The 230,686-nt window shown below is 68.3% G+C and carries 201 protein-coding genes and 3 tRNA genes (2 of these 204 running past the window's edge); 46 read left to right on the forward strand and 158 right to left on the reverse strand.

Annotation, left to right across the window (positions count from 1 at the left end):
* The 4 genes from CAM01S_RS07570 to CAM01S_RS07585 form a co-directional block, all read right to left on the reverse strand.
* Positions 1 to 129, reverse strand: partial view of a cation diffusion facilitator family transporter gene (locus CAM01S_RS07570; RefSeq protein WP_066518995.1) — the 5' end (the start) only. The gene continues 552 nt to the left of window position 1, outside the view; only the first 129 of its 681 coding nucleotides appear in the window; the start codon lies at positions 127 to 129; its stop codon lies off the left edge, out of view.
* 123 nt (positions 130 to 252) lie between these two features.
* Positions 253 to 1,269, reverse strand: a complete 1,017-nt coding sequence (locus CAM01S_RS07575; protein WP_169795851.1) for an MFS transporter — start codon at positions 1,267 to 1,269, stop codon at positions 253 to 255.
* 194 nt (positions 1,270 to 1,463) lie between these two features.
* The gene (locus CAM01S_RS07580) at positions 1,464 to 1,925 is read right to left on the reverse strand and encodes an NUDIX hydrolase (protein ID WP_066519000.1); all 462 of its coding nucleotides are present in this window, start codon (positions 1,923 to 1,925) and stop codon (positions 1,464 to 1,466) included.
* On the reverse strand, positions 1,922 to 2,698 hold the full coding sequence (locus CAM01S_RS07585; protein ID WP_066519002.1) for an SDR family oxidoreductase: 777 nt from the start codon (positions 2,696 to 2,698) through the stop codon (positions 1,922 to 1,924). Before CAM01S_RS07585 ends, CAM01S_RS07580 begins: the two co-directional genes overlap by 4 nt.
* A 168-nt stretch (positions 2,699 to 2,866) precedes the next feature.
* On the opposite strand from CAM01S_RS07585, the gene CAM01S_RS07590 reads away from it, so the two are divergent.
* The gene (locus CAM01S_RS07590) at positions 2,867 to 3,343 is read left to right on the forward strand and encodes an NfeD family protein (RefSeq protein WP_066519913.1); all 477 of its coding nucleotides are present in this window, start codon (positions 2,867 to 2,869) and stop codon (positions 3,341 to 3,343) included.
* Complete coding sequence (locus tag CAM01S_RS07595) at positions 3,340 to 4,572, forward strand: SPFH domain-containing protein (RefSeq protein WP_083527856.1); 1,233 nt, start codon at positions 3,340 to 3,342, stop codon at positions 4,570 to 4,572. Before CAM01S_RS07590 ends, CAM01S_RS07595 begins: the two co-directional genes overlap by 4 nt.
* Positions 4,573 to 4,664: 92 nt before the next feature.
* On the opposite strand, the gene CAM01S_RS07600 is transcribed toward CAM01S_RS07595, so the two are convergent.
* The 9 genes from CAM01S_RS07600 to CAM01S_RS07640 all read right to left on the reverse strand — a co-directional run bounded on the left by CAM01S_RS07600 (position 4,665) and on the right by CAM01S_RS07640 (position 14,984).
* Entirely contained in the window at positions 4,665 to 5,036 is a 372-nt protein-coding gene (locus tag CAM01S_RS07600) for an RNA polymerase-binding protein RbpA (RefSeq protein ID WP_066519915.1), read from the reverse strand.
* A gap of 114 nt (positions 5,037 to 5,150) precedes the next feature.
* Positions 5,151 to 6,788, reverse strand: a complete 1,638-nt coding sequence (gene lnt / locus CAM01S_RS07605) for an apolipoprotein N-acyltransferase (RefSeq protein ID WP_083527857.1) — start codon at positions 6,786 to 6,788, stop codon at positions 5,151 to 5,153.
* A gap of 11 nt (positions 6,789 to 6,799) precedes the next feature.
* Positions 6,800 to 9,250 carry a DEAD/DEAH box helicase gene (locus tag CAM01S_RS07610; RefSeq protein WP_066519013.1) on the reverse strand — a complete coding sequence of 817 codons (2,451 nt, stop codon included), beginning with the start codon at positions 9,248 to 9,250 and terminating at the stop codon, positions 6,800 to 6,802.
* On the reverse strand, positions 9,247 to 10,071 hold the full coding sequence (gene tatC, locus CAM01S_RS07615) for a twin-arginine translocase subunit TatC (protein ID WP_306306285.1): 825 nt from the start codon (positions 10,069 to 10,071) through the stop codon (positions 9,247 to 9,249). Before tatC ends, CAM01S_RS07610 begins: the two co-directional genes overlap by 4 nt.
* 15 nt (positions 10,072 to 10,086) lie before the next feature.
* Positions 10,087 to 11,082 (reverse strand): helix-turn-helix transcriptional regulator, encoded by a 996-nt coding sequence (locus CAM01S_RS07620; RefSeq protein WP_066519020.1) that lies wholly within the window; start codon positions 11,080 to 11,082, stop codon positions 10,087 to 10,089.
* Positions 11,079 to 12,098 (reverse strand): helix-turn-helix transcriptional regulator, encoded by a 1,020-nt coding sequence (locus CAM01S_RS07625; protein WP_066519023.1) that lies wholly within the window; start codon positions 12,096 to 12,098, stop codon positions 11,079 to 11,081. The genes CAM01S_RS07620 and CAM01S_RS07625 overlap by 4 nt, the downstream gene beginning before the upstream one ends.
* Positions 12,099 to 12,205: 107 nt before the next feature.
* Complete coding sequence (locus tag CAM01S_RS07630) at positions 12,206 to 13,213, reverse strand: FKBP-type peptidyl-prolyl cis-trans isomerase (protein WP_066519027.1); 1,008 nt, start codon at positions 13,211 to 13,213, stop codon at positions 12,206 to 12,208.
* An 11-nt stretch (positions 13,214 to 13,224) separates the two neighbouring features.
* On the reverse strand, positions 13,225 to 14,262 hold the full coding sequence (locus CAM01S_RS07635) for a tRNA (adenine-N1)-methyltransferase (RefSeq protein ID WP_066519030.1): 1,038 nt from the start codon (positions 14,260 to 14,262) through the stop codon (positions 13,225 to 13,227).
* The gene (locus CAM01S_RS07640; protein ID WP_245631577.1) at positions 14,259 to 14,984 is read right to left on the reverse strand and encodes an HAD family hydrolase; all 726 of its coding nucleotides are present in this window, start codon (positions 14,982 to 14,984) and stop codon (positions 14,259 to 14,261) included. The genes CAM01S_RS07635 and CAM01S_RS07640 overlap by 4 nt, the downstream gene beginning before the upstream one ends.
* A gap of 74 nt (positions 14,985 to 15,058) precedes the next feature.
* Here CAM01S_RS07640 and CAM01S_RS07645 point away from each other — a divergent pair, with 74 nt between their 5' ends.
* Complete coding sequence (locus CAM01S_RS07645; protein WP_066519034.1) at positions 15,059 to 15,970, forward strand: proteasome assembly chaperone family protein; 912 nt, start codon at positions 15,059 to 15,061, stop codon at positions 15,968 to 15,970.
* Positions 15,971 to 16,059: 89 nt separating this feature from the next.
* Here the strand turns inward: CAM01S_RS07645 and mshC are convergent, their stop codons facing one another.
* Both mshC and CAM01S_RS07660 read right to left on the reverse strand, forming a co-directional pair.
* Entirely contained in the window at positions 16,060 to 17,316 is a 1,257-nt protein-coding gene (gene mshC / locus CAM01S_RS07650; protein WP_066519040.1) for a cysteine--1-D-myo-inosityl 2-amino-2-deoxy-alpha-D-glucopyranoside ligase, read from the reverse strand.
* A 175-nt stretch (positions 17,317 to 17,491) separates the two neighbouring features.
* Positions 17,492 to 18,799, reverse strand: a complete 1,308-nt coding sequence (locus CAM01S_RS07660; protein WP_066519043.1) for a M20/M25/M40 family metallo-hydrolase — start codon at positions 18,797 to 18,799, stop codon at positions 17,492 to 17,494.
* Between the two features lie 179 nt (positions 18,800 to 18,978).
* Between CAM01S_RS07660 and CAM01S_RS07665 the strand changes: the two genes are divergently transcribed.
* Positions 18,979 to 19,064 (forward strand) — tRNA-Leu (locus CAM01S_RS07665).
* Between the two features lie 270 nt (positions 19,065 to 19,334).
* Here the strand turns inward: CAM01S_RS07665 and CAM01S_RS07670 are convergent.
* The 6 genes from CAM01S_RS07670 to CAM01S_RS07695 all read right to left on the reverse strand — a co-directional run bounded on the left by CAM01S_RS07670 (position 19,335) and on the right by CAM01S_RS07695 (position 27,808).
* Positions 19,335 to 20,663, reverse strand: coding sequence for an NAD(P)/FAD-dependent oxidoreductase (locus tag CAM01S_RS07670; RefSeq protein ID WP_066519045.1), 1,329 nt, complete (start codon positions 20,661 to 20,663; stop codon positions 19,335 to 19,337).
* Positions 20,664 to 20,695: 32 nt separating this feature from the next.
* Positions 20,696 to 20,944: a hypothetical protein gene (locus tag CAM01S_RS07675; protein WP_066519048.1), complete on the reverse strand. Its 249-nt coding sequence runs from the start codon at positions 20,942 to 20,944 to the stop codon at positions 20,696 to 20,698.
* Positions 20,941 to 22,767, reverse strand: coding sequence for a DEAD/DEAH box helicase (locus CAM01S_RS07680; protein WP_245631578.1), 1,827 nt, complete (start codon positions 22,765 to 22,767; stop codon positions 20,941 to 20,943). The genes CAM01S_RS07675 and CAM01S_RS07680 overlap by 4 nt, the downstream gene beginning before the upstream one ends.
* A gap of 62 nt (positions 22,768 to 22,829) precedes the next feature.
* A complete protein-coding gene (gene dinB, locus CAM01S_RS07685) occupies positions 22,830 to 24,083 on the reverse strand; it encodes a DNA polymerase IV (protein WP_066519051.1) in 1,254 nt (417 codons plus the stop codon).
* Between the two features lie 129 nt (positions 24,084 to 24,212).
* Positions 24,213 to 26,660, reverse strand: a complete 2,448-nt coding sequence (locus CAM01S_RS07690; RefSeq protein WP_066519053.1) for an FUSC family protein — start codon at positions 26,658 to 26,660, stop codon at positions 24,213 to 24,215.
* A complete protein-coding gene (locus CAM01S_RS07695; RefSeq protein ID WP_066519055.1) occupies positions 26,657 to 27,808 on the reverse strand; it encodes an acyl-CoA dehydrogenase family protein in 1,152 nt (383 codons plus the stop codon). The genes CAM01S_RS07690 and CAM01S_RS07695 overlap by 4 nt, the downstream gene beginning before the upstream one ends.
* Positions 27,809 to 27,832: 24 nt before the next feature.
* On the opposite strand from CAM01S_RS07695, the gene CAM01S_RS07700 reads away from it, so the two are divergent.
* The gene (locus CAM01S_RS07700) at positions 27,833 to 28,627 is read left to right on the forward strand and encodes an SGNH/GDSL hydrolase family protein (RefSeq protein ID WP_066519057.1); all 795 of its coding nucleotides are present in this window, start codon (positions 27,833 to 27,835) and stop codon (positions 28,625 to 28,627) included.
* 4 nt (positions 28,628 to 28,631) lie between these two features.
* Here CAM01S_RS07700 and CAM01S_RS07705 read toward each other — a convergent pair whose 3' ends face one another.
* The gene (locus CAM01S_RS07705; protein ID WP_157071476.1) at positions 28,632 to 29,885 is read right to left on the reverse strand and encodes a D-alanyl-D-alanine carboxypeptidase family protein; all 1,254 of its coding nucleotides are present in this window, start codon (positions 29,883 to 29,885) and stop codon (positions 28,632 to 28,634) included.
* Positions 29,882 to 30,721: a TrmH family RNA methyltransferase gene (locus tag CAM01S_RS07710; RefSeq protein WP_066519919.1), complete on the reverse strand. Its 840-nt coding sequence runs from the start codon at positions 30,719 to 30,721 to the stop codon at positions 29,882 to 29,884. Before CAM01S_RS07710 ends, CAM01S_RS07705 begins: the two co-directional genes overlap by 4 nt.
* A gap of 50 nt (positions 30,722 to 30,771) precedes the next feature.
* Between CAM01S_RS07710 and CAM01S_RS07715 the strand changes: the two genes are divergently transcribed.
* Positions 30,772 to 31,641, forward strand: coding sequence for a Sir2 family NAD-dependent protein deacetylase (locus tag CAM01S_RS07715; RefSeq protein ID WP_066519062.1), 870 nt, complete (start codon positions 30,772 to 30,774; stop codon positions 31,639 to 31,641).
* A gap of 83 nt (positions 31,642 to 31,724) precedes the next feature.
* Here CAM01S_RS07715 and CAM01S_RS07720 read toward each other — a convergent pair whose 3' ends face one another.
* From CAM01S_RS07720 to CAM01S_RS07730, 3 genes are read right to left on the reverse strand one after another with little or no spacing between them, the layout of a single operon-like run.
* Positions 31,725 to 32,369, reverse strand: a complete 645-nt coding sequence (locus CAM01S_RS07720; protein WP_066519067.1) for a histidine phosphatase family protein — start codon at positions 32,367 to 32,369, stop codon at positions 31,725 to 31,727.
* Between the two features lie 9 nt (positions 32,370 to 32,378).
* The gene (locus CAM01S_RS07725; RefSeq protein WP_066519072.1) at positions 32,379 to 33,458 is read right to left on the reverse strand and encodes a glycosyltransferase family 4 protein; all 1,080 of its coding nucleotides are present in this window, start codon (positions 33,456 to 33,458) and stop codon (positions 32,379 to 32,381) included.
* Positions 33,455 to 34,381, reverse strand: coding sequence for an alpha/beta fold hydrolase (locus CAM01S_RS07730; RefSeq protein WP_066519921.1), 927 nt, complete (start codon positions 34,379 to 34,381; stop codon positions 33,455 to 33,457). The genes CAM01S_RS07725 and CAM01S_RS07730 overlap by 4 nt, the downstream gene beginning before the upstream one ends.
* Positions 34,382 to 34,441: 60 nt before the next feature.
* Here CAM01S_RS07730 and treS point away from each other — a divergent pair, with 60 nt between their 5' ends.
* Together treS and CAM01S_RS07740 are read left to right on the forward strand one after the other, a co-directional pair.
* Positions 34,442 to 36,154, forward strand: a complete 1,713-nt coding sequence (gene treS, locus CAM01S_RS07735) for a maltose alpha-D-glucosyltransferase (protein ID WP_066519923.1) — start codon at positions 34,442 to 34,444, stop codon at positions 36,152 to 36,154.
* 116 nt (positions 36,155 to 36,270) lie between these two features.
* Positions 36,271 to 37,008 carry an exonuclease domain-containing protein gene (locus CAM01S_RS07740; RefSeq protein ID WP_083527860.1) on the forward strand — a complete coding sequence of 246 codons (738 nt, stop codon included), beginning with the start codon at positions 36,271 to 36,273 and terminating at the stop codon, positions 37,006 to 37,008.
* Between the two features lie 230 nt (positions 37,009 to 37,238).
* Here the strand turns inward: CAM01S_RS07740 and CAM01S_RS07745 are convergent, their stop codons facing one another.
* The 3 genes from CAM01S_RS07745 to glgA all read right to left on the reverse strand — a co-directional run bounded on the left by CAM01S_RS07745 (position 37,239) and on the right by glgA (position 39,760).
* The gene (locus CAM01S_RS07745) at positions 37,239 to 37,493 is read right to left on the reverse strand and encodes a type B 50S ribosomal protein L31 (RefSeq protein ID WP_066519077.1); all 255 of its coding nucleotides are present in this window, start codon (positions 37,491 to 37,493) and stop codon (positions 37,239 to 37,241) included.
* Between the two features lie 135 nt (positions 37,494 to 37,628).
* A complete protein-coding gene (locus tag CAM01S_RS07750; RefSeq protein WP_066519081.1) occupies positions 37,629 to 38,465 on the reverse strand; it encodes an ABC transporter ATP-binding protein in 837 nt (278 codons plus the stop codon).
* A gap of 98 nt (positions 38,466 to 38,563) precedes the next feature.
* Positions 38,564 to 39,760: a glycogen synthase gene (gene glgA, locus CAM01S_RS07755; RefSeq protein WP_066519086.1), complete on the reverse strand. Its 1,197-nt coding sequence runs from the start codon at positions 39,758 to 39,760 to the stop codon at positions 38,564 to 38,566.
* 47 nt (positions 39,761 to 39,807) lie between these two features.
* On the opposite strand from glgA, the gene CAM01S_RS07760 reads away from it, so the two are divergent.
* Together CAM01S_RS07760 and serB are read left to right on the forward strand one after the other, a co-directional pair.
* Positions 39,808 to 41,049, forward strand: coding sequence for a glucose-1-phosphate adenylyltransferase (locus tag CAM01S_RS07760; protein WP_066519088.1), 1,242 nt, complete (start codon positions 39,808 to 39,810; stop codon positions 41,047 to 41,049).
* A 42-nt stretch (positions 41,050 to 41,091) separates the two neighbouring features.
* The gene (gene serB, locus CAM01S_RS07765; protein WP_066519090.1) at positions 41,092 to 41,733 is read left to right on the forward strand and encodes a phosphoserine phosphatase SerB; all 642 of its coding nucleotides are present in this window, start codon (positions 41,092 to 41,094) and stop codon (positions 41,731 to 41,733) included.
* Positions 41,734 to 41,804: 71 nt separating this feature from the next.
* Here serB and fabG read toward each other — a convergent pair whose 3' ends face one another.
* Entirely contained in the window at positions 41,805 to 42,518 is a 714-nt protein-coding gene (fabG, locus tag CAM01S_RS07770; protein WP_066519095.1) for a 3-oxoacyl-ACP reductase FabG, read from the reverse strand.
* 143 nt (positions 42,519 to 42,661) lie between these two features.
* Between fabG and CAM01S_RS07775 the strand changes: the two genes are divergently transcribed.
* The 3 genes from CAM01S_RS07775 to CAM01S_RS07785 are packed head-to-tail and all read left to right on the forward strand — an operon-like array spanning position 42,662 to position 44,375.
* A complete protein-coding gene (locus tag CAM01S_RS07775; RefSeq protein WP_066519103.1) occupies positions 42,662 to 43,075 on the forward strand; it encodes a DUF3099 domain-containing protein in 414 nt (137 codons plus the stop codon).
* Positions 43,072 to 43,326, forward strand: a complete 255-nt coding sequence (locus CAM01S_RS07780; RefSeq protein WP_066519109.1) for a hypothetical protein — start codon at positions 43,072 to 43,074, stop codon at positions 43,324 to 43,326. The genes CAM01S_RS07775 and CAM01S_RS07780 overlap by 4 nt, the downstream gene beginning before the upstream one ends.
* On the forward strand, positions 43,326 to 44,375 hold the full coding sequence (locus tag CAM01S_RS07785; RefSeq protein ID WP_083527861.1) for an SURF1 family cytochrome oxidase biogenesis protein: 1,050 nt from the start codon (positions 43,326 to 43,328) through the stop codon (positions 44,373 to 44,375). The genes CAM01S_RS07780 and CAM01S_RS07785 overlap by 1 nt, the downstream gene beginning before the upstream one ends.
* A 57-nt stretch (positions 44,376 to 44,432) precedes the next feature.
* On the opposite strand, the gene CAM01S_RS07790 is transcribed toward CAM01S_RS07785, so the two are convergent.
* Positions 44,433 to 46,031 carry an ABC-F family ATP-binding cassette domain-containing protein gene (locus CAM01S_RS07790; RefSeq protein ID WP_066519112.1) on the reverse strand — a complete coding sequence of 533 codons (1,599 nt, stop codon included), beginning with the start codon at positions 46,029 to 46,031 and terminating at the stop codon, positions 44,433 to 44,435.
* A gap of 97 nt (positions 46,032 to 46,128) precedes the next feature.
* Between CAM01S_RS07790 and CAM01S_RS07795 the strand changes: the two genes are divergently transcribed.
* A complete protein-coding gene (locus CAM01S_RS07795) occupies positions 46,129 to 46,734 on the forward strand; it encodes a biotin transporter BioY (protein ID WP_066519122.1) in 606 nt (201 codons plus the stop codon).
* Positions 46,735 to 46,898: 164 nt separating this feature from the next.
* On the opposite strand, the gene CAM01S_RS07800 is transcribed toward CAM01S_RS07795, so the two are convergent.
* Genes CAM01S_RS07800 through sufB form a run of 5 tightly spaced genes read right to left on the reverse strand, consistent with a single transcriptional unit; the run spans position 46,899 to position 51,013 of the window.
* Positions 46,899 to 47,228 (reverse strand): metal-sulfur cluster assembly factor, encoded by a 330-nt coding sequence (locus tag CAM01S_RS07800; protein ID WP_066519124.1) that lies wholly within the window; start codon positions 47,226 to 47,228, stop codon positions 46,899 to 46,901.
* 5 nt (positions 47,229 to 47,233) lie between these two features.
* Positions 47,234 to 47,998: a Fe-S cluster assembly ATPase SufC gene (gene sufC, locus CAM01S_RS07805; protein WP_066519129.1), complete on the reverse strand. Its 765-nt coding sequence runs from the start codon at positions 47,996 to 47,998 to the stop codon at positions 47,234 to 47,236.
* Between the two features lie 38 nt (positions 47,999 to 48,036).
* Complete coding sequence (locus CAM01S_RS07810) at positions 48,037 to 48,363, reverse strand: non-heme iron oxygenase ferredoxin subunit (protein ID WP_066519132.1); 327 nt, start codon at positions 48,361 to 48,363, stop codon at positions 48,037 to 48,039.
* Positions 48,363 to 49,595: a Fe-S cluster assembly protein SufD gene (gene sufD, locus CAM01S_RS07815; protein WP_245631579.1), complete on the reverse strand. Its 1,233-nt coding sequence runs from the start codon at positions 49,593 to 49,595 to the stop codon at positions 48,363 to 48,365. Before sufD ends, CAM01S_RS07810 begins: the two co-directional genes overlap by 1 nt.
* Positions 49,595 to 51,013, reverse strand: a complete 1,419-nt coding sequence (gene sufB, locus CAM01S_RS07820) for a Fe-S cluster assembly protein SufB (protein ID WP_066519135.1) — start codon at positions 51,011 to 51,013, stop codon at positions 49,595 to 49,597. Before sufB ends, sufD begins: the two co-directional genes overlap by 1 nt.
* A gap of 329 nt (positions 51,014 to 51,342) precedes the next feature.
* Between sufB and CAM01S_RS07825 the strand changes: the two genes are divergently transcribed.
* Positions 51,343 to 52,326 carry a COX15/CtaA family protein gene (locus CAM01S_RS07825; RefSeq protein WP_083527862.1) on the forward strand — a complete coding sequence of 328 codons (984 nt, stop codon included), beginning with the start codon at positions 51,343 to 51,345 and terminating at the stop codon, positions 52,324 to 52,326.
* A 115-nt stretch (positions 52,327 to 52,441) separates the two neighbouring features.
* Here CAM01S_RS07825 and CAM01S_RS07830 read toward each other — a convergent pair whose 3' ends face one another.
* Positions 52,442 to 53,377 (reverse strand): heme o synthase, encoded by a 936-nt coding sequence (locus CAM01S_RS07830; protein WP_066519138.1) that lies wholly within the window; start codon positions 53,375 to 53,377, stop codon positions 52,442 to 52,444.
* 306 nt (positions 53,378 to 53,683) lie between these two features.
* On the opposite strand from CAM01S_RS07830, the gene tkt reads away from it, so the two are divergent.
* The 5 genes from tkt (at position 53,684) to pgl (ending at position 60,343) form a co-directional block, all read left to right on the forward strand.
* Positions 53,684 to 55,786, forward strand: a complete 2,103-nt coding sequence (gene tkt / locus CAM01S_RS07835) for a transketolase (RefSeq protein WP_066519140.1) — start codon at positions 53,684 to 53,686, stop codon at positions 55,784 to 55,786.
* A gap of 120 nt (positions 55,787 to 55,906) precedes the next feature.
* Positions 55,907 to 57,028, forward strand: a complete 1,122-nt coding sequence (gene tal / locus CAM01S_RS07840) for a transaldolase (RefSeq protein ID WP_066519946.1) — start codon at positions 55,907 to 55,909, stop codon at positions 57,026 to 57,028.
* Between the two features lie 26 nt (positions 57,029 to 57,054).
* Positions 57,055 to 58,593 (forward strand): glucose-6-phosphate dehydrogenase, encoded by a 1,539-nt coding sequence (zwf, locus tag CAM01S_RS07845; protein ID WP_066519142.1) that lies wholly within the window; start codon positions 57,055 to 57,057, stop codon positions 58,591 to 58,593.
* Positions 58,590 to 59,534 carry a glucose-6-phosphate dehydrogenase assembly protein OpcA gene (locus CAM01S_RS07850; RefSeq protein ID WP_066519144.1) on the forward strand — a complete coding sequence of 315 codons (945 nt, stop codon included), beginning with the start codon at positions 58,590 to 58,592 and terminating at the stop codon, positions 59,532 to 59,534. The genes zwf and CAM01S_RS07850 overlap by 4 nt, the downstream gene beginning before the upstream one ends.
* A 38-nt stretch (positions 59,535 to 59,572) precedes the next feature.
* Positions 59,573 to 60,343, forward strand: a complete 771-nt coding sequence (pgl, locus tag CAM01S_RS07855; RefSeq protein ID WP_066519158.1) for a 6-phosphogluconolactonase — start codon at positions 59,573 to 59,575, stop codon at positions 60,341 to 60,343.
* A gap of 152 nt (positions 60,344 to 60,495) precedes the next feature.
* Here pgl and CAM01S_RS07860 read toward each other — a convergent pair whose 3' ends face one another.
* The 10 genes from CAM01S_RS07860 to uvrB form a co-directional block, all read right to left on the reverse strand.
* Positions 60,496 to 60,861: an RNA polymerase-binding protein RbpA gene (locus tag CAM01S_RS07860; RefSeq protein WP_066519161.1), complete on the reverse strand. Its 366-nt coding sequence runs from the start codon at positions 60,859 to 60,861 to the stop codon at positions 60,496 to 60,498.
* A 5-nt stretch (positions 60,862 to 60,866) separates the two neighbouring features.
* Entirely contained in the window at positions 60,867 to 61,118 is a 252-nt protein-coding gene (secG, locus tag CAM01S_RS07865; protein WP_066519163.1) for a preprotein translocase subunit SecG, read from the reverse strand.
* Positions 61,119 to 61,202: 84 nt separating this feature from the next.
* Positions 61,203 to 61,982, reverse strand: coding sequence for a triose-phosphate isomerase (gene tpiA, locus CAM01S_RS07870; protein ID WP_066519165.1), 780 nt, complete (start codon positions 61,980 to 61,982; stop codon positions 61,203 to 61,205).
* Complete coding sequence (locus CAM01S_RS07875; protein WP_066519175.1) at positions 61,979 to 63,196, reverse strand: phosphoglycerate kinase; 1,218 nt, start codon at positions 63,194 to 63,196, stop codon at positions 61,979 to 61,981. The genes tpiA and CAM01S_RS07875 overlap by 4 nt, the downstream gene beginning before the upstream one ends.
* A gap of 2 nt (positions 63,197 to 63,198) precedes the next feature.
* A complete protein-coding gene (gene gap, locus CAM01S_RS07880; protein WP_066519178.1) occupies positions 63,199 to 64,203 on the reverse strand; it encodes a type I glyceraldehyde-3-phosphate dehydrogenase in 1,005 nt (334 codons plus the stop codon).
* Positions 64,204 to 64,350: 147 nt separating this feature from the next.
* Positions 64,351 to 65,331, reverse strand: coding sequence for a DNA-binding protein WhiA (whiA, locus tag CAM01S_RS07885; protein ID WP_066519181.1), 981 nt, complete (start codon positions 65,329 to 65,331; stop codon positions 64,351 to 64,353).
* A 44-nt stretch (positions 65,332 to 65,375) separates the two neighbouring features.
* Entirely contained in the window at positions 65,376 to 66,260 is an 885-nt protein-coding gene (rapZ, locus tag CAM01S_RS07890) for an RNase adapter RapZ (protein ID WP_066519184.1), read from the reverse strand.
* Positions 66,257 to 68,218 (reverse strand): excinuclease ABC subunit UvrC, encoded by a 1,962-nt coding sequence (gene uvrC / locus CAM01S_RS07895; RefSeq protein ID WP_083527863.1) that lies wholly within the window; start codon positions 68,216 to 68,218, stop codon positions 66,257 to 66,259. The genes rapZ and uvrC overlap by 4 nt, the downstream gene beginning before the upstream one ends.
* The gene (uvrA, locus tag CAM01S_RS07900; RefSeq protein ID WP_083527864.1) at positions 68,219 to 71,233 is read right to left on the reverse strand and encodes an excinuclease ABC subunit UvrA; all 3,015 of its coding nucleotides are present in this window, start codon (positions 71,231 to 71,233) and stop codon (positions 68,219 to 68,221) included.
* Positions 71,234 to 71,277: 44 nt separating this feature from the next.
* On the reverse strand, positions 71,278 to 73,362 hold the full coding sequence (uvrB, locus tag CAM01S_RS07905; protein ID WP_174520419.1) for an excinuclease ABC subunit UvrB: 2,085 nt from the start codon (positions 73,360 to 73,362) through the stop codon (positions 71,278 to 71,280).
* 125 nt (positions 73,363 to 73,487) lie between these two features.
* Here uvrB and CAM01S_RS07910 point away from each other — a divergent pair, with 125 nt between their 5' ends.
* On the forward strand, positions 73,488 to 74,810 hold the full coding sequence (locus CAM01S_RS07910) for an MFS transporter (protein WP_066519188.1): 1,323 nt from the start codon (positions 73,488 to 73,490) through the stop codon (positions 74,808 to 74,810).
* 6 nt (positions 74,811 to 74,816) lie between these two features.
* On the opposite strand, the gene CAM01S_RS07915 is transcribed toward CAM01S_RS07910, so the two are convergent.
* From CAM01S_RS07915 to polA, 6 genes are all read right to left on the reverse strand, one after another.
* On the reverse strand, positions 74,817 to 76,301 hold the full coding sequence (locus CAM01S_RS07915) for a class I adenylate-forming enzyme family protein (RefSeq protein WP_066519197.1): 1,485 nt from the start codon (positions 76,299 to 76,301) through the stop codon (positions 74,817 to 74,819).
* Between the two features lie 67 nt (positions 76,302 to 76,368).
* Positions 76,369 to 77,502, reverse strand: a complete 1,134-nt coding sequence (locus CAM01S_RS07920; RefSeq protein WP_066519200.1) for a BPSS1187 family protein — start codon at positions 77,500 to 77,502, stop codon at positions 76,369 to 76,371.
* Positions 77,503 to 77,565: 63 nt separating this feature from the next.
* Complete coding sequence (coaE, locus tag CAM01S_RS07925) at positions 77,566 to 78,210, reverse strand: dephospho-CoA kinase (protein ID WP_066519203.1); 645 nt, start codon at positions 78,208 to 78,210, stop codon at positions 77,566 to 77,568.
* 96 nt (positions 78,211 to 78,306) lie between these two features.
* Positions 78,307 to 79,764, reverse strand: coding sequence for a 30S ribosomal protein S1 (rpsA, locus tag CAM01S_RS07930; RefSeq protein WP_066519206.1), 1,458 nt, complete (start codon positions 79,762 to 79,764; stop codon positions 78,307 to 78,309).
* A gap of 216 nt (positions 79,765 to 79,980) precedes the next feature.
* Positions 79,981 to 81,660, reverse strand: a complete 1,680-nt coding sequence (locus tag CAM01S_RS07935; protein ID WP_066519209.1) for a DUF885 domain-containing protein — start codon at positions 81,658 to 81,660, stop codon at positions 79,981 to 79,983.
* Between the two features lie 66 nt (positions 81,661 to 81,726).
* Positions 81,727 to 84,381 carry a DNA polymerase I gene (polA, locus tag CAM01S_RS07940; protein ID WP_066519215.1) on the reverse strand — a complete coding sequence of 885 codons (2,655 nt, stop codon included), beginning with the start codon at positions 84,379 to 84,381 and terminating at the stop codon, positions 81,727 to 81,729.
* A gap of 88 nt (positions 84,382 to 84,469) precedes the next feature.
* Here polA and CAM01S_RS07945 point away from each other — a divergent pair, with 88 nt between their 5' ends.
* A complete protein-coding gene (locus CAM01S_RS07945) occupies positions 84,470 to 84,901 on the forward strand; it encodes a PaaI family thioesterase (protein WP_066519217.1) in 432 nt (143 codons plus the stop codon).
* A 23-nt stretch (positions 84,902 to 84,924) separates the two neighbouring features.
* Here the strand turns inward: CAM01S_RS07945 and CAM01S_RS07950 are convergent, their stop codons facing one another.
* The 43 genes from CAM01S_RS07950 to CAM01S_RS08160 all read right to left on the reverse strand — a co-directional run bounded on the left by CAM01S_RS07950 (position 84,925) and on the right by CAM01S_RS08160 (position 133,351).
* A complete protein-coding gene (locus CAM01S_RS07950; RefSeq protein ID WP_066519220.1) occupies positions 84,925 to 85,530 on the reverse strand; it encodes an ANTAR domain-containing response regulator in 606 nt (201 codons plus the stop codon).
* Positions 85,531 to 85,600: 70 nt separating this feature from the next.
* A tRNA-Leu gene (locus CAM01S_RS07955) sits at positions 85,601 to 85,685 on the reverse strand.
* A 25-nt stretch (positions 85,686 to 85,710) separates the two neighbouring features.
* Positions 85,711 to 86,805, reverse strand: a complete 1,095-nt coding sequence (locus CAM01S_RS07960) for a VIT1/CCC1 transporter family protein (RefSeq protein WP_066519223.1) — start codon at positions 86,803 to 86,805, stop codon at positions 85,711 to 85,713.
* A 37-nt stretch (positions 86,806 to 86,842) separates the two neighbouring features.
* Positions 86,843 to 88,288 carry a pyruvate kinase gene (pyk, locus tag CAM01S_RS07965; protein ID WP_066519227.1) on the reverse strand — a complete coding sequence of 482 codons (1,446 nt, stop codon included), beginning with the start codon at positions 88,286 to 88,288 and terminating at the stop codon, positions 86,843 to 86,845.
* A 91-nt stretch (positions 88,289 to 88,379) separates the two neighbouring features.
* The gene (locus tag CAM01S_RS07970; RefSeq protein WP_066519230.1) at positions 88,380 to 89,837 is read right to left on the reverse strand and encodes a glutamate synthase subunit beta; all 1,458 of its coding nucleotides are present in this window, start codon (positions 89,835 to 89,837) and stop codon (positions 88,380 to 88,382) included.
* Positions 89,830 to 94,407 (reverse strand): glutamate synthase large subunit, encoded by a 4,578-nt coding sequence (gene gltB, locus CAM01S_RS07975; RefSeq protein WP_066519232.1) that lies wholly within the window; start codon positions 94,405 to 94,407, stop codon positions 89,830 to 89,832. Before gltB ends, CAM01S_RS07970 begins: the two co-directional genes overlap by 8 nt.
* Positions 94,408 to 94,603: 196 nt before the next feature.
* The gene (locus CAM01S_RS07980; RefSeq protein WP_066519240.1) at positions 94,604 to 95,602 is read right to left on the reverse strand and encodes a prolipoprotein diacylglyceryl transferase; all 999 of its coding nucleotides are present in this window, start codon (positions 95,600 to 95,602) and stop codon (positions 94,604 to 94,606) included.
* A gap of 60 nt (positions 95,603 to 95,662) precedes the next feature.
* Positions 95,663 to 96,454: a tryptophan synthase subunit alpha gene (gene trpA / locus CAM01S_RS07985; protein WP_066519243.1), complete on the reverse strand. Its 792-nt coding sequence runs from the start codon at positions 96,452 to 96,454 to the stop codon at positions 95,663 to 95,665.
* On the reverse strand, positions 96,451 to 97,665 hold the full coding sequence (trpB, locus tag CAM01S_RS07990) for a tryptophan synthase subunit beta (protein ID WP_066519248.1): 1,215 nt from the start codon (positions 97,663 to 97,665) through the stop codon (positions 96,451 to 96,453). Before trpB ends, trpA begins: the two co-directional genes overlap by 4 nt.
* 61 nt (positions 97,666 to 97,726) lie before the next feature.
* Positions 97,727 to 98,548 (reverse strand): indole-3-glycerol phosphate synthase TrpC, encoded by an 822-nt coding sequence (gene trpC, locus CAM01S_RS07995; protein ID WP_066519250.1) that lies wholly within the window; start codon positions 98,546 to 98,548, stop codon positions 97,727 to 97,729.
* Positions 98,514 to 98,750: a DUF6704 family protein gene (locus CAM01S_RS08000; protein WP_066519252.1), complete on the reverse strand. Its 237-nt coding sequence runs from the start codon at positions 98,748 to 98,750 to the stop codon at positions 98,514 to 98,516. Before CAM01S_RS08000 ends, trpC begins: the two co-directional genes overlap by 35 nt.
* Positions 98,737 to 99,459, reverse strand: a complete 723-nt coding sequence (locus CAM01S_RS08005) for a Trp biosynthesis-associated membrane protein (RefSeq protein WP_083527865.1) — start codon at positions 99,457 to 99,459, stop codon at positions 98,737 to 98,739. Before CAM01S_RS08005 ends, CAM01S_RS08000 begins: the two co-directional genes overlap by 14 nt.
* Complete coding sequence (locus CAM01S_RS08010) at positions 99,456 to 101,030, reverse strand: anthranilate synthase component I (RefSeq protein ID WP_066519259.1); 1,575 nt, start codon at positions 101,028 to 101,030, stop codon at positions 99,456 to 99,458. Before CAM01S_RS08010 ends, CAM01S_RS08005 begins: the two co-directional genes overlap by 4 nt.
* Positions 101,027 to 101,404 carry a phosphoribosyl-AMP cyclohydrolase gene (hisI, locus tag CAM01S_RS08015; RefSeq protein ID WP_157071494.1) on the reverse strand — a complete coding sequence of 126 codons (378 nt, stop codon included), beginning with the start codon at positions 101,402 to 101,404 and terminating at the stop codon, positions 101,027 to 101,029. Before hisI ends, CAM01S_RS08010 begins: the two co-directional genes overlap by 4 nt.
* A 39-nt stretch (positions 101,405 to 101,443) precedes the next feature.
* Positions 101,444 to 102,205: an imidazole glycerol phosphate synthase subunit HisF gene (gene hisF / locus CAM01S_RS08020; RefSeq protein WP_066519262.1), complete on the reverse strand. Its 762-nt coding sequence runs from the start codon at positions 102,203 to 102,205 to the stop codon at positions 101,444 to 101,446.
* A gap of 9 nt (positions 102,206 to 102,214) precedes the next feature.
* Positions 102,215 to 103,054 (reverse strand): ATP phosphoribosyltransferase, encoded by an 840-nt coding sequence (hisG, locus tag CAM01S_RS08025; protein WP_066519265.1) that lies wholly within the window; start codon positions 103,052 to 103,054, stop codon positions 102,215 to 102,217.
* Positions 103,055 to 103,117: 63 nt separating this feature from the next.
* Positions 103,118 to 103,381: a phosphoribosyl-ATP diphosphatase gene (locus CAM01S_RS08030; protein WP_066519957.1), complete on the reverse strand. Its 264-nt coding sequence runs from the start codon at positions 103,379 to 103,381 to the stop codon at positions 103,118 to 103,120.
* Positions 103,382 to 103,391: 10 nt separating this feature from the next.
* Entirely contained in the window at positions 103,392 to 104,057 is a 666-nt protein-coding gene (gene rpe, locus CAM01S_RS08035; RefSeq protein WP_066519271.1) for a ribulose-phosphate 3-epimerase, read from the reverse strand.
* Entirely contained in the window at positions 104,054 to 105,490 is a 1,437-nt protein-coding gene (locus tag CAM01S_RS08040) for an RsmB/NOP family class I SAM-dependent RNA methyltransferase (protein ID WP_083527866.1), read from the reverse strand. Before CAM01S_RS08040 ends, rpe begins: the two co-directional genes overlap by 4 nt.
* Positions 105,487 to 106,455, reverse strand: coding sequence for a methionyl-tRNA formyltransferase (gene fmt / locus CAM01S_RS08045; protein ID WP_066519962.1), 969 nt, complete (start codon positions 106,453 to 106,455; stop codon positions 105,487 to 105,489). Before fmt ends, CAM01S_RS08040 begins: the two co-directional genes overlap by 4 nt.
* 79 nt (positions 106,456 to 106,534) lie before the next feature.
* Positions 106,535 to 108,499, reverse strand: a complete 1,965-nt coding sequence (locus tag CAM01S_RS08050) for a primosomal protein N' family DNA-binding protein (RefSeq protein WP_245631580.1) — start codon at positions 108,497 to 108,499, stop codon at positions 106,535 to 106,537.
* An 11-nt stretch (positions 108,500 to 108,510) separates the two neighbouring features.
* On the reverse strand, positions 108,511 to 109,725 hold the full coding sequence (gene metK / locus CAM01S_RS08055) for a methionine adenosyltransferase (protein WP_066519275.1): 1,215 nt from the start codon (positions 109,723 to 109,725) through the stop codon (positions 108,511 to 108,513).
* Positions 109,726 to 109,729: 4 nt separating this feature from the next.
* Entirely contained in the window at positions 109,730 to 109,993 is a 264-nt protein-coding gene (gene rpoZ / locus CAM01S_RS08060; RefSeq protein ID WP_066519284.1) for a DNA-directed RNA polymerase subunit omega, read from the reverse strand.
* A gap of 61 nt (positions 109,994 to 110,054) precedes the next feature.
* Positions 110,055 to 110,999 carry a guanylate kinase gene (gene gmk / locus CAM01S_RS08065; RefSeq protein WP_066519287.1) on the reverse strand — a complete coding sequence of 315 codons (945 nt, stop codon included), beginning with the start codon at positions 110,997 to 110,999 and terminating at the stop codon, positions 110,055 to 110,057.
* Positions 110,996 to 111,916: an orotidine-5'-phosphate decarboxylase gene (gene pyrF / locus CAM01S_RS08070; protein ID WP_306306286.1), complete on the reverse strand. Its 921-nt coding sequence runs from the start codon at positions 111,914 to 111,916 to the stop codon at positions 110,996 to 110,998. The genes gmk and pyrF overlap by 4 nt, the downstream gene beginning before the upstream one ends.
* Positions 111,913 to 115,215, reverse strand: a complete 3,303-nt coding sequence (carB, locus tag CAM01S_RS08075; protein WP_066519292.1) for a carbamoyl-phosphate synthase large subunit — start codon at positions 115,213 to 115,215, stop codon at positions 111,913 to 111,915. Before carB ends, pyrF begins: the two co-directional genes overlap by 4 nt.
* Positions 115,215 to 116,417 (reverse strand): glutamine-hydrolyzing carbamoyl-phosphate synthase small subunit, encoded by a 1,203-nt coding sequence (gene carA / locus CAM01S_RS08080; protein WP_066519298.1) that lies wholly within the window; start codon positions 116,415 to 116,417, stop codon positions 115,215 to 115,217. The genes carB and carA overlap by 1 nt, the downstream gene beginning before the upstream one ends.
* Positions 116,417 to 116,971, reverse strand: coding sequence for a PH-like domain-containing protein (locus CAM01S_RS08085; protein ID WP_066519300.1), 555 nt, complete (start codon positions 116,969 to 116,971; stop codon positions 116,417 to 116,419). Before CAM01S_RS08085 ends, carA begins: the two co-directional genes overlap by 1 nt.
* The gene (locus CAM01S_RS08090; protein WP_066519302.1) at positions 116,968 to 118,353 is read right to left on the reverse strand and encodes a dihydroorotase; all 1,386 of its coding nucleotides are present in this window, start codon (positions 118,351 to 118,353) and stop codon (positions 116,968 to 116,970) included. Before CAM01S_RS08090 ends, CAM01S_RS08085 begins: the two co-directional genes overlap by 4 nt.
* Positions 118,350 to 119,339 (reverse strand): aspartate carbamoyltransferase catalytic subunit, encoded by a 990-nt coding sequence (locus tag CAM01S_RS08095; protein WP_066519304.1) that lies wholly within the window; start codon positions 119,337 to 119,339, stop codon positions 118,350 to 118,352. The genes CAM01S_RS08090 and CAM01S_RS08095 overlap by 4 nt, the downstream gene beginning before the upstream one ends.
* A complete protein-coding gene (gene pyrR, locus CAM01S_RS08100) occupies positions 119,336 to 119,917 on the reverse strand; it encodes a bifunctional pyr operon transcriptional regulator/uracil phosphoribosyltransferase PyrR (RefSeq protein ID WP_066519973.1) in 582 nt (193 codons plus the stop codon). The genes CAM01S_RS08095 and pyrR overlap by 4 nt, the downstream gene beginning before the upstream one ends.
* Positions 119,918 to 119,968: 51 nt before the next feature.
* The gene (gene nusB / locus CAM01S_RS08105) at positions 119,969 to 120,421 is read right to left on the reverse strand and encodes a transcription antitermination factor NusB (RefSeq protein WP_066519312.1); all 453 of its coding nucleotides are present in this window, start codon (positions 120,419 to 120,421) and stop codon (positions 119,969 to 119,971) included.
* A gap of 9 nt (positions 120,422 to 120,430) precedes the next feature.
* On the reverse strand, positions 120,431 to 120,994 hold the full coding sequence (efp, locus tag CAM01S_RS08110) for an elongation factor P (RefSeq protein WP_066519320.1): 564 nt from the start codon (positions 120,992 to 120,994) through the stop codon (positions 120,431 to 120,433).
* Positions 120,995 to 121,146: 152 nt separating this feature from the next.
* Positions 121,147 to 122,841 carry an ABC1 kinase family protein gene (locus CAM01S_RS08115; protein ID WP_066519323.1) on the reverse strand — a complete coding sequence of 565 codons (1,695 nt, stop codon included), beginning with the start codon at positions 122,839 to 122,841 and terminating at the stop codon, positions 121,147 to 121,149.
* Positions 122,842 to 122,884: 43 nt separating this feature from the next.
* A complete protein-coding gene (gene aroB / locus CAM01S_RS08120; RefSeq protein ID WP_083527868.1) occupies positions 122,885 to 124,027 on the reverse strand; it encodes a 3-dehydroquinate synthase in 1,143 nt (380 codons plus the stop codon).
* Positions 124,024 to 124,533, reverse strand: coding sequence for a shikimate kinase (locus tag CAM01S_RS08125; RefSeq protein WP_157071477.1), 510 nt, complete (start codon positions 124,531 to 124,533; stop codon positions 124,024 to 124,026). Before CAM01S_RS08125 ends, aroB begins: the two co-directional genes overlap by 4 nt.
* On the reverse strand, positions 124,530 to 125,762 hold the full coding sequence (gene aroC / locus CAM01S_RS08130; protein ID WP_066519334.1) for a chorismate synthase: 1,233 nt from the start codon (positions 125,760 to 125,762) through the stop codon (positions 124,530 to 124,532). The genes CAM01S_RS08125 and aroC overlap by 4 nt, the downstream gene beginning before the upstream one ends.
* A 57-nt stretch (positions 125,763 to 125,819) precedes the next feature.
* Positions 125,820 to 127,442: an endolytic transglycosylase MltG gene (mltG, locus tag CAM01S_RS08135; protein WP_245631581.1), complete on the reverse strand. Its 1,623-nt coding sequence runs from the start codon at positions 127,440 to 127,442 to the stop codon at positions 125,820 to 125,822.
* 92 nt (positions 127,443 to 127,534) lie between these two features.
* On the reverse strand, positions 127,535 to 127,996 hold the full coding sequence (gene ruvX, locus CAM01S_RS08140; protein WP_066519339.1) for a Holliday junction resolvase RuvX: 462 nt from the start codon (positions 127,994 to 127,996) through the stop codon (positions 127,535 to 127,537).
* A 2-nt stretch (positions 127,997 to 127,998) separates the two neighbouring features.
* Positions 127,999 to 130,656 (reverse strand): alanine--tRNA ligase, encoded by a 2,658-nt coding sequence (alaS, locus tag CAM01S_RS08145; protein WP_066519341.1) that lies wholly within the window; start codon positions 130,654 to 130,656, stop codon positions 127,999 to 128,001.
* A gap of 111 nt (positions 130,657 to 130,767) precedes the next feature.
* Entirely contained in the window at positions 130,768 to 130,956 is a 189-nt protein-coding gene (locus CAM01S_RS08150) for a hypothetical protein (RefSeq protein WP_066519350.1), read from the reverse strand.
* 142 nt (positions 130,957 to 131,098) lie between these two features.
* Complete coding sequence (gene rpsD, locus CAM01S_RS08155) at positions 131,099 to 131,728, reverse strand: 30S ribosomal protein S4 (protein ID WP_066519358.1); 630 nt, start codon at positions 131,726 to 131,728, stop codon at positions 131,099 to 131,101.
* A gap of 234 nt (positions 131,729 to 131,962) precedes the next feature.
* Entirely contained in the window at positions 131,963 to 133,351 is a 1,389-nt protein-coding gene (locus CAM01S_RS08160) for a replication-associated recombination protein A (protein WP_083527900.1), read from the reverse strand.
* A gap of 94 nt (positions 133,352 to 133,445) precedes the next feature.
* Here CAM01S_RS08160 and CAM01S_RS08165 point away from each other — a divergent pair, with 94 nt between their 5' ends.
* Positions 133,446 to 134,279 (forward strand): peptidylprolyl isomerase, encoded by an 834-nt coding sequence (locus CAM01S_RS08165; RefSeq protein ID WP_066519361.1) that lies wholly within the window; start codon positions 133,446 to 133,448, stop codon positions 134,277 to 134,279.
* Positions 134,280 to 134,400: 121 nt separating this feature from the next.
* Positions 134,401 to 135,636, forward strand: coding sequence for a DUF349 domain-containing protein (locus CAM01S_RS08170; protein WP_066519364.1), 1,236 nt, complete (start codon positions 134,401 to 134,403; stop codon positions 135,634 to 135,636).
* Here CAM01S_RS08170 and CAM01S_RS08175 read toward each other — a convergent pair.
* From CAM01S_RS08175 to CAM01S_RS08195, 5 genes are read right to left on the reverse strand one after another with little or no spacing between them, the layout of a single operon-like run.
* Complete coding sequence (locus CAM01S_RS08175) at positions 135,633 to 136,637, reverse strand: bifunctional riboflavin kinase/FAD synthetase (protein WP_066519366.1); 1,005 nt, start codon at positions 136,635 to 136,637, stop codon at positions 135,633 to 135,635. The genes CAM01S_RS08170 and CAM01S_RS08175 overlap by 4 nt on opposite strands.
* A 2-nt stretch (positions 136,638 to 136,639) precedes the next feature.
* Complete coding sequence (locus CAM01S_RS08180; protein WP_066519373.1) at positions 136,640 to 137,134, reverse strand: hypothetical protein; 495 nt, start codon at positions 137,132 to 137,134, stop codon at positions 136,640 to 136,642.
* Between the two features lie 29 nt (positions 137,135 to 137,163).
* A complete protein-coding gene (locus CAM01S_RS08185) occupies positions 137,164 to 137,529 on the reverse strand; it encodes a hypothetical protein (protein ID WP_066519380.1) in 366 nt (121 codons plus the stop codon).
* Complete coding sequence (gene truB / locus CAM01S_RS08190) at positions 137,526 to 138,473, reverse strand: tRNA pseudouridine(55) synthase TruB (RefSeq protein WP_066519384.1); 948 nt, start codon at positions 138,471 to 138,473, stop codon at positions 137,526 to 137,528. The genes CAM01S_RS08185 and truB overlap by 4 nt, the downstream gene beginning before the upstream one ends.
* Before the next feature lie 21 nt (positions 138,474 to 138,494).
* A complete protein-coding gene (locus CAM01S_RS08195) occupies positions 138,495 to 138,941 on the reverse strand; it encodes a hypothetical protein (RefSeq protein WP_157071479.1) in 447 nt (148 codons plus the stop codon).
* A gap of 22 nt (positions 138,942 to 138,963) precedes the next feature.
* Between CAM01S_RS08195 and CAM01S_RS08200 the strand changes: the two genes are divergently transcribed.
* Entirely contained in the window at positions 138,964 to 139,917 is a 954-nt protein-coding gene (locus CAM01S_RS08200) for an iron-sulfur binding domain-containing protein (protein ID WP_066519391.1), read from the forward strand.
* On the opposite strand, the gene rbfA is transcribed toward CAM01S_RS08200, so the two are convergent.
* From rbfA to CAM01S_RS08250, 10 genes are all read right to left on the reverse strand, one after another.
* Entirely contained in the window at positions 139,851 to 140,324 is a 474-nt protein-coding gene (gene rbfA / locus CAM01S_RS08205; protein ID WP_066519393.1) for a 30S ribosome-binding factor RbfA, read from the reverse strand. The genes CAM01S_RS08200 and rbfA overlap by 67 nt on opposite strands.
* A 114-nt stretch (positions 140,325 to 140,438) precedes the next feature.
* Positions 140,439 to 143,216, reverse strand: a complete 2,778-nt coding sequence (infB, locus tag CAM01S_RS08210; RefSeq protein ID WP_066519395.1) for a translation initiation factor IF-2 — start codon at positions 143,214 to 143,216, stop codon at positions 140,439 to 140,441.
* Between the two features lie 74 nt (positions 143,217 to 143,290).
* Complete coding sequence (locus CAM01S_RS08215; RefSeq protein ID WP_306306287.1) at positions 143,291 to 143,665, reverse strand: YlxR family protein; 375 nt, start codon at positions 143,663 to 143,665, stop codon at positions 143,291 to 143,293.
* A 78-nt stretch (positions 143,666 to 143,743) separates the two neighbouring features.
* A complete protein-coding gene (gene nusA / locus CAM01S_RS08220; protein WP_066519397.1) occupies positions 143,744 to 144,733 on the reverse strand; it encodes a transcription termination factor NusA in 990 nt (329 codons plus the stop codon).
* 96 nt (positions 144,734 to 144,829) lie between these two features.
* The gene (locus tag CAM01S_RS08225) at positions 144,830 to 146,641 is read right to left on the reverse strand and encodes a proline--tRNA ligase (protein WP_066519991.1); all 1,812 of its coding nucleotides are present in this window, start codon (positions 146,639 to 146,641) and stop codon (positions 144,830 to 144,832) included.
* 26 nt (positions 146,642 to 146,667) lie between these two features.
* Positions 146,668 to 147,798 (reverse strand): flavodoxin-dependent (E)-4-hydroxy-3-methylbut-2-enyl-diphosphate synthase, encoded by a 1,131-nt coding sequence (ispG, locus tag CAM01S_RS08230; protein WP_066519400.1) that lies wholly within the window; start codon positions 147,796 to 147,798, stop codon positions 146,668 to 146,670.
* 74 nt (positions 147,799 to 147,872) lie between these two features.
* Entirely contained in the window at positions 147,873 to 149,204 is a 1,332-nt protein-coding gene (locus tag CAM01S_RS08235; RefSeq protein ID WP_245631582.1) for a M50 family metallopeptidase, read from the reverse strand.
* 55 nt (positions 149,205 to 149,259) lie between these two features.
* On the reverse strand, positions 149,260 to 150,342 hold the full coding sequence (dxr, locus tag CAM01S_RS08240; RefSeq protein WP_066519403.1) for a 1-deoxy-D-xylulose-5-phosphate reductoisomerase: 1,083 nt from the start codon (positions 150,340 to 150,342) through the stop codon (positions 149,260 to 149,262).
* Between the two features lies 1 nt (position 150,343).
* Positions 150,344 to 151,309, reverse strand: coding sequence for an FKBP-type peptidyl-prolyl cis-trans isomerase (locus CAM01S_RS08245; protein WP_066519406.1), 966 nt, complete (start codon positions 151,307 to 151,309; stop codon positions 150,344 to 150,346).
* A 65-nt stretch (positions 151,310 to 151,374) separates the two neighbouring features.
* Positions 151,375 to 151,860: an OsmC family protein gene (locus CAM01S_RS08250; RefSeq protein ID WP_083527901.1), complete on the reverse strand. Its 486-nt coding sequence runs from the start codon at positions 151,858 to 151,860 to the stop codon at positions 151,375 to 151,377.
* A 69-nt stretch (positions 151,861 to 151,929) separates the two neighbouring features.
* Here CAM01S_RS08250 and CAM01S_RS08255 point away from each other — a divergent pair, with 69 nt between their 5' ends.
* Positions 151,930 to 152,958, forward strand: coding sequence for an asparaginase (locus CAM01S_RS08255; protein WP_066519411.1), 1,029 nt, complete (start codon positions 151,930 to 151,932; stop codon positions 152,956 to 152,958).
* Here the strand turns inward: CAM01S_RS08255 and CAM01S_RS08260 are convergent.
* The 31 genes from CAM01S_RS08260 to argS form a co-directional block, all read right to left on the reverse strand.
* The gene (locus CAM01S_RS08260; RefSeq protein ID WP_157071481.1) at positions 152,943 to 153,836 is read right to left on the reverse strand and encodes a hypothetical protein; all 894 of its coding nucleotides are present in this window, start codon (positions 153,834 to 153,836) and stop codon (positions 152,943 to 152,945) included. The genes CAM01S_RS08255 and CAM01S_RS08260 overlap by 16 nt on opposite strands.
* A 104-nt stretch (positions 153,837 to 153,940) precedes the next feature.
* Positions 153,941 to 155,017 carry an FHA domain-containing protein gene (locus CAM01S_RS14910; RefSeq protein ID WP_245631583.1) on the reverse strand — a complete coding sequence of 359 codons (1,077 nt, stop codon included), beginning with the start codon at positions 155,015 to 155,017 and terminating at the stop codon, positions 153,941 to 153,943.
* A gap of 1,120 nt (positions 155,018 to 156,137) precedes the next feature.
* Positions 156,138 to 158,402 (reverse strand): transglutaminase TgpA family protein, encoded by a 2,265-nt coding sequence (locus tag CAM01S_RS08270; RefSeq protein WP_157071482.1) that lies wholly within the window; start codon positions 158,400 to 158,402, stop codon positions 156,138 to 156,140.
* 101 nt (positions 158,403 to 158,503) lie between these two features.
* The gene (locus tag CAM01S_RS08275; RefSeq protein ID WP_066519423.1) at positions 158,504 to 159,919 is read right to left on the reverse strand and encodes a DUF58 domain-containing protein; all 1,416 of its coding nucleotides are present in this window, start codon (positions 159,917 to 159,919) and stop codon (positions 158,504 to 158,506) included.
* A 2-nt stretch (positions 159,920 to 159,921) separates the two neighbouring features.
* Complete coding sequence (locus tag CAM01S_RS08280) at positions 159,922 to 160,896, reverse strand: AAA family ATPase (protein ID WP_066519426.1); 975 nt, start codon at positions 160,894 to 160,896, stop codon at positions 159,922 to 159,924.
* 91 nt (positions 160,897 to 160,987) lie between these two features.
* Positions 160,988 to 166,843, reverse strand: a complete 5,856-nt coding sequence (locus CAM01S_RS08285) for an Ig-like domain-containing protein (RefSeq protein ID WP_066519430.1) — start codon at positions 166,841 to 166,843, stop codon at positions 160,988 to 160,990.
* Positions 166,844 to 168,259 carry a serine/threonine-protein kinase gene (locus CAM01S_RS08290; protein WP_066519433.1) on the reverse strand — a complete coding sequence of 472 codons (1,416 nt, stop codon included), beginning with the start codon at positions 168,257 to 168,259 and terminating at the stop codon, positions 166,844 to 166,846. It lies immediately after the preceding gene.
* Between the two features lie 142 nt (positions 168,260 to 168,401).
* On the reverse strand, positions 168,402 to 169,250 hold the full coding sequence (locus CAM01S_RS08295; protein WP_066519439.1) for a PP2C family protein-serine/threonine phosphatase: 849 nt from the start codon (positions 169,248 to 169,250) through the stop codon (positions 168,402 to 168,404).
* Positions 169,251 to 169,303: 53 nt separating this feature from the next.
* Positions 169,304 to 169,906 carry an FHA domain-containing protein gene (locus CAM01S_RS08300; protein WP_157071483.1) on the reverse strand — a complete coding sequence of 201 codons (603 nt, stop codon included), beginning with the start codon at positions 169,904 to 169,906 and terminating at the stop codon, positions 169,304 to 169,306.
* Between the two features lie 63 nt (positions 169,907 to 169,969).
* Positions 169,970 to 170,593: a hypothetical protein gene (locus CAM01S_RS08305; RefSeq protein WP_066519443.1), complete on the reverse strand. Its 624-nt coding sequence runs from the start codon at positions 170,591 to 170,593 to the stop codon at positions 169,970 to 169,972.
* Positions 170,594 to 170,761: 168 nt separating this feature from the next.
* Positions 170,762 to 171,529 (reverse strand): YaaA family protein, encoded by a 768-nt coding sequence (locus CAM01S_RS08310; RefSeq protein ID WP_083527871.1) that lies wholly within the window; start codon positions 171,527 to 171,529, stop codon positions 170,762 to 170,764.
* Entirely contained in the window at positions 171,526 to 171,804 is a 279-nt protein-coding gene (locus CAM01S_RS08315; protein WP_066519450.1) for a F0F1 ATP synthase subunit epsilon, read from the reverse strand. Before CAM01S_RS08315 ends, CAM01S_RS08310 begins: the two co-directional genes overlap by 4 nt.
* 1 nt (position 171,805) lies before the next feature.
* Complete coding sequence (gene atpD / locus CAM01S_RS08320) at positions 171,806 to 173,275, reverse strand: F0F1 ATP synthase subunit beta (RefSeq protein WP_066519452.1); 1,470 nt, start codon at positions 173,273 to 173,275, stop codon at positions 171,806 to 171,808.
* 64 nt (positions 173,276 to 173,339) lie between these two features.
* Complete coding sequence (locus CAM01S_RS08325; protein WP_066519454.1) at positions 173,340 to 174,239, reverse strand: F0F1 ATP synthase subunit gamma; 900 nt, start codon at positions 174,237 to 174,239, stop codon at positions 173,340 to 173,342.
* Position 174,240: 1 nt separating this feature from the next.
* On the reverse strand, positions 174,241 to 175,872 hold the full coding sequence (gene atpA, locus CAM01S_RS08330) for a F0F1 ATP synthase subunit alpha (protein ID WP_066519456.1): 1,632 nt from the start codon (positions 175,870 to 175,872) through the stop codon (positions 174,241 to 174,243).
* Between the two features lie 145 nt (positions 175,873 to 176,017).
* Complete coding sequence (locus CAM01S_RS08335; protein ID WP_066519460.1) at positions 176,018 to 176,812, reverse strand: F0F1 ATP synthase subunit delta; 795 nt, start codon at positions 176,810 to 176,812, stop codon at positions 176,018 to 176,020.
* A complete protein-coding gene (locus CAM01S_RS08340) occupies positions 176,813 to 177,391 on the reverse strand; it encodes a F0F1 ATP synthase subunit B (protein WP_066519463.1) in 579 nt (192 codons plus the stop codon).
* 8 nt (positions 177,392 to 177,399) lie between these two features.
* On the reverse strand, positions 177,400 to 177,636 hold the full coding sequence (atpE, locus tag CAM01S_RS08345) for an ATP synthase F0 subunit C (RefSeq protein ID WP_066519466.1): 237 nt from the start codon (positions 177,634 to 177,636) through the stop codon (positions 177,400 to 177,402).
* A 51-nt stretch (positions 177,637 to 177,687) separates the two neighbouring features.
* Entirely contained in the window at positions 177,688 to 178,500 is an 813-nt protein-coding gene (gene atpB, locus CAM01S_RS08350) for a F0F1 ATP synthase subunit A (RefSeq protein WP_066520002.1), read from the reverse strand.
* A gap of 252 nt (positions 178,501 to 178,752) precedes the next feature.
* Positions 178,753 to 179,220, reverse strand: a complete 468-nt coding sequence (locus tag CAM01S_RS08355) for a Cg1360 family ATP-synthase-associated protein (RefSeq protein WP_245631585.1) — start codon at positions 179,218 to 179,220, stop codon at positions 178,753 to 178,755.
* Positions 179,217 to 180,440, reverse strand: coding sequence for an MraY family glycosyltransferase (locus tag CAM01S_RS08360; protein WP_066519473.1), 1,224 nt, complete (start codon positions 180,438 to 180,440; stop codon positions 179,217 to 179,219). Before CAM01S_RS08360 ends, CAM01S_RS08355 begins: the two co-directional genes overlap by 4 nt.
* Positions 180,437 to 181,111: an L-threonylcarbamoyladenylate synthase gene (locus CAM01S_RS08365; protein WP_066519475.1), complete on the reverse strand. Its 675-nt coding sequence runs from the start codon at positions 181,109 to 181,111 to the stop codon at positions 180,437 to 180,439. The genes CAM01S_RS08360 and CAM01S_RS08365 overlap by 4 nt, the downstream gene beginning before the upstream one ends.
* A gap of 55 nt (positions 181,112 to 181,166) precedes the next feature.
* Positions 181,167 to 182,081 (reverse strand): peptide chain release factor N(5)-glutamine methyltransferase, encoded by a 915-nt coding sequence (gene prmC / locus CAM01S_RS08370; protein ID WP_066519477.1) that lies wholly within the window; start codon positions 182,079 to 182,081, stop codon positions 181,167 to 181,169.
* Positions 182,082 to 182,085: 4 nt separating this feature from the next.
* Positions 182,086 to 183,168, reverse strand: coding sequence for a peptide chain release factor 1 (gene prfA, locus CAM01S_RS08375; RefSeq protein ID WP_066519479.1), 1,083 nt, complete (start codon positions 183,166 to 183,168; stop codon positions 182,086 to 182,088).
* 3 nt (positions 183,169 to 183,171) lie between these two features.
* Positions 183,172 to 185,415: a transcription termination factor Rho gene (rho, locus tag CAM01S_RS08380; protein WP_066519480.1), complete on the reverse strand. Its 2,244-nt coding sequence runs from the start codon at positions 185,413 to 185,415 to the stop codon at positions 183,172 to 183,174.
* A 161-nt stretch (positions 185,416 to 185,576) separates the two neighbouring features.
* Positions 185,577 to 186,569 carry a homoserine kinase gene (gene thrB / locus CAM01S_RS08385; RefSeq protein ID WP_066519483.1) on the reverse strand — a complete coding sequence of 331 codons (993 nt, stop codon included), beginning with the start codon at positions 186,567 to 186,569 and terminating at the stop codon, positions 185,577 to 185,579.
* Complete coding sequence (thrC, locus tag CAM01S_RS08390) at positions 186,566 to 187,648, reverse strand: threonine synthase (RefSeq protein ID WP_066519485.1); 1,083 nt, start codon at positions 187,646 to 187,648, stop codon at positions 186,566 to 186,568. The genes thrB and thrC overlap by 4 nt, the downstream gene beginning before the upstream one ends.
* The gene (locus tag CAM01S_RS08395; protein WP_066519491.1) at positions 187,648 to 188,964 is read right to left on the reverse strand and encodes a homoserine dehydrogenase; all 1,317 of its coding nucleotides are present in this window, start codon (positions 188,962 to 188,964) and stop codon (positions 187,648 to 187,650) included. The genes thrC and CAM01S_RS08395 overlap by 1 nt, the downstream gene beginning before the upstream one ends.
* Before the next feature lie 29 nt (positions 188,965 to 188,993).
* On the reverse strand, positions 188,994 to 190,391 hold the full coding sequence (lysA, locus tag CAM01S_RS08400) for a diaminopimelate decarboxylase (protein ID WP_066519492.1): 1,398 nt from the start codon (positions 190,389 to 190,391) through the stop codon (positions 188,994 to 188,996).
* A 79-nt stretch (positions 190,392 to 190,470) separates the two neighbouring features.
* A complete protein-coding gene (locus tag CAM01S_RS08405) occupies positions 190,471 to 191,241 on the reverse strand; it encodes an LmeA family phospholipid-binding protein (protein ID WP_066519493.1) in 771 nt (256 codons plus the stop codon).
* A 92-nt stretch (positions 191,242 to 191,333) separates the two neighbouring features.
* Positions 191,334 to 192,998 (reverse strand): arginine--tRNA ligase, encoded by a 1,665-nt coding sequence (gene argS / locus CAM01S_RS08410; RefSeq protein ID WP_066519494.1) that lies wholly within the window; start codon positions 192,996 to 192,998, stop codon positions 191,334 to 191,336.
* 72 nt (positions 192,999 to 193,070) lie between these two features.
* Between argS and CAM01S_RS08415 the strand changes: the two genes are divergently transcribed.
* The 3 genes from CAM01S_RS08415 (at position 193,071) to CAM01S_RS08425 (ending at position 194,903) form a co-directional block, all read left to right on the forward strand.
* On the forward strand, positions 193,071 to 193,712 hold the full coding sequence (locus CAM01S_RS08415; protein WP_066519500.1) for a hypothetical protein: 642 nt from the start codon (positions 193,071 to 193,073) through the stop codon (positions 193,710 to 193,712).
* A 46-nt stretch (positions 193,713 to 193,758) separates the two neighbouring features.
* Positions 193,759 to 193,830 (forward strand) — tRNA-Arg (locus CAM01S_RS08420).
* A 2-nt stretch (positions 193,831 to 193,832) separates the two neighbouring features.
* Complete coding sequence (locus CAM01S_RS08425) at positions 193,833 to 194,903, forward strand: Gfo/Idh/MocA family protein (RefSeq protein ID WP_083527872.1); 1,071 nt, start codon at positions 193,833 to 193,835, stop codon at positions 194,901 to 194,903.
* A gap of 127 nt (positions 194,904 to 195,030) precedes the next feature.
* Here CAM01S_RS08425 and CAM01S_RS08430 read toward each other — a convergent pair whose 3' ends face one another.
* On the reverse strand, positions 195,031 to 195,234 hold the full coding sequence (locus CAM01S_RS08430) for a hypothetical protein (RefSeq protein ID WP_066519514.1): 204 nt from the start codon (positions 195,232 to 195,234) through the stop codon (positions 195,031 to 195,033).
* A gap of 101 nt (positions 195,235 to 195,335) precedes the next feature.
* Between CAM01S_RS08430 and CAM01S_RS08435 the strand changes: the two genes are divergently transcribed.
* Both CAM01S_RS08435 and CAM01S_RS08440 read left to right on the forward strand, forming a co-directional pair.
* Complete coding sequence (locus tag CAM01S_RS08435; RefSeq protein WP_157071484.1) at positions 195,336 to 196,163, forward strand: arginase family protein; 828 nt, start codon at positions 195,336 to 195,338, stop codon at positions 196,161 to 196,163.
* A 72-nt stretch (positions 196,164 to 196,235) separates the two neighbouring features.
* Complete coding sequence (locus CAM01S_RS08440) at positions 196,236 to 197,639, forward strand: dihydrolipoyl dehydrogenase family protein (protein WP_066519517.1); 1,404 nt, start codon at positions 196,236 to 196,238, stop codon at positions 197,637 to 197,639.
* Here the strand turns inward: CAM01S_RS08440 and CAM01S_RS08445 are convergent.
* Both CAM01S_RS08445 and CAM01S_RS08450 read right to left on the reverse strand, forming a co-directional pair.
* Entirely contained in the window at positions 197,618 to 198,484 is an 867-nt protein-coding gene (locus tag CAM01S_RS08445) for an ABC transporter ATP-binding protein (RefSeq protein WP_083527873.1), read from the reverse strand. The genes CAM01S_RS08440 and CAM01S_RS08445 overlap by 22 nt on opposite strands.
* On the reverse strand, positions 198,481 to 199,437 hold the full coding sequence (locus CAM01S_RS08450) for a siderophore-interacting protein (RefSeq protein WP_066519519.1): 957 nt from the start codon (positions 199,435 to 199,437) through the stop codon (positions 198,481 to 198,483). The genes CAM01S_RS08445 and CAM01S_RS08450 overlap by 4 nt, the downstream gene beginning before the upstream one ends.
* Before the next feature lie 82 nt (positions 199,438 to 199,519).
* Between CAM01S_RS08450 and CAM01S_RS08455 the strand changes: the two genes are divergently transcribed.
* The 6 genes from CAM01S_RS08455 to CAM01S_RS08480 all read left to right on the forward strand — a co-directional run bounded on the left by CAM01S_RS08455 (position 199,520) and on the right by CAM01S_RS08480 (position 205,543).
* Positions 199,520 to 200,395 (forward strand): alpha/beta fold hydrolase, encoded by an 876-nt coding sequence (locus tag CAM01S_RS08455; RefSeq protein ID WP_066519521.1) that lies wholly within the window; start codon positions 199,520 to 199,522, stop codon positions 200,393 to 200,395.
* A 92-nt stretch (positions 200,396 to 200,487) separates the two neighbouring features.
* Positions 200,488 to 201,996 carry an ABC transporter substrate-binding protein gene (locus CAM01S_RS08460; RefSeq protein WP_066519526.1) on the forward strand — a complete coding sequence of 503 codons (1,509 nt, stop codon included), beginning with the start codon at positions 200,488 to 200,490 and terminating at the stop codon, positions 201,994 to 201,996.
* Between the two features lie 46 nt (positions 201,997 to 202,042).
* Positions 202,043 to 202,996 (forward strand): ABC transporter permease, encoded by a 954-nt coding sequence (locus tag CAM01S_RS08465; RefSeq protein WP_066519533.1) that lies wholly within the window; start codon positions 202,043 to 202,045, stop codon positions 202,994 to 202,996.
* Entirely contained in the window at positions 202,993 to 203,901 is a 909-nt protein-coding gene (locus CAM01S_RS08470) for an ABC transporter permease (protein ID WP_066519537.1), read from the forward strand. The genes CAM01S_RS08465 and CAM01S_RS08470 overlap by 4 nt, the downstream gene beginning before the upstream one ends.
* Positions 203,898 to 204,698: an ABC transporter ATP-binding protein gene (locus tag CAM01S_RS08475; protein ID WP_066519540.1), complete on the forward strand. Its 801-nt coding sequence runs from the start codon at positions 203,898 to 203,900 to the stop codon at positions 204,696 to 204,698. The genes CAM01S_RS08470 and CAM01S_RS08475 overlap by 4 nt, the downstream gene beginning before the upstream one ends.
* Positions 204,695 to 205,543, forward strand: a complete 849-nt coding sequence (locus CAM01S_RS08480) for an ABC transporter ATP-binding protein (RefSeq protein WP_083527875.1) — start codon at positions 204,695 to 204,697, stop codon at positions 205,541 to 205,543. Before CAM01S_RS08475 ends, CAM01S_RS08480 begins: the two co-directional genes overlap by 4 nt.
* Positions 205,544 to 205,567: 24 nt before the next feature.
* Here CAM01S_RS08480 and CAM01S_RS08485 read toward each other — a convergent pair whose 3' ends face one another.
* The 6 genes from CAM01S_RS08485 to CAM01S_RS08510 are packed head-to-tail and all read right to left on the reverse strand — an operon-like array spanning position 205,568 to position 210,476.
* Entirely contained in the window at positions 205,568 to 207,052 is a 1,485-nt protein-coding gene (locus CAM01S_RS08485; protein WP_066519543.1) for an amidase, read from the reverse strand.
* Position 207,053: 1 nt separating this feature from the next.
* A complete protein-coding gene (locus CAM01S_RS08490; protein WP_066519546.1) occupies positions 207,054 to 207,650 on the reverse strand; it encodes a GNAT family N-acetyltransferase in 597 nt (198 codons plus the stop codon).
* A 49-nt stretch (positions 207,651 to 207,699) separates the two neighbouring features.
* Positions 207,700 to 208,377 carry a uracil-DNA glycosylase gene (locus CAM01S_RS08495; RefSeq protein ID WP_066519548.1) on the reverse strand — a complete coding sequence of 226 codons (678 nt, stop codon included), beginning with the start codon at positions 208,375 to 208,377 and terminating at the stop codon, positions 207,700 to 207,702.
* 3 nt (positions 208,378 to 208,380) lie between these two features.
* Positions 208,381 to 209,103 (reverse strand): Type 1 glutamine amidotransferase-like domain-containing protein, encoded by a 723-nt coding sequence (locus tag CAM01S_RS08500; RefSeq protein ID WP_066519550.1) that lies wholly within the window; start codon positions 209,101 to 209,103, stop codon positions 208,381 to 208,383.
* Positions 209,100 to 209,651 carry a phosphoribosyltransferase gene (locus CAM01S_RS08505; RefSeq protein ID WP_083527903.1) on the reverse strand — a complete coding sequence of 184 codons (552 nt, stop codon included), beginning with the start codon at positions 209,649 to 209,651 and terminating at the stop codon, positions 209,100 to 209,102. Before CAM01S_RS08505 ends, CAM01S_RS08500 begins: the two co-directional genes overlap by 4 nt.
* Before the next feature lie 48 nt (positions 209,652 to 209,699).
* A complete protein-coding gene (locus CAM01S_RS08510; RefSeq protein ID WP_066519556.1) occupies positions 209,700 to 210,476 on the reverse strand; it encodes an SDR family oxidoreductase in 777 nt (258 codons plus the stop codon).
* A gap of 229 nt (positions 210,477 to 210,705) precedes the next feature.
* On the opposite strand from CAM01S_RS08510, the gene CAM01S_RS08515 reads away from it, so the two are divergent.
* From CAM01S_RS08515 to CAM01S_RS08535, 5 genes are all read left to right on the forward strand, one after another.
* Positions 210,706 to 212,034: a bifunctional o-acetylhomoserine/o-acetylserine sulfhydrylase gene (locus CAM01S_RS08515; protein ID WP_066519558.1), complete on the forward strand. Its 1,329-nt coding sequence runs from the start codon at positions 210,706 to 210,708 to the stop codon at positions 212,032 to 212,034.
* A 67-nt stretch (positions 212,035 to 212,101) separates the two neighbouring features.
* Positions 212,102 to 213,316 carry a homoserine O-acetyltransferase MetX gene (gene metX, locus CAM01S_RS08520; RefSeq protein WP_066519560.1) on the forward strand — a complete coding sequence of 405 codons (1,215 nt, stop codon included), beginning with the start codon at positions 212,102 to 212,104 and terminating at the stop codon, positions 213,314 to 213,316.
* Positions 213,317 to 213,445: 129 nt separating this feature from the next.
* On the forward strand, positions 213,446 to 214,606 hold the full coding sequence (locus tag CAM01S_RS08525) for a sensor histidine kinase (protein ID WP_066519563.1): 1,161 nt from the start codon (positions 213,446 to 213,448) through the stop codon (positions 214,604 to 214,606).
* Positions 214,603 to 215,919, forward strand: a complete 1,317-nt coding sequence (locus CAM01S_RS08530; protein ID WP_066519566.1) for a hypothetical protein — start codon at positions 214,603 to 214,605, stop codon at positions 215,917 to 215,919. Before CAM01S_RS08525 ends, CAM01S_RS08530 begins: the two co-directional genes overlap by 4 nt.
* A 151-nt stretch (positions 215,920 to 216,070) precedes the next feature.
* On the forward strand, positions 216,071 to 216,742 hold the full coding sequence (locus CAM01S_RS08535) for a response regulator transcription factor (protein WP_066519576.1): 672 nt from the start codon (positions 216,071 to 216,073) through the stop codon (positions 216,740 to 216,742).
* Positions 216,743 to 216,753: 11 nt separating this feature from the next.
* Here CAM01S_RS08535 and CAM01S_RS08540 read toward each other — a convergent pair whose 3' ends face one another.
* The 4 genes from CAM01S_RS08540 to CAM01S_RS08560 form a co-directional block, all read right to left on the reverse strand.
* Complete coding sequence (locus tag CAM01S_RS08540) at positions 216,754 to 218,010, reverse strand: MFS transporter (protein WP_066519580.1); 1,257 nt, start codon at positions 218,008 to 218,010, stop codon at positions 216,754 to 216,756.
* A 588-nt stretch (positions 218,011 to 218,598) separates the two neighbouring features.
* Entirely contained in the window at positions 218,599 to 218,922 is a 324-nt protein-coding gene (locus CAM01S_RS08550; protein WP_066519593.1) for a thiamine-binding protein, read from the reverse strand.
* Positions 218,919 to 220,232 (reverse strand): glycosyltransferase 87 family protein, encoded by a 1,314-nt coding sequence (locus CAM01S_RS08555; RefSeq protein WP_066519597.1) that lies wholly within the window; start codon positions 220,230 to 220,232, stop codon positions 218,919 to 218,921. The genes CAM01S_RS08550 and CAM01S_RS08555 overlap by 4 nt, the downstream gene beginning before the upstream one ends.
* Before the next feature lie 24 nt (positions 220,233 to 220,256).
* Positions 220,257 to 221,090 carry an ADP-dependent NAD(P)H-hydrate dehydratase gene (locus tag CAM01S_RS08560; protein ID WP_083527876.1) on the reverse strand — a complete coding sequence of 278 codons (834 nt, stop codon included), beginning with the start codon at positions 221,088 to 221,090 and terminating at the stop codon, positions 220,257 to 220,259.
* 41 nt (positions 221,091 to 221,131) lie between these two features.
* Here CAM01S_RS08560 and CAM01S_RS08565 point away from each other — a divergent pair, with 41 nt between their 5' ends.
* From CAM01S_RS08565 to CAM01S_RS08575, 3 genes are all read left to right on the forward strand, one after another.
* The gene (locus CAM01S_RS08565; RefSeq protein ID WP_157071485.1) at positions 221,132 to 222,217 is read left to right on the forward strand and encodes an NADH:flavin oxidoreductase/NADH oxidase; all 1,086 of its coding nucleotides are present in this window, start codon (positions 221,132 to 221,134) and stop codon (positions 222,215 to 222,217) included.
* Between the two features lie 70 nt (positions 222,218 to 222,287).
* Positions 222,288 to 223,643, forward strand: coding sequence for a hemolysin family protein (locus tag CAM01S_RS08570; protein ID WP_066519605.1), 1,356 nt, complete (start codon positions 222,288 to 222,290; stop codon positions 223,641 to 223,643).
* Positions 223,640 to 224,677: a hemolysin family protein gene (locus tag CAM01S_RS08575; RefSeq protein WP_066520013.1), complete on the forward strand. Its 1,038-nt coding sequence runs from the start codon at positions 223,640 to 223,642 to the stop codon at positions 224,675 to 224,677. The genes CAM01S_RS08570 and CAM01S_RS08575 overlap by 4 nt, the downstream gene beginning before the upstream one ends.
* A gap of 45 nt (positions 224,678 to 224,722) precedes the next feature.
* Here the strand turns inward: CAM01S_RS08575 and guaB1 are convergent, their stop codons facing one another.
* On the reverse strand, positions 224,723 to 226,162 hold the full coding sequence (gene guaB1, locus CAM01S_RS08580; protein ID WP_066519611.1) for a GMP reductase: 1,440 nt from the start codon (positions 226,160 to 226,162) through the stop codon (positions 224,723 to 224,725).
* Between the two features lie 139 nt (positions 226,163 to 226,301).
* On the opposite strand from guaB1, the gene CAM01S_RS08585 reads away from it, so the two are divergent.
* A complete protein-coding gene (locus tag CAM01S_RS08585) occupies positions 226,302 to 230,021 on the forward strand; it encodes a multifunctional oxoglutarate decarboxylase/oxoglutarate dehydrogenase thiamine pyrophosphate-binding subunit/dihydrolipoyllysine-residue succinyltransferase subunit (protein WP_066519614.1) in 3,720 nt (1,239 codons plus the stop codon).
* A 109-nt stretch (positions 230,022 to 230,130) separates the two neighbouring features.
* Here CAM01S_RS08585 and CAM01S_RS08590 read toward each other — a convergent pair whose 3' ends face one another.
* Positions 230,131 to 230,571 carry a GNAT family N-acetyltransferase gene (locus CAM01S_RS08590; protein ID WP_066519620.1) on the reverse strand — a complete coding sequence of 147 codons (441 nt, stop codon included), beginning with the start codon at positions 230,569 to 230,571 and terminating at the stop codon, positions 230,131 to 230,133.
* Between the two features lie 57 nt (positions 230,572 to 230,628).
* A protein-coding gene (locus CAM01S_RS08595; RefSeq protein ID WP_066519623.1) for a zf-HC2 domain-containing protein crosses the window boundary here: on the reverse strand, positions 230,629 to 230,686 show its 3' portion. Its footprint extends 185 nt past the window's final position; the window shows 58 of its 243 coding nt (coding positions 186-243); the start codon falls outside the window, past its right edge — the gene reads right to left on this strand; it ends in the stop codon at positions 230,629 to 230,631.

The raw sequence follows: 230,686 nt of genomic DNA on the forward strand, positions 1-230,686 counted from the left end.
GATCGTGAGTCCGACGATCAGACCGACATTCAGGAGGAGAACGGCGGTCAGGCGGCGGGCTTGCGTCGTCCGGAGGTGGGCAGCGGTCGGTGCATTGCTGTTGGACCGCGAGCTCGGGTGGTCTGCCACCAGAGTAGTCTACGAACCTGAGCTGACATAATATGCATTATCGGTCATGGCGAGGAGGGGCAGAACCGGCCCGAGCAGCGACCACGTGACTTGGAGCCAGTCTCGTTGCCTGGCGCGGTGGTCTTACCCGTGTGACGTCGGACGAAGCGAGCCAGCGGCTGCGAACGCGGCGACGAACAGGACGGCAACGAGCCAGAGAGCCGAGATCGGCCCGATGTGCTGCGCGAGCGTGCCGACAACCGGCGGTCCCGCGAAGTTCGCGAAGTAGCCGATTGACGCCACGACGCTCACACGCGCTGCAGGGTTGCTGCCGCTCTGCGCTGCAGCGGACATTCCGAGTGGGAACCCCATCGAGACGCCGACGGCCCACAGCACGATGCCGATGAGGATGAGCCACCACAACGGAGCGAGGATGAACAGCACCGTTCCGACGATTCCGAGGGCTGCAGTGACTCGAATGGTCGTGACGCGTCCGATCCGATCGACGACGGGGCCGGCGAATACGCGCGCCCCTGCCTCCGAGACGGCGAAGGCGGTGAACGCGAGCGCGCCCACGGTCGCGGTGCTGCCGTGGCCGTCGATCGTTGCGAGCGAGAGCCAGTTGTTGGCCGAGCCTTCGCCGAGTTCGACGCCGAGCATCACGACGCCGATGAGCAGGAGGCGCGCATCAGCCCAGCCCGACGCCCAGGCTCTGAGACGCTCTCTCACGGAGAGCGAAGCGTCGCGGTTCTCTGCGCGAGTGCCAGGCGGCACTGACCGCATCGCCCAGACGCCGACGATGAGCAGCAGCGCCGCCTCTCCGAACAGCTGCGTCGCAGGGGTGATCCTCACAGCCGCACATGCGGCCGCGAGTCCCGCGCCGAGTGCGGCCCCACCGGACCAGGCGGCGTGCATGAGCGGCAGCGTCGTTCGTCCGATGCGCACCTCGATCGCGGTGCCCTCGACGTTTGCCATGACGTCCAGCGAGCCAATTCCGAGCCCCGCCGCCACAAATCCGACGGTCGCGATCACTGGGGTGTGCATTACGGCAGCCACGCCAATGATTGCGATCGCCGCGGGAATCAGGACGACCGCGCCCGTGAGCGCCCTGCGGCTGCCGAATCGACGGAGCGCCGGCGCGGCGCCGAGGAGGCCGCCCACCGATCCGATTGTGACGCCGGCGAGCATGAGACCGATATCACCGAGACTGACCCCGAAGTCGGCCCGGAGCTCCGCGAGTCGGGGCCCCCAGGCGGCGAGGCTGACGCCGCCGAGAGCAAACGCGATGATGATCGCCGTCCGCCATCGGCGGAGTTCGGCGGACCCGATCGGTGTCGCCGGATCGATGCTGCTGTCTACGATGCGACGCCACCGAAGCGTCGGATGAGTTCGGGCAAGTCCGGGGGCTCGAACGACTCCCCTGACGCCTCGAGCTCTGCCGCGCTGAACCACCGCCAGCCGAGGATGTCCGTCTGCTCCTCGTCGGTCCACCCTGTTGCGGAGAGCTCGAACCCGTCGGTTCGAACGACGTAGAACTCGGAGTGCCCGGCGTCATGGTCGGCCTGGTCGAATTCGACGGCGAAGTCCCATGACCACACCGACGGGCCCGGATCGTCGATGACGATTCCTGTCTCTTCGCGGAGTTCGCGAATCGCTGCAGTCCGATGGTCCTCCCCCGGATCGACTCCGCCGCCCGGGGTGATCCAGCGATGGAAGCCGTCGCTCGACGGCGCCCGCGTGTCCATCAGGAACGCCCGGCCCGCTCGGTCGAAGAGCAGGATGCGGGAGGTGCGCCTCAGTCCGGCAGCGGCAGTCACGATTCGGAGGTGGTTCCGATGAACTCGGAGACATCCCCCACGAGCCGGGTGTGATCGACCGGGATCGGCTCGACCGCGGCCGCGGCGACTTCGGCGGCGAACTCGGAGACGTTGTAGAGCCTCCCGACAGATTCGCGACGGCCCGAGATCGCCCCCGGGTTGATCCGTTCGAGCAGCGTTGCGGTGATCGTTCCCTCGATCATGTCACCGGAGACCACCACGAACTCGACGCCCGCTGCGGTGAGCTGCGGGAGGAGCGCTCGAAGCGCGAGCTCGCCTGCGCGCTTGCTCTTCGCGACGGGCAGGTATTCGGGCAGCGTGTCCGCCGTCTCGACGAAGTGCGCCTGATGGCTCGTCACGAAGACGACGCGCGAGCCCGGAGCCATGAGCGGAAGTGCAGTGCGGAGCACGTCGACCTGCGCGTCACGGTTGAGCCGGAGCGCATAATCATCGCCCATGCCAGCCTCCATGCCGCCCGACGCATTCAAGACCAAGAGATCAAGGCCGCCCCACGTGTCGTTGATGGTCGTCACCATGGCGACGACCGAGTCGTGGTCAGTGAGATCGGCTCCCACGGCGATCGCTGCCCCGCCATTCTCGACGACCTTGGCGACAATCTGCTCGGCACGCCGCGCCTTGTTGCGATAGTTCACCGCGACCTTTGCGCCGGCTGCGGCGAGGTACGAGGCAGTGTCGGCACCGATCCCCCGGGACGATCCGGTCACGAGTGCTCGAACGCCGTCGAGTGTTCCAGGGGCGATGGGGTCTGCCACGGTGTCGGTCTCCTTCGGATCGTCGCGGCGACGAGCCTATCAATCGACGGTGGTCCGGCTGAGGCGCTGAATCCGCATCGAGGAGACTGAAAACCAACAGGTTGCGAGCTCTTGAGCGCATACTCAGGCTGCTAGCGTTGTCGCAATCGAGTGGGAGGCGCGGAATCGATGTCTGAGATCGCCCTCGTGTGGACCATCATCTGGATCGTCGTCGGCCTTGCGCTCGGCGTGATCGAGATCTTCGCGCTCGACTTCATCTTCCTCATGCTCGCGGTCGGCGCGGCCGGCGGGCTCGTGTCGATCCTGCTTGGCCTCCCCTGGTGGGCATCGGTGATCATTGCGGCTCTGGTCGCGCTCCTGCTGCTCGGCTTGGTCCGACCGCGCATGCTGCGCCTGCTCAGCCGCGGAGCGGACCCCCGGCCCACTAACGTCTCGGCGCTCATCGGTATGCCGGGCATCGTCGCCGTCGCCTTCACGCCCTACCAGCCGGGCCAAGTGCGGCTCGCCAATGGTGAAACGTGGAGCGCCCGGCTGACCGGCGAGCCGGACACAGAGGGCACTCCCCCGCTCGGCACACGTGTGACAGTGGTCGCAATCGAGGGCTCGACGGCCGTCGTCCGTCCCGCCGAAAGGAACGTCGCATGATTTCCGTCGGAACCATCGTGTTGATCGCACTGATCGTTGTGATCGTCATTTTCGTGATCGTGGTGCTCGCTCGCGCCATCCGGATCGTGCCGCAGGCCACTGCGGGCATCGTGGAGCGGCTCGGGCGCTATCACAAGACCCTCGCGCCGGGGTTGAACATCCTGGTGCCCTTCATCGACCGGCTCCGGCCACTGATCGATATGCGTGAGCAGGTCGTCTCGTTCCCGCCGCAGCCCGTCATCACCGAGGACAACCTCGTGGTGTCGATCGACACGGTCGTGTACTTCCAGGTCACCGACGCTCGCGCTGCGACCTATGAGATCGCGAACTATCTCGGCGCGGTCGAGCAGCTGACCACGACCACGCTCCGCAACGTCGTCGGCGGGTTGAATCTCGAAGAGGCGCTGACGAGCCGCGACAACATCAACGGGCAGCTCCGGATCGTGCTCGACGAGGCCACGGGTAAATGGGGAATCCGCGTCGGTCGTGTCGAACTCAAGGCGATCGAGCCACCGACGTCGATCCAAGACGCTATGGAGCAGCAACTCCGTGCGGAGCGTTCGCGGCGCGCGGCGATTCTGCAAGCCGAGGGAACAAAGCAGTCGCAGATCCTCGAGGCTGAAGGGCAGCGCCAGGCGGCAATTCTCCAAGCAGAAGGTGCAGCGAAAGCGCAGGTTCTGCGCGCGCAAGGTGAGGCGCAAGCGATTGCAACCGTGTTCGAAGCGATCCACACCGGGGACCCCGACGACAAGCTGCTGTCGTACCAGTACCTGCAAACACTGCCGAAACTCGCCGAAGGCAGCGCGAACAAGATTTGGATGATCCCGAGCGAGTTCACCGAGGCCCTCAGCGGGATCGCTCGCGGGTTCGTCGGCGGCGCCGGGCGCGTCTCCACACCGTCAATGCCGGACAGCGACAGCGGCGGGTCTGCCGAACACGCCTCTCGGCCCGTACGCCACTCGGCAGGCTCGTCGACGTCAGCGCCCGGGGATGACCCGTCCGGCAACCCGCTCGACCTGATCTCGCGCCTCGCAAGCGCGAGCCTCGCAACGGCGCCGAGCGGCGGCATCGACACCGATGTGCCGTCCGACGCCAGCCTCGACGAACGACTCGCGGCATCGGACCGGAGTGTCTCCGATCACATCGCTGCGGCGAACCTCGACACCGACGCGGGCCACGAAAGCACCGGCGATGCCGACGCGTCTGGCGCGCCAGCCACCGACCGCTAGCCGACGAGCGTCAGTCCGGTGACGAGCCGGCGGTCGCGAGAACGGAAAAGCGGGCGGGGCCTGAACGCCACCGCCCGCTCCGTCAGGGTCGTTTAGACGCCGATCTTCTCGTCCGACGTTCCACGCCGGGACCGAAGCACTGCCAGCCGCTCCTGCAGCAACTCCTCGAGTTCTTCGCGAGACCGCCGCTCGAGCAGCATGTCCCAGTGCGTGCGCGGCGCCTTCGCGTCGTCGTCGGCGATCGGAACCGGGGATCCGTCGTCGCCGATCAGCCGACCCTCCTGGCCAGAGCGCGGCGACTGCCAGGTCTGCGGGACGTCCGCATCCGCCGCGAAGATCACCTCAAACGTCGTTCCCTCGTCGGTCCGGTACACGGCACGCTGCCGTTCAGACAGCTCTACGCCGTCCTCGCTCTGGAGGCTCTGGCTCCCAAGCCGCATGCCACGAAGACTGCGATCCGCCATGTCCCACTCCTTCCGCTTGCTTGCCCGGTGAAACCACACGGTGCTCGGCTTCGTTCCCGATCGCACCATTTCACAGAGCACTCTCAGAGGATCAGGCGGGGAGTGTCCCGGCCATCATCGGACGTCGCGCCCTCGGTTCCTCCACCAGGCTCGTTGGCGACGATCGTCGCTCCCCCATGGGGCAACCGCGACCAGCGTCAGCACTCCCCCGAGCGCGAGCACGAGGGTCATCAGCGGAGCGAGAACGACATCCGGCGGCGTCGAGGTGCCGAGCGGGACGTCTGCGATCATCGACGTCGCGGTGTACGGGGGCACCGACGCAAGGGTGCGGCCATCCGGGCCAATGACTTGCGACGCGCCCACGGTCGAGATGTTGACGAGCGATCGCCCGAGCTCGACGGCGCGCATCCGTGCGATCTGGAGCTGCTGAAGATTCTCATCCGTGCCGTCGAAATCTGCATTATTCGTCTGCGCAAGGATGATCTGCGCGCCGCTGTGCGCCATGTCCTCGGTGAGCGCATCGTCGACGATGTCGAAGCAGATCGCCACGCCGACTCGGAGACCCCCCGCGTGCAGGACGTTCGGCTTGGTCCCCGGCAGATAGTCGCGCTGCAGCAGCCCGATCAACGACGGAGCGATCTTGGAATAGAACCACCGGTCCGGGACGTATTCGCCGAACGGGACCGGCCGCTTCTTGTCATAGGACCCCGCCCATCCGCTCTTCGTCCACACGAAGGACGTATTGTGCAGCGCGCCAGCCGGGGTCTCCGTGATCGCGCCGGCGACCAGCGGCGCATGTGTTCCCGCCACGACGGCGTTCAACTCGGCGGCAACCTGCGGGTACCGTCGTGGGTCGAACTCCGCGGACGCTTCCGGCCAGACCACGAGCCCGACGCCGGGTACGCCGGTGCGTGTCGCCTGCATCTGTGACTGCAGCACCTGACCCGGCTGGGCGTTGGAGAAATATCCTGCGGGCCCATCGCCCTGCACCGCCTCGACGCGCACCGTTCCCGACGTCGTGGCGTCCCACGCAGGAACCGCCAGCACAGCGGACACCAGCACTCCCGCAACGCCGACGCGAATCGTGCGCGCCCAGCCGTGCTCGAGCATCAGTGCGACGACGACAGCCACCAGGTACACGACGACGAACGAGAGCCCCAGCACGCCGACGTAGGCGACCAGGTGCAGAAACGGTCCGGTCGTCTGCGAGAGCCCCACGCGGCCCCACGCGAACCCGCCGTACGGCCAACTGCCGCTCCACCACTCCCGCCCGGTCCACAGCGCCGCAACGATCAACGGCGTGAACCAGACGCGACCCGCTCGGGTCGGGACCGCCCGCGGCACCCACCGATATGCGAGCGCGATCGCAACGAGCCCGACCGCGACGAACGCTGCTTCGACGAGCGCCAGCGCGAGCCACGGCACCGGTCCGAGGTATCTGCCGGCCCATGACACCGCCGGAATGAAAAACGCTGCTCCAGCGACATACCCGAGCCATGACGCTCGTCGCCACGGCTGCCCCATGACCGCGAGCAGCATGCACGCCACCGCGGGATAGACCGCCCACCACCACCCGGGCGACGGGAATGAGAGCGCGAAGAGCCCGCCACCGATCACGGCGAGCGGAACGGCGACGCCGACCCGGAATGGCGGTACGGCTCGCGCTTGGATGGTCGGCGTTCCCACGGCATCGGGCGACCAAGGGGCAAACGGGGTCGAGGCGTCCGGCACCGGTACGTCCAATGGCGTCATGGCCCGAGGCTTCATACCGTCGCGTATGCGACGATCCCCCGCCGCACCGCATCCACCGCACGCACCGCCGTCTGCGCGAGCGGACCGTCCGCAGCGTTCCGGATCTGGTCGAGCAGATCGATGACCTGCTTCGACCACCGAACGAAGTCCCCCGCAGCGAGGTCGAGCGTCCGCAGAACATCGTCGAGCGCGGAGCCGGACGCCCATCGGAACATGCCGAGCGCCATCGCCGGGGTGGGCGGCTGAGAACCGGCGAGTCGTGCCTCCCGTTCGACATCGTCGAGCCGAGCCCAGATCGTCAGCGTCGCATCGAGTGCGGGCCGAAAGGCTCCGCGCGGAACTGCGTGCTCCGTGCCCGGAGCGTCCTCCCTGCGCGGCTCGTAAACGATCGTCGCAGCCATTGCCGCGAGCTGTGCGGCCGTCAGGTCCTTCCAGACGCCCGACTCCAGGCACTCCGAGACAAGCAAATCCCGGTCGCCGTAAATGCGTTGGAGGCGCCTCCCGCCCTCCGCGACGAAGACCGCGCCGTCGGCCCCGTGTCGCAGGTACCCGAGCTGGAGCAACACCTCCGTGACCCGGTCGAAGGTGGTCGCGACCGCACCGGTTCGCGAGCGGATCTGCTGCACAAGCTTCTCGTTGGCCCGCTGCAGCTTGTACCAGCGCTCAGCCCAGCGGGCGTGCGCCTCACGGTCGGGGCAGGCATGGCACGGGTGGCGGTGCAGCTGGCGCCGCACCTCCGCGATCGCGGCCTGCCGCTCCTGCCGCGCCCCGTGTGACGCTTCCTTGCCGCCCGGGACACTTGACCGCTCGAGGTCGGACAGGCGTCGGCGGAGCGACGCGTACTCCTGGAAATCGCCGAGATGGCAGACCATTCCGCGCTGATACCCGTCGAGCGACTCCTGCTGCGATCGCACCTTGCGGGCCAGGTCGACCACCGACCGGTCCGCCTGGAACTGCGCGAACGACGTCTCCAAGATCTCGCGCGTGCGTTCCCGTCCGAACTGATCGATGAGGTTGACCGCCATGTTGTACGTCGGGCGGAACGCCGAGTTGAGCGGATACGTGCGGCGACTGGCGAGCGATGCGACCGCTTGCGGCTCGAGACCGTCCACCCACTGGATGACCGAGTGCCCCTCGACGTCGATGCCGCGTCGGCCGGCACGCCCGGTCAGCTGCGTGTATTCGCCCGGCGTGATCGGCACACGTGCTTCGCCGTTGAACTTCTCGAGCTTCTCCAGCACCACGGTCCGTGCGGGCATGTTCACGCCGAGTGCGAGTGTCTCGGTCGCGAACACCACCTTCAGGAGCTTGCGCTGGAAGAGGTCCTCCACGACCTCCTTGAACGCCGGCAGCATTCCCGCGTGGTGCGCGGCAACGCCGCGCTCGAGTCCTTCGAGCCACTCCCAGTAGCCGAGGACGGCGAGGTCCTCGTCGAGGAGCGTGCGGCAGTGGAACTCCGCGGTCTCGCGGATCTCGCGGCGCTCCTGCGCAGTGGTGAGCGAGACGCCCGACCGCAGAACGTGTCGGACGCCTTGATCGCAGCCGTTCCGACTGAACACGAAGAAGATCGCCGGGAGCAGCATCCGCTCGTCCAGCATGCGGACAATGCCTTCGCGGTGCATCCGTTCCTGGCGCGGACCGCGGTGATCCTGCGGAATGCCACGGCGCCCACCGCGACCTCGTGCTGCTCCCCGACCTCCGCCTCCCCCGCGGGACGCCGAGCCCACCAGGCGCATGAGTTCCGGATTCACGCGATTCGTCGCCGCTGCGCCGGACGAGTCGAACAGATCGACGAGCTTCGACCCGACCAGAACGTGCTGATCGAGTGGCACGGGGCGGTCCTCGGACACGATCACGTCGGTGTCGCCGCGCACAGCCTCGAGCCAGTCGCCGAACTCCTCGGCATTTGAAACAGTTGCGGAGAGCGAGACGAGCCGCACCTCGCTCGGCAGGTGCAGGATCACCTCTTCCCAGACCGGGCCGCGGAACCGGTCGGCGAGGTAGTGCACCTCGTCGAGCACGACGTACGCGAGATCCTCGAGGAGGTCGGAGTCGGCGTAGAGCATGTTGCGCAGCACCTCGGTGGTCATGACGACCACACGGGCGCGCGAGTTGAGGTTCGTGTCGCCCGTGAGCAGTCCGACCTCGGTCTCGCCGTACGCTTCGACGAGCTCGGCGTACTTCTGATTGCTCAGCGCCTTCATCGGCGTCGTGTAGAACACCTTCGCGGTGGGCTGGCGCATCGCCAGCCACACGGCGAACTCGGCAACGATCGTCTTGCCCGCGCCGGTCGGCGCAGCGACAAGCACGCTTCGCCCCGCGTCGATCGCCGCGCAGGCAGACTCTTGGAACGGATCGAGATCGAAGCGGAGGTCCGCGCTGAAGAGCTCGAGGTTGCGGGAGGCGCGTCGGCGTTTCGAAGCGGCGTAGCGCTCGGCCGGGCTCAGCTCGACTCCGGTCACAGACTGAGCTCGGCGTCGAGCGCATCCTGTCGGCGGGCGACCGCGCGGTCGTGGAACCACGACACCAGACATGCCGCGAGATAGAGCAGCATCAGCGGGACGGCGAGCAGGAACATCGAGATGATGTCCGCCGACGGGGTCACCAGAGCGGTGAAGACGAGGATTGCGAGAATCGCGATACGCCAGGACTTCAAGATCGCCCGCGCGGACACGACGCCGACGTAGTTGAGCAAGACGAGGAACACCGGCAGCACGAACGCGACACCGACAGCGATCACGAGCTTGATGACGAAGTTGTAGTACGACTTTGCATCGACGATCGAGACGTCTTGTTTCGAGACGAAGCTTCCGAGGATGCCGACGATGTGCGGCAGAACGTACCAGCCCGCGAAACAGCCGCCGAGGAACAGCGGGATCGCCGACCCGAGGAAACCGATGGCGTAATTGCGCTCCTTCCGCACGAGCGCAGGCACGACGAACGCCCAAATCTGATACAGCCAGACCGGACTGGCGATGATCACGCCGACGGTGACAGCGATCTCGAGCCGCAGGTCGAAGGCGCCCGTGATCACCGGGAAGTTCAGCTCGGCGGTGTGACCGCCCTCGGAATGCGCCAGGGCCGTGACCGGGGCTCGGAGTCGGTCGAGCACCCACGGTGTGACGAACCAGCCGGCCACCGCGCCGATCGCCACCGCGATGACGGCGCGGAACATGCGCTTGCGGAACTCGACCAGGTGCGCTCCGAGTGACATGCGTCCTTCGGGATCCTGGCGGGATCGTCCGGAGCGGCCCGGGCCCTTGCGCGGGGTCGTCGTGGCCATGTGCGGCAGTCTACGTCACGCGGTTCGTGAGGACGATGCCGTGTTCGCGGCGAGCGCGTTCTCCGCGAACACGCGCACAGCGGCCCGTGCTGCTGGCGGATCGAGCACGACCGCGCGCCCCGGCAGCCCTGCGACGAGGCGGGTGACACCGTCGAATCCTGCGGAGGCCGCAAGACGGATCCGGACGCGACCGGCGCCATCCGGCGCGTCCGCGGTGTCCGCGAGGTAGTCCGCGACCAGCGGAAGCGATGACGAATCCAGCTCGACGGTGACGATGATGTCGTCCGCCGAGCGCTGGAACAGCGTGTCCGGGATCGCGCGCGCCTCGGTGTGGGGCTCGGCCGGCCGGTCATCGACGGCGACCTCGGACATCCGGTCCAGGCGGAAGGTGCGGAGCGCTGCCCGGTCGAGATCCCAGGCGCGGAGGTACCAGTCTGCGTCGATGGACTCGACGCGGAGCGGGTCGACGGTCCGGACGCCACCCTGCGAGCGCGGTCCGGCGTATTCGAATCGCAGGCCGTGCCCCGTGCTCATCGCCCTCCGGATCACCGCCAGGGTGGCGTCGTGCTCATCCCGTCCGACCGCGACGTTCGCCGCGCGGCCTCCTGCCCCTCTGGTGAGCTTCGTCATCAGCGCTCGGATCGCCTCGCCATCGCCGGCCTCGGGGAGCGCCGAAAGGTACTGCAGGCCTGCGATCAGCGCCGACGCCTCTCGAGCAGAAAGCCGGGGCGCGTCGTCGATCGCAACGAGGTTCGTCAGGACGATCATGTCGTTCTGCTCGAAATCGTCCCACGCGATGTCGAACAGGTCGCCGTGCTGGTACTGGAGGGTCTCCCCCGGCACGCCGGAGACGGCGATCAACTCGACCGCGCGGCGAATGCGGGCGGCGGGAACGCCGAAATGGCGTGCCGCCTCAGCCACCGACACGCGCTCGTGGTCGATCAGATATGGGACGAGGGCGAGGAGGAAGGTCAGCTTGTCCTGAGCCTGCATCGGCTGACTATCGCTCATGCGGCATCATCTGTCTGGGCGTGATCGGCGGCGAGCCGGCGGAATCGGCTGACGAGCCGCTGACGGATCTCGGCGGGTTCGATGACGCGGAGTTCTGCGCCGAACGATGCGAGCTCTTCGACGAGGATCTGCGGGTCGACGTAATGCACGACCAGCGCGCCGTCCGAGCGCACGGCGGTCCCACGACGCCGGCCGAGTCGGCGTTCGGCGTCCGAGCCGGGCGTTGTCGCGACGGTGACGGTTCGCTCGCCCCACAGGCGGTCGAGTTCCGCCAGCGCTCGCTCAGCGGCCCCGGCAGGAGCGACGTGCTTGCCTGCCTCGACCATCCGAACCGGGCCGACGATCCGGGAGAGGAGATAGTTCTTCGTTTGCCCAGTCGAGAATTCGAGCGCGGAGAGCATCCAGCGCCCGGCGTGCTGAATCAGTGCCAACGGCGCCACGAAGCGGTCGCGCGGTTCGTCGTGACCCGGGGTGATGTACGCGAATCGGACGGCGCCGCTGCGATCGAGCGCATCGCGCAGCGGCTCGAACGCTGCGTCGCGCGCGCGGAGGCGGGGCGCGTAGGCGGCGATCGCGTCGTCGTCGGCGTCAGGGTCGGCGCCGATGGACCGCACCTTGAGGAGGGCGCGCCGTGACTCTGCAGAGAGCGAGCCTTCGCGCCACGCCATCGCTGCGAGCGAGAGGAGCGCCGAGTCGTCCGGGGTGAATCGGATGTCGTCGGGGAGGTTGTACTCACCTTTCGGGATCCGGTATCGGAGCGTCTGGTTGTTTCCGGAGGACCCTGGCGTCTCGATGGTCTCGAGTGGTATCCCGAGTTCCCGGATATCGTCCTTGTCGCGTTCGAACTGGCGCTCGAGTGAGGCGTTGTCGCCGCTGCGAGACCAGCGTTGGCGATAGCCCTGGACGTTCGCGAGGATGTCGGTCTTCGTCAGCCCTGATTCTGTCGAGAGCAGCGCGAGCACCAGGCTGAAGAGGCGCTCTTCAGCGGGAATTCGGGGGGCTCGGGCGGCGGGCACGTGCCGATCCTAACGGCCGACGGGCCGGGCATCCGTCGGTGTGCGCGGGCCGCGCACGAGTCGGCAGCCGCTGCAGGTGTGGAGGCGTGGCCCGGTGATGTGGGTACTCAGTGCGGCATCACGCCGAGGATGTCGAACACGTATGCGTAGGTCGTGCCTCCCGAAGGGATGATCGCGAGCACCTGGTCTCCGACCTGATGGCCGACGATCGCGGCACGGATCTGGGTGGGCACCTGTCCGCTGCCGTTCAGCGGAACGCTGAGCGCACCGGACCCGTCGGTCCAGGTGGAGCCGCTGACCGTGGAGTCGGCCTCCCAGGTCACGGCGGTGTACTTGATGACCGCGGTGTCCTTCGTGGTGATTGCCGGTCCGCGTCCCTTGCGCAGTAGGTGGTACGAGTTCGTGGTCGGTGCCGGCGATGAGGGAACCGAGATACCCGGGGCGCCGTCGGGTGCGAGCACGACAGTCGGCATGCCGTCATCGGCGACCTGTGGGGTGCCGGTCGCACGCGATGGGAAGCCGTCCGTGATGTCGGCGATGACGACGACGGCGCTCTGGTTGCCGGAGCCCGTCGCGCCGGTTCCGGACACCGCCGCCGCGGTGGTCACGATCGCGAGACGGTCACCGACACGGGAGCAGTTGAGTGCTCGGCCGATGGCGCCGGCATTTTTGGAGTCCACCGCGATGGGTGTCGTCTGGCCCTTGTAGCCGCTGGTTCCTTCCACCTTGCCCGTTGCGCCGCTCACGATCGTGTATTCGATGACGGCGGGCGATCCGTCGGTGAGGACACGGCCGGATCCGGCATGCAGCACGCTCACCTCGGTGTGGCTGGTGCGCAGCGGCGACGGCACGCTCACCGTGGGCTTCTTGCCGATCGGTCCGGAGGCGCTCACTGCGTCCGATGCCGACCCGGACGCGGGCGCGTGGCAGGAACTCGCAGACGGTCCGGCCTCGTTCGAGGAGCAGGCGGCGAGCGACGCGGCGACGGCGGCAGCGATCAGGAGCGCGGAAGCGATACGGCGCACGGGGCTCTCTTCGTCTCGGAGTGCGTACGGGGGCGGCCGCTGCGGGCGCGCCGCGGTCGGCAGGTGCTCGAACGCCTCGGGGCGCGGCACCGCGGGGTAGCTTATCGGTCTCCGTTCGGTGGCTCGTGCGGAGCCGCTTCGCTCGGAGCCGCGCCTGCCTGCAGCTTCGCCGCCTGCGCGGTCGCTTGCCGTGCCACTCGTCGGAGCTTCTTGTCCGTTGCCGACCGCTCGCCGAGCGCACCGGGCGTCCAGGCGTCCATGTCGGCATCGGAGAACTCGGCCTTGTTCCGCCGGCGCTTCAGGTCGGGAAGCACGGCGCCATCCGCGAGTCGCCGTGCGGTGGCGAGGAAGCCCGTGTGCCCGACCATCCGGTGGTCGGGACGGACGGCGAGTCCCTCGACGTGCCAAGTGCGGACGAGGGTCTCGCTTGCAGCGGGATCGGTGAAGCGGCCAGTGGCACGAAGCGCCTCGACGGTACGGGACAGCTGCGTGACTGTCGCCACGTAGCAGACGATCATTCCGCCGGGCTCGAGTGCGTCGGCGGCGACGTCCACGCACTCCCATGGCGCGAGCATGTCGAGCACGACGCGGTCCACCGATCCCGGAGCGGCTTGCGTCGGAAGCGACTCGACGAGATCGCCAACGGTGAGGGTCCAGTTCGACGGGGCCGCGCCCAGGAACGTGCTGACGTTCCCGCGGGCGACGGCAGCGAACTCGTCGCGCCGTTCGAATGAATGCAGCGTCCCCTCTGCGCCGATGGCGCGAAGCAACCACAGCGAGAGTGCGCCGGAGCCGACTCCGGCCTCGACGACGCGTGCGCCAGGGAACACGTCGGCCATCGCGACGATCTGCGCGGCATCCTTCGGGTAGACGATCGCGGCACCGCGGGGCATCGACATCACGAAGTCAGCGAGCCTGGGGCGAAGAGCGAGATATTCGTCGCCCGTCGAGGATGCGACGACCGAGCCGTCTTGGACACCGATCACGTCATCATGGCGGAGCATGCCACGGTGCGTGTGGTGGACTGCTCCGGGCTCGAGCGAGAGCGTGGTCAGGCGGCCCTTCGGCCCCGTGAGCTGCACGCGATCGCCGGCTCGGAACGGGCCGCGGAGCGGAGCCCCGGTGGGGTGGGTGGTCATGCGGTCCTGCTCTTTACTGCGGTCGGATCTGCTGCGCGGAGGGCGAACGACGGTGCGGTGAGTTCGAGGAGCCGATCGACGGTCACGCCGTTCAGGGTCTCGAGATGCACATCTCCCGCGGCCCCCGACAACGGCACGATGTGCTCGACGCCGACTGTGACGGCACCGGCGGCAACCGCCGAGGCAAGACCGGTCGGAGAATCTTCGATCGCGATGCAATCGTGGATCGGAACCTCCAGCGCCGTTGCTGCGGCGAGATACGCCTCCGGATGCGGTTTGGCATGCTCGACGTCATCCCCCGCGACCACGGCCCGGAATCCTCGCGCGCCGAACGCCTCCGCGGTGACGAGCGCCATCGTCCGGCGCGACATCGTCACGAGTGCCGTGGGGATCCCGCGATCGTGCAGTTCGTTGACGAGCTCGCGAGCGCCGGGTCGCCAGGGCAGTTCGCCCGCTTCGAGCCGGTCGACGACGTAGACGGTCATCCACTGGATGATCTCTTCGACGGAGAGATCGACGCCGCGCGCTCGAAGGATCTCGCCCGACCGCTCGAGTCCGCTGCCGACGAGTTGGAGACCATCCTCGTGAGTCCAGTGGGCACCGTGTTCTGCGGTGAGCGCGATCTGCGACTCCTGCCAGATGGGCTCGGTGTCGATGAGCGTGCCGTCCATGTCGAACAGGACAGCAGCCGGAATCCGACCGGTGCGCGGTTGCGGGGTCACGGGCTCCGATCCTACCGGGGAGCCCGAGGTCCTATTGTGGATGCCTGTCCGAGTTCCTTGAGGAGGTCGCCTCGGTGCCACAGCATTCTCCGTTCAACGACGGGCGCCTGCTCGTCGTCGCGTTCGAGGGCTGGAACGATGCGGGCGAAGCGGCCAGCGGGCTCGCCCGTCGCATCGTCGACGCACTGGGCCTGTCGGAACTCCGCGAGCTCGATGGTGAGCGGTACGTGGACTACCAGTTCAACCGACCGTCCGTCGGGACGACGGATGACGGGGAACGCGGCATCATCTGGCCCCGCATCGTCTGGTACGGCCCGGAGTCGTCCGGGGCGCTCGTGACAGGAGCCGGCGGCTCGACGGTCGCCCGTGACGTGCACGTGCTCGTCGGTCCCGAACCGTCACGGACCTGGCGCGGCTTCTCGGCGGAGATCCTCGACCTGATCGACGTGCACGGAATCGACGCCGTCGTGTTCGTCGGGGCGATGCTCGCCGACGTCCCGCACACGCGCCCGATCTCGGTCTACGTGTCCAGCGACAACGCCGGCGTGCGCGCAGCGTACGAGGTCGAGCGCTCGAACTACGAGGGCCCGACCGGCATCCTCGGCGTGCTCAGCGACGTCGTCGATCGGTCCGGCATTCCGACGATCTCGCTGTGGGCCTCCGTTCCGCACTATGTCCACAACGCGCCGTCCCCGAAAGCGACACTCTCACTGCTCGACAAGATCGAGAGCCTCACGGACGTGACCGTGCCCCGGGGCTCCCTCGTCGACGACGCGGCCGAGTGGGAAGAGGGCATCGACGCGCTTGCCGCCGATGACGAGGACATGGCCAGCTACATCGGTCAGCTCGAGCAGGCACGCGACACGGTGGACTCGCCAGAAGCATCCGGTGACGCCATCGCGCAGGAGTTCGAGCAGTATCTGCGTCGCCGTGACGGCAAGGACGGCGGCGCAGCAGGCGAAGGGCCGTGGCGGCCGCAGCAGTAGCGGACGGAGCGAGCGCCGTCGGAGGCTGTTCAGCAGGCAGAATGCTGCACGAGACAGGATGCTGGACGGCACCGGGGGAAGCAGCGGTCTTAGTCGATCCGGATGCCGAGGAGCGCGTCGATCACGGCCACCAGCGACGGTGTTGCTGCGACGCCCGCGGCGATCGCGGCATCGACCGCGGCGATTGCGCCCGGTGTGTCCAGATCGTCCGCAATGCGTCCGCGAATGCGTGCAATGGCTTCGGTGCCTTCGCTGGTGGCCTCCGCGGAGGACACCTGCGGCGCGGAGCGGGCCCATTCGTCCCACCGGGCGAGGCGTCGCTCGGCGCTGATCCGCTCGGCGTCGAACCATTCCCAATCGTCTGAATACTTGTGGGCGAGCAGTGCGAGGCGGATCACGCGCGCGTCGACGCCGTCATTCAGCAGGCCTCGGACGGTCACGAGGTTTCCCAGGGACTTGGAGATCTTCTCCCCCTGATAAGCGACCATCCCGGTGTGGACGTACGCGCGGGCGAGCGGGGCGTGCGCGAGCGCTGCAGTGTGACCAGCGCTCATCTCGTGGTGCGGGAAGATCAGATCGCTGCCGCCGCCCTGGACCGAGATCGGCGCGCCGAGCCGGTCCCCTGCGATCACCGAGCACTCGATGTGCCAGCCGGGTCGCCCCTCACCGACGGTGCTCTCCCAGCTCGGCTCGCCGGTGCGTGCGGCCCGCCAGAGCAGTGGGTCGAGCGGGTCGCGTTTCCCGGGTCGGTCGGGGTCGCCGCCGCGCTCTGCACTGAGTCGCAGCATGGTCTCGGCGTCGAGCCGGCTCTCACGTCCGAGCGACCAGGCCGAGTTCGGCTGGCGGACGTCGAAGTAGATGTCGTCGTCGCGCGCGTCGGAGGTGGGCACCCGGTACGCCGCGCCGCTCTCGAGCAGGTACGCGACGGCCTCCCCGATGCGTTGCACTTCATCGGTCACGGCAACGTAGTGGTCCGGCGGCAGGATGCGCAGCGCTTCCATGTCGGAACGGAAGAGATCGATCTGCTCGTCGGCGAGATCGCGCCACGGCACCCCGTCTCGTGCGGCCCGCTCGAGGAGGGGGTCGTCGACGTCGGTGACGTTCTGTGCGTACTCGACGTCGAGTCCGGCGTCGCGCCACGCCCGCTGGAGCGAGTCGAAGGCGAGGTAGGTCGTGGCGTGCCCCAGATGCGTCGCGTCGTAGGGGGTGATACCGCAGACGTAGAGCGTCGCTGTTTCCTCGCCCTCGGCCGGGTCGACGGTGCGTCCGGTGGCCGTGTCACGCACGCGGGGGCGCCGGCCACCTTCCGGAGCAGTCGGGAGCTCCGGAGCGGACCACGCTCTCACGCGGCGGCCTGAACGACGAGTCCGTTGCGAACCGCGCCCGCAACAGTGCTGGTCGGATCGTTCAGACGGGAGGCTCCGGGTCGCATTGCTCTATCGTCCCACCTGGTGACGATGTCGGTCCGCGGCGCGCTGTCCATGACCTGCGGCGGCAGGATCCCGCGCTCGGGTTCGTCGCTCAATACTCGGCGAGGAGATCCGCGAGCACGCTCCGGCCGAACGCGAGCGCGGACAGCGGGATGCGTTCGTCGACGCCGTGGAACAGTGCCGGGAAGTCGATCGTCTCGGGCAGAAGCATTGGGACGAACCCGTACCCGGCGATTCCGAGCCGCGAAAGGGCCTTGTTGTCCGTCCCTCCCGACAGCAGGTACGGGAGCACGGGTGCGCCGGGGTCGTGGCGCTGGAGCGCGCTGGTCATCGCGGTCACCAGCGCCCCGTCGGTCGGCTGCTCCAATCCGATGTCCTGCAAGACGACTTCGACCGTGACGTCGGGACCGGCGAGCTCGCGGACCTCGGCCAGCACGTATGCCTCGTCGCCCGGCAGGCACCTGATGTCGATCAATGCCTCCGCGCTGTCGGGGATCACGTTCTGCTTGTAGCCCGCCCGCAGGACGGTCGGGTTACTCGTCGTGTGGAGCGCCGCTGTGATGAACCGGCTTGCGGACCCCGTCGCCAGTGCGATCGCGTCCGGACCCGCCTGCTCGGGGTCGACGCCGAGCACCTGCGCGATCGCATCGATCATCGCGGTGGTCGTGGGCGACATGCGGACAGGCCAGTCGCGAGAACCGATCCGGGCGACGGCGGCGGCGACCTTCGTGACCGCGTTGTCGAACACGCGATGGGATCCGTGCGCGGCCACACCTGTGGCGTGGAGGCGGAGCCAGAGCAGCGCCTTCTCCCCGGTCTGCAGCAGATACGCCCGCGTTCCGCCGAGCGTGACGGAGTAGCCGCCGACCTCGCTGATCGCTTCCGTGGCGCCATCGAAGAGGTCTGGCCGGGTTGTCACGACGTGCTGGGCACCGAGGACACCCCCGGCCTCTTCGTCGGCGAAGAACGCGATGACAAGGTCGCGCTCCGGTGCACCCTGTCGCTCGATCACGTCTTGGAGGGCGGTGAGCATCATCGCGTCCATGTTCTTCATGTCGACAGCGCCGCGACCCCAGAGGGCATCGTCCTTGATGACCCCGCCGAACGGGTCGACCGACCAGTTCGCCGGGTCGGCCGGGACGACGTCGAGGTGTCCGTGCACGACGAGCGCGGGCTTGTCCCGGTTCCGCCCGGCAACGCGCGCGACGACACTTGTCCGACCCGGCTCCGATTCGATCGTCTCGGGCCGAAGGCCAAGATCGCGGAGCGCACGTGCCACGTAGTCGGCCGCCTCGGCCTCACCAGCGGAACGCCCCTCTCCAAAGTTCGTCGTGTCGAACCGAATGAGGTCACGGGCGATAACGGCGGTCTGCTCAAGGGCAGCGAGGGCTTCGGACATACCGCAACGCTAGTCGGCGCCAGCCGCCCGCCGGGCACGCGCGGTCCAGCTGTGGACCGACCCGACGGTCGGTCTCTGTGGAGGGGGCCACCGTGCGCTGAGGGTGCGCCGAACCGTGCTAGTGTTCTTCACCGGCAGGAACGCCGCCGGAAACGGCTGGTCACGTGCCACACCTGATTGTCCGGGTGGCGGAATAGGTAGACGCGCTAGCTTGAGGTGCTAGTGCCCGTATTAGGGCGTGGGGGTTCAAGTCCCCCCTCGGACACGGATAACGGCGGGTTGATCACAACGATCAACCCGCCGTTTGCGTTGTATGACCCGGACCGGCCGCCCGCACCGCCATCAGACCGGTCCGGACCGCCCGCCGGCACCGCATCAGACCGGTCCGGACCGGCCGCACCGCCATCAGACCGCCCGGTCTGCACCGCCCCGGACCGGCTCCCACCAGCCCGGAGCGGCGCGGCCCAAGAGCCGCGCGGACCCGGTTGCCGCCGCCCCGTGGGACGGCGGCAACCGAGTTACTGTCTGCGGACGATCAGCTCTTCGCCGCGTCGACGAATGCGCGCCGCGGGTCGGATTCCTTGATCATGGACGTGGTTCCGCGTCCGGCGAGCGCGCCGGTCACCCACCCGACCGCAATTCGGATCTTTCGGTTCAGGGTCGGCATCGCATACACGTGGTACAGGCGATGGGTCATCCACGCCGGGAGGTTCGTCATCTTGACGCCCTTGATGTTGGCGGCGCCCTTCCCGATCCCGTAGGAGGCGACCGTCCCGATCGACTCATGGCGGTATTCCACGATCGGGGCGCCGGTGATCGTCGCCACGACGTTCTCGGCAGCGACGACGGCCTGCCGGACAGCGTTCTGCGCATTCGGCGGGTAGTACGCGGGCTGCTTCTCCGCCGTCAGGTCCGGCACCTGCGCGACATCGCCGAGGCCCCACACGCCCGGGACGACTTCGTGCGTCTCTTCGTTCTCGACCTGCAGCTTCGCGTTGCAGGCGAGGTGGCCCTTCGGTCCCCGCGGAAGATCAGTGGCGTCGAGGAGCGGGTTCGGCTTCACACCAGCGGTCCAAACGATGAGTCCGGCGGCGAACTCGTCACCATCGGAGAGCTTGACGACGCCGCCCTCGCAGCTCGGCATCGTGGTCTTCAGCCGCACGTCGATGCCGCGAGCACGGAGCGACTCGAGCGTCCACTTGGACAGCTCCGGCCCGACCTCCGGCGCCACGCGGTCGAGCGCGTCGATGAGAATCCATCGGGGCTGCTCCCCGGCGAGCGACGGATACGAGGCGATCGCTGCATGCGAGACGTCGAACAGCTCGCCGATCGCCTCCACGCCGGTGTAGCCGCCGCCGATGAATATGCTCGTCAGCAGGCGGCGGCGCTCGTCCTCGTCGCGCGTCGCAGCAGCCTTCGCGATGTTGTCGAGGAGCTTCGACCGAACGTATGCAGCTTCTTCGACGCTCTTGAACCCGACGGCCTGCTCGGCGAGTCCGGGGGTCGGGAAGACCCGGGTCACGGAGCCGAGCGCGACGACGAGCTGGTCATAGCTCAGCGTTCGATCATCGCCCCCGGCCGTCGAGACCGAGACCGTCTTATCGGCCGCAGAGACTCCTGTCACGCGACCTTGGATGACGCGCGTCTTGCGCATCGCCTTCCGGAGTTCAACCGTGACATCGATCGGGGCGATGTGACCACCCGCGACCTCCGGGAGGAAGGGCAGGTAGGTGAAGTACGTGTTCTGGTCGACGAGAGTGATCCGCATCGGCACCGTCGCTGCGCGCTTCTGCAGGTGCTGGACCGTGGTGTAGCCGGCGGAACCGCCGCCGAGGACGAGGACGTGAGGGATCGAGTCAGCCATGCATCAGGTCTACCCGGAACCTGGGGCGCGAGTCACGCCTCCGCGCCGGGCTCGACGGTATCGGGATGCTTCCGCCCCGCACGACGGTGCTCCTGGAGGCGCCACCACGCCGTCTCGGCGAGTTCCGGACCGGTATAGACGCCGTGCGCGGTTCGGTGCGACTCGATCAGCGAGAACCGTCGGAGCCGGTAGCCGCCCCCGAACCGGTCGATGATTGCCTCCGGCCGGTCATCGACAGAGCGTTTGACGAACCAGGTGCGGTCGTCGACCGGGTCGATCATCGTCGGCCGCCGATCCGGGACCGGAGGACGTCGATCCGACGCTGGATCTGCTCCGTGCTCGCCTGCGCGACTGCGGGACCACCGCTGATCCGTCTGAGCTCGGCGTGGATCGCGCTGTGCGGCTCGTTGGAGTGCCTCGACCAGATGGAGACCAGCCGATGGAGCTCGCTGCGCTGTTCCTTCAGGGTGAGATAGAGCGGACGACTCTCGTCGGTGGTGGCGGATCGTGGCTGTCCGTCTTTTGCGGAGCGGCGCGCCTGTTTCGCCTGCCGCGCTCGGAGCAGGTCGCGGACCTGGTCCGGTTCGAGGAGACCCGGTATGCCGATGAAGTCGAGCTCCTCGAGCGACCCGATCTCGCCGCCGGAGCCGAACTCGCCACCGTCGTAGAGCACCCGGTCGAACGACGCTTGCGAGTCGAGCGCCTGAAAGGGGCTGAGCTCGAGCAGGCTCTCGGAGGCGCGCTCCTCGCGGTTGGCGGCGTCGACGAGGGCATCCTCGGGTGAGAACATCCCGTCGTCGGCGTTCTTCGGCCGGTCGAGTGCGTGGTCGCGCTCGAGTTCGAGACTGGCGGCGAGGGTCATGAGTCCGGGGACGCTGGGGAGGAACACCGATGCCGTTTCGCCGCGTCGTCGAGCGCGGACGAAGCGTCCGATGGCCTGTGCGAAGAACAGGGGCGTGCTCGCGCTGGTCGCGTAGACGCCGACGCAGAGCCGGGGGACGTCCACCCCTTCGGAGACCATCCGGACGGCGACCATCCACCTGGAGGTGTCGGCGGCGTACGCGGCGATCCGACCGGAGGATGCCGGCTCGTCGGACAGGACCACGGTCGGCCGCTCCCCCGTGATCCGTTGCAGCATTCGCGCGTAGGCGCGCGCTGCGGTGGTGTCGGTGGCAATGACGAGGCCACCGGCGTCGGGAACGCCTCGGCGGACCTCCGTGAGCCGTTTGTCGGCGGCGGAGAGCACCGCCGGCATCCACTCACCGTCTGGGGAGAGCGCGGTGCGAAGCGCTTGCGCGGTGATGTCCTTCGTCACCGGCTCGCCGAGCGTCGCGCTCATCTCGTCGCCCATGCGGGTCTTCCAGCGCATCTGTCCCGCGTAGGCCATGAACAGGACCGGTCGGACGACGCCGTCCTGGAGCGCTCGGCCGTACCCGTACGAGTAGTCGGCGACGGAGGTGCGGATACCCTCCTCGTCCGGCGCGTACTGCACGAACGGAATGGCATTCGTGTCGCTTCGGAACGGCGTACCGGACAGGGAGAGCCGGCGGGTCGCAGCGCCGAACGCTTCGCGGATCCCGTCACCCCAGGTGAGGGCGTCACCGCCGTGGTGCACCTCGTCGAGGATCACCAGGGTGTGCGCGGCAGCGGTGATGCGGCGGTGCACGTCGGGATTCATGCCGACCTGCGCGTAGGTGATGGCGATGCCCTGGTAGTGCGCCCCGAACATGCCATCGGCGTTTCGGAACGTCGGATCGAGTCGGATGCCCACCCGGTCGGCCGCGTCGGCCCACTGACGTTTCAGGTGCTCGGTCGGTGCGACGACGACCACGCGTTCGACGGTGCCGCGGGCGAGCAGTTCCGTGGCGAGTCGGAGCGCGAACGTCGTCTTCCCGGCGCCGGGCGTCGCTGCCGCGAGGAAGTCACGTGGTTCGCGCTCGAAATAGCGCGTGAGCGCTTCGACCTGCCATGCGCGGAGCTTCGACGCCGTGCCCCATGCTGCCCGATCGGGGAACGCGGGCGAGAGGTGCTCGGCGGCCGCGTTGCCGGCCGCCGCGGGTGTGCCGTCGGTCGCGGGTTCGTCGATTCCGTCCGGTGCGCTCACTGCACGGGAGTCTACCGGCGCCCTCCCCGGCGGAACCGCAGACCGCACGCGGTGCGGATCCGTCACTGGCCGTCCTGTCGCGCATGCGGCGCATGCTCGGGGGCTGGAGTGGATCGAACCAATGAGGCGGGCCGCAGCGCGCCGGATCCGAACCGTGCAGTGACGGCATCGACGGTGGTCTCGGTGTCGCGCCACGGCTCGTCGTCGTCCCACAGCGCGTCACTCGCTGACGATGGCACGAGGTTCTCGCCACGCACACCGACGAGGCGAATGCGCTGACCCGGTTCCCGGAGCGCGTCGAAGAGTTCGAGCGATTCGCGGTAGAGCCTGCGCGCAACATCCGTCGGCTCCGAGAGCGTGCGTGACCGGGTGATCGTGGTGAAGTCCGCGAAGCGGATCTTCAGCGCAATCGTCCGCGCCTGCACAGACGCCGCTCGCATACGGGCGGCGACCTTGCCCGAAAGGCGAAGGAGCTCCCGTGCGACGTCGTCGCGTGTGAGGAGATCGGTGCCGAAGGTCGACTCGTTGCCGATGGATTTCTCCGGAGCGCGCGCTTCGACCTCGCGCGGATCGCGCCCCCACGCGAGAGCAAGGAGACGAGTGGCGCCCGCCTGCCCGATCGCGGGACGAAGGGCCGATTCCGGCGTCCGGGCGAGATCTCCGATCGTCCGGATCCCGCGTCGCTCGAGCACCTCGGCAGTGCGGGCCCCGACGCCCCAGAGCGCCGACACCGGCTGTGGGTGAAGGAACGCGATGGTGTCGGCGGCCGGAACGACGAGGAGTCCATCTGGCTTCGCTCGGCTCGACGCAAGTTTCGCGACGAACTTCGTCGACGCGGCGCCCACCGAGCACCGGAGGCCTGTCGCTCCCAGCACGGCGGCGCGGATCGCGTGCCCGATACGGTACGGGGTTCCGGAGAGACGGAGCGCGCCGGCGACATCGAGGAAGGCCTCATCGATGCCGAGCCGCTCCACCCTGGGCGTGAACTCCTCGAACACGGCCATGACCCGGCGCGACTGCTCCGTGTACTTCTCGAAGTGCGGCTCGACGATCACCGCCTGCGGGCAGCGGCGACGGGCGACGGACATCGGCATCGCCGAGTTGACGCCGAAGCGACGTGCCTCGTACGTGGCGGCGGTGACCACCGAACGGTCGGAGTCGTGCCCGACGATCACCGGCCGGCCCACGAGATCAGGCCGGTCGAGCAGTTCGACGGAGGCGAAGAACGCGTCCATGTCCACGTGCAGGATCGTCGCGCTGACGTCGTCCGTCGGTGCCGCGGTGACGAGCCGCGTGCTGCCATCCTGCTTACTCACTCGGCGATGATCCCAGCATCCACCGACAGCGCGTTGCGCACCGACACCGCGCAGCCCCACCGACACCGCACAGCGCGCCGACACCGCGCAGCGCGCCGACAGCGCACGCCCCGACGCCGCCGCATCCCCTCATCTCCGGCCCGACCCCCCGTCGTTGCGCGCGCCGCGCTGGACCCGCACCGGCTGGGTGGCGAGCCGCTCCCCCGGACGCGCCCCGAGCCTCCCGGCCAGGAGGCGCGCCGACCGTCGAGCGCGCGCAGTCGGCGCGTCCGCCGCAGACGACGCTCCGGCGACCGCCATGCCGTACGCGTCCGCAAGCACGGCAAGGGCGTCGTCGATCCGCGCGAGGAGGTGCAGCCGCGCCGTGAACGGCTCGTGTCCGCCGTCCGGTCCGAGCGCGCGTTCCGCATCGTCGAGGAGGCCGCTCGCGCGCACCCATCGCTGCCCGTCGTCGGTACCGGGATCCGGGTGCCGGCCGCCGATGACCCCGGACAACGCATCGATGGAGGATGCCAAGACGCCGACCGCTTCCGCGAGCCGGTCTCGCGCGGCGGGCGGGACATCGGCGAGGCCGCCGCGGGCGCGACCGGCGAGCTCTCGTGCGATGGCGGCCACCGATTCCAACGTCGTCCGGGTGATCCCGTCGCGCTTCGCTCGACCACCGGTCGGCACTCGGACGACCGGCTTCAGCACCGCGTCGAGCTGATACGTCGCCGCATCGATCGCGAGCGAACGGGTCAGGAGGTCCGGGTCGGGTCGATCGGCCGCGTCACCCACCTGCGGGGCTCGTTCCGCGCCGCCGACCGCCAGCACGAACGCACGGAGCGCGCCGAGCTGGCGGCGCACCGCGCTCCGGATGAGCGTGTTCGTGGTGACCGGGAGCACGAGCGTCGTCACCAGCACCGCCGCGGCGGCGCCGAGGAGGTTTTCAGCGATCCGAAGCGGGATCAGCGCGTCGGAGAACGTGCCCGAGAACGCGTAGACCTGGCAGAGGACGACCACGAGCGCGCCGGCCCAGAGCGCGTAGACGCCGCCGAATCCGTAGGTGCCGATCGCGAGCGCAACCACCACGATGGCGAGCGACAGCGCCGGATGGGCGGTCCCCAGGAGGGCCACCAGTCCGATCCCCGCGATGCCGCCGAGGAGGTTTCCGACCACCCGCTGCACCGCCTTCCGCACGCGCTCGTGCGTCGTATTGGTGCCGATGATGATCACCATCACGCCGACGACACCCCAGTAATAGCGACTGCCACCGACCGCCAGCGCGATCGGTTCGGTGATCGCCACCGCGAGCGCCGCCTGGATTCCCGCGCGGAAGGGCGCGGAGACGCGGGGCACGCGGCGCCACGGACCGGCCAGTCCCCCGCCGGCGAGGACGTCCTCGAGGACCGGCGGTGCTCCCTTGGGGCGACCGTTGAAGAGCTCGACGGCAGAACTGAACGGCACGGTCCCGCCGGAACGAGGGACGGTCTCCCGGAACGCCCGCCACGCCGCACCGACGGTGGCGAGGTCGCCGAGCTGCAGCGCGATCCGATGCACGGTGTGGCGCAGGAGCGCACCGCCGTCCTGGCCCGATGGAGTCACGTCGAAGCGCGTGATCAGGAGTCGTGCCGCATCGTCGCCGCGGACGTTCCCGCCCGCGAGGACGACCGCGTACGCCCGCCGCACGGCGCTCCGCACGTCCGCCGCGGCGCCGGTACGGACCAATGCGTCCGCGCTGCGGCCCAGGCCGTCCACCGCCTGATGCGTATCGAACAGGAGGCGGTGCAACGCGCCCGCCGTGTCGCCCGGATCCGTGCTCATCGGGTCGGCGAGCAATCCGTCCGCGGTGAGTGCGACCTCCTGCAGACGGTCGAGGCGACGGCGCAGGCGCCGTCGCGCGCGCCGGAGCGCCCGCGGGTCTTCGGCACCGAGCACGGTCACGGCCGCAGTGAGCACGGCGACCGACCATCCCACGAGCGCGCGCCGGGTCCGTCGAAGCGCACGGTACGGCGATGGCCGGAACAGCAGACTCCGCAGCAGGATGGTGACCGCGAGGGACCCGGCGGCGATCGCAGAGAGCACGGGCAACCCGGTCGTCGGGATCGGCAGCAGCAGGCCGCACAGGTATCCCATGAAGAGCACCATGCTGGCGTCCTGCCCCCACGGCACCCACCCCCGGAGCGCGAACTGCGCGAAGAGCAGGACGACGATCACGATGAGCTCCACCACCCGGACGTCGTGCAGCGCCATGCTCACGGACAGGGCGACGACGAATGGGACGACGGCGACGGCCGTGCGGAGCGCGATGCGTCTCGCGGTGTCGTCCGCGATGAGTTGACACGTGACGAAGGCGGGTTCGGCGCCCACAAGGAGTCCGACGATCGGCGGCAGTCCGAGCGCTGAGGCGATCGCCCACCCCACGAGCATGCCCGCGGACATACAGACCGCGACCCGCAGCGCGAGCAGCGTGCGCGTGAGTCCGATGTCGGCCATGAGGACGCGGTCCCACAGGTGCGCGATCCGCGACCGATCCCGCGCCCGCGGTTCCGCGGCGACGAGATAGCCGTCGGGAGATCCCGAATCGCGACCGATCATGCCGGAAGCGGACCGAGGAGGCTCGTCGCGATCGTTCGCGCCGCCGAATCCCGCGACGACGGGTGGAACTGTCCCGCGCGCACATCGCGAGCGAGGCGGCTCAGCTCGTTGGTCGCGCTGAAGGATCCGCCCCCGACCACGCGGAGTGCTTCGTCAACGACGCGTGCCGCCGCGTCGACGGTCCGGGCCTTCGTTCCGACGAGAAGCGGGAACCACCGCCCTCCGTGATCGACGAGCTCGTCGACATCGCGCGCAAGCGCGTCGACCTGGAGCGCAACCGCGTCAGCGGTGCTCCGCATGTCCGCAAGCCCCCGCCGAATGTCCGGGTCGAGCGCCCGCGGCGAGCCGTCGAACGCCGTCCGGTGCCCGACCTGCTCGACCGCCAGGTCGACCGCGCGGTCCGCGATACCCACATAGACCGCGGCGATGAGCAGCTCAAAGGCGGCGAAGATGCCGAAGATCAGCGGATCCGCGGTCGGGCCGACAGGCAGGCTCCGCACCATCCGGTCTGCGGGCACGTGCAGGCCGTCGAGTCGCGTGGTGCGGCTCTGCGTCGCCCGCATGCCGAGCGTGTTCCAGTCGTCGGCCATCGAATGCCCGGCATCCGATCGGACCGCGAACCCGTGCACGAGCTGCGGGTCGGCCCCCGTCGTGTCCTTCCCGAAGACGCTGAGGACGTCCCACGCGACGGACGCGGACGTGAACACCTTCGTGCCCGTGAACCGGTATCCGCCCGACCCGTCCGGTTCGGCCACCGTCGCGGAGTCGAACAGCACGCGGTCGTTCCCTGGCTCGCTCACACCGAACGCGAGCAGTCGGTCGTCCGCCGCCCAGTCGAGGACGCACTGGAGGAACGACTCGCCCCTCGCTGTCACGGCGCGCGCCGCCTGCACCCACACCTGGTGCATACCGAGCGCGAGCCCCGTCGCCGGAGCGGCCATCGCGAGGGTCCGCTGTACACGCGCCATCGCTCGGAGGCCCAGCCCCGCGCCTCCCGAACTGACCGGAACGCCGAGTCGGAGATAGCCGGCAGCGCGCAGCTCGTCGAGATCCTCCTCGCAGAAGCGGTTGTCGGCGTCGTAGCCGGGGGCGCGGGCCGCGATCCGGCCGAGGAGCTCGTCGCTGAGGACGGGTTTTGCGGGGTCCATGACAGAAGACTAATTTTCGGAGGCGTGGAAGGTCGTCATCCGTGGTCCAGATACGTCGCAATCGGTGACTCGTTCACCGAGGGGATCGGTGATCCGGACCCGACGGTGCCCGGTGGGTTTCGCGGCTGGGCCGACCGGGTCGCCGAGGTTCTCGCGAATCAGACGCACGACTTCGCCTACGCGAACCTCGCCGTCCGGGGGCGGCTGCTCCAGCAGATCATCGACGAGCAGGCCGAGCGTGCGCTTGCACTTCACCCCGACCTGATCACCGTCTCGGCGGGCGGGAATGACATCATCCGCCCCGGCACCGACCCGGACGAGGTCGCGGAGCGCTTCGACGGCCTCATCGGCACGCTCCGGCGAGATGGTGCCACCGTCGTGCTCTTCACCGGGCCGGACGTGGGCATGACCCCCGTCCTTGCGCTCGTTCGCGGCAAGGCTGCGATCTACAACGAGCATCTCCATGCGATCGCCCTGAAGCACGGCGCACTGGTCGCGGACATGTGGGCGCTCCGCGTGCTTCGGGATCCGCGGATGTGGGCACCCGACCGGCTCCACCACTCTCCGACCGGTCACGCCACGATCGCGGCAGCGGTCCTCGACGCCCTCGGCGTCGAGCACGGCCTCGAACCGTGGAACCCCGAGCCGCTGGAGGCGCGGCCATGGCGGGAGGCGCGTGCCGAGGACCTCGGATGGGCGCGCGAGTACTTCGTGCCCTGGGTCGTCCGGCGCATCCGGCACACGTCCTCCGGAGATGGCATCGCGCCGAAGCGACCGCAGCTCGACACGGTAATCGAGCATCGGTCGAACACGCCCTGACGGATCAGGCCGCGGCGAACGGGTTGCTCCAGCGCCACCAGAGCGCGGGCGGCGAGACGCGCTGACCGAGGATGAGTGGGACCTGCGTGTCCGCTTGCCCGGAGACAGCGAACCGAACGGTGCCGACCGTCGTTCCGGGAGCGCCCGATCGGATGGAGGCCAGGCGGGTCGCTGCGTGCACGTCCGTCCGCCCCCAGACGAGGACACGTTCCGTCCGTGCGGCGACGGCGGGAACCGTGCCCTGCCACGCGGTTCGGTAGGAGCCGAACGGCTGCCCCTTCTTCGCGAGGGTGATCGTCCTGAAGTTGTCGGTCACGCTGTGGAGCAGACGTTGCACGTCCGCGTCGAGCGCGGTGTGGTCGGTGCCGCCGAGCATCGCGCCGACCACGGTGACCGGTCGGCCGTCGTGCACGGTCGTCGACGCGAACAGGAGGCACGCTCCCGCCTGCCCGAGCGTGCCCGTCTTGATGCCGTCCACCCCATCGATCCCGAGGAGTTTGTTCGAGTTCGTCACGGTCCCGACGGTGGGGATGTCGGCCGTCTTGGTGCTGACGATCGTCTTCACGACTGGGTTCGTCAACGCGAGCTCGCCCAGCTGGACGAGGTCGGTGGCCGTCGATTGATTGGCCGGATTGAGGCCGGTCGGCTCATGGATCGTCGTATGGGTCAGCCCGTGTGCCTGGAGGAACGCACTCGCTGCCTGGGCATACGCCGTCATCGAACCGAACGTCCAGAGTGCCAGCGCGCCGGCGTAATTATTGGCTGATTTCATCAGCATCACGTCGAACGCCTGCCGCTCGGTGAGCTGGAGACCGACCGGCATCGGAGCAACCTCGCCGTCCTGCGCAAGGTAGGTCGCATACAGCGCCGACATCGCGGGGGTGAACGTGATCGTCGGACCGGGATCATTCACGGTGAGCGGGTGCCGATCGAGGACGACCAGCGCAGTGACGATCTTCGAGATGCTCGCGATGGACCGCGGGGCGGTGTCGCCGGCAGTTCGGAGGCTGTCGGGGAACCCCTCCGCAGCAACCGCGGTCGCACCGTAGTCCGGGAACTGGAGCGCGGTGGCTGCCGGATCGGGAGCGGCGTACGTGGTCGTAACGCCGCGGACGGGTGCGATCGGTGCGATCGCCGCCGCCACGAGGTACGCGACGACGATCAGCATCACGCCCGCGGCGCCACCGACGATCGTGCGGCGGAGCGCATACCGCGGACGTCGGTCGTGCTCGCCGCGGTCGCGCCGCCTCGCGCTCACGCGCTCGCTCCCGCACGCCGCCGGGCGTCCTGCTGTGCGGACACTGCGGCCCACATGGCCACCGCACTCGCCGCCGCGACGTTGAGGGAATCGACGCCGTGCCGCATCGGGATCCGGACGACCGTGTCGGCGGTGGCCACAGCCTCCCGGCTGAGCCCCGCGCCCTCGGTGCCCATGATGAGCGCGAGCCGATCAGGAACGTCCGCGACGAAGGCGTCGAGCGGCACCGATGCGTCCGACAGGGCCATCGCTGCGAGACGGAACCCGGCAGCGCGCAACTCGGCTGCAGCCAGTGGCCAGGGCCCAATCCGCGTCCACGGCACCTGCAGCACCGTCCCCATGCTCACGCGCACGCTCCGTCGATAGAGCGGGTCCGCGCAGCGGGGCGAGACGAGGACAGCGTCGGCGCCCAGCCCGGCCACACTCCGGAACACCGCTCCGACGTTGGTGTGGTCGACGATGTCCTCGAGCACCACGACGAGCCGTGCGTCGCGAACCACCGTCCCGACGTCGGGCAATGCCGGCCGGTGCATCGCAGCCAGGGCGCCGCGGTGCATGCGGAAGCCCGTGAGCGCCTCCAGGAGCAGGTCGTCGCCGACGAACACCGGGCCGTCGAAGGCAGCGACGAGCGGCAGCACACGATCGAGCCATTTCTCCTGCACGAGCACCGAGCGGGGGCGATGCCCGGCCTCGAGTGCTCGTTCGATCACGGTGTTCGACTCAGCGATGTAGAGCCCGCGGTCGGGTTCGGTCGCGCTCCGCAGCGCGACATCGGTGAGCCGTGCGTAGTCGTCGAGTCGTGGATCGGCAAGCGAGTCGATGCGCACGGTCTCCACGAAGGCCCTCCAGTTCTGCAGCGACGGCAGTTGAGGGTACCGTGAACCCGATGGCATCAGCGGATCGACAGGACGAGCTCGCCGCGGTCGGCCCCGTCCGGCTGTCACTCGCGGACGGAATCGACCGCGCCGTCGACGTGCTCGCCGGCAAGCGATTCGCGGTGCTCTCCGGCGCCGGCGTGTCGACGGACTCCGGCATCCCCGACTACCGCGGAGCGGGCCGCGCGGTTCGCAAGCCCATGACATTCGACGAGTTCCGCTCGGACGAGGCGAAGCGGCGACGCTACTGGGCTGGGTCGCACCTCGGCTGGCGCGCGTTCGCGGCCGCGCAGCCGAACGACGGGCACCGGGCGCTCGCCGAGTTGGAGCGAGCCGGCGTCGTGAGCGGCATCGTCACGCAGAACGTCGACGGCCTCCACCTCCGCGCGGGGTCGCGCCGTGTCGTGGAGATTCACGGATCGATGGACCGCGTGGTGTGCCTCCGCTGCGGGCAGGTGTTCTCGCGCGCCGATCTGGCAGCCACCCTTGACCGCGAGAACGCGTGGATCGACGCTCCTGGTGCCGTGCAACTGCAGCCCGACGGCGATGTCGAGGTGATCGGTGCCGAACGATTCCACGTCCCCGCATGCTCGGTGTGCGGTGGCATGCTGAAGCCCGACGTCGTGTTCTTCGGCGAATTCGTGCCGACCGAGAAATTCGCCGAATCCGTGGCGATCGTCGCCGAGGCCGAGGCGCTCCTCGTGGTCGGCTCGTCGCTCGTCGTGAACTCGGGAGTCCGGCTCGTCGACCACGCTGCACGTCGGAAGCGCCCGGTCGTGATCGTCAACCGCGGGGCGACGCGCAGTGACCGCCGCGCGGCCGTCGTGATCGAGGCCGGGACGACGGAGACGCTCCGGGAGCTCGCAGCGCGTCTCCGCTAGTCGCTGCCGTCCCGAGCCTCGGAGTCCGTCCGATCGGATGGAGTCCGATCGGCACGTCCGACCGCTGGCGCTCGGACGAACGGTCAGTCCCCCGCTCTGCACTCCAGCGGATTCTGGTAGGCGAACTCGTAGCGGCCTGGTGCCTCCGACTCGACGTCGATCGGGTCGTCGAATCGGACCAATTCAGCGCGGAACGAGTCCGGCTCCCAGCGGAATGAGTGGATCGACCCGTTGCGAATCGGAGTGGTCAGCGAGTCGGCCACGCCCGGGGCGGCGGCGTTCACGACCGAGCGGATGACAGCGCCATGTGTGGCGACGATGATCCGGCCGCCGTCATAGCGGATCGCGATCTCGCCGAGCGTCTCCGTCACGCGGTCGAGGAGCGCGCGGCGCGACTCGCGACCCGGGACATCGCCGTCCGGGAACTGCGCCTCGATCTCCTCGCCGGTCAGCCCTTCTGCTGCGCCGTATGAACGCTCGGCCAGGCCGGCCTCCGTGCCCGGGGCGTCGAGGCCGAGCATGCCGGCGATGATGCTGCCGGTCTCGAGCGCCCGAACCAACGGCGATGCGATCACCGCATCGAACTGACGGCGACGAAGCAGTGAGCCGGCTGCGCGGGCCTGATCGCGCCCGACGTCGTTCAGCGGGATGTCCGTCGACCCCTGGATGCGTCGCTGCTTGTTCCAGTCGGTCTCGCCGTGGCGAACGAGGTACAGGAGTGTCGTCACTCCGCCACTCTAGCCAGCGGCGCGGTCCTCGACGGCGCGTTCCACCGCAGCCGCGACGCGCTCGGCCGAGTCGGCCCAGTCGAATCGGTCCGCCTGCGCGACCGACGCCGACGCTGCGTCCGCCCACCGGGCCTCCAGATCGCGGACGGCTGCAGCGAACGATGCGGGAGCGTGCGGGTCGAAGTAGGTCGCTGCGTCTCCGCCGATTTCGCGGAAGATCGGGATGTCGCTCACGACGACGGGGGTGCCGACGCGCATCGCCTCGACGAGCGGAATGCCGAAGCCCTCGTCCAACGAAGCCGTGACGAGGGCCGTCGCCGAACGCAGCGTGTCGAAGTACTCCTCGTCTGAGGCGCCGTCGTGGAACACGATCGCCGTCGAGCCCGCGCGCTGCACGAGTCGCTCTCGCACGGCGTCGCTGACTCGGGACATGCAGTGCAGCGTCCAGTCCGCGCCGAGCAGCGGCATCGCAGCGGCGAGCACGTCGACGTTCTTGTACGGCATGAAGGAGCCCATGTACACGAGTGACCGGCGCCGGGGCAGCGTCGGATCGCGGAGGGGCAGCGGATCCACCGCGTTCGGGGCGACCGTCACCGGCCGCGTGGTCAGTCGGTGCTCGTCGATGAGCGCGGCGGTCGTGTCCGACACCGTGACCACGCCGTCAGCGCCGTTGAGGAGCATGCGCTGCGGCCACCACGCCAGATGGAAGGCGCGCCAGCCCAGTCGGATCGGCAGCGCGAACTCCGGCGGCGGCGTGCGGTTGCGGTAGTAGATCAGGTCGTGGAGGGTCAGCACGAGTGCGTAGCGCCGACCCCACGACCCCATGGTCTGCATGGGCGAGAAGACCGCGTCGAGACCGAGTCGATTCACCCGCCGTGCGACGAACGGCTCCCCCGGGTCGGTCGGCGCGGGAATCCGACTCCATGGCAGCGCCGGGAGCGACTCCAGCTGACGCTCGTGAGAGATCAGGAGGTGATAGTCGTGCCGGTCGGGCAGATGCGCCGCGATGCCGGCGGTGAATCGGCTGATCCCATCGTGCCGGCCCACCCGGACGTACCGGCAGTCGATCCCGATTCGGAGGCGCGTCACCGCTCCGCCCCATCGCGCTCCGTTGGCGGGTCGGCGAGCGTCGCAACCGCGTCCATGACGGCATCCGCCGCCGCTTTCGGCGTCTCATAGTGGACGAGGTGTCCGACGTCGGGGATCACGACGAGACGTGAGCCGGGGATTCGCGCCGCCAGCGCCTCCTGCTCGGGAATCGCGGTGATGTCGTCGCGCTCGGCCGCGACGAGCAAGGTGGGCACAGGGATCCGGTCCGCGTATTCGGAGACGTCATGGGTGGCGGAGGCGCGGAACGCCTCCAGGACGACGCGCCGGTTCGCGAACGCGGAGAAGAACCGATCGTGCTGGTCGTGAACCCAGCGTCGCATCGCGGGATCCTTCGACTTCAGCATCGCGATGCTCATGGCGCGGACGATCCCGCGGTTCCGCAGGATGCCGCCGCCGAGTGGTTCCGGCAAGGCGGCTCCCGCACGGTAGTAGCCGACGGCGATCCGCGTTCCGATCGCGCGCGGCCCCTGCAGGGCGGGTGCGGCGATTGGATTCACGAGCACCAGGAGGCGCGTGTCGAGCCCGTCGGCCACCGCGGCGGCGCACACGATGCTCCCGAATGAGTGCCCGAGGACGATCGTGTCCCGGCCGAGGCCGAGCGCGTCCGCGAATGCGCGGAGCCAGCCGACGTACGCGTCCATGTCGCTGTCCGGGAGCGGATCGGACAGGCCGAAGCCGGGCAGGTCGGGCACGATCACCCGCATGGTCGGCAGGTATGCCGCGACGGCGGCGAGCCCGTGGTGATCGCCGCGGAATCCGTGCACCGCGAGCACGCGGAGCGTCGCATCCGGATCGCCGTACTCCCAGTAGTGGGTGGTGCGGTCATCCACCGTGGCGGCGCGATGCACGACGGGCGTGCGGGCGAGCTGCGAGGCATGCGGCGAGACGATCGGGGGGTGCATCGCGAGCGAGTCTACGGTCGATGCGGGCACCAGCAGCACGGCGCGCATACGGTGGAGAACGTGACGTTCACCGCACCGATCCAGCTCCCCGGTCTCACGCTCGACCCGCTCTGGTACAAGCGCTCGGTGTTCTACGAGTGCATGATCCGCTCCTTCGCCGATTCCAATGGCGATGGAACCGGCGATCTGTCCGGGCTGATCAGTCGGCTCGACTATCTCCAGTGGCTCGGCGTGGACGCGATCTGGCTGCCGCCGTTCTTCCAGTCGCCACTGCGCGACGGCGGCTACGACGTCTCGGACTACCGCGCCGTGCTGCCGGAGTTCGGCACGCTCGAAGAGTTCCGCGACCTTGTGACGAAGGCGCACGAGCGGAACATGCGGATCGTGATCGATCTCGTCATCAATCACACCTCGGATGCCCATGAGTGGTTCCAGCAGTCTCGGGAAGACCCGGATGGCCCGTACGGCGACTTCTACGTGTGGCGTGACACGGATGAGGGCTACCCCAACATCCGGATCATCTTCGTCGACACTGAGGACTCGAACTGGACGTTCGACCCGGTGCGGCGCCAGTTCTTCTTCCACCGGTTCTTCTCGCACCAGCCTGACCTGAATTTCGACAACCCGGCCGTGCACGACGCCGTGTTCGACATTGTTCGGCACTGGCTCGACATGGGTGTCGATGGCCTGCGGCTCGATGCGATTCCGTACCTCTACGAGACCGAGGAAGGCAACGGCGAGGGCGAGCCCGAGACGCATGAGTTCGTCAAGCGGCTGCGCGCGATGGTCGACGAGGAGTACCCCGGCCGAGTCCTCATCGCTGAGGCGAATCAGTGGCCGCGTGAGACCGCCGCGTTCTTCGGGACGGAGGACGAGCCCGAGTGCCACATGGCGTTCGACTTCCCGGTGATGCCGCGAATCTACTACTCGCTCCGCGCCCAACACGCGAAGGAGCTCGAGCGCATCCTGTCCGAGACGACCGAGGTGCCTGCTTCGGCAGCGTGGGGCGTCTTCCTCCGGAACCACGACGAACTCACGCTCGAGATGGTGAGCGAGGAGTACCGGCAGGCCATGTACGGCTGGTACGCCTACGACCCGCGCATGCGGTCGAACATCGGCATTCGCCGTCGGCTCGCACCGCTCCTCGACAACTCGCGGGCGGAGCTCGAGCTCGTCCACGCGCTGCTCTTCTCGCTCCCCGGTTCCCCGTTCCTGTACTACGGCGACGAGATCGGAATGGGCGACAACATCTGGCTGCCGGACCGCGACTCGTCCCGAACGCCGATGCAGTGGACGCCGGACCGCAACGCCGGCTTCTCGACCGCCGACCCCGGCAAGCTGTACCTGCCGGTCGTGCAGTCGCTCGTCTACAACTACGCGCAGGTCAATGTGGAGGCGCAACTCGCCCAGTCGCGATCGTTGCTGCATTGGGTCCGCAACGTGATCCACGTGCGGAAGGCCCACCCGGTGTTCGGACTCGGGTCGCTCGCAGTGCAGTCCACCGACAACGAGAGCGTCCTCGCCTTCGTCCGCTCGTACGCGGGCTCCGGGACGCAGTTCGGGGACTCCGCCGAGGACGTGCTGTGCGTGTTCTCGTTCGCGCACAATCCGACCACCGCGACGATCACCCTCCCAGAGTTCGCGGGGAGGCCGCTCTACGACCTGTTCGGAGGCGGATCGTTCCCATCGGTTGCGGACGACGGCACGCTCACCCTGACACTCGGAACGCAAGCGTTCTACTGGCTGCATGTCGGTCGACGACGGAACGACTGAAGCGTGACGACCGACACGTGGACTGTGCCATGCTGCCGGGCGTGACCGTCGGCCGCTCCTGAGGGACGTCGGCGCGGAGCACCGGCAGTGTCGTCGGGCACCGCTACCGTTGCAGCGTGACTGACACCGTGCTCGCCGGGCCCCCGTTGGCCGACTCGGCCGTCGACCGCCCGTGGTGGCACGCGCTGGGAGTGTTCGACCTCGAGACGACCGGCATCGACGTCGAATCGGCGCGGATCGTCACCGCGCACGTCGGCCTGATCGACATGCGCGGGACCAGCATCGTGGACGGCGCGTGGCTCGCCGATCCAGGTATTGAGATCCCGCCCGCCGCGACTGCGGTGCACGGAATCAGTACCGAGCGCGCTCGCGCCGAAGGGCGCCCCTCCGGGGAGGTCGTGGTCGAGATCATCGCCGCGATCGAGGCCGTGTTCGCGCGCGGCTTGCCGCTCGTGATCTACAACGCGCCGTACGACCTGACGGTCCTTGACCGAGAGGCGCGCCGACACGGACTCGCGTCGCCGGTCATCGGCAACGTGGTCGATCCGCTCGTCATCGATAAGGCTTTGGACACGTATCGCAAGGGCAAGCGAACCCTCGAGGCGTGCGCGGGGCTGTATGGCGTCGCGTTGACCGACGCACATGACGCCGCGGCCGATGCGATCGCCGCTGGCCGACTCGCGCAGGCGATCGCGCAGCGGTTCCCGGACGAGCTCGGCGTCACTGCCGACGAGCTGCATCGGAAACAGGTCGGCTGGTGCGCCGAGCAGGCATCGTCGTTCCAGAACTACATGCGGCGCACGAGGAACCCGACGTTCAGCGCGGACGGCCGCTGGCCGCATCGCAACGACTGACTCCTGTCTCGCGGTCGGCCGACCAGTGCGGGCGGTCCGTGACCGGGTCGCCGCCGGTGAGCAGGGCGCTGGCTGACCGCGGCGCTGGCTGACCGGCGCTGGCTGGCCGCGCCGCTGGTCCAGCCAGGTCGCTGGTCCAACCATGCCACCGGTCGACCGACGCGCCCTGGACAGACGAGGAGGGCGCCCCATTCGGGGACGCCCTCCTCGTTCGATCGCTTGAGGCGGTGTTACTTCGCGCCGCCGAAGCCCTTGAAGCGCTGGTTGAACTTCTCGACGCGGCCGGCCGAGTCCAGGATGCGCTGCTTGCCCGTGTAGAACGGGTGCGACGCCGACGAGATCTCGACGTCGATGACGGGGTACTCGACGCCGTCGAGTTCGATGGTCTTGTCGCTCGTCGCCGTGGAACGGGTGAGGAACGTCTCTCCCGAAGCGAGGTCGCGGAACACGATCGGCTTGTACTCGGGGTGAATGTCGGTCTTCATGGTGATTCCTCTAGAACTTCGGTGGACTGGATCGCGTGAACCGCGCGTGCTCGCGCGCGCAAGTCTGACGGCGTACGCCGACCGTCTACGGTACCAGAGTCGACCCCGTTCGCGCAGGTCGACGCTGGGTCTCGATCAGGCTCGCTCGGCGGCGCTGCTGCCCGCATTCGATTCGGCAGCGGAGCCGTCGACCGCAGCTCGTGCCGTGTATCGGCCGCCCGACGCGGAGACATCGAGCGGAACGCCGAACGCAGCGGACAGGGTCTCCCCCGTGATCACGGAATCGATCGGGCCGGCGGCGTGCACCCGCCCTCCGGCGAGGACGAGCGCATGTGTGAACCCCACCGGGATCTCCTCGACGTGGTGCGTGACGACGACGATCGCGGGCGACTCCGGGCTCGACGCATAGCCGCCGAGAGTTCGTACGAGGCTCTCGCGGGCTCCGAGGTCGAGTGATGCAGCCGGCTCGTCGAGGAACAGCACCTCGGGGTCCGTCATCACGGATCGTGCGATCTGAACGCGCTTCTGCTCGCCGTCGCTCAACTCGCCGAACGGCCGTTCCGCGAACGCCGCGAGGCCCCACTCCTCGAGCACACGGCGGGCACGTCGCTCGTCGATGTCGTCGTACTCCTCGTTCCACCGGCCGGTGATCGCGTACGCCGCGGTGAGCACGACGTCGAGGACGCGCTCCGTCACAGGGATCCGACGGGCGAGCGCGGTCGACGCGAACCCGATGCGCGGCCGCAGTTCACTGAGATCGGCCTGGCCGACTTCAACGTCGAGCACCGTGACGGTTCCCGAGGTCGGGAAGAGCTGGGTGCCAGCGACTTCGAGGAGGGTGGTCTTGCCGGCGCCGTTCGGACCCAGCACGACCCAGCGTTCATCTGGTTCGACGGACCACTGCACGCCGTCGAGGATCAGGGCCCCGTTTCGGACAACGGACACGTCTTCCAAGCGCACAACCGAGGGCATGCGATCACCCTACGCGACCGTGGCCTTCGTCCTGCTCACGACGGCGGGTGCGGGCGGAAACTGTGCCGCTGCGCTCCGTTCCCGCCGTCAGCGTCTCGTCACTGTCCGGCGAGCACCGCGTCGTAGACAGCGCGCGTCTGAACCGCGATGCGGCTCCAGGTGAACTCGGACTCGACCCGCATGCGGCCGGCACGACCCATCAGAGCCGCCAATCCCGGATCCTCGACGACCTCGCGGAGGACGCCCGCCAGGTCGCGCACGAACCGGTCCGGATCCGTGGGTGTTCCCGTACCGTCCGTGGCCTGGTCGATCGGCACAATCCGTCCGGTGAGGCCGTCGGCGACGACCTCCGGGATTCCGCCGGTTCCGGTGCCGACGACGGGCACGCCGCACGCCATCGCCTCAAGGTTGACGATGCCGAGCGGCTCGTACACGCTCGGGCAGACGAACACAGTCGCGGCAGACACGACACGGACGATCTCATCGTGCGAGAGCATGCGATCGATCCAGACCACCCCGTTGCGGTGCTCGCGAAGATCGTCGACGAGCGAGGTCACCTCCTGCAAGATCTCGGGCGTGTCCGGTGCCCCAGCGCAGAGCACGACCTGCACGTCTGCGGGCAGGTCAGCGACGGCGCGAAGGAGATAGGGCAGTCCCTTCTGCCGCGTGATCCTGCCCACGAACACGACGGTCGGCCGCTCGGGGTCGATCCCCAGAGCGCGAACTGCATCCGCGTCGTCGATGCGGCGCCAATCGTCGAGGTCGATGCCGTTGTAGACCACGTGGAGCCGATCCTCATCGATGGACGGGTAGGCGCGCGCGATGTCGCGACGCATGGCCTCGGAGACCGCGATGACGCCGTCTGCGTGGGTGAACGCCTCCGATTCGATCCAGCTCGAAAGGCGGTAGCCGCCGCCGAGTTGTTCGGCCTTCCAAGGCCGGAGTGGCTCGAGACTATGCGCCGTGACGACATGCGGGAGGCCGTACGTCAGTTGCGCGACGCGCCCGGCGGCGTTCGCGTACCAGGTGTGCGAGTGCACGAGGTCGGCGCCGTCGATATCCGGAACCATCTGCAGGTCGGTTGCCAGCGTTGCGACGGCGGGGTTGGCGTGGTCCATTCCGGCGGGCGCCCGGTACGACGAAACATTGTCGGCATCGCGCTCGGCTCCGAACGCGCGCACCCGGACGTCGGTGTCCGTATCGGCGCGAAGCGCTGTTGTCAGCTCGGCCACGTGAACGCCTGCGCCCCCGTAGATCTCGGGCGGAAATTCTTTTGTCAGCAGGTCGACTCGCACAGGCCCAACGTAACGGCTGGCGCGGATTCACGCCTACTGTTGGCCTCATGGCATCGAAGAAGATATTCGGCATCGTCCTTGCTGGCGGTGAAGGGAAGCGGCTGATGCCGCTGACCGCCGACCGTGCGAAGCCAGCGGTGCCATTCGGTGGCAACTTCCGACTCGTCGACTTCGCGCTGTCGAATCTCGTGAACTCCGGACTCAACCGAATCGTCGTCCTGACCCAGTACAAGTCCCACAGCCTGGACCGGCATGTCGCGGAGACGTGGCGCATGGAGGGCCTGCTCGGTTCGTACGTCGCATCCGTTCCCGCCCAGCAACGACTGGGCAAGCGGTGGTTCGCGGGGTCGGCCGATGCAATCCTGCAGTCGCTGAATCTGCTTCGGGATGAACACCCCGACATCGTCGTCGTGGTCGGTGCTGACCACGTTTATCGGATGGACTTCGCGCAGATGGTGGAGGCGCACATCGCCTCCGGAAAGAGCGCCACTGTTGCTGCCATTCGCCAACCCATCGGACTCGCCGACCAGTTCGGCGTCATCAAGGTCGCGGACGACGATCCGACGTCGATCGAGGCGTTTCTCGAGAAGCCGAAAAACGCGACCGGCCTCCCCGACTCCCCCCGAGAGGTCCTCGCGTCGATGGGAAACTACGTCTTCGACGCTGATGCGCTTGTGGACGCCGTCCTGCGCGACGGACAGATCGAGACGTCGAATCACGACATGGGTGGCGATATCGTCCCGGACTTCGTGTCTCGAGGCGCTGCGGGCGTGTACGACCTGCAGCGGAACGAGGTTCCTGGCTCGACGGATCGCGATAAGTACTACTGGCGCGACGTAGGAACGATCGATTCGTTCTTTGACGCGCATATGGATTTGATTGCTGCGCTCCCGGTATTCAACCTGTACAACGTCGACTGGCCGATCTTCAATCAGCAGATCAACTCCCCACCCGCGAAGTTCGTACGCGACGCGCGCGGCAACACGGGGACCACGATCGACTCGATCGTCTCACTCGGCTGTCTGCTGTCAGGGGCACGCGTTGAGCGCAGCGTCATCGGACCGTGGTGCACGTTGGAGTCGGGCGCGGAGGTGCTCGATTCCGTCGTGTTCGAACGGGCCGCGATCGGCCCGGACTCGATGGTGCACCGCGCGATTCTCGACAAGGATGTCGTGATCGCAGCAGGTGCCCGTGTGGGCGTCGACCGAGAGGCCGACATCGCCCGCGGCTTCACCGTCACCGACTCCGGCATCACGGTGGTCGGAAAGGGTGTCCGCGTCGAGGCATGACCAGTGACGTCACCGAGTGACGACGCCCAGTACGGTTGAGCGGTGCCGCGCTTTCTCGTCGTCCTGGACGCCGACTCCACGCTGCTCGACGACGAGGTCATCGAGCTGCTCGCCGACGAGGCGGGCTGCGGACGCGAGGTTGCCGCGATCACGGCGCGGGCTATGGCCGGGGAACTCGACTTCGCGGCGAGCCTGCGGGAGCGTGTCCGAGCCTTGGCTGGCCTCCCGGCGCAATCCCTGACCCGCGTGCGCGCTCGCGTACGCGTCACTGCTGGAGCGTCTGAACTGATCCGTGGGGTGCACGGCCTCGGCGGTGCGGTCGGCGTGGTGTCGGGTGGATTCCACGAGGTGCTTGATCCGATCGCGGACGCACTCGACTTGGACTACTGCCGGGCGAATCGGCTCGCGGTCGCCGGGAGCGTCCTCACCGGGCAGGTTGACGGCTCGATCGTCGACGCGAGCGCGAAAGCGGATGCGCTCATCGAGTGGTCGGCGGACGCGGGTGTTCCGATCGGACAGACGATCGCGATCGGCGATGGCGCGAACGACCTCAGGATGATGGCGGTCGCAGGGCTGTCGATCGCGTTCGATGCGAAGCCGGTGGTGCGAGCGACCGCGGATGTGTCACTGAACGAGCGGGACCTTTCGACCGTTCTGGCGCTTCTCGGAACGTTGGCGCGCTGAAGGGCTGCGGCGTCCGCTGCTGCGGATGCCGTTCGGCCGCGTGCACGCAGGGCGTGGTCTCGGACTCGCGCTCAGTGCCCCATCCCAAGCCCACCGTCGACGGGTACCAGCGCACCTGAGATGTAGGCGGCACTGTCGGACGCAAGGAAGGCGGCGGCCGCGGCGACGTCGTCGACTGACCCGAACCGCGCCGCCGGGATCGCCTTCACGAACTCAGCCTGAAGATCCTCGGCCAGACCGGAGGTCATGTCCGTAGCGATGAACCCTGGCGCGATCACGTTCGCCGTGATGCCGCGAGAGCCGAGCTCACGGGTGATCGACCGCGCCATCCCGACCAATCCGGCCTTCGACGACGAGTAATTCACCTGGCCGACCTGCCCATACATCCCGACGACGCTCGACATCAGCACGATGCGCCCGAACTTCGCGCGCATCATCCCCTTGATGGCGCGCTTGACCACGCGGAACGTTCCAGTCAGGTTCGTGTCGAGCACCGACGTGAAGTCGTCCTCGCTCATGCGCAGGAGCAGTTGGTCATTCGTGATGCCGGCGTTGGCAATGAGGATCTCGACGGGTCCGAGGGCTGCCTCGACCGCGGCGAAGGCCTGCTCCACGCTGGCGCCGTCGGTGACATCGGCGGCGACGGTGAGGGTGCCTTCAGGACCGCCGGCGCCCGATCGGCTCGTCACCGCAACGCGATGCCCCTCCGACACGAATCGCTCGGCGACTGCCCGACCGATTCCGCGGTTGCCACCGGTGACGAGGACGGTTCGAGGCGTGGTCATACTGCTCCGATCGGGAGGGTCAAGGGGTGCCTCGAGCCTAGCGGGGTGCTGTGTCGGAGCTCGGGCCAGTCGGTCCCTCGCGCGCCGAGCCGAACGTCAGTAGCGAGGCTTAGGCTTGAGGACGAGGTCGGAGAGCGGACGGAATGAAGACGACGACGAACACCATCACCACACTGGCGGCATCCCCTGATCAGGATCGCCGCCGGCGGTTTCGGCGATACGTGTGGCAGATGGCGATCCGTGTGTTCTTCTTCGTGATCGCCGTGCTGCTGCACAACTGGTGGAGTGTGGTGCCGCTCGTCCTCGCAGCGGTGATTCCGTGGGTCGCAGTCGTGATCGCGAACGCCGGCAATCGTGCCTCCGGTGACATCTCCCGCCCGGCTGGGGCGCTCGTCCGCCAGGATCCAGAATTCGAGGCGGCGCGTGAGGCCGCCGAGCAGCAGCGCGAGCAGGCGTATCGGGACGAGCAAGATGCTCGCCGCCGCGCTGCGGAGGACCAGCAGGCCGCGTGGCAGCGCGAGGGCGCCCGGCCGTCCAGTTGGGGGCACCGTCGGTGAGTGCGACGTATGACGTGATCGGAGAGCCGGGAACCGTTCCGGTCTGCTCCCGGGCAGGCTGCGATGCCCCGGCCTCGTGGCGAGTGAACTGGCGGAACCCTCGCATTCACGCTGAAGATCGCGTCAAGATCTGGGTCGCGTGTGATGATCATCGCGGCTTTCTCGCCGACTACCTGCAGTCGCGGGCATTCCCGGTCCGGGTGACCGGCATCGCCGAAGACGTCGAGCGGCTCGACGACCGGGCGGTGTGATGACAGACACTCGGGAGCGGGCCGGTCGTTCCACCGAACACGTGGAGGAGCGCGGTGCGTTCGATCCAAGCCTTCGGTACGGTCGTCGGCATGCCGAGCGGCTGCGCCGCGCGGAACACGAGGAGCACCGCGCCAGGCTGAACGCGGAGCGTGCCGACGAGGGGCTTCCCGCGCTCGAACCGGAACCGTCGGATGGCGTCTACATCGGATGGGGGTTCGTGATCGGCCGCCGGTGGCTCGGCTATGTCGCGATCGCCGTCGGCTTCGCGATCCTGTGCGCGTTCTTCGGGATGTGGCAGTGGGACCGCCGGAACCAGGCGGTCCGCGAGAACCAGCAGATCGCGGCGAACTACGACCACACGCCCGTCCCACTTGCGACCGCCCTGCCGCACCAGAACTCGTTTAACTGGTCGCAACGGTGGCTGCAGGTGAAGGTGACCGGTCGCTACGACGTTCGCGAGCAACTGCTGGTCCGGAACCGCGTGCACAACGGGCAGCCTGGGTTCGAGGTGCTGGTGCCGCTGGTCACCTCGAGCGGCCGCGCCTTCATCGTTGACCGCGGGTGGGTGCCGACGGGCAACAAGCACGACTATCCGGACTCGATTCCGGCCCCACCGTCAGGTGTTGTCACCGTGGTGGCGCGGCTCACCCCGAACGAGCCGCACATCGCCGGACGGACCGACCCCGCACATACGGACGAGATCCAATCCGTGACGCTCTCCGACGTCGGGAAGCGCATCTCGCAGCCGCTCTGGACTGCTGCATACGGTCAACTCGCCTCCGAGAGCCCAGCACCCGCGCAGGCCGCGCCGCTCGGCTGGGACAAGCCTTCCGGAGACACCGGACTCCATCTCAGCTACTTCATTCAGTGGTTCATGTTCGCGGGTGGTGGCTTCGGGTTCCTGGCGTACCTCATGGTGCAGGAGTACCGAAACCTCAACCAGGACGACCCGGAGGAGCGTGAGCGCGCGCTCGAACGGCAGCGGAAGCGTGACGCTCGACCGAAGAGCGACGACCAGATCGAAGACGAGATCCTCGGCTGGAACTGAGGCGAGGCGCTCACCGGAGCGGCTGCCCTGCGGCATCCGATCGCGGTGGGCGTTGCCTCAGGCCAGCTCGATGAGTTCGGCGTAGTCCTTGTTCCAGTGGTCTTCCGTGCCGTCGGGCAGGAGCAGCACCCGCTCCGGGTTGAGCGCTTCCACGGCGCCGGCATCGTGTGAGACCAGGACAACGGCACCCTCGTATCCGGTCAGCGCGCCGAGGATCTCCTCCCGAGACGCGGGGTCGAGATTGTTCGTGGGTTCGTCCAGCAGCAGTACGTTCGCGCCGGACACGACGATCATCGCGAGCGAGAGGCGCGTCTTCTCGCCGCCGGACAGGACGCCTGCAGGCTTGTAGCCGTCGTCGCCGGTGAAGAGGAACGATCCGAGAACACGTCGCGCTTCGGTCTCGGTGAGCGCCGGGGACGCCGAGACCATGTTCTCGATCACCGTCCGGTTGACGTCGATGTTCTCGTGCTCCTGCGCGTAGTAGCCGATCCGGAGGCCGTGCCCGGGTTGGATCTCGCCGGTGTCTGCCGTGTCCACCCCCGCGAGAATGCGGAGGAGCGTGGTCTTTCCGGCGCCGTTCAGGCCGAGAATGACGACGCGCGATCCGCGGTCGATCGCGAGATCGACGCCGGCGAAGATCTCGAGCGATCCGTAGGACTTCGACAACCCCTCGGCCATGAGCGGAGTACGTCCGCACGCGACGGGCGTGGGAAAGCGAAGCTTCGCGACGCGGTCGACCTGACGCTCGTCCTCAAGTCCGGCCAGGAGCTTCTCTGCTCGGGCGACCATCTGATGTGCCGCGGCGGCCTTCGTGGCTTTCGCTCCGAACCGAGCAGCCTGCTGCTGCAAGGCGGCCGCCTTCTTCTCCGCGTTCGCGCGTTCCTTTCGTCGGCGCTCCTCGTCCGCGGCGCGCTGGCGCTGATAGTTGCGCCAGCCCATGTTGTAGATGTCGATCACCTGCCGGTTCGCATCCAGATAGAACACGCGATTCACCACTTCGTCGACGAGGTCGACGTCGTGGGAAATGACGATGACACCGCCCTGATACGTCTTCAGGTGCTCGCGGAGCCAGATGATCGAGTCGGCGTCGAGGTGGTTGGTCGGCTCGTCGAGGATCATGGTCTCCGCATCGGAGAACAAGATGCGAGCGAGTTCGATTCGACGCCGCTGGCCGCCGGAGAGCGTCTTGAGCTGCTGGTCGAGGATGCGATCGGGCAGCGCAAGGTTCGACGCGATCGACGCGGCTTCGGCTTCCGCCGCGTACCCGCCGAGCGCGTTGAACTGATCGTCGAGCCGCGCGTACCGCTTCATCGCCTTCTCGGCGACTGCCGGGTCCTCGCTCGCCATGGCGAGGGAGGCCTGCCGGATGCCTTCGACGATCTCACCGAGCCCGCGGGCGTCGAGTATGCGCTTCCGGGCCGTGTCGTCTGGATTTCCGGAACGGGGATCCTGCGGAAGGTAGCCGATCTCACCGGTCCGGGTGATCGTCCCGCCCGTGGGCTGCGTCTCGCCGGCCAGCGCTTTCGTCATCGTCGTCTTGCCGGCTCCGTTCCGGCCGACGAGTCCGATCTTGTCCCCCTTGTCGACGCGGAAGGTGACACCCTCCATGAGCATGCGGGCGCCCACGCGGATCTCGAGATCGTGCACGGCAAGCACAGCGGACGTCCAATCAGTTGGTGGGGAGGGCACAACGACGTGCGCGGTGGGGCCGCCAATATGATGGCAAGACCAGCCATCCATTGTAGGAGACTTGATGTCGAACGCCGTTCCCAGCACGTTGCGCACTGTTCTTGCCGACCGTATCCGCACGCGTGGGCTCGCCGTCGACGCAGCCCTGGTTGCCGGCGGTGCCGTGTTCACCGGGCTCATGGCCCAGGTCGAAGTGCCGATGTGGCCGGTACCGATCACCGGGCAGACACTCGCCGTGGTGCTCGTCGGTGCGACGCTCGGAGCGCGCCGGGGCGCCCTGTCGATGCTGGTGTACGGCCTTGCGGGGCTCGCCGGATTGCCGTTCTTCGCGGGCTGGACCGGGGGTCTCAGCTCCCTGGCGCTGCCGTCGTTCGGATATGTCATCGGCTTCATCCCGTCTGCGGCCGCGATTGGCTGGCTCGCCCGTCGCGACTGGGACAAGCGGTTTTTCCGCGCGACCGCGGCGTTCACGCTCGCCAGTGCCATCCCATTCGTGACGGGGCTGCCGTATCTCGCGATCGCTCTGGCGAACCTCGGGCTGCCGCACTCGCTCGGCGTCGTGCTTGCTGAGGGTCTGTACCCGTTCGTCATCGGCGGCGTTGCGAAGGCACTCATCGCGGCGGGCGTCCTCCCGCTCGCGTGGCGCGCCATCGGTCGGCGCTCGCGCTGACCGTCGGCTCTGCTCGGGCTGACCGTCGGCTCTTCGCTGTCTGCTCGCGGCTGACCGCTCGCGTGCGAACGGCGAGGCTGCCGGCTGGAAGCCGTTGCGTGCGAAGCGGGGAGGCGCGGTGCTTGCGCGCACCGTGCCTCCCCGCCGTGTTTCGTAGTTGATCGCTAGATCGCGAATCCCAGCGCACGCATCATCTCGCGCCCGTCATCCGTGATCCGTTCGGGGCCCCACGGCGGCATCCACACCCAGTTGATTCGGAACGCATCGACGATCCCGTCGAGCGCATTCGCGGTGTCGTTCTCGATGACGTCGGTCAGCGGGCAGCCCGCGCTCGTCAGCGTCATGCTGATGACGAGTGCGTTTGCCTCGTCGTCCCAGGCGAGGTCGTAAATGAGGCCGAGGTCGACGATGTTGACCCCGAGCTCGGGGTCTTGGACGTCCTTCAGTCCTTCGACGACCTCGTCGAACTTCTCTGATGACAGTGTCGTGATCATGGCGCTCAGTTCGACGCCGCGGCCGCCACGTAGCGGTCGTAGCCCTCATTCTCAAGGCGCTCGGCCAGCTCCGGACCGCCCTGCTCAGCGACACGGCCGGCCACGAAGACATGCACGAAGTCAGGCTTGATGTACCGGAGGATCCGCGTGTAGTGCGTGATGAGCAGCACGCCCATCCCGGTCGCGGCTTCTGCCCGGTTCACGCCCTCGGACACGATCTTCAGCGCGTCGACGTCGAGACCGGAGTCGGTCTCGTCGAGGACGGCGAACTTCGGCTTCAGCAGCTCGAGCTGCATGATCTCGTGGCGCTTCTTCTCACCGCCGGAGAATCCCTCGTTCACATTGCGCTCGGCGAACGACGAGTCCATCTTGAGGTCCGCCATCGACTTGCGCAGGTCTGAGACCCACCCGCGGAGCGCAGGCGCCTCACCGTCGATCGCCGTCTTCGCGGTGCGAAGGAAGTTCGACACCGTGACACCCGGAATCTCGACCGGGTACTGCATGGCGAGGAAGAGCCCCGCTCGGGCCCGCTCATCGACAGTCATGTCGAGAACTTCTTGCCCGTCGAGAAGGATCGAGCCGCCGTCGACGTTGTAGCGCGGGTGCCCGGCGATGGTATAGGCGAGGGTCGACTTTCCAGACCCGTTCGGACCCATGACCGCGTGGATCTCGCCCTCGTTGATCGTCAGGTCGACGCCCTTGAGGATCTCCTTCGTGCCCTGATCGGTGTTGATCGAGACCTTGAGATCACGAATTTCGAGAGTGGACATCAGTGCATTCCTTCGTACGTTCTGTGCGGCGCGCGCACTCAGTTGCTCGCGAGGACGTCGCTCGTGTCAACGAACACGTCGCCGTCGATGATCTCTACCCGGAAGACCGGCACCGGTTCGTAGGCGGGCAGCGTGAGCGGCTTGCCGGTCGTCAACTCGAACTTGGAGCCGTGCGCCCAGCATTCGAGCGTGCCATCCTCGACGAAGCCCTCGGAGAGCGAGATGTCACCGTGCGTGCACGTGTCCCCGATCGCGTGGACGGTGCCAGCGGAGTCCTTGACGACCGCGACCGCGATTCCATCGACAACCACTCGCATCGGGCTGTCGACAGCGATATCGGCCTCTGCGCAGATCTTCGTCGACATCAGGCGATCCCTCCATGCTCGTGGCGGCCGCCCGCCAGCTCCTGCTCGATGGCGGTAATGAGCCGCGCCTCCAGATCAGTGTCGCCGATCTTCTGAACGACCTCGACGAGGAATCCGAGGACGACAAGGCGCCGGGCCTCCTCTTCAGGGATACCGCGGGACTGCAGGTAGAACAGGTGCTCGTCGTCGAATCGACCGGTTGCGCTCGCGTGTCCGGCCCCTTGGATGTCGCCGGTCTCGATCTCGAGATTCGGAATGCTGTCGGCACGCGTGCCCTCGGAGAGCACGAGGTTTCGGTTCTGCTCATAGGAGTCCGTGCCGGTCGCTGGACGTCCGATGAGCACGTCGCCGATCCACACGGTGTGGGCACCGTCCCCCTGCAGCGCGCCCTTGTAGTTCACCCGGCTCTTCGTGTGCGGAGCGTCGTGGTTCACGTACACCTGCTGCTCGATGTACTGACCGGCATCGGCGAAGTACACGCCGAGCATCTCCGTCTCGCCGCCAGCTTCGCCGAGCCGTGTGGATGGGTTCACCCGAACGACGCCCCCGCCGAGGGAAACGACGACGTGCTTCAGGAACGCATCGCGGCCGACCTGCGCGAAGTGGGTTGCGACATGGACTGCGTCGTCGTCCCAGTCCTGCACGGTCACCAGCGTGAGTCGCGCGCCGTCGCGCACGACGATCTCGACGTTTTCGCTGAGGAGCGCGGAACCGGTCCCACCGAGGATCACGGTGCCGGTGGAGTGCGGCTCGGCCACGATCACGGTGTGCGCTGCCCGCGGGTGTGATCCCATGTGACCACGGATGATCGATGCGCGCTGGGGATCCACCCCGCCGACGGTGATCGTCAGCACCTGTTCGCGCGCAGTCCACGCCGCCGCGGACGCGCGGTCCTCCGGGAGGCCAGCGGCGCCGACCAGCGGATCGTCGCGTTTCGCCCAGTCGAGACGAATGTCGTCGGTGTGCGTCGCCGTGTACGGGTAGGCGCTCCCATCGAGGCCACCGTCGAGCAATGGCCTGAGCGATGCGATCGGCGCGAACTTCCAGTTGACCTCGCGCCCGGTGACTGCGGGGAACGCGTCGACGTCGGCGGAGGTGAACCGCTCGGACCGCGTCTGCACCGGGACCTTCGTGTCCCAGCCGCCGTCCGAGTGGGCGCGCGCGCCGTGTTGCTCCGTTCCGGCGGAGGCCGGGGCGACCGGCGCGTCGATTCGGGGGGTGGTGTTGCTCACTAGCCGACGGATCCTTCCATGCTCATCTCGATGAGCTTGTTGAGCTCGAGGGCGTACTCCATCGGCAGTTCGCGCGCGATCGGCTCGATGAAGCCGCGAACGATCATGGCCATCGCCTCGTCTTCGGGCAGGCCGCGCGACATCAGGTAGAACAGCTGTTCCTCGCTGACGCGAGACACCGTCGCCTCGTGACCGAGCTGGACGTCGTCCACGCGGATGTCGATGGCCGGGTAGGTGTCGGACCGCGAGACGGTGTCCACCAGCAGCGCGTCGCACCGCACGGTGTTCGCCGCATGGTGTGCACCCGGGTCGACCCGGACCTCGCCGCGGTAGCCGGCCCGGCCGCCGCCCCGAGCGATCGACTTGGACACGATCGAGGATGTCGTGTACGGCGCCATGTGGATCATCTTGGCGCCGGCGTCCTGGTGCTGGCCCGGGCCGGCGAACGCGACCGAGAGGGTCTCGCCCTTCGCGTGCTCGCCGGCGAGATAGATCGACGGGTACTTCATCGTGACCTTCGACCCGATGTTGCCGTCGATCCATTCCATGGTCGCGCCCTCGTGCGCAATCGCACGCTTGGTGACCAGGTTGTAGACATTGGACGACCAGTTCTGAATGGTCGTGTATCGGACGCGCGCGTTCTTCTTGACGATGATCTCGACGACCGCGGAGTGCAGCGAGTCCGACTTGTAGATCGGCGCCGTGCAGCCTTCGATGTAGTGAACGTAGGAGTCCTCGTCCGCGATGATCAGCGTCCGCTCGAACTGACCCATGTTCTCGGTGTTGATCCGGAAGTAAGCCTGCAACGGAATTTCGACGTGCACGCCCTTCGGGACGTAGACGAACGAGCCGCCCGACCAGACCGCCGTGTTCAGCGCCGCGAACTTATTATCGCCGGCTGGGATCACGGTGCCGAAGTACTCCTCGAAGAACTCGGGGTGCTCGCGCAGCGCCGTGTCGGTGTCCATGAAGATGACACCCTGGGCCTCGAGGTCCTCCCTGATCTGGTGGTAGACGACCTCCGACTCGTACTGGGCTGCGACACCCGCCACGAGACGCTGCCGCTCCGCCTCGGGGATCCCGAGCCGCTCATACGTGTTTCGGATGTCCTCAGGAAGCTCTTCCCACGACTGGGCTTGCTTCTCCGTGGAACGGACGAAGTACTTGATGTTGTCGAAGTCGATGTCCGAGAGATCGGCGCCCCACGTCGGCATGGGCTTGCGGCGGAACAGCTCGAGACCCTTGAGACGGTTGCGGAGCATCCATTCCGGCTCCTTCTTCAGCCGTGAGATGTCTGCGACGACCTCCTCCGACAGGCCGCGACGAGCGGATGCGCCGGCGACGTCGGAGTCAGCCCATCCGAATTCGTACTGTCCAAGGCCTTCTAGCTCAGGACGGTCGATGAGCACATCAGACATGGTCTCCCTCGTATTCCTCTCGCGGTGGCGAGCCTCTCCAAGGCCAACCATCGGTCGTCCAGCATCATTCCGTGGTGCGCTGACACCTGAGCGTTCGTCCCTGCATAGCGCGAGGACGACGCCGGACTTGCTCCCGGCGGGGCTGCCGCTTCGCAGGCCATGGTTGCACGCAGCCGATGAGGCGGGGCGGATGCGCGGCTGATTCGGAGCCGAGCCCTGCGTACACTTGACTGCTCGCTGAACTCATCGAGTCTACAGTCGTCCCGCGCCGGCCCACCAGCGTTCCGTCATCGAGCGTCGCTGTTCAGGTCGGCCAGAAAGGCTCTCCTGTGACACGCGTCGGCACGACCGCTTCACGACCATCGCTGACGTCGCTGTTCTGGCCGCTGCCGGCGGCCGTTGACCTCAGGGTGGTCGTGCTCGCGTGGGCATCGCTGGTCATCCAGATCGTGCTGATCGGGACCGGGGGTCTCGTTCGGCTCACGGCGTCCGGTCTTGGCTGCCCGACGTGGCCGCAGTGCACCGACGGATCGTTCGTGACAACGCCTGCGATGGGGATCCACGGCGTCATCGAGTTCGGCAACCGACTCCTGACATTCGTCCTGGTGTTCGTCGTCGTCCTGATGTTCCTCGCTGTCGTTCGGATGCGACGCACGCGGCCCGAGCTCTGGTGGCTCGCCTTCGCTCAGGGCGCGAGCATCCCGGTCCAGGCGGTCGTCGGGGGTCTCAGCGTGCTGACGAACCTCAACCCGTACGTGGTCGGGCTTCATTTCGTGATTTCGGCGGCGCTCGTGTCGATTGCGAGTCGTCTGGTCTACCGCTCGGTACGCGGACCGCGTGTCGAGCGACTGCTGGTCCCCCGCTGGTACGTGCTCGTCGGGCACTGGTTGCTCGCGGCCGTTGCCGTGACGGTGCTCCTGGGAATCCTCACGACGGGCTCCGGACCGCACGCGGGCGCTGCGACGACCGTCCAGGGCGGTGTGCTCCAGCGCACTGGGTTCAACCCCGCTGTGATCGAGGATCTGCACGCGATCCCCGCGTTCGCAACGTTCCTGCTGACCCTGGTGCTTTTGGTGGGAGCGGTGCGCGCCGGGCTTCCGATCGCGTGGCCGCTGGCCCTGCTCGTCGTGGAGTTCGTGCAGATCGGCGTCGGGATCACGCAGGCCCTCACCGCGCTGCCGGTGGGATTGGTCGGCCTGCATATGGTGCTCGCCGGCGTACTCATCGCGGTGACCGCGGGCACGGTGCTCAGCATGCGTGCGAGCGCCGGTCGGGAGGCCGTGGTAGGGACTCAGCGCCCCGCACGTTCCTGAGCCGCTCGCCTCGGCATCGCTTCGGGCCTCCGGTCTCGATCGCTTCGCGCGTCCGGTCTCGATCGCTTCGGGCGTCCGGTCTCGGCCGCCGAGCCGCCCCGTCGGAGTCGGTCGACTAGAACGTGAACAGGCGCGGGAGCAGCGGGTCGATCCCGACCGCGAGGAACAACAGGGTCAGATACGTGATGCTGCTGTGGAAGACCCGCATGGGGTGCACCTGCTCGACGTGCTGAATCGCGCGACCGTAGAGCCGGTGCGATTCGACCACGAACCAGACACCTGCCGCGACGGCGACGACCGTGTACAGGATTCCCATGTGGGCGACTGGCACGAGCAGCAGGGAGCAGATGACGGTCGCCCAGGCATAGAGGATGACCTGCAGTCCGACGGCCGAGCGACCGCGTACGACCGCGAGCATCGGGACATTGGCCGCCGCGTAGTCGTCGCGGTATCGCATCGAGAGCGGCCAGTAGTGCGGAGGTGTCCACAGGAAGATGACCATGAAGAGGATCACCGGTGCCCAGCTGAGCGATCCCGTGACCGCCGCCCACCCGATGAGTACGGGCATGCACCCGGCCGCACCGCCCCAGACGATGTTCTGCGGGGTACGGCGCTTCAGCCAGAGTGTGTACACGACGACGTAGAAGACATTCGCAGCGGCGCTCAGCGCTGCTGCGAGCCAGTTGACGAGCAGACCGAGTTCAACGGTGGAGACCACGCCCAGGGTCCACGCGAACCAGATCGCCTCACGATCAGAGAGCACACCCGTGACGAGCGGGCGGTTCGATGTCCGCTTCATGACGCGGTCGATGTCGCGGTCGATGTAGCAGTTGAACGCGGCGGCCGAACCCGCGGACATCGCCCCGCCGACGAGCGTCCACAGCACGAGCCACAGATCCGGAACCCCTCGGGCGGCCAAGAACATCGTCGGCGCGGTCGTCACGAGGAGCAGCTCCATGACGCGGGGTTTAGTCAGCGCGATGTAGCCCCGGATCTTCTGACCAAGCCCGAATCGGGTTGGCGCTTGCCGGGCGATGGCGGCTGTCGGCATGAAACCTCTGTCTACGGAACGACGCAATGCTCCGCACCGTCGCGGGGCGGCCACATGGGCGTGACGGACCCGCCTAGTTTACGTGACGCGACGCTGGTGACGGGCTGCGCGTCATACGTCTCGGTCTGAACGTCGGCTGAGTGTCGATTCACTATGCTGAAGTCACCCGCCCGCAGAGCGCCCGACGAAGTGTGCCACCGGTCCCGTTGACCGGCGCTCCGGCGACCGGGACCCGGAGGGCGGCGACCAACCTCATGTGTGAGCAATCACCCGCACATGCCACCTCAAGAAGGGTCGATATCCAAAGTGGCTGAATTCACGTGGGACGCCATCGATCAGAAGGCCGTCGACACGGCGCGCGTCCTTGCGGCCGACGCTGTCGAGGCCGCAGGCAACGGGCACCCCGGTACGGCGATGAGCCTCGCCCCGGCCGCCTACCTGCTCTTCCAGAAGATCATGCACCGCGACCCGAGCGACAGCACCTGGGTCGGTCGTGACCGATTCATCCTCTCCGCCGGACACGCGTCGATCCTCCAGTATGTCCAGTTCTATCTGGGCGGGTACGGCCTCGAGCTCGACGACCTCGAGCACCTCCGCAAGTGGGGATCGAAGACGCCGGGGCACCCGGAGTACGGCCACACCGACGGCGTGGAGATCACCACGGGACCGCTCGGGCAGGGCTTCGCCTCGTCCGTGGGGTTCGCGTACGCCCAGCGCTTCGAGCGCGGCCTGTTCGACCCGGACGCCCCGGCTGGTGAGAGCCCCTTCGACCATCACATCTTCGTCATCGCTGGCGACGGCGACATGCAGGAGGGCGTGACCAACGAGGCCGCGTCGCTCGCTGGCCACCAGGAGCTCGGAAACCTCGTCGTCATTTACGACGCGAACCAGATCTCCATCGAGGACGACACCGACATCGCGTTCACCGAGGACGTCGCCGCCCGGTTCGAGGCGCTCCACTGGCACGTGCAGCACGTCGACTGGAAGAAAGGCCACGAATACACGGAGGACCCGAAGGCGCTTTTCGACGCCATCGAGGCTGCCAAGGCCGAGACCGGCAAGCCCAGCCTGATCGTCCTCAAGACGATCATCGGCTGGCCGTCCCCCACCAAGCAAAACACGGGCAAGATCCACGGCTCGGCGCTTGGCAAGGACGAGATCACGGGCCTGAAGGAGGTCCTCGGGTTCGACCCCGAGAAGACGTTCGCCGTCGACGCGGACGTGCTCGCGCACACCCGGAAAGCGGTGGAGCGGGGACAGGCCGAGCACGCCGCATGGCAGGAGCGGTTCGACGCGTGGGCCGCTGCGCACCCGGAGCAGAAGGCTCTGTTCGAGCGGATGCAGGCGAAAGAACTCCCCGCAGACATCGAGTCGGCGCTTCCGGTCTTCGGCACGGAGAAGGACATCTCGACTCGCGCGGCATCCGGAACGGTGATCAACGCGATCGCCGGTGTGCTGCCCGAGCTCTGGGGCGGCTCCGCGGACCTCGCAGAGTCGAACCTCACCACGATCGAAGACGCTCCGTCGTTCGTCCCGTCCCAATACGAGACGAAGGTCTGGGGCAAGGGCGACCCGCTGCGCGGACGCGTGCTGCACTTCGGCATCCGCGAGCACGCGATGGGCGCGATCCTCAACGGAATCGTCCTCCACGGCAACACGCGCCCGTTCGGCGGCACCTTCCTCATCTTCAGCGACTACATGCGGCCCTCCGTCCGCCTGGCGGCGCTGATGAAGGCGCCGGCGATCTACGTCTGGACGCATGACTCGATCGCGCTCGGGGAGGACGGCCCGACCCACCAGCCCATCGAGCAGCTCACCGCGCTTCGCGCGATCCCCGGTCTCGACATCGTTCGGCCGGCGGACGCGAACGAGGTCTCGTACGCCTGGCTGGAGATACTCCGGCACCACGACCGTCCGGCGGGCATCGCCCTCAGCCGACAGAATCTGCCGGTCTTCGAACGCGGCGACGGCGAGGCGACCTCGAGCACGCTCGCATCGGCGAAGAACGTCGCGAAGGGTGCATACGTGCTCGCGGAGTCCTCCACCGAGGTTCCCGAGGTGATCCTCGTCGCGACCGGGTCGGAGGTCCAGATCGCTCTGGCAGCGCGTGACCAGCTCCAGGAGCAGGGCGTCGGAGCCCGAGTGGTGAGCGCACCCTGCCTCGAGTGGTTCTTCGCGCAGGAGGAGGCGTACCGCGAACAGGTCCTCCCGTCGTCGGTCACCGCGCGGGTGTCGGTCGAAGCCGGCATCGCGATGTCTTGGCGCGACATCGTCGGCGACCGCGGCCGCAGCGTCTCGATCGAGCACTTCGGCGCCTCCGCGGACTACCAGACGCTCTACAAGGAGTTCGGCCTGACTGCCGACGCCGTCGTGTCGGCTGCGCACGAGACCATCGCCGCATCCAAGTGAGCGCGCGCGGGCCGGCCGTGTCTGACGGAACCGGCCCGCGCCTCCCGGCCGTGAAACATCCCGCGGCCCCCCGATGTTTCGACCGAGTTCTTCTCGATGTCGATGAAAGAAGGAACGACCATGACTGATACGACACCCACCGCCGCGCTCTCCGAAGCCGGCGTCAGCATCTGGCTCGACGACCTGTCGCGCGAACTCCTCGAGACCGGGCGCCTCGAGTCGCTCATCGCCGATCAGAACGTCGTCGGCGTCACGACGAACCCGACGATCTTCGCGTCCGCCCTTGCCAAGGGTGAGCGCTACGACGGGCAGGTTCGCGAGCTCGCCTCGCAGGGAACGCCCGTCACCGACGCGATCTTCGAGATCACGACCCAGGACGTCGCCCGAGCCTCGGACCTGTTCAAGCCGATCTACGACCAGACGAAGGGCTTTGACGGCCGCGTTTCGATCGAGGTCGAGCCGGGGCTCGCCCACGACACGCAGAAGACCATCGAGCAGGCCAAGTTCCTGCACGACAAGGTTGCACGCGAGAACGTGCTCATCAAGATCCCGGCGACGATCGAAGGCCTCGAGGCCATTTCCGAGACGATCGCCGCAGGCATCTCGGTGAACGTCACGCTGATCTTCTCCCTGGAGCGCTACCGCGCGGTGATCGACGCGTACCTCGGCGGTCTCGAGAAGGCGAAGGCGGCCGGCCACGATCTGTCGAAGATCCACTCCGTCGCGTCGTTCTTCGTGTCGCGTGTGGACACCGAGATCGACAAGCGGCTCGCAGCGATCGGCACGGACGAGGCGACCGCGCTGAAGTCGAAGGCGGGCGTCGCAAACGCGCAGCTCGCGTACGAGGTGTTCGAGCAGGCGTTCGCCACGGAGCGGGCTCAGGCGCTGCTTGAAGCCGGCGCGAACGTGCAGCGGCCGCTCTGGGCGTCGACGGGCGTCAAGGATCCGTCGCTGCCGGACACGCTCTACGTCGTCGAGCTCGTCGCTCCCCACACGGTCAACACGATGCCTGGCAAGACGCTCGAGGCGACTGCCGACCACGCCGAGGTCCGCGGCGACACCATCACAGGCTCGTACGCGGCTGCGCACGATGTGATGGATCGCCTTGCGGCCGTCGGCATCGACTACGACGACGTCGTGGCCGTGCTCGAGCGCGAGGGCGTCGACAAGTTCACCGTGTCGTGGGGAGAACTCGTCGACACCGTCCAGGGCGCGCTCGACGGCGCGCAGGCCGAGCAGTAGCAGGTCGAAGCAAGGAGGCGACTTCGATGGCACCGGTGGCGATCACCCCGGAGCACAACCCGCTCCGACTGCCGAGCGACCGGCGGCTCAACCGCATCGCAGGGCCGAGCACGCTGATCATCTTCGGCGTCACCGGTGACCTGTCGCGCAAGAAGCTCATGCCCGCGGTGTACGACCTCGCGCACCGCGGGCTCCTCCCTCCGGGCTTCGCGCTCGTCGGCTTCGCTCGGCGGGACTGGGAGGGCCAAGACTTCGCACAGGTCGTGTACGAGGCGGTGCAGGAGTACTCGCGCACCCCGTTCGACGAGGACGTCTGGCGCCAGTTGGCCGAAGGGATCCGCTACGTGCAGGGATCGTTCGACGATCCTGGCGCGTTCCGCGAACTCAAAGAGACGGTCGACCGGCTGGACGACGAGCGCGGGACCATGGGAAACCACGCGTTCTACCTGTCGATCCCGCCGAAGATGTTTCCGGTCGTCACGGAGCAATTGAAAACCTCCGGCCTGACCGAGCGGCGGGACGGTGCGTGGAGCCGTGTCGTCGTCGAGAAGCCGTTCGGCTCCGACCTGCAGAGCGCGCGAGAACTCAACGCGATCGTCGAGAGCGTGTTCGCGCCGGACGACGTCTTCCGCATCGATCACTACCTCGGCAAGGAGACCGTCCAGAACATCTTGACGCTCCGCTTCGCGAACCAGATGTACGAGCCGATCTGGAACTCGAACTACGTCGACCACGTCCAGATCACGATGGCGGAGGACATCGGCGTGGCCGGGCGGGCCGCGTATTACGACGGGATCGGTGCGGCGCGCGACGTGATCCAGAATCATCTGCTGCAGCTGCTCGCGCTCACGGCGATGGAGGAGCCGGTGTCGTTCAAGGCGGCCGACCTCCGAGCCGAGAAAGAAAAGGTGCTCTCCGCGGTCCACCTGCCCGAAGACCTCGCGACAGCCACCGCCCGCGGACAGTACAGCAGTGGCTGGCAGGGTGGGCAGAAGGTGCTCGGCTTCCTCGAGGAGGCCGGCATGAACCCCGACTCCACGACGGAGACCTACGCCGCAATCAAGCTCAACATCGCGACGCGGCGCTGGCAGGGCGTTCCGTTCTATCTCCGGGCCGGCAAGCGGCTCGGGAGGCGCGTCACCGAGATCGCGATCGTGTTCAAGCGCGTGCCCGAGGAGATCTTCGGAGCGGAACAGGCGCCGCTCGGGCAGAACGCGCTGGTGATCCGTGTGCAACCCGACGAGGGTGTGACCCTCCGGTTCGGGTCGAAGGTACCCGGCGTCGGCACGCAGGTGCGCGACGTGACGATGGACTTCGGGTACGGGCATGCCTTCACCGAGGCCAGCCCCGAGGCGTACGAACGACTCATCCTCGACGTCCTGCTCGGGGACCCGCCGCTCTTTCCACGCCACCAAGAGGTCGAATTGTCCTGGAAGATCCTCGACCCGATCGAGCGGTTCTGGGCCCGTGCAGGAAAGCCCGAACAGTACCGTCCGGGTACGTGGGGCCCGGCTTCGGCTGATGCGCTGCTCGCCCGTGATGGCCGTACTTGGAGGCGCCCGTGAAGATCGACCTGCCCAACACGAACGTGTCGAAGATTCAGCGCGCGTTGGTCCGCATCCGCGAGGAGGGTGGCGCTGTCGCGCTCGGCCGCGTGCTGACGCTCATCATCGCCACCGGCCTTGGCCGCGAGGAGGAGGCGATCGAGGCCGCCAACGAAGCGTCGCGTGAGCACCCGATGCGCGTCATCATCGTCTCGAGCAACGAGGGCGACCTCGCCTCCCCCGGTCGACTGGACGCGCAGATCCGGGTCGGAAGCGATGCCGGCGCGAGCGAGGTCATCGTCCTCCGGGCCTACGGCGAGACGGCGATCGACGAGGAGGGGCTCGTCACGGGCCTCCTGCTACCCGATGCGCCCGTGGTTGCCTGGTGGCCCGAACGCGCTCCAGTGAAGCCGGCCGAGTCTGCGCTCGGAAGGATCGCGCAACGTCGGATCACCGACGCCGCCAACCAGCGCGATCCCGCGGAGGCAATCCGCGCGCTCGGGGACTCGTATGAGCCCGGGGACACCGACTTCGCATGGACGCGACTGACGCTCTGGCGCAACCAGCTCGCGGCTGCGCTCGATCAGCCCCCGTATGAGCCCGTCACCGCGGTCGAGGTGTCCGGCGCAAGCGATTCGCCCTCCACGCTGCTGCTCGCCGCGTGGCTCCAGCTGCGGCTCGAGGTTCCCGTGACCGTGGTGACATCACCGCGCGCGACAGGCTCGAGCGGCATCCACGGTGTGAAGCTTGTTCGCCCGTCCGGGACGATCGAACTCGAGCGGTCGCTCGTCAACGTCGCCACCCTGTCCCAACCGGGGCAACCGACGCATCAGCTGTCGCTCCCGCGGCGGAACCTGCGTGACTGCCTCGCCGAGGAACTCCGTAGACTCGACCCGGACGTGCTCTTCGGAGATGTCGTCCGGTACGGGGTGCAGCAGCTGAGCGGTTCCTCGGCCGCCTGAATCCTGCCGCGTCCGCGGCCGACGAACACGGGAGTCCTGTGACGAACGAACGACGCGTGCTGGTGCACTCGGACAAGCAAGCGCTCGGCGCCTCCGTGGCGGCGCGCTTCATCACGAAGATCATCGATGTGCTTGACGAGCAGGAGCGCGCCGACATCGCGATCAGCGGCGGCTCGGTGACGACGCTGGTGCTCGCTGCGATCGCGCAATCGCACGCGCAGGGCAGCGTCGACTGGTCGCGCGTGCACGTGTGGTGGGTTGACGAGCGGTGGGTCGCCGCCGATGACGCCGATCGCAACGACGTGGGTGCGCAGGACGACTTTTTCGGTCACATCAGCATTCCGCGTGCGAACATCCACCCGATGCAGTCGAGCGACGCGGGCATGACCATCGATGAGGCCGCCGCTGCCTACGCCGACGAACTGCGGAGCGCAGCACGCGGCGACGCGGTCGCGCCGGCGTTCGACATCACACTGCTCGGTGTCGGGCCCGATGGGCACACCGCTTCCCTGTTCCCCGAGTTCGCGCAGCTGCAGATTCGGGACAGAGCCGTCGTGCCCGTGCACAACTCCCCCAAGCCGCCGCCGGATCGCCTCACACTCACGTTCCCCGTGATCAACGCGTCGAAGCGCGTGTGGGTCATCCTGTCCGGCGCCGAAAAGGCATCCGTGCTCGGGCTCGCTCTCGCAGGCGCGTCCGTTGACGAGGTGCCTGTCGGTGGCGTGCAAGGCCGGAAGCGGACGGTGTTCTTCGTTGACGAGGACGCCGCGCGCGATGTCCCCGAGAACCTCATCGCCGCGACCTACTGAGAACCCTTCGCCCGCCCGCACTCGCCCGACCCGGGACTCGACCGTGCGGAAATCGGGCGTTCGCGCCGTGGCATTGCCCATCCGTGGAGAACGACGAAGGGCCCGACTGGAGCGATCCGGTCGGGCCCTTCGACGTCGGCGGGGTAGTCGTGTCAGCTGCTCTGTGCGGTACCGCGGCGCTCGCGCAGTTGGCGCAGCGCGTCATCGAGGAGCTGCGCCGCCTCTTCCTCGGTGCGACGCTCCTTCACGTAGGCGAGGTGCGTCTTGTACGGCTCGGTCTTCGCGACCTGCGGCGGGTTCTCGCGATCGCGGCCAGCAGGAAGACCAGTCGAGGGTGAGTCGACGGTCTCTGGGATTTCCTCGTCCGGGAGCCCGGCCGCGAAGTAGCGGACGACCTCGTTGCCGAGCGCGTCCCAGTAGGAGATCGCGACCCGCTCGGCGTGCACGCCGCGGTCTTGCTCTCCCATGGGACCAGCGCCGACGCGCGACCCTCGAATTGCACTACCGCCAGATGCCATACGGATCAGCTCCCTGATGCGAACTTGTTGATGAGTCCGAGCACGACGATGCAGACGACCCAGACGAGGCCGAGGATCACCGTGATCCGGTTGAGATTGCGCTCGGCGACGCCGGACGCTCCGAGGTTGCTCGTGACGCCGCCACCGAACATGTCGGAAAGGCCGCCGCCGCGGCCTTTGTGCAGCAGGATGAGCAGGGTCAGCAGCAGGCTCGTGATTCCGAGCAGAACCTGCAGCACGACGGAGAGAATCGCCACGACGAACCTTTCGTGTCTATGAGCGGGGTCGAGTATACCTGGGCGCGTCCGGATCACCGGGATCGCGGTGCCGGATCTGCGCGGTCAGCGGCCGACGTGGTGCTTGTACCGCGCGATCGCCGCGAACTCCGTGGCGTCCAGGCTCGCTCCGCCGACGAGTGCGCCGTCGATGTCTGGCTCCCGCATGAAGCTTGCGATATTGCCGGACTTGACCGAGCCTCCGTAGAGGATCCGTGTGGGCGCGGCCCGCTCGTCCCCCCACGCTGTCTGGATCGCGCGGCGCAGCGCGCTGCAGTCCTCTTGCGCCTGCTCCGCCGTTGCTGCCTGACCGGACCCGATCGCCCAGACGGGCTCGTACGCGACGACGATGTCCGCCGGGGCGACGGAGTCGAGCACGACCTGCAGCTGCTCGACCGGGACGACGCCGGCACCGCGAGCGGTCCGATCCTCCATGGTCTCGCCGACGCAGACGACGGGGACGAGGCCGTGACGAACCGCCGCCGCAGTCTTCGCGGCGACGATCTCGTCAGTCTCCCCGTGCATCGTGCGACGCTCGGAGTGCCCGACGATCACGTAGGCGGCGTCGAGCGCTTTGAGGAACGCACCGGAGATGTCCCCGGTATATGCGCCTCCGTCATGCTCGGACAGGTCCTGCGCACCGAACCGGATCTGCAGTTTGTCTGCGGAAATCAGCGTCTGCACGCTCCGGAGATCGGTGAACGGCGGGAACACTGCGACTTCGACGCCGTCGTAGTCGTAATGGGCGTCCTTCAGCGTCCACGCGAGCTTCTGGACGGTGGCGATCGCCTGCAGATGGTCGAGGTTCATCTTCCAGTTGCCGGCGATGAGTGCGGTGCGGCTCATTTGCTCCACCCCAGCGCTTCCAGGCCCGGCAGCGGCTTGCCTTCGAGGAACTCGAGACTCGCTCCGCCCCCGGTCGAGATGTGCCCGAACTGGTCGTCGCGGAACCCGAGGCTCCGAACTGCGGCCGCTGAGTCGCCACCGCCGACAACACCGAGCCCGGGCACCTCCGTCAGCGCGTCGGCAACGACACGCGTGCCCGCTGCGAAGGCCTCGAATTCGAAGACACCCATAGGGCCGTTCCAGAACACGGTGTTCGAGGCGCGGATCGCAGCGGCGAACCGTGCCGCCGTCTCCGGCCCGATGTCGAGACCGATGCCGTTTGCCCCGAAGGAGGACTCCTCGATCGCATCGGCCGGGACGACCTCGTGCGACGCATCGGCAGCGAACGCCGAAGCGACGACGACGTCGGTCGGAAGGTCGATCGTCACGCCGAGTTCGTCGGCGCGTTCGAGATATCCCCGAACCGTGTCGATCTGGTCGTGCTCGAGGAGCGACTTGGCGACGTGATGCCCCTGAGCGGCGAGGAACGTGAACAGCATGCCGCCCCCGATACAGAGCGTGTTCACCTGCGGGAGCAGGTGCTCGATGACGCCGAGCTTGTCGCTGACCTTCGACCCGCCGAGGACGACCGTGTACGGCCGTTCGGGGTTCGTCGTCAGTCGCTGCAGCACGTCGAGCTCGCGCTCGATCAGGAGGCCCGCTGCACTCGGCAGCGCCGCCGCCAGTTCGAAGACGCTCGCCTGCCGCCGGTGAACGACACCGAAGCCGTCGGACACGAACGCGTCCCCGAGCGCGGCGAGCTTGTCGGCGAACCCTTGTCGGGTCTCCGCATCCTTCGCGGTCTCTTCCGGGTTGAAGCGGAGGTTCTCGAGGACGAGGACCTCGCCGTCGGCGAGTTGATCCACCGCCGCAGTCGTCGCATCGCCGATCGTGGTCGGAACGAACCCGACAGGCCGATCGAGGAGCTCACCCAACCGCGTCGCTACGGGGCGGAGCGAGAACTCGTCCTTCCGCTCGCCGTCTGGACGGCCGAGGTGCGAGATCACGATGACCCGCGCCCCGGCGTCCAGGAGCTGCGTGAGCGTCGACAGCGAGGCGCGAATGCGCCCGTCATCGGTAATGGCGCCGTCTTGTAGGGGAACGTTGAGATCGCACCGGACGATGACGCGCTTTCCGGCCAGGTCGCCGAGGTCGGCGAGGGTGCGGAGCGCCACGACTAGAGACGGTCCGCGACGAACTCGGCCAGGTCGACGAGACGGTTGGAGTAGCCCCACTCGTTGTCGTACCAGGACGTGATCTTCACGAGGTTGCCGATCACCTTGGTGAGGCCCGAGTCGTAGATCGACGAGTGCGGGTCCGAGGTGATGTCGGTCGAGACCAGCGGGTCCTCGCTGTAGAGCAGGATGCCCTTCAGCGGCCCGTCAGCGGCAGCCTTGTACGCGGCGTTGATCTCGTCGATGGTGACGGGCTTCGACGCCTCGAGGGTCAGGTCGGTGATCGATCCGGTCGGGACCGGCACGCGGAGGGCGAAGCCGTCGAGCTTTCCGGCGAGTTCCGGCAGGACGAGACCGATGGCCTTGGCGGCCCCGGTCGACGTCGGCACGATGTTGAGCGCGGCGGCCCGGGCACGGCGCGGGTCCTTGTGCGGGCCGTCCTGGAGGTTCTGGTCCGCGGTGTACGCATGCACGGTGGTCATCAGGCCGCGCTCGATGCCGAATGCGTCGTTGAACACCTTCGCCAGCGGCGCGAGGCTGTTCGTGGTGCAGGAGGCGTTCGAGATGATCGTGTGGTTCGCGGGGTCGTAGGTGTCCTCGTTGACGCCGAGCACGATGGTGACGTCGTCGCCGGTCGCGGGCGCTGAGATGATGACCTTCTTCGCACCGGCCTCGATGTGCTTCTTCGCATCGGCGGCCTTGGTGAAGAATCCGGTCGACTCGATCACGATGTCGACGCCGAGCTCGCCCCACGGAAGGTTCGCGGGGTCACGCTCAGCCAGAACCTTGATGGGCTTGCCGTCGACCACAATGTTGTCGCCGTCCAGCGTGACCGTCGCAGGCAGCTTCCCGGTGATCGAGTCGAACTTGAGGAGGTTGGCGAGCGCCGTGTTGTCGGTGAGGTCGTTCACTGCGACGATCTCGAGCTCGGAGCCCTTCGCGAGCGCTGCTCGGAAGAAGTTGCGGCCGATCCGGCCGAAGCCGTTGATACCGATCTTGACGGTCAATGGGTCTCCTGAGGTGTCAAGTGCGCGCGAGCGCTGCGATGCGGAGGTGCAGGCGTGACCGCCTGCGGTGTGGTGGACGATACGCCCCGTGACGTCGCCACTCCGACAGTATCAGCCGCTCGGAACCGATCGGGTCGCGTGACGTTCTCAGACCTGTTCGAGGTCTTCCGGGAGGTTCGCTTCGGTGCCGGGGATGTCCAGTTCAGCGGCCCGCTTGTCCGCCATCGCGAGGAGACGCCTGATGCGTCCGGCGATCGCGTCCTTCGTCATCGGCGGGTCAGCGTGCTGTCCGAGCTCGTCGAGGCTCGCATCGCGGTGTGCGAGGCGGAGCGAACCGGCGTACTGCAGGTGGTCGGGGATGTCGTCGCCGAGGATCTCGAGGGCGCGTTCGACGCGGGCGCAGGCCGCGACGGCAGCCTGAGCGGACCGCCGGAGGTTGGCGTCGTCGAAGTTCACGAGGCGGTTCGCCGTCGCTCGGACCTCGCGACGCTGCCGGAGTTCCTCCCAGTCCGCGTTCGTTCGCGCGGCGCCCATGGTCGTGAGCATGGCGCCGATCGCCTCGCCGTCGCGGATGACGACACGGTGCACGCCTCGGACTTCCCGGGATTTCGCCGGGATGTCGAGCCGGGATGCCGCGCCGACGAGTGCCATCGCGGCTTCGTTGCCCGGGCAGGTGACCTCCATCGCGGCGGCGCGCCCGGGGTCAGTCAGGCTGCCCGCGGCGAGGAACGCGCCGCGCCAGATCGCGGCGAGGTCCTCGCGGTTGCCTGTCGTGAGCCGGTTCGGCAGACCGCGGACGGGTCGGCGCCGCGCATCCATGAGCCCGGTCTGGCGCGCAAGCGTCTCCCCCGACTCGAGGACCCTGACGAGGTAGTGCGTTCCGCGCCGTGACGACGCGGAGGCGCCGACACTCGCCTCACTCCGGACCCCGTACAGCTCAGCGAGGTCCTTGCGAACCCGGTGGACAATGATGCGGGTGTCGAGTTCGACCTCGATCGCGATCCGACCGGAGATGACGTGCAGTCCGCCGGCGAACCGCAGGATCGTCGCGAGTTCCGCCGCTCGCACCGTGTTGCGATTCACGACGACTCTCGCGAGTTCGTCTTTGACCTCGGCAGTCAACGGCACGGCATCATTCCTAACGTTCGGAAGGGGCGGGGCGGGAGGAGCGATCACTCCCTGCCGAGGTCGCGGTTCTTGACACGCACGGCCACATTTGGCATCCCGCGAACGAGACTCGCCAGTTCGGCGACGATGGCGACCGAGCGATGCTTCCCGCCGGTGCAGCCAATGGCGATCGTAGCGTGTCTCTTGTTCTCGCGCTGGTATCCGCTGAGGACCGGCTCCAGCACCGCGGCGTACCGGTCGATGAATTCGCGCGCTCCGCGTTGCTCGAGCACGTATTCAGAGACGTCGGCGTCGAGGCCGGTGTGGCCCCGCAGTTCCGGCACCCAGTAGGGGTTCGGCAGGAACCGGACGTCACCGACCATGTCGGCGTCCGCGGGCAGCCCGTATTTGAACCCGAAGCTCATGAGCGTGACCTGCACGCCGATGAAATGGTCCTCGGCGAACTTGTCCGTCACCGCCTTCGCGAGCTGGTGGATGTTCAGGTCCGAGGTGTCGATGATGATGTCCGAGGCCTCACGAAGGCTCCGGAGCCGTGCCCGTTCGCGAGCGATCCCGTCGAGGAGCGTGTCTTCCCCTTGCAGCGGGTGCGGACGGCGCACCTGCTCGAAGCGCCTGACGAGCACTTGGTCGGTCGCCTCGAGAAACAGCACGCGGACACGAGCGCTGGTGCTCTCACGGAGGCTTTGCACGGCGGCTTCCGGTGCAGTGAAGAAGCGGCCACCGCGCACGTCGACCACCGTGGCGATCTTCGGGATGGATTCACCGGCCCGGTCGGCGAGGTCTGTGAGCGGACCGAGCATCTGCGTCGGCAGGTTGTCGACCACGTACCAGCCGAGGTCTTCGAGCGCTTTGCCGACGGTGGAGCGTCCCGCTCCGGACATACCGGTGACGATGAGCACGTCGTGCTGCGGGGGTGCGCTGTCGCTCATGCGCTCACTGGCTCCGTCGGTGCTGGTGTCGTCTCGTCCTGGCTGTCTGCCCGTCGTTCCAGCGTATCCGCCGGTTGCCCAAGACTGGCCACGATGGCGGCCGCGGTCGTCGCACCGATGCCGGGAACGGCCTGGATCTGCTCGGTCGACGCCGACCGGAGGCGAGCGACCGATCCGAAGTGCTTGAGCAGCGCCGTGATCCGGGTCGACCCGAGACCCGGGATGTCTTCGAGCTGACTGCGGATGTCGCGCTTCCGCCGGGTGCGCTGGTGCGTGATCGCAAACCGGTGTGCTTCGTCGCGAAGACGCTGAATGAGAAAAAGCGCCTCGGAATTGCGGGGAAGAATCACGGGGAAGTCCTCGTCGGGCAACCAGAGCTCCTCCAATCGCTTCGCGATGCCGACGACGGCGATGTCGGAGATCGCTGCGTCGTCGAGCGCGCGCTTCGCCGCAGCGACCTGCGGCTGGCCGCCGTCGACGACCAGCAGCTGGGGACGATACGCGAATCGCTTGGTCGGCTTCTCGCTCGCGATGACACCGTCGCTCGTGGGATCCGCGACCGCGGGAGGCTCAGCGTCGTCGTCGAGACGGGCGAGCCTTCGGCTCAGGACCTGGTACATGCTGTCGGTGTCGTCTGTGGTCTCGGCGATCGTGAATCGCCGGTACTGGTCCTTGCGGGGAAGCCCGTCCTCGAACACGACCATGGAGGCGACGACATTCGTTCCTTGGAGGTGCGAGATGTCGTAGCACTCCATCCGGAGTGGCGCCTCGGCAAGGCCGAGGGCATCCTGAATGTCGGCGAGAGCGGCGGAGCGCGTGGTGTAATCCGCGCTGCGCTTCGTCTTGTAGAGGAGCAGTGCCTGCGCCGCGTTGGTCGTGGCCGTCCGGGCAAGACCGGCACGGTCACCGCGATGCGCGGTGCTCAGTCGGACGCTGCGGCCGTCGCGGCGCTGGCCGAGCCACGCCTGCAGCGCCTCGGCGTCGTCGGGGAGGGCCGGGACGACGATCTCTCGCGGTGGGGCCTCAGCCGCGTAGACGTCTTCGAGCACCTGCTCGACGAGATCGGCGGTCGAGATGTCGAGCTCTTTGTCGACGACCCAACCCCGCACACCCCGAATCCGACCGCCGCGGACGGTGAATTGCTGCACGGCAGCGGCGAGTTCGTCTTCCGCGATGCCGAACAGATCGAGGTCCACGCTGTCCCGCAGGACGACCGCGGACTTCTCGAGCACCGCCTCGAGCGCCTCGACCTGATCGCGGTAGCGTGCCGCTTCTTCGTACCGCTGCGCGTCGGCCGCGGCGGCCATGCGTGCGCGCCGCTCGGCGATGACACGCCGGTCGTAGCTGCCCATGAAGCGGACGAACTCGTCGACGATCGCGCGGTGCTCCTCGATTGACACGCGACCCGAGCACGGGCCTCCGCACTTGCCGATCTGGCCGGGGAAGCAGGGCTTCCCCGTCTGCATGGCACGCTTGTAGCTGGCGTCCGAGCAGGTGCGGATCGGGAACACCTTGATCATCAGGTCGATGGTGTCGTGCACCGCCCAGATCTTCGGATATGGGCCGAAGTATTTAGCGCCGTTGATGGCGCGGTTGCGCGTGACCATCACGCGTGGAGCTTCGTCCGCCAGTGTCACGGCGAGGTATGGATAGGACTTGTCGTCGCGGAACTTGACGTTGAACGGTGGATCGAATTCCTTGATCCATGTGTATTCAAGCTGGAGCGCCTCGATTTCCGAGCCCACCACGGTCCACTCGACACTCGCGGCCGTCAGGACCATCCTGCGCGTCCGCTCGTGGAGCGTCGGCAGCGGAGCGAAGTAATTGCTGAGTCGGGCGCGGAGATTCTTGGCTTTGCCGACGTACAAGACACGGCGGTTTGCGTCGCGCCACCGATAGACCCCGGGGTCGGTCGGAATCTCACTCGCCTTCGGTCGCCATGGGACGGTGTTCGCCACCTACCGTGCACCCGCCTTCTCGCGGCGACGCGCCGACGAACCGGACTCGCGCTTGCTCACACCGCGCGCGACCCCCACTCGTGCGTCCTGGGCATCGAAGATCTCACGAAGGAAGACACCCGTGTGGCTCGCCGGGTTCTGCGCCACCTCCTCCGGAGTGCCGGTGGCGACGATCATGCCACCGCCGGAGCCGCCCTCGGGTCCGAGGTCGACGATCCAGTCCGCGCTCTTGATGACGTCGAGATTGTGCTCGATCGTGATGACAGTGTTTCCCTTGTCGACAAGGCTCTGCAGCACGAGCAGCAGCTTTCGGACGTCTTCGAAGTGGAGGCCCGTGGTCGGCTCGTCGAGCACGTAGACGGTCCGACCGGTCGATCTGCGCTGCAGTTCCGTCGCGAGCTTGACGCGTTGGGCCTCGCCACCGGACAGAGTCGTGGCGGACTGCCCGAGCCGGACATACCCGAGCCCGACATCAACGAGGGTCTGCATGTATCGAGCGATCGCCGAGATCGGTTCGAAGAACTCGGCGGCCTCGCTGATCGGCATGTCGAGGACTTCCGAGATGTTCTTGCCCTTGTAGTGCACCTGAAGTGTCTCGCGGTTGTAGCGCGCTCCCCCGCAGACCTCGCACGCGACGTAGACATCCGGCAGGAAGTTCATCTCGATCTTGATGGTGCCGTCGCCGGCGCAGTTCTCGCACCGGCCGCCCTTCACGTTGAACGAGAAGCGACCCGGCTGGTATCCGCGTGCCTTTGCTTCGGGAGTCTCGGCGAAAAGCTGCCGGATCCGATCGAACACGCCGGTGTACGTCGCCGGGTTCGAACGGGGCGTGCGACCGATGGGCGCCTGATCCACGTGCACGACCTTGTCGAGCTGATCCAGGCCGCGGATTCGCGTGTGCTTTCCGGCCACGTGCCGAGCGCCGTTGAGCTGGTTCGCGAGAACCTTGTAGAGGATGTCGTTGACCAGCGTCGACTTCCCGGAGCCGCTGACGCCGGTCACGGCGGTGAACACGCCGAGCGGGAACTCCGCGTCGACCAAACGGAGGTTGTTCGCGCGCGCGCCCTGAACCGCGATGACGCGCTTCGGATCGACCGGTCGGCGCTCCGCGGGAACCGCGATCGATCGGCGACCCGCGAGGTAGTCGCCGGTGATCGACGTTCGGTTCTCGATCATGGCTGCGTACGTCCCGGAGTGGACGACGTGCCCACCGTTCACGCCGGCCCCGGGGCCGATGTCGACCACCCAGTCAGCGGTGCGGATCGTGTCTTCGTCATGCTCGACGACGATGAGCGTGTTCCCCAGGTCCTTCAGTTTGACCAGCGTGTCGATGAGCCGGCGGTTGTCGCGCTGATGCAGCCCGATACTCGGTTCGTCGAGGACATAGAGCACGCCGGTGAGTCCGGATCCGATCTGCGTCGCGAGCCGGATTCGCTGCGCTTCTCCACCGGAGAGCGACCCAGCACCGCGGGCGAGGGTGAGGTAGGACAGACCGACCTCGAGCAGGAACTCGAGGCGCGCGCGGATCTCGCGGAGCACGGCGGCCGCAATGTGCGCCTCCCGTTCGGTCAGGCGGATGTCCGCGATGAACCGGTACGCATCCTCGATGCTGAGCGCGCAGATCTCCGCGATGCTCCGATCGTCGACGGAAACGGCGAGCACCTCGGGCTTCAGGCGCGTTCCGTCGCACACCGGGCATGGGATCTCACGGAGATAGCCCTGGAATCGTGCGCGCTGCGTGTCGGACTCGGCCTCGGCGTATTTCCGCTCGATGTAGGGCATGACGCCCTCGAATCCGGACGTGTAGCGCATCTCACGCCCAAAGCGGTTCCGCCAGGCGACGGACACTTCGAAGTCCTTGCCGGTCAGGATCGACGCCTGCACCGACCCCGGGAGCTCGCTCCACGGGGCATCCATCGAGAAGCCGAGCTCCTTGGCCAACCCCTCGAGCAGCTTCTCGAAATAGGAGTACAGGCCACTCGTTCCGGTCCAGGGCAGCAGCACGCCTTCGCGGAGCGATGCATCCGGATCACCGAGCACGAGGTCGGGGTCGACCGACATGCGGGTGCCGAGGCCCGAGCATTCGGGACAGGCGCCGAACGGAGCGTTGAACGAGAAGGTCCGGGGCTCGATCTCGGTCAGGGCGAGCGGGTGATTGTTCGGGCAGGACAGGTTCTCGGAATAGCTCCGGAGTGCTCCGGGCCCCTCGGCATCGACGAAGTCGATCGTCACGGTGCCGGAGGCGAGTCGGAGGGCGGTCTCGAGCGAGTCGGTGAGCCGCCCGAGCATGTCGTCCTTGGCGACCAGGCGATCGACGATGACTGCGATGTCGTGCTTGACCTGCTTCTTCAGCCGCGGCGGATCAGTCAGCTGGATGCGCTCACCGTCCACCACTGCGCGGGCATACCCGGAGGCAGCGAGCTCTTGAAACACATCGACGAACTCGCCCTTCTTCTGCGAGACGATCGGCGCGAGGACTTGGAACCGAGTGCCGCTCTCGAGTCGCATGAGCTGGTCCGCGATCTGCTGCACACTCTGCTTGCTGATCACTTCGCCACAGACGGGACAGTGCGGGATCCCGATGCGCGCCCAGAGCAGGCGCATGTAGTCGTAGATCTCAGTGATCGTTCCGACGGTCGATCGTGGGTTTCGGTTCGTCGACTTCTGGTCGATCGAGACCGCGGGCGAGAGCCCCTCGATGAAGTCGACGTCAGGCCGATCGACCTGTCCGAGAAACTGGCGGGCATAGGCGGACAGCGACTCGACGTAGCGGCGCTGCCCCTCAGCGAAGATCGTGTCGAAGGCGAGCGAGGATTTCCCCGACCCGGACAGCCCGGTGAACACGACAAGCGAGTCTCGAGGGATTTCGAGGTTCACGTCGTGCAGGTTGTGCACGCGAGCACCGCGAACGCTCAACGTGGAGCGGCTCGTCGGACCGTTCGCACCAGGGACGTGCAGGTTGGCGGGCTCGCCAACATCGGCGCGATCGGCCGTCGGCGGAGAAGAAATCGACATCACCCCAATCCTACGAATGGCCGCTGACATCTGCGGCCGCCCGCTCACCGGACGTGGCCGGCGGCCTCCATCTGCCGGAGTGCCTTCTTGAGGTCCTGGACCTCGTCGCGGAGGCGCGCCGCGAGTTCGAACTTCAACTCGGCCGCGGCCTGCAGCATCTGATCGTTGAGGTCCGCGATGGTCGCCTCGAGTTGGGTCGCGCCGTCGGCGGCGATGCCCTCTCGCCGGAGGTTCGGCGTGGGTGCCCGCCTGCCTTCGGCGCCGGAGCGACCGGCGAGCAGCGCCTTCGTGTCATCGCTCTCACGCGCGAGCACCTCGGTGATGTCGGCGATCTTCTTCCGGAGCGGCTGGGGATCGATGCCATGCTCGCGGTTGTACGCGATCTGCTTCTCACGCCGCCGATCCGTCTCGTCGATCGCCTGGCGCATGGAATCCGTGACGGAATCGGCGTACATCAGGACCTGGCCTGACACGTTCCGAGCCGCGCGCCCGATGGTCTGGATGAGCGACGTCGACGAGCGAAGGAAGCCCTCCTTGTCCGCGTCGAGGATGGCCACGAGCGACACCTCGGGAAGGTCGAGCCCTTCACGAAGCAGGTTGATGCCGACGAGCACGTCGTAGACCCCCTGGCGCAGCTCGGTGAGCAGCTCGACGCGCTTCAGCGTGTCGACGTCCGAGTGCAGATATCGGACCCGGACACCGGCGTTGGCCAGGAAGTCGGTGAGCTCCTCGGCCATCCGCTTGGTCAACGTCGTGACGAGCACCCGCTCATCGCGGTCCACCCGCTGGTGGATCTCCTCGAGCAGATCATCGATCTGGCCGTCGGTGGGCTTGATGACAATCTCGGGATCGACCAGACCAGTCGGACGGATGATCTGCTCGACGACGCTATCGGTGACGCCCAGCTCGTACCGGCCCGGTGTGGCCGAGAGGTACACCTTTTGACCCACGCGGTCGAGGAACTCCTCCCAGCGGAGCGGGCGATTGTCGAGTGCGCTCGGCAGACGGAATCCGTGCTCGACCAGCGTGCGCTTCCGCGACGCGTCTCCCTCGTACATGGCGCCGATCTGCGGCACCGTCACGTGCGACTCGTCGATGACGACCAAGAAGTCATCCGGGAAGTAGTCGAGTAGGCAGTGCGGCGCCTCCCCCGCGACACGCCCATCGATGTGCCGCGAGTAGTTCTCGATTCCCGAGCAGAAGCCGATCTGCTCCATCATCTCGATATCGAAGGTGGTCCGCATGCGGAGTCGCTGCGCCTCAAGCAGCTTTCCCTGTCCTTCAAGCTCGGTGAGTCGCTCGGCCAACTCTTCCTTGATCGTTCCGATGGCTCGATGCATGACGTCCGTTGCCGCGACATAGTGCGATGCCGGGAAGATCGAGATGGCGTCCAGATTTCGGACCGTACTGCCGGTGAGGGGATGGAGCGCCGTCAGCGCCTCGACCTCGTCGCCGAACATCTCGATGCGGATCGCAAGCTCTTCGTACATCGGGATGATCTCGATCGTGTCCCCGCGCACACGGAAGGTGCCGCGTGCGAAGTCGACGTCGTTCCGCTGGTACTGCATGCCGACGAATCGCCGTATGAGTTGCTCGCGGGAGATGGTCTGCCCGACCCGGAGCGCGACGGAGGCGTTCATGTACTGCTCCGGCGTGCCGAGACCGTAGATGCAGGACACCGTGGAGACGACGACGACGTCCCGCCGGGAGAGCAGTGAGTTGGTCGTGGAGTGTCGAAGACGCTCGACCTCGGCGTTGATCGACGAGTCCTTCTCGATGAACGTGTCCGTCTGTGGGACGTACGCCTCGGGCTGGTAGTAGTCGTAGTACGAGACGAAGTACTCGACCGCGTTGTTCGGGAGGAGTCCGCGGAACTCGTTCGCGAGTTGCGCGGCGAGCGTCTTGTTGTGGGCGAGCACGAGCGTCGGGCGCTGCACCTGCTCGATGAGCCATGCGGTCGTCGCCGATTTTCCGGTGCCTGTCGCACCGAGGAGGACGATGTCGGTTTCGCCGGCGTTGATACGACCGGCGAGCTCAGCGATGGCAGCAGGCTGATCGCCGCTCGGCGAGTACTCGCTGATGACTTCGAACGGGCGAACGGCTCGAGTCGGCTCAACCATCAGTGACATGCATCCGATGCTAAGCGCGACCTCTGACGTCGGAACGCAACGTTCTCAGGCAGCGTATCGTCGACTCATCGGGAATTCCGATGGGGCGTCGGAAGACTCGATGACTGACCGACCGAGGAGGCCAGATGAGCACGGTTGCCAAAGCGAGCACGAGGACCGTTCCGACCAAGGCGAGCCCGTTCCGCGGACGACTGCGCGGCCGCGTCCTCATCCTCCTCTGCGTGATGTACGCGATCGCCTACATCGACCGCACCAACATCTCCACCGCCCTCCCGACGATGGAGAAGGCCCTCAATCTCACTCCGGCCGGCGCCGGCGCCGTCATCACCGCGTTCGCCCTCCCGTACGCGTTCGTGCAGATGTTCGGCGGCTGGTTCGGCGAGAAGCTTGGACCACGCCGCGCGCTCACCATCATCGGAATCGTCTGGGGCATCGCGACGATCTGGACGGGTCTCAGCGTGGGGCTCGCCGGGCTTTTTGGGGCGCGCCTCCTGCTCGGGCTCTCGGAGGGCTCAGCCTTCCCGACGGCCACGCAGGCGATGACTCGGTGGATCCCGGGCGATCGCAACGGATTCGCGCAGGGCATCGTGCATTCCGCATCGCGACTCGGAAACGCGCTCGCGCCACTCCTCGTCGCCGCGATCATCGCGGTGGCCGGGTGGCGGGAATCATTCGTCTGGGTGGGAGTGCTCAGCGTGGCATGGGCGATCACATGGTGGTTCATGTTCCGCGATCGCCCTGAGGACATGAAGGGCATCTCCGACGCGGAACTTGCGGAGCTTCCGGCGGCAGCGACGCGGGCAACCCGGCCGCCGGTGCCGTGGAAGGCGCTCGCCAAGCAGATCCTCCCGGTCTCGTTCGTCGACTTCGGCTATGGCTGGACGCTCTGGGTCTTCCTGACATGGATCCCGTCGTTCCTCGCGACGGAGTACAAGCTCCCGCTTGCGAGCTACGCCGGCTACACGTCGCTGATCCTGCTCGCCGGCGTCATCGGCGACACCGTCGGCGGAGTGCTCTCCGACCGGGCGCTGCGACGCACCGCGAACACACGTCGAGCTCGCCGCATCGTGCTGATGATCGGCCTCGTCGGATCCGCCGTCTGCCTGCTGCCGCTCATCGTCACACACAACCTTTGGGTGGCGTCCGCGTCGCTGATGCTGTCGTTCTTCTTCCTGGAGCTCACCAACGCGAATCTCTGGGCGATCCCCATGGACGTCGCGCCGCAGTGGTCGGGCACCGCGAGCGGCATGATGAACACGGGGTTCGGATTCGCCGGGGTGTTCTCACCGATCGTGTTCGGCGCGCTGGTCCAGTTCGCCGGCTGGCAGTGGCCCTTCGCCCTGTCCGTCGCGCTGCTCGCCGGAGCGGCAACCGTTGCCTGGTTCATGAACCCGAAGCGCGTCTCGGTTACGGACGGCACGCTGCGTGTCGAAGCGCAAGAGGCCTGATCGTCGCTAGTCGCCGTCGGCCGGAGCCCCGTCCGCGAGGGCGCGCACCTTCGCGCGCTGGATCTTTCCGGTCGGCGCGCGCGGCAGGTCGTCCACGACGGTGATCTCGACCGGGCGGCGGAACCGCGCAAGCTGGTCGACACAGCGGTCCGCGAGATCCGCCGCGAGCGCGTCGAGGTCGGCGGCCGTCGGGTGCGGAATCACGTAGGCGACGGGTACTGCGCCGAGCACCTCGTCGGGGCGTGCGACGACCACCGCCTCGAGCACGCGATCATCTCCGAGCAGGACGTCCTCTACCTCGGACGGGTAGACCTTCTCACCACCTCGGTTGATGACATCGTCAGAGCGGCCGGCGAGCGTGACCCATCCATCGGCCGCGATCGATCCGACGTCGCCGGTGCTGAGCCACCCGTCCGCATCGAACCGCTCCGGCGCGCGACCGAAGAGATAGCGGTTGACGATTCCCGGGCCGCGGACCCAGAGCGCCCCCACGGTGTCCGGACCGAGCGGCCGACCCGCATCGTCGCGGACCTCGACCTCGCAGCCGACGGGGAGGCCGACCGTGCCGGGGCGCCGCGGAGCGTCGAGCGGTGTCGCGGTGATCTGCGAAGCGCCCTCGGTCATGCCCCAACTGACGACGAGCGGGATATCACCGAGCGCATCACGGACGGGGTCTGGCAGCGGCGCCGAAGCGCTTCGCACGAAGCGGAGTCCGGGCGGAAGCTCCAGTGGCCCGGTCTTGCTCAGCACAGCCAGGACTGCGGGAACCGCGTTGAGCCAGGTGATCCGACGCTCCGCGAGCAACTGCCAGAATCCGGTGCGCCGGAAGCGACGGTCGAGAACGAGCGTCGCGCCAGCGGCGAGCGTTGCGAGCAGCCCGACGACCTCCGCATTCACATGGAAGAGCGGGAGCGCATTGAACCCGCGGTCATCAGGAGACAAGCGGTTGTGCTCTGCGACCTGATCGGCAACGAACAGCAGCTGCGGCTCCGGGAGCTCGACCCCTTTCGGAGTCCCCGTCGAGCCAGACGTGAACAGGACGACCGATCCTGTGGTCAAGGCCTCCGGATTGGAGGCCGGCGCCTGACCGTCGATCGCTACGCTCGGGAGAAAGGTGTCGGGGTCGACGCGGACGAAGGCGACGCCCGGAACAGCGGAAGACGCCTCCCGATCGGAGACGACGACGGATGCCCCGCCGATGAGGTCGGCGAGGCGCGTGGTCTCGGAAGCGGGCTGGCCCGGGTCGACCGGGACTGCGCGGAAGCCGCCGGCGATCGCGGACAGATGCACGACCGCGAACGTCAGGGGGTCGGCGACGTCGACGAGCACCGCCGCCGATGGAGCGAGTCCGAGGCCGATGAACAGCTCGCGCCATGACCCGGTGAGGGAATGCAGGTCCCGGTAGGTGACGCGACGGCCTGATCGAGCGTCCTCCAGGTACGGATGATCCCGCCGACGGCCGGCCTGCGACTCGATACGATCCTGCAGCACCCATGCATGCTACTGAGCGGGACTATGAACCGTCCCGCGCAGGCGCCGCAGTGGCTGGGCGTCGCGTTCAGCGGCTCGGGGTCGCGGCGGCTTCGGTGGGCGAGGCCGCCGGTGCTGTCGGCGCCGCCGTGCTCGGGGTCGTGGCGTGCACGGCGGGGAGGGGAAAGCGCGTCAGCATCCAGTGCCAGAGCGGCAGCATTTTCGGTACCCCGCTCGACGTCAATGGCGTCAGGTCCTCGATGATCAGCGAATGCGCATCGCTATGCGGCGGGAACGGATAGGTGGTGATGATCGCGTGCGGATTCTGTCCGGCTGCGGGAGGCGCGAGTTCGGTCCGCCACGGGCCTTGCGCTGGCGCGAGACCGAGGATCTGCCACGAGCCCCAGATCTTGGGTCCGAATCCATCCTGCTGGGAGTCGATCGCGTACTGACGCGACACCGGCGTCGCGCTCGGGTGATCCATCCAGGAGGCGTGGAAGGTGCCGTCCGATTCCACCGGTGAGGAGATCATGAGCGCACCGGCGACGGATCGAATGTGCGCGATGAACGCAGCCATTCCGCCACCCTGCGAGTGGCCGGCAACCACGATGTTCGACCACTCGATCGTTCCGGTGGATGTGAGGAACCGGTTCCATCCCCCGGCAGGATCGACCTGCTCGAGATGCGTGATGGCGTCACGGAAGCGTGCGGTGATGGATCCGGCGGGCGTCACTCGGCTGTACGGCGACGGATGCGACCCGTCGAAGCGGTTCCACTGCAGCTCCGTGTAGCAGCGGGGGTTCGTGTTGCAGGTGCCGGAGAGGGTCCGCCCGAGGTTCCAATAGTCGAGACCCAGCACGTGGTAGCCGACGTCCTCCGCCGAGTCGAGGAACAGCCGGTATTCCCCTGGACGCGCTCCTGTCGCCGGGAAGAACAGGAGAAGTGGCCCGTTCGCGACCGTTCGCCCGGCGTAGTCGTCCTGGTTCGGGGTGAGCTGCGCCCCATCGACTGCGCCGAGTCGGAAACGTCGGAAGTCGGCGACGTTCTTCGAGATCGCCTGCTCCCGTTGCGTGAGCGCGCGGGCGTGAGCGATCCGAGCGGCCGCGGCAACCGACTTTGCGTGCTGATCCGTCTGCACGCCGACGAGGACGCCGATCGCGACCGCAACGAGCGCGAGGACTGCAGCTGTCACCCGGAGCACGTGTCGCATCGTCAGTCGCACGGGGCTTACGCTAACCGAGCAATCCGCAAGAGCACCACGATGCGCACCCGATCACCTTCAGCTTCACCCAGCGCTGTCTGGAGGCTCGCCGTGCGTCCGCGGCCCCCCGCCGGTTATCGCCGCCCACACGTCGTCTGCCGACGCGATGGTGTCGTCGAGCGAGCCGGTCGCATCGACCACGTGATCGGCGAGGGCGAGCCGCTCGGCGTCCGATGCCTGCGCACCGATACGCCGCTCAGCTTCGTCCCGATCCATCCCCCGGTCGGTGACGAGTCGCTCGATCCGGACGGCGCTCGGCGCGTGGACCACGACGACTGTGTCGAAGTGCAGCGGGCGATCGGCTGCGGCTTCGGCGAGCAGCGGGACGTCGTAGACCGCAGTCGCGGTCGGGTCCTGCGCCTCGATGGCGGCGAACGCTGCGGTGGCCAGGCGCCAGACCTCCGGGTGGGTGATCGCGTTGAGCGCCGCTCGCGCCTCCGGATCGGTGAACACTATCGACCCGAGCGCCGCGCGATCGAGGCTTCCGTCCGGGCGAATGACCGACGGGCCGAAGCGCTCCCGGATTCGCTCCAGTCCCGGTGAGCCGGGAGCGACCGCCTCGCGCGCAAGCTGGTCAGCGTCGACGATATGGCCGCCGTGTTCGGCCCATCGTCGCGCGACGGTCGATTTGCCTGCCGCGATGCCCCCCGTCAAACCGATGATGCGCACACGGTGAGCCTATCGGCGGTCCGTCTGTCGACGTGTCGAGGAACGGGAAGAGCCCGGCCCCTTGCGGGACCGGGCTCTTCGAGCATCTGCGTCGGCTCAGTTGCTGGAGCTGAGCTTCTCGCGGAGTGCAGCCAGCGACGCGTCGTCGGCGAGGGTGCCCTGGCCGGACGCCTCGCTGGAGAACGACGACGAGGCCGCCGAGGGAAGGTCGAAGCCACCCTGGGCGTCGTCGGCGAGGGTCTTCGCGACCTGCGCCTTGTGCGCCTCCCAGCGAGCCTGGGCGGCAGCGTATTCGCGCTCCCACTCGTCGCGCTGGGTCTCGAAGCCCTCGCGCCACTCGTTCGTCTCCGGGTCGAACCCATCCGGGTACTTGTAGTTGCCCTGGTCGTCGTACTCGGTCGGCATGCCGTAGAGCGCCGGGTCGAACTCGGTGCCCTCGGGGTCCACACCGTCGTTGGCCTGCTTGAGGCTCAGCGAGATGCGGCGACGGTCGAGGTCGATGTCGATGATCTTGACGAACACCTCGTCGCCGACGGAGACGACCTGCTCGGCGAGCTCGACGTGCTTGTTCGAGAGCTCCGAGATGTGCACGAGACCCTCGATGCCGTCCGCGACGCGAACGAACGCACCGAACGGAACAAGCTTCGTGACCTTGCCCGGTGCGAGCTGGCCAATGGCGTGGGTCCGGGCGAACACCTGCCACGGGTCTTCCTGGGTCGCCTTGAGCGACAGCGAGACACGCTCGCGGTCGAGGTCGACCTCGAGGATCTCGACGGTGACCTCCTGGCCGACCTCGACGACCTCGCTGGCGTGCTCGATGTGCTTCCAGCTGAGCTCGGAGACGTGCACGAGACCGTCGACCCCGCCGAGGTCCACGAAGGCACCGAAGTTGACGATCGACGACACGACGCCCTTGCGAACCTGGCCCTTGTGCAGGTTGTTGAGGAACGTGGTGCGCGACTCGGACTGCGTCTGCTCGAGCAGCGCGCGCCGCGAGAGCACGACGTTGTTGCGGTTCTTGTCCAGCTCGAGGATCTTCGCCTCGATCTCCTGACCCAGGTACGGCGTCAGGTCGCGAACGCGACGAAGCTCGATGAGCGAGGCGGGAAGGAAGCCACGGAGGCCGATGTCGACGATGAGGCCACCCTTGACGACCTCGATCACCGTTCCGGTCACGACGCCGTCGGACTCCTTGATCTTCTCGACATCACCCCACGCGCGCTCGTACTGCGCACGCTTCTTCGACAGGATGAGGCGGCCTTCCTTGTCCTCCTTTTGGAGAACGAGGGCCTCGACCGCGTCGCCGACCTCGACGACCTCGTTCGGGTCGACGTCGTGCTTGATCGAGAGCTCGCGCGAGGGGATGACACCCTCGGTCTTGTAGCCGACGTCGAGGAGGACCTCGTCGCGGTCGATCTTCACGACGGTGCCGGAGATGAGGTCTCCGTCGTTGAAGAACTTCAGGGTCTTCTCGACCTCGGCCAGGAAGTCATCACTCGAGCCGATGTCGTTGATGGCGACCTGCTTCGGAGCCTTGGTCGTAGTGGTTGTCATGTAGCGATTGCTCCAACGGGCGGAAATCGGGCCCCGGCGACGCGACGGTGCCCCCCTGCCCGCGAGAGGAGACCGCCATGAGGAACTCGTCGCCACGACGATATGTTCATGGAAGGCGCGGATTGCGCCGCACTAGTCTAGCGGCGCTGTCGGAGCCGTGACAACCGGCGCACAGCGCATTCCGGCCTCCCAATCGTGAATTTCCTACGGCCGCGGTCAGCGCAGGAGCGCCCAACGGAGCGTGTCGAGGCCGACTCCCCCGAGCGCGAGCGCACGCTGGTGGAACGCCTTCAGATCGAAGGACGCTCCGTCGCGCTGCGCGACCTCGTCACGGATCGACTCCCAGACGCGCTGCCCGACCTTGTACGACGGCGCCTGCCCCGGCCAGCCGAAGTAGCGGTTCACCTCGAACTGCACGAACGCGTCGTCCATGTTGACGTTCCGACGCATGAAGTCGAGTGCGTACTCGTAGGTCCAGGCACCGCCGTCCGGGTTCGTCTTCTGCAGGTGCACACCGATGTCGAGGACAACGCGTGCCGCACGCATCCGCTGGCCGTCGAGCATCCCGAGCCGATCACCGTCGTCGTCGAGGAATCCGAGCTCAGACATGAGCCGCTCCGCATAGAGCGCCCAGCCCTCGACATGACCCGAGGGGCCGGCGAGCTGCCGCCGCCAGGTGTTCAGCTCACCGCGGTTGTAGACCGCCTGACTGATCTGCAGGTGGTGCCCGGGGACGCCCTCGTGGTAGACCGTGGTCTTCTCGCGCCAAGTACCGAACTCCGTCACGCCGTCCGGCACCGACCACCACATGCGACCTGGCCGGCTGAAGTCGTCGCTCGGACCCGTGTAGTAGATCCCGCCATCGTGGGTCGGCGCGATCCGGCACTCCAGGCGGCGGATCGGATCGGGAATGTCGAAGTAGCGACCAGCCAGCGCCGAGACCGCTTCGTCGGAGGTCCGCTGCATCCACTCCCGGAGTGCGTCGGAGCCGTGGAGCACGCGGTTCGGGTCGGCGTCGAGGACCTCGATCGCTCGCGCAACGCTCGCACCCGCCTCAATGCGATCGGCGATCGACTCCTGCTCGGCCGTCATGCGAGCAAGCTCCGCGATACCCCACTCGTACGTTTCGTCGAGGTCGACCACGGCGCCGAGGAAGTGCCGAGAGTGCAACTCGTACGCTTCGCGCCCGACCGCGTCGACGGGAGTCGCGACGGGGAGCAACTCGTGCTCGAGGAACTGCCCGAACGACCGGTAGGCAGCGATCGCGGCCTCTGCGCCGCGTCGGAGGTCGTTGCGCAGCGCGTCGGGCAGCGAGGAGCCGTCCGCAAGACGCGCGTTCTCGACGGTCTCGTCGAAGAATCCGCCCGCGCGGGCGTTGCGGACGGCCTGTTCGGCAACGGCCGCGACCTGCCGCTTCGCCGGCGTGATCTGCCGGCGAACACCTTCGAGAAGGGTCTCCCGATAGCCTTCGAGCGCCTCGGGCATCGCCGAGAACCGGCTGGCGATATCCGACCAGTCGTCGGCCGTCGCGGTGGGCATCAGGTCGATGATGTCGCGGAGGCGCTGCGCCGGACTCGCGATCACGTTGAGGTCGCGCAGGTGCAGTCCGCGATCGTAGCTCTCGACGATCAGCTCCAGTTCGGCGCCCAGGTCGGTCTTCGTCACCTGATCGACGTCGTCGACCGGTGCGGTCGCCGCCAGCTTCACGGCTGCGGTGCGGGCTGCGTCGGCCACCGCTGCAGCGCCGGCTGGTGACGTGTCACCGTATTCGCCGGTACGGCCCGGGAGGCCGAGGTAGGTGGCGATCGTCGGTTCGAGGTCGGTCAGGGTGCGCACCCATTCCTCGGCGACGGCATCGACGGCGGACGGTTCACGGTCTGGACGGTCAGAGGTCATGGAGGCGACCCTACCGATCGAACACGGCTGTCGCACTGCGCCCGCGCCAACCGGAGGCACGCCTGGTCAGTGCGCGGCAGCCTCCCAGTTCGCACCGGTCCCGACCTGCACCTCGAGAGGCACGCGCAGGTCCGCGGCGTTCCCCATCCGGTGTCGAACGATCGCCTCGACGCTCGCTTGTTCTCCGGGCGCGACTTCGAGGATGAGTTCGTCGTGGACCTGGAGCAGCAGTCGAGATTCGAGCCCCTGCGCGTGGAGATCGGCATGCACGCCGAGCATCGCGATCTTCATGATGTCCGCCGCCGATCCTTGGATCGGTGCGTTCAACGCGGCACGCTCGGCGTTCTCTCGAAGCACCCGGTTCGGGCTCGTCAGGTCGGGGAATGGCCGACGACGGCCGAAGATGGTCTCCGTGTACCCGTCAGCACGGGCCTGCTCGACGACGTTTCGCAGATAATCGCGGACCGCGCCGAACCGAGCGAAGTACTCGCCCATGAGCGTCCGCGCCTCTTTCTGGTCGATGCGAAGCTGCTTCGACAGGCCGAACGCGCTGAGGCCGTAGGCGAGGCCATATGACATCGCCTTCACCTTGGTGCGCATCTCCGGGGTGACATCCGCCGGGTCGACGCCGAACACGCGGGCGCCGACGAAGCGGTGCAGGTCTTCGCCGGCGCGGAACGCCTCGATGAGCCCCGGGTCTTCGGAGAGGTGCGCCATGATGCGCATCTCGATCTGCGAATAGTCGGCGGTCAGCAGCGTCGTGTACGGGGGCGCCACGGTGAACGCGGAACGGATCCGGCGCCCTTCCGCGGTCTTGACCGGGATGTTCTGGAGGTTCGGGTCGGTTGACGAGATCCGGCCGGTGGACGTGCCCGTCTGTTCGTAGGTCGTATGGATACGTCCGTCCGTGACGGCGGTGTCGAGCGTGTCGACGATCTGCCGCAGCTTTGTCGCGTCGCGGTGCGCGAGGAGCAACCCGAGGAACGGGTGAGGATGTTGCTCTTGGAGGTCGGCCAGACTCGCCGCATCGGTGGAGTACCCGGTTTTCGTCTTCCGCGTCTTCGGCATCGCAAGCTCTGTGAAGAGCACGTCCTGGAGCTGCTTCGGCGAGCCGAGATTGACTTCGTGGCCGATCTCCGCGAACGCCTGCGACGCGAGCGAGGCTGCGCGGTCACCGAGATCGTGCGAGAGGCCCGCGAGCACGGCATGGTCGATCGCGACCCCCGTGGTCTCCATGTCTGCGAGCACGTCCACGAGCGGCAGCTCGATGTCGTCGAGCACACGCAGCGACCCAGGATCGATTCGTGCACGGAGAGCCGTGCAGACGCGGAGCGCATACCAGGCGGACACCGCGACCGAAGCCGGCTCGCTCTCCGGCACGAGTTGATTCGGGTCGGCCGTTGGCATCGTCTCGCCGAGCTCAGCGGAGACGAGCGCATCGAGTGGCTGCCCCTGCTTGCCGGGGTTGGCGAGCCACCCCATGGTTCGCGCGTCGCCCGCCACCCCGTTCACCGTGAATCCGGCGGACGCGAGCGCCTTGATCGTCGATTTCGCGTCGTGAACGAGCTTGCGATCGTCGCCGGCAAGCCAGGCGGCGAGCTGACCGTAGTCGTTCGCACCGCTGCCGCCCGGGACCAGGACGCACTCGTCGCGAACCGCGATACCGATCGCGCTCAGTCGTCCGTCCACCAGCTCGACAGCCACACCCCAGCCGGCTTCCGCGCGCTCACGCGAGCGGTCGAGCCAATACCCGAGCTCTTCGTCGATGAGCGTGTGCACCGGAGGGAGCGTGACGTCAGGTGCCGCAGCGGCCGGGCTGTCGGGCTCCCCTGCCCCACGGACGAGCAGGACGCGATCGAGCAGCGTGCGGAACTGCAGCTTGCCGAACAGTGCGCGCACGGCAGCCTCGTCAAGCGGCCGGATGCCGAGGTCAGTTGGAGCGACGGCGAGTTCGACGTCGCGCACGAGACGGTTGAGTCGTCGGTTTCGAATTGCGCGATCCTTCTGCGCGCGAAGGTTGTTGCCCACAACCCCCTTGATCTCGTCCGCACGCTCGAGGACCGCTTCGAGCGATCCGTACTGGGTGATCCACTTGACGGCCGTCTTCTCGCCGACCTTGTCGATGCCCGACAGGTTGTCGCTGGTCTCACCGACGAGCGCCGCAATGTCGGGGTACTGGTGCGGCTCGATGCCGTAGCGCTCGAACACCTTGTCGCGGTCGTACCGGGTCAGCTCGGACACGCCGCGAACCGACGGGTACAGGAGGGTGACGTTGTCGTCGACGAGCTGAATCGTGTCGCGGTCACCGGAGACCACGAGCACACGGAACCCCTGTTCCGACCCTTGCTTCGACAGCGTCGCGAGGATGTCGTCGGCTTCGAAGTCCTCTTTGGTGACGGTCGTGATCCCCATGGCGTGCAGCGCTTGCTGGAGGAGCGGGATCTGTCCCTTGAACTCCGCCGGGGTCTCCGCTCGGGTTCCCTTGTAGTCCTCATATTCCCGGGTCCGGAAGGAGAATCGCGAGATGTCGAAGGCGACCGCGAGATGCGTCGGCTGCTCCCGTTGCAGGAGCATGAGCAGCATCGAGATGAAGCCATGGATCGCGTTCGTGTGCTGGCCCTCGTCGTTGACGAAGCTGTCCACGGGCAGCGCATAGAACGCACGAAATGCGAGGGAATGCCCGTCAATGACCATCAAGGTAGGCTGTTCGGAATCCGGCACTCGATCAGCCTATCGAGGGCTTCCGACAGCGCTCGACGCGACCGGTGCCGTTGCCTGTCGCGGCCGGTCCCACTTCCGAAAGGCACGCATGAGCGACCCCGATCTGCTCGCCGGCTCTCCGGAGGGCGTGGCGATGCTTGCCGCCCGCGGTATGGGCGAGCTCGCCGAGAAGATGGGCATGCGGATCCTCGAGCTCAGCGCTGAGCGTGCGGTCGGGACCATCCCGGTCGCCGGGAACCGCCAGCCGATCGGACTGCTCCACGGCGGGGCGTATGTCGTTCTCGCCGAGAGTCTCGGGTCGATGGCGGCGACGGTGGCTGCCGGCCCGGGCCGCTACGCGGTGGGCATCGAGCTCAACGCGTCGCACTCGCGGAGCGCCACGGCCGGAACGGTCACCGGAACCTGCACGGCGATCCACATCGGGCGGACGCTCTGCACGCACGAGATCGTTCTCACCGATGACGACGGCAACCGCTGCTCGACGGTCCGCATCACCAATCTGCTGCGCGACGCTCGCTGAGTTGAACCCGTTCGACTGGCGAACTACTTCTTGACGCTGAGCTGCTCGATGATCGCTTTCGCGACATCGTGCATGGTGAGTCGACGGTCCATCGACGCCTTCTGAATCCAACGGAACGCCTCCGGCTCCGTCAGACCCATTTTCTCGTTCAGGAGACCCTTCGCGCGGTCGACCAGTTTCCGGGTCTCGAAGCGCTCGACGAGGTCAGCGACCTCGGCCTCGAGGGTGATGATCTGCTGGTACCGCGACAGCGCGATCTCGATCGCTGGCAACAGGTCGTTCGGGGTGAACGGCTTGACGACGTAGGCCAGCGCGCCGGCCTCGGTCGCGCGCTCGACGAGTTCCTTCTGACTGAACGCCGTCAGCAGCACGACCGGAGCGATGTGATTCTTCGAAAGCCGCTCCGCAGCGGAGATGCCGTCGAGCTGCGGCATTTTGACATCCATGATGACGAGGTCCGGACGGAGGTCGGTCGCGAGGGCCACAGCCGTCTCGCCGTCGCCGGCCTCTCCGACGACGTCGAACCCGTTGTCGCGGAGGATCTCGACGATGTCGAGACGGATCAGGGACTCGTCTTCAGCGACGACGACACGACGCGGGGCTGTGGCGGGTGCTTCAGAATCAGTCACGGAAAAATCCTACTCTGTGCCGGTTTCGGCACGGTCGTCGCGGACGCCGCCTGTGGACGGAACCGCCGTCTGGTGCGAGTGGCGGGACTTGAACCCGCACGCCGTGAAGCAGAGCATTTTGAGTGCCCCGTGTCTGCCGATTCCACCACACTCGCGTGACCGAAAGCGTAGCAGGGACGTTCAGACGCCCGTTGTCCCGAAGAGCAGACCGAGCAGGTACGTCACCGCGGCCGCGCCGAAGCCGATAACGAGTTGCCGGACGCCGCGGCTCGCCGCAGACGCGCCACTCAGAACCCCGACAATCGCGCCGGACACGAGGAGCGCGATGCCGACCAGAACGCAGGAAACCGCGATGGCTCCCCATCCGGCCATTCCGACAAGGAACGGAACGATCGGGATGATCGCACCGGACGCGAAGAACGCGAAGCTCGACAGCGCTGCGCGCGACCCCGTGCCGATCGCATCATTTCCGTCGGTCTCCGCGTCGGTCGGAGCGATCCGCTGCTGCAGCCCCCGCATCACCTCGGCCGCGTGGCTGATGGCGTCGGCCTCGGCCATGCCCCGCGCCCGGTACACCAGCGCGAGTTCATTCGCGTCGACATCGAGGTCGGCAAGCGCATCGTTCGCGCCGGGGTGGGGCTCGGAGGCGGCGAGCAGTTCGCGCTGCGAGCGAACGGATACATACTCCCCCGCCCCCATCGACAACGCCCCGGCGAGCAAGCCCGCAACCCCGCCGAGCAGCACGACATGACTGTCCACTCCCGAGGCTGACAGGCCGATGATGAGCGCAAGGTTCGACACGAGGCCGTCGTTCGCACCGAAGATCGCCGCACGGAACGTCCCGGACAGCCGAGTGCGGCTGCGATTGGCGAGGCCGCGCACCACCTCGCCGTGGATGCGCTCATCGGCCGCCATCTGCGCGGTCGCGTGCACCTCGTCGCTGTAGGGCGAGCGATCCTCGGCGCGCTGCATCAGCGCGAGTGTGAACACACCCCCGAATCGCCGGGCCAGCACTGCGAGCATCCTCGTCCGGAGGTCGCCACGTACCGGCCGCCCGACATCCGATCCGAGGAGCTCGATCCAGTGCCGCTCGTGGCGACCCTCCGCTTCCGCGAGGCCGAGCAAGATCGCCCGCTCTTCTCCGGTCTTCCGTTCGGCGAGGTTGCGGTAGACCGCTGCCTCTGCCCGCTCATCTGCCAGATAGCGACGCCAGCGACGAATCGTTGCATCGGTGCGCTCCTCCGGCTCGGAGGCGGAACGGAGATCGTCACTCATACGAATCCCAGGCTCCGTGAGGCCCGTCTCGCCATCGTCACGTTCGGACGTAAGCCGGGGCGGCCTCCGCATGCGCGTCACCGACACGGTGAACCCGGAGGTCGTTCGTGGAGCCCGGAATTCCAGGAGGCGATCCAGCCGTCACCACGACGCGGTCCCCCGGCACGGCGAGCCCGTTGCCGAGGAGCACGTCGTCGACTTGCCCGAAGAGCTCGTCGGTGTGCTTCATGCGGGGCACAAGGAACGAGCGGACCCCCCACGTCAGCGCCATCCGCCGACGCGTCGCCTCGTGCGGGGTGAACGCGATGATCGGCAGGCCGTGGCGCAACCGCGACATCCGTCGGGCGGAGTCACCGGACTCCGTGAATACGCAGAGATACGAGGCCTCTGTGAACTCGGCGATCTCCACCGCAGCGAGCGTGATCGCGCCACCGAGCGTGCGCGGCTTCGTCCCGAGCGGCGCGATGCGCTCGAGACCGTGGTCCTCCGTCGACTCGATGATGCGAGCCATCGTGCGGACCGTCTGCACGGGGTATTCGCCGACGCTGGTCTCACCCGACAGCATCACCGCGTCGGCGCCGTCGAGCACCGCGTTCGCGACGTCGGAGGTCTCTGCGCGCGTCGGGATCGGGGAGGAGATCATCGACTCGAGCATCTGCGTCGCGACGATGACCGGCTTCGCCATCCGACGGCACAGTTCGACCGCGCGTTTCTGCACGATCGGCACAGCCTCGAGCGGCAACTCCACACCGAGGTCGCCGCGCGCGACCATGATCGCGTCGAACGCGTCGATGATCTCTTCGAGCGCGTCCACGGCCTGCGGCTTCTCGATCTTCGCGATCACCGGCAGACGACGGCCCTCTTCCGCCATGATCTCGCGGGCCCGATCGACATCGGACGCGTTGCGGACGAACGAGAGCGCGATCAGGTCCGCGCCCTGGCGGATCGCCCAGCGCAGATCCGCCTCGTCCTTCTCGCTCAACGCGGGGACGTTCACGGCGACACCCGGGAGATTGATGCCCTTGTTGTTCGATACGGTGCCGGCGACGACGACCTCGGTGCGAACGCGGACACCGTCCGTGTCGAGCACCCGCAGACGTACGCGACCGTCGTCGATGAGCAGCGGATCGCCAGGCTGCACGTCGGCCGGGAGACCCTTGAACGTCGTGCCGCAGATTTCCTTCGAGCCGGGGACGTCCTCGGTCGTGATCGTGAAGATGTCGCCGACCGCGAGATCGTGCGGACCGTCGGCGAACCGGGCCAGACGGATCTTCGGCCCCTGCAGGTCGACGAGGATCGCGACCGGCTTGCCGACCTCGTCGGAGGCGCGACGCACGTTCTCGTAGTTGGCCTCGTGAACGCTGTAGTCGCCGTGGCTCAGATTCAGGCGGGCGACATCGACGCCGGCTTCGATGATCTCCTTGACCGTCTGATAGTCGGAGGTCGCAGGGCCGAGCGTCGAAACGATCTTTGCGCGTCTCAATGGATTCCTAACGTGGTGGATGTCTGGCTTCGATCGGGATGGGCCACCGGAAGCCTAGCGACTGCAGGTGGCGACTCGCGTCGAACGCCGATCAGATCGAGATGGCGCGGTCCGTCGCCGCCACGGGTGCGGGGAGCGATGTTGACCCTTCCAAGAAGGCGTCAACCTGTGCCGCCGCTGCGCGCCCTTCGGCGATCGCCCACACGATCAACGACTGTCCCCGGCCGGCGTCGCCGGCGACGAACACGCCGGGCTGCGCAGTCGAATAGTCGGCGTCGCGAGCGAACGCGCCGCTCGCGTCGACCGGCAGGCCCAACTGCGGCTCGATCGTGTCGGTCTCCGGGCCGGTGAAGCCCATTGCGATGAGCACGAGGTCCGCCGGGATTTCGCGTTCCGTGCCGGCCTTCGGCACGCGCCGTCCGTCCAGGTACTCGGTTTCCGCGACCCGCAGGGCACGAACCTCGCCGGCGCCGTTGCTGAGGAACTCGACGGTCGACGCGAGATAGCGACGCTCGCCTCCCTCTTCGTGGGCGCTCGACACTTCGAATACCGTCGGGAACATCGGCCACGGCTGGTGCGGCGGCCGTTCGGTCGGCGGCTGCTTGCCGATCGCCAGGTTCGTGACACTCAGCGCGCCCTGTCGGTGCGCCGTGCCGATGCAGTCCGCCCCGGTGTCGCCACCGCCGATGACCACGACGTGCTTGCCCTCCGCCGTGATCTGCTCGGCCACGTGGGAGCCTGCCCCGACGCGGTTCTGCTGAACCAGGTAGTCCATCGCGAAGTGCACGCCGGCAAGATCGCGCCCTGGGATCGGGAGATCCCGCGGAACGGTTGCGCCGGTCGCAACGATGACCGCGTCGTACCGGGCCCGCAGGTCGTCCCAGCTGATGTCCACGCCGATCTCGACGCCAGCACGGAATCGGGTGCCCTCTGCTTGCATCTGCGCGAGACGCGCCTCGATCTGACGCTTCTCCATCTTGAAGTCGGGGATGCCGTAGCGGAGCAGGCCACCGATCCGATCGTCGCGCTCGTAGACCGCCACCGTGTGCCCGGCGCGCGTCAGCTGCTGGGCCGCGGCGAGTCCTGCGGGACCCGAACCGACGACAGCGACGGTCTTGCCGGTGAGCCGCTCCGGTGGGTGGGGCGTCACCCATCCGTTCTGGAAGGCCTGATCGATGATCGACACTTCGACCTGCTTGATGGTGACGGGAGGCTGGTTGATCCCCAACACGCAGGATGCCTCGCACGGTGCCGGACAGAGTCGCCCGGTGAACTCCGGGAAATTGTTCGTCGCGTGCAACCGCTCGATCGCCTGACGGCCGTCTCCGCGCCACATCAGGTCGTTCCACTCGGGAATGAGGTTGCCGAGCGGGCAGCCCTGGTGGCAGAACGGGACGCCGCAGTCCATGCAGCGGCCGGCCTGTCGACGCAACTGCGTCGGGTCCTGCTGCTCGTAGACCTCTTTCCAGTCCATCAGGCGCACAGGGACAGGCCGCCGGGGCGGCAGTTCGCGCTCCGGTACCTTCAGGAACCCTTTCGGATCAGCCACCGGTCACCTCCAGAATCCGGTTCCAGACGACATCGCCGTCGGGGTCGAGGCCTTCGTCGACAGCGCGCTGGCGCGTCTCCAGGACGGCCGCGTAGTCCCGCGGCAGCACCTTCACGAATCGAGCGGTCTCCTCATCGAAGTTCGCGAGGATCGAGGTCGCGAGAACAGACCCGGTTTCCGCGACGTGCCGTTCGAGGAGATCGCGAACGATCACGATGTCCGCGCTTCCGAGCGGCTCGAGCCGGAGCTCGCCCGCGGCAAGAGCTTCGGCGTTCACCGAATCGGATGCGAGGTCGCGGACGTACGCCGTGCCTCCGGACATACCCGCGCCGAGGTTGCGCCCGGTGTCGCCGAGAATCAGCGCCAAACCGCCGGTCATGTACTCGAGCGCATGGTCACCGACGCCCTCGGCGACCGCGGTCGCACCGGAGTTCCGCACCAGGAACCGTTCGCCGACAACGCCCGCGATGAACATCGTTCCCTGGGTCGCGCCGTACCCGATGACGTTTCCTGCGATCACGTTCTCGGCGGCAATGAACCCGGCGTCCGCGTCGGGCCGGACGATGATCGACCCACCGGACAATCCCTTGCCCACGTAGTCGTTGCTGTCGCCGAAGAGACGGAGCGTGATGCCGGCCGGCAGGAACGCGCCGAGCGACTGCCCGGCCGACCCCCGGAGCGTGATGTCGATGGTGCCATCCGGAAGCCCGTGCTCGCCATGCCGGACCGTCACCTCGTGCCCGAGCATCGTGCCGACCGCGCGCTCCGTGTTCCGGATCGGAAGGTCGAACTCCACGGGCGTGCCGTTCTCGATCGCGTCGGCGCACGCGCGGATGAGCCCATTGTCGAAGTGCTCGTCGAGCTCATGGTCCTGTGAGCGGAGGTTCCGCCGGGGCTCGTCGTCCGGGAACTCGGGACCGTGCAGCACCGGCTCGAGGTCGAGTCCGGATGCCTTCCAGTGTGCGATTGCGCGGTCCACATCGAGGACCTCCGCGTGCCCGATCGCCTCGTCCAGGCTGCGGAAGCCGAGCGACGCCAACAACTCTCGAACCTCTTGGGCCAGGAACTCGAAGAAGTTGACGACGAACTCCGGCTTGCCGGTGAAGCGGGCCCGGAGCTCGGGATTCTGCGTCGCGACGCCCACCGGGCAGGTGTCGAGGTGGCAGACGCGCATGAGCACGCAGCCGGACACGACGAGCGGTGCCGTGGCAAAGCCGTACTCTTCAGCACCGAGCAGCGCTGCGACCACGACGTCCCGGCCGGTCTTCATCTGACCGTCGACCTGCACGACCACGCGATCGCGCATCCCGTTCAGCATGAGCGTCTGCTGGGTCTCGGCGAGGCCGATCTCCCACGGCGTTCCGGCGTGCTTCAGCGAGTTCAGCGGGCTGGCGCCCGTGCCGCCGTCGTGACCCGACACGAGCACGACGTCAGCGAGCGCCTTGGTCACCCCAGCGGCGACCGCGCCGATCCCGGACTGGCTCACCAGTTTGACGTGGACCCGAGCCGACGGGTTCGCTCGCTTCACGTCGAAGATGAGCTGCTTGAGGTCCTCGATGGAGTAGATGTCGTGATGCGGCGGCGGGGAGATGAGTCCGACGCCGGCGGTGGCGTGCCGAGTCCGCGCGATCCACGGGTACACCTTCTGGGGCGGGAGTTGGCCTCCTTCGCCCGGCTTCGCGCCCTGCGCCATCTTCAGCTGGATATCCGTCGCGTGCGTCAGGTACATGCTCGTCACGCCGAATCGCCCGGATGCGACCTGCTTGATCGCGCTCCGGCGCTCCGGGTCGAGCAGCCGGTCGACGTCCTCGCCACCCTCGCCCGTGTTGGAGCGCGCGCCGAGACGGTTCATCGCGATGGCGAGCGTCTCGTGCGCCTCCTTCGAGATCGAGCCATAGCTCATCGCACCGGTGTTGAAGCGCTTGACGATCTCCTCGATCGGCTCGACCTCGTCGAGCGGGATCGCCGGACGCGCTCCGGTCTTGAAGGAGAAGAGCCCGCGGAGCGTCATGAGTTCCTCGGACTGCTCATCGACGGCCTTGGAGTACTCCTTGAAAATGTCGTAGCGGCGCGCGCGGGTCGCGTGCTGCAGGCGGAAGACGGTCTGCGGATTGAACAGATGCGGTGGCCCCTCGCGGCGCCACTGGTACTCGCCGCCCGTCTGCAGTCGTTCGTGCGCGATGACCGGCCCGGCGTCCTGGTAGGCCTGCGCGTGCCGTTCGGCGTTCTCGTTCGCGACGACGTCGATTCCGACACCACCGAGGATCGAGGAGGTCCCCGTGAAGTACTGGTCGACGAACTCCTGGCTCAGCCCGACGGCCTCGAACGCCTGTGCCGCGGCGTAGCTCGACACTGTCGAGATACCCATCTTCGACATGATCTTCAGCACGCCCTTGCCGAGCGCCTTGATCACGTTCTTCACCGCTTGCTCCGGCGTGATTCCCGTGATCAGCCCCGACCGGACGAGATACTCGCAGGTCTCCATCGCCAGGTACGGGTTGATCGCTGATGCACCGTAGCCGATCAGCGTTGCCACGTGGTGCACTTCGCGCACGTCTCCGGCCTCGACGATGAGCCCGACCTTCATGCGCTGTTCCGTGCGAATGAGGTGGTGGTGCACCGCCGCGAGCAGGAGAAGGCTCGGAACAGGCGCGAACTCCGCGTTGCCGTCTCGGTCGGAGAGCACGATGAATTGCTTGCCCGCGTCGATTGCGGCGTCGACCTCGTCGAGCACCTGCGCGATTCGCTTCTGCATCGCCTTCTTGCCCGAGTCGACGCGGTAGAGCCCCTTGATGGTGACGGCGAGATGCCGACCGCTCTTCGTCTCGAAGTGCTGGATCTTCGCGAGCTGGTCGTTGTCGATCACCGGGAAGTCGAGGACGATCTGCTTTGCATGCTCCGCGGTGGCGTCGAGCAGGTTGCGCTCCGGCCCGAGACCGAGCCCCATGCTCGTGACGACCTGCTCGCGGATCGAGTCGAGCGGCGGGTTGGTCACCTGCGCGAACTGCTGTGTGAAGTAGTCGAACAGGAGGCGCGGTCGCTTCGACAGCACCGCGATCGGCGTGTCCGATCCCATCGCTCCGAGCGGTTCGGCACCGGTCTGCGCCATCGGCCGCAGCAGGATGCGCACCTCTTCTTCGGTGTACCCGAAGGCGCGCTGCCGCCGCGTCACGGACGCGGGCGTGTGCACGATGTGCTCCCGCTCGGGAAGGTCCCGAAGGTGGATCCGGCCGGCCGTGAGCCACTCGGCCCACGGCCCGGACTCGGCGAGCGTGCGCTTCACCTCGTCGTCTTCGATGATCCGACCGGCTTCGGTGTCGACGAGGAACATCCGGCCTGGACGGAGGCGTCCCTTGCGCACCACGCGAGACGCCGGGATGTCGATGACACCGGTCTCGCTGGCGAGCACGACGAGCCCTTCGTCGGTGACGAGGAACCGGCCCGGTCGGAGCCCGTTGCGGTCGAGTGTCGCGCCGACGAGCGAGCCGTCGGTGAAGGTGACTGCCGCGGGGCCATCCCACGGTTCCATGAGCATCGAATGGAACTCGTAGAACGCCCTGAGGTCCGGGGCCATGCCGGTTTGGTTCTCCCACGCTTCCGGCACCATCATCGACACCGCGTGGGGCAGGCTGCGGCCCGTCAATGCCAGCAGCTCGAGCACCTCGTCGAAGGATGCTGAGTCGCTGGCGCCGGGGCTGACGATGGGAAGCAGCGGCGCCATGTCGCCGAGCAGCGTGCTCTCGAGCTGTGACTGACGCGCCCGCATCCAGTTCCGGTTGCCGCGCACGGTGTTGATCTCGCCGTTGTGGGCGAGCATGCGGAAGGGTTGTGCGAGCGGCCACGACGGGAAGGTGTTCGTGGAGTAGCGCGAATGCACGATCGCGAGCTTGGACGTGAATCGCTCATCGCTGAGGTCTGGGTAGAACGGCTCCAGTTGCAGCGTCGTGACCATGCCCTTGTAGACGATCGTGCGGCTCGACAGCGACATGAAGTAGAGGTCGGCGCCGTGCTCGACGCGCTTGCGGAGCCGGAACGTCTGCCGGTCGAGCTCGATCCCGGACCGTGGAGCACCCGACTCGTCGTGCCGGGTGCTCATCACGAACAGCTGCTCGAACGCGGGCATCGCCGCCCGTGCCAAGTTGCCGAGCACATCCGGGCGGACGGGAACCTCGCGCCAGCCGAGGATCCGGAGCCCCTCCTCCGTTGCGATGGCTTCGACAGCGGCCTTCGCCGCAGCTCGATCGTCGACGTCCACGGGGAGGTAGGCGGTCCCCGCCGCATACTGACCAGGCGCGGGCAGTTCGAACGGCACCACCGCACGGAAGAACGCGTCCGGCACCTGGCAGAGAATGCCGGCGCCGTCACCAGTGCCGGCGTCGGAGCCGACAGCACCGCGGTGCTCCAGATTGCGGAGCGCGCCGAGCGCGCCGTCTACGATGTCGTGGCCCGGAGTGCCGCGCAGCGTCGCGACCATTGCGAGCCCGCACGCATCTTTCTCGTGCTCAGGGTCGTAGGCGCCGACCGCGGCGGGCGTCGCACTGAAGCGCTGGTGTGGTGGCAGGAGCGCCATGGGGACCGTCCTCACGAAGAGTGGAACAGGGACAGCGATGGTCCGGTGGGGCGTTCCGGGAACCGGAACTGGAGCTCATGCACGGCGGCCAGCCCAGATATGCACTGGCCGTGTGCGCGGTGCCGTGCCGCTTGTGGCGTCACGAGGCGAGGTGGTTCGGATGTGGGGAGAGGCGCCGGAGGGACCGCGTGCCTCGTCAACTCCGATCGGCAGCGGCGGCGACCGGCTCCGACTCGGCGTCGACGATGGGGTCGTCCTCGTCGTCGTGCTCCGAGTAGGTGTCGTCCGATACTACATGGAGGCGCGACGCGGGCAGCTTGCCCGGGAGGTACGCGTCCGGCTCGGGCCCACGGTGCCGACGATGCTGCACGGCGAACACGACCAGTCCGACGATGATCGCGACCCACCCGGCCCAAACGGTGAGCCGAACGCCGAACAGCGTCGGTGCGGCGTCGACGCGGATCGAGTCGAGAACCACGCGCGCGATGCCGTACCACACGAGGTAGAGCGCGAGGAGTCGACCCCACTGGAGGCGGAACCGCCGATCGAGCGCGACGAGGAGTGCGACGCCGACGAGATCCCAGATGATCTCCCAGAGGAACGTCGGCTCGAAGAGGGTTCCGGCCGGCAGGCCCTTCGGGTAGGCCGGGTTTGTGGACTCGATCTGCAAGCCCCACCACGCGCTCGTCGGCGCGCCGAAGACGCTGTGATTGAACCAATCGCCGAGACGGCCGAAGGCTTGCGCAAGGAGGAAGCCCGGTGCGAGCGCATCGACGAACGTCGTGAACCTGAGGCCCAACTGTCGACACGCGGCCCATGCGCCGATGGCGCCGAGGAGCAGGCCGCCGAAGATGGACAGGCCGCCGTCCCAGATGGCGAGGACCGACGCAGGGTTGTGGCCGGCGCCGAAATAGTCGCCGAGGTGCGCGAGCACGAACCAGATGCGGGCGCCGATGACACCGAGCGGAACCGCCCAGATCGCAATGTCGACGATGACCCATGGCTCGGCACCGCGGCGCGCCAACCGCACATTCGTGAGCACCACCGCGGCGATGATGCCGAGCAGGATGCACACGGCGTAGGACTGGATGCGGAAGTCGAATGGCAGCGACCAGCCGAACGCGGAGTTCAGCCAGCTGGTGACATCGGCGTACTGCCACGCGGCGCTCGGGCTCGGAATGCTCAGGAGAGGCATGGGTGGGCTTTCGTCATGCTGGGCAGGGAGGCGCGGGCAACGGACGCCGTGACGTCTCGCTCAGTGCGCATCAACGATAGCGCCCCGGGTGAGCTCCGCGGCGCGCGCGCCGGCGCCGCTGACACCGTCGTCCGCGAGCGCGCGAACAAAGGCGGACCCGATGATCGCACCGTCCGCGTACCGCAGGATCTCCGTCACCTGCTCGGCCGTCGAGATGCCGAGACCGACGCACGCGCGCGCAGCGCCCGCGTTGCGGAGGCGGTCGACGACGTTCCGGGCCGCGGCATCGACGCCCGAGCGCGCTCCGGTGACGCCCATCGTGGAGACCGCGTACACGAAGCCGCGACTGCTGGCGACGGCGCGCCGCATTCGTACGTCGGTCGACGACGGCGCGGCGAGGAAGACGCGGTCCGCTCCCGTGCGCTCCGACGCATCGATCCATGCGGCGGCCTCATCGGGGACGAGATCCGGCGTGATGAGGCCGGCGCCACCGGCGGCCCGGAGATCGTCGGCGAATCGATCGACGCCGTACCGAAGCACCGGATTCCAATAGGTCATCACCAGGACAGGAACTCCGGCGCGCTCGGTGATCGCGTGGACTGCGTCGAACACCTGGGGAATGCGGAACCCGCCCGCAAGGCTCGTCTCGGTGGCACGTTGGATCACGGGGCCGTCCATGACCGGATCGGAGTACGGGAGCCCGAGTTCGATCGCGTCGACGCCGTTCTCGGCCAGGGCGACCGCGGCGTCGACTCCGGTCTGCAGGTCGGGGAAGCCCGCCGGCAGATAGCCGATGACCGCTCCGTTCCGCTCGGCGTTCGCCCGGTCGATGACCGCGCCGACGCCGCTCACAGCTGGACCGCCCCGTCGTCGAGGATGCCGAAGAACCGGCTCGCTGTCGCGACATCCTTATCGCCGCGCCCGGAGAGGGAGACGAGCACGAGCCCGTCCGGTCCGAGCTGCCGACCAAGCCGGAGTGCGCCCGCGAGTGCGTGCGCCGATTCGATCGCAGGAATGATTCCTTCGGTCCGGCTCAGCAGGCGGAACGCATCCATCGCCTCCTGGTCGGTCACCGGCTCGTAGGTCGCTCGCCCCACCGATGCGAGGTACGCATGCTCGGGACCGACGCTCGGGTAGTCGAGGCCCGCGGAGACGCTGTGACTCTCGATGGTCTGGCCGTCCTCGTCCTGCATGAGGTACGACATGGCACCGTGGAGCACGCCGGTGCGGCCGAGCGTGATGCTCGCTGCATGCTTGCCAGTGCTCACGCCCTCTCCCCCGGCCTCGTACCCGTACAGCGCCACCTCGGGGTCGTCGAGGAAGGCCTCGAAGATCCCCATCGCGTTCGATCCGCCACCGACGCAGGCCGCGATCGCGTTCGGGAGGCGCCCATAGCGTTCCAGGACCTGCGCGCGCGCCTCGATGCCGATCACCTTATGGAACTCGCGGACCATTTCCGGGAAGGGATGCGGGCCCGCGACCGTGCCGAGCAGATAGTGCGTCGAATCGACATTCGCGACCCAGTCGCGGAGCGCCTCGTTGATCGCGTCCTTCAGCGTTCGTGAGCCGGTCTGCACGGGGACGACCTCGGCTCCGAGCAGTCGCATCCGGGCGACGTTGAGCGCCTGCCGTTCGGTGTCCACCGCGCCCATGTACACCACGCACTCCATGCCGAAGAGGGCGGCCGCGGTTGCCGTTGCGACGCCGTGCTGCCCGGCTCCGGTCTCGGCGATCAGGCGCGTCTTGCCGAGCCGACGAGCGACGAGCGCCTGCCCGAGCACGTTGTTGATCTTGTGCGAACCGGTGTGATTGAGATCCTCGCGCTTGAGGACGACCGTCGCTCCTCCAGCGTGCTGTGCGAACCGCGGCACCTCGGTGATGATCGAGGGCCGTCCGGTGTAGTCGCGCTGCAGTGCGTCGAGCTCTGCATGAAACGTCGGGTCTGCCCATGCCTCGCGGAACGCTGCCTCGAGTTCGTCGAGCGCGAGGATCAGCGATTCCGGCACGAACCGCCCGCCGAACTCACCGAAGTATGGGCCGTGAAGGTCACGGAAGGTGGTCACAACAGCCTCTTTCCTTGCACGTCATCGCGGTCGCGATACAGCGATGCGCTGGCGCAGTGCGTCATGCGTCGATGAACGACGCCAGTGTGGTCGCAGGGTCGGAACCGGTGACGAGCGCCTCGCCCACGAGGACAGCGTCGGCGCCGGCGTCCCGGTAGTGCCGGACATCAGCGGGCCCCGCGACTGCGGACTCGGCGACACGGACGACGCCGTCAGGGATTCGGTCGACCAGGGCGCCGAATCGGTCGCGGTCGAGACTGAAGTCGCGGAGGTCGCGGGCGTTGATACCGAGGATCCGCGCGCCGGCGTCGACGCCACGCGCGACCTCCGTCGCATCGTGGGCCTCCACCAGCACGCGCATCCCAAGCTGCTCGGCGAGCTGGTGCAGGGCGATCAGCGCGGACTGCTCGAGCGCGGCCACGATCAACAGGATCACGTCCGCTCCGGCTGCACGTGCCTCGATCACCTGGTACGGATCCGCTATGAAGTCCTTGCGCAGGACCGGCAGAGTCACGCGCTCTTTCACAGCCGTCAGGTCGGCCAGCGAGCCGAGGAACCGGCGCCCCTCGGTGAGGACGCTGATCACCGAGGCGCCCCCGCGCTCGTAGTCCGCGGCGAGCGACGCTGGGTCCGCGATCGTCGCCATCGAGCCCCGGGAGGGGCTCGCTCGCTTCACCTCGGCGATGATGTGCACGTGGTCCCGCGGCTGGAGTAGGTCCAGCGCATCGAGCGGCGGAGTGACCTGGTCGAGCTTCCGTTCGAGATCCGCGAGTGGGGTCTGAGCGCGTCGCGACGCTGCATCCGAGAGCGCCCCGGCGACGAGCTCTGCGAGGACGTTCTCCACGGGGCTACTCGTGGGAGCGCGGGACGTACTTCGGGCCATTGACCCCGTAGCCGGCCCGGGCCATCACGGCGCCGACGATGAGGCCGACGATGAGCAGACCGAACGACGCCCACACGGCCCAGGCGATGCTGAACCAGAAGCAGATGGTCCCGATGATGAACGCCAGCAGCATGATCGCGACGGCGGTCCATGCGGCGGGCGAGTGGCCTTCGCCGAGTTCTCCGGGCTCAGTGTTGCTCACGGTGCTCCTTGTCGTCCGTTGCGCTCGATCGTTCCTGGCGCGCGGTCAAGCCTACCCGGTGCGACCGACTCGCCTCGGCACGCGCCGCAGCCAGCTCGACGCCGGTCGGGGCTGTCTCGGATGTGGGATCGATGCCGGAGCTCAGTTCATCCCAGTCGGCGACAGCATCGCGCGCCGCACTCGGTGTTGCGGCCGCTGGGGCCGCCTGCGCCCCGTACTTCCGGCTCGGGCCCGGCCAGCGTCGCTGGACGACGAGAACGACGATGCCGAGCGCGGCAGCCAGCACCCCGCCCACGATCCCGACCCACGGCCAGATCGCAACCGAGTACCCACCGACGAGGTTCCGGATCCCGGTGATGTCGGTGACGCCGGTGACCGCGGTCACTGCAGACGCTGACGCGCGGATCGGATCGGCAACGGCCGCGATCCCCTGGACCACGATCGCAATGCCCAGCGCGAGCTGGATGACCGCGAGCACGATCCGAACAACGCGTCCGGCGATGGTGAGTGCAAGGAAGAGCGCGAGGCTTGCGAGCGCGAGCGCCGTGTACGACGACACGGCCACTGAACCGGATGCCTGCACATGGGTGACGACCGCGCTCGTCGCATGCAGCCGGACCGTGAACCACGTCTGCGTCCAAGACAGCATGACGAGTCCGGCCACGACGAGCCCGGCGAGGATCACCATCGGGCGTGACGTGCGCTTCATCGGGACACCCGCCGCATCGCGTTCGCCGTTGCGACAGCGCGGAGCGGTGCAGCAGCCTTGTTCTGCGCCTCCACGTGCTCGGTGTCGGGATCCGAGTCCGCAACGAGACCGGCCCCGGCCTGCACTCTGGCCACGCCGTCCTGGATCAATGCGGTCCGGATCGCGATCGCCACATCCGCCGAGCCAGCGAAATCGAAATAGCCCACGACGCCCCCGTACACGCCGCGGCGAGCCGGCTCGAGCGCGTCGATGATCTCGAGCGCTCTCGGCTTCGGAGCGCCGGACAGCGTGCCCGCCGGGAACGTCGATCGGAACACGTCGAGCGCGGACCGATCGGGGCGTACGGTCCCCTCCACGCTGGAAACGAGGTGCATGATGTGGCTGAATCGCTCAACGGTCATGAACTCGGTCACCGAGACCGATCCGGGAAGGCACACCCGTTGCAGATCGTTCCGCGCGAGGTCGACGAGCATCAGATGCTCGGCCCGTTCCTTCGGGTCGCGGAGCAGTTCGTCCGCGAGCCGGACATCTTCTTCGGGGGTCGCGCCGCGCGGTCGCGATCCCGCGATCGGGTGTGACATGGCACGACCGTCCTGCACGCGCACAAGCGCCTCTGGCGATGCGCCCACGATCCAGTAGGGCGCACCACCGGTGTCGACGAGCGACAGAAAATACATGTACGGGCTGGGGTTCAGCGTCCGGAGCACGCGATAGACGTCGATGGCCGGCGCGGTCGCCGGATGGTCGAAGCGCTGCGAGATGACCACCTGGAACACATCGCCGTCGCGAATGAACTGCTTGCTCCGCTCGATCGCCGCCTTGTACTCGTTCGGCGTCGAGCGCGGGGTGGGCTGCGGCTCGACGACGTCGAACGCTTCTGCGACGGTGGCGATGCTGGGCACGACGAGATCTGCCTGCATTCGATCCAGCCGACGCTGGGCGTCCGCCCACATCGCGTCGGATCCGTCGTGCTCGGTCGCCTCCGGATCGGCGAGGACGCTCGCGACGAGCAGCACCATGCCGGTCTGATGGTCCATCGCGGCCAGCTCGGAGACGAAGGCCATCGCCTGTCCCGGCACATCGAAGTCAGCCGCCGGCGCGTTCGGAAGCCGCTCGAGCTGACGGACCGTGTCCCAGCCGATGAACCCCACGGTGCCGCCGACGAGCGGGGGCATGCCCGGAATGCGCGGGGTGGCCCAGCGCTCGTGCAGCCGAGCGAGCACGTCGAGCGGCGCACCGTCGAGCGAGCCGACCGCCCGCTCTGCCGGAAGGCCGGTGTCGATCCAATCGGCGCGCTCGCCCGTCTGTGTCAGGATCCCGAAGCTCCGAACGCCGATGAATGACCACCGCGACCACAGGCCGCCCTGCCCGGCCGATTCGAGCAGGAAGCTGCCAGCACGACCGTCCGCGAGCTTCCGATACACGCCGACAGGAGTCTCACTGTCGGCAAAAAGCGCGCGAACGACGGGCACGACGCGATGGCCGAGCAACAGATCCTCGAACTCGTCACGAGACGTCGTGTGCGGCCCATCCGGGATCGGACGCCGCGTGGTCGTGGCCGCCGGGCTCATGCTCGATCTCCGTTCGTCGCGGGCGCCGTCCCGAGGACGGGCTCCAGTGGATCGACGTCGAAGCACCGGTGCGCGCCCGTATGGCATGCAGCCCCGACCTGCTCGACGGTGACGAGCAGCGTGTCGGCGTCGCAATCGAACGCAGCCCCGCGGACGAACTGCGCGTGGCCCGATGTGTCGCCCTTCCGCCAGTACTCGCGGCGAGAACGCGACCAGAAGGTCACTCGCCCCTCTGTGAGGGTCCGGCGCAACGCCTCCCGATCCATGTAGCCGAGCATGAGAACGTCCTTTGACCCGACCTCCTGCACGATTGCCGGGAGCAGACCGTCCGCACCGAAACGCGCTCGCGCGAGCGCCTCGTCCGTCCCGCTCATCGCTGTGTCGCCGCTCATTGCCTCGCCCATGTCGTTCCCCTAGCGTACGGCGTGGCCCGCGGAGCGGAGCGCCGCCTTCACGGCCCCGACCGATAGCTCGCCGCGGTGGAACACACTCGCGGCCAAGACGGCATCGGCGCCCGCGTCGACAGCAGGCGCGAAATGCTCGAGGCGACCAGCGCCTCCCGATGCGATGACGGGGACGTGCGCGACGGCACGGATCGCGGCGACGAGCTCGAGGTCGAACCCGTTCTTCGTACCGTCGGCGTCGATGGAATTGACGAGCAGCTCTCCCGCGCCGCGCTCCGTGGCCTCCTGCGCCCAGACGATGGCGTCGAGATCGGTCTCGGTACGTCCGCCGTGCGTGGTGACCACGAATCCCGACGCGGTGCGCGGGCTCCGCTTGATGTCGAGGGACAGCACGACAGCCTGTGCGCCGAAACGATCAGCGATCTCGGAGACGAGCGACGGGCGTGCGATTGCCGCGCTGTTGACACCGACCTTGTCCGCTCCGCACTGCTGCAGGCGGGCCACGTCATCGACGGACCGGACGCCACCGCCGACGGTGAGCGGGACGAATATCTGCTCCGCGGCGCGCACCACCGTGTCGTTCATCGTCGAGCGTCCTTCGACGGTCGCTGAGACGTCCAGGAACGTGACCTCGTCGGCGCCCTGCTCCGCATATCGCGCGGCGAGCTCGACCGGGTCGCCGGCATCCTGGAGGTCGAGGAAGTTGACGCCTTTGACGACACGGCCGGCACTGACGTCGAGACACGGGATGACCCGGATGGCGACACTCATCAGGATCGCCTAGAGCCGTGCAGCGTGGATCGAGCTGACCAGGATCGCGCGAGCGCCGAGGTCGTACAGCGCGTCCATGATGAGATTCGTGTCCGCCCGCGGGATCATCACCCGGACGGCCGACCAGTCGCGGCCATGGAGCGGTGACACCGTCGGCGACTCGATACCGCCCGCGATCGCCGTCGCCGCTTCGAGCAGCTCGGTCGGGATGTCGTAATCGAGCATCACGTAGCCGCGCGCAACAAGCACGCCCTGGAGGCGCCGCTGCAGGACGTCGATGCCGGCGATGCTCTCATTCGCCGCGATGAGAACCGCCGTCGACTCGAGAATGACGGGTCCGAAGATCTGCAGGCCCGCGGCGCGTAGCGTGCTGCCCGTCGAGACGACGTCCGCGACCGCGTCGGCAACACCGAGGCGCACTGCGCTCTCGACCGCGCCGTCAAGCCGGACCAGCTGGGCTTCGACGCCGCGCTCGGCGAGGAATGCGCCGACCAGGCCGGGGTAGCTCGTCGCCAGTCGAACGCCAGCGAGGGCACCGAGGCCGTCGAACCGCCCGGGCGGACCCGCGAACCGGAACGTGGAGTCGCCGAACCCGAGGGCGCGGATCTCCCGCGCGGCGGAGCCGGAGTCGAGGAGCAGGTCGCGACCCGTGATGCCGACATCGAGGGCACCGGAGCCGACATACGTCGCGATGTCGCGCGGGCGCAGGTAGAAGAACTCGACATCGTTGCGCTCGTCGAGCACGTGCAGGGTCTTCGGATCGCGGCGACCGGTGTACCCGGCCTCCCGCAGCATCTCACTGGCGGTGTCGGACAGCGACCCCTTGTTGGGGACGGCGATGCGGAGCATCAGAATCTGCTTTCTGCGAAGGGGAACGAACCGGAACCGGCGGCCGCGGCGCGACCGAGGCGATCACAGATGTCGCCACACGTCCGCGGGTGAGATTCCCTTCGCGATGAGCAGAACCTGCAGGTGATAGAGGAGCTGGGAGACCTCTTCCGCGGTCCGGTCATCGCCCTCGTACTCGGCGGCCATCCAGACCTCGGCCGCCTCTTCGACGATCTTCTTGCCGATCTGATGCACGCCGGCGTCGAGCTCGGCGACCGTCGACGACCCCGCCGGACGGAGTCGCGCTTTCTCGGAGAGCTCCGCGAACAGCTCGTCGAACGTCTTCACATCGACCAGGCTACCGGCCGTCGAGCGCGCGTTGCGCCGCGCTGCGGAGCCCAGCAATGCGCTCGGCCGGGTCACCGCCGAAGACCGCTGACCCCGCGACGAGCACGTCCGCGCCGTTGGTCACCGCGGTCTCGACCGTGTCGAGCGCGATCCCGCCGTCGACTTCCAACCAGATGTCCAGTCCGGAGGCCCGTACCGCCTCCCGAGCCCGAGCCAGCTTCGGCATCGTGTTCGCCATGAACGCCTGACCGCCGAAACCCGGCTCGACCGTCATCACGAGGATCATGTCGAAGGCGTCCAGATGCTCCAGGACCAGATCGATGGCGGTTGCGGGCTTCACCGCCACCGCGGCTCGCGCGCCGTTGGATCGGATCGCAGCGGCGGTCGCAACGGGGTCAGCCGCCGCCTCCACGTGAAAGGTGACGCTCGACACGCCGAGCTCCGCGTATGCAGGCGCATTGCGATCTGCGTCGGTGAGCATGAGGTGGACATCCAGCGGGATCGGGCTCACCGCCTGGAGCCGTTCCACGACCGGCAACCCGAGCGTCAGGTTCGGGACGAAATGGTTGTCCATGACGTCGACGTGCACCATGTCGGCGGAGTCGATGCGGTGCAACTCCTGTTCCAGGTTCGCGAAGTCGGCGGACAGGATGCTCGGCGAGATGCGGATCGTCACGCGTCGACACTATCCGCGCCGGCTGCGGAGCCGAACGCTGTCGGGACACCCGCGGTGCCGACGCGACGAAACAGCGCCACGAACATCGCATCGGTGCCGATCCGGTGCGGCCAGAGCTGGGCTGCGGGGCCCGGGCCGCTCTGCGGATCCCGGAGGGCGATCGAGCGGAGCGCCGTGGTCACGTCGAGCTGTTCGAGCACGGTACCGTGCCGCGCGAGCAGCCCAGCGACCTGGTCGCGCGTCTCAGCCAAGAGCGGCGAGCACGTCACGTAGGCCAGGAGGCCGCCCGGAGCGAGCGCATGCACCGCTGCGTCGAGCAACGATCGCTGGAGGGCGACGAGCTCAGGCACGTCATCAGGGGTCTTCCGCCAGCGCGCCTCCGGTCGGCGGCGGAGCGCGCCGAGGCCGGTGCAGGGCGCGTCGAGCAGGATCCGGTCGAATGCGCCGCGGTCTGCCTCGCCGGTGCCGAAGCGTCGCGCATCGCCTTCCACGACGTCGACCTGCGGGAAACCGTCGAGTGCTTGGCGGACGAGCCCTGCCCGAGCCGGCACGAGTTCGTTCGCGACCAGCACGGCGCCGCCGAGTTGCGCCTCCGCGGCGAGGAGCGCGGCCTTCCCGCCAGGGCCGGCGCACATGTCGAGCCAGCGTTCCCCGGCGCGCACCGGCACGGTGCGTGTGAGCGCGAGTGCCGCGAGCTGCGAGCCTTCATCCTGTACCCGCGCCGCGCCGGCCGACACGGCACCGATGCGCGCGGGATCACCGCTCGCTCCGCGCACCCCGACGGGGGACACCGCGTCGTCGAAGGTGTCCGAGGACACATCGTTTCGCAGCGACGACGGATCGGCGCGACCCGGCAGGGCGACCAGTTGGAGGGCTGGAGGCGCGTCGTCGGCGGCGAGCAGCGCCTCCAGTTCCTCATCGGCGTCGGCGGCGCGCAACGAGGCGCGGAGCGCATCGACGACCCACACCGGGTGCGACCAGCGGGCCGCGAGGCGTTCCGAGCCGTACAGCCCGGTCAGGATCACCGAGTCCCACTCGGCGTCGGAGCGTGCGGCCACTTTGCGGAGCACCGCGTTCACGAAGCCGGCAGCGCGACGCAGACCGACCTCCCGCGCCAGGTCGACCGACTCGGACACTGCCGCGTGCGTCGGGACGCGCATCGCGAGCAGTTGATGTGTGCCGATGCGGAGCACGTCGAGGACATCGGCCTCGATGAGTTCGGACTTGCGTCCGGATGCCGCGGCGATGATCCGATCCCAGCGCCCAAGCATGCGGATGGCGCCGTAGGCGAGTTCGGTCGCGAACCCGGCGTCCCGCCGACTGAGCGCCGCACGTCGGATTCGAACCGGCAGCAGGAGATTCGCGTAGGCGTCATCCACCTGCACCGCGCGGAGGACGTCATACGCGATGCGCCGAGGGCTCGGTGCGCTCATGCCAACACTCGACCCTCGAGCGAGCCCAGTCCGCGCGCCCACGCGTCGGCGTCCATCGCCGCCTTGCCCGCGGGTTGCACGCGTCCAAGGACCAGCGGACCGGTCGCGGTGCCGACAAGCAGACGGCGCCCCTGCAGTCGGAGCGCACCAGGCTTGAGCGGCTCACCATCGGCGTCGGTGTCGCGGTCAGCGTCGGTGTCGCGGTCGGCGTCGGCGGGCGCGACAGCCCGGGAGGCTTCCAACACCTTGAGACGCGCAGAACCCAGCATGGTCCACGCTCCCGGCTCCGGGGTGACCCCGCGGATCTGCGCGAACACCGCCGACGCCGCGCGGTCGAACTCGATCCGGCCATCCTCGATGGTGAGTTTCGGCGCGTACGTGGGTTCACCAACCTGCGGTGACGCCGTGGCGGTCCCGTCCGCGATCGCGTCGACGACACGGGCGACGAGGTCGGCACCCGACGCGCTCATTGCGGCGAGCACCGTACCTGACGTGGCATCGGCCGGAATCGCGAATGGTTCGGCGGCGAAGATCGGCCCGGCGTCAAGCTCCTCGACGAGCTGGAACACCGTGGCAGCCGTTGCTGACGCACCCGCCATCACGGCCCGCTGGACCGGGGCCGCGCCGCGCCACTCGGGCAACGCCGAGAAATGCAGGTTGATCCAGCCCTGGCGCGGCGCATCGAGCGCGGCTCGGCGGAGCAGCGCGCCGTACGCCACGATGACGCCGAGGTCGGCGTCGAGGTCCCGGAGTCGTGCGACCACGTCCGCGTCGACGCGCTGCGCCTCGATCAGCGGGATCTCGAGCTCGCGCGCGACGTCCGCGACCGGCGTCGGCGTCAGGACGCGTTTCCGCCCGTGCGGGGTCGGCGGTCGCGTCAGCACCGCGACAACCTCATGCTGCTCGGCGAGGCGTCGGAGCGTGGGGACCGCAGCATTGGGCGAACCGGCGACGATGAGGCGCATGAGTCCTTCCGGACGGGAACGTGGATCGGTGCCGCTCCCCGCATCGAGCACCCGGCCGGGCTCGGTTCGTGAGAACGAATCACAGGAACGGTTCGATGTCGTCGAGCCGCACCCTGAGTGTAGGGGCCGCTCGCCGACGCGCTCCGCCGTTCACGACTCGTCGTGTGGATGAGCGCCGGATCACCTCGGCCTTGAGGGTCGCTGCGACCTCGGGCCCGTGCGCATATGGAAACCGGACGATTGCGCGGACGGCACCGGCGTCCCCGTCGGCGGGAACCGGCCCGAGGACGGGCCCCACCGCGGCATCGCCGAGTGCTTCGATCGCGGCGGTCACCGCTGCATCGGTGCCGGTGAGCGTCGCGACTCGCACCGCCGGCGGAAAGAGCAGGGCACGACGATCAGTCAACTCATCGCGGGCTGGCGTATCGAGCCGCCACGTCGCCATCGCCGTTGCGAGGGGACCCGCGACCCCGACGAGGAACGTCTGCGCTCCAGGTCGAGCGAGCGCGACAGCGTTCGACCAGATTCGGAGCACGTCCTCCTGCACGCGCAGCCCTTCGCGCGCGAGCATTCGATCACCGTCGAGCAGCAGCACACAGCCGTACCCGCCGTCCACGAACGGCTCCGCGCCGCGGGTTGCGACGACGATCGACGGCCGGTCCGGCACGACTTCGACCGGGCGCTCGCCATCCGCGACGATGATGCGGGTCCCAGGGAACGCGCGCCCGAGTTCATCGGCCGTCCGCTCCGCGCCGTTCCCGACCACGGTGAGTCGGGTGCCACCGCATTCGGGGCACTGGAACCCGACGGCCAGTGCGCCGCAGAATCGGCACTGCGGGATGGCGGATCGGGTGCGCGTCCGGAGCGGACCGCCGCACCGCGCGCACGACGCGCGGTGTCCGCAGGTCGAGCAGACGACGCCCGTGGCGAATCCCGGACTGGCGACCTGCACGAGAACCGGTCCGTCCGCGCTCGCTGCGCGCGCGGCCTGCCACGCGGTGCTCGGGATCCGAGCGCGTGCGGCGTAGCCTTCCGCCGCGGTCTGCGTCGCCGTCGGGATGACCGCCGGCGCGCGCGGGCGGTCCGGGCGGAGATCGATCATCCACCCCATCTCGACGAGGCGCTCGGCGTCCGTACTCCGAGCGTGCGCAAAGAGCAGGAGGCTCGCACCGGTCTGTGCGGTCCGAACGAGCGCGACATCCCGGCCGTGCGCATATGGCGCTCGCTGCTCGGCGAATGACGGATCCCCGTCGTCCCACATCGCGATGAGTCCGAGCGACGCCGCGGGCGCATAGAGCGCCGACCGGCTGCCGACGACGACGACCGCCCGCGTCCGAGCGATGAGCAGCGCCTTCGCGCGCTGCCCGTTCGTCTGCTTCGCGTCGAACCGCACAACGCGGTCCGCACCGACGAACTGCAGGACCGCGCGTTCGACGGCCGCAACATCCCGGAAGTCGGGAACCGCCAGAATCGCGGTGCGGCCGCCGGCGACCGTCACGGCCGCGGCCTCCGCCATGGTGCGGCTCCAACCGGGAACCCAACCGGCGTCATCCGGCAGCGCCACAGGATGCGGGATCGGCGCGACGGCGGCGCGACCGCCGCTGGCGATCACCGTATCGAGGCCCGACCCATAGCCGCTGATCGTCGGCGCGCGTGGCAGCGGCGGCTCCACTCCGGTATCGCGAGCGAGGAATGCTCGCTCAACACGGACCTGGCGCGGCGGGACCGCGAGGCGCAGCACGTCGCTCGCGACACCGGCTGAGCGGTCTGCCACCGCTCGCGCGAGCGCCCACACCTCCGGAGCAAGGACCGACACCGGCGATACGACCGCTTCAATCGGACTGAGGTCGCCCGGGAACGACGCCTCGTCGACCAGTTCGATGACGAACCCATCAGCGATCCGATTCCCCGTCCGCAACGGCACGCGAACCCGTACGCCCGGAGCGCAGTCCGCGACGAACTCGTCCGGAACCCGATAGTCGAACAGACGATCGAGCTGCGGGAGGGGCGAGTCGAGAACGACCCGCGCTACCCGGGCGGACACGGCAGCACCGCTCAGACGGTCGCGGAGACGAGCCCTGCAGCCTGACGGAGCGCGTCGACCCGGTCGAGCGACTCCCACGTGAACCCGGGAAGCTCGCGGCCGAAGTGTCCATAGGTCGCGGTCTGCGCGTACTTCGGTTGCAGCAGGTCGAGGTCGCGGATGATCGCTGCAGGGCGAAGGTCGAAGACCTCGGTGATCGCTCGCGTGATCGTCTCGTCGTCGACGTGTCCGGTGCCGAACGACTCGACGTACAGGCCGACGGGAGCAGCGCGACCGATCGCGTACGCGACCTGCACCTCGAGTCGGTCAGCGAGCCCCGCGGCGACGGCGTTCTTCGCCACCCACCGCATCGCGTAGGCGGCGGAGCGGTCCACCTTGGACGGGTCTTTCCCACTGAAGGCGCCGCCACCGTGTCGGGAGGCGCCCCCATAGGTGTCGACGATCACCTTCCGGCCGGTCAGCCCTGCGTCACCCTGCGGACCGCCGATCTCGAAGCGACCGGTCGGATTCACGATGATGTTCACGTGCGATGCGTCGAGCGCGACGAGATCGAGGACGGGACGGATCACGTGCGTCTCGATGTCTGCGGTGAGCTGCTCGAGGGTCACGGTCGGTGCGTGCTGCGTCGAGAGCACGACGGTCTCGACAGTGCGCGGCACGGTGCCGTCGTAGCCCACGGTGACCTGCGTCTTGCCGTCTGGGCGGAGATAGGTCAGGAGCCCGGTCTTCCGGACCTCGGCGAGCCGCTCCGCGAGCCGGTGCGCGAGCCAGATCGACACCGGCATGTACTCGGGTGTCTCGTTCGTGGCGTACCCGAACATGATGCCCTGATCGCCGGCGCCCTGCCGATCGAGCGGATCGAGCGCATGACCCGATCGGGACTCGAGCGCGTCGTCGACGCCCTGAGCGATATCGGGCGATTGCGCGCCGATCGAGACCTCGACACCGCAGGTCCGGCCATCGAACGAGACCTCGGACGAGTTGTAGCCGATGGACGTGATGACGTCGCGCACGATCGTCGGGATGTCGACGTAGCCGGACGTCGTGACCTCTCCCGCGACATGCACGAGGCCCGTCGTGACGAGCGTCTCGACCGCGACTCGGCTCAGCGGGTCGGCTTCGAGCAGCGCGTCGAGAATACGGTCGGAGATCTGATCGCAGATCTTGTCGGGGTGGCCTTCCGTCACCGATTCCGAGGTGAACAGGCGAAGCGCTGGTGTGCTCACCGGTTCAGACGGTCGGCGTACGCGGCGTCAGAACGAGCTTGTCCTCGTTGATCTCGTGCAGCGCCACGGTGAGCGGCTTGTCATCGATCGTCGAGTCGACGAGCGGGCCGACGTTGTCGAACAGGGACCCCTCGTGCAGATCGGCGTAGTAGTCGTTGATCTGCCGAGCGCGCTTCGATGCGAAGATCACGAGGGCGTACTTGGACTCCACCTTGGCGAGGAGGTCGTCGATGGGCGGGTCGATGATGCCCTGGGAACGGTCGGCCATGGGGTCTCCTTACAGTCGCGCGCAGCGAACACGCGTCACGCGGTGGTCGTGGGGCGCCGTTTCACGGCGCGGTGAACAAGTCTACGACCTCGCCCGCGGCGGTCGCGACATCCGAGTTCACCACCTTGACGTCGAATTCGTCCTGCGCGGCGAGTTCGACCTTCGCCGTTTCGAGGCGCCGCTGCTGCTCCGGTGCGTCCTCGGTGCCACGACCGATGAGTCGGCGGACGAGTTCGTCCCACGACGGCGGGAGGAGGAACACCAGAAGCGCGTCGGGCATCGCCGTGCGAACCTGCCGGGCCCCCTGCAGATCGATCTCGAGCATGACCTGCTTGCCCTGGTCGAGGGCGCGATCGATCGGTGGACGCGGGGTCCCGTAGCGGTATGAGTTGTGCACGGTCGCCCACTCGAGGAGTTCGCGCTCCCGAATCATCCGGTCGAACTCGGCATCGGAGACGAAGTAGTAGTGGACGCCATCGACCTCGCCCGGTCGGGGCGCCCGTGTTGTGGCCGACACGCTGAGCATCACCTCGGGGTGGTGATCGCGGATGTAGGCGCTCACGGTGCCTTTCCCGACGGCTGTCGGACCGGCGAGCACCACGAGACGGGATTGCCTCCGCCTGGCCCCGGACCGCGCCGCGAGCCAATCGGCCAACGCAGACCGCTGCCGAGCGCCCACCCCGCCGAGACGCTTCGATCGTGCGATCCGAAGCTCACCCATCACCGCGTCTGCTCGTGCGGGCCCGATGCCCGGGATACTCGTCAGCAGATCGCGCACACGCAGGCTGCGCTCCGCGTGGTTCGTCGCATCTGCGGGCGTTCGCCACGCGGCCTGCGCGACCGCGAGCGGCGTTCGTCGACCGTCGGCTACCGCGGACTTCACCGTCGCTCGTGCCCGGCGCGCCGCCACAGCGGCTCGGGCGGCCGCAGCCCGGTCGACCTCCGGGGGCGCCCCACGACGCGCCGCAGGCCCTGCCGTCGGCTGATGGTCCCCCGTGGTCGTCATCCGAGCGCCGCCGCGATCCGCTCCACGCGGTCCTGCACCGCCGCGCCGAGACTCGACGGTCCGGCATCGGTGATGCCGCGCGACTCGCTCACGAGCACCCGACCCGCGGCGCCGCCGAACCGGAGGCGCAACGCCTCGATGCGCGCTCCCTGCGCTCCAAACCCGGGTGCGAGCACCGGGGTCGGGCCGAGCGTATCGAGATCGAGTCCGTACTCGTCGAGGGCGAGGGTGGCACCGAGCACCAGGCCGATCGAACCCAGCGCACTCGCCCCGGGCTGACCAGTGGCCGCGTCGGCCCCGCTGTCCAGTTCGATCGTGTTCGCCGCCGCCACCTGAGCAACGATACCGGCCGCGACGGTCCGACCCGGAACCTCCGATGTCGCAGCAATCGCTGTCTGCACCGGGCGACCCTCGGGGTTACTCGTCGCGGCGAGCACGAACACGCCGCTCCCCCATTCGCGCGCAGCGTCGATCGAACCGGCAAGGGATCCGAACCCGAGATACGGCGACAGCGTCACCGCGTCGGCGTGGAACGCGCCGGCGGGATTCAGCCACGCGTCGGCGTACGCGGCCGCGGTCGTGCCGATGTCGCCCCGCTTCGCGTCCGCGATGACGAGGAGACCCGACGCGTGCGCGTGATCGATGATCCGGGCGAGCGCCTCGAATCCAGCAGCGCCGGCGCGTTCGAAGAACGCCACCTGCGGCTTCACGACGGCGGCGCGACCGGCTGCAGCGTCGACGAGGAGGCGACCGAACGCCTCCAGACCGTCGCGATCGGCCCGCAGCCCCCATGCCTCGAGAATGGACGGGTGCGGGTCGATCCCCACGCAGAGTGGGGATCGACGCCGCATCGCCTCAGCGAGCCGCGCGCCGAACGATGCGCGCGCAGGTGTTGCATCGCCGACGGCGTCGGTCACCACGACGCTCGTTCGAGTGCGTAGTCCTGCAGGCTCCGCACCGTGTGCGGGGTGCCGATCGTCTCGATCGCCGCCACCGCCGCGCCGAGTTGCGCGATCGTGGTGAAGAGCGGCTTGTCGGCCGCGACGGTCGCCGCACGGATCTCGTACCCGTCCGCGCGTCCGGCAGCTCCGGACGGCGTGTTGATCACGATGTCCACGGCGTTCTGCGCGAGCAGGTCGACGACGCTCTCGCCACCCTCGCTGTACTTTCCGACGACCGACACGGCGATGCCGTTCCGGCGAAGCACCTCGGCGGTGCCCTCCGTGGCGATGATCGTGAAGCCGAGCTGCGCGAGGCGATGGACGGGAAGGACGATCGCGCGCTTGTCCGTGTCCGCGACGCTCACAAATACCGTGCCCGACGTCGGGAGGCCGCCGTACGCAGCGTCCTGGCTCTTCAGGAAGGCACGCGGGAAGTCGCGGTCGATGCCCATGACCTCGCCGGTGGATCGCATCTCGGGGCTGAGAACGCTGTCGACGACCTCGCCGTCCACAGTCCGGAAGCGACGGAAGGGCAGGACCGCTTCCTTCACCGCGACCGGGGCCTCCATCGGAACGACCGCGCCGTCACGTGCCGGCAGCAGGCCCTCCTCGATGAGGTCGGCGATCGACGCGCCGACCATGATGCGGCTCGCAGCCTTCGCCAGCGGGATCCCCAGCGCCTTCGACACGAACGGAACGGTGCGGCTCGCCCGCGGGTTCGCCTCGAGCACGTAGAGCACGCCCGCTGCGATCGCGAACTGCACGTTGAGCAGCCCGCGCACGCCGACACCCGCGGCGATCTGCTCCGTCGCCGCGACGACGGCGTCGATCTCCGAGCGCCCGAGACCGACCGGAGGAAGCGTGCACGATGAGTCGCCGGAATGGATGCCGGCCTCCTCGATGTGCTCCATCACGCCGCCGATGTAGAGGCGGTCACCGTCGTACAGGGCGTCGACGTCGATCTCGACGGCGTCGTCCAGGAACCGGTCCACGAGGAGCGGCTGCTCCGGGCCGATGATCGCCTGATCGGCGATGCGATCGAAGTAGTCCGCCATCGCAGCCGAGTCGTACACGATCTCCATGCCGCGGCCGCCGAGCACGTACGACGGACGCACGAGCACCGGATACCCGATCTCCTCGGCAACGGCGGACGCGCTCGACAGGTCGTGCGCCGTGCCGTTCCGCGGCGCCAGGATACCGGCGTCCTCAAGGATGCCGGCGAACAGACCGCGCTCCTCGGCGAGATCGATCGCGGCCGGGCTCGTCCCGAGGATCGGCACGCCAGCTGCCTCCAGCGGCTTCGCGAGTCCGAGGGCGGTCTGACCGCCGAGCTGCACGATGACGCCGACGACCTCTCCCGATCGCGACTCGGCATGGATCACCTCGAGCACGTCCTCCGTGGTGAGCGGCTCGAAGTACAGACGGTCCGAGGTGTCGTAGTCGGTGGACACCGTCTCCGGGTTGCAGTTGATCATGATCGTCTCGAAGCCCGCGTCCGCGAGCGCGAACGATGCGTGGACGCACGAGTAGTCGAACTCGACACCCTGGCCGATCCGGTTCGGCCCGGACCCGAGGATCATCACCTTCCGGCGGTCGCTCGCGGCGACCTCGGTCTCGGTGTCGTACGACGAGTAGTGGTACGGCGTGAGCGCGGGGAATTCACCGGCGCACGTGTCCACGGTCTTGAACACGGGACGAATCCCGAACCCGTGACGGAGGGTGCGAATGTCCGACTCGGTGACTCCGGCCTCCGTGCCGCCCCGGCTTCGCCGGAGGGCAGCAAGCTGCGCATCGCTGAACCCGTGGTCCTTCGACCAGCGCAGGAGGTCGGCGTCGAGCGTCTCCGCGTTCCGCACCTCGGCGGCAACCTCGTTGATGAGCGCGATCTGGTCGAGGAACCAGGGGTCGATGCCCGTCGACGCGAACATCTCCGCGACCGTCGCGCCTGCGAACAGGGCCTGCTGCACGGTGACCATGCGGCCGTCCGTCGGCCGTGCGGCCAGGGCGACGAGCGCCTCCTTGTCGAGCTGATCGGCCGGGGTGTCCCAGTGGAAGCTCGACCCGCGCTTCTCCAGGCTGCGGAGCGACTTCTGCAGCGCCTGCGTGTAGTTCCGCCCGATCGCCATCGCCTCGCCGACGCTCTTCATCGTCGTGGTGAGCGTCGAGTCCGCTGCCGGGAACTTCTCGAATGCGAAGCGGGGGGTCTTCACGACGATGTAGTCGAGCGTCGGCTCGAAGCTCGCGGGCGTCTTCCGCGTGATGTCGTTCGGGATCTCGTCCAGCCGGTACCCGATCGCGAGCTTCGCGGCGATTTTCGCGATCGGGAAGCCTGTCGCCTTCGAGGCGAGCGCGCTGGACCGGGAGACACGCGGGTTCATCTCGATGACGATGATCCGCCCGTTCGACGGGTCGATGGCGAACTGGATGTTGCAGCCGCCGGTGTCGACGCCGACCCGACGGATGATGTCGATGCCGATGTCGCGCATGTGCTGGTACTCGCGATCCGTGAGCGTCAGCGCGGGAGCAACGGTGATCGAGTCGCCGGTGTGGACTCCGACCGGGTCGACGTTCTCGATCGAGCAGACCACGACCGTGTTGTCGGCGTTGTCGCGCATCAGCTCGAGCTCGTACTCTTTCCAGCCGAGGATGGACTCTTCGAGCAGGACCTCCGAGGTCGGCGAGGAGTGGAGGCCATCGCCGACCATGCGCACCAGCTCCGCCTCGGTGTAGGCGAAGCCGGAGCCGAGCCCGCCCATGGTGAACGACGGGCGGATCACGAGCGGATAGCCGAGATCCTTCGCGAACTCCTTCGCCTCGTCCAGCGTGTGGGCGATGTGGCTGCGCGCCACGTCCGCCCCGGACTCGATGACCAGCTGCTTGAACAGTTGCCGGTCCTCGCCGCGCTGGATCGCGTCGACCTTCGCGCCGATCAACTCGACACCGTACTTCTCGAGGATGCCGGCCTTGTCGAGGGCGATCGCCGCGTTCAGGGCGGTCTGACCGCCGAGCGTCGGGAGGACCGCGTCAGGACGTTCGATGCGGATGATCTCCTCGAGCGACGGGGTGGTGATCGGCTCGATGTAGGTGGCGTCGGCGAAGTCGGGGTCCGTCATGATCGTCGCCGGGTTCGGGTTCACGAGGATGACCCGCACGCCCTCAGCCCGGAGCACCCGACACGCCTGCGTGCCGGAGTAGTCGAACTCGGCGGCCTGGCCGATGACGATCGGGCCGGACCCGATGACGAGGACGGAGGAGATGTCGTCGCGCTTTGGCATCAGTTGCTGCTTCCGGTGGTCGTGTCGGCTGCGGGAGTGGTCGCGGCGGCGGTCGCCGCGTCGAGCGGGATGCCGTCGCGTCGGGCGACGACCATGTCCCGGAATCGATCGAACAGGTACATGGAATCGTGCGGACCGGCCGCGGCCTCCGGATGGTACTGGACGCTGAAGGCCGGAACGTCAAGCGCTCGGAGCCCCTCCACGACGTTGTCGTTCAGCGAGAAGTGCGAGACCTCCACGCGGCCGAAGCCGAGTGGTGACTCGACCACGTCGCCGATCGGCGCGTCGACCGCGAACCCGTGGTTCTGGCTCGTGATCTCGACGGTGCCTGTGAGCGTGTCGAACACCGGCTGGTTGATCCCGCGGTGGCCGAACGGCAGCTTGTACGTGCCGAATCCGAGCGCGCGGCCGAGGAGCTGGTTGCCGAAGCAGATACCGAAGAACGGCCGGCCGTCACGCAGGTTCTCACGGAGGAGCTCGACCTGTGCGTCGGATGCGGAGGGATCTCCCGGGCCGTTCGAATAGAACAGCGCGAGCGGGTCGAGCTCGCGGATCCGCTCGATGGACACGTCCTGCGGAAGCACATGCACCTCGAAGCCCCGCGCGGCCAGGTAGCGCAGCGTCGAGAGCTTGACCCCGAGGTCGAGCACTGCCAGACGGCCGACGAGCTCGCCTTCGGCCTCCAGCACGTATTCGTCTGTCGTCGAAACTGCGGCGGACAGGTTCTTTCCGGCCATCCCGTCCTGCTCTCTGACCATCTGCAGCTGCGCAGCGTCGTCGAGGCCCGCATCGGGACCGCTGAAGATGCCGCCCTTCATCGCGCCGACATCGCGGATGCGCCGGGTGAGCGCGCGTGTGTCGATCCCGGAGATCCCCACCACGCCGTCGCGCACGAGATGCTCGTCGAGCGGCGCGGTCGCCCGCCAGTTCGAGACCATGCGGCTCGGGTCGCGCACGACATATCCGGCGACCCAGATCCGGCGGGACTCCGGGTCCTCGTCGTTCACGCCGGTGTTACCGATGTGCGGTGCGGTCTGCACGACGATCTGACCGGCGTACGACGGGTCGGTCAGCGTCTCCTGGTAGCCGGTCATGCCGGTCGCGAACACCACTTCGCCGAGCGTTCGCCCTCGTGCGCCGTACGCCCACCCCTCGTACCGCGTGCCGTCCTCGAGGACCAGAACGGCCCGTTCACGTGTCATCACTGCTGCTCTCCTTCACCCGGCGTGTGCTGCCGGTCCGGGCTGGTCGTCGGTTCGGCGTCCGTGTCGCCGAGAAGCTCCCGGAGGGCCGCCATCGCTGCGGCGTCCCCCTGCGGGAATCGGAAGTAGGTGTCGAGGTCCGTCGCTCCGGCGGCGCCGGTCGCCGTCCATCGCAGACGCACCAGCCCCCCGGGTTCGACGACACGGTCGATCGCGACGTTCGCGCGATCCGCTCCACGCAGATATGGCATCGGGATGAAGCGATCCGCGACGCCCGCGATCACGAGCACCACGCCCTCCCGGTGCGTCCGGAATCCACCGCGCGCACGGAAACCGAGACCCCCGGCGCTCACGCGCTCGAGCGGAGCGTCGGCGAACGTCGTCGCGACCACGAACCCGTCGAAAGCGCTGAGGACCGGCCCGATGGTGGTGGGAACCGGCATCGGGGGCACCAGCGCTGCCTGCCGACGCGTCCGCGCGCGCCATGTCCGGGCCAGCGCCACGAACAGCGCGATCGTCAGGACCAAAAACAGGCCGGCCCAGACGAACCTCATGCGCCCGCTCCCGCGACGATGTCGCTGTCACCCTGCTGGTGGGAGGCGCGTCCCGCCTCCGCCACCCGCTCCGGGTCCTGGAGCACACCGTCGAGCACCGTCGGCGCGCCGCCGTGGAAGGTCGCGACGACCCGACCCGCCAATGCCATGCCGAGGTACGGGGAGTTCCTCGAGCGACCAGCGAGATCCCCGGTGTCGAATGCGGTGTCTCGCGTGCTCGGGTCGTACAGGGTCAGCTCTGCCGGCGCGCCGACCGCGATCGGCTGACCGTGGCCCGCGAGTCGTCCGATGCGCGCAGGGGCGGCCGACATGACCCGTGCCACGTCCGCCCAGTCGAGCCGACCGTCGGCGACGACGGACGCGTGCACGACACGGAGTGCGGACTCCAGACCGACCATGCCGTTCGCCGCCGCCGGCCACTCACACTCCTTCGCCTCGGCGGGGTGCGGCGCGTGATCCGTCGCCACGATGTCGATCGTTCCGTCTGCCAGCGCTGCTCGGAGCGCTTCCACGTCCTCCCGGCGGCGCAGCGGCGGATTCACCTTGAAGCGTGCGTCATAGCCAGGCGCGTCCGTGCTCCCGGCGATGAGCTCCTCGGTGAGCAGGAGGTGATGCGGCGTGACCTCTGCCGTCACGGCGATACCGCGGGCCTTCGCCCACCTGATGACGTCGACGCTGCCCGCGGTCGATACGTGGCAGACGTGGAGCCGTGCGCCGACGTGGTCGGCGAGGAGGACATCACGGGCGATGATCGACTCCTCCGCGACCGCCGGCCACCCCGCGAGCCCGAGCTCGGCGGAGAGCCGACCCTCGTTCATCTGAGCGCCGACCGTGAGGCGCGGCTCTTGAGCGTGCTGCGCGAGCACGCCGCCGAAGCCCTTGATGTATTCCAGCGCGCGCCGCATGAGCAGTGGATCGGCGACGCAGAATCCGTCATCCGAGAAGACGGTCACCCGCGCACGCGACGTCGCCATCGCGCCGATCTCGGAGAGCTGCTCGCCGCGAAGACCCTGCGACACCGCACCGATCGGCCGCACGGTCGCATACCCGGCGCGGTCCCCCAGTGCCTGCACCTGCTCCACGACGCCCGCGGTATCGGCCACCGGCGAGGAGTTCGCCATCGCGAAGACCGCGGTGTACCCGCCCGCCGCCGCGGCCTGCGTGCCCGTGAGCACGGTTTCCGATGCTTCGAAGCCCGGCTCCCGAAGATGTGTGTGCAGGTCGACGAGCCCCGGCAGCGCGAGAAGACCGTCGGCATCGACCCGCTCGGCGCCACCCTGGTCGAGGCCGACACCGACCGCGGTGATGACCCTGCCCTCCAGCTTGAGGTCAGCGCGCGTCCCGTCCGGGAGCGTCGCGCCTGCGATGAGATAGCCGGTCATGCGAGGGCCTCCTGTCGGGGTTCGGTGTCGTCACCACGATCGCTCCAGCCTCCGGTCAGCGCGAGGTAGAGCACCGCCATGCGAACCGACACGCCGTTCGCGACCTGCTCGATCACGGTCGAGCGATGGTCGTCCGCTGCGACGGACGCGATCTCCAGGCCCCGGTTCATCGGACCCGGATGCATCACGAGTGCGCGCTCGTCCAGCTGCGCGAGACGCTCCGCGGTCAGCCCGTAGTGCCGGTTGTATTCACGCGGGTTCGGGAAGAAAGCGTCGTGCATGCGCTCCTGTTGGATGCGGAGCATCATCACGACGTCGGGGCGCCCAGCGATCGCGCGATCGAGGTCGTGCTCAACCACTGCGCCGAACGGCGCGTCGACCGACGGCAGCAGCGTCGGAGGCGCGACGAACGTCACAGACGCCCCGAGCGTCCGCAGCAACCAGGCGTTGCTCCGCGCGACGCGGCTGTGCAGAACGTCACCCACGATGAGCACACGAACGCCGTCGAGCCAGGAGCCGCGCGACGCGGCGCCGTGCAGACGACGCCGGATCGTGAACGCGTCGAGGAGGGCCTGCGTCGGATGCTCGTGCGTGCCGTCGCCCGCATTCACGACGGCGGCATCGATCCATCCGCTGTCCGCGAGCACGCGTGGCGCGCCAGATGCTGGATGGCGGATGACCACCCCGTCGACGCCCATGGCGCCGAGCGTCTGGACCGTGTCCTTCAGTGACTCGCCCTTGGAGACGCTCGAGCCTTTCGCCTGGAAGTTGATGACGTCGGCCGACAGCCGCTTCGCAGCAGCCTCGAAGGAGATGCGCGTTCGCGTGGAGTCCTCGAAGAACAGGTTCACGACGGTCTTGCCGCGGAGCGCCGGGAGCTTCCGGACCTCCCGCGTGGTGACGTCCGACATCTCCTCGGCGACATCGAGGATCGTGAGCGCGTCCGCGGCGCTCAGGTCGCTCGTCGAGAGCAGGTGCTGGGTCATCGGTGTCCGCCCTGCTCGCCGCGGCCGCTTTCGATGATCACTTCGTCCGCGCCGTCGGTCTCGACCAGGTGGAGGGAGATCCGCTCATCCGCGGCAGTCGGCAGGTTCTTCCCGACGTGATCCGCACGGATGGGGAGCTCACGGTGCCCGCGGTCGACGAGCACGGCGAGGCGGACAGCACGCGGCCGACCCACGTTCTGAATGGCGTCGAGCGCCGCCCGGACCGTTCGTCCGGAGAAGAGGACGTCGTCGACCAGCACGACGACCTTGCCGTCGATACCGCCGGCCGGAATGACGGTCCGGTGCGGGGCACGCCCGAGGCCGCGCCCGAGATCGTCGCGATGCAGCGTGACGTCGAGCGCGCCGACACGGTCGGCGGCCGTCTCGGGTTCGGCGCTCCAGCCCGGCTCGATCTCGGCGAGCACCCGTCCGATCCGCTCGGCGAGCGTCACGCCACGCGTCGGAACGCCGAGCAGGACGACATCGGAGGCACCGTGATTGGCCTCGACGATTTCATGAGCGATGCGCCGAAGGGCGCGCGAGATATCGGCTTGTCCGAGCACTGTCCGCGGACTCATACCGACCTCCTTCCCCGCCTCGCTGGACGGCATTAAAGGATGCGTTCTCGGTTAGCTTAGCGAATCGTTCGACGCGTCGGCCACGGCCGCGCGTTTCGGGAGCCCCGCGACCGCGGCGAGCACACCGTTGACGAACCCGGCCGACTCCTCGGTGGACAGCGACTGCGCGAGCTCGACCGCTTCAGCGATCGCCACCGGGTTCGGAACCTCCGCGTTGCACCGGATCTCCCACACGCCCATCCGCAGAATGCAGCGGTCAAGCACCGGCATGCGCCCGATGGACCACCCTTGTGCGTGTTCGACGATGATCCGATCGATGTCGGCACGCATCTCTGCAACGCCGCTCACGATCGTCCGGGCGTAGTCCCAGCTCGATGACCGTTCCGGCTGATCGAGATGCCGAACGGTCTCGGTTGCGAGGACGTCGTCGATGGGGAGCTCGCGGACCTCCGCGATGTACAGCATGTCGAGCGCGCGCTTTCGCGCCTTCGACCTCGCACTCATCGGGGTCGCTCAGTCGTTGACGCGGCCGAGATAGCTGCCGTCGCGGGTGTCGACCTTCACCTTGGTGCCGGTCTCGAGGAACAGCGGCACCTGGATCTGGTAGCCCGTCTCGACGGTCGCCGGCTTCGTGCCGCCCGTCGATCGGTCGCCCTGCAGGCCGGGCTCGGTGTAGGTGATCTCCATGACAACGCTCGCGGGCAGCTCGACGTAGAGCGGGTTGTCCTCGTTCATCGCGATCGTGACCGTCGCGGACTCCAGCAGGAAGTTCTTCGCGTCGCCGACGGTGGCCGCAGGGATCGTGACCTGGTCATAGGTGTCGGTGTCCATGAAGACGTACCCGTCGCCGTCGGTGTACAGGTACTGGTAGTCGCGACGGTCGACCGTGGCGAAGTCGATCTTCGTTCCGGCGTTGAAGGTGCGGTCCACGACTTTGCCGGAAACGACGTTCTTCATCTTCGTCCGAACGAACGCGCCGCCCTTGCCCGGCTTGACGTGCTGAAACTCGACCACGGACCAGAGTTGGCCGTCCAGGTTGAGTACCGCGCCGTTCTTGATGTCGTTGGTAGTCGCCATGGGGCTGCAGATCCGTTCGATGGTGTTGTGAACAGCGGACGCCGAGCGTCGCGCACGAGAGAGGGCTGCGAAAGCCCCGAACGAGTGTAGCGGACCGGGTCCGCGTCCAGCCGTACCCGATCTGCCGGCGGACCTCGCCGCGATCGTGGCGCTCATCGGTCTCGACGTGCGCGAGCGGCATCGACTCCCGCCCAGACGAGCAGCACCGCGGCTGCGCCCGCGAGCAGGAAGCCCGCCGTCGCGCTTGAGATCACCCCGTGCGTGATCGGACGCGCCAGATAGACCAGCGCGAGCAGTCCCGCGCCGGCACCGAACACCACGAGCAGAATCCGACGGATCAGCCCCGCAACGAGCCGTCGATCCCGGCGATCCCCGAAAAGCCGGATGTTGATCGAGAGGTTCCCGCGCTCGAGTGCGTCCCCGACCCGATCGATGCGACGCGGAAGCCGACGCAGCGCGGGCACGACGCCGAGCACTTCGCGGCCGACGAGTCGACCGATCGTCGCCGGACGCAGCTGGTCGCGCACCTGTTCGACGGCAAGCGTGCGCGACTCCTCGAGCAGGTCGAAGTCGGGCGACAGCGATCGAAGCGTGCCTTCGAAGATCGCCAGCCCGCGCGCGGCAGCCACGAAGTCCGCCGGGACCCGCAGCCGATACCCCGCGAACATGTCCACCGCCGCGTCAACCGTCTCGACCCCGATCCGCGCGCCGGGACCGAGCTCGTTCGTCACGAAGCGGGAGACGTCCCGGCGAAAGCCGTCCTCGTCCTGCGGGTCCGGGAGGGGGGCCATGCGCAGAATTCCGTCGGCGACGCCCTGCGTGTCACCCTGCAGGTAGGCGAGGAGCAGCTCCTGGACGGTGTCTCGGATGGCGAGGTCGAGCCTCCCGGACGAGCCGAAATCGATCAGCGCCGGCGTGCCGTCCGGGAGCAGGATGATGTTTCCCGGATGCAGGTCCGCGTGGTACAGCCCGTCGAACACGATCTGGCGCAGGAACGCGCGCAGCACGTTGCGCATCGGCTCGTCGAGGTCGCGCTTGCCGCCGGTCGCCCGAATCGCACTGAGGGTGTCGCCTTCGAGGAACTCCATGACGAGCACTTTCGCGCTCGAGAGGGCGGGATACGCGGCCGGAAGCCGGACCTCGTCCGCGCGGGCGCTGCGCAGCTGGTTGGCGCGCAGGCCGAGGAGGTTTGTCAGCTCCTGCCGGAAGTCGATCTGCCGGATGAGGTCGGCTGCATACTGCACCGCGACGTCCTCGACGCCGATCTGCCGCGCCTGCGGTGAGCTCCGCGCGATCAGTCGGGTGATGCGGAGCGCGATCGCGACATCCCGACGAACGACCGGCCCGATTCCGGGCCGCTGCACCTTCACGGCAACACCCGTGCCGTCCGACAGCCGTGCGCGGTGCACTTGAGCGATCGACGCCGCGGCTACCGGCTGTGGGTCGAACGACGCGAACACGTCGTCCACCGGAGCGCCGAGTTCGTGCTCGAGCAGTGCGCGGATCGCGTCCGGATCGGCAGGGCGCACATTCTTCTGCAGGTGCGCAAGCCCGTCCATCCACTCCTCCGGCAGCAGGTCGTCGCGCGTCGAGAGCAACTGGCCCATCTTCACGAACCCGCCACCCGCCTCTTCGAGCGCCAACCGCACGTGCTCGGCCTGACTGCGCCGCAGATCGCTCGTCGCTGGGTTCCGCGAGAAGTCGAGGCGGCCGAACGGGAGCAGCCGGTGCCTGAGTGCGATGCGGAACAACTCCGTGAACCGGCGACGCCGCGCCGCGAAGGTATCAGCGGCGTCATCCTCAGCCTGCGCGGTGAAGGACGAGAGTCGAGGAATGGCATTGGGCACGCAGCCAGCATTCCCCGCAGGGCTGACATTTCTCCCGGGCGACCTAGCTGGCGATCTCCTGGTACGCCGCGAAGAGGAGGGCCGGCTCCGGACCTTCGAGGACGATCGGCTTGGCGAGGCCGTCGAGGATGATGAAGCGCAGCATCCCGGCACGAGCCTTCTTGTCGCGCTGCATCGTTGCGAGGAGACCCTCCCACCGTCCGGCCGGATAGGTCGTCGGCAGCGAGAGCGACTCGAGGATCGTTCGATGCCGATCGACCGTCGCATCGTCCAGGTGCCCGGTCAGCCGTGCGAGCTCGGCGACGAAGACGAGGCCGACCGACACCGCCGCGCCGTGCCGCCACTGATACCGCTCAGCGTGCTCGATCGCGTGCCCGAGCGTGTGCCCGTAGTTCAGGATCTCGCGCTGCCCCTGCTCCGTGAAGTCCGCCGAGACGACCCGAGCCTTGACGCGGATGGCCAGTTCCATGAGACGCCGAAATTCGGGCGTCCCCGGATCGGTCGCGCGATCCACATCGCGTTCGATGATGTCGAGGATCTCCGGCTCGGCGATGAAGCCGGCTTTCACGATCTCGGCGAAACCGGTCAGGATCTCGTTCCGCGGAAGCGTTCGCACCAACTCGAGGTCGGCGAGCACGGCGCGAGGCGCCCAGAACGACCCGACGAGGTTCTTCCCCTCGTTGGTGTTGATGCCCGTCTTTCCGCCGACACTCGCATCCACCATGCCGAGGACGGTGGTCGGCACGGCAAGCCACTGAACCCCGCGGAGCCAGGTGGCCGCGACGAATCCGGCCAGATCCGTGACCGCGCCCCCGCCGATCCCGATGACCGCGTCCGTTCTCGTGAAGTCCGCCTGCCCCATGATCTGCCAGCAGAAGGCGGCGACCTCGACGCGTTTGCCGGCCTCGGCATCCGGCACCTCGGCGATGATCGCGGTGCGCCCGCGCTCGTTCAGCGTGGATCGAAGCTGCTCTGCGACGGCCGCAAGCGGCGGCGCGTGCACGATGAGGACGTTCGCGACACGTGCGCCGAGGAGTTCCGGCACCTGATCGATCACCCCATGCCCGACGATCACCGGGTAGCCGTCAGCGCCGCCGACGCGGATCTCCGTCACATCGCGCTCCACTGCACCCGAAGGGACGGCGTCGCGCTCGACACCATCGTCGGCTTCATGGGTCTCGGTCATCGGGGTCCTTCTTCCAGCCACTGCAGAATCTCGTCGACGACAGCCGACATCGGTCGACGAGAGGTGTCCACGACGACATGCGCGAGGGAGGCGTAGGTCGCCGCGCGCTCGTCGAGGATCGTTTGCCACGCGTCGAGCCCGCCCGCGGCGAGCAGCGGTCGGTCACTCCCCCGGATGCGATCGGCAACCGCGTCCTGCGACACGGTGAGCAAGACGATTCGTGCTCCCACGAGCGCCTCCCGCGTCGCCTCGTGCGTGACGGCGCCCCCGCCCACCGCGATCACACCACCGTCGCGCATGGCGTCGCGGACGGCGCCCGCCTCGAGGTCGCGGAACACAGACTCACCGCGCTCGGCGAAGATCGTTGGAATCGGACCGTGGGCGGCTGCGATACGGCGGTCCGTGTCGATGAACGCGAGACCCAAACGTCGAGCGAGTTTCCGCCCCACCGAGGATTTTCCCGCCCCCATCGGGCCGATCAGCACAACCGGCGCCGCACCGGTCACGATGCCGAAACGGTGTCCGCAGGCACGTCGTCCGCACTCACTCGGTGGGAGCGAAGCGTCGGCGGGATCGCCTCCAGGTAGGCCTCCATGTTGCGCTTCGTCTCCGCGACGCTGTCGCCACCGAACTTCTCGAGAACCGCATCGGCCAGAACCAGCGCGACCATTGCCTCCGCCACGACGCCCGCAGCCGGAACCGCGCACACATCCGACCGCTGATGATGCGCAGCAGCATCGTCACCGGTCGCGACATCGATCGTGTGGAGCGCCCGAGGCACCGTTGCGATCGGCTTCATCCCCGCGCGGACGCGCAGCACGGTGCCGGTCGACATGCCGCCCTCCGTGCCGCCGGCACGGTCGGTCGACCGCGTGATCTCACCATCGGTTCGGTAGAGCTCATCGTGCGCCGCAGACCCACGCCGCCCTGCCGTAGCGAACCCGTCGCCGATCTCCACGCCCTTGATCGCCTGGATCCCCATGACGGCGTTGGCGATGCGGGCATCGAGCCGTCGATCCCAATGCACGTGCGATCCAAGCCCCGGAGGGACGCCGTAGAAGAGCGCCTCGACGACCCCGCCGAGCGTATCGCCGTCTTTCTTCGCCGCTTCGACCTCGGTCACCATCGCGGCGCTCGTTGCTGCGTCGAAACACCGCAGCTGGTCGTCGTCGAGACGGTCCACGTCCGTGGGCATGGGGAGCGGCGCGTCGTCGGGCACGCGAACCGTGCCGACCTGGAGCGTGTGGCTCACGGACCGGATGCCGAGTTCCGCGAGAAATGCCTTGGCGACGGCCCCGAGCGCCACCCGCGCAGCAGTCTCGCGTGCCGACGCGCGCTCGAGGATCGGGCGCGACTCGTCGAAGCCGTACTTCTGCATGCCGACGAGGTCGGCGTGGCCGGGGCGCGGTCTCGTCAGCGGCGCGCTCCGCCCGCGGGACATCTCCGTCGGTTCGACCGGCTCCGCGCTCATCACCTCGACCCACTTCGGCCACTCGGTGTTGCCGATACGGATCGCGATCGGGCTGCCGAGCGAGAACCCGTGGCGCACCCCGCCCGACAGGTGGAGCTCGTCCTGCTCGAACTTCATGCGGGATCCCCGACCGTAGCCGAGCTTCCGCCGCGCGAGGTCCTCTCGGATGCAGTCGTACGTGACCGGCACCCCGGCCGGGAGGCCTTCCATGATCGCGACGAGCTCAGGACCGTGCGATTCCCCTGCGGTCAACCATCGAAGCATGAGCCTCATCCTTTCACACGGGCGATGCCGCCGAAGGGCGAGCGTCGACCGCCCGGCTCACTGGTAGCTGGGGTGCGCTCGGAGCCACGCCTGGAACTGCGCGACCGCCTGCTCGTGCTCGGCGAGCGTGTCCGAGAACACCGTTTCGCCGGTCTGCAGGTTCACTGTGACGAAGTACAACCACGATCCGTCCGCAGGATGCAGCACCGCATCGATTGCGACATCGCCGGGGTTCGAGATCGGCCCAGGCGGCAGGCCCAGGTGCTTGTACGTGTTGTACGGGTTGGATGCGTCGTTCCGCTCCGCGTCGGTGGTCGTCACTCGGTCGGTGTTGCCCGTACCGTAGGCGACAGTCGCGTCCGACTGCAGGTACATGTTCGCGTTGAGACGGTTCTGGAACACCCTGGCGACCTTCGGGAAGTCGGCCTCCTGGCCCGCCTCCTTCTGGACCAGCGACGCGAAGATGATGACGTGCTCACGGTCGGCGGGCGCGACCCCGGCCTGATCCAGGTGCGTCTTCATCGTCTGCACCATCGCCTGGAAGTACTGCTGCGCCGTCCACCCCGGATTGACCGGGTAGGTCGCCGGGAAGAGCCATCCCTCGAGGCTCTGCACGCCCGCTGGCAGCCCGTATGCGCTGATGTTGTTCGCAGCCGCCGTGACAGCCGACTGCGACAGGCCTGCCTTCTGCACGAGACTGGCCTCGATCGTCTTGAGGACGGTCCCCTCAGGGATCACGATCGAGTTGTCGACGCGGTTCGCGGGATTCTGCAGCGCAGCGAGTGCCGCTTTCGCGCTCATGTGATGTTTGAGCGTGTACGAGCCGGGCTGGAACTGCACGTTCTGCGCCGCGAGGAGCAGCTTGTAGAACGCTCCGTAGGATGCCGTCACGCCGTCCTTGTGCAACGTGGTCGCGATGTCCGAGCCGATGTCGCCCTCTTTGATGGTGATCGTGACCGTGCCGGTGCCATCGCCGTTGTAATCGGCGTCGGCCGTGTTGTGCCCGCTGAACATGCTGATGATCGACTGCACCTTCGGCGCGGCGACCGCATACGCGCCCACTCCTCCGCCGACGACGATGAGCAGCAGCACGAGGCCCACGATCAGTCCGACCCGCGGCCGTCGACGTCCAGTGCCGGACCGTCCCCGTCCCCGCTTCGGCTCGCGGGTGCGGTCCGGCCCGGGAGACCGCTCCGCGTCGTCGTGAACGAACGGGAACACGTCCGGCTTGCGGGCCTCGGCCGGCGTCGCCGCGGCCTGCTCGGGCTCCTCCCCCTGGGCGTGCCCGAAGAGGGCGTGCAGGTCCGGGTGCAACCAGGAGCGCGAGTCGCCCACCGCCGGCTCAGGCTGCGCGGCCGAGGACGTCGCTGCGGTTCGCATGTCTGGGCCCGTGATCGGCGCGGAACCGGGTGCGTGCGTCGCTTCGTCGCCGTCGGGGCGGTTGTTCCCGGCCGGCGGGCGCGCGCCGTAGAGCCCGGCGGATGGGGCGGATTCGACGGACGGTTGCTCAGACTGCTCGGCGGCTTCCTGCATCGCAGCCTCGCGTGCACGGAGTTCGCGCCGCGTCAACGGCGGTTCGGCCGCCGGACGTGCGTTGTGTGCGGCAGCGCCGTGCGGTTCAGTGCGCTCGGCGTCGTTGCCGGGCTCCATGATCGCGCGCCAATCTAGCTCGTCAGCCAACGTTCCTCGGGGTGGTCGAATCGGGTCCGCTGCCCGCAGTGCGGATCTCCGACATCATGCGTTCGTCGGGGGCCGGGCAGTGGCATGACGCGTTACGGAGCGCCGGTCGGTCCTGTGAGCGACGCACCCGGAGGAGTGCCGCTCGCGCGCTCGTGGTCGAGCGCGTGTTGCAAGATGATAACAGCGGCGGCTTGGTCGATCACAGCCCGGGACGTTTTGATAGTGCGACCGGCGGCGTGCAGGCCCTGCTGAGCGGACTTCGTCGACAGGCGTTCGTCGACCAAGCGGATCGGGCCAAGGTGCGCGAGCTCGGCTGCGAATGAGCGTGCATCCGTCGTGGATGCCGTCTCGGCTCCGGAGAGGGACAGCGGCAGACCGACGACGATCTCGAGCACGTCGTACTCGTCGGCCAGTTCAGCGATGCGCCTGACATCTGCGCCGCGCTGCCGCCGGACCGTCTCGACGGGTGTTGCGAGAAGCCCGTCGCGGTCGCTCACGGCGACTCCGATCCGCGACCGACCGACATCGACTCCGAGCCGCCGCCCCGTGCGCACCGTCAGCCTCGAACCCGGTCCGCGATCCCCCGAAGCGCTTGAGGCAGCGCGGGCGCATCGACGCCACCGCCCTGAGCGAGATCAGGTTTGCCGCCGCCGCCGCCCCCGAGGATCGTCGCAGCTTCCTTTGCGAGCGGGCCGGCCTGGAACCCAGCACGCCGTGCGCCGTCGTTCGTCGCCACGATGACAACGGGCTTCTCGTTCACAATGGCGCCGAGGGCGACGACGGCCGGGTCGGTGCCGAGTGCGCCGCGGACACCGGTCACCAGCGTGCGCAGATCATCGGCACTTCGGATCCCCTCGACCTGTTCGACGACCACACTGACAGGCCCAGAGGCGTCGACGTTGCGAACGATCGTCGGGATCCGCTGCTGGAGGCTCGCCGACTCGAACTCGGCGATCCGCTTCTGCGCGGCCTTGAGGTCATCGAGCAGCCCGGTGACCCGGAGTGGAAGATCGGACCGCGGCGCCTTGAGGGCCGCGGAGAGCTGTGAGACGATGGCCCGCTCAGCGGCCAGGTCTCGGAAGCCCTCGATGCCGACGAGGGCCTCCACCCGCCGGTTGGTGGAGCCGACCGACTGTTCGCCGACGAGGTTGACGAGACCGACCTGCGCGCTTGACGCGACGTGCGTGCCTCCGCAGAGCTCGCGAGACCACGGGCCGCCGATGTCGACCATTCGGACCTCAGCGCCGTACTTCTCGCCGAACAGCGCCTGGGCACCGAGCGACTTCGCCTCAGCCAGCGGGAGCACGCGTGTCGACACGGGAAGGTCCGAGCGGATCGCCGTGTTGACGACATCTTCGATCTCCGAGCGCGTGGTGGGCGAGATCGGCTGGCTCCATGAGAAGTCGAGCCGCATATACCCGGCCTTGTTGTAGGAACCTGCCTGCAGCGCCTCCGGGCCGAGAATGTCCCGAAGGGCGGCATTGACGAGGTGCGTTGCGGAGTGCGCCTGGGTCGCGCCCCGACGATAGTCGGCGTCGACGATGGTCGTCGCCGCGTCGCCGACCGCGACCTCTCCGGTGCGGACCTGCGCCTTGTGGCTCCACAGCCCAGCGACCGGACGCTGCACGTCGAGGACCTCGAGATCGAACCCGTTGCCGATGATCGATCCCTGATCGGCATCCTGGCCGCCGGACTCGGCGTACAGCGACGTCTCACCGAGAATGACTTCGACGATGTCGCCTGCCGCTGCGCGATCCACCGACGCACCGTCCTTGATGATGCCGAGGATGCGCGATTGCGCTTCCAGCGCGTCATAGCCGAGGAAGGTCGTCTCGCACTGCGCGCGGAACGCGCTGTACACGCTCAAATCGGCAAGGGCGGTCTTCTTGCTCTTCGCGTCGGCCTTCGCGCGCTGCCGCTGATCGGCCATCAGCCGGTCGAAGGCGGTGCGGTCCACCTGCACGCCAGCCTCGTCGGCCATCTCGAGAGTCAGGTCGATGGGGAACCCGAACGTGTCGTGCAACAGGAAGGCGGTGTCGCCGCCGATCTGCGGAGCGCCGTCCTGCTTGGCGCGTTCGACGGCGACATCGAGAATGATCGTTCCCTGCGCGAGCGTGCGAAGGAACGTCTCCTCCTCCGCATACGCGAGCCGTGCGATCCGGTCGTAGCCCTCCGCCACCTCGGGATAGGCATCCTGCATCGCGTCGCGGGAGGCGGGGAAGAGCTCCGGGAACGTCGGCGCGTCGACCCCGAGGAGACGCATCGCCCGAACCGTTCGGCGGAGCAGACGGCGCAAGATATAGCCCCGCCCTTCGTTGGACGGCTGCACACCGTCCGACATGAGCATGAGCGATGAGCGGACGTGGTCCGCAATGACGCGCATGCGCACGTCATCGTCGTGCACGGCACCGTATTTCCGGCCTGAGAGCTCGGACGCCCGGTCCAGGACCGGACGAACCTGGTCGATCTCGTACATGTTGTCGACGCCTTGCTTCAGGAAGGCGACGCGCTCGAGCCCCATGCCGGTGTCAATGTTCTTGTTCGGCAACTCGCCGACGATCTCGAAGTCGTACTTGGATCGCACGTTCTGGATCTGGTACTGCATGAAGACGAGGTTCCAGATCTCGACGTACCGGTCATCGTCGGTCGCGGGACCGCCGTCCGCGCCGTACGCGGGGCCGCGGTCGAAGAAGATCTCCGAGCACGGGCCTGCCGGCCCCGGCTGTCCTGTCGACCAGTAGTTCGTGTCCTTATCAAGACGCTGGATCCGCTCATCGGGCAGCCCGGCGATGCGCTTCCAGTATCGGATCGCTTCGTCGTCGTCCTTGTAGACCGTGACCCACAGGTCGCTCGGATCGAATGCGAGGCCCCCGTCGGTCTCCGGCGAGGTGAGCAGTTCCCAGGCGTACGCGATCGCCTGCTCCTTGAAGTAGTCGCCGAACGAGAAGTTGCCGTTCATCTGGAAGAAGGTGCCGTGACGAGGAGTCTTGCCGACTTCCTCGATGTCGTTGGTGCGGATGCACTTCTGCACACTCGTCGCGCGCGGGAACGGCGGCGGCACGAGTCCGGAAAGGTAGGGAATGAACGGCACCATTCCGGCCACGGTGAACAGCAGCGATGGGTCATCGGAGACCAGGGATGCAGACGGAACGACGGTGTGTCCGCGGTCGCCGAAGAATTCGAGCCAGCGGCGGCGGATGTCTGCGGTCTGCATGGTGATTCCTCAATCGGATGCTCGTGCGGTTCGTCGTGGTCGTCGTGATCGTCGACCAAGGCGGAGCGGGGTGGTGCCGGATGGATGTTGTCCGTCGAGCGGGGTCGACACTCAGGCCGTGGCGCGTCGACGCAGCTCGGCCTCGCGCGCACGATAGCCCGAGGCGATCGCGCCGGTGAATGCTTTCGCGCGCGCGTCGATCCCCGAGATCAGGTGGGAGCCATCGCTCGTCCTCGTGATCGAGCGGGCGAGCGCAAACCCGATCCCGACGCCGATCGCGATGAAGAACACTGACTTCACGGGGCCTCCTCCACGTGCTTCGGGCACGTTGGCCAAGCTTAGCCGCCGCCCCCGCGTGCGACATCCGCTCTGATTCGACCGGGAGAATGAACAACGGCGGATCGCCCTGAGGAGGACGATCCGCCGTTGCGTGGCAGGGTGATCAGCGCGCGGCGTAGTACTCGACGACGAGCTGCACTTCGCACGTGACCGGGACCTCGGCACGCTTCGGGCGACGCACGAGGCGGGCCTGCAGCTTGTCGATCTCGACCTCGAGGTACCCGGGGACCTTCGGCAGCACTTCCTGGTGGCCACCTGCGGCCGCGACCTGGAACGGCTCGAGCGACTCCGACTTCGGCTTGACATGGATGAGCTGCCCGGGCTTCACGCGGAACGACGGCCGGTCCACGAGCTTGCCGTCGACGAGGATGTGACGGTGCACAACCAGCTGGCGCGCCTGAGCGGTCGTGCGGGCGAAGCCGGCGCGGAGGACGAGCGCATCGAGGCGCTCCTCGAGCAGCTCGACGAGGTTCTCACCCGTCAGGCCGCTGGTCTTGCGGGCTTCCTCGAAGACGATGCGAAGCTGCTTCTCGCGAATGCCGTACTGGGCGCGCAGACGCTGCTTCTCGCGAAGACGCACGGCGTAGTCGCTGTCGGCGCGGCGACGGCTGCGGCCGTGCTCGCCGGGACCGTACGGGCGCTTCTCGAGGTACCGGGCCGCCTTCGGCGTCAGCGGGATGCCGAGCGCGCGCGACAGGCGGGTCTTGCTGCGGGAACGTGACTTGGTAGACACAGGGTCCTTTTCTGTACTGAATGGTCGAGATCCCGGAGCCGTCGACGTGCGCACACGACGATCGTCACGGGAAGGATTCAGAGGGATGAGCCTGTGGGATCGGACGGCTACAGTCCGAACCTCTGTCACTCGACGATCGACGCAGCCGCACGCGGTCGCCTGGACGTAGGCGGGACAACGATAGCAGAAGCGGGCGCCGGAAATGCTCTGGAGCAGCGGCCGCTCTGCTCACGTTCAGTCGCCGCGCAGGATCCGACGCAGGCGGTCGAGGCGGGGAGCGATCTCGCGCTCGAATCCGTTGCCCGTCGGCTCGTAGTACCGCGCCTCCCGAAGGGCGTCGGGAAGGTACTGCTGCGCGGCGACGCTGTGCTCCGCGTCGTGGGCATAGACATACCCCTTGCCATGACCGAGCCGCTTTGCGCCCGGATAGTGCGCATCGCGAAGGTGCTTCGGCACGACGCCCATCCGGCCCGCTCGAACGTCGGCGATTGCCGCGTCGATGCCCGTGTACGCGGCGTTGGATTTTGGAGCGGTCGCCAGGTAGACGACCGCCTCTGCCAGTGGGATGCGTCCCTCGGGCATCCCAATCAGTTGCACGGCCTGCGCAGCGGCGACTGCGATCGGGAGCGCCTGCGGATCTGCCATGCCGATGTCCTCGGATGCCGAGATGATCATCCGCCGCGCGATGAACCGAGGGTCCTCGCCCGCTTCGATCATGCGGGCCAAGTAATGCAGTGCGGCATCGACGTCACTGCCCCGAACGGATTTGATGAACGCGCTGATGACGTCATAGTGCTCGTCACCCTGACGGTCGTACCGGAGGAGAGCGCGATCCACGGCCGCGGCGACGCCGTCAGCCGTCACGATCGACGGCGGTCGGGTGCCGAGGGCCTCCGACTCGTGATCGCTATTGGGCATGTCTGGAGCGTCGAGCTCCTGCGCGGAGTGCGCGGCAGCCTCGAGCGCGGTGAGCGCACGTCGGGCATCTCCGGATGACAGCCGAACGAGCGCCGCCCTGGCGGCGTCCTCGAGCTGCACCGAGCCGGCAAATCCGCGCTGATCGGCGACCGCACGGTCCAGGAGTATCCCGATGTCGTCGTCGGAGAGCGGCTGCAGGGTGAGGAGGAGGGAGCGCGAGAGCAGTGGAGCGATCACGGAGAACGATGGGTTCTCGGTCGTCGCGGCGATGAGGATGACCCACCCGTTCTCGACGCCCGGAAGCAGCGCGTCCTGTTGCGCCTTGCTGAATCGATGAATCTCATCGAGGAACAGCACCGTCGTACTGCCGTAGAGATCGCGGTGTGCGAGCGCCCGCTCCATGACCTCTCGCACATCCTTCACGCCCGCGGTCACGGCGCTCAGCTCCACGAACTCGCGACCCGACTGGCGGGCGATCGCCTGTGCCAACGTCGTCTTCCCGGTGCCGGGAGGCCCCCACAGGATCACCGAGATGCCGCCGCGGCCCTCTCGATCCCCGTTCGCCAGCTGAACGAGCGGCGATCCCGGGCCGAGAAGGTGCTGCTGCCCGGCTACTTCCGACAGTGTGACTGGCCGCATCCGGACCGCCAGCGGGACCGCGCCACTTGCGAGACCGGCGCGATCGCCGGTCGTCGGGGACCGCATGCCGGTTCGGTCTGGCGCCATGTCCTCATCGTAGGCAGCGCTACCGACCGTCTGGCTCCGCTCATCGATCGGCTGGTCCGATAAGGTCTGCGCCGTGGCATCGAAGAATCAGAGTCGGCAGTCGCGCGAGGCGCGCGAGCGCCTTCGGCTGTACGAAGCGCGCCAAGGCCTGTTCGAAACGCAGCGGCGAAGGCGCCTGCGCGACAACATCATCGCCGGTATCGCGCTCATCGTTATCGCAGCGCTCGCGACCGGATCGCAACTCGTGCACGGTCACCGCGCGCAGATCGCCGCGCGGGCCGCTGCATCTGCATCTGCATCTGCATCTGCCGCCGCGACCGCCTCAGCATCGGCGAGCCCAAGCGCCAGCCCGGCTGGCGACGTCGGCTCGGTACCGTCCAAGTCGATTGCACAGAATGCTGTCTGGAACGGCACGATCACGCTGAACAAGACCGTGACCCTCGGGATCCAACTCGACGGAGCGGCGGCGCCGCAAGCGGCGAGCGTCGAGATCGACCTCATTCAGAAGAACTTCTACACCGGGACGACGTGCCATCGCCTCGCCAATGCAGCCAATTTCAAGTTCCTACAGTGCGGGTCTGCGAACGGCGACGGTACGGGCGACGCTGGGTTCCAGTACGGACCGGTCGAAAACGCTCCCGCGAACGGCGTGTACCCGACGGGCACGATCGCCATCGCCCGAGGGTCATCCCTCTATTCGCAGACGACCCAGTTCTTCATCGTCTACGGCACGACGCAGCTCGACGCGTCGTCGGGCGGGTACACCGTCGTCGGCAAGGTGACCTCTGGCCTCCCACAACTGGAGGCCCAAATCACCTCCAAGGGCATCGCGAATCCCGGCGCCGACGGAACGGGCGAGCCGAAGGTGGCGACGACGATCACCGGCGCCTCCATCCACAAAGGCTGAGGCCGCACTCCACAGCCTGGAGCGATCCGGTCGACTCCCCCGACCCGTGCAATAGGCTGACAGTCTGACCGGCCGACGGCGACCGTCGGCGAGCACCACGACCACGATCGAGGCGAGACCTGTGGCATCTGACGAAGCAACCTCCTGGGGCCGCGTGGACGACTCCGGCATCGTCTACGTGCGCTACGGCGACGACGAACGCGTCGTCGGCGAGTACCCGGATGCCTCCCCGGACGAAGCCCTGGCCTATTACGCGCGCAAGTTCGCCGACCTCGAGGGCCAGGTGCGAATTGCCGAGCAGCGGGCGAAGGGAGGCGGAGCCTCCCCATCGGACGTCGCGCGCTCCATCGAACATTTGCGACAGCTTCTGCGCGAGGCCAAGGTCGTCGGGGACATTCGTTCCCTCGAGACGCGCGTCGAGTCGCTCGGTTCGCAGCTCGGCGAGCTCAGCGAAGCGCAGGCACAGCAGGCGCAGCAGGCGATGACCGAAGCCCTGGCGTACCGGACATCCCTCGTCGAAGAGGCTGAAGCGCTCGCAGCAGTCGATCCGGCGCGTGCGCAGTGGAAACAGATCACCGCGCAGTTGGACGACATCTTCAGCCGTTGGCAGGAACATCAGCGAACCGGGCCGCGGATCCCGAAGAACGACGCGAACGATCTCTGGAAGCGGTTCCGGACGGCGCGAGCGACGGTCGACCAGCACCGTCGCGCGTTCTACGCCGATCTCGACGCGACGCACCGCGACGCACGCTCGCGCAAGCAGGAGCTCGTCGACCGAGCGGAAGCGCTCGCCCCGCGGGGATCCGAAGCGATTCCGGCGTACCGCGAGCTGCTCGACGCCTGGAAGTCCGCAGGACGGGCGGGCAAACGCTACGACGATGCGCTCTGGGCCAGGTTCAAGGCCGCTGGAGACGTGCTCTTCGCACAGAAGCACGAGGAGTCCGCGCGTGAGAACGCCGAGTACAGCGCGAACCTGGACGTCAAGCTCGCCCTGCTCACCGAAGCGGAGGCGCTCCTCACCGAAACGGAGCCCGCCGCCGCTCGGCGCGCCCTCGGCGAGATCCAGACCCGCTGGGATGCGGCCGGCCGGGTGCCGCGCGACCAGGTCCGCCGCATCGAAGATCGGCTGCGCACCGTTGAGAATCACGTTCGCAAGCTCGAAGAAGACCACTGGCGAGCCTCCGACCCCGAGCGTCAGGCGCGGACAACCGGATTGGCCTCCCAACTCGAGGATGCCATCGCCAAACTGGAATCCGAACTCGCGGACGCACAGGCCAGCGGCGACGCGGCCCGGATCAAGTCCGCCCAGGAGGCGCTCGACGCTCGCAAGATCTGGCTGGACGCGCTCGGAAACTAAGACCGCGGCGACTGCGAGCGGGGCAGTACCCCACCGAGCGCGTCCGGGGAAGGAACGCCGAGCACAGCGCGGATTGCACGGTCGTCGCGCTGCATCTGCGCCGCCAGGGCGTCCATCGACTCGAACGCGACCATCGGTCTGACGTACTTGACGAAGAACACGGTGATCGTGTCGTCGTAGAGATCCAGATCGACGTCGAGCAGATGGGCTTCGATCTGCTTCGCGCGAACGCCGACAAACGTCGGGTTGTTGCCGACGGACACGGCGGCGGGGTAGACGGTGCCGCGATGAAGGACCCGAGCGGCGTACACGCCGTCCGCGGGAATGAACCCCTCAGAGGTCGGCGAGATGTTGGCGGTCGGATAGTTCATTGCGCGCCCTCGCTCGTTGCCGTGCACCACGACGCCCCGCACCGCATGCTCATGCCCGAGCAGGTGAGCGGCGTCCGCAACGCGCCCCTCAGAGAGGAGCTCGCGAATCCACGTCGACGAGACGCGACGCTCGGCCGCCATCGCGTGGGCGTCGCGGACGTCGACATCGTCGATGAGCTGAACGGTGAAGTGAAGCTCGTCGCCGAGCGCTCGCAGGAGCGCGACATCGCCCGCGCCGCGCGCGCCGAATCGGAAGTCGCTCCCAACGAGCACCACCTTCGCGTGCAGGCGACGCACCAGGATCTCGCGGACGAAATCCTCCGGCGGCATCACCCGGAGGCGCTCGTCGAAATGCAGCAGAAGGACCGCGTCGACCCCGGCATGCTCAAGCAGTTCCCGACGCTGGGCGATGCTTGCGAGCGCCGGTGGGACCGAGGCCGGATCGATCACCGCGAGCGGGTGCCGGTCGAAGGTGACGACGGCGCTGACCAGACCGTGGGCAGCGGCAGTCGCTGCGAGATGCTCGATCACTGCACGATGTCCGACGTGCACTCCGTCGAACTTGCCGATGGTGACGGCACTCGGCCCGAACGCTGGAGGAACCGATGCGGGATCTGCGAAGAACTCCACCGCTACTCCCCCGCGCGCTCGGCAGGCGCGGGCCCCGCACCCTCAGCCGTCGGCCCGAGCCCGCGCGAAGCCGCCGCAGCACCCTCCGACGCCGCGGTCGCTCGGCGTCGATGCGTCGCGAGCCACCACAGACCTGCGATCGGCAGCACGAGCGGCACCCAGAAGTAGCCGGCACCATAGCCGGACCACACCGTGTCGTCGGGGAACAGGCGGGTGTCGACCACGGACAGGGTCCCGACGACGAGGACCCCGAGCATCTCGAAGCCGATCGCGACCCAGGCAACCCGATACCAGGCACGACCCGGCGCGATCAGCGCAATCATCGCGACGATGTAGACGACGGCAGAGACGGCGCTGAGCGTGTATGCGAACGGCGCGTGGTCGAACTTCTGGATGATCTGCACCACGCTGCGCCCGGTGGCTGCCAGCGCAAGGATGCCGTAGACCGCGATCAGGACCCGGCCGAGGCCGGACGCGCGAGAGGACGGATTCGCCATTGCACCAATGCTACGGGAGCGCTGTGCACTCACGGTGCAGGGAACCAGATCTGCTGCATGCGCACGATCATCACCGCGACGGTGAACGCACCGACCCCGAGGACCACCGTGCTCCACCGAGATCGGTCGATGAGCGCCCACACGATGGCAGCCGGCGGCACGAGCACCACGGAGACGGCATATACGCCGAACTCGAGCCCGTTGCCCCTCGTCGGATGGCCCGTGAGCGGGAGCACGATCGAGATGACCGCCTGCGCGATCAGGAACAGCTCGATGAGCGCCAGACCACCCACGGTTGCATCATTCGGCTTCCGGCCAATGAGACCGAGCACCACCGCGACCAGTCCGATGACGCTCGCGACAATGGCTTGAACCCAGGTGAACCAGGTGATCACGCGCTGCCTCCGACCCGGCTCGGCGGTGGAAAGTTCGTCAACACGCGGAGCCGACCACCGCGAACAGCGACGAGTCCGACGAGCCGATCCGTGCCTCCGTCGACTGCGGCAACGGGCCCGTCGTCGTCCGCTGCGGTGACCGCGACCCGCTTCCCATCGGACAGATCTCTCGCGTCGTCCGAACCGAGTTCGATCACAGGGAACAACGCTCGCGCCGCGTCCGTCGGACGGATCAGCGCCTCCTGTACCGCTGCGTCATCGTCGATGTCGACGGCGTCATCCACGGAAAAGGGGCCGACGTCCATTCGTCGCAGCGCGACAAGGTGGCCGCCGACGCCAAGCGCCCGGCCGACATCCCGGGCGAGCGCTCGAACGTACGTGCCGGAGGTGCACTCGACGACGACGTCGACGTCACACGCCCGCACCGCGCCTCCGGTCGGGGTGCTGACCGTGTGCTCGCGAGCGCCGAGCGCCTCGAATCGCCGGATGGTCACCGGTCGAGGCGGCAGCACGACAGTCTCGCCAGCGCGCACGCGTTGGTACGCGCGCTTGCCGTCCACGCTGATCGCCGAGACCGTGCTCGGCACCTGATCGATCGGGCCTCGGAGCGCCGCCATCGCCTGTTCGAGCGCGTCCGCGTCCATGCCATCCGGCGGCATGCCAATCGAGTCGACGATCGCGCCGTCGGCGTCGTCGCTGTCTGTCGCTATGCCGAGCCGCATCGTCGCGGTATAGCGCTTGTCAAGACCGACCAGATGCGTCAGCAGCCGCGTCGACGGCCCCACACCGAGAATGAGCAACCCTGTCGCCATCGGATCGAGAGTGCCGGCGTGACCGATCTTCCGGGTGCCGAGCACCCGGCGCGCGATCGCGACCGCCCGGTGGCTCGAAATGCCGGCCGGCTTATCGGCCAGCAACAGGCCGTCAGGTACCGGTTCGAGCACCCCTCCAGGCTAGCAGCGCGCTCAACACGCGTCGTTCCAGTTCCGGCGCGGGTGCTCGGGATCGGTGACGTCCAGGATCGCGGATGCGGCGATCTTGACGGGTTCTCGTGCAGCGAGGCGCTCATCGTCGTGCTCGACCCACAGCGACCACCGCCACAGGGCCCGCACGCCCTCCGCGAGGACGCCGTGTCCGTGCACGACGAGCACGCCGTCGCCGGCGCCCGTGCTGCGGAACGGTTGCACGACGTCCCGCCGGAGCGTGTCCAGGTCCGGAGACGGCGCAGCGGCCGCCATCGCGGAAACCTCCATGCTGTTGAGCGCGTGCACAAGCGCCTGCGCGACACGCTCGAGATCGGTCCCCACTTGCCCGTCGATGCCGACGACCGTGCGCGCAACACCCGCCTGCGCAACAAGCTCCTCCGCGAGCGCACGCATCGTCGCGGACTCCTGCGGTGCCCATATCGCCATGTACTCACCGTAGGCTCTTCTGGTGACGCGACGCACAGCCTCCCATTCGGCGGGGCAGTCACCGTGGCTCGCGGATGCGCTCATCGCCTGGTACGCAACTGCTGCACGCGATCTGCCGTGGCGGCGGCCCGGATTCCCGGCGTGGGGAACACTCGTGAGCGAGATCATGCTGCAACAGACGCAGGTCGCCCGCGTGATCCCCAGGCTCGAGACCTGGCTCCGCCGATGGCCCACCGCGCGCGATCTCGCCTCGGAGCCGCCGTCGGAGGCGGTGCGCGCATGGGACCGGCTCGGGTACCCGCGGCGAGCCCTCAATCTGCATGCCGCTGCGTCGGTGATCGCCGATCGCCACGACAACGTGGTCCCGCGTGCTGTTCCCGACCTTCTCGCCCTGCCCGGCATCGGCGACTACACCGCACGCGCCGTCGCGGTCTTCGCGTACGGAGACCGCCACCCGGTCGTCGATGTGAACGTCCGCCGCGTACTCGCCCGTGCGCTCCTCGGCGCTCCGGAACCTGGTGCCGCCTCGGCGAAGCGCGACCTCCCGCTCATGGAGGCGCAGTTACCCGACAGCCCGGAGCGCGCGGCAATCGTCAGTGCGGCGATCATGGAACTCGGTGCACTCGTCTGCGTCGCCCGGCGGCCCGCCTGCGACGCCTGCCCGATCAGCGCACACTGCGCGTGGCGGAGCGCCGGCTACCCGGCGGGCGACGGGCCGCGCGCCCCGAAGCAATCGCGCTTCGCGGGCAGCGATCGGCAGGTTCGCGGGCTGATACTCGCTGAGCTGCGCGGCGCAGAGATCCCCGTGACCGACGCGGAGATCCGGATGGTGTGGCCCGACGCGGAGCAGCTCGGGCGGGCGCTCCGGTCGCTCCTCGACGACGGACTGGCCGAAGCCGTTGACGGAGGCTACACCCTGCCGAATGGCTCCGCGTCGTCGCCCGGGTGGTCGTCCTCGTCGTCCTCGTCGTCGTGACGGTACGGGTCGGCGTCGCCCGCGTAGGAGGCTGTGGCCGCCTGCTCGCGCGCCGCCTCGTCTCGCTCTCGTGCGGCAGCAAGCAGCGAATCGATGTGCGCGGCGTTCTCCGGAATCGCGTCCGGAATGAATTCAAGGGTGGGCGTGAGCCGGGCCGTGATGTTCTTGCCGACCTCGCTGCGGAGCATGCCGGTCGCGGCGCGGAGGGCGGCCGCTGAATCCGTGCGTTCCTCTTCGGACCCATAGACCGTGTAGAAGACGGATGCGTGCTGCAGGTCACCCGTCACCCGAACGTCGGTGATCGTGACGAAGCCGAGTCGCGGGTCGCGAATGCCCTTGTCGAGCCGTCGGGCGATGATCTCCTTGATGCGGTCCGCCATCTTGCGGGCACGTTGCGGATCAGCCATCGGAGCCTCCTGTCATCGGCATCGGTCGGAATCGGCCTGCCGGTTCGTCGAACTATCAACGGGTGGAGCCCGCCGCGCTCGTCATGGGCGCGGCGGGCTCCTGCGAGCGTCGGATCAGACGCGCGGCTTCTCGACCATCTCGATCGTCTCGATCTCGTCGCCGATCTGGATGTCGTTGTACCGACCAAGGCCGATACCGGCTTCGAAGTCCGTGCGAACTTCGGTGACGTCATCCTTGAACCGACGGAGCGACTCGATTGCGAGACCATCGCCGATGACGACGCCGTCGCGGATGACGCGAGCCTTCGCATTCCGCGTGATCGTGCCGGATCGGACGATGACACCGGCGATGTTGCCGAACTTCGACGAGCGGAACACCTCGCGGATCTCCGCAACACCGGACTGCACCTCTTCGTACTCGGGCTTGAGCATTCCCTTGAGGGACTGCTCAATGTCCTCGAGTGCGTTGTAGATGACCGAGTAGAAGCGCACATCGATGCCTTCGCGTGCAGCGCGTTCGCGGGCCTTGACGTCCGGGCGGACGTTGAAGCCGATGACGATCGCGTTGTCGATCGTCGCGAGGTCGATGTCCGACTCCGTGATCGCACCGACGCCGCGGTGCAGAATCCGCAGCTGGACACTGTCGTCGACCTCGATATCGAGGAGCGACTGCTCGAGCGCCTCAACGGCACCGGAGACGTCACCCTTGATGATGAGGTTGAGCGACTCGACCTTGCCCTCTTCGAGCGCACGCGTGAAGTCCTCGAGCGAGATGCGCTTGCGGGCCTTCGCCAGCTGTGCGTTCCGCTCGGCAGCCTCGCGCTTCTCGGCGATCTGTCGCGCTGTGCGGTCTTCCTCGGTGACGAGGAAGGTATCGCCGGCGCGCGGAACACTCGACAGGCCTTGGACCTGAACCGGTCGGGACGGTGTCGCCGCTTCGACGGCGTTGCCATCCTCATCGGTCATCGCCCGGACACGGCCGTACGCGGTTCCGGCGACGATCGCGTCCCCGACGTGCAGCGTGCCGGACTGGATCAGAACCGTCGCCACTGCACCGCGGCCCTTGTCGAGCTTCGCCTCGATGGCGACACCGCGCGCGTCCTTATCGGGGTTCGCCCGCAGGTCCAGACCCGCATCCGCGGTCAGGAGGACCGCGTCGAGGAGGGCTTGGATACCGATGTTCTGACGCGCGGACACGTCGACGAACATGACATCGCCGCCGTATTCCTCGGCAACGAGGTTGTACTCGGTGAGCTGCTGTCGAACCTTCGCCGGGTTCGCGCCCTCCTTGTCGATCTTGTTCACCGCGACCACGATCGGAACACCGGCCGACTGCGCGTGGTTCAGCGCCTCGATCGTCTGCGGCATGATGCCGTCGTCAGCGGCCACGACGAGGATGGCGATGTCGGTCACCTGGGCACCGCGGGCACGCATCGCCGTGAAGGCCTCGTGACCCGGGGTGTCGATGAATGTGATCGGACGCTCGATCCCCTCGTGCTCGGTGAGGATCTGATAGGCACCGATGTGCTGGGTGATGCCACCGGCTTCGCCTTCGACGACCTTCGAGTTCCGGATCGCGTCGAGGAGACGCGTCTTTCCGTGGTCGACGTGCCCCATCACCGTGACCACGGGCGGCCGCGGCTGCAGCATCGAGTCGTCTTCGTCTTCGAGCTCCTGCTCGAGGTCGATATCGAAGCCCTCGAGCAGCTCCTTGTCCTCGTCCTCGGGAGAGACGATCTGGATCTTGTAGCCGAGCTCTTCACCGAGCACCTCGAAGGTTGCCTCGTCGAGGGACTCGGTCGCCGTCGCCATCTCGCCGAGATGGAACAGCACCGTCACGAGGTTGCCGGGGCTCGCGTCGATCTTGTCGGCGAAGTCGGAGATGCTCGCGCCGCGACGGAGGCGAACGACGGTGCTTCCGTCACCGCGAGGAACCTGCACACCGCCGAGCGACGGGGCTTGCCGCATCTCGTACTCGGCGCGCTTCGTCCGCTTCGACTTGCGCGCGCGGCTCTTGCCGCCACCGCGACCGAATGCACCTGCGGTTCCACCGCCAGGACCGCGCCCGCGACCGCCGCCGCCCGCTGGTCGCGGACCGCTGAAGGCGGGGCGACCGAATCCACCGCCGGCGCCCGCTCCAGCACCGCCGGGACGGTTGAAGCCGCCACCGGCACCACCGCGGCCGCCACCCTGACCCGGACGCTGTCCGAACCCGTTGGGGCGCGCACCCTGACCGGGTCCACCCGGCCGAGGTGCTCCCGGCCGAGGCGCGCCGGCGCGCGGGGGCTGCGGACGCGGAATCCCGCCCGCGCCGCCGCCTGGGCGGGGCATGCCCTGGTTCTGGGAATAGGGGTTGTTGCCGGGCCGCGGCGGGCGCTGGCCCATACCCTGGCTGGACGCGTAGGGGTTGTTCCCGGGCCGCGCTGAGCCGGGCTTCGCGGCGCTCGGGCGCGGACCGGCGGGCTTCGGAGCACCCGGACGAGCGGCAGCCTGGCCGCCCTGGCTGGCCTGGCCGGCCTTCTGCTCGGCCTGTGCCTTCTGCGCGGCTTCGGCCTCGGCCTGACGCTCCGCAACCGACTTCGGTGCGGCAGGCGCCGGCGTCGAGTCGATCGGCTGCTCGGTTGGCGCTGCCGTCGGCGCGGCCGGCGCAGCAGCCTGCGGACGGGGCGCCTGCGGACGCGGCGACGCCTTCGGGGCGGAAGCGGTCTTCGTCGGAGCAGCCTTCGCGGCTCCGGATGCTTCGAGGGCTGCGCGAAGCTTTCGCGCGACCGGCGGCTCGATGCTCGAGCTCGGTCCCTTCACGAACTCGCCAAGCTCCTTGAGCTTCTCGAGGGCGGTCTTACTGTCGACTCCGAGTTCGCTGGCGATCTCGTGTACGCGTGGTTTTGCCACAATGCTCCTTTTCGGGTCCCGCCCCGAAAAGGAGCAGGACTCACTGGATGATGGGTCTCATTTCGAGCCGCTCATCAGTTGTCCATAAGCCGTTCAGCCTGTTCTTGTCGTGTCAGCGATTGCTCGCCCGCCTCGGCGTTCGGCCCCGCGGCCGGGTCCGAATCCGCTCGAGCGCGGAGGTATTCGAGCAATGCCGACGTGTCTGGTTCACGATCGAGCCGGAACGCCCGCCGGAATGCCCGGCGCGCAAGGGCTGTCTCGTAGGCCTCGACCGTCGGTGTGAGCCACGCTCCCCGCCCCGGCATGACTGCCTTTGGATCCGCCACAACACGACCGTCGATCACGACGATGCGAAGGAGAGCGGATCGGGAGACGCGACGGCGACTGCCGATGCACGTTCTGACGGGTTCCACTCTACTCCCTGCACTCACCCCTGGCGATCCCGACACAGTGCCGCGGGACCGCTGACGGCGAACGGCGTGTCCGCCCCGACACTGCAGACCGTGCGGCGGACACGGCCGATGGCCTCAGTCGTCGAGGATCGAGTCAGGTTGAATATCGATCCTGGCACCGGTCAGCTTGGCTGCCAGCCGCGCATTCTGCCCTTCCTTGCCGATCGCCAGCGAGAGTTGGTAGTCGGGGACCAGCGCACGAACAGCCTTGGTTCCCGCGTCAAGCACGAATGAGCTCGTGACTTTTGCGGGCGACAGCGCGTTCGCCACGAATGCGGCGAGGTCCGGGGCGTAATCGACGATGTCGATCTTTTCGGCGCCGAGCTCGTTCGTCACCGCCCGCACGCGCGCGCCGAGCTCGCCAATGCACGCGCCCTTGGCGTTCACGCCCGGCTCGTTCGCGCGAACCGCGATTTTCGTCCGGTGGCCAGCCTCACGCGCCATTGACACGATCTCGACGACCCCGGACGCGATCTCGGGCACCTCCAGGGCGAAGAGCTTGCGGACGAGCCCCGGATGGGTGCGCGACACCGTGATCTGGGGACCCTTCGCGCCGCGACCGACACTCGTGACGTAGACGCGGATCCGGTCGCCATGGCGATACGACTCGCCCGGGACCTGCTCCTCCGGGGGGAGGATCGCCTCGACCGACCCGAGATCGACGTGAACCATGCGCGGATTCGGACCCTGCTGAATGACTCCGGCGACGATGTCGCCTTCCTTGCCACGGAACTCGCCGAGCACCTTGTCGTCGCCGATGTCGCGGAGGCGCTGGTTGATGACCTGCTTCGCCGCGAACGCGGCAATTCGGCCGAAGTCACTGGGCGAGTCGACCGCCTCGCCGACGATCGTGTCGTCCTCGTCACGCTCCGGCACGTACACCGTGACGACGCCGGTCTTGCGGTCGAGTTCGACACGGGCGGCCGGGTCCGCCGGCGTGCCGTTCTCGGCCTGGTGCTTGTGGTAGGCGGTGAGGATCGCTTGCTCGATGATGCGCACAAGCTCCTCGAACGGGATCTCCCGCTCGCGTTCCATCAGACGGAGGACTGCGAGATCGATCTGCATCGAGGGGCCTTTCGTATTCAGCTGCGAAAGCGATCGGTGGCGAGCACGCGAAAGCTGCCGATCAGCGTACCGCACGCCCTTCGGCGCACCGGGCGCTCAGATCGCGAGCACAGCCTCCGTCAGCGTGTCGAACGGGATGTCGCTCCGCGTGTTCGCGGCGCGATCCCAGAGCTCGAGAACTCCGTCCGCCGATCCCCGGCCGGCCACGGCGACGACCGGGACGCCGATGAGCTCCGCGTCACGGAACTTCACCCCGGGCGAGACCTTCGGACGGTCGTCGAACAGCACGTCCAGACCAGCTGCTTCAAGCGCCGCCACGGCGCGTTCGGCAAGCGTGTAAGCGACCTCGTCCTTGCCTGTCGCGACGACGTGGACGTCGAAGGGCGCGACATTCTTCGGCCACACCAAGCCGTTGTCGTCGTTGTGCGACTCGGCCAGGATCGCCATGATCCGGGTCACGCCGATGCCGTACGAGCCCATCGTCACGGTCGCGAGCTTGCCGTTCTCGTCCTGCACCTTGAGACCGAGCGCCTCGGCGTATTTGCGTCCGAGTTGGAACACGTGGCCGATCTCCATGCCGCGCGCCGTCTCGAGCGGGCCCGACCCGTCCGGAGCCGGGTCCCCGTCGCGAACATCGCTCACGTCCACGACGCCGTCGGCGACGAAGTCTCGTCCTGCGATCAACCCGGCGACGTGGCGACCCCGAACGTTGGCGCCGGTCACCCACGTCGTGCCGTCAGCCACTCGCGGGTCGATGAAGTAGCGCAGGCCGCTCTCAGAGACCGTGCCCAGCGCCTGGCGCTGCACGCCGTCGGTCCCATGCCCGAGTGCGGACGCTTCGACGAACGCCGCACTCGACGGGCCGATGTAGCCCTTCACGAGGACGCGATGGCGCGCGAAGTCAGCGTCGGTCGCCGGTTCGACCTCGGCCGGCGCAAATGCGACCTCGGCTCGCTTCATGTCGACGTCGCGGTCCCCAGGAAGGCCGACCACGACGACCTCGCGCGTCTCGTCCAGGTGCGTGAGCGCGAGCACGACGTTCTTCAGCGTGTCCGCACCGGTCCACGCGCCGGTCTCGCGCGGTGCCACGGCGTTGGCATGCGCCACGAGCGTCTCGATCGTCGGGGTGTCAGCAGCCGGGAGCAGGACCGGTGCCGGGGCGCCCTCGAACGACACGGGCGCTGTTGCCGGCGTCGTGTACGCCTCGACGTTCGCGGCGTACCCGCCGGCGCTTCGAACGAAGGTGTCCTCGCCAACCGCGATGGGATGCAGGAACTCTTCCGACTTCGAGCCGCCCATGGCTCCGGCGTCTGCCTGCACCGCGACATATTCGAGACCGAGTCGCGTGAAGATGCGCTCGTAGGCGTCGCGCATGGTCTGGTAGCTGCGGTCGAGCCCCGCGTCGTCGATGTCGAACGAGTAAGCGTCCTTCATCGTGAACTCACGCCCCCGGAGGAGCCCAGCGCGGGGACGCGCCTCGTCGCGGTACTTGTCCTGAATCTGGAAGAGCGTGACCGGGAGGTCCTTGTAGGACGAATAGAGATCCTTCACGAGGAGCGCGAACATCTCTTCGTGCGTTGGGGCGAGCAGGTAGTCGGCTTCTTTGCGGTCCTGCAGCCGGAAGATGCTGTCCCCGTACTCGGTCCAGCGGTTGGTGGCCTCGTACGGCTCACGCGGCAGCAGCGCAGGCAGCAGGACTTCCTGTGCGCCCGCGGCAACCATCTCCTCGCGGATGATCGCCTCGATGCGCGCCCGCACACGAAGCCCAAGCGGCAACCACGCGAAGATGCCCGGCGCCTGTCGCCGGATGTATCCGGCGCGCACCAGCAGCTTGTGACTCGTCACCTCGGCGTCTGCCGGGTCGTCGCGGAGGGTACGGAGGAACAGATGCGAGAGCCGAGTGACCACCGGCACAGCCTACCGGCGAGCGCAGACTAGGCCGTGACGACCTCGGGCGAGCCCACACCGGCGTCCGGCCCCATCTCGTCCGCGATCCGGTTCGCCTCCGCGATGAGCGTCTCGACGATCTCGGCTTCGGGCACAGTCTTGATCACCTGCCCCTTGACGAAGATCTGGCCTTTGCCATTGCCGGAAGCGACGCCGAGGTCCGCCTCCCGGGCCTCCCCAGGGCCATTCACGACGCATCCCATGACGGCGACGCGGAGCGGCACGGTCATTCCCTCGAGCCCCGCCGTCACGTCGTTCGCGAGCTGATAGACGTCGACTTGGGCGCGGCCGCAGCTCGGGCAGGAGACGATCTCGAGCTTGCGCTCCCGGAGATTCAACGACTGCAGGATCTGCAGGCCGACCTTGACCTCCTGTGCGGGAGGCGCGGACAGCGACACACGGATCGTGTCGCCGATCCCCTCGCCGAGCAGAATGCCGAATGCCGTCGCGCTCTTGATGGTGCCTTGGAACTCGGGACCCGCTTCGGTGACGCCGAGGTGCAGCGGCCAGTCGCCCCGCTCGGCGAGCAAGCGGTACGCCTTGACCATCACGACCGGGTCGTTGTGCTTGACGGAGATCTTGAACTCGTGGAAGTCGTGCTCCTCGAAGAGCGAGGCTTCCCAGACGGCGGACTCGACGAGCGCCTCCGGCGTCGCCTTGCCGTATTTCTGCAGGAGGCTCGGCTCGAGCGATCCTGCGTTCACGCCGATCCGCAACGACACGCCGGCGTCCTTCGCTGCCTTCGCGATCGCTCCGACCTGGTCGTCGAATTTCCTGATGTTGCCCGGGTTGACACGAACGGCAGCGCACCCGGCGTCGATCGCCTGGAAGACGTACTTCGGTTGGAAGTGGATGTCGGCGATCACGGGGATCTGGGACTTCTTCGCGATGATCGGCAGCGCGTCGGCGTCGTCTTGGCTCGGCACCGCGACGCGCACGATGTCGCATCCCGATGCGGTCAGTTCCGCGATCTGCTGGAGGGTCGCGTTGATGTTCGTGGTCGGCGTCGTGGTCATCGACTGAACACTCACAGGCGCGTCGCCCCCGACGAGCACCTTGCCGACGCGGATCTGCCGCGACTTCCGGCGGGGAGCGAGCGTTTCGGGGACCTTCGGCATACCGAGATTCACTGCTGGCACGGAGAGGAGCCTACGCGCGAAATGTGACAGTGCGGTGCGAGCCGACCCTCCGGTCAGCCGAAGATCGACACGGGGCGGACGATGTCCGCATAGACGAGCAATGCGCTCATCCCGATCAGCAGGATGACCACCACCATGGTCAGCGGCATGGTCTTCGCCAGGTCGATCGGACCGGGATCCGGCCGACCGACGAGCCTGAAGGCGCGGCGCTTGATCGCCTCCCAGATCGCGCCGGCGATGTGGCCGCCGTCGAGCGGCAGTATCGGCACCATGTTCAGGACGAAGAGCCCGATATTCAGCGACGCGAGCAGGCCGAGGATCGTGTACAGCTTGTCGACGACCGGGATGCCGCTCGATGCGGTGACGGTGCCGATCGCTCGTCCAACGCCGACGACAGAGACCGGGCTGTTCGCCTGCCGCGCTTGCGTGCCGAACGCTGCGTTCCAGACAGCGACAAGCCGTTGCGGGAGATCGACGATGAGCTGCGCCGAGGCTTCCGTCTGCGCCCAGACGGCGGGGAGCACCGCCGCCGGGGACTGCGGGACGAGCGACTGACCGATGCTCACCCCGACGACGCCGACGTTGTGCGTCTTCGGTGTTCCGTCGGCGGACTTGACGATTTGACCGCTGGCCGTCAGCTCGTCGCGGACGGCCAGCGCGGGGGTCACCTGGACCGTCAGGTGCCGTCCGTCGCGGAGGATCTGGAGTGTGACCGGCGTGTTCGCGGATCGCTCGAACACGGTGGTGAGCTGCGTGATCGAGGGCTTCTTCACCGAGCCGGCCGCGAGAATGACGTCCCCGCCGCGAAGCCCGGCGATCTTCGCGGGGCTGACCGCGTCGCCCGCCGCGCAACTCGTGCTCTGACTCGTGGGCAGCACACAGCCGATCGTCGAGGCGATCGTCGTCGTGGGCGCGCCGAACCCGACGAGAAGGACACCGAACAGCACGATCCCGATCACGAGGTTCATCGCCGGCCCGGCGACCATCACGATGATCCGCTTCCATGGCGTCAGTCGGTAGAACGCGCGGCTGTCGTCCCCGCCAGCGTCTGCGATCTGCTCGGCGCTTGCGTCGCGGGCGTCCTGCACGAACGCGCTGTACATGCCGGTATTCGTGACGGTCGTCGTACCGTTCGGTCGCGGCTTCACCATGCCGACCATGGAGATGTAGCCGCCGAGCAGAATCGGGCGGATCCCGTATTCGGTGCCGCCTCGCTCGAACGACCACAACGCTTTCCCGAAGCCGAGCGAGTATTGGGTCACCCGCACCCGGAAGAGCTTGGCGAAGAACAGGTGTCCGAGCTCGTGGAGCCCGATCGAGATGAGCAGGCCGACGATGAAGACGACGATGCCGAGCACGAACAGCAGCACGGTTCCGACGGTCACCGGACGATCGTACGGGAGCGCCCCCATGGGTCTCCTGAACCCATGCTGAGCGCGATCAGTGTCCTATGAGCACGTCGGCGCGCTCGCGGGCCCATCGCTCGGCCTCCAGGACGGAGGCGATCGACAGCTCCCCCGGTTCATGCTGCTCCACCACCGCCCGGATGGTCTCGACGATGTCGAGGAATCCGATCCGCCCGGCGTGGAACGCCGCAACAGCCTGTTCGTTGGCCGCGTTGAACACTGCGGGATAGGTCGACCCCAGGACGCCGACGTGCTTGGCGAGCGCAACCGCCGGGAATGCGTTCTCGTCGAGCGGTTCGAACGTCCACGCGGAGGCCGTCGACCAATCAAGCGGTACGCCGACGCCTGCGACGCGGTCCGGCCACCCCAGTCCGAGTGCGATGGGCAACCGCATGTCCGGTGGCGACGCCTGCGCGATGGTCGATCCATCGGTGAACTCCACCATGGAGTGCACGATCGACTGCGGGTGCACCGTCACCACGATCCGATCGAACGGGACGTCGAACAGCAGATGCGCCTCGATGACCTCGAGACCCTTGTTCACGAGCGTGGCGGAGTTCGTGGTGACGACGAGGCCCATGTTCCACGTCGGGTGTGCGAGCGCCTGTGCGGGCGTGACCTCGCGGAGATCCTCGCGCGCGCGGCCTCGGAACGGTCCTCCGCTGGCAGTCACGACGAGCCGTCGCACCTCCGTGCTTCCGCCGGACCGGAGCGCTTGCGCGATGGCGGAGTGTTCGCTATCGACCGGGACGATCTGTCCGGGCGCGGCAGCGTCCGTCACCAGCTGACCGCCGACAATGAGGCTCTCTTTGTTCGCCAGGGCGAGTGTTGCCTCCGTCGCGAGCGTGGCGAGGGTCGGACCGAGGCCGACAGACCCGGTGATGCCGTTCAGCACCACGTCGGCCTCGACGGTGCCGACGAGCTGCTCGGCAGCCTCCGCACCGAAGACGACGTCGCGAACGCCGAACTGCTCAGCCTGCTCCTCTGCGAGCTTGCGGTTCCGACCGGCCGCGAGTCCGACGACCTCGAACCGCTCGGGATTGCGGGCGATCACGTCGAGCGCCTGGGTGCCGATCGAGCCCGTGCTGCCGAGCACGATGACGCGCCGACGCTCCATGTCAGCTCTTCGCGAGGATGTCGACGACGAACACGAGCGCCGCGTTCGCGGGAATGTTCGAGCCTTCGGGCGGGCTGGCGCCGTAGCCGGCGGACGCCGGCATGACGATGAGCACCTGCGACCCGACCTTCTGGCCCACGAGCCCCGTGACGAAACCGTCGATCAGCTGGCCCTTCGCGATCGTGAAGGTGGTCGGCTGTCCGCGCGACCAGGTCGAGTCGAACACCTTGCCGGTGGAGTACACCTCGCCCTTGTACTGCACGAGGGCGCTGTCTCCTTCGGCGATCGTCGCTCCGTCGCCCTGCTTGATCACTTCCGCCTGCGTGGTGGACGGCGCAGGCGTCGACGGGATCGTGATCTGCGGCTCGCCGTTCGTGCCGTCCTTCACGGTCGGCAGGGATGAGGACTGCGGCTGCGGCGCGCCGGTCGAGTAGGGCGAGGTCTTCCCGACGACATCGCCGACGACCACGATCTGCCCTGTGGTCCCGAAGCCGAGCGCTGTGCTCGAACCGACGAGCGCGAACCGCTCTCCGATGCGCGTGCAGGTGAGCACTGCACCGAACCCGGATCCGCCTACGGACAGCACCTGCGGGGACCCCTGGTCGAATCCGACCGAGCCGATCTTCGACGCCTTCGACGCTTGGTACACCGTGTACGAGACCTGGACGAGGTCCCCGCTCTTCAGCTTCGCGCCCGTCCCGGACGAGAGCGCTGAGACCTGCGGCGGTTCTGCAGACAGCCCCTTCTTGAAGGTCACGGTGGGCGCCTTGGACCCGTTGAACGCTCCGGAGGCGCTGATCGCCTTGGACGCGGAACCCGCGGTCGGGCAACTCGTGATGGCGGCGGGAGTGGACGAGGCGGTGGCGGTGGCGCTGGGCTTGGACGATCCGGATCCGCTGCACGCGGCAAGACCGACCACCACCGCGGGGATCACGATGAGGCTTGCGATGAGGCGCGATCGATGCACGAAAACCTTCGCTTCTGATATCGGGAGGTGCCGCGACGAACGAGGGCGCTCGGCGATCGACCTGCCTAGTCTGCCAAACCCTGTGCTGCGAACTCGACGCGCGGCTCGTGACGCACCGGGAACGCAACGCTCCGCGCGATGAAGCACAGTGCCGCGGCCCGTTCGTGCGCGTCCGTCGCCCTCTCGGCCATTTCGGGATCCGCGACGGTGACGACGGGCCGGAGCACTGCCTCCGTGATGTCGCCCGAGCCGTCGCGGTGCACGCGCAACGAGGCGGTCGCTTCGTCGTGATACGAGACGACCGTGACGCCGGCTTCGACCGCGGCGTGCAGATAGCTGAGCATGTGGCATTGGGCGAGGGCCGCGAGGAGCATCTCCTCCGGGTTCCAGCGATCGCGGTCGCCGCGGAACGTCGGGTCAGCGGACCCGAGGATGGCGGCCTTCTCTGCGGCGGACACGACGTGGTCGCGTCCGTACTCGCGGTAGCCGGACGTCCCGACGCCTCGATTGCCGGTCCATTCGACGGCGACGGTATAGCCGTGGGCGCTCATGCTGCTCCTCATCGGGACGGCGCTTCCTCGTGCGCCACGCGGCGCAGCACCATCGATACACTCCCCATCATGACCGGCAGCAGCTTCGACCGCGACCGCCACCCGCTCAGCGTCGAGGGATCGGTCGAACTGGCCGTCGTCCGGCGCTCGGGCTTCGACGAGAGCCGCCACATCGGAGCAGGTGTCGTCGTCGACCTCGATGGCACACCGGTGCTGCACGCGGGCGACATCGATGCAAGCATCTATCCCCGCTCCACCATGAAGCCCTTCCAGGCGATTGCGACCATGCGTCTCGGCGCCGGATTCCACGGACTGGAGCTGGTGCTCAGCACCGCGAGCCACGCCGGCACGCCTGCCCACCAACAGGTCGTGAGGACGATGCTCGACCGATTCGGGTTCGCCGAGGACGATCTCGGCTGCCCGACGGACTTCCCCTTCGACAGAGCCACCGCACGGGTGATGTCGGAGCCGAGGCGCCTCACGATGAACTGCTCGGGAAAGCATGCGGCGATGTTGGCTGCCTGTGCTGCGCAGGGGTGGCCGACAGACAACTATCTGGACACGCAGCATCCGCTGCAGGTCGCCATTCGGGCGACGGTGTCCGAGTACACCGGCGAGGAGATCGACACCGTCGGAGTCGACGGGTGCGGCGCCCCGGTGTTCCCCACCACGCTCCGCGGGCTCGCACGAGGGATCGCTCGAGTCGTCAGCGGGGCCGACCCGGACGGCGCTGCCCTGACGGCAGCGATCCTCGAACACGCGTGGGCCATCGACGGGCCCGGACGGGCGAACACCCGAACCATCGAACGGCTCGGGATCGTCGCCAAATTGGGCGCGGAAGGCGTCATGGTCATGGGAGTCCCCGGCCGTGGTGCGGTGGCGGTGAAGGTCCTCGACGGGGGCGGACGGGCGGGCTCCATCGTCGCCCTCAGACTGCTGACCGTCGCCGGCATGATCGATGAGGAGGCCGCTGCCGCGGCAGCCGATGAATTGCGGGAGCGAACGCTCGGCGGCGGCGTGCCCGTCGGTGCAATCGAAGTGAGTGAGCAGTTGGACGGGGCCCTGGAACGTTCGCGGGCGCATCACGTGACCCGCTGATCGTTTGCCGATTCCCGCCGCGGTTGAAGCCGAGCGAGCGTCGGTTCCAGCAGAACGGCGCCGTCGTGGGCGACCAGCCGGATGGGTCCGGTGTCCGCGCGGAGGACGGCGCCCGCACCGCGCGCCGCCACCGGATCTGCGAGCAACGCGATAGACGCGACCGGGGTCTGATGGGTGCCGACGAGGACGGCGACGGCTGCGCTCTCAGTTCCGGTTCCGTCGGAGATCGGAGCTTCGATCGCGACCTGCGGGTGCCAGAGCGGGACGAGCGTGTCGTGATCGATGCGCTCGCCAACAACCCGGACAGGACCGAGCCCGCGCTCAGCCCCCGCGACGGCGAGCTCGGCGACCAGCGATCGGAAGATCGAACGGCCGACGGGGTTGCACCCGATGACGGCGATGCCGCCAGCGGCATCCGCGATGACCCCGCTCCTCGGCAGGCCATCGGGATCGCTCGAATCGCCCGCTGCCTGCACCCGCCGGCCGAGCACGACCAGCAGGGAATCCGACGAGGTCTGCTGCTGGCCTCCGGCACCGGAGGCTCGAGGCGACGCGCACGACGCGCTCGACGCGGGCGACGCGGCGAGCGATCGACCGGACGGCGTTCCGAAGCCGAGCGAGCCGGTCGGCGCTGACCGATCGCGCGAACCAGACCGTTCCGGGGCGCCGGAAGCACCCGGCGGCTCGGGGATGAGGCTCTGCGGTGGGGGCGCCACGGAGCTGTGCGAGGCGGGCAAGAACGCGAGAATCGCGCACGCGGACATCGATGCGAGGAATCCGCGCACCGGCGCCGGAACACTCCCAGACGCCGTAACACTCACGACCAGCGCGACACACCCCACCCCGAGCACAGCGAGCCGCGCGATGAGTGTCTGCATGAGAGCAGTGAACCGGCCGAGGTCCTGCGCAGCGACGTCGCGCATCCCGCCTGTGCAGAGGTTCGGTGAGCAGCGCCGGTGGTGGGCCAGCTCTCGTGTCGTGGCTACTGCACCAAGAAGAACTGCTCGCCGATATCCACTCGCGCGCCGCGTTCGACGCGATAGCGCCGACCCGGTTCACAGCGTCGAATCGACCCGTCGATATGCCGAACGACGGTGCCATTTCCCGAATACCGATCGGCCACCCAGAGGTCATCGCCATCGCGGCCGAACTCAAGGTGTGTCTTCGACACCGACCGACCCGGGTCGACGATCGTGAGGAGTTCGAGGAGATCCTCTCCTGGCTGTGGGTTCGGGAATCGACCGAGCAAGCCATGCCCGTGAACGCCGAAGCGCTCCCCCGTGCTGAAGTGGAGCGTGACCGGGCGTGACGCCGGCGCCGAGCGCTCGACGATTCGCGTTGCCTCTGGATCGTCGTCATCGACCGGCTCGGCGCGCTTCGGCACCGGCGGCTCCTCCGAGGCCGCGGGCTCGGGCTCAGGTTCGGGCTCGACCGACGGTGCCTGCCCGCGATCGACCACGGAACCGTCCACGGCGTGAGGGGCCCCCTCGATCCGCTCGTCCGTCTGGATCTGCTGCTCGGACGACTGCTGAGTCCCAAGCTGCTCGGTCGCGGACGACTGCTTGGGCTCGGACGACTGCTCGGTCGCGGACGACTGCTTGGGCTCGGACGACTGCTCGGTCGCGGACGACTGGTCGGTTTCGATCCGCTGCTCGGACTCGGACGCGGACGACCGCTCCCGATCGATTGCGGGTGCGGGCGCAACCGACGCTGCCGAATCTTGGGGGTCCTTCTGTTCCTCCTCGCCCTTCGGGTCGGCAAGTTCCTCTGGCGCCCTCTGTGATTCGGTCGCGGCGCTGCGGTCGGACTCCGCGGCGCCCTGCTCGTCTGGCTCGGAGGCCTCACGGTCGGTCTCCCCGAACATGACCGCGCTGTCGTGATGGGACCAATCCGGTCGCTCGATCGGCACGGCCACGATGGGGCCCGTGAACGCGGCGGTCACTGCGGGTCGGACTGCGCCGCATTCCTCACAGAAGATGTCGTCGGGCTGCAGCGCGTGACCACAGACGTGACAGGTCGTCGCGCCGCCGCCGGGTTCGATGAGCGGCGGACGACTCATCGGCCGAGCACCGGCGGATTGATCGTGAGCGCCCTGGCGATCCTGATACCGGTGCGGATCAGTCGGCGCGGCTCGGAGGGGCTCGACCACCGCGGTATCACCGGGACGTGGTTCGTGCCGGTCCTCGGCCCGTCCGTCGACGCGCGCGGCCGCGGTGTTCGTCGGCGCATCAGTCTCGATGCCGGATTCGGAGCGGCCGGCTCGGCCCACCCACCAAGCAGGCCTGGGCGTGCGCGGCCCGGGCGCGTCAGGCACGGGTTGCGGAGCCGGGGCTCTGGCCTCCATAGGTTCGTCATCCTGCGCCCGAGCGCCCATGTCACGATTGCCGCCAGCGCGAGGGTCATGCTCTGTGAGGCCCGAAGCCTCCGCCGATTCCGCACGTTCTGTCGGCCCCACAGCCGCAGTCCGCCCCGCAACCTCTGTAGGCCCCACAGCCGCAGTCGGCCCCGCAACCGCACTGGGCCCTACAGCCGCAGTCGGGTCGGCCGAATCGCTGGCGCCCGTCCCGCGCCCGGTCGCAGGCGCGTCTGACCGCGGGTCGAAGGCGGCGCCTCCGGAGGCCCGGCGCTCAGCATCACGGGCCTGCGCCTCCGAAGGCGCGCTCGTATCGGCGAAGGGGACGGCGCTCGTCGACGGACCGCGCCGGGCATCGGGCTCCTCAGCGGCGCCGCTGCCAGCGACCTCGCGTCGCTGCGGGTCTCCGAGGTCGCGGAGCCCCGACCCCGCGCCGTGCACGTGGCTCGGCGCCGAGCGTGGGGCGAACGGGTCGCTGGCCGGTGTGGAGGCGCGCTGGTCGTCGCCCTGCCGGCCCGCGTCCGCTGATTGCTCACGCTCAGGACTGCCAGCGGACTGCGAGGCCATCAGCCACGCACGGGTCGCTGGGTCGAGGGTCGATTCGGGGATCCAGAGCCCGTCGCGGTCCTCCGGCCGACGACTACCAGGCGCCTGCAGCGGCGGTGGCGACGGCCGCTCGCCCTCAGGTACCGGTGCAGCGGTGCGCGCGTGGCTTGCCGTGACGGATCGACCGCACTCACCGCAGATGATCGCTCCGTCGGGAAGCGGCGATCCGCAATGGGTGCAGGTGATCACGGTGCCTCCGTCGTGGTTCGGTGATGCGAACTCATGCTCGCTGCTCGCGGACATCGTAGTCAGCCCGACGCGCCGCGTTCGAACGAGCCGATGCCCGGCCACGCAGCGAGCGCAGCGACAGGCGCATCCGGATCCGCTCCCACCGGGTCCGGTCGCCGGTGAGTTCTGCGATCGCCCGGTCGGTCTCCGCCCACATCCGGTCGGCCGTCATCCCATCGACATCGGACGGGCCGAAGACGGCGCGATCGGCGAGGGCGGCAAGCCCGCTCGCGTGCGGCGCGCGCGTCGCGGCCGCGACTTCTCGGCGTGTCGATCGTGCAGGAAGGGTGTATCCGGCATCGAGGAGCCGGTCCCGGTATTCGTCCCAGGCTGCGACGATGCGAGTTCGTCCCGATCCGGACCGCCGGCGGCGCCGTCGCCGGATGGTCTTGATCAGGAGGATCACGAGCAACGGCGCGATGAGGATACCGAGCCCGCTCGCGGAGCCGATTACCCATGGGAGGAGCGCGCGGAGAATGCGCAGCCATTGCGGCTCGACCGGCGGGGATGAGCGATTGGCGGACTCGGGATTCTGCGTGTTCTGGTGCGTCTGTTGTGCAGGTGGAGGCGGCACGATCGTCTCGGGGCGAGTGATCGGCTTCGGCTGTTGCTCCTGTGCGGCCGGAATCGGGCGGAGCGGCGGGTTCGGGTCGAGCATGACCCAGCCCTGCTCACGCGTGTTGACCTCAATGCGTGCGGTGATGTCCGCGCCGACGACGGTCGCGGAGCCGTCTGCGGACGGCGTTGTCGAGAACCCCATCACGACACGCGCAGGGAAGCCGATCGACTGCGCCATCAGCGACGCGGCGACCGCGTACTGCTCGGCATCGCCGACCATCGGCACGCTCGTGAGGAGCTGTTGAATGCGATTCGCCCCGTGCCCAGAGGCGCTCGGCCGATCATTGCCCACGCCATGGCTGACATAGCCGTTCGAGCGCAGCCACTGCAGCACGGCGCTCAGTTTGGCGCCGGGACTCGACCCAGCCTTGGCGACGGACGCGACGGTCGAGGTCACCGCCGCTGGCACATTGCTCGGGGTGGGAACGTGCGCGGTGCCCGGATGCATCGCTCCGACGGCTCCAGCCCCGGGCGCATTGGGGACCACGGCGCTGAGCCGGTAGGACGTGCCGCCTTGCACGCCGCCGAGGATCGCGCCGGTCTGGGTCGTGGGATTGTAGAAGAAGTTCCTGGACGCGCTCGCTCCGTGCGAGCCGGTGAAGCTGATGGATTCCAGATCGCCCACTGTGGGCAGCCAGACCCCCCGATATCCGCTGACCGTGACGTCCACGCTGACATGGCGCCCGGAGACGCCGTTCACATCGACGCTCGTCGGGATGCGCTCAAAGGTGCCGGACGCGGTCGACCCGGACGGCCCTCCGACGCCGTAGACGACCCCGTCATACGTGTCGAGCGTCGCGATCCTGATGAAGGAATCCGGTGGCAGACCGGTGATCCGGAGTTGCGGCGCGTCGACTGCCGGCGCCTCCTCGTACGCGCGGAAGCCGGACAGCGGTGAGACGTACGCGCTCGGATCGAACTGCTTGACCACCGCGCTCCGGAGCACGTGACGACTCGGAGCGGGCGGCACGATCGCACCGGCGCCGAATGCGACCGCGGCAGCGATGAGAATCGTCGTGACGCCGAGGAGCGTGGGTCGGACCACGGAACGACCGGGGCGAAGTGGCGCACCGATGGTCTGCGCGACGACGCGTGCGCGACGGAGATGACGGGACGCGAGGGCCCAGGTGAGCGCCACTCCCATCAGTGCCACTCCCGCCAGGACGGGAAACGCCAACCGTGTTGCGCCGAATCCGACGCCGACGATGAACAGCACGACCGCGGGCAGCGCGCCGAGCTCTGGGCGCCGAGTGCGCGTGGCGACGCTGACGCCGACGACGGTGCTGACCAGGACGAGCAGGAAATACGGGACGAGAAGCGTCTCGTAGCTTCCGACCGGGAGCGGGACGGTGAGCAACTGCTTCCAACTCAGCGCGATGGCGCTGAACAACGCAGTCAGTCCGGCGACGGACGGCAGCGCGCCGGTGGACTCGCTCGGAATGGCGAGGGGCACGCCTACTGCGGCGAATCCGGCCGCCGCGAGCAGGCCGACCGGCGCAGCACCCAGTCGGAACAGCGCGCCGACGATCGCGACGGCACCACCCAGCACCATGGCGCCGGCCCCCGCGACCAGCATCGCGCGCGTGTCGTAAATCGGCCACCAGGCTACGCTCGCGATCGCGACAAGCAGCCAGGTCATGCCGAGCGCCGCAACAGCAGCCCCGAAGGGCAGCCGAGACGCGGACCGGCGGGTGGCGCGGCGTCGCGCTCGGACGCTGTTCGGCGTGGACTGCGCCCCACTCATGACGTCGCCGATCGGTGCAGCGCGACACGAAGATCATCGAGGAACCCGACGGTGAGCACCGTCAGCCCGGGAATCTGCACACGCCGGGGCTGCGCCTCCGGCTCGCAGATCACCGCGATCGCTTCGACCCCGAGCGGGAGGCGCGCGGCGGCTCTCCGAAGCGCCGCGAGTCCGACGCTCGAGCCGACAACGAGAAACGCGACGGAGATGCCCGCCGTGAGGTCACCGACCAGGCGTGCGACATCGGCGATCGAGAGGCAGGAGTCGGCACGGCTCACCGCCGAGAACGCATCCAGGAGCCGCGTCGGCGACACCGTCGGAAGGGCATTGACGCCGATGACGGCGCGCCGGGCAAAGTCCGGAGTCTGCTGCGACACCACCACCGAGACATCCCGGCCGTCTCGGACAGCTCGAACGCCGAGCGACGCCGCGACACTGACCGCGAGCTCGAATTCCTCATCGGCGGCGTACTCGTCCATCGCGATGCCGAGACAGACGACGAGGTGTGCACGCCGGGAGTCTTCGAATTGCCGCACCATGAGCGCGCCGGTCTTCGCGGTCGATTTCCAGTGCACCGTTCGTGGCTCGTCACCGGGCTGATAGTCGCGAATGGCGTGGAATGCGATGTCGACCGGCGCGAGGTCGCTCGTCGCCTGACCTTCCAGATCCCGGACGAGCCCGGTACTCGTGGATGGAATGGCGACTGTGCGTGGGTGCACGATGACCTGGAGACGCTCCCCCCAGACGATTTCCCGCCGCACGAGTCCCACTGGATCTTGGCGGACCCCGCGAAGCGGACCGACATCGAGCACACCACGGTGACCCGTCGGGATAGGGACGCTGTCGTCGTGGTGGCCTCCGGGGGCGAGACCGGGGACGGTCACATCGACGAGCCCCGCACCGATGGGGAGCTCGACGGTCATCGGAGTGGTCGGCAATCGGGACGTGTTCGCGGCGCGGACCGACACGGCGGCCGGATCGCCCACCGCGACGCGGCGTTGGACCGCGGCAAGCGTCAGCGTGAGCCGAGGCCTGCCGAACAGCACGCCGGCCGCGATCAGTGCGAGGACCACCACCGCGATACCGACCGCCTGGATCTCGCGGAGACCGAGCAGCGAGCCGACGATGAGGGCGGCCGCGCCCACGATCGCAAGTACCCAACCGAGCGATGTCACCACCGCATTGGTCGCTCGCCATGCACGCGCGAGCGCCCGCTCGGTGACGCGCGCGAGACGGGCGATGCCGATGACCGCATCCGCGGCGAGATCGTCGCGGTCGCCCACGAGCCGGGTGCGTGCATTTGTGAGCGCGGTCGCCTGGAGGGTCCGGGACGCGGCGGCGCGATTCGTCGTCGATCCGGGCCGACGCCGGGCACGGGTCGGCGGAGACTCGCCGGAGGGACGCGCTGCCACGATCAGCGCCCGCTACGGTCCACCGGCGGAGGCGTGTCCACCAGGACCTGCGAGATGACGCTCGATGCGGTGACACCGTCGAATTCGGCCTCCGCCTCGAGCACGATCCGATGCGCAAGGACCGGCTCCGCGAGGGCCTTGACGTCATCGGGGGTGACGTAGTGGCGACCGGTCATCGCCGCATACACGCGGGCCGCGCGCATCAGCGCCATCGCGCCACGGACGCTCACGCCGAGACGAACCTCCGACGCCGCGCGGCTGGCCTCGACCAAGCGGGCGACATAGTCCGCGACGATCGGGTCGACGTGGACCGTTCGGGCGAGCGCCGCCATCTCGGTGATCGTCGCAGCGCTCACGACCCCCGCAAGCTGCGCCCCCCGGGTCGGCGACATCGCCGATCCTTCGAGGATGCGCACGGTCGCGACGTGATCGGGGTAGCCGACGGAGGTGCGCATTAGGAATCGGTCGAGTTGTGCCTCCGGAAGGCGATACGTGCCCGCCTGCTCGATCGGGTTCTGTGTCGCGATCACCATGAACGGATCGGCGAGCCGGTGGGAGACGCCGTCGACGGTCACGGCGGCCTCCTCCATCGCTTCGAGCAGCGCGGACTGCGTCTTCGGGCTCGCCCGGTTGATCTCGTCGGCGAGGACGATATTGCCGAAGACCGGGCCGCGGTGGAATTCGAACGTGTTGGTGCGCTGGTCCCAGATGCTCATCCCGGTGATGTCCCCGGGCAGGAGATCCGGTGTGAACTGGATGCGCGTCGTCGTGCCGTGGACGCTCTGCGCGAGCGCGCGGGCGAGGCTCGTCTTGCCGGTCCCCGGGACGTCTTCGAGCAGGAGGTGCCCTTCGCTGAGCATCGCGGCAACAGCGAGGCGAATGACGAACGTCTTGCCGAGCAGCACTTGTTCGACGTTCGCGACGATCCGCGCCGCAGCGTCCTGGAACCAGCTTGCCTGCTCAGGAGTCATGCTCATTCGGTGGTCGTTCCTGTCGTCGGGAACCGCGTGCGGTTCGGAGGCGTCATGAAGGTTCTGTGCCCTCGGCCAAGTGTGACCGGTGCGCGGTCTAGTTCGGGGCAAGCACGGTCGGCGGGTTTCCGTCTGTGTAGGAATTCCGTCCAATGGTGACCATCGTCGTGACGGTGAAGGAGTACCAGTCCGCCGGCAGCGTCGAGCCGAGCGTCCAGTCCTTCCGGTTCGCATCCTGGCGCGAGCAGAGGAGGCCACCAGGGCCCTGACATACCGTGATCGAGTACGTGTAGGCGCTGGCTGGCAGGGCGGGGTCGTTCGGAGCCGCGAACTGGATCGTGCCGTTCGCGCCGGTGAGGTTCTGCGCACGCGCGGTCACCGGTGTGATCGTTCCGGCAGTGCTGTTGGTCGTGCAGTAGGCCGTGCTGGACGGGGTGCGGCACGCCGTGAGACTGATCGACTCGGGACTTCCGTACTGCTGGGGCGTGATCGTGATGGGTCCGCCGGTCGAGGTCGCAGAGGTGCCGTCCGAGAGGCTCACGATGTAGTGGTCCACCTGGCCCGAGGCGACCGCGAACCCGGACGCGGTGATGTCGAAGGTGCCACTGGGCGATGTCCAGCTGCCCGCACTCCCTGTGACGTTCGTGAGTCCGAACGAGGCGCTTGGGGTTCCGGGAGCGGTGAAGCTCTCGACCGCTCCGCTCGAGACCGCTGCCGCGCAGAACCCGTAGGTGTTCTTCGCGAGAACGGCGTAGTAGTAGCTGACGCCGTCGTCCGGTGCGCTCCCGTCGGTGAGTTGGGTGGCTGCCGCGGCGCCGCTGTCGACAAGCGTGCCCGACGGGGCCGAGCAGTCGAAGGACGACGACGTCAAGCGGTAGAGCTGATAACCGGAGATCGGCGCTCCCTGCGGCTGAGCCGCGCCGAACGACACGGTGACCACCGTCCCGGACCCGGACTGGCTTCCCACCGCCGACACCGACGTCGGCGGCAGCGGATTGCCGACGGAGGTCGCGCTCGCGGTCGCCGAGTTCCATTGCACCGGAGTGCCGTTGCGATCGGCTGCGTTGTGCGCCGAGACGACCACGGAATACGAGGCACCTGCTGCGAGCCCCGAGAACGACGCCGCCGTCGCGGTGCCGGTGTCCTGCGTCAGCGTTCCGGTCGGCCCGGTCAGCGTCACGAGGTAGTCCGACACCGGAGTGCCCTGGCCGGGCCGCGGGACGGGATTCCAGCGCGCGTTGAGCTGGCTCGGCGTTGAACTGTCGGGTGTCAGCACGAGACCGGTCGGCGCGGCCGGAACGAAGTCCGCGCTCATCGATGCACTCGGCGCGGATGCTTGGGAGGTGCCGATCGCGTTGACTGCGACGACGGAGAACTGATAGCTGGCGCTCGGGTCCAGCCCCGTGATCGTGCAGACGGTCGAGAGTCCACAGTCCTGCTGAATACCGCCCGTGCCAGACACGCGATAGTCGGTGATCGGGGCATTGTTGGAGTCCGGCGTGGCCCACGTCAGCGTGAGCTCACCGCCGACGTAACTCCCGGTGCGGACGGGCGCGGTCGGGGTCGCCGGAACGTCTTCGACCGAGATGGTGACATCGCCCCAGACAGCTCGGTTCGGGTCGTTCGTCGCGTCCGTGATCTCATACTGCAGATGCGTGTCGACCGGCGCGGCGTTCTGTGCCACCGATACCTGCAGGCTTGCGTTGTTCGCACTCGGTGCCACGCTGACGCCGGACGGGATGCCCCCGCTGAGACCTCGGATCGCGATCACGCGCAGCGGCTGATCGGGGAACGGGTTCGTCGCTTGGTCGTTCGCCAGGACGTCGATCGTCGCTGACGAGCCGCGGCGTACGACAGCGCTGTCCGGCTGCGCCTGCGCCAGCGGTCGAGTCGATGCGACGACGTCCACTGTGATCGCCCCGGTTCGGCCGCTGTTGGTGGCATCCGCAACGCTCACGCCCACGACGGCCGAGGAGTTCTCCGGCGTCGTGTCCGGGACGCTGATGGTGATCGATTGCCCGGAGACCACGGCGCGCACGCCGCTTGGCTCGCTCGCCACGGCGTAGCGGAGTTCGCCACTGTCTTTCGGGTAGGGGTAATCGGTGAGCCGCGTGAGGTCGAGCGTCCGGGTGTCGCCGGGTTCCATGTCGATCGTGGTTCCGGTGAACGCCGGCGGCTGGTTCGACCGCGGCGTCACCTTGATCGGGAGCACGAGCGTTGCGGTGCGGCCCTTGCCGCCGTTCGCGTCTGATCCGTCGGTGACGTCGAAGGAGATCGACGCGTTCCCGAAGTACAGCTTCGCGGAGGTGAACGTGAGCGTGGTGCTGTCCACAACGGGATTGCCGCCGTTCGAGTGTGTCGCCGCGACCGTTCCGGGGTCGACGAGCGACGGCGTCGTGCCGCTCGCAGTCACCACGTATCGCGACAGCGGGATCTGCACCGTCGCCTCGCTCCGGACGACAATCGGCGGTGCGAGACGGTTGAGCTGCGGGAGCGCGTCGTTGGTTCCGGGAACGTGGATGAACGCGTAGGCGGAGATGCTCGGGTGATCCCGCCGTGCGACGGCGAACGGGATCACCTGGGCGTTCGCAGCGATGGTGACCACGATCCTCCCGTCGGAGAGCACGCGGGCGTTCTTGGTGTAGCCCGGGACCAGTCCGACACGAAGCTCCGATGTCGGACCTTCTGGGAAGAACACATTGCGGAGCACGTCGACGGTGATCGTCTTGCGATGCAAGATGTCCTGCAGATCGAGCGTGGTGTCCGTCGCTTCGGGAGGCAGCGGAGCGGCAGCCGGATCGACCGTGACGGTGAGGAACGCGGTGCTCTCCCCGCCGTCCTGGTTCTGCACCGTGTAGAGCACTGCGAAATCCCCCCGCTTCGCACTGCGCGGCGGGCTGACGCGAACTGCTTGGCCGCCGACGATCTGCGCGCGGACGCCCGCGCCGTTCGGCTGGACCTTCGTGACCGTCAGTGTTCCACCGTCAGGGTCGTAGTCGTTGTCGAGCACGCGGACCGTGACCGTGCCTCCTGGCCGGATCGTGACGTGGTCCGGCTCGGCAATCGGGTTCGACGCCTGATTCGCCCGCGGAGCGATGCCGACGCGCACCGTTCCTGTGGCTCTCGCGCCCAACGCGTCGACAACCGTGTACGTGAACTGGTCGGTTCCGGCCGAGTAGTCCCCTGCCGCGTACACGAAGGAGGTCGCTGTGACGTCGCTCACTGAACCCTTTGTCGGGTTCGATGCGACCCCGACGAGCTGCACCGAATCGCCGTCCGGGTCGATTCCATCGAGCGGCACCTGGATCTGTACCGATCGACCTGCGATCACGCGCGCGGTGATGGTCTCTGGAACGGGCGGCTGATTGGTTGCGAGATCACGCTCGCGAACGGAGATCGTCACGGTCGCGTCGGCGTACTGGCCGTCCGGGGCCAGCACGCGATAGACGGCCGTGAAATTGCCCGGGGTCGGCGGCGCCAGATATCGGAGCACATTTCCGGAGGCGAAGAGCAGGCCTGCGCCGGCTGGAACGTTCCGCACGAGTGCGGGATCGAGGGTCAGCGGCTCGCCGTCGGGTTGCGAGTCGTTCGCGAGCACGTCGATGGTGGTGACGTCGCCGACACGGACCGTCGCGTGGTCGGGCTGCGCGACCGGAGGCTGCTCGGTGGCCGGCTTCGGAATCTCGATGACCGTGATGGATCCGGTGGCTGAAGCGAGCCCGTTCGTCTCGGCGTAGCTGAACGTGACCGGACCCGCCAACGGCGCCGTGAGCGTCACGCGCACGGTGTGCTGCTCGAGAACGCTTGCAGTCACCCCGGAGCGTGCAGGGAGCCCGCTGACCCCGGTGACGAGGAGAACACCACCCGCGGGATCCATGTCGGTCGCGGTGACATCCGTGTCTCTCGTCGACAGGGTCTGCACGAACACCGTTTTCGGAGTGGTGATCGGCGCGGATGACGCCGACGGCGGCGCGAGCACGGTGATCCGCGCGATGCCGCTCGCCGTTCGGGTCCCGTCGGTCACGGTGTAGTCGATCTGGTGATCGCCCACAGCGGTCGACGAGAAGACGAATGTTCCGTTCGCGTATGACGGGGTGACCGTCGCCGGTGTGAGCGCCGCGACACTTGCGAGTGACACCGTGCCGTTCCCACCGCGCACGTGGTTCAGCGGGGAGACCATGAGCTGCTGTCCCGCGTACGCCTGCACGGCGAACGCGTCGGCGTAGAGCGGCACCTTGCCCGGCGCAGCGACCTCGACCGTCACAGAGCCATGGCCGATTGCGCGTCCGTCGCCAACCTCGATCTGGATGACGCGTGCACCGGTGCGGCCGGAGGCGTTCGTGAACGAAAGGGTTCCGTCGGGTGCGGCCGTAACGCTGTCACCGTCCGACGCCGTGGCCCCGGCGAGGTACACAGGGTCTCCGTCGGGGTCGACCCAGTCGGAGAGGACGTTCGCAGTGAGGTGCCCGTTCTGTTCGAGGTTCCAGGTTGTCTGGCGAACCTGCCGCGGAGCGCCGTTCACCGACTGCGGGTGCACGGTCACTCGAACGGTCGCCGACGACGTGCCGCCGTTTCCGTCACTGATCTGGTACCGGAAGCTGATTGTTCCCGTCGCGGCGGGGCTCAACGCGATCTGCAGCTCCTGCTGCTGGTCGATCATCGTGACGGTGCCGACCGAGGGGTCGATCGGTGTGAACGAGTCGATGACGATCGGATCCCCGTTTGGGTCGTAGTCGTTCAACAGCACTGGCAGCAGTGTTGTGCGCCCCGCACGCGCTCCGAAGGCGTCGTCGACGGCCACCGGAGGCTTCTGCTGCGCGTCGACTTTGGGGTTCTGATTCGAGGTCTGCTGCTCTTGCTGCTGACTGTTCCGCTGCACAAGAGACGACCAGTTGTCGATGAGTTGACCGCTCCGGCCGACGGCCCACGATCGCCCCGATCCGGGATCGTTGGCAACGACGGTTGAACCGTTGTGCACGATCTGCAGCGCCGCCCCGGACGGCATTGACTGAAGTCGTTGGAGCGCGGCCCCGTTGCACGAGTTCAGGGCCTGCCCTGCATCCCACGCCACGTAGACGCACGACCCGTTCACCCACGGCCTCGCCGCTGTGCCGGCAACGGCGAGCCGTTGCCGGCGGACCGATCCATCCGCCTGAGCGCGGGTCAATCCGGAGCTCGACGCGACAACGATCGACGCGCCGCTCGTCGACGACTGCTGCAGTTCGGGCTGGTCGGTCCGAGCCAGCCCCAGACCGACCTTTCTGCCGTCGACATAGAGAGCACCGGACGTCTGGTCGAGCACCGCGAGGCTGGGACCGACGACGGCGGTCTGGACAGCGTCGTTTTTGCTTATCGGAAGCTTCCATCGGTCGACGATCGTCAGTCCGCCGTGCACGCTCAGGACATAGGCGGTTCGCTCCGCGGCAGCGTACGCGGCGATGTGCGTGTCGCTCGCGTCGAAGATGGCGCCGGAGCCGAGCGACAGTGTCGGCTTCATCGAAGCGGTGAAGTGCGAGAGCTGGGCGTTGGCCATCAACCAGAGGCGTCCGGAGTTCTCGTCCGCGACCACGGCGTCCCCGCCGACGAGGAACACCGCTGACGCACCGGACGGAAGTGTTGCTGGCGAGCCCAGCGTGGCATCGGCGACGTCGACGGCACTGACGGTCGCTTTCGTCCGATCAACACTGAACACGGAACTCCCGCGTTGCACGATCGCGACCCCGTCGCCCGTTCCGGAGACAGCGGTATTGAGTTGCAGCACGCTCGTATTCGCGCGCCCGATCGCGCCGTAGGTTGCGCTGGGAACCCACACGGTGCCGTCGCCGAGCGACACCCGCTGCGTGTGAAAGCCCGTCGAGACGACCGCAGCGACCGCAACGGCAGCCGTGAGCAGCAGTGCCACGAGTGCGGTGAGGAGCCCGGAGCGATGCCGGCGAAACAGCGTGCGGAACACTTATCCGCTCCGAACGGTCGCGCACTTCTGCGCGCTCTGCGGCCCGGTCGTGCCCGCGCGACTGACCGCGACGGTGATGCATTCCTGCGAACCGGACGCGCCGGCAACGACGAACACCGTGCCGACCTGCGTGCTTGTGCCGGAGGCGGTTGTGATCACATAGGTGTCGCCAGCGAGGGTCCCAGGGTCCGACCATCGGAACGTCACTGCCGAGGTTGAGGCGCTTGCGGTGATGTCCCGAACGGTCGGGATGGCCGTGCCGCCGGAGCCGTGAAGAACTGATGCGAGCACGATGATCGCGACGGCGGCGATGGCGGCGCCCCCTGCGCCGATCGTCCACGCTCCGATGCGTGAACGTCGCGCGGCGAGTCGAGCACCACCCCGCTGCACGGTGCCAACGCTCGCCGATCCAGTCCGGCTGACAGCAAGACTCTGACGACGACGCGACCGCCGTCGGCGCCCCCGGTCGGAATCGCGCCGGTCCGCGCCGGCGGCCGAGATCGCCGTCTGCTCGTCGGTGTTCGAGGCGATTGTCGCGGCCCACGCGTTGACCGCGATGTCAGCCTGTGTCTGCGGCAGTCCGAGTTCGACTTCGACCTGCTGGAGCCCGCGCACCAGGTCGAGCACTGTGCTCGGGCGCTCGGCAGGTCGGCGCGCCATCGCGCGAGCGAGCAGTCGCTCGAGTGTCGGTGGGACATCGGCGCGCTCGATCGGCCTCGGGTTGCCGCGCTCGATGCGCGCCATGAGGTCGCCGGCGCCGTTCCGGCCTCCCGGGATCTCGAACGGAGAGCGTCCGGCGAGCAACGAATAGATCGTGGCTGCGAGCGAATACACCTCTGACTCGATCGAGCCCGTCGATTCGTCGGCGAGGATTTCCGGCGCGGACCACGGCACAGACAGCCCGACGGGTTCGTCCGGACGCGCACTCCCGATCGACGCAGCGATGCCAAAGTCGGAGAGGACCGGATTTCCATAGGCCGTCTCAAGAATGTTCGACGGTTTGATGTCGCGGTGCAGCACTCCTTCGCGATGCGCGGTCTCGAGTGCAGACCCGATCTTGACCCCGATCGACAGGACTTCCGAAACGGGCAGCGGTCCGCGACGATAGCGTTCGCTCAGGGACGCGGAGCAGAGCTCCATCACCAGGTACGGACGGCCGTCGTTGGCGACGCTCGCCTGAAACACGGTCATGATCGCCGGGTGTGTGCTGAGGCGAGCCATCAGGTTCGCCTCAGACTGGAACATCCGCCGGACGTGTTCGTCGACGATCTCATCGATGAGCACCTTCACGGCGACCGACCGCCGCGGAAGGTTCTGCTCGTACAGGAACACATCGGCAAATCCGCCGGATCCGAGCACGTGCACGAAGGAGAAGCCGGGAATCACCGGAGGTGACGATGGCAGGCGCCTGGCCATGTCCCTCCTTCCGGCCGGTTGCGCTTCGAGAGCCCAATCAGTCTACGGAGCGGCTCTGCCGAGAACGGGTTGGCTCGATCCTTCTGTGGACAGGCGTGTCCCCAGTTCGGGGGCCGGGGGGACGACGACTCGAGGGAGCCGCTCAGTGTCGCGGGAGCGTGTCCTCGTCGTCGGCGGACGACTCGTCCGTGACGGAGGCGTCGACGATCGCAGGGGCAGCATCGACCTGCATCACGACGACCGTGACGTTGTCACGCCCACCGGCGACCAGCGCGTCGCCGACGAGTCGTTCCGCGAGAGACTGCGGGTTGTCCACTTTGGCGGCGATCCGCGCGATGCCGGCGTCCCCGATCTCCTTGGTCAGTCCGTCCGAGCAGACGATGAATCGGTCGCCGCTGTGCAGCGGCAGCAGCCACCAGTCCGGCTCCGGGATTTCACCGAAGCCGACTGCACGGGTGATCACATTGCTGTCCGGATGCGCTTCGGCATCCTCAGGTCGGAGCAGCCCCGCATCGACCATCTCCTGCACGACCGAATGATCGACAGTGAGCCGCTCGAACCGACCGTTCGCGATGCGGTACGTGCGCGAGTCCCCCACGTTGAAGACCAGTGCCGCGGGCGAACCGCCCGCGCTCACGATGGCGAGTCCCGTCACGGTCGTTCCGGCACCGATCGCGTTGCCGCCCGCAGCGCGCTCGATATCACCGGTCGCGAGCTCGAGCGCGTGCTCGATACGTTCGCGCGAGGCGACGCCACCCGATCGCGCGACCTCGAGGCGCCGGACAACGGCGTCGCTCGCGCGATCCCCGGCAAGATGACCACCCATCCCGTCGGCGACGACGAAGAACGGCGCTTCGGCAAGGTAGCTGTCCTCGTTGTGATCGCGACGCCGACCAACGTCGGTCGCGGCACCCCACGACAGGGTGAGCTCGCTGCGCTGATCAGCGATCACCATTCGATGGGCGCTCGCGGGTCGTCCGAGTTCGGTCACGGGGGGTGGTCACCCTCTCAAGGTAGTAAGGCGAAGCGACGACACGGCGCTCCTCACGAATGCGAATCCGGACGATCGAGCGAGATCCGAGAGACCGCCGACAGGATCTCGATCGTCTGGCCATCGCCGATGTCCACCACCGTACCGGTGATCGTGACCGACGTGGCCCCAGCGCGCATGCGTTCGGCGGGTCGACCGGGGAGACGGACGAGCGTTCCGTTCGTCGATCGGAGGTCCTGCACGACGACGACCGGCCCCGCGGCGGACAGGCGAACGTGCGATCCAGACACCAGACCGGTCGGTGAGGGCACCCGGATCAACCGAGGCTCTGGACCATCGACGATCCGCGGTGCGCGCGGATTCCGCCCGACCACGAGCGGCCTGTCGAGCACGATTTCCGTGCCGCCGATTCGCACCGCTGGAACTCCGGCAGGAGGCTCGCCAACCGTGTCGGCAGGTCGGCGCACGGTGGGCGTGACCCGCCGATCGACGAGCATCGTGTCGTCGGTGGGCATCCCCGAATGGACGGAATCGGGATCTGCGCGCGGTCGAACCACCGTGTCTTCGACGGAGCCTGCGTGCGCCGGGACGGCGTGCGTTCGGGCGGCTGCGGCAGCACTCGCCCGGAGGACCGTGTCTTCGTTGTCAGCCGACATCCCGAGACCCACCCCCAACTGTTGATTCCGGTACCGCCCGTCCGGTGACACCGTGCAGTGAGCCTACGGCAGCATGCGGGCAGCATTCGTCGAGCCGGGGACGGAGCGGTGACCGACCGCGTCCGGCAACCAAACTGGTCGGATGTCGAGCGAGAGCCAGCGCACGAGGATGAGGGCGAACATGTCATTCGTGTCATGGTTCGTGGCGCGTTCCGCCCGCATGAGCGCGACCTCGGAATCTGCGGTGGCCCACGCGCACCACGCGGCCAAGCCGAGTTGCCCGGCGAGGCGCGCACCGGGGCGCTGATTCCGCTCGACCGCTACCGCGGCTCGGTCTCCTGCGCGGCGGATGATCGGCAGGTCCGGACGCGGTCCGACGCCGAAGAAGCACTGCGGAATCCGGTGAGGCACACTGCCGCGCTCGTTCAGTTCGACTCCGTGCTGGGGACGCGACTCCGCAAGCGGATGGTGACGGAGTCGTACAAGTGCCTCAATGAGCGAGAAGCGACCGACGAGCGTCGTCGTCACGCGCGCGAGCGCCGCTTCACGGTCCGCTGCGACCCCACCGCCTCCCTGGGTGCAGCCGATAGGAGCCTCCTCGAGCAGACAACGGAGCGCCGATGCGAACGGTTCGGCACTTGGGCGTGCTGCGGAACCATCCGTGGAGTGCGGAGAGAGCTGATGCATCTGCAGAGTCAACGGGACGCGTCATCGGTCGGCCGCCCAGACGTCGCCCAGGGTGCGCAAACCTTGCACATTGAAGAATGTGGAGGACGGGCGTTGGTTTGTCGACGCGCCCCGGCTTGCCAACGCTGGCTGGATTGTCGACGCGCGGTGTTTGTCGACGCGTGTTGGTCAGGCGGTTGCCGTCGGCATCTCGGCAATCAGCTGCCAGGACTCGCCGTACCGTTCCAGGGTCACCCCGTGTTCGGCCCCCCACGTCCGAAGCTCTTCCATCGACGACAGGCTCGGCGCGTCGACTGCGAGTCGGCCGAGCAGGTCACCTTTTGCATGCTTGTTCCAATGGTTGAGCGCGCGTCGTCGGCCGAGATCGTCCTTCGCGACGACCTCAAGGGCGATTGCGTCACGCAGTGGCATGAGCTGGCGGTATCCGACCGAACGGAGATCGACGACGAGCGAGAATTCCCGAGCATGGTCCGCTAGCTCTCGAGTGCCACCCCAATGGTCGCGGAGCTTCACTCCTGGGAGCCGCGCGTCGTAGGACAGGCGATACCCGGGGATGCGATCTGTCGCACGAATCGGACCGAAGAGCGCGGACTGAATGACCACGTGCCGCCGGAGCCACGCATCCGAGCGTAATGAGCGCTCGTGTTCTGCGAAGGCGTCGTAGAGCACACCGTTGTACCGATCAATCGCGGGAAGCGTCCCTGCCGACGTGAGTTCGAGGTTCTTCGTCCGCTCACCGACAGCACGAGGTCCGAGCCCAAGCGCGTCCCGCGCTGCATCGTCGGAGTGACTTACTTCCGCCACGGCAGACATCACGCGTTGACGGTGGGGAAGGAGTGACGGGAAAAGGAGATCCGGCAACGACAACGGTCGTGCCGGATCTCCTCCGGGCCGCTTGGTCTCCGACGGCGGCAGCAGCAGGAGCAGTCCGCTCAGCGGCTACTCCCGGATGACGCCAGTGCTGCGTCGCGAGCGACGATCATGACCGTGTCGTGTTCCACGGAGAGGAACCCGTCGTCAGCGTCCGCCTCGACCGTCGAGCCGTCGGCTCGAGTGATCCGAACCTTCCCGGACGCGAGGATTGCGAGCATCGGCTCGTGTCCACCGAGGATGCCGATCTGCCCCTCGGTGGTCCGAGCCACAACCATGGTTGCCTCCCCCGACCAGACCTCGCGGTCGGCCGAGACGAGGTTCACCTGGAGACCGGCCATCTCAGCCGTTCTCCTTCTGGATCTGCGCCCACTTTTCTTCGACGTCTGAGATCGCACCGACGTTGAAGAATGCCTGCACCGCGACGTGGTCGAACTCACCGTCCGCGATAGCGCGGAAGGACTCGATCGTGTCGCGGAGCGGAACGGTTGATCCCTCGACGCCGGTGAACTTCTTCGCCATGTACGTGTTCTGCGAGAGGAACTGCTGGATGCGACGCGCGCGCTCGACGGTGATCTTGTCCTCTTCGGACAGTTCGTCGACACCAAGGATGGCGATGATCTCCTGCAGTTCCTTGTTCTTCTGCAGAATCGCCTTCACGCGGATTGCGGTGTCGTAGTGGTCCTTGCCCAAGTAGCGGGGATCCATGATGCGCGAGGTCGACGAGAGCGGGTCGACCGCCGGGTACAGGCCCTGCGACGCGATCTCTCGCGAGAGCTCCGTCGTCGCGTCGAGGTGAGCGAACGTCGTGGCCGGGGCCGGGTCGGTGTAGTCGTCGGCCGGCACGTAGATCGCCTGCATCGAGGTGATCGAGTGCCCGCGCGTCGACGTGATCCGCTCCTGCAGCACGCCCATCTCGTCCGCAAGGTTCGGCTGATATCCAACCGCTGACGGCATCCGACCGAGCAGCGTCGACACCTCGGAACCGGCCTGGGTGAACCGGAAGATGTTGTCGATGAAGAGCAGGACGTCCTGCTGCTGGACGTCGCGGAAGTACTCCGCCATCGTCAGCGCGGAGAGCGCGACGCGAAGTCGGGTTCCCGGCGGCTCGTCCATCTGTCCGAACACCAGCGCGGTCTTGTCGAAGACGCCGGCCTCTTCCATCTCGCCAATGAGGTCGTTCCCCTCACGGGTCCGCTCGCCGACGCCGGCAAACACCGACACACCGCCGTGATCCTGCGCCACGCGCTGGATCATCTCCTGGATGAGGACGGTCTTGCCGACGCCCGCACCGCCGAACAGGCCGATCTTGCCACCCTGCACGTAGGGCGTGAGCAGGTCGATGACCTTGATGCCGGTCTCGAACATGGTGGTCTTCGACTCGAGCTGGTCGAACGCGGGCGCCTTGCGGTGGATCGGCCAGCGCTCGGTGATCTCGATGTGCTCCCCCGGCTCGGCGTTGAGGATGTCGCCGGTGACGTTGAAGACCTTGCCTTTGGTGACATCCCCGACGGGCACCGAGATCGGCGCGCCGGTGTCGGTGACCGTCTGGCCACGAACCAAGCCGTCGGTCGGCTTCAGCGCGATCGCGCGCACGAGGTCGTCTCCGAGGTGCTGCGCCACCTCGAGCGTCAGCTCGTGAGCCGACTCCTCGTCGCCGGCGAACGTGATCGTCGTGGTGAGCGCGTTGTAGATGTCAGGGATCGCGTCGTGCGGGAACTCGATGTCGACGACGGGGCCCGTCACACGGGCGATCCTGCCGACTCCGGGAGCCGACGACGTCGGTGCCGCGGTGGTTGCGGTGTCGGTCATGGCTGGTTGCCTTCCTGAGGTTGCTGCCCGCACGCCGCGGGCCACTGCTTGCGGTGTCGCTGAATTACTTGGACGGAACGAGCGCGTCGGCCCCGCCGACGATCTCCGCGATCTGCTGGGTGATCTCGGCCTGACGAGCATTGTTCGCCAGGCGAGTGAAATCGCGAATCAGCGTGTCCGCGTTGTCGCTCGCTGACTTCATCGCGCGCTGCCGCGCCGCATGCTCCGAGGCTGCCGACTGGAGCATTGCGTTGTAGATGCGGCTCTCGATGTAGACGGGCAAAAGCGCGTCGAGGACCGCATCCGTGTCGGGCTCGAACTCGTACAGCGGGAGTGCTTCGTCAGCGCTCGGAGCATCCACGCCGTCGACGACCTCAAGCGGAAGCAGCCGAACGACCTGCGGAGTCTGCGTCACGAGGCTGACAAAGCGGTTGAACACGATGTGGATCTCGTCGACTCCGCCCTGAGCGGTGTCCTGCAAGAACTTCGCGACGACGGCGTCACCGATCTCTTTCGCCGTGGCGAACTCGGGCTGGTCGGTTCCGCCGGTCCACGCCCGTTCGTACGGGCGCGTTCGGAAGGAAAAGTATCCGACCGATTTGCGTCCGACGAGGTAGTAGACGACCTCTTTGCCCTCGCTGCGCAGGAGTTCTGCGAGCTGCTCTCCCTGCTTCAGCACGCTGGAACTGAACGCCCCGTTCAGGCCGCGGTCGGAAGTGAACAGCACCACTGCCGCGCGGGTTGAGGACTCCGGCTCGGTCGTGAGCACGTGGTCCACCTGCGAAAACGTTGCCACTGCCGAGACCGCACGCGTGACCGCCCGCGAGTACGGGGCGGAGGCTGCCATGCGTGCCTGCGCCTTCTGGATACGCGACGCCGAGATCAGCTCCATGGCGCGGGTGACCTTCTTCGTGGTCTGCGCGGAGCGAATCCGTTGCCGGTACACCCGGAGCTGTGCCCCCATGTCAGCGGCGACCCTTGCGAATCTGCTCCTGGTCGACGTCGTCGCGATCGGCGGCTTCGGTCGCGTTCGCGTCCGCGAGGCGCTCCCCGTCGCTCGTCTCGAAGCCCTGCTTGAAGGCGTCGACCTCGCGGCCGAGTGCGGCGACCGTGTCGTCGTCCAGGACGTTGGTCTCGCGGAGCGTCGTCAGGATCTCGGTGTTACGGCGGAGGTGATCGAGGAGTTCCGACTCGAAGCGGAGGACGTCGGCTACCGGGACGTCGTCCAGCTTGCCGTTCGTGCCCACCCAGATCGACACGACCTGGTCCTCGACCGGATACGGCGAGTACTGCGGCTGCTTCAGCAGCTCCGTCAGCCGCGCACCGCGCTCAAGCTGCCGCCGCGACGCCTGATCGAGGTCGGAGGCGAACATCGCGAAGGCCTCGAGCGAGCGGTACTGCGCCAATTCGAGCTTCAGCGTGCCGGAGACCTTCTTGATGGACTTGACCTGTGCGTCACCGCCGACGCGCGACACGGAGATGCCGACGTCCACAGCGGGACGCTGGTTCGCGTTGAACAGGTCAGACTGCAGGAAGATCTGGCCGTCGGTGATCGAGATCACGTTCGTCGGAATGTAGGCCGAGACGTCGTTCGCCTTCGTCTCGATGATCGGGAGACCCGTCATCGAACCGGCGCCGAGTTCGTCGGACAGCTTGGCGCAACGCTCGAGGAGACGGGAGTGCAGGTAGAAGACATCACCCGGGTACGCCTCACGGCCCGGCGGACGACGGAGGAGCAGCGACACGGCTCGATACGCCTCGGCCTGCTTCGACAGGTCATCGAAAATGATGAGGACGTGCTTGCCGCCGTACATCCAGTGCTGGCCGATGGCCGAGCCGGTGTACGGGGCGAGGTACTTGAAGCCGGCCGGGTCGGAAGCCGGCGCAGCGACGATGGTGGTGTACTCCATCGCTCCGGCATCTTCGAGCGCGCCCTTGACGGAAGCGATCGTCGAGCCCTTCTGGCCGATCGCGACGTAGATGCAGCGAACCTGCTTGGTCGGGTCGCCGGTCTGCCAGTTCGCGCGCTGGTTGATGATGGTGTCGATCGCGATCGCGGTCTTGCCGGTCTGGCGGTCGCCGATGATGAGCTGGCGCTGGCCACGGCCGATCGGGATCATCGCGTCGATCGCCTTGATCCCGGTCTGCATCGGCTCATGCACGGACTTGCGCTGCATGACGCCAGGGGCCTGCAGTTCGAGCGCACGACGCCCCTCTGCGGCGATGTCACCGAGACCATCGATCGGGACGCCGAGCGGGTCGACCACACGGCCCAGATACCCATCGCCGACGGGGACCGAAAGCACCTCGCCAGTGCGGGTGACCTCTTGTCCTTCTTCGATGCCCGCGAATTCGCCGAGCACAATCGCGCCGATCTCGTCTTCGTCGAGGTTCTGTGCGAGACCGAGGGTGCCGTCCGCGAAACGAATGAGCTCGTTCGCCATGACGCCGGGAAGGCCTTCGACGTGGGCGATGCCGTCGGCCGCGTCGGTGACGTGCCCGACCTCGGCCGTGGAGGCTTTCGTGGGCTCGTAGTTCGAGACGAAGTCCTTCAGGGCATCACGAATCTCATCTGGGCTGATGGTGATGTCTGCCATGTGATTTTCCTTGTTGATTTCCGGGCCGACGTGGCTCCGGGACGATGATGCCTGTGCGGGCGATGTCACGCTGCTGCGGTCCAGGCCATTGTGGACGATTCGGTGCTGAACAGCATCAGTCGGCGCCGACGATGTCCGATCGAGATCACCCGACGAGTTGCTCCCGCAGTGCGGCGACACGACTGCTGACGGTGCCGTCGATCACATCGCCCCCGATCTGCACGCGGACTCCCCCGACGATGCGCGGGTCGACGACCGTGTTCACACTGACGCTGCGGCCGTATCGATCAGACAGCGTCTTCACGACCTGGGCAACGTGACGTTCGTCGAGTGGCGCAGCGGTCACAACCGTCGCGACGAGCTTGTGCGCCGAGTCGGCCACGACATCAGTCGCGTGACGGATGAGCTCACCGATGCGTCGACCGCGAGGCTGCTGCACGAGGTGCGTCATGATCGCGACCGTCTGCTCAGACGCCTTGCCGCTCAGGAGCCGCTCGACCAATGCGGCCTTCTCGCGTGCGCTCCCGAGCTTTGTGCCGAGTGCGAGCTCGAGCGACGCGTCGGACCGAACGGCTCGCTCGAACCCGAACAGCTCAGACTCGATCGGACCGTCCGGGCCGACCGACTGTGCGATCGCGCGAATCCCGAGGTCTTCGACTCCTTCGAGCAGGTCGCCCTCCGACGACCATCGCGAGCCGGCGACCGCGCTGAGGATCGCGCGAGTCGCTTCCGTCAGACCGGCGAACACGCGGTCGATGATGCCCTTCTTCCCGACCGGGTCAGCCGTTGCGTCCGCGAGCACGCTCAACAGCTGCGGCGATCCGGCGATGACTCGGTCAGCCGCGAGCAACTCCCGACCGGTCGACAGGTCGACCGCTTCGCCAAGATCGGCGAGCACCGCCTGAGCAGCGGCCAAGGAGGATCGAGTCGCGCTGCGCATTCAGTGCTCCGATCCGGCCGGGGCTTCCCCGGACAGCGACGGGGCCGACGCGACGGGTGCGCTCTGCAGGTCGGCGAGGAAGCGATCCACAACCGCTGCGGCACGCGCGTCGTCCTTCAGGCTCTCGCCGATGACGCCCGAGGCGAGGTCGATCGCGAGCGAGCCGACCTCGGACCGGAGGGACTGCAGCGCCGACTGCCGTTCGGCCTCGATCTGCGCTTGGGCATTGGCCGTCAGGCGAGTCGCATCGGCTTCCGCACGAGCGCGGAGCTCATGGCCGATCGCCGTCGCATCCGCGCGCGCCTGCTCACGGATCCGGGCAGCCTCGGCTCGCGCTTCCGCGAGCTGCTTGTTGTACTCGTCGAGCGCGGCAGCAGCCTGCTCTTGCGCAGCCTCGGCCTTCTTGATCCCGCCCTCGATCGCATCGGTGCGCTCATCGAGCATCTTGGTGATCCGCGGGACGATGACCCGCCAGAACACCACGACGATGACGGCGAACGCGACCGCAGACCACAGCAGATCGTAGATCGGCGGAACGAGCGGATTCTCGCTCGCCGCCAGGAGGTGTGCGTTCTGCATCGGACGCCTTACTTGGTGAAGATGAAGTACGTGGCGATACCGATGAACGCCAGCGCCTCGGTGAAGGCGATACCGATGTACATGAGTGTCGTCAGCCGGCCCTGGAGCTCAGGCTGCCGAGCCACGGACTCAATGGTCTTACCGACGACGAAGCCGACGCCGATGGCCGGGCCGATCGCTGCGAGGCCGTAGCCAACCGTCGCGATGTTTCCGTCGATTGCCGCGAGAACGGTCGTTGCGTCCACGTGTTTTCCTTTCCGGGGTGCGGCATCAGCGGGCGCCGATGCCGTAATGGTTCAGTGTTCTTCTGCCAGCGCGAGCTGGATGTACACCGCGGTGAGCAGCATGAAGACGTAGGCCTGCAGCAGAGCGACCAGGATCTCGAAGAAGCTGAACGCGATGCCGAAGGCGAGGGTCCCGACGCCGAACAGGGCGAACAGGCTGTGCGAGTCGAACAGGAAGAACGACGTCGCCGAGAAGAACAGCACCAGAAGGAGGTGGCCGACGACCATGTTCATGAGCAACCGGAGCGTCAGCGTCACGGGCCGCAGCACGAAGGTCGAGACGAACTCGATCGGCGTCACGATGATGTAGAGGTACCACGGAACCCCGGGCGGGAAGAACGCGTTTCGCAAGAACTTGCCGGGGTGACGGCGCAGACCGGCATAGATGAAGGCGACGTAGGCGATGACCGCGAGGATCAACGGCATCGCAATCCGGCTGGTTCCCTGCAGGTTGAATCCCGGGATCAGCCCGGTGAGGTTCATGAACAGCACGCCGAAGAAGATCGAGGCGAGCAGCGGGAGGAAGCGACGACCGTCCTTCTCACCGAGGTTGTCGAACGCGTTGCGGCGGACGACGTCGAACCCGTACTCGATGAACGCCTGGCCGCGCCCAGGAACCAATTTGAGGGATCGCGTGCCGACGATTCCGATGATGAGCAGCACCGCCACCGAGATGAAGCGAATGATCACGAGGCGGTCGATCTCGAACGGCGTGCCCGCGAAGAAGATGGCGGGCGGGAAGAACTGTTCGATCGACGGGCCCTGGAACGTTGCGGCCTGGCTGCTCCCCGCGGCAACGGTGGTACCCGCATCGGCGAGGGACAGGGGAAGAGCGTGGGATAGCAGCGCTGTCTCCTGTGTCAAAGCGCACGCCCAATGGCGCACGATGGTGGACTGTGTGGAGGCGGCCCGATGAGCGCAAGCAAACCGCCGCGCACGGGCTTCACCCAGCCTATCAGGTCAGCGCCTGATGCATGGCGACCCGGTATTCCACGTAACAGCGGATCACCGCGGGACGGTCGATCCAATCGCGCATACCGAACCGCGCGCCCGGTGGCCGCCCGGAAAACGCGCCACTCAGTGCGGCGTCGTGTCTTCGCCGGGGAGTGACACGCCGATCGGAACGCGCCCGCGGCTCACGGCCACGACGTCGATGACGAGGCTCCCGACGACCCCGACGATGATCGCCACCGCCATCACGGGAGTGGAGACCCACGCCTGACCTTTGAGAACGACCAGGATCACGATGAACAGGACGAACTTCAGGAGCCATGTCCCCATCACGATCCCGAAGAACGCGCCGGACACCATCTGTCCACCGGCGACGCGAAGCGCGACGAGCACACTCGCCGCCGTGAGGCCGAGGAACACCACACTCATCACGGCACCGACGAGGCCGCCGATAAGCCCGGGCACTCCCGCCACCAGCAGTCCGACCACGCCGCCGACCACTGCGAGAGCGATAGCGAGCATCGTGCCCTGGCGAAGAATGCTTCGGAAGATCGGACGGACGTGATCGAGTGCGTTCGGCGCTGAATCGGTCATGAGTGCTTCTCTCCTGCACGGTGGGCCGACGCGGCCCGGTCAAGGGGATCGAACGCGCGCTCGGCGTGGTCGGCCCGCGAGGTCTGCGCCGCGATCTCGCGTCGCTTCGTGCGGCCCAGCGGCGCGAACGTCGCGGTGGCGCAGATCGCGAAACCGACCGCGACGAACGCAACCACCCAATACCACCGGAGGAACAGGAACAAGAGCGTCCCCACCGCAACCACAGCGGTCCACGCGTAGAAGATCAGCACGGCATGGAAGTGGGAGTGCCCCATGTCGAGGAGGCGATGGTGCAGATGCTTCCGGTCCGCCGAGAACGGTGACTTCCCGGCACTGACTCGACGGAACACCGCGAGCGAGAAATCGAGCATCGGAACGATCAGGATCGCGAACGGCAAGAGAATCGGAATGAAGACCGGCAGCAGTTGCGTGCGGGAGTGCACGGTCGCGGGATCGATGTTGCCGGTGAGCGACACGGCCGAGGTCGCCATGAGGAAGCCGACGAGAAGGGCCCCAGCGTCGCCCATGAACAGCTTCGCGGGATGCCAGTTCAAGAAGAGGAACCCGAAGCACGCGCCGACGAGCACGGCAGTCAGCAGTGATGGCAGGTTGAAGAAGAACTCCGTCTGCACGACGATTCGGTTGATGAAGAAGCTGTAGAGGAAGAAGACTCCTCCGGCGATGATGGCGACGCCCGCGACAAGGCCATCGAGACCGTCGATGAAGTTGACCGCGTTCATGACGAGAACCACCGCGAGCACCGTGAAGATCAGGGACATGTAGCTCGACCCGACGGTCAGCGTTGTGCCGATCGGGAGCGACACGATCGCCACTCCCTGCCAGGCGAGGATGCCCGCTGCGATGATCTGCCCGGCGAGCTTCGTCATCCAGTCGAGATCCCAGATGTCGTCGGCGACACCGAGAACGACGATGATCGTCGCGCCTGCGAGCACAGCCAGTACACGGCCGGGCTCGGCGAACACCAGCCGGAAGTAGTCAACGCCGGCAATATGCGGAAAGAGGAACCACGCGCAGAGAATCGACACGATGATCCCGAGGAACATCGCGATTCCCCCGAGGCGAGGCGTCGGGGTGCGGTGCACGTCGCGTTCCCGCACTCGCGGATACCACTTGAAGCGCAACCCGAGCTTCCACACGACCCAGCTCATGCAGAAGCTGACGATCGCGGAGATCAGCCCGGCGAGGAGGTAATACCTCATGTGATCAGATCGGCGCCGACGATTCGCGCGATCTCGGCGTCCGGAATCACGCCATGCCGAAGGATCCGGAGTGAGCCGCCCTGCGCGAGCCCGGTCGCATCGACGATGGTGGAGCCGGTGGAATCCGCCGACCCGTCGTGCGGGGCAAGTCGTCCGGCGTCCAGGTACACCGCCACCGAGTCTCCGAGCATGCCCATCGCCTCGTCGACATCCATCGCTGCCGGGCTTCCGGTCGCATTGGCGCTCGACACTGCCAGCGGACCGACCTCCTGCAGCAGTTCGAGCGCGATCTTCGAGTCGGGCATCCGGAGCGCGACCGTGCCCCGCGTCTCGCCGAGATCCCAGTCGAGCGACGGCTGTGCCTGCAGCACGACGGTGAGGCCACCCGGCCAGAACTCGCCGACCAGCGATCGAACCGCATCAGGGATCTCGGTCGCCAGCGCTTCCATCGTGTCGGTCGCCGGGATGAGCACCGGCGGCGGCGACTGCCGCGTACGGCCCTTGGCATCGAGGAGGCGCTGCACGGCTGTCGCAGAGAACGCATCGGCGGCAACGCCATAGACCGTGTCGGTCGGGGTGACGACCAGTTCACCGCGACCGAGCGCAGCGCGGGCCAGCCGCATGCCGGTGAGCAGGTCAGCGGAGTCGGAGCAATCGAATCTGGAGGCCATGACCTGGCAATGATAGTGGGCTGGGATCGGGCGAACGTGAACGAACGCGCGACGACTACGCGCCTGTCGCCGGCGCGATCGCCGTCGTCGTGCGGTCCCGTCCGGTGAGGTCGCGGTGTGTCTCGGGCGAGCGAAACCGTGCCGCGCTCAGCAGCGCGCGGAGCGCAGCCCCCTGCTGCTCGGCGTGCTCGATGACGACGGTACCGCCGGGCGTGAGCAGTCGGCGAGCGGTGACGACGAGCCTCCGGACCGCGTCCAATCCGTCGGGGCCGCCGTAGAGCGCGGCTGCCGGGTCCCAGTCGCGCACCTCAGGATCGACCGGCACCGCGGCGTCCGGAATGTACGGCGGGTTCGACACGACGACCGAGACCGTCCCGTCGAGCTCGGGAAGCGCGTCGCCCAGATCGCCACGAACGAGCCGCACCGGTGAACCGAGTGCGGCATTGTTGCGCTCGGCCCACGCGAACGCGTCGGCGGACTGCTCGACCGCGTAGACGACGGCGTGCGGCACCTCCGTCGCCAACGCCAGTGCGATGGCGCCGCTGCCCGTCCCGAGGTCGACGGCCACGGGCGCTGGAAGCGCCGTCGCCGCCAGTGCGTCGATCGCGAACTGTGCCACGGACTCCGTCTCCGGTCGCGGCACGAACACGCCGGGGCCGACGGCGAGGGAGAGCGCGCGGAAGTGCGCGACACCGGTGATGTGCTGCAACGGCTCGCGACCGCACCGGCGCGCGACGGCCTGCCGAAACCGTTGGACATGAGCCGCGCCGACGGCGCCGCCGATCACTGCGCGCGCCTCGACGGCACCGCGCGTCGTATCAGTCGCCCACGCCAGCAGCAGTGCCGCATCGACGCGCGGCGATGGAACACCGTGCGCCGACAGCGCCGCGGTCGCCTCGTCGAGGAGGCGATCCGCGGTGAACGCACCATCTGCTGGGAGGCTCCCCCGCGCCTCCGGACCGTCGGTCACCTGCTCAGGCGTCCTGGTCGCCGAGCGCGGCGAGCCGCGCCTCTTCGTCAGCGCGGATCGCGGACTCGATCACCGGCTCGAGCGCCCCGTTCATGACGCGATCGAGATCGTACGACTTGTAGCCGGTGCGGTGATCGGCGATCCGGTTCTCCGGGAAGTTGTACGTGCGGATGCGCTCCGAACGGTCCATCCCGCGGATCTGCGACTTGCGCGCGTCGGACGCGATCGCGTCGAGCTCCTCCTGCTGCTTCGCGAGGATGCGTGCACGGAGGACGCGCATCGCCGCCTCGCGGTTCTGCAGCTGGGACTTCTCGTTCTGCATCGCGACCACGATGCCTGTCGGCAAGTGGGTGATGCGCACCGCTGAGTCCGTCGTGTTCACCGACTGGCCTCCGGGCCCGGACGAGCGATAGACGTCGATCTTGAGGTCGTTCTGATTGATCTCGACCTCTCCAGGCTCGTCGACCTCGGGAAACACGAGCACACCGGTGGTCGACGTGTGGATGCGCCCCTGCGACTCGGTCGCGGGGACTCGCTGGACGCGATGCACGCCGCCCTCGTACTTCAGGTGCGCCCACACGCCCTGCGATGGATCGCTCGCGTTCGACTTGATCGCCAGCTGCACGTCCTTGAATCCGCCGAGATCGGAGTCCGTGTGTTCGAGGAGCTCGACCTTCCAACCCTTCGACTCGGCGTAGTGCGAGTACATCCGGAACAGGTCGGCCGCGAACAACGCGGACTCCTCACCGCCCTCGCCACCCTTGATCTCCATGATCACGTCGCGACCGTCGTCCGGGTCGCGCGGAATGAGCAGGCGGCGGAGGCGCTCCTGCCGTTCGCGAAGCGAGGCCACCAGCGCTGGGACCTCGTCCGCGAAGGCCTCGTCCTCACGGGCGAGCTCCTTCGCGGCGTCGAGGTCATCGCCCGCTGCCTGCCACGCTTCATACGCGGCCTTGATCTGGTTCAGCTCGGCGTACCGGCGGTTGACCTTCTTCGCGCGTCCCGGATCCGCATGGAGCGCGGGGTCCGAGAGCTGCTGGGTGAGGTCATCGTGTTCCGCCAGCAGCCCCGCCACCGACTCGAACACGCGTTACTCCTGGTGGCCGTTGTGACCGGAGCCCGCGGCCGGCACGGACTTCTGCACCTGCACGAGGAACTCCACGTTCGACTGCGTCTCCTTGAGGTTCCGCAGCACGATCTCGAGCGCCTGCTGCGGGTCGAGCCCGGCGAGCGCGCGGCGCAGCCGCCACGTGATGGCGACCTCGTCGTTCGAGAGGAGCATCTCTTCGCGGCGGGTACCGGAGGCGTTCACATCCACTGCGGGGAAGATGCGCTTGTCGGCGAGGTGCCGGTTGAGCCGGAGCTCCATGTTTCCGGTGCCCTTGAACTCCTCGAAGATCACCTCGTCCATCTTCGATCCGGTCTCGACGAGCGCCGTCGCGAGGATCGTCAGCGAGCCGCCGTTCTCGATGTTGCGCGCAGCACCGAAGAACCGCTTCGGCGGGTAGAGGGCGGACGAGTCGACACCGCCGGACAGCACACGACCGGAGGCCGGAGTCGCCAGGTTGTAAGCGCGACCGAGCCGTGTGATCGAGTCGAGCAGCACGACGACGTCATGCCCGAGCTCCACGAGGCGCTTGGCACGCTCGATCGCGAGTTCGGCGACCGTCGTGTGGTCCTCTGCAGGCCGGTCGAAGGTCGAGGCGATGACCTCGCCCTTGACGGTGCGCTGCATGTCGGTCACTTCTTCGGGCCGCTCGTCGACGAGCACGACCATGAGGTGGACCTCGGGGTTGTTCTTCGAGATCGCGTTCGCGATCGCCTGCAGCACGACGGTCTTGCCGGCCTTCGGCGGCGACACGATGAGACCGCGCTGACCCTTGCCGATCGGCGAGACGAGGTCGATGATGCGGGTCGAGAGCTTCCCCGGCTCGGTCTCGAGGCGGAGGCGCTCCTGCGGGTAGAGCGGCGTCAGGTTCGAGAACTCGACGCGCGACGCGGCCTCGTCGGCGCTCTGTCCGTTGATCGAGTCGACCTTGACGAGCGCGTTGTACTTCTGGCGGGTGTGCTGCTCCCCCTCGCGCGGCTGCTTGATCGCACCGACGACGGCGTCACCCTTGCGCAGGTGGTACTTCTTCACCTGGCCGAGCGACACGTACACGTCGCTCGGGCCCGGAAGGTAGCCGGTCGTGCGGACGAACGCGTAGTTGTCCAGCACATCGAGAATGCCTGCGACGGGGATGAGAACGTCGTCCTCGGTGATCTCGGGCTCGAAGTCGTCCCCACCGGTCCGACCGCGCTTGCGGTCGCGCTGGCGACGTGACCTGGACTCCTGCCCTTGCTGCTCGGCACCGCCCTGGTCGCCGTTCTGCCGACCGTTCTGGCCGTTGCCTCGCGCCGACTGCCCGGCGGCGGGTGCGCTTTCGTCGTTCGCCTGGGAGGCCCGGCCTCCTTGCGCCTGCTGTCCGCGCTGATTCTGCTGGCCGCGTTGGCCGTGACGCTGCTCGTTCTGCTGCTGGCCGCTCTGACGGTCGTTCTGCTCCGGCGTGTTCTGGCGCTGATCGCCGTTCTCGGCGGGCTCAGCGTCGGCGCCCGTGCCGCGGTCGCTGTCGGCGTTGGCCTCGGAACCGGTCTGCTCACCACCGGAGCGCCCACGGCCGCGGCCGCGCGAACGCCGTCCGCGACGGGACCCGTTCTCGGGCTGTCCGTCGGACTCGCCGGCGGTCCCGGCGGCGTCGGCGGACTCACTCGGCGCGTTCGCCGCGCCCTCCGACTCAGCCGGGGCGAGTGCGGTCGAACCGGTGCCGGTGCGCCGGCGGCCGGCGGCCTCCATCGCGTCCTTCTCGGCCCGGACCTGATCGAGACCGGCGAGCAGGTCCTCCGTTCCGGTCACGCCGTGGTTCGCGTGCGCGGCGGCGGGTGCCGGCTCGGCACTCACCGTTCCGCCGCTCGATGCACGGCGGGATCGACGGCTCCGCTGCGACGGGGCAGCAGCCTCGACGTCGACGGCGGCGGCGTCGCCGTCGACGCTCGTCTCGGCGCCCGCACCAGCGTCGTGAACGGTCGGCAGGTGCGGCTCATCCATCGTCTCGGACACGGCAGCTGCCTCGGCACCGAGGGCTGCGGCCGCAGGGAGCGGGGCCGCGGGCAGGGACTCGGCGGGCGCAGCGGCGGCCTGTCGTTCCGCGATCGCGGCGATCAGATCGCCCTTGCGCAGCTTCGAGATGCCGGAGATGCCGAGATCGCTCGCGATGCGCTGCAGTTCAGGGAGGCGCAGTGCGCGCAGGTCGGCTGTGGGATCCGCTGCGGACGCAGCGGTGGTGACGTCAGTCAAGGTGTGGTGTTCCTTTCGGACCGCAGAACGCGGAGAGTTTCACCAGCCGCGGATGCCGATCGCGACGCGAACGGTGACGTCCGCCGTTCAGACGACGGGTCGGGACTGGTGTTCTGAAAGTGACCCCGAGGCAACCCGGGACAACACGTTCCGTTCGACGATCACGCCGCGCCGGTTGGATTGGGCACGACCTGTGAGGGTACGACGAGCGGAGGATCGGTCCGAGATGTCGGGTGCGCGACCACTGTAGCACCTCGGAGATCGACGGCCAGCATCAGCGCGGACCAGCGCGAGGACGCGTGTCGCTCGACGAGTTCGGCTGCTTGGAGGCGCTGCGCCGGGTCGCTTCCCAGCACGAGGATGCTCGGCCCGGCGCCCGAGACCACCGCGGCGAGACCATGCTCGCGAAGCACGCGGATGAGGGCGTCCGTCTCGGGCATCGCGCTCGCGCGGTAGCTCTGATGAAGACGATCCTCGGTCGCGGCGAGCAGCAGCTCCGGGCTCTGCACCAGCGCGGCGACGAGGAGCGCTGACCGTGACACGTTGAACGCCGCATCCTCATGCGGGACGTGCACTGGCTGGAGGCTCCGTGCGAGCTTGGTGGACAGCGTCGCGTCCGGCACGAACACGACCGGCGAGACACCGCGATGCACCAGCAGGCGCTTCGAGGCCGGTCCGGAGTCGGTCGTCCACGCGATCGTCAGACCGCCGAACAGGGCCGGCGCGACGTTGTCGGGATGTCCCTCCATGTCCGTCGCGATGCGGAGCATCGCTGCGGCGGACAGGTCCGCGACTCCGTCGACGAGCCCGCGCGCGGCCATCAGGCCGGCGACGATCGCCGCCGCGGACGAGCCCATTCCACGCCCATGCGGGATCGCGTTCCGCGCTTCGAGCTCGAGCCCGCACTGGTCCACCCCGGCCGACTCGAGGCCCCGCCGCAGCGCGCGAACGACGAGGTTCTCGTCGTCGATGGGAACCTCGCCGCTCCCGCTCCCCTGCACCACGACGTGTGCGCCCGGCTCGGGACGAACACGGACGTCCAGCTCGTCGTAGAGCGACAGCGCAAGTCCGAGCGTGTCGAACCCCGGTCCGAGGTTCGCCGACGTGGCCGGAACCCGGACGCGGACGGAGCGCCCGAGCGGAAGGCGTGTCACCGACCGTCTCCGGTGAGGCCGAGCACCCCCGCGATTGCGGCGACATCGACTGGGACGCTGGTGGGGGCGACCTGCTCGCCACCGGGACCCTGCAGTGCCCACTGCGGGTCCTTCAAGCCATGCCCGGTCACCGTGATGACGACCGTGGCGCCAGCGGGGATCGCTCCGGCAGCGCTCCGCTCGAGCAGTCCCGCCACGCCGATCGCGGATGCTGGCTCCACGAACACGCCGACCTCTGCCGAGAGGATCCGATGCGCGCGGAGGATGTCGGCGTCGTCGATGGCACCGAAGTAGCCGTCCGTCTCCTCACGTGCCTCCAGGGCGAACTGCCAGGAGGCGGGGTTGCCGATGCGGATCGCGCTCGCGATCGTCTCGGGCGCGGTCACCACCTCACCGCGAACGATCGGAGCCGCGCCGGCGGCCTGGAACCCGAACATGCGAGGCAGCTTCGTGGTCCGGCCGGCGGCGGCGTCTTCACGGTAGCCGCGCGCGTAGGCGGTGTAGTTCCCGGCATTCCCGACGGGGAGGAAGTGGAAGTCCGGGGCGTCGCCGAGGACGTCGACGACCTCGAACGCGGCCGTCTTCTGCCCCTCGATCCGGTCGTTGTTCACCGAGTTCACCAGGTGAACGGGGTAGTTCTTGGCGAGGTCGCGAGCGATATCCAGGCAGTCGTCGAAGTTGCCCTGCACCTGGAGCAGCTGGGCGTCATGCGCGACCGCCTGACTCAGCTTGCCCATCGCGATCTTGCCCTCGGGAACGAGCACCGCTGCCGTGATGCCAGCGTGGGTTGCGTACGCTGCGGCACTGGCGCTCGTGTTGCCTGTGGACGCGCAGATCACCGCTTTCGCGCCGTGTTCCACCGCTTTCGAGATCGCCATGGTCATGCCGCGATCCTTGAAGGACCCGGTCGGGTTCATGCCCTCGAACTTGACCCATACGCGCGCACCGGTGCGCTCCGACAGGCGGCGCGCGGGAATGAGCGGCGTACCACCCTCACCCAGCGTGACGATCGGTGTCGCCGCGCTGACATCGAGGCGGTCGGCGTATTCGCGCAGGACACCCTGCCACTGGTGGGCCATCAGGCTCCCTCTACTCTCAAGACACTCGTGACAGCGGTCACGACGGGTTCGTTCCGGAGTGCCGTCACCGTTGCGGCGAGGTCGGCTTCGCGGGCGCGGTGCGTTCCGATGACGAGCGTTGCGGTCGTCGGAGCGGCGCCCTCCGTGCCGCCGCTCGTCTGCTCGACCGTCTCGACGCTGACACCATGGCGTGCGAGCACACCGGCGACGGCGGACAGCGCGCCGGGCGCGTCGTCGACGTGCATCGTGATCTGGTACCGCGTGGTCACGACGCCGATCGGGAACACGGGGAGGTTCGACTGCGTCGACTCGGCGATGCCGGGACCGCCGATGACGTGCCGGCGCGCGGCCGACACGAGATCGCCGAGTACGGCGGACGCGGTCTGGACACCGCCGGCACCCGCGCCGTAGAACATCAGGTCGCCCGCAGCCTCGGCCTCGACGAAGACGGCGTTCTTCGCGCCGTGCACGGATGCCAACGGATGCGATTCGGGAACGAGTGCGGGATACACCCGCGCGCTCACGCCCTCCCGGCCGTCCTCGTCGGTCAGCCGCTCGCAGGTGGCGAGGATCTTGACCACGTATCCGGCCTTCCGGGCGGCGCGCACCTGATCGATGGTGACGCCCGTGATCCCTTCCCGGTGCACGGCAGCGAGCGGCACGGAGGTGTGGAATGCCAGCGAGGCGAGGATCGCCGCCTTCTGCGCGGCGTCGTACCCCTCGATATCGGCCGTCGGGTCGGCCTCGGCGTATCCGAGTTCGGTCGCGGTGGCGAGCGCGTCCGCGAAGGTCGCTCCCTGCCGATCCATCAGGTCAAGGATGAAGTTGGTCGTGCCGTTGACAATGCCCATGATGCGTTCGATGCGATCGCCGGCGAGCGAGTCGTGCAACGGGCGGATGATCGGGATCGCGCCGGCGACCGCGGCTTCGTAGTAGAGCTGCGCGCCCACCTGCTCGGCCTCCTGGAACAGCTCCGGACCGTGCGTTGCGAGCAGCGCCTTGTTGCCGGTCACGACGTCAGCCCCGGAGCCGAGCGCCCGGAGGACGAGCGATCGCGCCGGCTCGATGCCGCCGATGAGCTCAACCACGATGTCGGCGCTGAGAATGAGCGACTCCGCGTCCGTCGTGAGAAGCTCCTCCGGCAGGTCGACGTCTCTGGTCGCAGCCAGGTCACGAACGGCGATGCCGACGAGCTCGAGGCCGGCGCCCGCGCGGGACGCGAGCTCGTCGCCGTGTTCGAGCAGGAGCCGCGCGACCTGGGCGCCGACAGAGCCGGCACCAAGCAGCGCGACGCGGACGTTGCGATATTCGATCATCGGGAAGCAGTACCTCGGGAGGGTCGTGGTCAGTCGGTGAGGCCGGTGTCGCGGGCGAGCAGATCATCGATCGTCTCTCCCCGCACGAGGATACGGGCTGCGCCATCGGCCACCGCGACGATCGGCGGCCTCCCGACATGGTTGTAGTTGCTGGAAAGACTCCAGCAGTACGCGCCCGTCGCGGCGACGACGAGGAGGTCGCCCCGGCCGGTGTCGCCGGGCAAGTAGGTGTCCCTGACGACGATGTCGCCGGACTCGCAGTGGCGTCCGACAACACGGCTCAGCATGGGCGCCGCGTCGGAGCGGCGACCGAGCGCCGCCGTGTAGTCCGCGCCGTAGAGGGCGGGCCGGACGTTATCGCTCATGCCCCCGTCCACGCTCACGTAGGTTCGCTGGGCTGCGACTCCCGCGCCCGAGGCGACGGCAACCGGCTTCACCGTGCCGACGGTGTACAGCGTGACGCCGGCGGGGCCGGCGATGTACCGCCCTGGCTCGACAGCGATCTGCGGCACCGGGATGCCGTGTTCCGCGCATTGCTCCACAAGGATCTCGGCCAGCGCGACGGCGATGTCCTCGGGCTCGAACGCCGTGTCGGCGGATGTGTAGTCGATCCCCCAGCCGCCGCCGAGGTTGAGTTCCGGGACCGGGCCCGACTGCGCGAGCAACGCATGCAGTGCCACCAGGCGGCGTGCAGCCTCCCGAAATCCCGCCGCATCGAAGATCTGCGAACCGATGTGCGAGTGCAGACCGACGAACGCGAGCCCCTCGGATGCGCGGATCGTCTCGACGATCGCCGGGGCATCGCCGATCGGGACCCCGAACTTCTGATCTTCGTGCGCGGTCGCGAGGTACTCGTGGGTCGATGCGTGCACGCCGCTGTTGATACGCAGTCGGACGCGCTGCCGCACGCCGTACCGCCCGGCTGCCGCCGCAACGCGCTCGACCTCGTCGGCGCTGTCGAGCACGATGGTGCCGACGCCGAGCCGAACGGCCATGTCGATCTCGGCATCGGACTTGTTGTTGCCGTGGAGACCGAGTCGCGCGGCGTCGACGCCGCCAGCGAGCGCGGTTGCGAGCTCGCCATCCGTCGCGACATCGATGTGGAGGTCCGCCTCAGCCATCCATGCGGCGACCTGCGCGGTGAGCAGCGCCTTGCCCGCGTAATAGACGATGGTGCGGACGCCGAGCGGCTCGAACGCGTCGGCGAAGGCCGTTCGCACGCGGACGGCGCGCGACTGCAGATCGCGCTCGTCGAGCACGTAGAGGGGTGAGCCGAACCGAGCGATGAGATCGGACGCGGCCATGCCGCCGATCGCAAGAGCCCCGTCGTCCGTCCGCGTCGCGGAGGAAGGCCAGATCCGAGGATCCAGCGCCTCAGGGTCGGCCGGAACGGCGAGCCAGGACGGCGCGAGGGGGTTTCCGGTCACCCGATCAAACCTACCGGGGCCCGGAGCGGGATCATCGCCAGGTTACGCGGCGTGGGTGCGGGAGCAACGCGACGCGCGCTCAGGAGCAGGAGCCCGTACGGCGCAGGGCGACCGGATCGAGCGGGACGCCGCTGGCGCGGATCCGCACCTCGGCCTGTGCTGCGGTGATCCGCACCGACGCGATCCGCATCGAGGCGGGCAGGAACTGGGCCGTGCAGACCGGGATGGGCGTATTGGAGACGCCGGGGATCGAATTGATGTCCAGCCCGACGGTCGAGTTCGTGATGGTCACCGTCTTCGGCGTGATCGTGACGCCCTTGCCATCGGATTGTGCCGCGACCGTGCCCGTTGCGGCGTAGTCGATCTGCACGCCGATGACGTTCGTCGACCCGGTGATGCCCACCGCACCGTTGTGCAACGACATGTCGGCGAACAGCGGGTTGAAGCGGGCAAGATCGTGGACGGCACCGGCTGCGAGCGTCACTGAGCCGTCGACGGAGCCGATCGAGCCGTGCCCCGAGACGGGGAGGCCGTGTGCTGTCGCCGATACCGCGAGCGGGACCCCCTGTACCGAGAGCCGATCACTCGTCACCTGAACGTCGTCGAGCGACCCGGCGATGAGTTGCGGGATGATCAGGCCCTGGGCGCGGGCCTGCACGGAACCGGTCGTGCCTGCGGGCAGCGCCGAGTCGATGTGCTGCGCGATCGAACGATCCACCACCGATCGCAGCACGAATTCGGCGACGACGACGAACGCAACGATGAGGACGACCACCGCGAGCACCACGATGAGCAGCACGCGACCGAGCTTGGATCGCCGTCTCGTCGTTGTCAGGGTGCCCGCTGCCATGGCGGCAATCCTTGCAGGGGGCCGGCGCGACAACCTGAATGCGAGGTGATCTCAGTCAGGGTGACGGCTGTACGAGACCCGAATGCGAGGAACTACATGCGGTCCGGTGCTGAAACACCGAGGAGCGACAAGCCGTTGCGGAGGACTTGCCCGACAGCATCGTTCAACCACAGTCGTGTGCGGTGCAGGTCGGTGACGGGTTCGTCACCGAGTGGCGTGACGCGGCACACGTCGTACCAGCGGTGGTACAGGCCGGCGAGCTGCTCGATGCCGCGCGCGATCCGGTGCGGCTCGCGGAGCTCGGCGGCATGCCGCACGAGCCGCGGGAACTCCGCGAGCGCGCCGAGGAGCGCGCTCTCGGTGGGATCGGTGAGCAGCGACGCGTCGAACGCGGACCGGTCGACACCGGCGGCATCGGCATTTCGCGCAACGGAACGCGTTCGGGCGTGCGCGTACTGCACGTAGAAGACCGGGTTGTCGTTCGTGCGCTTGACGAGCAGATCGAGGTCGATGTCGATCGACGTGTCCGACGCGTACCGGACCAGCGCATATCGGCCGGCGTCGACGCCGACCGCGTCCACCAGGTCTTCCATCGTCACGATCGTGCCGTTCCGCTTCGACATGCGGAGCGGTGCGCCGTCCTTCAGGAGGTTCACCATCTGTCCGATGAGGATCTCCAGGTTCACTCCCGGCTCGTCACCGAACGCCGCGCACATGGCCATCATCCGCCCGATGTAGCCGTGATGGTCGGCGCCGAGCATGATCAGGTTGCGCTCGAACCCGCGTTCGCGCTTGTCGAGGTAGTACGCCAGGTCACCCGCGATGTAGGCCGGGTCGCCGTCGGACTTGATGATGACGCGATCGCGATCGTCGCCGAACGTGGTCGTGCGGAGCCAGACCGCCCCGTCGGCCTCGTAGACGTGCCCGAGCTCCCGCAGCCGATCGATGGCGCGCTCCACGGCCTTCGACTCGTGCAACGAGTCCTCATGGAAGTAGACGTCGAAATCCACCCCGAAGTCGTGCAGGGACGACTTGATGTCGGCGAACATGAACTCCACGCCCTCACGGCGGAACAGCTCCTGCGCCTCCCCGCGGGGCAGATCGGCGACGTCACCGTCGTAGGTCGCGATCACCCGAGCAGCGATCTCCGCGATGTAGCCGCCGCCATAGCCGTCTTCCGGCGTCGGCTCGCCGAGCGCGCTGGCGAGGAGCGACCGGGCGAACCGATCGATCTGGCTGCCGTGGTCGTTGAAGTAGTACTCACGGGTGACGAGCCCGCCCTGTGCTGCGAACACCCGCGCGAGGCTGTCGCCGACCGCGGCCCAGCGGACGCCACCCATGTGGATCGGGCCGGTCGGGTTCGCGGAGACGAACTCGAGGTTGATGCGGACGCCCGCATACAGGTCGCCGGTGCCGAAGGCGTCGCCCTGTTCGACGATCGTCCGTGCGACCGCTCCTGCGGCAGCGGCTTCGAGCGTGATGTTGATGAACCCGGGGCCCGCGACGTCGACCGTGGCCACCCCATCGAGCTCGCCGAGCTCGCCGGCGATCTCCGTCGCGAGGTCACGCGGGTTCGCTCCGACGCGCTTGGCAAGCTGCATCGCCGCGTTCGAAGACCAGTCGCCGTGGTCGCGATTCCGCGGCCGCTCGAGCACGGCGTGCTCCGGACCGACCGACACACGATCCGCCGCTCCGCGGCGCTCGACGACCCCGCTCAGGATCGACAAGTACGCGGCGGAGAGTTCGGCGGGAGTCACGGCAATCGATCCTAGCGGGCCGCTCAGGCGCGATTTGGGCTGCGCACGGACGCATCCTGGATCATTGTCCCCATGGTCTCCCGAACGATCTCCCGCGCCGTGGCCGCCCCCGCCGTCGTCGCCGCAATCGCCGGAATGCTCGTCGGGTGCACATCGGGGACGCACGGCGGGTCGGCGGGCGTCAGCGCGACCTCCAGTCCGACCGTTCGCCCGGTCGGCACGCGGGTCGACGTGCCATGCGCGACACTCGTTCCTGCCGAAGTGCTGGCGATCTATCACCGCTCGTTCCAGCTCGACCGCGGAGCGAAGCCGACTCCGGGCACGCCCGGTGCGACCATCGCCGGACAGCGCGGCGAGGTCTGCGTCTGGAAGGCCGGATCGGTCACGATCACGGTCGCGATCGCGCACCTTCCGTCCGCGGTCAGCACCCGTCTGAAGAACTCGCTGTACGAACGGAGCAACTCGGTCCCCACCTACACGGTCGAGGGGTACTTCGACAAGCAGGGAGCAATCGGGCGCGCCGATGCGTTTCCGGATCCGTACTGGGTGAACGCCGAGTCGACGATCTTCGGCGAGCCCGGCGACGCCCAACCGATCTTGGACGCCGTCCGCGCCGTGCTCGCGCCGACCGCGCCATCGGTGACCCCGCGCTCGTCGTCAAGCGCGTCGCCGTCAACCGCGAGCACGCCGAGCAGCAGTCCGTCCGCTCCGTAGGGCTCGACCACCGTGGCGGACCTGCTACGGTTGACGTCGACCCCGGGCCCCCATAGCTCAGGGGATAGAGCACTGCCCTCCGGAGGCAGGGGCGGAGGTTCGAATCCTCCTGGGGGCACGATGCGATCTCTCCCCGCTCCCGATGTGATCGCGCTTCATGGCGCTCCCGCACTCCGGTGGGGGGTGATCGGGCCAGGGGTGATCGCGAACGACTTCACCGCCACGCTCCACGCGAACTCCGACCAGCGCGTCGTCGCCGTGGGCAGCCGCTCGCTGGATCGGGCGGAGGCGTTCGCAGCGCGTCACGGCGCGGCCACAGCATACGGCTCGTACGAAGCGCTGGTCGCCGATCCGGGCGTCGACATCGTCTACATCGCCAGTCCGCACCCGCAGCACTTCGAACACGCGATGCTCGCCATCGCCGCCGGCAAGCATGTCCTTGTCGAGAAGCCGATGACGACCTCCCCCGCGGACACACGCACGCTGGTTGCCGCCGCGCGCGCCGCAGGCGTGTTCGCGGCGGAAGCGCTGTGGACGAGGTTCCTGCCGCAGAGCATCGTCGTCGCCCAACTGCTCGCCGACGGGGCCCTCGGCACGCCTCGACTCGCGCTCGTGGACGTCGGCTGGCCTCGACCCATCCGCGACGACGATCGGATGTTCCATCCCGGCGGTGGCGGCCTGCTCGACGCGGGCGTGTACGGCCTGTGGTTCGCGCAGTTCACCCTCGGTCGAGCGACGGATGTCAGAGCGACCGGCATCCTGACCCGGGATGACCCGGCGGCGCTCGATGCGCTCGGGCCCGACACCATTGCCGAGGGCGATGTCGATCTCCAGTCAATCGCAACACTGCGTGTCGGCACCGGCCCCGATGCACCGATGGCGTCCGTGACGACAACTCTGCTCGCCCCGACGGACGGACGCGCCACCCTTGCGGGTTCGGCAGGCGTGCTCCGGTTCACCGACCACTTCGTGTTCCCGGCGGGGTTCGTCGTCCGCACCGCGGACGGGGTGCTCGAGTTCACCGACCCGTCAGGACTCCACGGCAGAGACGGTCTGGTGTGGCAGGCAGCCGCGGCCGCACACGCCATCGGCGCCGGGCGGACCGAGTTCGCAGAGCACAGCTTGGACGACTCGATCGCGCTCGCGGACACGCTGGACAGCGTCCGGAAGGCGATCAGCACCCGCGCTTGAGGAGCGAGCCGTCGCCCGTGCCCGTGCGTTGCGTGCGTTGGCGTGCGGGACGCGGCCGCGCTCGGGTGCGCGTTCCCCGCGGCGCGCTGCCGCGCTCAGGTGCGTTCCCTGCGGCGCCGGGTCGCGATCAGGCGTGCGTGAGGGCGATGAGCGCGACGTTCAACGTCGAGTAGAGCCCCTCGGATCGCGTCGCCTGGCGCACGCGCCCGCGAAGCACCTCGTACCGGCCATCGCGCTCTCGGACGAACCCGATGACGCCGCTGGCCGGCGTGGACACCCTGTGGAATCCGTCTTCCAGCGGCACAACTTCTGCAGTGGTCGCTCGCTCCATCGCTCGCGCTCCTCTCGCCGGTGAACACGTCGAACGATACGCTGGCATCCTTCGGGACGACCAGGCCCATCGCCAAGCGGACGCTCTGCAAGACTGGGCACGTGCAGTTCCTGATCGTCGGCCAATGGCAGGGTTCCGCATCGTCGCGCGCCATGCGCCTCTCCGATGGCGCGAGTGCGATCGCGGCCGACCTGCCGCGTGCGTCGACGACCGTCGTTCCCGCCCCGACCGGTGCTGGCGACCGACTGGACAGTGCGGTCGCGCGATACACCGCGGTCCGCTCGGTCGCGGAGGCCGTGGCCGACGAGATCCGCGTCGCCACGGAACCCGTGCTGATCGTCGGCGGCGATGGCGCAGCGATGCTCGGTGCGTCCGCCGCGTGGGGCGACGACGTCGCGCTCGTTCGATTGTCCGGCTCCGCCGCGTTCCGCGCGCTCAACCGCGCACAGCCGGTCCCCGCCGAGGCGAGCGTCCTCCGCATCCTCGTCGCGCGCCCCGATGACCTCTTCCCCGAGATCGGTCACGTGCAGGCAGACCGAGTCGTCGTCGCCGGAACTCGAGGTGTCGACGACCAGGAGCGCGCCGCCGCCGAACGAGCCGGCATCGTGCTGCTCGACGTCGACGCGGCGACCCCGACCGCTATCGAGCATGCGGTCGCCGCGACGGGCGCCACCTCGGTGTATGTCCACGTCGACCTCGACGCGCTGGACCCGTCGGAGATCGACGGCCTGCTCGAACCCGTTCCGTTCGGTCTTGACGGTCAGGGTCTCCTCGCACGGATCACCGCGGCGACCAGCGGGCGCCGCCTCGTCGGCGCGGCCATCACCGGGTTCGCCCCCACCGAGCCCGACCGCGCCGTCGACGATCTCGGTGTGATCCTGCGCATCATCGCGGCACTCACAGCCGCGGCCCGCACCGCCCGCGATTGAGTCGCGCGCTCGGGGTCGACCACCCTGCGAGCCACCGCGTCGCGTTCACGGCACGCGGGTAGCCTGCACAGCATGACGGACTACGACCTCATTGTCATCGGTGCCGGAGCGGTCGGCGAGAACGTGGCCGACTACGCACACAAACGTGGCCTCCACGTGGCGATCGTCGAGTCCGAACTCGTCGGCGGCGAATGCTCGTACTGGGCGTGCATGCCGTCGAAGGCACTGCTCCGCAGCGGGCACGTGCTCGCTGCGGCCCGGCGTGTCGATGGGAGCGCCCAGGCCGTCACCGGATCGCTCGATGCGACTGCGGTCCTTCAGCGGCGCAACCGATTCACGAGCGATTGGAACGACGCCGGGCAGGTCTCGTGGCTCGAGGGCGCCGGCATCGACCTGCTCCGTGGCCATGCGGTCATCGCCGGTGAGCGCGTCGTCAGCGTCGACGGCGTCGAGCATCATGCGCGTGCTGCGGTCGCCGTCGCAACGGGTTCGCTGCCGATGCTTCCGGACATTCCCGGTCTCGCCGACTCCGCGCCCTGGGGAACCAGAGAGGCGACGAGCGCGCAATCGGTGCCCGACAGCCTCCTGATCGTCGGCGGTGGGGTCGCGGCGTGCGAGCTCGCGACTGCGTGGGCCTCACTCGGTTCGACCGTCACCCTCGTTGCCAGGCACAGCCTGCTCGGCGGTGTCGAACCGTTCGCCGGCGAGATGGTGGCCGACTCGTTGCGGGAGCTCGGCGTCGATGTGCGGCTCGGAGTCACGCCGACGCGGGTCGGTCGGACCGACGGCACCGTGACGACCCAGCTGGACGACGGCACCACAGTTCAGACTGCCGAGATCCTCGTCGCGACGGGTCGCCTCCCGCGCACGGCAGACCTCGGACTCGAGCACGTCGGGATCGAGCCGGGCGATTGGCTGCACGTCGACGACACGATGCTCGTCGCCGGGACCGACTGGCTCTACGGCGTTGGCGACGTCAACCATCGCGCGCTGCTCACGCACCAAGGCAAGTACCAGGCGCGGGCGGCTGGCGAAGCGATCGCCGCCCGGTACCTCGGAACGCCGCTCCACGACGGCCTGTGGGGCGCGCACGTCGCAACAGCCGATCACGCGGCCGTTCCGCAGGTCACGTTCACCGACCCCGAGGTCGCCAGCGTCGGACTCACCGAGCAGGAGGCCCGCGACCGCGGCATGACCGTCCGGGCCGTCGAGTACCCGCTCGGTAGCGTCGCCGGCGCTGCACTGCAGGCTGACGGCTATACGGGGCGCGCAAAAGCCATCGTCGATGAGGATCGCCGTGTGCTCGTCGGTGTGACGTTCGTGGGCCAGGACGTCTCCGAGATGCTGCACGCCGCGACGATCGCGGTGGTCGGCGAGGTGCCGATCGACCGACTCTGGCATGCGGTCCCCGCCTACCCGACCATGAACGAGATCTGGCTTCGGCTGCTCGAGACCTACGGGCGGGCGACCGACTGATCTGACCGGATCGGTTCGCCCGCGTGTGACCGCCGCGGTGGGGCCGGATCTGCGCCGTTGGGAACCGTCGCTTGCGGGATAGGAACGACCATCGGCGTTCCGGTCACCGGGTCGTCGACCACGACGCTCCGCAGACCGAAGACCTCGGCGATCGTCGGTGCCGTCAGCACTGACTCGGGGGTCCCGGCCGCGACGACCGCGCCGTGCGTCATCGCGACAAGGTGTGTGGCGACCCGCGCCGCCTGGGTGAGATCGTGCAGCACCGCGATGACCGTCCGCCCGGAACGCTGCAGCGCAGCGACCATGTCGAGCAACGCGTACTGGTGGGCGATGTCGAGGAACGTCGTCGGTTCGTCGAGCAGCACCACGTCGGTGTCCTGCGCGAGCACGAGAGCGATCCAGACACGCTGCCGCTGGCCGCCGGAGAGCGTGTCCACGGCTCGATCTGCGAGCTCGGCGACACCGGTTCGCTCGAGCGCATCGTCGACGGCCTCGCGGTCGGCACGGGACATGGGACGGAACGGTCCGACGTGCGGGTACCGGCCGCGCGTCACGAGGTCGCGGACGGTCACCCCCTCGGGCGCGATCGGCTGCTGCGGGAGGAGCGCGACGCGACGGGCGAGCGCGCGTGACGGGAGCCTCCGGATCGGAACGCCATCGAGGAGCACAGCGCCGGCAACCGGGGCGACCGTCCGCGCGAGCGCGCCGAGCAGCGTGGATTTCCCACAGCCGTTCGGTCCGATGATCGCCGTGAACCCGCCATCCGGGAGGTCCAGGTCGAGTCCGTCGATGACGGTGCGTCCGTCGTACGCGACACGGAGGCCGCGGGTAGCGAGCGTCGTCATGTCTCGGCCGTCCCGTGCCGCCAGTAGCCCATGCAGGCGATCGTTGCTTCGCCCGGCCGGAACGCGGCGCGCAGGTCGGCGCGGATGCCGCGGACGACGGCGGCCTCCCCAGCGACCCAGGCATAGCGACGACCCAGGTGCATCGGCGCTGGGACGTCCCACGGCACCGCGTCGGTGTCGTCAGCGGAGCTTGCGGAGCGCGTCACGGTGCGTCGGTCCAGTGTCGGCGCAGCAGGTGATCCGGCGGTGCGGGCGGGCGTCGCGGCGGCGCCCGCGTGCTGCATGCACCAGTCGCTGATTGCCCGGCGGAGCGCGACGCCGTGCGGCCGTCCGTCGCGGATCGCCCACTGCACCCGCACGCCCGGCGTCTGCGCTAAGGGCAACCGGTCGCTCGCCGTCGGGACCTCCAGGATCGCATCGCCCACCGTGGCCGACGGCAGGTCAGCCATGATCCGCGCGATCGCGGGAAGTGCGGTCTCGTCGCCGACGAGCAGAAGCGGTCCTGCGTGCTGACGGTCGAACGTGACGCCGGGCGACTCAGCGGCGCTCTGCGTTCGGTCCGCCGTGTCACTGCGCTCGGGCCCGATGAACCGGACCTCCTCGCCGGGGGCGGCGCCGGCGAGCCACCGCGATGCTGCGCCTTCCGGGCCATGGTCGACGATGTCGATGTCGAGCTCGCCGGCGAGCTCCCGATAGGCCCGGATCGTGTAGGTGCGAAGCGGATTACGGCGTGCGTTCGGCAGGGCGCGCCAGGCCGCCCAGATGCCGGGACCGTCCGGGAGATCCGCGTATCCAGCGCCGGGGACGGGGAGTATCAGCTTGATGCGCTGGTCGAGACCGGCGACCGCGAGGGCGCCGAGTTCCGACCCGTGGAGGGTCAGGCGGAGGAAATGCGGGCTGAGTCGGACGATGCCCGCGACGCGCGTACTGAAGCTGCGGTACCGAATCGCCATCGTGGAAGTATGGCATGCCTTACCTAACTTCCTGCGAGCGTCGGGTGGCCCTGTCCCTGCGTCTCCCTGTCAGAATCAAGGCATGAGCGAGTTCGACGATGTGCCGATGCTTGCTGCATCGATGGGCATCGATCCGATGGGCGCGCGCCGGTTGGCGATCGAGCTCGAGCCTGGCCGCTCCCTGTCGGTCGTCAAGTGGGGTGCCCCCGAACCCCGAGCACGGGTTGTGTTTCTCCCTGGGGTCGGGCTCGACGCCAGGTCCTTCGATGCGACGGCGCTCGCACTCGGCTGGTCGGCGGTGGCCGTCGACTTGCCCGGACACGGGCACTCGGGATGGCTCCACGACGGCGACTACGCGGCGGAACGCGTCGCACCCGACGTCCTCCGGGCCATCGAGCACGTCGCACGCGAGCCGATCGTTCTCGTCGGCCACTCGCTCGGCGCGATGGTCGCCACGCGCGTCGCAGCGCTCGCTCCGGAGCGCATCGCCGCGCTCCTCCTCGTCGACATGACACCGGACTTCCCCGACCGGGCGGTCGCACAAATCGTCCGCGCGCTCGGTGACGAGCCGCGGTTCGCGGATGCCGACGCGTATGTCTCCCACGCTCGCGAGCACCGTCGCTTGGAGCCCGAGCCGATGCTCCGGCGTGAGGCCGCGCACAGCTTCGAGCAGCCCCGCGGCGAGTCCACGATGCGCCGCCGCCACCACTTCCCGCATCGCGCCACCGGTATCACCCCGACACTCGGTCGATTCGCCGACCGGTGGCCCGATCTGGAGGCGGTGCGCGCGCCCGTCACGCTCGTCCGGGCCGACCGCGGGTACGTCTCCCCCGGGCTCGCGGCCAGGTTCCAGCGGCGACTCCCGCACGCGATGGTCGTCACGCTCCCGGGCACGCATGCGCTGCAGCTCAGCGCTCCGGTCGAACTTGCCGGCGTGATCGCTCACTCGGGTCGCTGATCGTCATCCCGCGGGGAAACGTCCGTTCGCACCGGTACGCTCGTCGGGCGCCCCGGCATACCCGCCGATCCGGGCCTCGGAAAGGATCACCCATGCGTCCCCTCCGCCGTACGTTTGCGGCTGCCGCAGCCGTCGCTGTGAGCGCCGCGTTGACGCTCGCCGGCTGCTCGGGCAGCGCGCCATCATCGTCGGCGTCGGCCAGCAAGAACGCGACCGTTCGCGTCGGCCTTGTCCTCGAGCCGACGAGCCTCGACATTCGCACACAGGCCGGTGCCGCGCTCGACCAGGTGCTCATCGACAACGTGTACCAGGGCCTCGTCGGGCGCACGCCGACCGAGGGCATCCGAGACGTGCTCGCCAAGAGCCACTCGGTCAGCGCTGATGGGCTGACCTACACGTTCACCCTGCGATCCGGGCTGCACTTCAGCAATGGCGACCCGCTGAACGCCGCAGACGCCGTCTGGTCGCTTAACGACTTCCGGTCGCACGCGGCGACCTACATCAACGGCGCCGATCTCAGCAGCGTCAGTGGAATCACTGCGCCCGATCCGACGACGGTCGTGATCACGCTGAGCAAGCCCGACTCGGATCTGCTCTTCGCGCTGAGCGGCCGAGCGGGGCTCATCCTGGATCAGAAGGCGACGAACAACCGGGCGACGAGCGCGATCGGCTCCGGTCCGTATGACCTCGCGAGCTGGAAGCAGGGCGACAGTCTGACCTTCACACGCAACACCGACTACTGGGGTTCACAGGCGAAGGTCGCGAAGGTCGTCTTCCAATACATCACCGACCCGTCGACCGAGGTCGCCGCGATGGCGAACGGGCAGCTCGACGTCGCCACCAACATCGACGCGACGCTCAAAGGTCAGCTGCAGGGTGTCTCGGGAGTCACCCTGAAGACCGGCCGGACCACCGACAAGTACACGCTGGCCTTCAACAACAGGGTCGCGCCGCTGAACGACGTGCGCGTTCGGACGGCGCTTCGCGAGGCGATCGACGCCAAGGCGCTCATCGCCGCGGTCGGCGGCGCCGGCGTCGTCCAGGGCGGTCCGATCCCGGCGCTCGACCCGGGGTATCAGAATCTCGACGCGATCGACGCATATAACCCGACGCACGCGAAGCAGCTGCTCGCGCAAGCCGGTGCGAGCGGACTGCACCTCACGCTCACCTACCCGAACATCTACCCGACGACCTACGGCGACATTCTGACGTCCGAGCTCGCGAAGGTCGGCGTGCACTTGACGGTCAATCGCATCGATTTCGCGACCTGGCTGACGCAGGTGTTCCAGAAGCACGACTATCAGCTGAGCCTCGTCGACCACAACGAGGCGCGGGACTTCGGAAACTGGGCGAATCCGGACTATTACTTCGGGTACGACAACCCCACGGTGCAGGCGCTCTACGCGCAGTCGCTGCAGGCGACCACCACCGCGCAGAAGGACGCCGACCTTGCGAAGGCAGCGAAGATCGTCAGCACCGATGCGGCGGCCGACTGGCTGTTCACGGCGACGAACATCACCGCCATCCGTGACGGCATCACCGGGTTCCCCACCGACTCGACGAGCGCCCGCCTCGACCTGACGAACCTGCAGTCCAAGTGACCCGCATGGTCGGCCCTGCCGTCGCGGGTTCCGTAGCATTGAGCGCGTGATCCGATTCCTCGTCGGCAGGATCGTCCTGCTCGCGATCGGTCTGCTCGTCGCGAGCATGATCATCTTCGCGGTATTGCGGATCCTCCCCGGCGATGTCGCACAGGTCGTCGCGGGCACACAATCGAGCCCGGCGCAGGTCGCCGCGATTCGGCACCAGCTCGGCCTCGACCAGCCGGCGTTCGCCCAATACGGCGCGTGGATCGGCGGGGTCCTGCACGGAAATCTCGGCCGCTCGCTCGTCACCCAGTCCCCCGTCGCGCCGCAGATCGCGCAGAAGCTCGCGGTGACCCTGCCGCTGGCGGGCATGTCGCTCCTGTTCGCGCTGCTCATCGGCCTGCCGCTCGGCGTCGCCGCGGCTGTGCTCCGCCGCCGAGCGGGGGGCGTCGTCATCTCGGTCCTCGCGCAGGTCGTCGCCGGCGTACCGATCGTGTGGGCGGGCCTGCTGCTCGTCGCCGTCTTCGCGGTATCGCTCCACCTTCTGCCCACGCAGGGCTTTCCGATCGACGGCTGGGCAGAACCCGGCCTCGCAGTCCGGTCGCTCCTGCTCCCGGCGCTCACGATCGGCGCCGTCGAAGGCGCGGTGATCCTCCGCTTCACCCGCTCCGCGACGCTTTCCGTCATGGACGCCGACCACATTCGGACGGCCGCGGCCACTGGTCTCAGCCGAACCGGGGCCCTCGTGCGACACGGCCTGCCGCACGTCGCGCTCACCGTGCTCGCAGTACTCGGGGTGCAGATCGCCGGGCTCCTCGTCGGGGCGGTGATCGTCGAGCAGGTCTTCTCGCTGCCGGGGATCGGACGCATGCTCGTGACCGATGTCGGGCGTCGCGACCTCACGAAGGTGCAGTCGGAACTCCTCGTCCTCACCGGGCTCGTCATCGTCGTCGGATTCGCGGTCGATGTCGCGCACCGACTCCTCGACCCGCGACTCCGGGAGGCACGGGCATGAGCTTCGTCCGGCGCCTCCTTGGTCGACCGACCGGCCTCATTGCGGTCGTGGTCCTGTCGCTCCTGCTGCTCGCTGCGATCGTCTCCGTGTTCTGGACTCCCGAGAACCCGTTCGCGACCGATCCGTTCCACGCCTGGGCCCCGCCGAGCCTGGAGCACCCGTTCGGAACCGACAACGTCGGCCGTGATATCGCCAGCTACGTGCTCGCCGGCAGCCGGACCACGATCGTCGTCGCGCTGGGCTCGGGGCTCGTCGCGACTGCCATCGGCGCGGTGCTCACCGCACTCGGAGCCATCACACCGCGCTGGTCGCGCGAGGGCATGGCGGTCCTCCTCGACATCCTCATCGCGTTTCCGACGCTTCTGACCGCGATGCTCCTCGCTGCAGTGCTCGGCGGTTCGCTGGCGATCGTCGTCGTGTCCGTGGGGGTCAGCTTCGGGGTGACGATCGCGCGCGTCGCACGAAGCGAGGTGCGCCGGATCCTCCGCAGCGACTACGTGACGGCTGCACGCGCCGCGGGAACCGGTCCGTTCGGCGTGCTGGTCCGCCATGTCGCGCCGAACGCGGCACCGCTCTTCACCGTGCAGCTTTCGCTCGCGATGGCGAGCGCCGTTCTCGCCGAAGCCGGACTGTCGTACCTCGGGTACGGCGCTCGTCCCTCCACAGCGTCCTGGGGTTCCCTGCTCGCGGACCTGCAGACCTACATCGGGGTGCATCCCTGGAGCGCGATCTGGCCCGGCGCGGCGATCACGGTCGTCGTCGTCGCGCTGTCGCTCCTCGGCGACGCGATCCGCGACGCCGCGGATCCACGGCTCCGCGATGCCGACGCCCCGTCCGGCCCGAGCGACGGTCGGACCGATCCTGTCGCGCTCGCCGCCGTTGCAAGCGGTCTGGAGGCCCGATGACCGCCCCGGCGCCGCGCCGCGACCTGCGCGTGCGCGATCTCCGTGTGCAGATCGGCGACCGACGCATTCTCGACGGGGTGTCGCTCGACGTGCCGAGTGGGGAGCGCCTCGGCGTCATCGGAGCGTCCGGCTCGGGGAAGTCGATGCTCGCGCTGGCGCTGCTCGGGTTGACGCCGTCCGGCGCCGAGGTTCGCGGCAGCATTCGGCTCGGTGCCACGGAGCTCGTCGGCCAGCCCGATCGCGAGCGAGCCCGCTCGCGCGGCTCCGGACTGGGCATCGTGTTCCAAGAGCCAGGTACGGCGCTCGACCCGCTTCGGCGCGTCGGCGCGCAAATCGTCGAACCCCTCCGCCGGTCCGGCGCGTCCAGGACGGATGCGCGTGCCGGGGCCATCCGTCTCGCGGCGAGCGTCGGACTTCCCGAGCCCGGGCGGCTCCTCCGGCAGTATCCGCATCAGCTCTCGGGCGGCCAGCGGCAGCGCATCTGCATCGCCATCGCACTCGCAGGCGATCCTGACGTGATCGTCGCCGACGAGCCGACGACGGCGCTCGATGTCACGACGCAGGCCCGTATTCTCGAGCGGTTCCAGACGGCGACCGCGGAGCGTGGGCAGGGCCTCCTCTTCGTGACGCACGACCTGGCCGTCCTCGCGCAGGTCGCAGACACGGCGGTCGTGTTGGACCGCGGACAGGTCGTCGAGACAGGACCGGTCACGCGCCTCCTGACCGCGCCCCAGCACCGCGCGACCGCCGCGCTCGTGGAGGCCGCGCGTGCGACCGCGAGAATGGTTCGGACATGAGCGACCCAGCGCCCGAAACACGCCCCGCGGATGCCGGTTCGTCCGCTCCGGTCGCGCTCGAGGTCCGAGGGCTCGGACTGACCTACCGGCTCCCCCGCCGCGGACCGTTCGAGCCAGGCGCGTCGCTTCCTGCGCTGCAGGGCGTCGATCTCGCGGTTCCCAGGGGGGCACGGTTCGGCATCGTCGGCGAGTCCGGCTCGGGGAAGTCGACGCTGATCCGCCTGCTCGCCGGTCTCGAGCGTCCGACGACCGGCACAGTGACCGTCGGCGGGCGACCCGTGGATGCGGGCGCGGGCGCCGGGCGGCTGCGGTGGTTCCGGCGGATCACCGGCCTCGTGCTGCAGGACCCCTACGCGTCGCTGGATCCGCGCATGCGCGTTGGAAGCATCGTGGCGGAGCCACTGCGGTCCCTCCGTGTCCGCGGCGACCACGACGCGCTCGTCGCGGACGCACTGCGGCGCGTCGACCTTCCCGCCGATGCGGCGTCGCGGTTCCCGCACGCGTTCTCGGGCGGCCAGCGCCAACGCATCGCGATCGCCCGCGCGATCGTGCACGGCCCGTCGATCCTGTTCGGCGATGAGCCCATGAGCGCGCTCGACGTCGTTGTCCGAGCCCGGATCATCGAGGTGCTGCAGACTCTCGCGGACGACCTCGGTCTCACGCTCGTGCTCGTCTCGCACGACATCGGCGTCGTGCAGCGGCTCTGCGACCACGTCGCGGTGCTCGACGCGGGCCGGATCGTCGATGCCGGCCCCATCGGCCTGCTCGATGCGAGTGAGCATCCGATCACGCGGGCGCTCGTCGACGCGGCGCCGACCCTTCCATCGCCGCCAGACGGTCGCTGACCGGCCGCAGCAGATCCTGCCCGCTCAGGCTTCCCACGCAGGTGGGTGCCGTCGGGCCCAGTGCATTCGACGTTCGAGCTGCGCGCCGAACGCGAGCAGGGTTGCTTCCGCTCCTGGCCGGCCGATGCAGTGGACGCCCATGGGCAGGCCTACGCTGCTCGGATCGGTCTCTGGCACCGCGGTATCGACGGTCCCGACGGGCAGCGTGAGTGCCGGAAGTCCCGCCACGTTGCACATCGACGTCCACGGCGAATATCGGCACTGATCGGCGAAGTTGCGTTCCGGGTCGTCGGAGTACCAGCCGAGTGGTCGCGGCGGGAGCGCGAGCGTGGGCGTCAGCACGATGTCGAATGGGGAGAACCGGTCGATCAGCGCGGTCGAGAAGGCGTCGAGGCCTGCCATCGCATCGAGAACGTCGAGCCCGGTCAGCGCCCGCCCTCGCTCGATGAGCCACCCGGTCAGCGGCTCCACCTTGTCGAGGTCGACGGCAGGGATCTCGGGGATCCGAGCCGCGGACGCCTGCCAGGCGGTACGGAACCACCGTGCGTATTCGACGCGGGGCATGCGCACGTCCTCGACGGCGTGACCGACGGCGACGGCTGCACGCACCGCCGCGTCGACGGCAGCGCGGGCACTCGGGTCGACGCGGATATCGACCGCGTCGTCCCACGGTGATCCCTCCAGCACCCCAATGCGGAAGCGTCCCTCGCCGCGAATCGCGGCGGCGAGGAACCGCGCGGCCTCACCCGAGCCGGTCGCGCCGTCCGGGTCGGGCGTGACGAGGGCGAACGGCTGCCGCGCTGCCGCACCGGTCGGCGCGACCAGGCCGTCGAGGATCATCCCCGCATCCGCAACGGTTCGCGTGATCGGTCCGGCGACGACGAGGCCGCCGAGCCCGCCCCGGCCGGGCATCGCCGGCACGCGCCCGCGCGACGGCTTCAGCCCGACGAGCCCGCACGCGGCCGCGGGGATCCGGACCGACCCACCGCCGTCCGAGCCGACCGCTGCCGGGAGCAGTCCCGCCGCGACCGCCGCGGCCGATCCGCCGGACGATCCGCCCGGACTCCTGTCGGTGTCCCATGGGTTCCGCGTCGGCGACGCGAGCAGCGGCTCGGTGGTCGAGTTCAGGCCGAATTCCGGCGTGGCGACTTTGCCGAGGCTGACGGTGCCGAGGTCATCGAGCGCCTGCACGAGCGGATGATCGACACGCGCGGGCTCGGCGGACGTCGCGCGCGATCCGGAGCGTGTCGGTACGCCCCTCCGGTCGTAGAGATCCTTGTCCGCGGTCGGGAGCCCCCACAGCATGCGCGTCCGCGGAACGTCGTCTGGCAAGCCGCGCGCCCGGTCACGAGCGCGCTCCCCCGTGACCGTCACGAAGGCACCGATTGACCCATCGATCCGCGCGATGCGGTCCAGGTAGTGCTCGGCGAGTTCAAGCGGCGTGACCGTGCCGCGATGGATCCAGTCCCACTGCTCCTGCGCGGACAGATGGTGCAGTTCGAACGCCATGTCAGCGGTTCCGCGCGACACGTCGCACCTGGAGGCGCATGGTCACCGTTCCGAGCCAACGGTCGTACTTGAACCCCACGTGCGCCATGCGTCCGATCTCCTGGAACCCGAGCGATGCATGCAGCCGGATCGATGCCTCCGCGGCACGGTCCGCGATCACAGCGATCACCTCGCGGACCCCAGCGGATCTGCACTCGTCGATCAGCGCCTCCATGAGGGCCCGTCCGAGTCCTTTTCCGCCGGCCGCCGCCCGGAGGTAGATCGAGTCCTCGACGACCCGGTTGCCGCGATCGCGGGGGTTCCAGGGCTCGACGAGCGCGTAGCCGAGCACCTGTCCGGACGGGCTGGTGGCGACGAGGAACGGGAGCGCGCGTCGACGGATCTCGTCGTACCGCCGTTTCCACGCCGCGACCGAGAAGACCGATCCGTCGAAGGTGACCGACGAGTTGCGCACGTAGTGGGCGTGGATCTCCCGGATGTCAGGGAGGTCGCTCGGCTCCGCAGCGCGGATCGCATAGGCGAAGGCCGCCTCCGCCTGGACCGGCGGCCGAAGATGCCGCGGGAGGACCCGGCGCTGCTGGTATTCCTCTTCGAGCACGACCCGACCCTACGCGGACGGATGCGGAATCGGCGCCAGGCGCGAGGAATCACTCCGTGAGCGACCAGTCGACGGGTTCGGCACCCTGGTCGTGGAGCAGCGCGTTCGCCCGCGAGAACGGCCGACTGCCGAAGAAACCGCGAGCCGCCGAGAGCGGGCTCGGGTGCGCGGACTCGACGATCGGTGTCGGGCCGAGCAGACGCTTCACGGTGCCGGCCTGTGCGCCCCACAGCACCGCGACAAGCGGGCGCTCTCGAGCCACGAGCGCGCGAACGGCCTGTTCCGTGACGCGCTCCCAACCCCGGTCTCGATGCGACGCGGGGGCACCGACACCCACGGTGAGCACACGGTTCAGCAGCAGCACGCCCTGGTCGGCCCATCGGCGGAGATCGCCGTGTCCGGGCGTGGGGATACCGAGATCGTCCCGCAGCTCGCGGTAGATGTTCTGCAGGCTGCGGGGAATCGGCCGGACGGCAGGATCGACCGCGAACGAGAGTCCGATCGCGTGCCCCGGCGTCGGGTATGGATCCTGACCGACGATGAGGACACGGACCGCGTCGAACGGGTACTCGAAGGCGCGCAGCACCGACGGTCCGGGCGGAAGGTACGGGCGACCCGCCGCCACCTCGGCACGCAGCCAGTCGCCGAGCCGGTGGATCTCGGGCTCGACGGGCGCGAGCGCCCGAGCCCACCCCGGGTCGATGAGCCGGTCGAGCGACTGGGGCATCGGTCAGCCGCCCATGGTCGCGACGCGGACGAATCCGTCCTCGTCGTCGGAGCCGACCACACGCCACACGCTGCCGGTCCCCAGGACGTCGAGCGCGCCGTCGCCGACCACCAGCGCGGTGTCCTCGTCGATCGCGAGACCGGCGGGCACGAACCCCGCTTCGGTCGCCGCGATGAGCCGGGCCAGCGTCCCGGACTGCACGGCGTGGACGTCCACCGTGAGGTCGACAAGTCCGAGCCCCTCGACGATCTCGACCTCGTCGAGTCCCTCGGCGCTCTCCTCCGGGCACACCGGCACTCCGCCGATCCGCCATCCGCCGACGAGCGCACGATCCGCCGCGATTGCAGCGCCGGCGGAATAGCCGAGGTAGGGCAATCCGTCAGCGACGAGGAGCCGGATCTGATCGACGAGCGGAGCGGTGGTCTCGATGTATTCGGGCGTGCGCCCCCCGGCGACAACGAGCGCGTCGATGTCGCTGAGCACAGCGGTGGCGAAGGGAGTACCGGCTGTCGTCGTCGTGGTCACGATCTCGACGGCGCCGCCGGCTCGGATCGCGTCGGCGAGACCCGAGGAGACATCCGTGTCGGCGGTCGGGCCGACCGCCAGCAGGGCGATGCGTGGCGTTGCACGGCGGACGGATGCCGCCCGCCGGATCGCCTCTGCGACGAAGCGCCCGGTGATCGGCGCTCCGATCTCGGATCCGCCGCCCACAAGGTGAATGCTCACAGACCAACCGTAACGGGCGCGAGCGCGCTCCACGGGAAAGTGATCCAGCCGTCGACGCGCCGCCACACGAAGTCCGGCTCGAGGATCGTGCCGGGCTTGGCGTACAGACACGCCGTTCGAACGTCCGCACCGGCCTGACGCACCAGATCGACGACGAGCGCCAGCGTTCGCCCACTGTCAGAGACGTCGTCGACGATGAGCACGCGCTTGTCCCGCAGGCTCGGAGCGTCGAGCGCGGGAGCCAAGATGATCGGCTGGTCGCCGCGTCGCTCGACGTCGCTGTAGAACTCCACGTTGATCGACCCGCACTGCTTCGCGTCGAGCGCGTAGGCGACCGCTCCGGCGATGATCAATCCGCCGCGCGCCACGGCGACCACGACATCGGGGTCGAAGCCGGAGTCGGCGACGTCCTGCGCGAGGATCCGGGCTGCGTCGCCGAACTCGAGCCAGCCCAGCCGCTCGGGCCCAGTGAGGACCTGAACGGGGACCGCATCGTCCGGGTCGGAGTCATCCGGCTGGAGCGCCGGCTCATGCACGCTGTTCGGCATCCGACAACGGTAGCGGTCAAGCGGCCCGAGCGGGAGAGCGAGGATCAATCAATCTCGGGGCTGCAGCGGTCGGCGGACGAGCTTGTGCTGCGCCGCCTGCGCGACCGGACGGATCGTGACGAGATCGAGGTTCACGTGTGCCGGCAGCTCCACCGCGTGCACGATCGCCGCGGCGACGTCATCGGCGACGAGCGGCTCATCGACGCCCTCATACACGGCGTCCGCCTTCTCCTGATCGCCACCGAATCGCACGAGCGCGAACTCGCCGGTGCGCACCAGTCCCGGAGCGATCTCCACGACCCGGATCGGCTCACCCGCGAGCTCGAGACGGAGCGCCGCGACGAGCGCGTGCTCGGCGAACTTCGCGGCGTTGTAGCCGCCGCCGTTCTCATACGCGACATGACCCGCCGTCGACGTGACCGTCACGATGTCTGCACCACCGCGACCCCGTGCGGCCGTTCGGAGCACCGGGAGCATCGCTGCAATCATCTGCTTGGTGCCGATCACGTTCGTCTCGAACATCGCTCGCCAGTCGTCGACCGATGCGTCCTCGACACTTGCGGACCCGAGCGCCCCGCCGGCGTTGTTCACGAGCACGTCCGCCCCGCCGAGTGCCCGAGCACGATCCGCCACGGCCTGCACGTCGGAGGGCACGGTGACGTCCGCGCGGAGCACGTCGGCTCCGGTCTCGGCGGCGAGCGCTGCAAGACGCTCCTGTCGACGCGCGACGGCGAGCACCTCCCAGCCGTGGTCGCGGAACAGGCGAACGGTTGCGGCGCCGATCCCCGAGCTCGCTCCGGTCACCACTGCGCGGCGTGTACTCATGGGTGAGGTCCTCTCCGTCGATTGGTCGCGGTTCGCACAGCAACGGTACTGGAGGCTCTCCGTGCCATCTCGGGAACCGCACCGGTGGACGAGCCGGTGACGCGCCTCCCGCCCGTGTTACACAGATTGACACCGCCACTCGCGTCATCGCTCGGACCTTCGTAGCGTGAACCGAGCGCGACGGTGCGGCCGTCGCCGCCGAACGCCGAACCCGGACAGGAGACGCCACATGAGCGCAGAGGATGCCGCCGCTTGGCGGTTCGAGACCACCCAGATCCACGCGGGCGCAGCGCCCGACCCGACGACGGGCGCGCGGGCGACGCCGATCTACAAGACGACGTCGTACGTGTTCGAGAACGCGGACCACGCTCGCGACCTGTTCGCGCTCGCGCGTCCGGGCAACATCTATTCGCGCATCATGAACCCGACGAACGATGTCGTCGAGCAGCGCGTCGCAGCGCTCGAGGGCGGGACCGCGGCATTGCTCGTGGCATCCGGGCAGGCCGCTGAGACGTACGCGGTGCTCAACATCGCGAGCGCGGGCGACCACATCGTCGCGTCGTCGTCGATCTACGGCGGCACTTACAACCTGTTCAAGTACACGCTCGCGAAGCTCGGCATCGAGACCACGTTCGTCGAGGACCAGGACGATGCGGACGAGTGGCGGCGCGCGATTCGTCCGAACACCAAGCTGTTCTTCGGCGAGACGATCGGCAACCCGCGCGTCAACGTCCTCGACATCGAGAAGGTCTCGTCGATCGCGCACGAGGCGGGCGTCCCGCTCATCGTCGACAACACGATCGCGACGCCGTACCTGATTCGTCCGTTCGAGCACGGCGCCGACATCGTGGTGCACTCGGCGACGAAGTTCCTCGGGGGGCACGGCACCGTCGTCGCCGGCGTGATCGTCGATGGTGGCCGCTTCCGCTGGTCCGACTACCCGGAGCGATTCACCGAGCTGAACACGCCGGACCCGTCGTACAACGGCGTGGTGTTCACGCAGGCGGTCGGCGACCCCATCGCGTACATCATCAAGGCGCGCGTGCAGCTGCTCCGTGACCTCGGCGCCTCCGTCTCGCCGGACACCGCGTTCACCCTGTTGCAGGGCATCGAGACGCTCTCGCTGCGGATCGAACGGCACGTGCAGAACGCGCAGGCAATCGCCGAGTGGCTCGACGGCCACCCCGATGTCGCCACGGTCGCGTACGCCGGGCTGCCCTCGAGCCCCTGGTTCGGAGCGGCGTCCAAGTACGCGCCGCGCGGCGTCGGCGCAGTCCTCTCGTTCGAGCTGAAGGGCGGTGTCGACGCGGGGCGGGCGCTGGTCGACAACCTTTCCCTCTTCAGCCACCTCGCCAACATCGGCGACGTCCGCTCGCTCGTCATCCACCCGGCCTCGACGACGCACTCGCAGCTGACGCCCGAGCAGCAGCTCACGTCCGGCGTCACGCCGGGCCTCGTCCGACTGTCCGTCGGACTGGAGAACGTCGAGGACCTCAAGGCCGACCTCGAGCGCGGCCTCGAGGCCGCACGCGCAACCGCAGCAGCACAGCGGGCCTGACCGGACCGTTTCTGGAGGCGCGGCGCGGCTGTAACACGCACCGCGCCTCCAGACAGAATGGATCGCGATGGACTGGCAGACGACCCCCGAGGACTCCGTTCCGTCGCGCCTGGTGCCCGGCGCTGCGATGCGGGCGGAGCTGCCCGGGGCTATCGGAAAGCCGCCGGTCACGGGTGCGTGGCGGCCGGGCGATCCGCCCGGAAACCGCCGATTCGCGTCGATCGGTGACGTCGAGGTTCGCGGTGGGACGCTTCCCGCGGTGCGGGTCGCCTACGAGACGTGGGGCACGCTTGCACCGGACGGATCGAACGCGGTCCTCGTTCTGCACGCTCTGACCGGCGATTCGCACGTCACCGGCGCCGCGGGTCCTGGGCATCGAACCGCCGGGTGGTGGAGCGATGTCGTCGGGCCGGGCCTTGCCGTCGACACCGACCGCTGGTTCGTGGTCGCGCCGAACATGCTCGGCGGCTGCCAGGGAACGACAGGCCCGTCATCGGTGTCTCCCGACGGTCTCGAGTGGGGGTCCCGATTCCCGTTCGTCACGGTCCGCGATCAGGTCCGGGTGCAGGCCGCACTCGCTGACGCGCTCGGCATCGAACGGTTCGCCGCCGTGATCGGGGGGTCGATGGGCGGCATGCATGCGCTGGAGTTCGCGACCACGTATGCGGAGCGTGTCGAGCGCCTCGCGGTGCTGTGTGCCCCCGCGCGAACGACCGCCGACCAGATCGCCGCGAACTCACTGCAACGCGCGGCGATCCAGATGGATCCCGGATGGATGGGCGGCGACTACTTCGAGGCGGACGCGGGCGACGGACCCCATCGCGGGCTCGCGCTCGCGAGGCGCATGGCGCTCCTCACATATCGCGCATCGGAGGAGCTCAACGCGCGGTTTGCCCGGTCGTGGCAGAGCGAGGTCTCGCCGCTCGGCGATGACGGCCGGTTCTCCGTCGAGAGCTATCTCGACTTCCACGGGAACAAGTTCACGCGCAGGTTCGACGCTGCGAGCTACATCGCGCTCACGCACGCGATGGACTCGCACGACATCGGTGCCGACCGTGGCGGCGTGGAGGCGGCGCTCGCCCGAGTCACTGCGCGCACGCTCGTCGTGGGGGTGCGGACCGACCGGCTGTTCCCTCCGGAGGATCAGCATGCGATCGCTCGAGCCGTGCCGAACACGCTCGACGGCGACGCGGCCGTCATCGTCGACAGCGAGTTCGGGCACGACGGATTTCTCATCGAGTCCGACGCTGTGGGCGCACACTTGCGACGCTTACTCGAATAACGATTCCGACGCGACCCGGATCGTCGAAGCAGTCGGTATCCCAAAAGCGGCTCCCGACGTGACAGGATGAATCCAGAGTGACAGTTCTGACGGTTGCTCTTGTTGCCATCGCAGACGAGCAGGACCACGGTGGATCTCATCGCGCAAGAACGAGACCGGCTTCTCCGGTCGAGCACGCGCGTCATCGGCGTGAGTTGCGCGCTGGTCACCGCACTCGCGGCGGTCACCGCGCTCGTTGAGCCCCCCTCGGCGCTCGCGATCGGACTCGGATCGATCGGCGTGATGGTCGCCGCGCTCGTCATCCTCGGCTGGAACGCGGCCTGGTATTGGACGGCGCTCGCCGCGGCGGCGGGCGTGACCGCGCTCGCCGTCCTCACCCTCTCGGTTCACGGCACGACGAACCGGTATGTGATCGCGTCCGCAGTCGTGCCGTTGGCTGCGGGCGGCATCGCCGCCCTGCTGATGCCGCAGCGTGGACACCCGGTGCTCATGGCAGCCGTGATCGCGTGCGGAGCCGCGTCGGTCGGGCTGGTCGCGTGGACGTGCGGGACGATCGACGCATTCCCGGTGGGGGCGGTCGTTCTCGGGTGGGCGCTCATCGCGACGACGGCCGCATGGATCGCGAGAGCGGTTCCGCGGGTCGCGCGCAGGATCTTCGCGATCGGCAACGCTCACCGGGCGGAGCGGGCGGCGAGCGAACGGGAGGCGCAGCGCAGGCAGGGTGCCCGCCTGCTGCACGACACGGTGCTTGCGACGCTGACGCTCCTCGCCCATGCCGGCGTCGGTGTGAGCGAGGAAGCGATGCGCGAGCAGGCCGCCGAAGACGCGCGCCTGCTGCGACACCTTCGACTCGGTGCCACACCGCAGCCCACCCAGTCGGGCGACTATTCCCTGACGCGCGTGGAAGACACGCCCCTCGGGCAGACGCTCGAGTCGGTCAAACAGCGATTCGGACGCATGGGGCTCGAGGTGAGCTGGCATGGCACCGGCCAGGTGCTGCTTCCGTCGCACGTCCTCGACGCGTTCCTACTCGCCCTGGCCGAGTGCCTCGAGAACGTCCGCCGCCACGCCGGCGTGGGCGAGGCGCACGTCACGATCGTCCATGACGAGTCCACCGTTCGCGCGATGGTGACGGACGCGGGCATCGGATTCGATCTCGAGGGCATCGGCTCGGAGCGGCTCGGGTTCAAGGAGAGCGTCGTGAACCGGCTGCGCGAGGTGGGCGGCGACGCGCGTCTCTTCTCCGCGCCCGGCTCCGGCACCACAGTGGTCTTGGAGGCGCCACGATGACCACGCCAGAGGACACGATCGGACGGACCCTGCAGGGCGAGGAGCGCCGCGTCCCGCAGACGCGGCGGGAGGCGCGCACCGCCTACCGCGCGGCGGAGCGTCGCCAGGCGCGAGGGCTTCCGTTCTCATCGACGGGCGCCCGGTCGCTCCGGCAGGCCGCGCAGCCGGGCGGCTCACTCGGCACGGGCTACCTCGCGATCGGCGCAGCGTGGCTCCTCGCGACCGAAGCGTCGCTCGCAATCGTGTTCTTCCTCGTGCATTGGCCGCTGTACGTGGACCCGTGGGCTCCTGCAGCGGCATGGGTGCTGTTCCTCGTCGCCGGAGCGGGCGTGCTCGCGACGATCATGCGCTACGGCGAGCGGCTCACAGGGCCGGTGTTCGCGCTCATCTGCCTTGTGCTGGCCTGCGTGGTCGCCCTCGACTTCATCGGCGTGTGGCCGGAGCACCAGATCACGCACACCGCGTCGGCTTCCGTCTCTGCAGCGTTCGCGCTGGTCCCGATCACCACGCTCCGGCCCGCACGGGAGATCATCGTCGCGGTTGCGGTCCTCGGGGGCGCGTTCGTGGCGATGGCGGTGCTCTCGACGCCGCTGACGCCGGTGACGCTTCCGGGTGTCGTCGCGCTCGTGTCGCTCGTGGTGTTGCCGCCCACGGTGGCGACCTTCGTCGTGCATCGCTTCCGACAGTTCGTCCAGCGGGAGTTGGATCGCACCCTCGTGCAGAGCACGGTCAACGCCCCCCAGTACGCGGTCGGCATGCTCGCGTCGGACGAACTCACCCGGCTCGATCTCGCCGCGGAGAAGCTGCTCGACGCGGTGGCGAACGGAACGGATCCGCTTCCACTCTCCGCAGCCTCCGCGTCGATCGCGGCGTCCCTAGCAACAGAGCTGCGCCTCCATCTCATCGAAGGACGCCGGGAGACCTGGCTCCACCATGCCATCACCGAGTCCGATCATCTCGGTCGCGCCGTGAGCGTCGCCGATCCGGCGGGCCTCGCCGGACATCTGACGGCACCGCAGCGGGACGGTCTCCTGCAGGCGATCTGGCAGATGGTCGGAGACGCGAAGATCGGGCAGCACGGTGGCGCGCTCGTGGAGGTGACCTTCGGACCGGTGGGCGCGGCGGGACACCCGGTGTCCGATGACACGATGGACGTGCCGATCGTGCTCGATTCCCGCGGTGTTCCCCGCCGGAGGCTCGGCGCTGCGGCGTGGCAGGCGCTCCAGCAGATCGGTCCGTATACCGACACCGTGCGGGACGGCGTCCTGCACGTCGTCGTGCACTGCGTCGTCGATCGACATCCCGCCATGTGACCTCCGCGCGCTCGACGGCCCAACGCGAACCGCGCAGCGGTGGGCCGGAACGACCCGCGTGGCGCACGGCCACGAACGACCCGCGCGGCTGCCCTCCATGGGTGATCCGCACGGCTAGTCTTGGGGTGACCCCCCAGAAAGGTGCCACGGCATGGCTGACAACGACGCTCCCATCCGGCTCGCGCTCGTGGACGATCACCGCATGCTTCTCGGCGCGCTGACGGAATGGATCCGGAGCGCCGCGATGGACATCCGGATGGTGCTCGCTGTCACGACGTGGCCCGAGCTGCTCACGAGTCCGGAGTTTCCGGTCGATGTCGTCCTCCTCGATCTCGACCTGAAGGACGGGATCCCGGTATCGCTGAAGATCTCGACGCTGAAGACGGCGGGCGTGAAGACCGTGGTCATGAGCACCTACTCGGAGCCGAATGTCGTTCGCGAAGCGCTCGGCGCGGGTGCGCTCGGATACCTCGTGAAGAGCGAGGACGCCGACATGATCGTCGAGGCGATTCGGGCCGCACGCCGGGGCGAGCAGTACATCTCCGCTGAGCTCGACCTTGCGATCAACTCCGGAGACGTCGGCGGAGTTCCGAAGCTGAGCGCGCAGGAACGCCGCGTGATGGCGCTCTACGGCGGCGGCGAGCCGGTGAAGAGCGTGGCGTATCAGCTCGGCATCTCCGAGGAGACGGCGAAGTCGTACCTCAAACGGATCCGCGAGAAGTACCGGGTCGCCGGCTATGACGTCGGCACGAAGGTCGCACTTCGGAAGCGGGCGATCGCCGACGGGATTCTTATCCAGGACGACTCGCCGCAGCTCATGTGAGCAGCACGCTCCTAGACCGTCGGAACGGGTGCGGTGATGCTTCCCGTTGTCGACGTGCGCTGCACTGCCGCGCGTGAACGCCGTTCGACCGTGTAGCTGACCACCGCGATTCCGACGCCGAGCACCGCGAGGCCGACGCCGATGACCGCTGGCGACCGATAACCGAGGCCCGCGGCGATGGCCGCGCCGCCGAGGAACGCCCCGAGCGAGTTCCCGAGATTGAATGCCGAGTGGTTGAGCGCGGCCCCGATCGTGTGCGCATGACCGGCGACATCCATGAGCCGCGACTGCACGGCGGGACCGATCATGGACGACGTCAGGCCGAGCACGAACGCAGCGATGAAGATCCCGATGCCGGTTGGTGCGAGCACGACGACCAGGATGAGCGATACCATCAGGGCCCCGAGCCCGAGGAAGATCGTTTGCCGCACGTCGCGGTCGGCAAGGATCCCGCCGGTGACATTGCCGATGGTCATACCGACGCCGACCGCGACGAGCACCAGCGGCACACTGGCCGCGCTGAGCCCCGCGACATGCACCACGAGCGGGGAAATATACGAGTAGACAGCGAAGAAGCCGCCGAACCCGATCGCGCCGAGCCCCATGACGATCCACACCTGGGTCCGGCCGAACGCTTGGAGTTCGCGCCGGATCGACGCGCCCTCCGGCGCAGGGCGATGCGGAACGAGCGCGAGCACGGCGAAAAATGTCAACGCGAACAGGGCTGCGACGAGCAGGTACGCGAGGCGCCACGACGCGTGCTGACCCACCCATGTGACGCCGGGAACCCCGACGACGTTGGCGATCGTGAGACCGGCGAGCACCATCGCGACCCCTTTCCCGCGACTGCCGGGGCCCATGATCTCGGCCGCGACGATCGACGCGACACCGAAGTACGCCCCGTGCGGGAGCCCAGCGACGAACCGCGCGACGAGAACGAGTCCGAACGTGGGGAGGACCGCGCTGGCCACCGTGGCCAGGGTGAACGCGACGAGGAGCATCAGGAGCAGGCGCTTCCGCGGCAGCCGGGCGGAGGTTGCTGCGATTGTGGGCGCGCCGACGACCACACCGAGGGCGTAGGCACTGACGAGCCAGCCGGCATGTGCGATCCCTGCCTGCGGGTCCGCGGCGTACTGGGTATGCAACAGCGCCGCAGCGATGTTCGGGAGCAGCCCCATCGCGACGAACTCGGTTGTGCCGATTGCGAAGCCGCCGAGTGCGAGCGCAAGAAGAGCGAGGCGGCGGCGGCCAGGGCTGAGAGGAGGCATCGGAGTCCCACGAGAAGACGGAGGCGCCGCACGATCGGTGCGGCGCAGAAGGACGGCATCATCGCCTGGTACGTATCGAATCGATACGATTCGGTCTCGCAAGTGTAGCGACCCAACCGCCGGCAGTCGAGAGTGGCGCGCGATGCGGAGCGCGCAACCAGCGCCAGGATGAGCCCGCTCAGTGACAGCGGTCAGTGACGGGCGTCAGTCTCAGGCGTCGATGACAGCCGGGCACTGGCGGACGTCAGGCAGCTTCCGTGCTCCGCGGTCGAAGCTGGCTCCCACGCGAAGCGCGCTCGTCTGCGTGCGGAAGCGGCGCCCCGGTCGCGTCATCACGCCAGACCCAGCCGTGTTCGCATTCCGTGCAGGTCGCCCAGCCGAAGCCGTCTGCGCCGACTTCGACGATCGCCGACGCGCTGTCGCAGTCGGGGCACCATCCGTCGAACGCAAGCGGTTGCGGACGATCGGATGGGGTGAACGATGATCGGGTGCTCCCTGCCATGGCTCAAGCACACACCCACCCGCCGACATTCGCGGGAGACGCGCCGTGGGCCACGAGCATGCAACCGGACCGTCCGCGCGGGACGCTCAGTCGTCAGCTCCGAGCGCGCGGAGCGCCGAGTCCAACCGTTCGATCTTGCCCTCGAGCTCCCCCGTCCGGCCCGGTCTGATATCAGCCTTGAGGACGAGTGACACGCGCGTGCCGAACGGCAGGACAGCCTCCGTCGCGTCCTTCACGACCGCCATCACCGCGTCCCACTCCCCCTCGATCTCGGTGAACATCGAGGAGGTGCGGTTCGGCAGGCCGGACGCCCGCACGACGCGGACCGCCGCAGCGACGGCATCGTGGACCGAGGCATCATCGTTGGCCGACCGGCCGCCCGACGGTGCGAGGCTGAACGCGACGATCATGCGTCCATCGTGCCAGCAGTCCGATCCTTCGGACTCAGCGATGCGGGAGCCGTGTCCGCGGCATGAGCCGACTCGCGGGCCGAGGTCGGAGCCGTCCGATACCGAGCCATCCGGACCAGTTCGACGAGCGCTCCGACGAGCATGATCGCCTCCAGAACGTTGCGCGCCGACAGCACCAGGAGGATCGCCGGCGCCGTGCCGAGGACCGCACCGTAGAACCACGGGTAGATCAGCTGCGTCAGCAGGGCAGTCGCGAGCGCGAGCACCGCCGGCAGCCGGAAGCGGAGCGCGCTCTCGCGACCACTGATCAAGCCCCAGACGATCGGAACGGCGAGCCACCCGACGTACTGCGGTGAGCCGACCTTGTTCGCGACGATGAGGGTCAGCACGAGCGCCAGAGCCGCAACTGGCGCGATGCGTTCGGTCGCGAACCGACGTCGTACCGCGATCGTCGTCAGAACGACGATCAGCGCGACGAGCGCGATCATGAGCGGCGTAGAGACATTCGCGGCGTACCCGGTGCCGTGGCCCTCGACCTCGTAGGCGAGGATCGTGTGGTCGTAGAACACTCGCTCCGTCGGCAGGTGGAGTGCGGCCGCCCACATGAACGGCGTCGCCAGCGCGGACTCGATCTGGAGGCCCCGACCGGCCTGCTTGCTGACGAACGACAGCAGGTATGCCCCACCGCCGAGGACCAGGTCGATCGCCACGACGACTGCGGTCACGGTGACCGCCCCGATGATCACGCCGAGTCGGTGCCGCGCGCGAACGAGCAACGCAGCGACGAGCGCCGCGGGCCAAACCTTGACCCAGGCTCCGATCGTGAACAGCGCCGACGCCACCGCGGGTCGTGCCGTGGCGAACACCACGCCGACCATCGCCACCGCCGTCGCGACTGCATCGATCCTGCCGATCCCGATCGGACCGAGCAGCAGGAGGAACGCGAGCCACCACCAGACGACCCGAACGCCCAGGGCGCGCGATCGCCAGAGGAGCAGCATGGCGACCCCATCGAGGACGGTCATCAGCACGAGCCAGCTCAGCGTGAAATGGGCGATTCCGCCGATCGAGGCGATGAGCATCGGCAGCACGGCCACGATCGGGTACACCGAGGGTTCCGAAAGACCGATCCACGTGCCGGAGGTGCGCCCGGCCTCCATCCACTGCCGGTACAGGATCGAGACGTCGCCGACGGGCAGGTTCGGCGCGATCGCGGCGAACGCAACGAGCACCAGGTGGACGAAAGCGAATGCGGAGCCCGCGAGAAAGCGCTCCTGTCGTGGCCTGAGCCCCCGTGATACGACCTGCACCGGATGAGCGTATCGGGCGGCGGTTCAGACGCCTCGATTGCGCTCCACAAGCGCACGGATCACCGTGGGAATCTGCTCTGCGAGAGCGGTGATCGTGAACGGGCCGCCCTGCGACGCACGGACCGCAGCCGTCCCGTGGATCACCGCAGCGGCTGCGGCGAGATGCGCGAGGTCGGCCGGCACCAGCGAGCCCACGGCGGCGCGCGCGGCGACGAGCGCACCGAGGACACCGCCGAGCGCATCGCCCGCGCCGGCGGTCGCGAGCCACGGCGTCGCCGACGAGCAGACGAATCGATGTGCTCCGCCGGGGTCGACGACGAACGTGTTCCGCCCCTTGAGCAGCACGGTGCTCCCGGTCTGCTCGGCGGCGCGGAGCGCTGCGCTGAGCGGATCCGCGGCGACGGCGTCCCGACCGATGCCGAGCAGCTTCGCCAGTTCGCCCGCGTGCGGCGTCAGGATGCCCCGAGCTTCGGTCCGGACCACGCCGAGCGCGCCCGCGTCGACGATCACCGGGGTCCCGTCCTCGCGCGCGCGATCGAAGCCCTCGCGCGTGGTGTCGTCCAGCTGATCCGGGTTGGTCCCGGAACCGACGAGCCACGCCTGCACCCGCCCAATGCCCTGCACGACCTCTGGGCGGCGCGCCAGGACCAGGTCCCCCGCCCGAGGCGGACCGACGTAGCGCACCATGCCGAGGCCGGTGTGCAGCGCGGCGTCGACGCCGATGACGGCGGCCCCCGGGTAGGCGGTCGACCCGGTCACGACGCCGAGCACGCCTCTGCCGTATTTGTCGGTGTCCTCGCCGGGAGGGGTTACCCACGGGCGGGCGTCGTCGATCGAGAAAGGCTGCGCATCGCTCACCGTTCCGAGCCTAGAGTCAGCCCGCTCAGTACGGTTGAAGGGTGACTCACGCGCTGTTCTCCCCGATGACGCTCCGCTCGCTCACCGTTCGCAACCGCCTCTGGGTGTCTCCGATGTGCCAGTACTCGGTCGAGCGGCGGGACGGGGTTCCCACACCGTGGCACCTCGTGCACCTCGGATCCTTCGCACGGGGCGGGGCCGGAGCCGTCATCGCCGAGGCGACCGCGGTCCTCCCGGAAGGCAGGATCAGCCCGCAGGATCTCGGGCTCTGGAACGACGAGCAGGCCGACGCGTTCCGCCCGATCATCGAGTTCATCCACAGTCAGGGCGCCGCAGCGGGCGTGCAGCTCGCGCACGCAGGACGCAAGGGATCGACGTTCCGCACCTGGTCACCGGACCAGGGCAGCGTGCCGGTCGACGCCGGAGGCTGGGAGACGGTCGCGCCGAGCGCGGTCGCCTTCCCGGGGTATGCGACGCCGCAGGCCCTCGACGATGCAGGCATCGCAGGGGTGATCCGCGCCTTCGCCGATGCTGCCCGCCGCGCTGTGACAGCCGGGTTCGACCTCGTCGAGGTCCACGCGGCGCACGGATACCTTCTGCACCAGTTCCTCTCGCCGTTGTCGAACCACCGGGAGGACGCCTACGGCGGCTCGCTCGAGAACCGAGCCCGGCTCCTCCTCGAGGTGATTTCAGCGATTCGGGATGCGGTCGGCCCAGGGCTCCCCGTCCTCGTCCGGTTCTCGGCCACCGACTGGGTGCCCGATGGATGGACGATCGACGAGACGGTCCAGGTCTCGCGGTGGGCGGCTGACCGCGGTGCCGATCTCGTCGATGTCTCGTCCGGCGGCAACGTCGCGTCCGCCCCGATCCCGGTCGGTCCTGGATATCAGGTGCCGTTCGCGACCCAGGTCCGGGAACAGGCCGGGGTGCCGACGGCCGCCGTCGGGATGATCTCGGATCCGTTCCAGGCGGAGCAGATCGTGGCCACCGGGCTCGCGGACGTCGTCCTGGCCGGTCGGGCGTTCCTCCGCGATCCGAACTTCCCGCTTCGCGCCGCCGCAGCACTCGGCCTGGACGCGGACTTCGGTCCGCAGCAGTACCACCGGGCGCCGATCACGGCGCGGTGAGCACCGACGGTACGATAGGCGGCACCGTGGACGATCCTCCGAGTCATCAGCCCACCGCTTCCAGGCGATCATGAGCGCAGTCTCCGTGCTCATGCTGATCGGCGGTGTCCTGCTGACGCTCGGCACCGGGGTGTTCGTCGCGAGTGAGTTCGCCCTCGTCAACCTCGATCGAGCCGATCTGGAGGCGCGGCGCGAGCGCGGCGAATCCGGCCTCAGTCCGATCATCGGTGCGTTGCGTCGCACGTCGACACACCTCTCGAGCGCGCAGCTCGGGATCACCCTGACCACCCTGCTCACCGGATTCCTCCTGGAACCGTCAATCGGCAAGCTGCTGGGCGGCCCGCTCGGCCGGACGCCGCTCTCACCCACCGCAGCAGACGCGATCGGGTCGATCCTCGCGCTCGTCATCGCCACCCTGCTGTCGATGCTGCTCGGCGAACTGGTGCCGAAGAACTTCGCACTCGCACTCCCCATCCCGACGGCGAAACTGGTCGTGCCGCTGCAGGTGGGCTTCACCGCGGTGTTCCGGCCTGCTGTGTCGCTCCTCAACGGCACCGCGAACGTCGTGCTCCGCGGCATCGGCGTCGAGCCGCAGGAGGAACTCTCCGGGGCGCGCAGCGCTGAAGAACTGACGAGCCTGCTCCGTCGCTCGGCGCTCGAGGGTCTGCTCGAGGCCGACACCGCGACCCTCCTCACCCGAACGCTCGCATTCGCCGAGCGCTCCGCCGGCGACCTCATGACACCCCGCCCGCGCGTCAGCATGATCGGCGTCGGTGCGTCCGCCTCGGAGGTCCTCGCCCTCACGATCCGGACCGGATTCAGCCGGTTTCCGGTCATCGACGACGACGCGGACGACATCGTGGGCATCGTGCACGTCAAGCAGGCGGTCGCGGTACCCCGGGACCGCCGCGACGACGTGCCGGTCGGCGCGATCATGACCGACGCCGAACGCGTCCCGGAGACCATGCCGGGCGACCTCCTGCTCGCCGAGCTCCGCGGTCGCGGCTACCAGATGGTCATCGTGGTGGACGAGTACGGCGGGACTGCCGGTGTCGTGACGCTCGAGGATCTCGTCGAGGAACTCGTCGGCGAGGTGTCTGACGAGCACGACCGGGCGCGGATCGACGTCGTCCGATCGCGCGGATGGCTGACGTTCCCTGGACTGCTTCGACCGGACGAGCTGGAGGACCGTGCGGGCGTCCGCGTCCCGGAGAGCGCCGCCTACGAGACGATCGCCGGCTTCCTGATGGCGCAGCTCGGGCGGCTGCCGGCGGTCGGCGATGAGATCACCATCGACGGCGGTGTGTTTCGGGTCGAGCGGCTCGACGGTCGTCGCGTCGATCGGATCCGGTGGACTCCCGCACCGGACGCCGCGGAGGGCACCGCGGCCAAGGGCACCACGACGAACACGGAGTCGGCATCGTGAGCGACGCCGCGGGAATCATCTGGCTCGTCGTTCTGCTCCTCGGGAACGCGTTCTTCGTCGCCGCGGAGTTCGCGGTGATCTCCGCACGACGATCCCAGATCGAGCCGCGAGCCGACGCCGGATCCCGAGCCGCGCAGCGCACGATCTGGGCGATGGAGCACGCGACGCTCATGCTCGCGACGACGCAGCTCGGGATCACCGTCTGCTCGCTGCTCATCCTCAACGTGTCCGAGCCCGCGATCCACCACCTCCTCGGCGCACCGCTCGCGCTCACCGGCTGGAACGAAGACGTGATCGTCACGGTCGCGTTCGTCGTGACCCTCGTGATCGTCTCGTTCCTGCATGTCGTCTTCGGCGAGATGGTGCCGAAGAACCTTGCGTTCGCGATGCCGGATCGCGCGGCGCTCGCACTCGTGCCGACGCTGTTCTTCATCGCGAGGGGGCTCGGCTGGGCGAGCGCGTTCCTGAACATGCTCGCGAACGCCGTGCTGCGAGCATTTCGCGTCGAGCCCAGGTCCGAGGCGGTCTCCGCCTACACAGTCGACGAGGTGCAGACGATCGTCGAAGAGTCCCGTCGTGCCGGCGTGCTCGCTGGCGGCACCGGCACGCTCGACCTCGCGTTCGAGTTCACGACCAAGCGTGTCGAGGACGTCGCGGTGCCGATGCCCGGACTTGTCACACTCCCAGAGGACGCGACACCGGCTGACGTCGAGCGGGCCGTCGCCCAGCATGGGTTCTCCCGATACGTCCTGATCGGGCCGAGCGGCGAGCCGACCGGCTACGTGCACGTCAAGGACGTCATCGATCTCCGGACGGACGAGTACGACGATCCGGTGCCGCCGAAACGCATCCGGCAGCTGATCTCGCTCTACACGCAGATGGAGCTCGAAGACGCGCTCGCGACGATGCGCTCCGCCGGTCGGCATCTCGCTCGCGCGTTCGACGCGAACGGGGCGACAACCGGGGTGCTCTTCCTCGAGGACATCCTCGAAGAACTGGTCGGCGAGGTCGAGGACGCGACGCGGCGACACTGACGTGCCGCGCGCCTCCCGCCTGGACCGGTCGGACAGGGTCACGGCTCACCAGGAGGCCGGAAGCGGCTTGCCCTCCTCGTAGCCGGCTGCGGACTGGATGCCGACCAGGGCGCGATCGGCGAACTCCGCGATCGAGCGTGCGCCCGCGTACGTCGCCGAACTGCGGACGCCGGTCGTGATCATGTCGAGCAGGTCCTCGACGCTCGGACGCTCCGGGTCGAGGTAGATGGTGGACGACGAGATGCCCTCGGCGAAGAGCGCCTTCCGGGCCCGCTGGAACGGGTCGAGCCGCTCGAATCGCTCGCGAACGGCTTTCGCGCTCGCCATGCCCCAGCTCTCCTTGTACGCCCGACCGTCGCGGTCGCGCCGCAGCACGCCCGGCGCTTCCAGCGTGCCCGCGAACCACGAGCCGATCATGACGCTCGACGCGCCGGCCGCGAGCGCGAGCGCGACGTCGCGCGGATAGCGGACGCCACCGTCGGCCCACACATGCGCGCCCATCGAGCGCGCGGCGGCGGCAGTCTCGAGGACCGCGGAGAACTGCGGGCGGCCGACGGCGGTCATCATGCGGGTGGTGCACATCGCCCCCGGGCCGACACCGACCTTCACGATCGACGCTCCTGCGCCGACGAGATGATCGACGGCGTCCGCGGTGACGACATTGCCCGCGACGAGCGGGAGTCCGAGCCCGAGCTCCGACACCGTTCGCAGTGCGCGGAGCATGCCCTCCTGATGGCCGTGCGCCGTGTCCAAGACGAGCACATCGACGCCAGCGGCGGCGAGGGCGGTCGCCTTCTCGGCGACATCGCCGTTGATACCGATCGCCGCGGCGACGCGGAGGCGCCCCTGCGCGTCGACAGCAGGCCGGTAGATGTCGGCACGGATCGCACTCGCACGGCTCGTGGTCCCGACGACTCGGCCGTGGCGCATGACCGGCGCGAACGAGACGTCGGCGGCGACGAGCAGGTCGAACACCGACCGCGGCGAGTCGACGTCGTCGGCGTCGATGGCGGTCACGGCGCCGTGCAGCAGGTCGCCGAGCGTCGCGTCCTCCCCCGCGCTCCCGAGTCGTTCGGCCGGAACACATCCGAGGTAGTCGCCGGCGGCATCGCGCACGACGACCCCGAAGTCGTGGGTGGGGAGCAGCTGCGTGAGCGCCTCGGCCACCGTGGTGTCCGCGGTGAGCTCGAAGGCGGTGTCGAACGCGACGGGCTGTGCCTTCACCCATCGGATCGCGGCATCGAGATCCTGCAGGTGCATGTCTTGGGGAAGGACCCCGAGGCCTCCGCGCCGTGCGAGGGTCGCCGCGAGCCGCGGACCCGTCACCGAGTTCATGTTCGCGCTGACGATCGGAATGGTCGCTCCGGTTCCGTCCGCTGGTGCGAGATCGACGTCGAAGCGGCTCGTGACGCCCGAGCGCGACGGCACGAGGAACACGTCTGAGTAGGTCAGATCGTGCGACGGCCGGGTCTCGTAGAACCTCATGCCGCAACCGTACTGCGGACGCGACACCCCCGTCCTCGTCTGACCGTCGTCCGCGTGCGCAGCGACTAGTCTTGACCGGTGCGTGCAGGGCTGCATGCACGTGCACGAGGAACAATCGACGGAGAGTGGGCGATCGGCTGTGTCGAGCCATCTGACCGGGACATCGGACGAGACCGCGAACGAATTCGGCGCCAACGAGTGGCTCGTCGATGAACTGTACGAACAGTTCCTCGCCGACCGGAACTCCGTGGACAAGTCGTGGTGGCCGGTGCTCGAGAGCTACCACCGCACCCAGACGACCACCGCGAGCGCTCCAACCGCACCCGCCGCGCCGACGGCGCCCAGCGCCGGTGCCGCACCGCAAACCGCTGGCGGCCAGCCTGCGACCGCCCCGCTCCAGGCGCGGACCACCTCGAAGCAGCCCTCGCCGCAGCCCATCCCCGCGCAGGCGAACGACACCCGGTCCGAGTCGACCGAGACCCGCGAAGACGTCGCGACGCCGCTCCGCGGCATGGCCAAGACCCTCGCCTCGAACATGGACGCCTCGCTCACCGTCCCGACGGCGACCAGCGTTCGCACGATCCCCGCGAAGCTCCTCATCGACAACCGCATCGTGATCAACAACCACCTCCGGCGCTCGCGCGGCGGGAAGGTGTCGTTCACGCACCTGATCGCCTGGGCCATGGTGCAGGCGCTGCAGGAGTTCCCCTCGCAGAACGTGTTCTACGAGGAACGCGACGGCAAGCCGTTCGTCGTGACCCCCGCGCACGTGAACCTCGGCATCGCGATCGATGTCCCCAAGTCGGACGGCACCCGCGCGCTGCTCGTCCCGAGCATCAAGCAGGCGGAGACCCTCACGTTCGGGCAGTTCCTCGCTGCCTACGAGGACCTCGTCAAGCGGGCGCGCGACAACAAGCTGACCCCCCAGGACTTCGCCGGAACCACGATCTCCCTGACCAACCCGGGAGGCATCGGTACCGTTCACTCCGTGCCTCGCCTCACGAAGGGCCAGGGCTCGATCATCGGCGCGGGAGCGCTCGAGTACCCCGCGCAGTTCCAAGGCTCCGCAGAGAAGACGCTCGTCGAGCTCGGTGTCGGCAAGACCATCACCCTGACCTCGACGTACGACCATCGCGTGATTCAGGGCGCCGGCTCGGGTGAGTACCTGAAGAAGGTGCACGAGCTCCTGATCGGCCAGCGCGGCTTCTACGAGGGCGTGTTCGCCGCGCTCCGCATCCCGTACAAGCCGATCCAGTGGGCTTCGGACATCAACGTCGACCTCTCGTCGCGCGTCAACAAGACTGCACGCGTCCAGGAGCTCATCAACAGCTTCCGCGTGCGCGGCCACCTCATGGCCGACATCGATCCGCTCGAGTACCGCCAGCGCACCCATCCCGACCTCGAGATCGAGAATCACGGCCTGACCTTCTGGGATCTCGACCGCGAGTTCGTGACCGGCGGTCTCGGCGGCACCACGTCCCTCCCGCTCCGCGACATCCTCGGGATCCTGCGCGACTCGTACTGCCGAACGGTCGGCATCGAGTACATGCACATCCAGGACCCGGAGCAGCGCCGATGGATGCAGGAGCACGTCGAGGTCAAATACCAGAAGCCGTCGAAGGATGAGCAGCTGCGTATCCTCGGTAAGCTGAACCAGGCGGAGGCGTTCGAGACCTTCCTGCAGACGAAGTACGTCGGTCAGAAGCGGTTCTCGCTCGAAGGCGGCGAGTCGACGATCGCCTTCCTCGACACGCTGATCCAGCACGCAGCCTTCGGCGGCCTCACGGAGGTCGTCGTCGGGATGGCGCACCGGGGCCGGTTGAACGTCCTCACAAACATCGCGGGGAAGACCTACGGTCAGATCTTCCGCGAGTTCGAGGGCACCCAGATCCCTGGGCAGGTTGCCGGCCACGGTTCCGGCGATGTCAAGTACCACCTGGGGACCGAGGGCACGTTCCGATGCACCGGCGGCACGACGATCCCGGTGACGATCGCGGCCAACCCGTCGCACCTCGAAGCGGCGGATGGCGTTCTCGAGGGCATCGTGCGCGCGAAGCAGGACCGCACGCCGAAGGGCACCTACGGTGTGCTTCCCGTCCTCGTCCACGGCGATGCCGCGATGGCCGGCCAGGGCGTGGTCGTCGAGACGTTCCAACTGTCGCAGCTCCGCGGGTACACGACCGGCGGCAGTGTGCACCTCGTGATCAACAACCAGATCGGCTTCACCACGTCGCCCTCCGACGCGCGGACCTCCGTGTACTCGACGGATGTGGCGAAGACGATTCAGGCACCGATCTTCCATGTGAACGGTGACGACCCGGAGGCGGTGGCGCGCGTTGCGGAGCTCGCCTTCGCCTATCGCGAGCGGTTCCACCGCGATGTCGTGATCGACCTCGTCTGCTACCGCCGTCGTGGCCACAATGAGGGCGACGACCCCTCGATGACGCAGCCGCTCATGTACAACCTCATCGAGGCGAAGCGGTCGGTGCGGACTCTCTACACCGAGGCACTCGTCGGGCGTGGGGACATCACGCAGGACGAGTACGAGCAGGCGCACCGCGACTTCCAGGATCAGCTCGAGCGCGCGTTCGCGGAGACGCACGAGGCGCAGACCGGCACGATCCCGGTCGTCTCGCCGGACGGCGGCGCCGTCGGCGACCTGGAGCGTCCGTCGTCGCAGCGCGATGACACTACGCAGACCGGCCACGACACCGCCGTGTCCGAGGAGTTCATCCGCATGGTCGGCGACGCGCACGCGAACGCCCCGGCGGGCTTCACCGTGCACCCCAAGCTGCAGCAGCTGCTGCAGAAGCGCACCGAGATGACCCGCTCCGGCGGCATCGACTGGGCGATGGGCGAACTCCTCGCCATCGGGTCGCTGCTCGTGGAGGGCAAGCCGGTCCGTCTTGCCGGCCAGGATTCGCGCCGAGGCACCTTCGTGCAACGGCAGGCCGTGTTCCACGACCGTGAGAACGGTCAGGAGTGGCTGCCGCTCGCGAACATCGCGGAGGGGCAGGCCCGGCTCTATATCTACGATTCCCTGCTCAGCGAGTACGCAGCGCTCGGTTTCGAGTACGGCTACTCGGTCGAGCGGCCCGAGGCGCTGACCATGTGGGAGGCGCAGTTCGGTGACTTCGCCAACGGCGCGCAGACGATCATCGACGAGTTCATCTCGTCGGCGGAGCAGAAGTGGGGCCAACGGAGCGGACTGGTGATGCTCCTCCCGCACGGGTACGAAGGGCAGGGGCCCGATCACTCGTCCGCGCGCATCGAGCGCTACCTGCAGCTCTGCGCCGAGGACAACATGGTCGTCGCGCGTCCATCGACGCCCGCGTCGCACTTCCACCTGCTGCGTCGGCAGGCGTACGCACGGCCGCAGAAGCCGCTCATCGTGTTCTCGCCGAAGGCGATGCTCCGCATGCGGCAGGCGACGTCGGCGGTGTCGGACTTCACGTCCGGGTCGTTCCGCGAAGTCATCGACGACGATCGGATCGCCGACAAGGGCTCGATCCGTCGGATCGTCCTGCACTCGGGCAAGATCCACTGGGATCTCGTGTCGGAGGCGGAGCGCCGCTCCGTCACGGATGTCTCCTTCGTCCGTGTGGAGCAGCTCGCGCCGCTCCCGATCGAGCAGATCCTCGGAATCGTGAACGCTTCGCCGGATGCTGAGCTCGTCTGGGCCCAGGAGGAACCGGAGAACCAGGGCGCCTGGCCGTTCGTGTTCATGAACCTGAGCCCGCATCTCGGCGGACGCCCGCTGGGTGTCGCCGCCCGGCCTGCGAGTGCGGCTCCGGCGTCCGGATCCGCGAAGGTCAGCGCGAACGAGGCCGCGGCCGTGATTGCGGCTGCGATCGGCTGAGCTCGATCACGCGGCCTGGCAGCGACGTCAGGAACGCTGGCGTCGCTGCCGGACCGACGGGCGATGCCGTTCCCGCCGCACGTCGACGCGGTCCGTCGGGCGCCCCCGGCTACGCGAGCTTGGTGTACCGGACCCCAGCTTCGTGGTAGCCGCGCTTCTGGTAGAACCGGTGCGCGGAGTCGGTCGCCGCTGCAGACACCGCGCTGAGACGACGAGCCCCCTGCTCCCGGGCCCAGGACTCGAAGATCGCGAGCAACGCGGATCCGGTGCCTGCGTGTCGTGCGTCGTCGCGGACGACGAGCAGCAGCAGTTGCGCGGTCGGCTCGTCGGCGCTGTACGCCCACGTCACCTGCGCGCCGGACACCGATGAGACACGCCCCGAGTCGTCGCGCGTCACCCAGGTTCGATGGCCCGCCGCAGGCGTCAGCCGCTCGAGCCGCCGACGCATCGCAGCGCTGTCCACGTCGTAGCCGAGCGTGCGCACCAACGCCGTGACGTCGTCGACATCGTCGTCCGACCAGACCGAGATCGCTTCGACGGCAAGAGTCATGAAATCGACCCTAGCGGGCCGAATCCGATCCACGAATTCGCGCCCCGACTCGATTGATCAGTGCGTGGACTGTTCGGCACGGATGCGGGCAAGCACCTGGATCCGGAGCGCTTCG

The sequence above is a fragment of the Curtobacterium ammoniigenes NBRC 101786 genome (genome assembly GCF_001571045.1).
Lineage (GTDB): Bacteria > Actinomycetota > Actinomycetes > Actinomycetales > Microbacteriaceae > Curtobacterium > Curtobacterium ammoniigenes.

Coding starts and splice junctions, on each gene's coding strand:
- CAM01S_RS07960 (WP_066519223.1), bottom strand. CDS start 86,805: ATGAGTGACGATCTCCGTTCCGCCTCCGAGCCGGAGGAGCGCACCGAT.
- CAM01S_RS07620 (WP_066519020.1), bottom strand. CDS start 11,082: ATGAGCGATAGTCAGCCGATGCAGGCTCAGGACAAGCTGACCTTCCTC.
- CAM01S_RS08365 (WP_066519475.1), bottom strand. CDS start 181,111: ATGGCCTCCAGATTCGATTGCTCCGACTCCGCTGACCTGCTCACCGGC.
- CAM01S_RS07730 (WP_066519921.1), bottom strand. CDS start 34,381: ATGCACCCCCCGATCGTCTCGCCGCATGCCTCGCAGCTCGCCCGCACG.
- CAM01S_RS08255 (WP_066519411.1), top strand. CDS start 151,930: ATGACCGGCAGCAGCTTCGACCGCGACCGCCACCCGCTCAGCGTCGAG.
- CAM01S_RS07600 (WP_066519915.1), bottom strand. CDS start 5,036: ATGGCGGATCGCAGTCTTCGTGGCATGCGGCTTGGGAGCCAGAGCCTC.
- CAM01S_RS08085 (WP_066519300.1), bottom strand. CDS start 116,971: ATGAGGTTCGTCTGGGCCGGCCTGTTTTTGGTCCTGACGATCGCGCTG.
- CAM01S_RS08530 (WP_066519566.1), top strand. CDS start 214,603: ATGACCACGCCAGAGGACACGATCGGACGGACCCTGCAGGGCGAGGAG.
- CAM01S_RS08180 (WP_066519373.1), bottom strand. CDS start 137,134: ATGGCGAATCCGTCCTCTCGCGCGTCCGGCCTCGGCCGGGTCCTGATC.
- gltB (WP_066519232.1), bottom strand. CDS start 94,407: ATGGCGCTCCTGCCACCACACCAGCGCTTCAGTGCGACGCCCGCCGCG.
- CAM01S_RS07750 (WP_066519081.1), bottom strand. CDS start 38,465: ATGCCCTCGGTTGTGCGCTTGGAAGACGTGTCCGTTGTCCGAAACGGG.
- rpoZ (WP_066519284.1), bottom strand. CDS start 109,993: ATGGCCGACCGTTCCCAGGGCATCATCGACCCGCCCATCGACGACCTC.
- CAM01S_RS07745 (WP_066519077.1), bottom strand. CDS start 37,493: ATGAAGACCGACATTCACCCCGAGTACAAGCCGATCGTGTTCCGCGAC.
- CAM01S_RS08505 (WP_083527903.1), bottom strand. CDS start 209,651: ATGCCGAACAGCGTGCATGAGCCGGCGCTCCAGCCGGATGACTCCGAC.
- CAM01S_RS08325 (WP_066519454.1), bottom strand. CDS start 174,239: ATGGGGGCACAGCTCCGGGTGTACCGGCAACGGATTCGCTCCGCGCAG.
- CAM01S_RS08495 (WP_066519548.1), bottom strand. CDS start 208,377: ATGCCCCAGTCGCTCGACCGGCTCATCGACCCGGGGTGGGCTCGGGCG.
- CAM01S_RS08570 (WP_066519605.1), top strand. CDS start 222,288: ATGAGCGCAGTCTCCGTGCTCATGCTGATCGGCGGTGTCCTGCTGACG.
- CAM01S_RS08280 (WP_066519426.1), bottom strand. CDS start 160,896: ATGAGCATGACTCCTGAGCAGGCAAGCTGGTTCCAGGACGCTGCGGCG.
- CAM01S_RS07690 (WP_066519053.1), bottom strand. CDS start 26,660: ATGATCGGTCGCGATTCGGGATCTCCCGACGGCTATCTCGTCGCCGCG.
- nusA (WP_066519397.1), bottom strand. CDS start 144,733: ATGCAGATCGATCTCGCAGTCCTCCGTCTGATGGAACGCGAGCGGGAG.
- CAM01S_RS08550 (WP_066519593.1), bottom strand. CDS start 218,922: ATGATCGTCGCGTTCAGCCTCGCACCGTCGGGCGGCCGGTCGGCCAAC.
- CAM01S_RS08090 (WP_066519302.1), bottom strand. CDS start 118,353: ATGACCGGCTATCTCATCGCAGGCGCGACGCTCCCGGACGGGACGCGC.
- CAM01S_RS07635 (WP_066519030.1), bottom strand. CDS start 14,262: ATGACCACCCACCCCACCGGGGCTCCGCTCCGCGGCCCGTTCCGAGCC.
- CAM01S_RS07695 (WP_066519055.1), bottom strand. CDS start 27,808: ATGGACCCCGCAAAACCCGTCCTCAGCGACGAGCTCCTCGGCCGGATC.
- metX (WP_066519560.1), top strand. CDS start 212,102: ATGGACTGGCAGACGACCCCCGAGGACTCCGTTCCGTCGCGCCTGGTG.
- atpD (WP_066519452.1), bottom strand. CDS start 173,275: ATGACCGACACCGCAACCACCGCGGCACCGACGTCGTCGGCTCCCGGA.
- CAM01S_RS08590 (WP_066519620.1), bottom strand. CDS start 230,571: ATGACTCTTGCCGTCGAAGCGATCTCGGTCTGGTCGGACGACGATGTC.
- CAM01S_RS08450 (WP_066519519.1), bottom strand. CDS start 199,437: ATGGCGATTCGGTACCGCAGCTTCAGTACGCGCGTCGCGGGCATCGTC.
- atpA (WP_066519456.1), bottom strand. CDS start 175,872: ATGGCAGACATCACCATCAGCCCAGATGAGATTCGTGATGCCCTGAAG.
- CAM01S_RS08480 (WP_083527875.1), top strand. CDS start 204,695: ATGAGCGACCCAGCGCCCGAAACACGCCCCGCGGATGCCGGTTCGTCC.
- CAM01S_RS08425 (WP_083527872.1), top strand. CDS start 193,833: ATGCGATCTCTCCCCGCTCCCGATGTGATCGCGCTTCATGGCGCTCCC.
- hisI (WP_157071494.1), bottom strand. CDS start 101,404: ATGAGCGGGACGGACGAGGCGCTCGCGCGAGCGCGTTTCGGTGCGGAC.
- CAM01S_RS08260 (WP_157071481.1), bottom strand. CDS start 153,836: ATGCAGACACTCATCGCGCGGCTCGCTGTGCTCGGGGTGGGGTGTGTC.
- CAM01S_RS07775 (WP_066519103.1), top strand. CDS start 42,662: ATGAAGACGACGACGAACACCATCACCACACTGGCGGCATCCCCTGAT.
- fmt (WP_066519962.1), bottom strand. CDS start 106,455: ATGCGCCTCATCGTCGCCGGTTCGCCCAATGCTGCGGTCCCCACGCTC.
- tpiA (WP_066519165.1), bottom strand. CDS start 61,982: ATGAGCCGCACCGCACTCATCGCCGGCAACTGGAAGATGAACCTCGAC.
- CAM01S_RS08195 (WP_157071479.1), bottom strand. CDS start 138,941: ATGGCGATATGGGCACCGCAGGAGTCCGCGACGATGCGTGCGCTCGCG.
- CAM01S_RS07910 (WP_066519188.1), top strand. CDS start 73,488: ATGAGCACGGTTGCCAAAGCGAGCACGAGGACCGTTCCGACCAAGGCG.
- CAM01S_RS08335 (WP_066519460.1), bottom strand. CDS start 176,812: ATGCGCAGCGCGACTCGATCCTCCTTGGCCGCTGCTCAGGCGGTGCTC.
- CAM01S_RS14910 (WP_245631583.1), bottom strand. CDS start 155,017: ATGAGTCGTCCGCCGCTCATCGAACCCGGCGGCGGCGCGACGACCTGT.
- CAM01S_RS08460 (WP_066519526.1), top strand. CDS start 200,488: ATGCGTCCCCTCCGCCGTACGTTTGCGGCTGCCGCAGCCGTCGCTGTG.
- CAM01S_RS08470 (WP_066519537.1), top strand. CDS start 202,993: ATGAGCTTCGTCCGGCGCCTCCTTGGTCGACCGACCGGCCTCATTGCG.
- CAM01S_RS08290 (WP_066519433.1), bottom strand. CDS start 168,259: ATGGCCAGGCGCCTGCCATCGTCACCTCCGGTGATTCCCGGCTTCTCC.
- tatC (WP_306306285.1), bottom strand. CDS start 10,071: ATGGCCACGACGACCCCGCGCAAGGGCCCGGGCCGCTCCGGACGATCC.
- CAM01S_RS07715 (WP_066519062.1), top strand. CDS start 30,772: ATGGCATCAGCGGATCGACAGGACGAGCTCGCCGCGGTCGGCCCCGTC.
- sufC (WP_066519129.1), bottom strand. CDS start 47,998: ATGTCCACTCTCGAAATTCGTGATCTCAAGGTCTCGATCAACACCGAT.
- carB (WP_066519292.1), bottom strand. CDS start 115,215: ATGCCAAAGCGCGACGACATCTCCTCCGTCCTCGTCATCGGGTCCGGC.
- CAM01S_RS08510 (WP_066519556.1), bottom strand. CDS start 210,476: ATGAGTACACGCCGCGCAGTGGTGACCGGAGCGAGCTCGGGGATCGGC.
- CAM01S_RS08540 (WP_066519580.1), bottom strand. CDS start 218,010: ATGCCTCCTCTCAGCCCTGGCCGCCGCCGCCTCGCTCTTCTTGCGCTC.
- CAM01S_RS08485 (WP_066519543.1), bottom strand. CDS start 207,052: ATGGCGTTCGAACTGCACCATCTGTCCGCGCAGGAGCAGTGGGACTGG.
- gmk (WP_066519287.1), bottom strand. CDS start 110,999: ATGACGACCACGGGGGACCATCAGCCGACGGCAGGGCCTGCGGCGCGT.
- dxr (WP_066519403.1), bottom strand. CDS start 150,342: ATGGAGCGTCGGCGCGTCATCGTGCTCGGCAGCACGGGCTCGATCGGC.
- CAM01S_RS07800 (WP_066519124.1), bottom strand. CDS start 47,228: ATGATCACGACACTGTCATCAGAGAAGTTCGACGAGGTCGTCGAAGGA.
- CAM01S_RS08355 (WP_245631585.1), bottom strand. CDS start 179,220: ATGACCGATTCAGCGCCGAACGCACTCGATCACGTCCGTCCGATCTTC.
- CAM01S_RS07945 (WP_066519217.1), top strand. CDS start 84,470: ATGAGCGACCCCGATCTGCTCGCCGGCTCTCCGGAGGGCGTGGCGATG.
- aroC (WP_066519334.1), bottom strand. CDS start 125,762: ATGCTTCGATGGTTGACCGCAGGGGAATCGCACGGTCCTGAGCTCGTC.
- CAM01S_RS07760 (WP_066519088.1), top strand. CDS start 39,808: ATGGCATCGAAGAAGATATTCGGCATCGTCCTTGCTGGCGGTGAAGGG.
- rapZ (WP_066519184.1), bottom strand. CDS start 66,260: ATGAGCGACAGCGCACCCCCGCAGCACGACGTGCTCATCGTCACCGGT.
- CAM01S_RS08455 (WP_066519521.1), top strand. CDS start 199,520: ATGAGCGAGTTCGACGATGTGCCGATGCTTGCTGCATCGATGGGCATC.
- efp (WP_066519320.1), bottom strand. CDS start 120,994: ATGGCGACTACCAACGACATCAAGAACGGCGCGGTACTCAACCTGGAC.
- CAM01S_RS08445 (WP_083527873.1), bottom strand. CDS start 198,484: ATGACGACGCTCGCTACCCGCGGCCTCCGTGTCGCGTACGACGGACGC.
- CAM01S_RS08415 (WP_066519500.1), top strand. CDS start 193,071: ATGGTCTCCCGAACGATCTCCCGCGCCGTGGCCGCCCCCGCCGTCGTC.
- carA (WP_066519298.1), bottom strand. CDS start 116,417: ATGACACGTGAACGGGCCGTTCTGGTCCTCGAGGACGGCACGCGGTAC.
- CAM01S_RS07675 (WP_066519048.1), bottom strand. CDS start 20,944: ATGATCGACCCGGTCGACGACCGCACCTGGTTCGTCAAACGCTCTGTC.
- CAM01S_RS07795 (WP_066519122.1), top strand. CDS start 46,129: ATGTCGAACGCCGTTCCCAGCACGTTGCGCACTGTTCTTGCCGACCGT.
- CAM01S_RS07830 (WP_066519138.1), bottom strand. CDS start 53,377: ATGCCGACAGCCGCCATCGCCCGGCAAGCGCCAACCCGATTCGGGCTT.
- CAM01S_RS08315 (WP_066519450.1), bottom strand. CDS start 171,804: ATGGCCGGTCTCCAGGTGAACCTCGTCTCGGCCGACCGCGAGGTCTGG.
- aroB (WP_083527868.1), bottom strand. CDS start 124,027: ATGACCGAGACCCATGAAGCCGACGATGGTGTCGAGCGCGACGCCGTC.
- CAM01S_RS08250 (WP_083527901.1), bottom strand. CDS start 151,860: ATGAGCGCCCACGGCTATACCGTCGCCGTCGAATGGACCGGCAATCGA.
- CAM01S_RS08475 (WP_066519540.1), top strand. CDS start 203,898: ATGACCGCCCCGGCGCCGCGCCGCGACCTGCGCGTGCGCGATCTCCGT.
- CAM01S_RS08005 (WP_083527865.1), bottom strand. CDS start 99,459: ATGAAGCGCACGTCACGCCCGATGGTGATCCTCGCCGGGCTCGTCGTG.
- guaB1 (WP_066519611.1), bottom strand. CDS start 226,162: ATGAGGTTCTACGAGACCCGGCCGTCGCACGATCTGACCTACTCAGAC.
- uvrA (WP_083527864.1), bottom strand. CDS start 71,233: ATGTCGATTTCTTCTCCGCCGACGGCCGATCGCGCCGATGTTGGCGAG.
- CAM01S_RS08340 (WP_066519463.1), bottom strand. CDS start 177,391: ATGCAGAACGCACACCTCCTGGCGGCGAGCGAGAATCCGCTCGTTCCG.
- CAM01S_RS08360 (WP_066519473.1), bottom strand. CDS start 180,440: ATGAGGTATTACCTCCTCGCCGGGCTGATCTCCGCGATCGTCAGCTTC.
- hisF (WP_066519262.1), bottom strand. CDS start 102,205: ATGAGTGTCGCCATCCGGGTCATCCCGTGTCTCGACGTCAGTGCCGGC.
- rpsA (WP_066519206.1), bottom strand. CDS start 79,764: ATGACAACCACTACGACCAAGGCTCCGAAGCAGGTCGCCATCAACGAC.
- CAM01S_RS07860 (WP_066519161.1), bottom strand. CDS start 60,861: ATGGCATCTGGCGGTAGTGCAATTCGAGGGTCGCGCGTCGGCGCTGGT.
- CAM01S_RS08010 (WP_066519259.1), bottom strand. CDS start 101,030: ATGAGCCCGGCGGCCACGACCACGCGGCGTCCGATCCCGGATGGGCCG.
- CAM01S_RS08160 (WP_083527900.1), bottom strand. CDS start 133,351: ATGCGGTCCCCGACGACCGGCGATCGCGCCGGTCTCGCAAGTGGCGCG.
- CAM01S_RS08395 (WP_066519491.1), bottom strand. CDS start 188,964: ATGATCGAATATCGCAACGTCCGCGTCGCGCTGCTTGGTGCCGGCTCT.
- nusB (WP_066519312.1), bottom strand. CDS start 120,421: ATGAGTGCGAGGTCGAAGGCGCGAAAGCGCGCGCTCGACATGCTGTAC.
- CAM01S_RS08440 (WP_066519517.1), top strand. CDS start 196,236: ATGACGGACTACGACCTCATTGTCATCGGTGCCGGAGCGGTCGGCGAG.
- CAM01S_RS08430 (WP_066519514.1), bottom strand. CDS start 195,234: ATGGAGCGAGCGACCACTGCAGAAGTTGTGCCGCTGGAAGACGGATTC.
- lnt (WP_083527857.1), bottom strand. CDS start 6,788: ATGACGCCATTGGACGTACCGGTGCCGGACGCCTCGACCCCGTTTGCC.
- tal (WP_066519946.1), top strand. CDS start 55,907: ATGACTGATACGACACCCACCGCCGCGCTCTCCGAAGCCGGCGTCAGC.
- CAM01S_RS08535 (WP_066519576.1), top strand. CDS start 216,071: ATGGCTGACAACGACGCTCCCATCCGGCTCGCGCTCGTGGACGATCAC.
- CAM01S_RS08305 (WP_066519443.1), bottom strand. CDS start 170,593: ATGCATCAGCTCTCTCCGCACTCCACGGATGGTTCCGCAGCACGCCCA.
- rbfA (WP_066519393.1), bottom strand. CDS start 140,324: ATGGCTGATCCGCAACGTGCCCGCAAGATGGCGGACCGCATCAAGGAG.
- CAM01S_RS08095 (WP_066519304.1), bottom strand. CDS start 119,339: ATGACCCAGCACCTGCTCTCGACGAGCGACCTGAGCGCCGCGGACGCG.
- sufB (WP_066519135.1), bottom strand. CDS start 51,013: ATGTCTGATGTGCTCATCGACCGTCCTGAGCTAGAAGGCCTTGGACAG.
- CAM01S_RS07670 (WP_066519045.1), bottom strand. CDS start 20,663: ATGGCTGACTCGATCCCTCACGTCCTCGTCCTCGGCGGCGGTTCCGCC.
- trpC (WP_066519250.1), bottom strand. CDS start 98,548: ATGGCCCGAAGTACGTCCCGCGCTCCCACGAGTAGCCCCGTGGAGAAC.
- hisG (WP_066519265.1), bottom strand. CDS start 103,054: ATGCTCCGCATCGCCGTCCCCAACAAGGGGTCGCTGTCCGACACCGCC.
- CAM01S_RS07980 (WP_066519240.1), bottom strand. CDS start 95,602: ATGCCTCTCCTGAGCATTCCGAGCCCGAGCGCCGCGTGGCAGTACGCC.
- CAM01S_RS07660 (WP_066519043.1), bottom strand. CDS start 18,799: ATGTCCGAAGCCCTCGCTGCCCTTGAGCAGACCGCCGTTATCGCCCGT.
- uvrB (WP_174520419.1), bottom strand. CDS start 73,362: ATGTCACTGATGGTTGAGCCGACTCGAGCCGTTCGCCCGTTCGAAGTC.
- CAM01S_RS07935 (WP_066519209.1), bottom strand. CDS start 81,660: ATGACCTCTGACCGTCCAGACCGTGAACCGTCCGCCGTCGATGCCGTC.
- CAM01S_RS08270 (WP_157071482.1), bottom strand. CDS start 158,402: ATGACCTGGCTGCTTGTCGCGATCGCGAGCGTAGCCTGGTGGCCGATT.
- pyrR (WP_066519973.1), bottom strand. CDS start 119,917: ATGAGTCCGCGGACAGTGCTCGGACAAGCCGATATCTCGCGCGCCCTT.
- CAM01S_RS07785 (WP_083527861.1), top strand. CDS start 43,326: ATGACAGACACTCGGGAGCGGGCCGGTCGTTCCACCGAACACGTGGAG.
- CAM01S_RS08405 (WP_066519493.1), bottom strand. CDS start 191,241: ATGGCAGCGGGCACCCTGACAACGACGAGACGGCGATCCAAGCTCGGT.
- CAM01S_RS08515 (WP_066519558.1), top strand. CDS start 210,706: ATGAGCGCAGAGGATGCCGCCGCTTGGCGGTTCGAGACCACCCAGATC.
- ispG (WP_066519400.1), bottom strand. CDS start 147,798: ATGCCGAAGGTCCCCGAAACGCTCGCTCCCCGCCGGAAGTCGCGGCAG.
- CAM01S_RS07595 (WP_083527856.1), top strand. CDS start 3,340: ATGATTTCCGTCGGAACCATCGTGTTGATCGCACTGATCGTTGTGATC.
- CAM01S_RS07810 (WP_066519132.1), bottom strand. CDS start 48,363: ATGTCGACGAAGATCTGCGCAGAGGCCGATATCGCTGTCGACAGCCCG.
- alaS (WP_066519341.1), bottom strand. CDS start 130,656: ATGCAGACCGCAGACATCCGCCGCCGCTGGCTCGAATTCTTCGGCGAC.
- thrC (WP_066519485.1), bottom strand. CDS start 187,648: ATGGCCCACCAGTGGCAGGGTGTCCTGCGCGAATACGCCGACCGCCTC.
- CAM01S_RS08040 (WP_083527866.1), bottom strand. CDS start 105,490: ATGAGCGCACCGAGCCCTCGGCGCATCGCGTATGACGTCCTCCGCGCG.
- CAM01S_RS07590 (WP_066519913.1), top strand. CDS start 2,867: ATGTCTGAGATCGCCCTCGTGTGGACCATCATCTGGATCGTCGTCGGC.
- zwf (WP_066519142.1), top strand. CDS start 57,055: ATGGCACCGGTGGCGATCACCCCGGAGCACAACCCGCTCCGACTGCCG.
- fabG (WP_066519095.1), bottom strand. CDS start 42,518: ATGACCACGCCTCGAACCGTCCTCGTCACCGGTGGCAACCGCGGAATC.
- CAM01S_RS08300 (WP_157071483.1), bottom strand. CDS start 169,906: ATGTCGGCTGACAACGAAGACACGGTCCTCCGGGCGAGTGCTGCCGCA.